The organism is Campylobacter sp. DY7 (genome assembly GCF_057802535.1).
In genome coordinates, this window is record NZ_JBYJAU010000003.1 from 1 (window position 1) to 204,396 (window position 204,396).

The window sequence follows — 204,396 nt, forward strand, 5'->3', positions numbered from 1 at the left end:
AAAATAAGCCCTTTTTATAAAGGGCTTACCTACTAAAACAATAAAATCAAATTCCTATTTCAAATTCTTTGGTTTTTCAATGTAATTTCTAAATAAATTCAAATGGAATTTGAATTCGGAATTTCAAGTGTTTTTATTTAGTTTTTATAATCTAAATTTAAATATTTTTTAAATTATCTTAGAAGAAAGCAGAAGGTCTTAAATTGCCAATTCAAACCTTACCCCAGCTTTTTTCCTAAAAACCCCATACCAATAACGCAACTGAAAACAAAATTTGTCTAAAATCCATAACCCTTTTTTGCTTACGCTTATAAAAAGCTCAAATGATTTCTTAACAGCAATTTTCCTTTATTTTATATAATTTTACTCTGCAAAATTACACTGAAATTCCTATTTCAAATTCTTTGTTTTTTATCAAATAAATTTGTAAAAAATAATTATTTAAAAGCTTTGTAAAGATTAAAATAAAGATAAATTTCCTATTTCAAATTCTAAGAATTTGAAATAGGAATTAAGATTTATAAACCTTTTTGGATTTCGTCTGAGAATAAATATCCTAAATGGCTTGTGTTATTTAAAGTTATAATTTTTGTAAAATCCTTTGAAAGTTCTAAGACATTTATACAAGTATTATCTTGAGTTATATTCCAAAACGAACTAAGCTCTAAGCCTAAAACATAAGAGATTAAGACCTTATTAACAGCATCATGAGCAAATACTGCAATAGTTTTTCCATCATATTTTGCTAAATACTCGTCTATTGCAAGTTTTACTCTAGCTAAAATATCATCTAAGCTCTCTCCATTAGGCATTTTTACTAAATGCGGAGCACTCTTCCAAAGTCTTAATAAATCCTCATCAATTTCGCTTGATAATTTGCCTTCCCAAGTGCCGTGATTAATTTCTAGTAATCTTTCATCTTTTATCACTTCTAAATCATGATATTTTGCACTTTTACAAGCTGTCTCATAAGCTCTTTTTAGTGGGCTTGCAATAAAATAATCAATCTTTAAAGGCTTTAAAGCAAGAGCAAGTTTGCTAGCTTGCTCTTCTCCTAAAGGGCTTAAATCAGTATCAATTTGCCCTTGGTATCTGCCTTCTTTATTCCAGTTTGTTTGTCCGTGTCTAAGTAATATTAGCTTAATCATCGCAAATCTCACTGCAATCAATTATCTTAACCCCATGAACTCCTGCTAATTCACAAAGCTTTTTATAATCATTCTTTAAAGGCTTTTTATTAACACTAATTGCCATGATATTTTCACCACTCGTATGGGTTTTACTAACTTGCATGCTAAGAATATTTATACCAGCAGCACCTAAAATAGTTCCGATTTGTCCTATCATACCAGGCACGTTATCGTGTGGAACTAAAAGCAGCACCCCAGTAGGCTCAAATTTAATATCATAATCATCAATTCCACTAACATAAGCACTCTTATCGCTCATTAAAGCACCTTTTATTTCATGCTCTCCTAATTCGCTTACAATTTTTACTTTTATTTGATTATTTACTTCATCGCTTTTTTGCTCTATTAGGCTAATTCCCCTACTTTGAGCTAAAACAGGTGCATTAACCATATTTACTTTTTCTTGCAAAATAGAATTAAGTAGTCCCGTAAGCATTACTTGACTTAAAGCCCTAGTATCTAGCTCTTTAAACATATTTGAATATTCAATATAAACTTGTTTTATAGCTGAATTACTAACTTCACAAGCGATAAATCCTAAAGCTTTTACTAGATTAAAATAAGGCTTAATTTTATTTAGCATTTCAGGGCTAACTGGCACAGCGTTTAATGCACTTGCAACTAATTCACCATTTAAAGCATCTTTAATAGCAATTGCTACATCAACGGCTACGCCTTCTTGAGCTTCAATTGTAGATGCTCCTAAATGTGGAGTTAGAACAACATTTTTTAGCGTTGTAATTTCGTGGTTTCCTAGTGGCTCATTAGGAAATACATCAAGTGCAGCTCCAGCAACTCTGCCATCCTTTAAAGCCTTTGTTAAATCATCAATATTAATACATTCACCCCTTGCAGCATTAATAATTCTTACGCCTTTTTTCATTTTTGCTATGCTTTTTTCATTTATCATTTCTTTTGTTTCATCGGTTAATGGCAAGTGTAAGGTAATAAAATCAGCATTAGCAAAAACCTCATCTAATTCGCATTTTTTAACTTGAATTTGCTCTGCTCTTTCATGGCTTAAATATGGATCATATCCAATAACTTTCATTCCAAAAGCTTGAGCTCTAGCGGCAACTCCTGCTCCAATTCTTCCTAATCCTAAAACGCCTAAGGTTTTATCCTTTAGTTCAATTCCTACGAAGCTTTTTCTATCCCATAAGCCATTTTTAATACTTGCATGAGCGTTTGGAATCATCCTTGCAAGACTTAGCATTAATGCCATTGTATGCTCTGTCGCTGCATTTGTATTGCCATTTGGTGCATTTACTACTATTACGCCTTTTTTAGTAGCTGCTTTAATGTCAATATTATCAACCCCAACACCAGCTCTTCCGATTACTTTTAATCTATTTGCGTGTTCAAGCACTTTTTCTGTAATTTTAGTAGCACTTCTAAGAATTATCGCATCAGTATCAACAACTGCTTTTAATAATTCTTCTTCACTAATTTTAGGGATTGCAATTACTTTGCAATCTTTTTCTAAAATCTTTGTAGCTAATTCGCTAACCCCATCTAAAACCAAAATCTTATTCATATACTCTCCTTTAAAATAAAATTTCTATTCTAGCAATAATTTTAAAGCTTTGATTAATTAAATAAGATTATTTATGTATTTTTTAAATTCCTATTTCAAATTCTTCAAACTAAACTTTAAAATCCACTATATTTCCACCAAGTTTAATAATCTCATCATTTATTAAATCTATTGTTTTGTTAAGCGTATCTTCTAAAGCTTTGCTTGAGCCTATTAGCTTTCTTGCTTCATTAAAGCTATTAATTACTCCGATTCTTCCTTGATATAATTTATCTAAATCATTATCTGAATTAGATATTACGTATTCAGCTATTTTCTTGCTTGTAGCCTCAACATCAAAATTAGGCTTAGCTGGATTAATAACCTCATCTTTATTTATTATTTCATAATATTTATTCATATTAAGATTTAGATTTGAAATAATTGCTTGATTTTGAACGCTTGATTTTTCTTCATTAAAACCTAAGCTTGAAAACACATAAGCATTCATCAAATCATCGCTATTTATATGAGAAATATTATTTCCAACTACATCTATTCCTGCTTTTTTAAAGCTATTGCTTATAAAGTCTTTTGCATCGTTAATCGTGTTAATGTTATTTATTTTCATTGTATTCTCCTTGCAATAAAAAAATCGGAAAATACTCATTAACCTTTATAATTCTATATTAAAACTTTTTGGCTCATCAAGATAATAAATCTTTGCATTATGTGCGGTGCAAATCTGTTTGCAAAGCGCTAAACCTAAGCCATTGCCTTTAAGTTTTGTAGTATTAAATGCTTCAAATAAATTAGCTTGATTTGTGATTTTTTCACCACTATCAAAAACGCTAATTTTATAAATATCATCGTATTTTTTGCCTATGATTTTTATACTTCCGCTTTCTTCACAAGCATCAACAGCGTTATAAATAAGATTGCTTAAAACTAAAGTTAATAATGATTTATCAGCATTTATAACAAAAGGCTCAAAATTACACTCGCTAAGGATTATTTCATCATTTTTATTGTAATTATTAAAGACATTTAAGCATTCCTCATTTAATTCTTCTAAATTAAACTCATATTTATTTAGCTTAAAGCCACGAGTAAAGAGCAAGGTACTTTCAATTATTCGCTCAACTCTTTTAATCGCATCTTGCATTTGCAAAACTATATGCTTATTTTTAAGCTCAACCTTGCTAAATAATACACCTGCTAGAAGTGAAACTGAGCCTATGGGATTTCTAATTTCATGAGCAAGATTTGCTGCAACTTGCCCCATAGAAACAAGCCTTTCATCTCGCTTTTCTTTAGTGATATTTGTAGCCATTATTAGGAGTTTATCGGCGTAATTGATTGATTTTATTTGATAAAAATTATTTAAAAATTCTAATTCATAATGCTCTTTGCTAAGGTCAATTTGCTTAAATAATTCATCATTTGCAAGCTTATTTTTTACTATTAGATTTTTATTTTCATCTAAGACCCAAATAGCACTTGGTAAGACTTCTATAATCTCATTTATCATAAGCATTAAACTATCATAAGAAGTTTTAAGTGCTTTATATTCGTTTTCTACTACATAAGTTTGCTCAATTAATGCCTTTAGCCCATCAGCAAAGCTCTGCTTATCCGATAAATCTAAACTATCTAAAATATTTTTATTCATAAAAGTCCTTTAATTTTTTAATTATCTTAGCAGTTTTTATAAAAACAAAAGGAATTTGAAATAGGAATTTGGTATTATATTTTCATATAATTTAAATAAAATTTATAAAATATTTAAAAATTATTTAAAAAATGAGAAAAATGGCAACAATTATGGAAAAAGATGTTTTATTAGAATATGCAAGTTTTGGGTATTTGATTAAAAATAGAGATACAAAAGAAGCTCAAGATGATTTAAATAAAATGCGCGAAATAAAGGAATGGCTATATTCTACTGATAAAGAAGATATAGATTTTGAAAATACTAAGAACAAATAAAAAAATAAGGCAAAAATATGAAAAACAATAAAGGAGAAATAATCAAAAATTATCAAGAGTCAAATTCGCTAAAAGAAAGCTTAGAAATTTTAAAAAGATATAAAAATGATGTGAGCAAAGAAGACTATGAAGATATAAAAGGCATTATAGGTAACCACGCAATAGAAAATTCATACGCTGATGAATTAGATATTATCGCATTAGTTAAACAATCTGTTTATTGTTTAAGTGCTGATGAAATTATAGCTGAATATAAAGAAAAAGGTTATGTTGATTATGAAAGAAAATAAAATATAAATTATATTTATTTTTTTTGATTTTAGCCATTAAGGCTAAAATCTAATTACTCGCCTAGCAAATCTTTCATAAGTCTTGCAGCAAAGCCTGTTGCTTTATGATTGCGGTATTCTTTTATGATTTCGCCGTTTTCATCAAGCACAAAACAAGAGCGAATAAGTCCTTCGTATTCTTTGCCATAATTTTTCTTAATTCCCCAAGCACCAAAAAGCTTAGCTACTTCTTTATTCTCATCGCTTAATAAAATCTGATTTAGATTATAATCATTCTTAAATTTCGCTAATTTTTCGCACTTATCAGGGCTAATTCCAATTAACACATAGCCACTATCAAGCAATTTATCATAATTCTCGCTTAACTCACAATTTTGCTTAGTGCAACCTGGAGTAAAAGCCTTTGGATAGAAAAATACTATCACCTTTTTACCACGAAAATCACTTAAATTAATCGCAACTTCATCTTGATTTAATAACGAAAATTCCATTATTTCTCCTTAAAAACTTCTTTAATTATTTTTGCTAAGCATTCTAATTGACTAGGTAAAACGCTTCTTAAATCAATTATCACGCTATCTTTATCATAATTAGCCACCACGCCTTTATCTAAAAGCTCTTTTATTTTGCTTTTATTAGCCTTAATTTTTAAAGCATAGCCATTTAATAATTTATCAGGCATTGAGCCACCCCCTACAAGGCTTTTGCTCTCTATTATTTCGCCAAAACCAATTAGCTCTTGCAAGGTTTTTGCCTTAGCTAAAACATCTTGCTTTTTATCATTTATTAATGCTAAGCTAGGTAGTCTTTTATAATCTTTTTCTAAATAGTTTTGCACTGCACGAGTTAGCATTAAAAGGCTAGTTTTATTTAATCTAAACATTCTTAGGAGCTGATTTTTGCGAAGTCTTTCAATTAAATATTTTTTACCTAAAATTATCCCTGCTTGAGTGCTAGCAAATAATTTATCTCCACTAAAAGAGATTAAACTAATACCATTTGCTATTAGGCTTTTTAGACTCGGCTCATCTTTTAAGCTATCATTTATACAATCTGTATAACCACTTCCTAAGTCATAATAAAATATTTTTTCATTTTTAATGGCTAAATTATTTAAGGTAATTGCATCAACTTCTTCGCTAAAACCACCTATATAGAAGTTTGACTTATGAGTTTTAAGTATCATTGCAGCGTTTTCTAATTCGTTTTCATAATCTCTTAAATTAGTTTTATTTGTTGTACCAACTTCAATAAGCCTTGCACCGCTTTCACGCATTACTTCACTTACTCTAAATCCACCGCCGATTTCTACTAATTCGGCTCTACTTGTAATTATTCCTTCATTTTTACCTAAGGTATTTAATACTAAAAATACAGCAGCAGCGTTATTATTAACCACCAAAGCATCTTCGCAACCAAATAAGATTTTTAAAAGATTTATTAGATATTCATCTCTTTTTCCACGAGAATTAGTTCCTAAATCAAATTCCAAATTAATATTATTAGTATGAAAATCCTTAAGCCACATAAAATCTTCTTCACTAATTAAAGCACGACCTAAATTAGTATGTAGCACTACTCCTGTTGCATTTATTAAAACTTTTGGAGCTTTTAATAAAGCTTGATTAATTCTTTTGTCAAGTTCGTTGAGTATCATTTCATAAGTTTGTTCTTTATTAGCAATTCTTAGTTCTGCTATTAGCTCTTTTGCTAAAGCACTTACTAGATAACTTGGTTTATCATTAAAGGCATTAATTAATTTAGATATTTGGGGTAACATAGATATTCCTTAAATATTTTTTAAAATACTAGCAAGGAAAGGTAAAGATGAAAGAGTTTGCATATTTAAAAAAAGCTGATTTTATAAATGACTTAGGCTCACAAATAAAGCTTGTAAAAACTCCAACAAGTGAGAAATTTCTAGTAGCAAACGATAAGGCAATAAATGCTTTAATATATGCACCAGAGATTGATTTTTATATAAATAATACAAAAGATTTTAATTTAGAAAAATTAAATAAATTATATGAAGCAAGAGCTATTAATTATGATTATTCAAATGAGATTAATTTATATGCAAAGATAGATAAAAGAATTTGCATTTTATTTGATGATGAAGAGCTTAAAAATAAGCTTACTGATAATGGATTTAAGGCAATTTGCGTTAAGGAATTTGAATTCGTATATGGCGGCATTGGCTCACTTGTAATAGTTACTAAAGCTGGTGAAATAGATTGTGATTTGGCTATTTCAAACGATGATTTAGAAAATCACGCAGTAATTAAAAATGATGAATTTTTATTTGAAAAATTAAACTCATTAACAGGAAATATAAGCTTTGTTAGAAAAATTGAGTTTAACTCAAGCTTATGCCAACTTGATGGGCGTAGGAGCGAGCATTGTGGCTGGTGCGTAGATGCGTGCCCTAGTGTTGCACTTGCAAGTGATGATAATAAAATAATCTTAAGTGAAATAGATTGTATAAATTGTGCTAAATGTGTTAGCGTATGTCCAACAAATGCGCTTGAGTTTTGTGAGTTTAATAAAGACTGCATAAAAGAAATTAGCAAAATCTATAAAAACGAACAAATAATAATCACTGATGATTATCAAAATAATATTGATTTAAAACACTTTTTACCTTTTAATATTCCTTTAAATTTGCTTGATGAATTAATATTAATGCATTTAATAAATACAACCTGTAAAAGCATTGTAATTATTGGAAAAATTAGCGAATTTCTAGCAGAAAAAATCAAACTTGTAAATGATATTATCTTTGCAATTACTGGTAAAATTGCTATTTATACAAATATTAGCCTTGATGAAGTTTCTAGTGAATTAGTAAGCGAATTTCACTCAAGTGAAAGTAATTTTAGATTAAATAAAAGAGAGCTTTTTGGCTTAAAAATTTCATCAATGTTGCAAGGTGCAAATAAAGGCGAAATAAATGCAAAAAATTATGCAAAAATTAGCATAAATGAGAGCAAATGCACCTTATGTGCTTCGTGTGCAGGTGCGTGTAATACTAACGCGATTTTAGCTGATAGTAAGACTAATTCTATTATTTTTAATGCTTCACTATGTACAAGCTGTGGGTATTGTGTAAGCTCATGCGCTGAAAAAGATACTATCTTTATGCAAAATGATATTTTAGAGCTAAATCCAGCTAGTTTTACTCATCAAACTTTAGCTCGTGATGAATTGTTTGCCTGTATTGAATGTGGAAAAGAATTCGCAACTAAAAAATCAATTGATAAAATCGTAGGTATTTTAGGAGCTACCTTTAGTGCTGATATAACGAAAAAATATTCATTATATTGCTGTGCTGATTGTAAGGCTAAAATAATGATGTTAAAACAAGCTCAAGTTTTTGAAGATAGCGATAATTTCTTCGCTCCATTAAAAGAAAAATTAAATAATTTTTTAAAGGTGTAATATGAACGCAGAATTAAATATAACTAGGTCTTATTTTTATGAATTTTGTGCTAGAGCATTAAGCTTTATGAATGAAAGTGATTTTAATATTTTAAGAGAACAAGCTAAGTTTTTTTATGATAATTTAGATGATTTACAAGATGATTTTAAAGCTATTTTAGATAGCGATTATGCTACTTATAAAGATGAGCAAAATGCTGTTTTTTATGATTTTTCTTATGTAAATGTGCCAACTGATGCGAGTTTTTATGATGAAGGTCGTGATAATGGCAAAATGAGAATAATTACAACAGGTATTTTAAAAAGAGCTAACTTAGTAAAAAATGAAAACATGAGCGATAATGAAGATAGCATGAACTTTTTATTTTTCTTAGGTAGTGTTTTATGCAAAAGTAATGATGAATTATGTAATGAATTATTTTCGAGAGTTATAAATGAAGTTGTAGATGAATTTTGCGAGAAATTAGCACAGCATAAAGGATCAAAACTTTATATAAACATATCTAATATAATTTCATATTTAGTGCAAATTGAAAGAGCTTTTTATGGCATAAATGCACCTATTAAAAAGCAATCAGTTGCCGATATTGCTTTACAAAGAATTCCTTACGAGCCAAGACTTCCAACTGAGTTTTCTAAAATAAACATGAGTGAATTAACAAGCTTTAAAGAAAATATTGAATAACCTGTTTCAAATCAAGAATTTGAAACAGGAATTAAAGATTTTAATCAATCTTTAAAATACTTAAGAATGCTTCTTGTGGCAAGCTAACTTTACCGATAGCTTTCATACGCTTTTTACCTTCTTTTTGCTTTTCAAGAAGCTTTCTTTTTCTAGTAATATCACCGCCGTAACACTTAGCAGTAACATTTTTACCCATTGATTTTACATTCTCACGAGCTATTATTTTATTTCCGATACTTGCTTGAATTGCTACTTCAAATAATTGTCTTGGAACTATTTCTTTCATAGCGGCTACTAAATCTCTTCCTTTGCTTAAAGCCTTTTGATTTGGCACTATGATACTAAGCGCATCAACGGCTTCACCGGCTACTCTTATATCAAGCTTTACTAAATCCCCTACTCTATAATCGCAAAATTCATAATCAAAACTCGCATAGCCTTTAGTTAAAGATTTTAGCCTATCGTAAAAATCCATAATAATTTCATTCATAGGTATGTCGTATTCAAGTAAAACTCTACTTTCTGTTATATAATCCATTTTTGTTTGAATTCCGCGACGATTATTTAAAAGTGTTATTAAATTACCTAAGAATTCACTAGGAGTTATTATTGTTGCTTTTACATAAGGCTCTTTAATGTGATCAATCTTATTTACCGGCGGTAAATCGCTTGGATTTTGAATATTTAATATAGTTCCATCTGTTAAATTTACTTCATAAGTAACGCTTGGAGCTGTTGCTATTAAGTCTAAATTAAACTCACGCTCTAAACGCTCTTTTATAACTTCCATATGTAAAAGTCCTAAAAACCCTACCCTAAAGCCAAATCCTAAAGCTAAAGAAGTCTCAGGCTCATAAGAAATTGAACTATCATTTAATTTTAACTTATCTAAAGCATCTCTTAAATCTTCAAATTTATCAGTATCAATAGGATAAATTCCTGCAAAAACAAAAGCCTTTGCCTTAGCAAAACCAGCAATTGGCTCGTCTGCCTTATCCTTTGCTAAAGTTATCGTATCTCCTACGCTTATTGCTGCAATATCTTTAAGACCTAAAACAACAATTCCTACTTCACCTGCTTTAATGCTATCTGTTTGCATAGGATTTAGCGGATGTGGATAGCGTAAATCTAATACACTATGTTTTACTCCTTCGTGCATTAAATATATTTCATCGTTTTTCTTAATCTCTCCATCTCTTACTCTAACTAAAGCTAAAGCTCCTAAATAACTATCAAACCAACTATCATAAATTAAAGCTTTTAATTTATTAGCCTTACTAATAGGTGCTGGAATTCTTTCGCAAATTGCTTGTAATAATTCATTAATTCCTATTCCTGATTTTGCACTAACTTCTATTGCATTAGAGCAATCAATTCCTATGATATGCTCAATTTCATCTTTTACCCTTTGCGGGTTTGCTGCAGGAAGGTCAATTTTATTAATTACAGGAATTATTTCTAAATCATGTTCAAGTGCCATATAAACATTAGCAATTGTTTGAGCTTGTACACCTTGAGAAGCATCAACTACAAGCAAAGCACCTTCGCAACTAGCAAGACTACGGCTAACCTCATAAGAAAAATCCACGTGACCTGGAGTGTCAATTAGATTTAAAATATAATTTTCATTGTTATAAACATAATTTAATCTCACTGATTGAGCTTTTATTGTTATTCCACGCTCTTTTTCTATATCCATAGTATCCATTACTTGCTTACTCATTTTGCGTTGTTCTATCGCATTACAAGTTGTAATCAAGCAATCTGCTAAAGTGCTTTTACCATGGTCAATATGAGCTATTATTGAAAAGTTTCTTATATTACGCATTTTTAAATCTCTTTACCTTAATTAAATATCAAGTGAAAAAATAATTAGTCTTGGTTAATGATTAACAATAATTTCAAATGGTAAAATTAGCTTCGCAAATCAAATTAAGGAGAAAATATGTCAGTAGCAGTAGTTTTCGGAAGTGCTATGGGAAATACAGAAGGTGCAGCAGAAAAAATCGCTGAAGCTTTAGGAGCAGAATTATTAAACATTGCTGATGTTGATGCTGATAAACTAAATAGTTTTGATAAATTAGTATGCGGAACTTCGACTTGGGGAAGCGGTGATTTACAAGATGATTGGGAAAGCTTTGATTTTAGTGGATTAAACTTAGCTGGTAAAACTGTAGCTGTATTTGGTATGGGCGATAGCTCAAGCTACTCAGATACATTCTGCGGTGGTATGGGTAAATTAGCTGCAGCTTTAAAAGAAGCTGGTGCAAATCTAGTTGGTTCAGTTTCAACTGATGGTTATGACTTTGAAGATTCAGAAGCAGTAGTTGATGGCAAATTTGTAGGTCTTGCATTAGATAATGACAATCAAGAAGATTTAACTGATGAAAGAATTGCAAATTGGGTAGCACAAATTAAGGCTAATTTCTAATTATAAAATAGCAAGTTTATCTTGCTATTTTAAGGTTTTTGATGAAAAAAGTTTTAATTTTTCTTTTAGTTTTTATTTCAAACAATCTATTAGCTGATTTAATAAAAGTAGCAATCAAAAATCCTCCTACAAACATAAACCCTATATACAATCCAAACAATGATGTCGTGAAATTATTATATTCTGGACTATTTTATAAAAACAATAATCAAGAATTAGTCCCTGTATTAATAACTTCTTATAAAGTTAGTAATGATAAATTAAAATATGAATTTAAACTTCAAAAAGGCTTATATTTTATAAAAAATAATGTAAATTATGGAGAATTCAGTGCTGAAGATGTAAAAACAACCTATGATACCATCAAAAATAAATTATACAATTCTTCTTACGAACAATTTTATAATAATATTTTAGATATTAATATCATAGATAAATACACAATAGAATTTATTTTAAAAAGTCCAGATAGTGATTTTTTAAATAATCTTACTTTAGGCATAATGTCTAAAAATGCCTTGATTAAATATGGTTTAAGTTGGTTTAATACCGATGCAATAGGTCTTGGTACTTATCACTTAAAACAATATAGTAACGAACAAATAGTATTGATAAAAAATCAAAATGCTATATTAAAACCAAATAATGATGGAGTAGTTCTTAAAATATATCAAAATGATGTGCAAATTAAAAACGCTTTAAATAATAACATAGTTGATGTAGGTCTTATTAATTATAAAAACCTTAAAAATATTGATGAAGATATAGAATATAAAGTACTAAATTCTACACACTCAATAGCATTAAATCTAAATAATAAAATTATTTATAATAGAAAATTACGCTATGCAATATCTCTAGCAATATGCTCAAAACAAATTTCAAATCAGTTTCCAAATCTTATAATTAGCAAATATGCAAATAATTGCAATAAAGAAGAAGCAAGAAAACTTTTAAACGAATTAGGATATTTCAAAGAAAGAAAAAGCATTGATTTAAATATTAATAAAGAAAACAATGTTAATTATTTTAAAAAGCTTGATATTCCTTTAAAATTAGAAATTTTTGTAGATAACAAAGAATATTTTAACATAGCAGAAAATATTGCAACTCAGCTAAAAGATTTTGGTATTTTAACCACTATTTTACCAAGTAGTAATGATGAATACGAAGCAAGCAAAATAATAGACATAGAATATAATCACAATATAAACTTTATTAAAATATTAAATTCTAACAAAAAAGATAAAACTCACGCAAAAACTACTATAAATGAATTTCAAGAGAACTATTATAAAGAATTTCAAGAGCAAATTAAGTTTAATCAACCTTATATATTTTTAGTTGATTATAACTATTATTTAGCCTACTCAAAAAATGTTTTTGGTATTGATGATATGCTTGTAGGATTTAATGGAAGTGGGTTATTATCTCAAGTTATAAATTGGTATAAATATGAATAATCTTATTTTAGCAATAAAAGACTTTTTTACATTTAGATTTTTAGCATTTTCTTTTGTGCCTTTAATAGTAAGCTCATTAATATTTATCATAATATTTAAGTTTTTTATAAATTACATAACTAACATAGATTTTAACGAAGAGGCTTTTAGTTTTTTTCTTGGAATATATATTCTACACGCTTTGCAAATATTAATATTTATATTAGGAAATGTATTTGGTGCTTATTTATCAGTTAATTTATCCATAATTTTTGCCCTAATAATTATTTCATTTTTAACACCATTAATAGTAAAAGCAATTAATTTAAAGCATTACAATTACAACAAACTAGATGAAGTTAGCTTTAGCTATACTTGTTGGATGATATTTAAATTATTTATGAAATTTGGCTTTTTATTATTTTGTGTTTTAATTTCTTATCTTATCCCAATAATTAACATATTTTCTAGCATATTTTTATTCTTTTTAATGTTTTATTTATTTTTTAATTTATTAATGATTGATGTTGCTAGCTGTGTATTAAATAAAAATGATTTTTTAAAATTTAACCCATTAAAATTTCATTATATTATATGGGTTTTCTTGTTTTATTTGATTTGTAATATACCTTGGATAGGATTTTTCTTACCTGTATTTATTGTGATTTTTTTAACCCATTTAATATATCAAAAAGAATTGCTTGTAAAAAGCATGTTAATTGATTATAAATAAGCCTTATATTCTATTTTTTAGTAAAATATATCATATTTTTTTAAGGAGAATAAATGATTTTAAATGAAGATATGATTTGTAATGTATGTGCCTTAAGAGCGAGTGAAGATGAAAACGCTGTTTTTATTAGAGCACATAAAAATCTAAAACCTATTGATATTTGCACAAGTTGTATTCCTAGTGTAATTCACGGCTCAGGAATAGTTGTAAAAAGCGATGATGAACTAATCAAAGATCTAGATTAATCTTAATTCCTAATTCAAATTCTTGAATTAGGAAATGTTTTTTCTTACAAATTCTATAAAATAATATGATTTTTATAATGAATGGTGGAGTTGTGGAGATTTGAACTCCAGTCCAAAACTAGCTCAAAACCAGCGTCTACATGCTTAGTAGGCTGCTTAGGTTCATTTTTACTAAGTGCAGCTTACAACTTTAGTAAAAACTAAGGCTTTTACTTCATTTAAAGCTTAGCCAAGGCTTTAAACTAGCTTGAATGATGACCCGCTAAATGCTATTACAAGCTTTAAGCATTGCAGGGCTCAACTGAACTTACGCAGCGTAAGCGTAAGCAGGAGCTAATTCTTTTTTGTTTGCGTTTAATTTTAATTTAGCGTTTAACGTAGCAACACGGCATGCAGCTAATCCCTTACTAATCCTGTCGAAACCTAATCAACCCCATTAGTAAAAGCGAAGATTATAACAAAATTATATTATTTTTCAAGGTCTTATATCGCTTAAAGAACCTAAGGCTTCTGTTATTATGTCTAGTTTTTTTCTTAAATCTATTTCTTCTTCGCTTAAAACAATATGATTAATATCTAAATTAACCACATTTTCTTCTTCTATTTCTTTAGCTATTACAAATTTATCAAGCTCAATTTCACCCAAATTACGAGCTATATTAAAATCTTGAGCTTTATTAAAGTCTTCGGCTTTAATTTCTAACGAAGTTTTTTTTTATCTAATTCTGCATTTATTATTTTTGAATTCTTAGTCTTAAAATAAGCATTACATTTAGCTAAAACATCTTTAATATTTGCTCTTAAAATGCCTTTTTCTTTCTCATTGCATGGTGGCATTACATGTAATTCTAGATTATTATTTTCTATTTTAATCTTTACTAAAGATTCGAAAAGTATATTTTGAAGTTCAGGGTCATAGTCTTCTAAAACCTCATCTGGTATTTCATAAACATTCTCTTCTTCTTCAAAAGCAAAATCTGAATCCAAATAATCATCACTTTGATATTCAGGATATTTGATTTCTTCTTCATACTCTTGTTTTACTTTCTGTAAAGGCTCGACCTTTATTTCATTAGCTTTTGGCAAATCACTTATTAAAACTAATTTTGCATCATTAAATATGCTTGCAAATATATTTTTTACAACCGAGCCATAATATTGTTTGAAATATTGCTTATCTTCTTCATTATTTGGATTAATTTTTATGCAAAATTCATTACCATCAAAACTAACAAAAGATGCGTAATTTTTAAAAATTTCTCCTAATCTATAATCTCTTTTAGCAATCATTGTGATGAAATTTAAATAATCTTGCTCATTTTTATTAACAATAGGCTCATTAATTTCTTTGTCAATACTCTTAAGCCCAACTGCTTCTTTTAATAAAAACGCAAGAATATATAAAATAAACTCATCATCATCGCTTATCTTTGTCATATTCTTAGCTTTTGCAATTATGTGAAAAAATCTATCATATAAAACTAAAGAAAAATTAGGATTATTATTTGCAAAACAATCCTTTAAATACGAGCTAATCTCATCAATAACAATACTAGCTTCATAAGATTTAGCTAATTCTAAAAACTTAAATATCCCACTATCATTAGCATTTAAAATATCTACAAAAAACTGCTTAATAAGACTAGGTTCAATCAAGCCTAACATTAATGCAATACTATCTTTACTTAGTCTTTTTTGAGTATAAATAATACCTTGTTCTAGTAAAGTTAGACTATCTCTCATAGAGCCACCGCCACTTCTTGCAATCAGCATTAAAGCTTCTTTTTCATAAGGTATTTGTTCGTTTGCTAAAATAAATTCCATTCTACTTACAATATCTTGAATAGGAATTTTTTTAAATCTAAAGTGTAAAACCCTACTTAAAATAGTAGGTGGTAATTTATGAACATCTGTTGTTGCTAAAATAAACTTAACATGTGCAGGTGGTTCTTCAAGTGTTTTTAAGAGTGCATTAAAAGCTTCACGAGTTAGCATATGCACCTCATCAATTATAAAAATCTTAAATCTTGAATGGAGCGGTGCGTATTTTGTATTTTCTATTAAATCCTGAATACTATCAATCCCACGATTACTAGCAGCGTCTAATTCATAAATATCAATCCCATCATTACTTAAACAGCTAGCACACTTACCACAAGGAGTTGAACTAATTCCACGCTCACAGTTTAGTGCTTTTGCTAAAATCCTAGCTGAGCTTGTCTTTCCACTGCCCCTAAGTCCAGAAAAAAGATAAGCATTTGCTATTATTTTATTGTCAAGTGCATATTTTAAACTCTTACTAACAGCACTTTGACCTATCAAATCATCGTAATTTTTTGGGCGATATTTAAGCGATAGACTTTGCATATTATTCGTTTAATCCTGATAATAATTCTTCATTATTTTGAGTTTTTAGCATTTTTGCATATAAGAACTTAAGTGCTTCAACATCTTCCATAGAATTCATTGCTGATCTAATTGCCCAAATCTTAGGTAAATTAATTGGACCTTGTAATAATTCTTCTTTTCTTGTTCCACTCTTAGTTATATTAATTGCTGGATAAATTCTTCTATCTGAAATATTTCTATCAAGAACAATTTCACTATTTCCTGTCCCTTTAAACTCTTCAAAAATTACATCATCCATTCTTGAACCTGTATCAATTAAAGCTGTTGCAACTATCGTTAAGCTTCCACCATGCTCTATATTTCTAGCGGCTCCAAAAAATCTCTTTGGTTTATGTAGAGCATTCGCATCAACACCACCACTTAAAACCTTGCCACTACTTGGAGTTGCAGTATTATATGCCCTTGCAAGTCTTGTGATACTATCAAGTAAAATAATTACATCTTTTCCCATTTCTACTAAACGCTTAGCTTTTTCAATTACAAGCTCTGCTACACGCACATGATTTAGTGCTGGTTGATCAAATGTAGAACTAAAAACTTCGCCTTTAACACATCTTTGCATATCGGTAACTTCTTCAGGACGCTCATCAATCAAAAGAACTATTAATTGACTTTCTGGATGATTTTTTGCAATTGCAGTTGCAAGCTCTTTCATAAGCTCAGTTTTACCTGTTCTAGGAGGTGCAACTATTAGCCCACGCTGTCCTTTTCCAATAGGAGTGAATAAATCAAGCACCCTACCAGTTAGCTTTAATGGGTCATACTCAAGTTGTAGTTTTTCAGTAGGAAATATAGGAGTAAGGTTATCAAATAAAGCTCTTTTTTTAGCTTCAGCTAAAGGAAGATAATTAATAGCTTCAATCTTAAGTAAAGCATAATACTTTTCTTGCTCTCTTGGTTCTCTTACTTGACCTGTAACAATATCTCCAACCCTTAAAGCAAACTTTTTAATCTGAGAATTACTTACATAAGCATCGTTTGCACTATCACTTAAATTTGCATCCATTGCTCTTAAGAAGCCATAACCTTCTTGATTAATTTCTAAAATACCTGTAAAAAGAATAAAGCCACCTTTTTTAGTCTGAGCTTTTAATATCTCAAACATAAGCTCTTGTCTTCTAAACTCCATAGGGTTTTCTACACCAGCTTCGTTTGCGATTTCTATTAATTTTTCAAGAGTTAGTAGTTTTAATTCTTCTATTTTATATCCATCTACTGGAATATGCTTTTTTTGATTTTTTTTATCTTGCTTTTGTTCTGTTTGTATATCTTTATCCATTGATTTCCTTATTTGTAAAAAACGAAGTATTAAAAATTATTTTATAAATTAAAAATAAAATTGTCAATAAAATTAAAGGAAATTATCTTGAAGTGTTTTCATTGTAGGTTAGATTTTGATGAAAAAAGTATGATTTTTCAAGGCGAAAAGGTGTTTTGTTGTAATGGCTGTAAAAATGTTTATAATCTAATAAATGAAAACAATTTAGAAGAATTTTATAAAAATGCCACTAATTTATCTAAAGTAGATGAGAAAATTTCTTATGATGAACACTCGTTTTTTATACAAAAAGAAGAAAATTATGAAAAAATTTTAATTTTAATTGATAATTTGCATTGCATTGCTTGTGTTTGGCTCATTGAAAAAATGCTTTTAAAAAACGAAGGTGTTTTAGAAATTGATATAAACTATCACACCAAAAGAGCTAGTATAGAATATAATCCCCTAATTACTAATGCAAAAGATATTTTAAATACCATAATATCTCTTGGCTACACTCCCCTAGCCTTTAATCCAAACACTACGACAAAAGCTAAAAAAACCCATATTGAGTTTTATTCAAGGCTAATAGTAGCAATTGCTTGTGTTATGAATATTATGTGGCTTAGCATAGCAAGATATGCTGGGTATTTTTCTAGTATGGAGCAAAGCATTCAAGATATTATTAATTTTGCGGAGTTTGTATTATGCACTCCTGTTCTTTTTTATAGTGCTTCATCAATGTTTAAAAGCGCTTATTTAGCCCTTAAAAACAAAATCTTAAATATGGATTGCTTAGTAACTGCAGGTGCTAGTCTTGTTTATATTTATAGCATTATTGCGATGTTTAAAAGGCTTCCTTATGTTTATTTTGATAGCGTTGCTATGATTATTTGCTTTGTTTTTATAGGAAGATTTTTAGAACAACTCGCAAGAAAACAAGCTTTAGAAAATATTGATTTTTTAAGCGATTTATTAAACGCTAGTGTAAATGTGATTAAAGGTGAAAATATAGAAAAAATCAGCGTTACAAATATTAAAAAAGATGATGTTTTAAGAGTGTTTTTAGGAGATAAAATCTTAATTGATGGATATGCTTTAAATGATGCTAAATTAAACCTTAGCGCAATTACAGGCGAAAGCGAATTAGTAAATATTAAAAAAGGTGATTTTATCAAAAGTGCAAGTGTAGTTGAATGTGCTAGTTTTGATTATATTGCAAGCTGCACTTTTAATGATAGTTATATTAATAAATTAGCAAATTTATTAAATAAAACAAAAAAATCAAACCTTGAAAGACTAACAGATAAAATCGGAGTTTATTTTTGTTATGCGATTTTTAGCATTGCATTTTTGTGCTTTTTATACAATATTTCTAATATAAATGAAGCTATTATTAGAAGTGTAAGTTTATTAATAATCGCATGTCCATGTGCTTTAGCACTTAGTGCTCCTGTTGGAAATATTTTATGTATTCACGAAGCTTTAAAGCTTAAAGTATTATTTAAAAACGCAAGTTTTATTGAAAACCTTAGCAAAATCAATATGGCTGTATTTGATAAAACAGGGGTATTATCAAAATCAAAACTTGAATTATTAAGCAGTATTAATCTAAATGATAATGATAAAAGCATATTAAAAGCGATTTTAAATAAAAATAATCACATAATCGCAAGCTCACTAAACGAGTATTTAAAAGATATAAAACCAAGCGAAAAGGATTTTAATCTAATTCAGCTAAATGGCTTAGGAGTTTTGGCGGAATTTGAAAACGGAATTAGATATATTTTTGGCTCTGCAAAACTACTAAAACAATACAATATAAATGCGATTTCAAAGAATGAAACCGAAGTGTTTTTCGCTAAAAATGATGAAATTTTAGAGCATTTTGTATTTTCTAATGTAATTAGCGATGATGCACTAAACCTAATTAATTATTTAAAATCATCTAATATAAAAGTAGTAATGCTCTCAGGAGATAAGCAAAAACCTTGCGAAAAAATAGCAAACGAGCTAGGAATTAGCGAATATTATTATGAATGTTTGCCTGAAGATAAGTTAAAAACGATTGAAAATTTTAGCAAAAATAACAAAGTTTTAATGGTAGGCGATGGCATAAATGACGCATTAGCATTAAAACTTGCACTAGTTGGAATTAGCTTTAAAAACGCTAGTAATTTAGCTCTAAATTCAAGCGATATAATTATGCTTGATAATAAATTAATAGGGATTAAAAACTCTCACTTATTAGCTACAAAAACATATAAATTAATTAAGACAAATCTAGCTTTAAGCTTTTTGTACAATATCATAAGCATTCCATTAGCTTTCAATGGACTTATAAACCCACTAATCGCAAGTATATTTATGTCGCTTAGTTCAATCTGCGTGATAATCAACTCTACAAGAATTAAAAGCTACGCCAAAAAAATCAAGAATTTGAAATAGGAATTTCAAATTCTTTTAAATTAAAAGCTCTTTTTATTTAAAATACCCATCAAGTAGTTCGCAGATGCTATGGATTGTAAAAATATGGATTTCTTGAATTCTTGGAGTATCTAAGCTTGAAGCTTTTAGGGCAAAGTATGGACTTGCTTCAAGCTTTTGGCTTGCCATTAAAATACATTCGCAATCCATTTGCTTAGCTATTTCAAGCGCATTTATTACATTTTTACTAGTCCCACTTGTGCTTATTCCAAACACCACATCGCCAGGCTTTGCAATAGCTTCAACTTGTCTTGAAAACACATACTCATATCCATAATCATTACCTATTGCAGTAAGCGCTGAAGTATCTGTGCTAAGTGCAATCGCGCTAAGCCCCATTCTCTCGGTTTTATACCTACCGCTTAGCTCAGCTGCGAAGTGTTGAGCATCTGCTGCACTTCCACCGTTGCCAAAAATTAATAATTTTTTACCATTTTCTAAAGCTGTTTTAATTATCTCATAAGCTTTTATGATATCGTTTAAATATTTTTCATCAACTTTATTAAAAGCATTTTTATGCTCGTTTAATTCATACATTAATTTATTAATCATTACTATTCCTTATTTTTTCTATTATATTTGTGCTTGAAAATCCTGTTTTAAATTCTAGCAATTTTACTTCTTTTGCAAACTCGCTACCCACTACAATCTTACCTTCATAATCAGCGCCTTTTACTAAAATATCAGGTTTTAAAGCCTTAATTAGTTCAATCGGAGTATCATCGCTAAACTCGCACACAAAATCAACAAATTCTAAAGCATTAAGCATTGCTTTTCTTGTCTTTATATCGTTTATTGGTCGCTCTTTACCTTTTAGCCTTTTTACACTCTCATCACTATTTAGCCCAACTACTAGCAAATCTCCTAGCTCTTTTGCACTTCTTAAATAGCTTAAATGTCCGTAATGCAAAATATCAAAGCAACCATTTGTAAATACTACTTTTTTTCCTTTGCTAAGCTCAATTATTTCTTCTATATTTTTGCATTTATGAAACTCATTGTTAAAATTAATTATTTCATTTAGCCCTACGCTAACAGCTCCGATTTTACCTACAACTATTGCTGCAGCTTTGTTTGCTAAATCAATGCTTTTACTTATATGAAAATCATTTGCTAAGAAAAATGATAATGAAGAAATCACACTATCACCTGCACCTGTAACATCAAAAACTTCTTTTGCAAGTGCAAAATGGCGGTTTAATTTATCATTATAAATCGCTGCTATTCCATTGCAACCTAGGGTTACTAAAGGAATTTTAAGCTTTAATTCGCTTTGTAATTTTTCTAAAGCTTTTGTTAATTCTTCATCGCTTTTTTCATCAAATTTGCCTAAAAACTCACAAGCTTCTTTATGATTTGGCGTGATAATATCAACACCACTAAACTTATAAAAATCATTCTTCGGGTCTGCTAGAGTTAAGATATTTTTGCTTTTTGCATATTCAATTAGTTTTTGTGATAGATATGGCGTAATAACTCCTTTTGCATAGTCGCTAAAAACTATTACATCATAGTGCTTATTTAAAACTAAATTTATTAATTTATTTGCTAAATCTTGACTAATTTCTTCTGTTGTTTCTACATCAATTCTTACTATTTGTTGATTTGAGCCAAAAATACGAGTTTTAGTAGTTGTTTTTCTGTTTGTATCTTCTAAGATTAAGCAGGTTATGCCTTTGTTGTTTAGCTCATCTTTTATATATTTTGAGCTTTCATCATTGCCTAAAACACTCAAAACACTAACACTAGCACCAAGTTTTGCTAAATTTGCAGCCACATTTGCCATTCCACCTAGCACCTTTTTTTCTTCCTTTGGAACGATGACAGGCACAGGAGCTTCTGGGCTAATTCTCGTGCAATTTGCAAAAATATAAATATCTTGTATCAAATCCCCTACAACAAGGGCTTTTATATTTTTCATAAAAAATCCTTTTTAATATCTAATAAATCGCTAATTTTTTTAGCGTTTTCGTAATTTTCATTATCGCTAAATAAATAACGATTTTTAATATTTGCATTAAAAGCTGCTTGCATATCGCTTGGCTTATCTCCTATGAAAATAGAGTTTGCTAAATCTATATTAAACTCCTTGCAAGCTTTTATAATCATTCCTGCTTTTGGTTTTCTGCATTCGCAATTATCATTTGGTGTATGCAAACAAGCGTAAATTTTAGCAATATTAATTTGATGATTAGAAAATTCTTTAATTATTGCATTATTAAAAATATTCATTTGCTCTTCGCTAAAATATCCACGCCCTACTCCACTTTGATTTGTGATAATAAATATTAAATATCCTTTATCATAAAAAAACTTAACAATTTCAAAAATATTTGGCATAAATTCTAATTTTTCTAGCTCATAAACATAAGAAAAATCACGATTAATCACGCCATCTCTATCTAAAAATAAAGCTTTTTTAGGATTTTTTAATTCTTTTTTGCGATTTTCTAAAATTATTGCATCTTGCAAAGCTTCTTCGCTGTCGTTTAATTCTAAAAAGCCTTTATTCTCGCTAAATTGCCTATTTTTAAATCCCCAAATAAAAGCAGCGATTACAATAAAAACTAAAAAAATTGAAACGCCTATCATTAACATTAAAATATTTTCCATTACTAATCCTTTAAAATCTTAGTTTAAAGGATAAAAATAAACAAAAGAATTTGAATTCGGAATTAGACCTTGCATTTATTTTTAAAAGCAAAATAAATAAGTATTAGTTGCAAAAATGCAAGGCTTAATATCACATATATTGAGTTTTTAAATCCTATTAAATAATTATCATTAAATACTTTTGAAATTACTAAAACTCCTAATACTCCAAAGCATTGTTGAAAAGTATTTATATAAGTATTTGCATTTGTTTTATCGCTACTTAAATTGATTGAATAAGCAATAATTACACTCATAGACATTCCTTGAGCGAAAGCATAAACTAAATACGATATTGAAAAATTTAATAAATTTTCTTCTAAATATAAAAATAAAATATTTGAAAAAATAATTAATATTACTCCAGTAAATGCAAGTTTAAAACTACCGATAACATTGCTTAAGAATCCACTAATAGGAGCTAATAAAGCAGCACTAATTGAGCCTAAAAACATAACTTTACTAGCATTAAAACTATCATAATCTAATACCGAAATCAAATAATTAGGAAGTATTAAAGAATAAGATAAAGCAAAAAACTGCATTAAAAATACCATTAAACTAGAACAAAAAAATCTATAATTAAAAGCAACTTTTAAAATATTACTCTTAAGCTTTATTAATAAATATAATAAAAGCAAAAATACTATAAAAAATCCGATATTATCAACGCTACAAACTAAACTTACAATTAATCCTAAAATCAAAAAATATTCTTTATAATCAAAACTAGCCTTGCTAGATAAATCATCAATATTAAAAATCCCTAAAATCAATGCAAACACTAAAAAAGGTATTAAGAATATGAAAATATCTCTAAATTCAAAATATTTCATAATAAACCCACCATAAATTGGTCCAAAACCAGGTGCAGTAGCCACTAAAAATACACAAAATCCTATTAAAAATCCAAAATACTTTTTACTAGCCTTAATAATTACTATATTAAACATTAAAGGCAAGGCAATTCCTGCTGCAATTCCTTGTAAAAATCTAGCAAGAACTAAAATATAAAAATTATTAAAACTAGCACACACTAAAAGACTTAATAAAAATAAAAAATTTGTAAATATAAATAATTTTTTTGTATTAAATCTTTGTAATAAGAATGAACTTGTAGGCATAATTAAAGTAAGAGCTAATAAAAACATAGAAGTAAGTAGTGATGCTGTTTTTATATCAATTTCATAAGTTTTTGTTAAATATTCAAAAGTTACATTTAAAGAAGTTTCTATTAATACACTTAAAAACGAAATTAAGCCTAAAGAAATTAGGCTTAAAATTAATCTCTTACTCATCAAATTTTATAACATATCTAAATGAACTAGAATTATTTAATAAATCATCATAAGCTTTATTAATCTCGTCTGCACTTATGATTTTTACTTCAGGATAAATCTTGTGCTTTAGCGAAAATTCAAGCATTTCTTTAGTTTCATTAATCCCACCTATTAATGAACCATAAATTTTCTTATGACTTACTCTAATTAAGGCATTTAGGCTAATTGATACTTTTTCATCAATCGGAGGCAAACCTACAATTGCCATTTCTCCGCCGTATTTTAAAGCTCTTGCGTATGCTAATACATCATATTTACTTGGAATTGTGCTAATTATTACATCAAATCTTTTATCAACATTATTAATATCATTATAATAATTACTTGCTCCAAGCTCTAAAGCGATTTGTTTTTTAGTATCGTTTCTTGCGATTACGCTTACATTTGCACCCATTGCCTTAGCGTATTTAAATGCCATTACACCAAGCCCACCAAATCCTGCAATTGCTACATCCATGCCTTTGCTAACTTTTGAAAACTTAAGTGGAGAATAAGTAGTAATTCCTGCACAAAATAGCGGTGCGATTAGCTCAAGCGGTGCATTTTCTGGAATATTTATCGCAAAATCTTTATGAACTTTTATATAATTTGAATATCCACCTTTTGTAATTTCATTATTATTAAAATAATCAACACTATTATAAGTCCATACAGCACCTTTCGAGCAAAACTGCTCGTTTGAATTAAGACAAGCTTCACACTCGCCACAAGAATTAATCAAGCAGCCTATGCCAGCCTTATTTCCTATTTCAAATTCCTTAACATTTTTGCCAACTTGAACAACTTCTCCTACAATTTCATGACCTGGAACGATAGGATATTTTGTAACGCCCCATTCATTTCTTGCTGCGTGAATATCACTATGACAAATCCCACAATAAAGAGTTTTTAATAATATTTCATCATCTTTTAACGCAGCTCTTTTAAAAGTAATTGGCTTAAAATTAGCTGCTTCATCATAAGCAGCCCAACCTTTTGTTAAAATCTCGCTCATAATTAATCCTTATTTACATTCTAAAGTAATTGTTGCTTTTAATCTTTCTAGTGTATCGTTTTCAACAGGAACACTATAAGCAATATCAGCATTCATTAGTCTCTTAGGATATGCGTGAATATCATAAGTTATATTTGAGATTACACAAGTTTTCTTTGAAATATTTGAATAATGCTTTGCTAATTCATCAGCTTTTTTATATATTTCATCATGTAATTCATCTTGAATTTTATCTAAAGCACTATCACTTACTATTGATTTTATTGCAGGGATATTTAGTGCAATATAGTCATTATTAGCTAGAATTTCATTTATGTTTTTTAATAAATTTTGATAGCTACTAAGCTCATCTTTGTTAAATCTACACTCAAAACCAGAATTAAATCTATATCCACTAGGCACACTCAGACCATCTTTATAAGCAATATTTTGCTCTAACATATAGCTACCGCCTACGCAAATATTACTATTTCTTACTAATTCTAAAACCTTATTAAATGTATTTGTAATACTTGCTTTTTCACTATCGCTTAAGTCTTCTTTAGTGCTTAAAAATTTGCTAGCACTAAATCTAGGATATGATATGTATGAATCATAATTTGCTTTTTTTGATACTTCTATATTTCTTACAATTTGGCTTTTATCATTTGTAATAAGTAAATTATAAGCCTTAGAAATCATTAAACCTAAAATAAAAAACACTAATAAGCCAAAGCCTAAACCAAAACCTTTTAAAAAATTCTTCATTTTATCTCCTTAAAAAATAAACTCCATAAGCAAAAATTGCTCCAAATACTGCTCCAAAAATATGTGCTTGCCAAGCTACATTACTAAACATTAAAGCACTAATTAAGCTTGTAATTGCAATCGCTACAAAAAAGCCATTTTGTCTTAAAACAATTGCTGCATAGCCCATTAAAGCACTAATAGCTCCACTAGCACCTAATAAAACAAAATTATAATATCCCATATTTATCATTAAATAATAATACGCTAAAGATGAAAAAATAGCACCCAAAACATACACTAACACTAAATGAGTTTTATTGCAAAATCTAAGAAGATGAGATAGCATAAAAAGCATAACCATATTCATAAAAATATGATTAAAATCACTATGCAAAAATGAATAAGTAAAAAATGTATAAAAATCACTTCCATGATAAAGTGCAAAATTACTTACTAAAACACGCTTGCCGATTAAAAACCCTAAAAAATAAATAAAAATATTTAAAAAAATAATCGCATAGAAAATCATCTTAACCCTTTAATATCGTTAAAGTAATATAATAAATTATCATTTTATTAAAAAGGGTTAAAAATGCAAAAAAAAGTATATTTTTATGCAACCTGTCTAGCAAGTGCTGCTATGCAGAACACGATTTTAAACTCTATTAAGCTTTTAAGAAGTGCCGGAGTTGAAGTGATTTTTAAAAAAGATCAAACCTGTTGTGGGCAACCTAGTTATAACACAGGATATTTTAAAGATACTAAAAAAGTAGCTTTATATAATGCTGAATTATTTAATGAAGATTTACCTATCGTAATTCCTAGTGGAAGCTGTGGCGGTATGATGAGCCATGATTATGTTGAGCTTTTTAAAGATGATGCAAATTATGAAAAAATCAAAAAATTTAGTTCAAAAGTAATAGAGCTTAGTCAATATTTAGAGCAAATCGGATTTAAGATTGAAGATAAGGGCGAACCTATTAAGGTTACTTGGCATACAAACTGCCACGCTTTAAGAGTTCAAAAAAGCATTGATGCTAATAAAAACTTATTAAGAAGTCTTAAAAATGTTGAATTAGTAGAACTTAAATACGAAGAAGAATGCTGTGGTTTTGGTGGAACATTTAGTGTAAAAGAACCTGAAATCTCAAACGCAATGGCTCAAGCAAAAGTAAATGATATTGTTGCAAGTGGAGCAAAAGTTATAATCTCTGCTGATGGCGGATGCTTGCTAAACATTCGTGGAACAATTGCAAAAATGGGTCTTGATATAAAAACTTATCATTTATATGACTTTTTAGCTGCTAGAATGCAAGGAGAAAAGATATGAAAAATCATAGCGAATTAATCAAAACTAAATTAGCTGATAAGCAAATGAGAGAAAACGTTAGCTCTGCAATGCACGCTTTACAAGATAGAAGAAAAGCTTTAATTAATGCAAAATTTCAAGATTGGCAAGGGCTAAGAACAAAGGCACAAAAAGCAAAAAATAATGCTTTATATACTTTAAAAGATAGAGTATTAGAATTTGAAAAAAACGCTACAAAAAATGGTATGAAAGTTCATTTTGCAAATACCAAAGAAGATGCTTGCGAGATAATTTATGAGCTAATGATGGAAAAGAAAATTAGCAAGGTATTAAAAGGCAAATCAATGGCAAGCGAAGAAATCGGCTTAAACCATTATTTAGAACATAAAGGCTTAAATGCGATTGAAACTGATTTAGGAGAGCTAATTTTACAATTAGGTAATGAAACTCCTGTTCATATCGTTGTTCCTGCAATTCATAAAAACCGCTATGAAATCGGAGAATTATTTAGCGAAAAATTAGGCGTTGCAAAAGAAAGCGAACCTGAGAAATTAAACGCAATTGCTAGAACTCATCTAAGAAATGAATTTGAAGGCTTAGAAATGGGTATTAGTGGGGTGAATTTTGCAGTTTCTAGTGAAGGTGCTATTTGGCTGATTGAAAACGAAGGCAATGGTAGAATGTGCACTACAGCTCCAACTATTCATGTAGCAATTTGTGGAATTGAAAAAATCGTAGAAAGCTTTACTGACGCAGCTACAACCGATACATTATTAACCCCTTCAGCAACAGGACAATTCATACCTGCATATAATAATATAATCACAGGTCCTAGAAAAGCTGATGAGCTAGATGGTCCTAAAGAAGTGCATGTAATATTGTTTAATAACCATAGAACAAATATTTTAAGCAACGAAGATTATTATGAAGCGTTACGCTGTATTAGATGTGGTGCTTGTATGAACTTTTGTCCTGTGTATGATAAAATCGGTGGTCATAGCTATGATGCTGTTTATCCTGGACCAATCGGAGAAGTTATATCGCCACAATTATTCGGAATGAATGAGCATGGGGATATTTTAAGTTTATGTTCTTTATGTGGTCGTTGCTCTGAAGTTTGCCCTGTAAAAATCCCACTTGATAGCATGATTAGAAAACTGCGCCGTGATAAGATAGGTGAAGCTGGAGACAATGCTCCACTAGGTGCAAATGAATTAGAGCATAGCGCAATGGAAAGCTACGGATTTGCTAAGTTTGCTGATATTGCTACAAGTCCAAAAATGTGGAGAGTTGCTATTGGTAATGCAAGTAAGTTTAACTGGCTATTACAAAGCGTAGGAACAAGTCTGCCTGTGCTTAAAAATTGGGCAACATATAAAGACTTACCTGAACTTAAAGGAAATATATATAAAGAATTAGAGAACTTAGAAGGAGTTTCTTATGAATAAAAGAATTGAAGAAATCAGCAATCGCTCAAGAAATCAAATATTAAACGCAATTGAATGTGGAATAAAACACGAGTTAAACGAAAAAAGTGTAGATCCAAGCGTTCATATAAAACAAAGCGATAATCCTTTAGAAGAAACAAAAACCAAAATGAGCGAAAATAAATTTGAAGTTCATGAAGTTGATGGCTTAGACAATGTTTATGATGAAATAAATAAAATCACAAGCTCTTATGGATATACATCATTAATTTATCCAAAAAGCTTAAGTGCTAATGTAGAAAAAATTAATGCAAGCAAAAAAGTTTGTTTTGATAAAAGTGTTGAAGAGCTAAGAAGTGAAGTTTTTCATAGTGATTTTTCAGTAATTGATGTAGAGTTTGCTATTAGCTCACATGGGGTTGCTTGTGTAAAATCAAGTGCTAGCCAACCTAGAATGCTAAGCCTTGCACCAATGCTTTGCATTATGCTACTTGATAAGACGAAAATTGAACCTTCACTTGCAAGTGGTCTTGCTAGAATAAAGGCAGAAAATGATGTATTACCTACTAATATTTTATATATAGCAGGTCCTAGTAGAACATCTGATATTGAGCTTGTAACCGTATTTGGCGTTCATGGTAGCCAAAAGGTTCATATAATCTTTTATTAAAACTTTAATCCCTAAGATATTTAGGGATTAAATATTTTAAATCAAATTCCTATTTCAAATTCTTTGATAATTTAAATAAAAACTATTGATAATCATTATAAACTCGGAATAAACCACCCAAACCACCCAAACCACCCAAACCACCCAAACCACCCAAACCACCCAAACCACCCAAACCACCCAAACCACTCCAACCACTCCAACCACTCCAACCACTCCAACCACCCAAACCACCCAAACCACCCAAACCACCCAAACCACAAAAACCACAAAAACCACAAAAACCACAAAAACCACTCAAAAACCATGCAAGAGTTAGAAAAAGAAGAAATATAAAAAGTATTTAAAGTTTATGTTTAAGTATTTAAAAAATAAAGGAATTTGAAATAGGGATTTGTTTTAATATTGATTTTTAACACTTATAAGATTATTCTTAAGAAGTTTAAAAGTTAGCTTTTTTAATTTGAATTTGTGTAAAACAGATTAATTCTTTTTCTTTTATGAAATCTAAATATTGTTTTAAATTCCTATTTCAAATTCTTTTCAATTTTATAAATATTTTCAAAAATTTAAATGAATTTTCTTGGTAAAATCAAAGCAAATAACTGAATTTAAAAACAAAGACTATTAAAATATAAAGCATTTTAAAAAGCAAATTCCTAATTCAAATTCTTAGTAATTTTAAAAGAATTTGAATTAGGAATTAAAGATTAATTCCTAACTTTTAAAGCATCACTTTGCTTATTTAAATCTCTTATAAAATCGCTCATTTTTACATCTTTTCCTAAAATCTTAAGATAGATATAATAATTTGCTAAAACCTTTTTACCATACAATCTGCTTTCTAAATAAGGCACTAATTCCATTGATAAAAATGGCTCATATTTTTTATATTTAGAATCATTACTAAACATATATTCTTTTTTTAGCATTCTTTGAGTAAAGCCTAAACCACCATTATAAGCATAAGCTATAAAAACTGGATGATTTACTCCCTTTTTTAAAGTGTTTAAATGTGCGTTTGCAAACTTATATGCAATTTCTGGCTTAAACATATTTGTAACATCAAAATTATTATCATTAAAATCAACCTTAGCCGTATGAGTTGCTACAAAAGGCATAAATTGCATCATACCTAAAGCATAAGAAGTGCTAACAGAAGCTGGTAAAAATCTACTCTCTTGCTTAGCAATTGCAAGTATTAAAGCCTTTTGCTCTACACTATAATTACTTAGCTCTTCAGGGAATGGAATAGGATAAATGTTATCTTTAAAATTACTTAATTTATCGCTAATTACTAAATATTGACCTTGAGTATTTTTAGCATCAAATTGCTCTTTCATTTGCTCTAATTTTTCTTTATTTGCATTTTTTAACTCAATCATAAATCTTGCTTGAACTAAAGCATCATCTATTGGATAATCAATAGTTTTTGTTGGATTTGGGGTTATGATTTTAGGAAGTGGTGTGTTTGTAAGCTCTTTTGCTAAAATGCTATAAATGTTTAAATCTTCACTATTTGCTAAAGTATCTAAATGTCTTGTTTTATTACTTGCTAAATATGCAAAAAATAAGGCATTATCTCTTGGTCTTTTATATTTATAAGTTTTACTTGCTCTTAAAAAATATTTCTCTGCTAAAGCGTTTTTGTTAAACATTAAAGCATTTAAACCTAAAGCAAATGCTAAATCTTCTTTAGCGTCTTCTTTATCTAACAAGCTTAATCTTTCTCTTATTTTTGGATATTTATCATCTACTAAAGCTGAGTTTAAAAACTTATAAGCATTAGGATGCTCCATCATACTAGCTCTTGTCTTTGGACCTGGAGAAAAATCATCTAATTTATACCCATCATAATAAAGCTTCATCAAGGTCTTGCCATCACCTGTTTTAATGCTTTGTGCTATTGGATTTTTATTTGCTAGAATGCTTAATTGTGAGCTTAGTTCTTTATTGCTATCTTTAAAAGTATTTGCTAATTTTTTTAGATTTTCAACACTTAATTTTTTAGCAAAATTCACTTCTTTTAGTCTAAAAACCTGACATTTTTCGCTTGCGTTCATAATAGAATTAATAGAATAATTATAACAAGAATCAGGGCTTAAAGGCTTTGGAGCTTCTTTAATAGCTACTTTGTCATATTCTTTTTTAATAACGCCTAAAAAACGAAATATATGGCTTTTAAATTCCTTTAAATCTTCTTTTTTGATTTCTTTATCTTTTAATAAATTGTATAAAAAGAAGTCCTTAGCAAGTGAATTTGGCTCTTGTTTTAATTCTTCATAGGTATATGCAAACAAGGCATTGATAATAACTAAAATAGCTAATAATTTTTTCATTTTTTACCTTTATAAAATTGATTTAATAATTAATTTTGCAACTTCATGTATTCCAAGTTGCAATAAATTTATTCCTATAATCACAGCAATAGGAGCTAAACTAATCATTCCAATATTTAAAAATCTTTGTGGAATTATCATATAAACTATATCAAAAGCTGGTTTGCTAAGTTTTGCAAGTAATAAATATATCTTAAAAACCCAAGGGTTAGAAAATGCTTGCATAACAAAAGAAAACAAACAATAAAAAATAACAATATAAGAATATATATTTAACGCTATCATTAAAATATCTCTTATTATAAGCACTAACTCAGCTAAGCTCATTTTTAACCTTTAAAAACTCACTCATACAAGGTGCAATTATTTCATAAATAGCAGCTAATTCAGGTCCGTGATTTGCTCCGCTTAATAATAATCTTAAGCTCATGAAAAGTTGCTTGCCTTTTAGATTGCAAGAATGATTTTGCTTAAATTCATCATATTTAAGTGCTAAATTAGGATTTTTTAATTCATTTTCTAATAATTTTGCACTTTCAATAAATTCTTCATTATTTGCAAAAACTACGCTAAAAGGTAAGAAAAACCCGCTAAGTTTTGCTCTAATCTCATTAAGTGTGCTAGCTTCTTCTAAATAAAGCTTAGCTAATTTTGCAAGAGCTTTAGGGTTGTTAAACTTAGCTAAAAACTCATCTTTAAATAAAAGCCTTACTAATATTTCATCATCAAGTAATTTTATATGCTCACGATTTATAAATCTTAATTTTGCCATGCTAAATCTAGCAGGAGATTTAGAAATATTGCTTATTTCAAACCAAGAAATAGCTTCTTGCATAGTAAAGATTTCATTAGGAGTTTTATTTCCTAAAGATAAAAGATAATTAGCAATAGCATCAGGCAAAAACCCTTGCTCAAGCAGCCAAGCTACACTTGAATGATCTTGTCTTTTGCTCATCTTTTGTCCTGTAACTTCGTCTAAGATTATAGGCAAATGTGCATATTGCATACTTTCATTAAAGCCAAGAGAGGCTTTAATATGCTCTTGTTTTGGAGTATTGCTTACATGATCTTCTCCACGGATAATAAAACTAACACCTTCGCACATATCATCCATTGAACATGCAAAATTATATGTAGGTGTCCCATCAGCTCTTAAGATTACAAAGCTATCAACATCGTTTGGCTCAAACGATAATTCGCCTTTTATTTCGTCTTTAAATGTGATTGTAGCTTTTGGCTTTTTAAGTCTTATTACGAAAGGTTTTTCTAATTCCTGTTTCAAATTCTCGCAAGTTCCATCATATCTATAAGCTCTTTTTTCATTCTTAGCTAATTCTTTTTTAGCTTCAAGCTCAGCTTCAGTGCAATAGCATTTAAATGCCGAGCCATTTTCAAGTAATTTAGCAGCTAATTTTTGATGAGTTGCAAGGTGAGTGCTTTGCACATAATATTCATCCCAATTAATTCCAAAAAGAGTTAAAATCTCTTTAATATTTTCTTCTAAGCCTTTAATATTTCTTGCTGTATCAGTATCTTCTATTCTTAAAATAAACTTTTTATTATATTTTTTAGCGCATACATAATTAATAATTGCAGTTCTAAGATTTCCAATATGCATATTGCCAGTAGGCGATGGAGCAAATCTAAACATTTGTAATTCCTTGATATGATTTTTCATAATTCTATTTTAAGAAAGTAAAAAGAGTGCCAATGAAAGCAGTATTAAAGCAAATTTCTTTTTTTAAAAATTTTAACGAAAATGAGCTTGATGAATTAGCAAAAATTTGCATTCATAAAAGCTATGAAAAAGGTGAAATGCTATTTTTTGAAGGAGAAAGTAGTAAGTATTTACATCTATTAATTAAAGGAAATATTAAGGTTTATAAAACCAATCAAAAAGGAGCTGAAATTTTTATGCATAAATTAACTCCTATTTCTTTTGTTGCTGAGCTTGCAAACTTTGAAAATATTCCTTTTCCTGCAAGTGCGAGTTTTTTAAATAGTGGAGAAATTATTAAAATAGATTTTGATGAATTAAAGAATAAATTTTTAACTAAAAGCGATTTCGTATTAGCGCTTTTGAGTGGTTTATCAAAAAAGCTAATATATTTATCAGAATTCGTTCATAATGAAATGATTTTGAGTGCTGAAGCAAAACTAGCTAAATTAATTTGCGAACAAAATGAATTGTTTAAGACAATAAAACACATTCAATTAGCTTCTTTTATAAACCTTGCGCCTGAAACTTTTTCAAGACTTTTAGCTAAATTTAAAAATGATGGAATTATTAGCTTTAATGATGATAAAAGCTTGATAATTCACGATGAAAAATATTTAAAATCACTTTACGAGATTTAAGATGAGTTTAAGCCATTTATTATTTGCCATAGCATTTTGCGTTGCTGTATTTATCGCTAATGCTTATATTTATAGGCGTTTGTTTGCCTTGATTTTTCCTAAATATAAAAGATTTTTTTTAGGTCTTTGTGTAGTTTTATTTATTAGTAATGTTGTGTTTTTGTTCTCTATGAGAGCAAACTTTTTACCTGATATTCTTTATATGGTTTTATCAGCACTTTTAGGTTTTTCGTTCTTTTTCTTTTTGATAGCAATTTTTTATGATATTTTAAAGCTAATCAGTGCAAAGACTATTAAAGGCAATTTTAATGAGCAAAGAAGAAAAACTCTAAAACTAATTTGCGATATAGGTATTTTATTTATAGCATTTGGCTGTTTTTTACAAGGAATTTATAAAGCTATTAGAATTCCACCCATTAAATATGTAGATATTAATGCAGGACTTGGAGTAAAAATCGCAATGATAAGTGATGTACATTTAGGTAAAAATCTTCATGAAGACTTTTTAAAAGAACTTATCGCAAAAATTAATGCTCAAGATGTAGATTTTATAGTAATTGTGGGAGATTTGATTGATACCGATATTAATGAAATTACTTATCTTGATTTATTAAATACTTTTAATAAGCCTTGTTATTATGTAACAGGCAATCACGAATACTATCATGACGCAACTAAAATACTAGAAAAATTAAGGCAAACAAATATAAAAGTCTTAGAAAATGAAAGCATTGATTTAGGCAAAATCGTGCTAAGCGGTGTAAATGACTTAAGGGGAGCAAAATACGGAATGCCTATGAACTTAGCTCCTATTTTTAAAAGTTATAAAGAAGAAAAATATAATATCTTATTAGCTCATCAACCTGTTGTAGCTAAGAAATTTGATTTAAGCAAATTTGATTTGGTTTTAAGCGGTCATACTCATGCAGGGCAGATTTTTCCATTTAGTATTTTAGTATTAATGCAGCAAGGATTTTTGCATGGGCTTTATGAAATAGGTAAAAAGACAAAGCTATATGTTAGCAGTGGTGCTGGATTTTGGGGTCCATCTATACGCTTTTTAGCACCTAGTGAAATCGCTATTATTAAACTTTAAGGAATGTTATGAGAAAAATTATTTCAAGAATTTTTGGCAAAATTGTAAGCATTAAATATCCAAAATTTATGCAAAATTACATAAACAAAACCTACATAAATCATTTTAATATACCTATGGATGAATTTAAGTATTATAAAGAATACGATAGCTTAATAGCTTTATTTACAAGAAGATTAGAAAAAACAAGAGAGCTTGAAGATGGCTTTATAAGTCCTTGTGATGGCACGATTTTAAGTTTTGCAAAAAGCTCAAATCTAAAGGCATTTAGCATAAAAGGCAAAGAGTATGATATAGCTGAATTATTAGGATTTACTCCTAAAAATGAGCTTGATTTTTTAAATATATACCTTAGCCCAAGAGATTATCATAATTATCATAGCCCTTGCGATATGCAGGTTTTAAATCTTAAATATTTTTGCGCTGAGCTTTTTAGCGTAAATTTAAAAGCACTTGCAAAACATGATAATTTATACTCAAGAAATGAGCGTGTGGTTTTAACTTGTAAAAAAAATGATGGAAGTATTTTTTATATGGTTTTCGTTGGAGCTGTAAATGTTGGCAAAATGGAATTTGATTTTGATACAAGCGTGCAAACAAATATGAAAAATGCAAGTGATTATGAGAAAAACTACGATAATGTAAGCTTAAAAAAAGGCGAAATGCTAGGAAGATTTTTAATGGGTTCTACTATTTTGATTTTAGGAGAAAATTTAAAACTTACTTGCAATGAAGGTGCTATTAGGTTTGGAGAAAAAATTGCAAACAATTAAGAAAACCAATGCAGCAAGATTTTTGGATACATTAAAAATAGAATATGAATTATTAAGCTATGAAGTAGGAGATGATTTATCAGCAATTTGCGTTGCTAATAAGACCAGTCAAGATATTAAATATATTTATAAAACTATAGTTTGCGAAGGTAAAAACTCTTTATATGTAGGCTGTATTCAAGGAGATTTAGAACTTGATTTAAAAGCCTTTGCAAAAGCAGTTAATGAAAAATCATTAAGTCTTTTAAAGTTTGATAAACTAAAGGATAAAACAGGATATATTAGAGGAGGTTGCTCTCCTTTTGGTATGAAAAAAGATTTTGTAAGATTTATTGATGAAAGAGCTTTAGAGCTTGATTATTTTGTAATTAGTGCAGGACTTCGTGGGCTTCAGCTTAAAATAGATTCAAAATACATAAAAGACTTATTTCAAATAGCTAAACTCTCAAGCGATAAAGAATAAGCCTAATTCCTATTTCAAATTCTTTAAGAATTTCAAATAGGAATTACAAAATTTATTCTATTACTAAATAATCAATTATATTTTTATTTTCTTCTAAGAATTTTATAACTCCATAATCTCTTTCTTTGCAACTCGTTATAAAATCTTTATATATAGTTTTGTTATTTAATTTATTTTTGTTGTTTTTAATGTATATTTCGCAATCGCCTATAAATTTTCTTAATAATTCTTGCTTTGGTGGATATTTATAACATTTACATTGTATCAAATGCACTTCATTATTTTTATAAGCTATTAAATCAACCCCTTTGTCTTTTTTACCTTTAATATATCCATTAGGATATACACTATATCCTAAGTTCTCAAAATAACATTTTATTTTATACTCGTATTCTTGACCTTTTTTAATATTTTCTTCTTTATTTTTAAGATAGTTTTTATAATTTTCTTTTTGCTGATTTAATTTTGCTTTTAATTCTATGTTTTCTTCTTCTAGTTTTTGTAATTTTTGTTTATATAATGCTACTTCATAATTTGTATTGTAATATTCGCCTTTATTTATTAAATCAAATTTTATTTCTTCTTTTATGTTTTTGTATCTTTCTTTATATTCTTTTGATATTTCTTCTCTTAATCTCTTTTCTATTTTCATAGTTAATTCTTCTTCAACTTCTTTTTTTAGTCTTTCTCTAAAACTCTTTTTTATTAATATTTGCCCCATTTTTGGTTTTAGCTTTAAAATACTATGTTCTTCTAATCCGTATTTTGTCATAGCTATATAAAAACCGACAATTGATAATGTTAAAATAAATATCAGCACAACCAATACTCCTTAATTTATCTAATAATCTCATTATAAAAAGTTTTATAAAATATAATAATAATATAATAATTTTATAATATTAATTTTGATTTGTGTTATTAATGAAGTATTATTTTGTCTTATTTATACAAATTTGCGAGATTTTAAAAATTCGCCCCTTAAAAGCCTATCACATAGGCATTTTACCCCTATTAAGTTTCACTTAAGAAAAGCAATAAACCAACATAAAAAAACAACATTTTCTAAGTAAAATAAAACTAAACTATTTTAAGAATTTTTTAAGTTCAAAGATGTTAGAATTCTTAACATTTAAAAAAAGAAGTCTGATAAAGATTTATATATTAAATAAGTATTCTAATAATGCTAAAATGGTTGCGAAAGAGGGATTTGAACCCCCGTCCTTCGGGTTATGAGTTCTTAAATCTTTTTTTTTATTCTAATGTGGTTAATGCTACCCAACCACAAATAATAGAAAAAATAAGTTTTTAAGCTCTCATTAAGTAGCATTAACTTATAATAAGTTTAAGTTTAATTATGAAAAATCTATCTAGTATAATTTACTAGATAGTATTATTAAAATTAATATGATTAATAATATCCTATCCATAAAATTCCTTACGCTCTATTATCAGTGGTAAGAAACTTAAAAACATTTTATTATATATTTAATAAGCTTAATTTTTATTTATTTAATTATTAAATAATTGATTAAATTTTTATTTTCTTCTAAGAATTTTATAACTCCATAATCTTTTTCTTTGCAACTAGTTATAAAATCTTTATATATAGTTTTATTATTTAATTTGTTCTGATTGTTTTTTATATATATTTCACAATCTCCTACAAACATTCTTAATAAATCTTGCTTTGGTGGATTTTTATAGCATTTACATTGTATCAAATGCACTTCGTTATTTTTATAGGCTATTAAATCAATTCCTTTATCTTTTTTGCCATTTATATAGCCGTTTGGATACACATTGTATCCAAGACTATCAAAATAACATTTTATTTTATACTCGTATTCTTGACCTTTTTTTATATAGTAGTCGTTAATATTGTTCTCTTTTGATTTCTTTATACTTTGATAAAATTTTTCATTAAACTTTTTTTCATTTTCTGAAATTTTATTTTCTTCTTTATCAGCTTTTTTATGTTTTTCGTTTATTGCTTTTATTGCTAATTTATTTTCATTGTATCTTTTATAAGATGGTGAATTCATAAATGAAAAATTATTTTTTTTAATCTTATTGTTTGTATCTTGTTTATAGTATATATAAATCATATATATTGTAAATGCTATTAATAAAAATAATGATAATTTCATTCTCCAAGTTCTTTATTGATTATTTTTAACTTTATTTCAAGTAATATTTTTTCTTGTTCTTTTTCACTTAATTTTTTTAAATTGTCTATTAATTCATTTATCAAATTACTTTCTATATTACTTTTTTTTTCTTTATATGCCATAACTATTGCATATAGATTTGGTTTTGATTTTTTCCAATTATAAAGCGTAGGGTGTGTAATATTTAAAAAACTTGCTAATTCTCTATCAGTCATCTTTTTTACCTTAATAAAAATTATACAAATTTAATTGATAAAAATTAAATCATAGTTATGAAAATTTTTATATTAATATTATATTTTTACCATATATTGAAAATATTTTTTAATTTTTAAAATATTTTTGGTAAAAAATATAATAATTATATTGACAAGATTTTAAAACTATGGTAATATTTGGTTAAATTATTTTACCAAAGTAATTTAATTTTAGTGCAAGTTTAAAATCCTTTCTTACTTGCACTTAAAAATAATCAAAAAGAAAGGTAATAAAAAAAGAAAGGATAAGAAAAATGGAAGTTTGTAACTTTAATTTTTTAAAGAGTTTAGAATTTTATTTAAAGCTTGATAAATTCTGTGAATCTAATTCTCTTTATTATTATATTTTTAATAATTTTTATTTTAGTTGCGAAACTAAAACCGAATATTTTAGAATTTTTTATGAAGATGAAGAATATATTACTCATTATGATTTTAGTTTATATTCTAAGCATTCTTATACTAAAAAATCAGAAGAATGTAGTCTCAAACATTTTTTAAAAATTGTTATTCCAAGAGAAGACTATGATGAAAATTTATTTAAAAAAGTTTCTAATTCTAATTTTGTAGATAGCTTTGTGTTTGAAACAAAAGAAAATGGTTATTGTCTTACATTAGAACTGAATGTATTTTTAAAATATGAAAATCTTATTGAATTGTTTAATGATTATTTTATTCTTATTAATAAAGAAAAATTTTTGAAATTTGAAAATTAAAAAAAAAGGAGATTATTATGGAAATTATAAAAGAAGAATTTAAAGTAAATTATGAAGTTTTTAACTCTTGTTTAGTTCGTTCTAGTGGTTCGGGTGTAATTCAACAAACCGGCTTAAAATATAACGCAAGTGTGCGTTTATCTTGTAGAAATGTTTATGAAGTTTTTAATGAAAAAACTAATTTTACTGATACTAAAGAAACTAGTCTTACATTTAAAATCCCTTGCTTGTCTGATAGCGATGCGGGAATGCTAGCAATGTCTTTTAAAAATTATTTTAAAACAAATAAATCTTTAGTTTTGAATGGTTCTTTGCCTACATATCAAAACAATGAATACTCTGTAAATATAGATATGTCTTATGATGAATTAATGAAGATTTTAAATTCTAAAAAATAAAAGCTGTGTAGTCTTGATTGACTACACAAACTAACTTAAGCACTCTTTTTACGAGTGTTTAATTTAGTTTGCAAGCTAAAAAAAAGATTTAATTTTATTAATTTATGGAGAATTTATTATGAAAAAAGTTAAGAATTTTTTATCAAAAAACAAGATTTTAGGTGCTACTACTTTAACTGCTTTAATGGCTAGTTCAGCTCAAGCTGCTGTAACTTTTGATGAAACTGCTGGTTTCGGTGGTTCTATTGATTTAGCATTTTTCTATGGTGGTGCTGCACTTATTCTAACCGCTTATGGTTCTATGTTTGCAATTAAAAGAGTTATTAGTATGTTTAAATAATACTTTTTGCATTTTCTGAAACACTGAACGCCCCGTTTTTTCGTGTCTTTTTTTTTATCCATAAAAAAAAAGCACGAAAAAACAATTAATAGGGCGTTCAGTCGCCCGTGTGGGTGGCAACCCACCTTATTTTATATTAATAACTATTACTTAAATCTTAGAGCTAAATAAGTCTAAAAAATAATCTAAAAGCTTTAAGTAATAGTTATTTCAAATAACTTTAAGAACCAAAAAAAACAAGAAAGGATAAAAATTAGAATGATTTATAATTTTGATTTAAGCTTTTTAATAGTTTGTTTTAATTCAATCCTTGCAATTTGCATAATTGCTAAATTTTCTACTTTTATTTTTTCTTATGTAAAAGGATTATTCAAATGATAGAAATAGATATACAAACTCTTAATTTATCATTAAAAGAATTTAATTTCTTGATGTCGCTTACTGCTATTTTGTTAGGTTTTTGCCTATTTCAAATAATTATATTTTTATTCACAAGGGGCTAATATGAGTATCTATAACATTACTAATATTCCAAGCTTTGATTTATTCTTTAGTATTTTTTTAGAAGTGATTATTTATGCCCTACCCTTGTTGATTTGTTTTACACTTTTTAAAGCTAAAGGATAAACTATGAAAACACTAGATTATTTTATAATTATAATTCTAAGCAATCTTATAACTTTGTTTATTTCTTATTATTTATTTTTATTAAATAGTGTGGATTTAAAAAACAATATCAACGATTACAATTATTATGATGATTTAAGCTTGAAAGATAAATCTTTAGTAGATGATTTAGTTATTGAATATCAATCACTAAAAGAGCAAATAAAATGAAAAAGTTTTTATATTCTTTATTTTTTATTTTGCTTATTGAAAATTCGCTTTTTTCTTATGAATTCGGAGATTGTGAATTTTTTTTAACAACTACAAATAATAACACTTGCAGTTACCCAACCCCACTGATTAAGCCTAAATATCATTTTAGTACAAATTATGTTATTACAGTCATTTCTGATAATAAATATATAAAAGAAGGTACTGAAAATCGTTGGAATGGCAATTGGCCTTGGGATTTTCATGGTTGTAAAAAAACTAAAAAACAATCTATTGAAAAGTTAAATAATTATTATTATTTTGTTCTTTTTGAACATTATGTTTATCAATATGATATATGTAGCTCGCGTGGTCATTCTTTGTCTTATTCAAAATATACCTACACAAAAGCAGATGATGTTTATATACATAATGATGACGAGTTTGGCTTTCACATATCTTCTAAAAATGAAGAAGTTGAAAAAACAATAAATGATTTAGATGCTAATTCTCGTAAAGCTTACGCTTGTGCTGTTAGCGGTATGGGTAATTACACTGGCGTTACTTTAGATTACTTAGGCGGTGCTTTAGCTAGTTTAAAAAACAAAAACGGCATAAGTTTTAAAAATCTTCTTTTAGGTGCTAAAGGTTTAAGTTCTATTATAAGCTCTACACCTTTAAACGATAAAAAAGCTGTTGCTTGTGCTATTCGTTGTTCCGGTGGTGATTTAAAAATTAATGAAAGTGTAAATTCTTCTTCTATGTGTTCTGAAAAATCTATAAGCGATTATGATAGTTCTATTAATTCTGCTCCTATGGTTGAAGTATCAGAATTAAGCGAATTAGAGAAAAAAGCAATACAAACTACTTATAATAATTGCGTTATTAATTATGATACTTGTATGCTAGAAGCAAGTAAGAATGATGAAAGCTATTATAATCAATTAAGCGATAAAGATAAGGCTTTAATTGATAGTCTTTTAGGTGAATATGAAAATTCACAAATACTAATAAGAGATGATGAAAACAATGTTATCGGAGCTATTAATAATGGTTCTTTAGTTGCCGGAACTTTAGATGAAAACGGCTTATTTATTGAAGATAAAAAAGATATTGTTGTTACATTGCCTAATGTGAAAGATGAAGAATTAGTTTTACCTAATGAGAATGATGGCGTTGCAGTTTCTCCTGATATTTCAATTCCTAACAATAAAGAAGAAAACGATAAAATTCAATTACCTAATGAAAGCACAAAGCCAAATGAAGATGTTGGATTAGTAGAAGTTGTAAAACCTAATGAAATCACAAAACCAAATGAGAATGTAAATGTTGGAGAAGTTGTAAAACCTAACGAAATCACAAAACCAAATGAGAATGTAAATGTTGGAGAAGTTGTAAAACCTAATGAACTTACAAAGCCAAACGAAGCAGTAAAACCTGATGAAGTTGTAATCACTAAACCAAGCACAGAAGTAAGTATAAATAAAGAAAATTCAAAAGTTAATGTTGATGTAAATGTAAAAGTTGATGATATTACTATTAAACTTGATGATGCTGTTGAATTTAAAGATGATGATACTTTTGATACTAATATTTTTGACAAGATTAATTCTTTAGATTTCTTATTAAATAGTGCTAGTGATTATAAAAATGCTTTTTCTTCTTTTTCTAATTCTATAAATTCACTTAAAGAATTATCGGAAGAAATTAAAAATCTTGAAGTGCGAACTATAAAAACTGCAGTTGTTGATAAATGTCCTTATTCTAAAAGAATTGGTAATTCTAATGGTTTTTATGTTGATATGGATTTAGACTTATGTTCTTCTTTATCTCCTATGCGTCCATATTTATATTCTATATCTTCTATATTTTTTTTAGTTATATTTTTTGTTACTTCAATTAAACTTGTTCTTGGTCTTATTAAGGGGTATTAATGTCGGCTTTTTTTAATTTTGTTGCTAATTTTTTCCGTAAATGTTTTTATTACTTTGAAAAATATATGGATATTAATTTTTTTGATGTTGCTTCAAAACGATTAAGTAATTTTATTAATTATTTTTTTCTTACTATTTATATAGTTTTTAGTAGTTATTTTATATATAGTCTTATTAAAGTTATTTCTTTTTTGATTTATATTTATAATTATATTTTTGACTCTTTAAATCAAGAGCTTTCTACTACTTCTGATGGTTCATTTCCTATTTATCAAGTTTTTTTATCTACTATGATTTTAGAGTCTTTAAAGAAAGTTTTAGATATATTTTTGCCTTATTTTATTATTATTCTTTATTGCCATATTATTATGTTTATTCTTAAAAAATTAAGAGAATTTAAAGAATATGTTAATAATCCTTATCTTATATTTAACAATACATCTCCACAATACACTGATGATTTAAAAGGCTTTGCTCGCTTTTTAAAAGATAGTTTTTTTGGTAAAAAAATATGAGTATCTCATTTATTACTGGCATACCTGGTAGCGGAAAAACTTATTACGCAGTTCATCATTTATATAAATCTTTCATTGAGCCTATGAAAAATGAAAATAAAAAAGAAGATAGAAAAGGCTTATTTTCTTTTTTGTTTGGAGCTAAAGAAGAAACTAGAACTTATGATTATTGCTATACAAATATAAATGAGTTTAATTTCTCAATATGCGATAAAATAAAGCCATACGAACACGATATAATCTATGAAAAATTAAAAATCTTATATTCTCTTCATTTAAATAATGCAGATGATAAAACTTTAATTGAAAAAGCAAAAGAATTAAAAATATTTAATTCTTTATTTATCATAGATGAATGCCACAATTTTTACGATAAGGAATATGAAGTTCTTGTTTGGTTCTTTACTTATCATAGACATTTGTTTATTGACATTTATATGATTACTCAAGATTTAGCATTAGTTGAAACTAAATACAAAACAATAGCTGAATTCTTTTTCCAAGCCTTACCAAATGCTAAGAAAATAAATACAAGAAAATTCAAATATAGACAATTTTTATCTTATAAAATGTATCAAAAAGATATCGTTGGTAATTTCACATTACCCGCAATTAATGAAGTTTTTGCTTTATACATTAGTGGAGCTAAAAATAACTCAAAAAGTGTGGTTAATAAGTTTATACGATTGTTTTTATTCATTTCTTTTGTTGGTTATTTGCTTTTCAAAGGCTTTACTTTTTTACTAGGTAGTAATAATAAACCAAAAGAACCAACTAATCCACAAACTACTAAAAATATAAATACTCAAGTCTTAAAAAAACCTAATACTATAAATCAAAAAAATGAAACTCAAAAAGAAACTAAGCTTATTAATAAAAACAATTATGAAAACATATATTCTTATAGCATTGTTTGTTTTAAGCGTGAAGTATGTGTGGTTAATGATGATTATAAAATACTTTACGATAGCTTAAGCTTTATTCTTCAAAACTCTGAATACCTATATATAAATAATATCTCTTTAAGTTCTGAATTCTCAAGAATTAATTTAATTTATGAATTTGATGTTTTTAAAAATCTAAAAATTAAAAAAGAAAGGATAAACGATGAAAAAACTAATCACAATTTTGGTTTTATTAATTAGTTTAAATGCTGAAAGCATTAAGCTTAATCTAGTTGATTTTATAGACCTATTTAAAGTAAAATCTAACATTACATTTATTTTAAATGATAAATTAAAAGATGAGAACATTTACATAATTTATCAAAAAAAGCTAGATGATTTAAATATAAATGATTTTGAAAAAATCTTAAAATCTAAATCATTAAAGCTTTTAAAATTCAAGAATTATTATTATATTGATTATATAAATGAAAAATACGACAACTTTATAAAATTACGATCAGTCAGGCTTAAAAACAATTCTTATAAGTATGTTAAAAAAATAATAGATTTATATAATTCTAATCAGCCAAGCACAAATAAAGATAATATAAAAAATGAAGTAAAAATCGTTGATTATATAGAAACGACAAATACTATTATATTTTTATGCAAAGATGAAGATTACTTTTTTTTAAAGAATGAGATTTCAAAAAATGATGAAGTCTTAAAAACTGCTACATTAAAAATCACTATTAGCGAAACAAATTATTCTGATTTGATTTCAAAAGGCATAAAATATAAATCTTTAACTAAAATAATTGATAGCGTAAATTTAAAAACTTACTTGAATTTATTTAGCGCTAGTAATGAAAGCTCATTTATAAGTTCAAATAAAAGCTTTTATTCTTTTATTGATTTTCTTAGCGAAAAGAATATAACAAAAATTAAAGCGAGTCCATTTTTAACTATTAAAAACAATGTAAATACTACTTTTTCAATCGTTGAAAACATACCCTACTTAACAAAGTCCGAAACCATAGAAAGCTCTAACAAAACTGAAAGCAATACTTTCACTTATAAGGACGTCGGTTTAAAAATAGATATAAAGCCATTGATTTTAAATAATAAAATAGATTTTGATTTAAATATAAGTATAGAAGACATTATCGACAACAATAGTTTAACACCAAAAACTACAAAGAAAACTCTCAGTGGTTCATATACTTTACATAAAAATCAAATTCTTGTTTTAAGTGGTATTAATAAAAACACTGAATACGATACAAGAGTTGGCATTCCTTTATTAAAAGATATTCCGGTTCTAAAATACTTATTCTCTGCAAAAACCAAAAACAATTTAAAAACAACTTTATTGATTACTATTGAATATTTAAGCGATGAAGAAAATGCCGAAAAATTAGAATAAAAGACAGAAGAGAGTGGGCGTGGCGTGAGCCACGCACACGCTCTTCCTTGTCTAATTAATAAATAATTTCATCATTAAGCTTTGTTTAAGCTATACATAAAAAAGAAAGGATAAAAAAATGATTTTGATTAGGAATGAGTTAGAGTTTTTGAACGACTATGGCATAAGCTCTAATGATTTGTATAAATGTCAGCAGAGTTTTGAAAAAACTTTAAATTACTTAAAGTTTCATAGAATAAGAAACGGCTTAAATAAATCTAAGTCTTTACTTGAAATTACATTCTCAAGTAATTTTTGCCAAAATTATCATAATGAATTATTAAACAGAATTGAAGTTTTAAACGCTTTTAATATTGAAAAACACTATACCCCTATTTTTATTACAGCCACGCTTGATAGTCAATATAGGGATTTCTTATTTGCTGATTATTCAAATCTTAAAGCTAGTGATTTAATTAGCATTCCAAAGCATATTAAAGAAAAAATAAATCAAAAATTGGCTTTGACAATTGTTGATTTAAAGGATATTTTAAATCAAAAGCTTAAGATATTTAATAATTTTTATAATCGCAAATATAAAGCGTATAAAATCAAATATTGTAAAGTTTTTGAGCCACATAAAAAATTAGGAGTTCCCCATTTGCATATGGTTTTATTTATACCAAACAGCGCTGAAATCATAGAAGATTTTAAAAATGCTTATATGCGTTTATTTCCCGCTCCACAAAATTTAAGAACAGATAAATTAACTCTAAAACAAAAACAGAATGGCGAGTTAAACGGCTTTCAAACTAGCATAAATAACTCAATAGCTTACATAATGAAATATTTGCAAAAAACTTTTTTAAATCTAAAGCATAATGATATAAATAATATAAAAATTGATAAGCTTACTGCTTGGTATATCAAGCATAAAATAAGGAGATTTACAATGAGTAGATTCCTAGTTCCGCTCTGGCTATATAGAAAACTTAACTTTATACCTAGTTTGCGTGATTATTTTCATTTAAATAATGAATTAGAAAAGCATAATAATATACTTGAGAAAGATTATAAAAACAATAAATTCTTTATACATATTGAAACCACAAACCAAACAATAATCTATGAAAACAAACATTTAATTTATGAAAGCAATAACAGAATAATCAATGAATATAAATCCGATTTTGAATTTTTTAAGGTTGCATAAATGAAGTTAAATGATTTATTTTTATTATATTTTAATACTTATAAAAACACATTAAGCGAAAGCACTTATAAAAAAGACTTGAGCCTATATAATAAGCACATAAAAAGTAGTTTTTTAGGTGAAATCAATGTAAAAGATTTAACTTTTCTTGATTTACAAAACTATATTAATTCTTTACTTGATAACGATTATAAAGTAAAGACTTGTAAAAATGTGATTTTAAAAATAAAGCGTGTTTTAGATTTTGCTTTAGATTTAGAAATAATAAATAAAAATGTAGCAATAAAGGTAAAATTACCTAAATTCGATAATAAAGTTATTTTTAATAAAGATTATGAAACTATGATAAAAATTATTAATGCTTTTATGAACTCTAATAATACTCATTCTTTGTTTTTCTTTTTTTTATTGCACGGCAGAAGATATAGTGAAGTTATAAAAATCAGATGGCGTGATATAGATTTTAATAATAAAACATATATTATAAGAGCTTGTAATAATAAGATTAAAAAGAATATGAGCTATTATTTAAGTAATGATTTATATTTAAGATTAAAAGAACACTTGCTAAAAACTGATTTTTATAGGTTAGATGATTATGTTTTTACAAATCCACACACAAAAACTCATTATAAAGATTTAAGAAAAGCATTTTTAAAAATCTTAAAAAATAATAATTTAGAGCATATTAGAATTCACGACTTAAGACATTTAATAGCTAGTTTTTCAATAAATTATTTAAATGCTGATATAAATTTGGTTTCAAATATGCTAGGACATACAAACATTAATACGACTACAAGATATATAACAATAAACCAAAAACTTACTAAAAATATTTTAGAAAACATTTTTAAAAGGGCTAAAAATGAAGAGCAGAATTAAGCTAATTTTTGAGAACAATACCTATTATTTTGATAATTATAAAAGCATATTAAAAATATTATTAAAATTAGAATACACCTTTAAAACATACTTTGAAGATAATAGATTTTATTTAGATGTTTATAAAAATGATAATTTAATTTATTCTACTTCTATTAAATCGCTAGGATATTATAATGAATATGATTATTTAATAAGTTCTTTTTTATCATATAATTGCAATAATATTTTTATATTAAATGATTTTTATTTATTTGATGATTACACAGGCGAAATCATAGAAAACAATGAAAATGAGAAAGAATATAATATTCAAATAAAAATACTAAAAAATAACTATTTTTTCATATTTAAAGACCAAATTATTTTCTTAAGAATTAATGATAAATTTAATTTTTTGACTAAAAAAGGCAATTTTTTTAAAGCTGAATTTTTTCGTTATTTAGAACATAATAATGAAAAATTTTTCTTTTTTCGTTACACTGGCATAAGGAATAAAACTCGTATTCTTAAACTTAGTGAATATGAGCTTAATAGTCTTTATCATTCAATATATAATTTAGATAATGATTTTATTGTTGATTATTCTGTTTATTTGATATATAAATTCAATTTAAGCTATAATTTAATGAAAAATCCTAAAAGAATTCTATCATTAAACGATATTAAAGCACTTGGTTGCGAAAGAGGGATTTGAACCCCCGTCCTTCGGGTTATGAGCCCGACGAGCTAACCACTGCTCTATTTCGCGATAAGTAAAAGTGGATGGGGTAAAGGGATTCGAACCCCTGAATGACAGGACCAAAACCTGTTGCCTTACCGCTTGGCGATACCCCAACAATTTAAAAGCAAGATTATATATAAAAAAAAATATTTTGTCAAGAGAATTTTTTAAAAAAAATTATTTTTTACTTTTTTATGCTTTTCTAAACATCTATATATAATTTTTACATAAACTAAATAAAAATAATTATTAAAAGGAAAAATATGTCTTTTGTAAGTATAAAAGAAGGAATAGAAGAATTAAAAAAAGGCAATATGTTAATAATGCTAGATGCCGAAGATAGAGAAAACGAAGGAGATATAATATTTCCTGCAGAGTTTAGCACGCCTGATAAGGTTAATTTTACTTTAACTCATGCAAGAGGTGTTGTGTGTGTTGCACTTGATAGAAAAATTGCTGAGCATTTTGAACTACCACTAATGGTTCCAAAAAACACTTCAAATCACGAAACAGCATTTACTATAACGGTAGATATTAAAACAGCAAGCACAGGTGTTAGCTCAATTGAAAGAGATGCAACTATAAAGCTATTTGCTGATAAAAATGCAAAAGCTAGTGATTTTGTAAGACCTGGTCATATAAACCCACTAATAGCAAAAGATGGTGGAGTTTTAGTAAGAACTGGTCATACAGAAGGAACAGTTGATATGTGCAAATTAGCTGGACTTACTCCTGCTTGTGTGATTTGCGAAATTATGAATCCAGATGGCACAATGGCAAGGCGTGATGATTTAGTAGAGTTTGGAAAAAAACATAATATTAAATTAGTTACAATTGAAGATTTAATAAAATATAGACTTCAAAATGAGAGCCTAATAACAAAAATTAGCGAAGAAAATACAAAACTATTAGATAAAGATGTAAAAAAGATTACATACAAAGACTTTTTAGGTGATATTCATACGATTTTTTCTTTTGCAGGTAAAAATGAAAAAAGCTTAATTAAATTCTATAAAAGCTCAAATGATGTAAATATCCTAAACTCAACAAAATTAGAAGAAACTTTAAAATCAATTGATGAACTAAGCAAAAATGGCGGAATGCTAGTATTTATGGAAGGCACTAAGAGTGATGAGAAAAATTACGGAATAGGAGCACAAATTCTAAAAGATTTAGGAGTTGATAATTTTGAATTATTAGGTAATTCAAGTCAATTTGCAGCTTTAAGTGGATTTGGTCTAAATATAAAAAATATATAAAAATCTAAATTCCTATTTCAAATTCTAAGAATTTGAAATAGGAAAAACAAAATTATTTATTTAATCCTAAAACCTTGCAATATTCACAATAAACACAACTTACAGAACGCTTTGCACATACTAAAGGTATGTTTCTTTTCTTAGCTTGGCTTTTGATTTTCTTCATTGTATTATGGTTTAAAAAACTAGTAAGCATTACAACACAGCCAGTATCTTGCGGAATGCTTTGACGATTAACTCTATTTTCATTTCTAGCATCCCAATGCGTAATGCTCTTTGCTCCTAAATCATGTAAAACTGCCTTAATAGGTGTAATCTCATCAGCACCAATGACCAAAACTGACATAAACTCTCCTTAAATTAATTTTGAGTATTATACTCAAAATAACCTTTAAAGAAACTGATAATTATTATAAAATTATTTAATACAAATAATCGTATATTTATTTTAATTTTCGTATATAATATAAGTATAAATGTAATAATATAATTTAATTAGTATTAAAAATACAAAAATAAGATATTTTTATACTATAAATTTTATATTTTATATATAAAATATATAAAACATAATTTATATAGTATATTTAACTTGCATTTTTGTATAAAGGCTTTAAGCTTTCGTATGCAATATTTATTTCTTCAAATTTTTCTTTTAATACTTTTTTTACTTCATCGCTTTTTTCTGCATGAAAATCTGGGTGATATGCTTTACTAAGTTTTAAATATTTACTTCTTACTTCCGTAAAACTAGCTCCTACTTCAACCCCTAAAGTCTTAAAATGCTCTTCAAGTAACATACATATATTTAAAAATCTATTATCTTTTTTAAGCTCATTTTTGATTTCTTTTTTAAATTGTAAATATGCAAGCTCACTTAAAGAAAAACTTATGCAGTAATTTAAATGCTCACAACAAGCACATAATTTATCTAATAAACTTAAAGTATTTTCGTCTTTATATGTGATAATAAATTTGTTTTTAATAATATTTATTTCATGTTCTTTAAAATAATTGCTAAGGTATAAAATCAAGTTTTTTTCAAGATTTGAAAAGTTTAAAATAATGTCCTTTTTCATGAAGTCTAATTTACAATTTAACACTATTTTTAAAGTATTTACACTCACTAAATTAAGCTTAAATTTCTTATAATATGCTGTGTTTATATTTTGTAAATTTTCATTATTATATTTTCTATTTAATATAGATAATAATTTTAAAAAATATCTTCTTTGCGGTATTTCACTCTCTACATAAAAAGAAATTAATTTGCTTTTCTTACCTATATTTTGTGAAAAATTTTTATTTATTATTTCTTTCATTTCTTTAAAAAAAGAAAAATCTTGAGTATTAATACTAATTGATTCTAGATTTTGTATAACTTGCATTTATCACCTTTTCTTAAAGTTTTTTGTTAATAAGCAATTTTTATTCCAAAATCTAAATTCCTAATTCAAATTCTTAAGTGTTATGAATTAAAAAAATGTATGATTTTATAAAAATCAAGAATGATTTATTCTTGATTTTCAAAGTTTTCTAAAGCTTTTTCGCTTAATAATTTTTTATTTTTTATCCCTAAACTTCTTAGATTTTCTAAACGATTTGCCACACTACCCTTGCCGTATAAGTGTGTATCAATTTTCGCAAAGCTTGATTCTGATTGTTTTTTAAGCTTTTCATAATCTTCATAAAATGAAGCGAACTTATCATAAAATTTGCCAAATTCTGTGAAAATATTTAAAGCATTTTGATTCATTTCATAATTCTTCCAACCAAAATAAATCATCTTAAGCCCCATAAATAAAGTAGTAGGACTTACTATAAAAATCTTTTTAGTCTCTGCCTTTTTAAAAATCTCACTATCGCATTCAAGCGCTAAATCCAAAATATTTTGATATGGCACAAACAATAATACATATTCGTTCGCATATTCAACCACATTTTCATATTCTTTTTTAGCTAGTTCATTTATTCTTGCGTTTAAATTATTTGCGATTTCATTTTTATAAATATTTGCATCATCACTACTTGGCAAAGAGAACTTAGAATCAATTATCACGCATTTTTTCGGCTCAAAATACACAATAGCATCAGGTCTTTTAAACCTATTGTTCTCATCTTTAAAGCTTTCTTGCATATAAAAATGCTCATTTTCTATAAGCCCACTAGCAAGCAAGCATTGCTTAAGTATAATTTCTCCAAAATCCCCACGAGCTTTCTTATCCCCCTTTAAAAGATTTGCAAACTCATCAGCCTTTTTGCCTAAATTTTGGCTAGTTTCAAACATGGTTTTAATGTTGTTTTCTATGCTAGTGTTTTGTTTTAATAAAGTTTTTTCGTATTCGCTAATTTGCTCTTTTAATGGGCTAAAAATCTTAGTTAAAAGCTCATTTGAATTAGTAAGCAATAATTTAGTGTTTTCTTCATAAATTAATTTTGAGCTTTTTTCATTTTGCTCTTTTAGATTTTCTTCTAAGGTTTTTAGCATATTTTCGTATTTTGTCTCTAAGCTTTTTAAACTATTTTCATATAGTTTTATCTTTTCACTTAAAGCTTCATTTTTAGAAAATTCAGTGTGAAATTTATTAGTAATTTCATCTAAATTTACTTTTAAATCATTTTTAATTTCACACTCATTTTTTAATTTTTCTTTAGTATTTTTAAGCTCTTCATTTAGCCTTGAAAGTTCTAAATTTTGGCTTTCGTTTTGATTTGTTTTCGTATTTAATTCATTCTTACAAAGCCTTAATTCCTGATTTAAATTCTCGTTTGAAATAGATAAAAATTCCTTATCTTTTGCAAGAACTAAAAGCTCATTTTTAAACACATTAATCTTATTTGTATAATGAAAAATAATAAAGACTAAAATAAGCAAAAATACTAATAAAATAGCTGCTAAAACAAGTTCATCACTAAGCATTTAAAACGCCTAATAATCTTTCATAATCAGCCTTTGTATCAATACCAAAAGACTTTGTATTAATCTCGCACATTTTAATAATCTTGCCATTTTCAATAGCTCTTAATTGCTCTAATTTTTCAATTTGCTCTAGGTTTGATTTAAGGCTTATAAATTCTTTTAAAGATTTTGCTGTATATGCATAAATGCCTAAATGATGATTATAACTCACGCCTTTTTTGTCCCTATCAAAAGGAATTGCAGCTCTTGAAAAATATATAGCATTTTGCTTAGTATCAAGCACTACTTTTACGGTGTTTTCATCGCTAGGATTATCTTTAATAGTATAGCAACTAGCCATAAAAAACTCATCTTTAAACTTAAGGCAAAATTCTTTAAATTTGATTAAATTTTCCTTTTCAAAAAGTGGCTCATCTGCTTGAAGATTTATAATAATCTCATCATCGTTAAGCTCTAAAATATCCACACACTCAGCAAGCCTTTCTGTTCCACTTTCGTGATTTTGGCTAGTTAAAACTGCTTTTATATTATATTCTTTTGCAAGCTCACAAACTTGCTCGCTATCCGTTGCAATCACAACTTCATCAACCTTACTTGCATTAAGTGCTGTATAAATACACATAGGAATGCCATTAATTGGCACTAAGATTTTCTCGCTAAAACGAGATGATTTAAGTCTTGCAGGAATTATTATCATAATTTTATCCATTCTATTATTGTATTTTTGATTTCATCAACTTTTATATCTTTTGCATAATAAGCATTAGAATTAAGTGCATTTAATAGGTTTTCATTTAGCTTGTAATTATACTTTTTAGCATAGTCTTTTATGCTTGTTAGCTCATCTTTAAAAATCCCTAAAGCCTTGTTAATACTAGGAGTAAATTTGCTCCATTCAGCAGTTGAGCATATTACATTAAAACTATCATCAAGAGCATTAATAGCCGTTGCTGTATGTGGGTCTAATAAATAATCTTTATAAGCTTTAATATTTTCTAAAGTCTCTTTATCGCTACATTTATAAGCTATAAAATGCTCTTTTAATTTTGCTAATTCATCATTTGTAATTTTAAAGAATTTATTTTTTTCTAAACTTTCATAAAGTTCTTTTGTCCTGCTAGCACCAAAGAAATAATACATTAAGCGTTCAAGATTTGATGATTTTAGAATATCCATAGCAGGAGAATGAGTGCATTTAAACGCCCTATTTCTTAAATCATATTCGCCAGTAGTAAAAAAATCATAAAGAATAGTATTTTCATTGCTTACGATTTTTATTTTATCAATATTTGCACCCATTTGTTTAGCGTAAAAACAAGCAAGAGCATTACCGAAATTTCCACTTGGAATTATCACATTAACAGCCTTATCGTATTGAAGACTTAAATAATAATGATATAGTAATTGATACATTATTCTTCCAAAATTAAGCGAATTTGCAGCACTTAGGTTATAGCCACTTTTTGAAATTGCTTCTTTAAAATCTTTATCGTTTAATAGTTCTTTTAATTTACTTTGCGCATCATCAAAATTACCATCAATTGCTAAAACCAAAGAATTACCATAATCAACATTAGCCATTTGCTTTTCTTGAACTTTACTGGTTTTTCCTTTTGGGAAGATACAAACTACTTTTGAGTTTTTGTTTTTAGAAAAGGCACTAAGAGTTGCAGGGCCTGTATCGCCACTTGTAGCACATATAATTAATTGCTTTTTATCATCCATAAGCCTTGCAAGTGGAGCTAAAGCAAGGTCTTTAAATGCTCTTGTTTTGCCATGAAATAATTCGCATATATGAGTTTTACTATCAAGTTTTTTAATCACAAAAGGCTCTTTTGTATCAAATTCTAAATACTCATCTAAACTCTTTAAAAACTCATCTAAATTATCGCTAAAATTAACAAAAACTTTCTTTGCAAAATCTTTATAAGATAATTTTTTTAATTCATTAATATCAAGCTTTTTAAGCTCACTAGGGCAAAATAAACCGCCATCACTTGATAGTGGAGAATTAAGCGCATTTTTAAAATCACTCTTAATATCTTCATTTCTGCTTGAATAAAATATCATCATTTCTCCTTTAAAAATTTTAAATATTCTTTACTTGCTTTAAATTTATAATACACAAACTCAAAACATTTGTAATTATGGTGTTTTTTGATTACTTTATAAACTTTTTTAACATTATTTGACTTAATTTCTAAGCAATATTCATCATCATTTTGTATTTTGCCTTGCCATTTATAAATACTTTCAAGTTTTATTATATGAACACATTTGCTTAAATCTTTTTTCACTAATTTTTGTGCTATTTTTTTAAGTATTGCTTCATTATTACTAGTTGTCTTTATTAGATACATCAAACTCCTTTAAATAATCATTTATAGCATTTTTTAACTCATCATAAATTATTAATTCTTCATCAATTATTACAAGACTTAAGCCGAAATCTTTCATTTTTACATAGTCTTTTTTACTAAGCAAAATATGTTTTGCATTGTGTTTTTTTAAAAGATTTATTATTTCATCTTTATTAAAATCAGCATGGTCATTATAAAAATAATGAGCTTTTACAAGGTCTTTATAAACTAATAATCTAAAAGGCTTAGCAATTGCAGAAATTAATATCATATCTTCTTTAATTTCTTTTATATAAGATTTTCTTACAAAATGAATATCTTCAAAGGCATTAAAATTTGCTAATTTTTCATAAGATTTAGGAAGCCTATAAGCACCACTTGGCAAGCAAAAATTATATTTATATTTGATTTTAGAATTGAGCAAAATATCAAATTTATTTATATTTTGCTTACTAAAAGCATCATCTAAAATAACGCATTTTGCACCTAATTCTAGTGCTTTTTGAATGCCTTTTACTCTATCTTCGCTAACAATAACATTTGCTTTAGTAAATATCGCATGTTCCATTGCTTCATCACCAGAACTTGCTAAATCGCATAGAATTTGATTTCGGAATTTCACCAAAACTACGCCTTTACTTTTACGCTTATATCCACGAAGAATAATAAAAATATTATCTTGATATTTTGAGTATAAAATATCACTTAAAGCCTTACAAAAAGGAGTTTTTCCATTGCCACCTACGCTAATATTTCCTATACTAATTATAGGAATATTAAAATTATATTTTTTTTGTTTTTTAAAAGAAATTATTGAAATTAAAGCATAAAGCAAAGAAAATGGCAAAAGCAAGAAGATAATCAACTTTTGCCATATTGAAGGTTTAAAAAAATACCTATCTAAAAAACTCATTAAATCCAGCTTGAATCAAGAGTTTTTATAGCATCACAAACTCTTTTTACATCTTCATCGCTAAGATTTATATGAATAGGAATTGATAAAATTTGAGCATAATTTGCTAAAGCATTTGGAAAATCATTGATTTTTAAATTATATTTTTGCTTATAATATGTTAGAAAATTAAGTGGAATAAAATGAATTCCTGTGTTAATTCCCATTTCTTTTAATTTTCTTGCGAAATTATCTCTATTTTTATCAACTTTTATAATATATCTTAAGAATGTATGCTCTTTATCAATTGCAGGTAATTTAATATGTTTTAAATTTTTTAATTCTTCATCGTAAATTTTAGCAATCTCTCTTCTTCTTTTTAAATAATATTTATAATTTTTTACTTTTGATAAAGCTAAAGATGCACAAACTTTTGTTATCTCGTATTCATGACCTATGTCAGTTACATCGTAAAAATAACCTAAGTTTCCATCATTTCCCCAAGCATTAGATGAAATTCCGTTTGAGTTTAGCAATTTAGCTCTTTCATAAACTTTATCATCATTAATTACTAAAAATCCACCTGCAAAAACAGGGTCTTTTCTCATAGCATTAAAACCAAAAGATGAGATTAAATCCTTACTTCCAACCAATTCGCCTTTATATTCCATACCTAATGCAAATCCGCAATCATTAATAACTGCTACATTAAATTTATTACAAAGCTCTCTTATTTCATCAAGTTTTGCAGCAAGTCCAGCAGTATGATTTACGAAAACTGCTCTTAATTTTTTATGATTATGTTTTATTAAAGCTTGTTCTAAACTTGCAATATCAATATTAAAACTATCAAGCTCAACATCGACAAATATAGGCTCAGCATCAAAATATCTAATGCTTTGAGCTATTGTTGGGAATGAATTTACAGAGCAAATCACTTTATCTCCACGCTTTAAATCAATTGCACTTAAAGCTAAATGATGTGCTGCTGTGTGATTATTCGTTAATACAATATGAGAGCCTTTATAAATCTCTTTTAAATTATCTTCTAGCATCTGAATAGTATTTATATCATCATCAAGTGACTTAATTAAAAACTCTTTATCATCTTCTGTTATAACATTCAAAAAACAAGAAATTTCTTTCATATCTATGACCTTCTAAATATTTTTATATTTTCTCTTTTAAACTTATTTTTATTTATTCTATCTAATAGTTTTATATAATTATTATCAATTATATTATTTTCATAATTTTTTAAAAACTCATCTATTTGAGCGTAAGTATAACCTATATCGCTTTCATCATCTTGACCTTCAAAAAGATCAGCACTTGGTTTTTTGCTAATTATATTATTAGGAATATTTAAAAATCTTGCGAACTCAAACAACTCGCTTTTATAAAAATCTCCTAAAATATTAAAAGCACAGGCTAAATCACCCCAAATAGTGCCATATCCTAGCATTAATTCACTTTTATTGCTAGTGCCTGCAACTAATAAATTATATTTAGCTGAATAATCATACAATAAACTCATTCTAATTCTAGCTGCAAAATTACCTATTAAAACCTTATCTTTAGAATTACTAGCCTTAATAAACTCATCTAAAATGCCTTGAATATTTATAATTTCATATCTTAAAGCATAAGTTTTAGCTAAATTAATAGCATCTTCAAGATTGTTTTTATTTGAAATATTTGTTGGCATTATAAGACAATGCGGTTTTTTATCACATTCACTTAAAATTCTTAACACAATAGCACTATCAAGGCCTCCGCTAAGACCTAAAACCGCTCCATTAAAATTAGCCGTTACTTCATTAGCAAAAGCTATCATTTTATTTTTAATATCTTGCATTATATATCCGTTTTTAAAGAGATTTTATATAAGAAGTATTAATCAATTCTATTATAACTAGGCTTTAAGAAGCCATCTTCAATTAATTGCGATATTGCAAGTGCAGCAACAGGCAAAGCAGTTTGAGCAGCATAATAACCTTCTTTATCTTTATCAGGACTCATAACCAAAACACCTATTGTATATCTATTATTCTCATCATTTGCAAATCCAAAGAAGTTTGCGTTATATTCTCTTTCGTATTTTCCACTTGAGCTAATTCTTGCTGTTCCTGTTTTGCCACCTACACTAATTCCTAAAGGCCAGTATTTTGCTAATGATTTTTGATTTGCAGTTTTAATTAAAATCCTATTCATTTGTTTAGCAATTTCTAATGGTAAAACTTCTCTTTCTTCTTTTTTATAAAGTTCTTTTAATTCTTCATCTTCTTTATAATACTTCGCAATCTTAGGGCTAATCCAAATTCCACGATTATTAAATACATTATAAGCTGCTAAAAGTTGTATAAAAGTAGTTCTAAAACCATATCCATAAGCCATAGTATTTTTTTCTACTTCATAAGTTTTTTTTGCATCTTTGATAAAACCTGCTTTTTCATAAGGCAAATCAATTCCTGTTAAACTTCCTAAATTAAATTCCAAATAGCCATTAATTAATTCTTTTACACTTTCTTTATTAGATATTTGAACCATTCCGATATTTGATGAATGCACGATAATATCTTCAGCAATCATACTATCCATAGGATGAGTATCAGTGATATAGTATTTATCAAGTTTCATTCTTCCACCATAAGTTTTTACCCACTCAAATGGCGTTAAACGATTTAGTTTCAATAAATTTGCAAAAGCAATAGGTTTAATAACCGAGCCAGGCTCGTATTCAAATTCCACTGCATCAGTATTTAAAAAAGACAAATCACTTTTTCTATTATACGGATCATATCTTTTGCTAGTTGCAAGTGCTATTACACTAGCATCTTTACTATCTAAAATACCTATAATTACTTGCTTTGCTCCGAAATTTTTTCTAGCAACACTTGCTATATTTTCTATACCTTTTTGAAGTTTTAAATTAATATTAAGATGAATATTGCTACCACTTACTTTTTCACTTATAAAGCTTTCAGAATTTATTATGATATTTCCACCTATATCTTTATTTCCTATAATTTTATAATCACTCTTTGGACTTAAATATTGTTCATAATATTTTTCTAAGCCTTTTTTTGGAATATTTGCATAAATTCCATCTTCTAAACTTAATTGCGAATATCCTAAAACAGGAGTTAAAATATCGCCTTTTGAAAATACCCTTTCTTCTTTGTGTTCAATAATCTCAAGTCTTCTTGTGCTTACTTTGCCATTTGCGTTTTTAAATGATTTGAAAAATCCTGATACATATAATTTTTTAGATAATTCTTGAAGATAACTTGCTGCTTTTGAATCTATATCTTTTGATAAAACGAAATTATATACCTTTTTTTGCTTTAAAGCTTTAAGTAATCTTGCTTTTATATCTTTAATCTCTTTATCATCAATAAAAGCATATATTTGAAACAATTTTAAAAAATAATCTAATTTATCTAAATTTATACTTCTTATATCTATTTCAGCTCTATAAATACGCCTACTTGTAACTAAAGTATATCCGTCAGCACTTACTATATCTCCGTTTAAAGCACCAACTCTTTCACCGCGTTCAATATTTCCGACATTTCTTTCATCGGTTTTTGTCCTAGTAAAAGTAAAAATAACAAGTAACGCAACCAATAATAATAAAATTAAAATTACAAATGTTCTTTTACTAGGCTCATAACTTGTTTGCATTATTTATATTTGAGTTCTACTTATCTCTTTATATGCGTTTATTGCTTTGTTTCTTACTTCTAACATAAATTTCATACTTGTTTCTGCTTTATTAATAGCAATTGCTGCTTGGTGTAAATCTTTTACATTGCCAGTAGCAACATCTGCCATAGCTTTATCTGCTACGATTTGTTCTTGATTTAATTCTTCTAGTTCTTGTTTTAAAACATCTTCAAATGAAAAACCATTATTTTTAATAGAATTTGATTTAGGATTTTCAAAACCTTGAACTAAGCCTTGATTGATTTTAATATTATTCATATTTCATTCCTATCTTAATAAATCAATAGCGCTTTGAGCTATTGTTTTTGCACTTGTAAATGCTGCTACGTTTGCTTGGTAAGCTCTTGTTGCTTCTATTAAGTTACTCATCTCAACCACTGGATTTATATTTGGATATGCTACATAACCTTTAGCATTTGCATCTGGATGATTTGGCTCGTATTTTAAAATAAAATCTTTATCATCTCTTACTACTTTATCTACAACTACACCCATTACTGCAGGTTTTGCTTCAGGAAAATTAACAGGGTCATTTAAAGGATTTTCATATTCAAAAAAGCTATTTTTAGAATTTATCTCATCATTTAAAACATCATCAAAATTGATTGCTTTAAATACTACATCTTGCCTTCTGTAAGGACCGCCTTCATTGGTTCTTGTAGTATTTGCATTAGCTATATTTGAGCTAATTAAGTTCATTCTAAATCTTTGAGCGCTTAATCCATAACCACTAATATCAAAATCACTTAAAAATGCCATAACCTATCCTTAACTTAATTTAGAACTACTTTCTATTATAGTTCTTACAACTTCGCTTTGTTTTTTTAGAACCGAATCAAGTGCACTAATCATAATAGCGTTTTTGCTTAACTCACTTGTTTCAACATCTAAATCAACAGAGTTTGCATCATTTCTTTGCAAATGACCATCTCTAGCAAAAATAGTTCCACTTTTATCATTTGAAAATTCTAAAGGCTGTAAATGTCTTTCATTTGTAATTGCTAATTTATTACTCATACCTATTCCAAAATGCATAGGATTTGTTGCTGCTGTTGCAGGTGCTTGTGTAGTTTTGTAAAGCGTATTTGCATTTTCATTTAAAATTGTTTCAAAATCTACATCTCTTGCTTTATAAAAAGGAGTATCAATATTTGCTATATTTGAACTAATTAATTTATTTCTTAAATCCCTACCAGCTAATGCACTCACAATTAATGGTTTAGATTTATAAAATTCCATTTTAACTCCTTAGTAAGTATTATTCAAGCACTAGAGCAAATAATATTCCAAAAGTATTAATAATCATATACTTGTAATATTTACCTAATTTTCACTAAACTAAACGTTTATTTTCAAACTTTATGAAAGGATAATTATGGCTAGTAGAAGAAGCTTTATGGGCTTTACCCTAGGCGCTGCTGCGGCTGTTGGTGGTGTTTTTACACTAGTGGGTATGAAAAAAACTTGGGATCCACTTCCTAGTGTAAAAGCAGCAGGTTTTACAACCGTTGATTTATCGCCTTTAGCTGACGGAGAATTAAGAACAGTTGAATGGAGAAAAAAACCAATTTTCATTCTAAAAAAATCAAAAGATATGGAAGAAAGCAATACTGATGTGGTTGCAGGAGATTCTAGATATACCGTTGTTATAGGACTTTGTACTCACCTTGGCTGTATTCCCGCTTACCATGAAAAAGATAAAAACTTTGTTTGTGCTTGTCATGGTGGCGTATTTGATATAAATGGTAAAAATATGGCTGGACCACCTCCAACTCCACTTGAAATTCCACCTTTTGCAATAGATGGAACAAAATTAGTTTTAGGTGAAATCGGTAAAGAGTATGAAGAAATTATGAAAAATGTAGGAAAGGCTTAATCATGGCACATTTTGAAAAATCAAATGGAATTGTTGATTGGCTAGATCAAAGACTTGCGATTAAAAAATTTATGCAAGTTATGATGACACAATACTGGATTCCAAAAAAAATTAATTTTCTTTGGGCAATGGGAGTAATCTTACTTACTATGTTTGCCATTTTATTCGTAACAGGTTTATTACTTGTAATGTATTATAAGCCTGATGTTGCACTAGCTTTTGATAGTGTTAATAAAACAATTATGCAAGAAGTTGAATATGGTTGGCTTTGGCGCCATATGCACGGGGTTGCTGCTTCTGTTGTATTTTTAATTATGTATATTCACTTATTTACAGGAATTTATTATGGCTCTTATAAAAAAGGTCGTGAGATAATTTGGATAAGTGGTATGGTATTATTCGTATTATTTTCTGCTGAAGCATTTAGTGGTTACATGTTACCTTGGGGACAAATGAGCTACTGGGCTGCAATGGTTATTACTAATCTTTTCGGTGGTATCCCATTTATTGGTGCTGAATTAGTTGAATGGATTAGAGGAGATTATGCAGTAGGAGATGCTACATTAAATAGATTTTTCATGTTACATGTTTGCTTACTTCCTATCGTTGTAATTGCTTTCATTGCAATTCACTTCTATGCTTTAAGATTTCCACATGTAAATAATGAAATTGCAGAAGAAATTGATTTTGATTTAGAAGCTGAAAAATATTTAGCAGGTAAGAAAAAAGAAGCAAAAGTTATATCATTTTGGCCTGACTTTTTATGCAAAGATATTTTCTATGTTTGCTTATTTATGATTTTTTATTTTTACTTAGTTTGCTATCACTATGATTTTGCTATGGATCCAATTAACTTTGAACCAGCAAACGCATTAAAAACTCCTCCACATATTTATCCTGAGTGGTATTTCTTATGGAGCTATGAGATTTTAAGAGGATTTTCTTATGAAATAGGACTTGCTTGCTTTGGTATTGCACAAGTTATTTTCTTTGTATTACCATTCCTAGACCGCTCAAATGTAGTTGCACCTGCACATAAGCGTGGAGCATTCTTTGTATGGTTTTGGTTATTAGTAATTGATATGATAGTTCTTACAATTTATGGTAAATTACCTCCTGTTGGAATTAACAATACAATAGCAACTGTTGCTTCTGTTACATTCTTAGCACTATTAATAGTGGTTTTACCGGTAATTACTCTTATGGAAAGAAAGGCTAAGTAATGAAAGAGTTAAAAATATTTGCAATATTAGTTATTTTTACAGGTATTGTTTATTGGGGTGTTGAGCCTTATGCACATTCACAAATGCACGAGCATACTAGCAATGTAAATTTTGACCTAAAAGCAGGAGATATTGCTCAAGCTCAAGTAGAACTTGAAAAAGCAAATGCAAGTGGCAAAAAAGAAGATATAGAATCAGCTACTAAACAATTAGAAGATACAAAAAAACTTTGGGCTAATGTAGATAAAATTGCAAGCTTAAAAGGTGATGTAGAAACTGGTAAAGCTGATTTTGAAGCAAATTGTGCAAGCTGTCATAGAGCAAGTTTTGCAGGATTTAATGATGCAGATGATGGTATCGGAGCTCAAGGAATAATCATTCCTGATTTAAGCACAGCAGGTGCTATTTATGATAATAAGTTCTTAATGGCTATTTCAATTAACCCTGCATTAGCAATGAAAAACCATAAAAAATACAATGAAGAAAATCCACATCCTATGATGACTGCATTCTTAGAAGATGATGGAAGTATTAATGATGAAAACGCACAAGCAGTAGCAAATCTAGTAGCTTATTTAAACAGCATAGGAAAAGCTGCTTTAGATGATAAAAAAGCAAAAATTGCAAGTGAAATTAATGCAAGCAAATTAAGCGATAGTGAAAAAGCTGCTAAAATTGAATTTGAAAATAGAAAAATCGTATTTGATGATGCTTGTGGAAGATGCCATGATGTAAAATATGATGGCTTTATTGCCAAAGTAAATGGTGGAGATTTAAAAGATTATATGGGTTCAACTCCTCCTGATTTATCAATAATTATTCGTGCAAAAGGTGAAGATTACTTACATAAGTTCATAAACGATACACAAAAACAACTTCCAGGAACTGCAATGCCTAGAGTTGGTGTAAATGAGCAAGCTCAAAATGATATAGTAACTTATCTCACAAATGTAGGCGATAGCAAAAAAGCTGAAAGAGAAGATTTAGGCTTAAAAATAATGGCTTATTTTGCGCTATTAGCTGTTTTAGCATATGCTTGGAAAAACGCTATCTGGAAAGAACTACACTAAAAATTAAGCTAGGATAAAACCTAGCTTAATCTTATAAATACTAAAAGCAATTAATTTGTAATTCCTATTTCAAATTCTTTAATTTTAAATACAAAAAAATACTAAGAATTTGAAATAGGAATTTAAATACACAAAAGTCTAATTTCCTTTGTTTAAAATAAAAACTTATTCATTATTGATAAAAAGCTTGATTAAAACTTTTTTGCATATTTTAAGTTAATGATGAGCTTTTTTACTATTTAGAAAATAAATCGGCGTTATTATTTAATCACCTTTATAGATAAATCATTTTTCATTTAATAGTTTTTTGAAAATCTTTTAATCTACTTCTAAATATAGTTTAAGTTATTTTTATTATCAATCCTTGCTTGTTTTACTTTATTAAACAAGCTTAATTATTAATTAAGAATGCTTTAAAAAACAACTTAGTGCTAAATTACTAATTATAAAAAATCCTAAGAATTTGAAACAGGAATTTAAATCTACAAAAGTCTAATTCCTAATTCAAATTCCTTTCAATTTTCAATATAAATTAATTTTGATTATTTATTAGATATTTATACACTACATCTTGTCTTTTTGAGATTTGATTTATAAAATATCTAATCCTTTCATCATTACTTAAAATCTTGTCTTCTACTTCATCGTAAAAATAATATGGCAAATCATTACTAATATTATCCATCATCTTAAATCTAGTGATTAATATCATGATATCTGATTGCTCTTTTAACTGCACTTTATTATGCTTTGAGTATATATAATCATTAAGCGATATGCACAAATTATTCATTTCTAAAACTGATTCAAGCAATCTAATATGCTCTACTTTATTATGTTTTGTTCTACTTTCATACAATATATTTTTCAAACTTTTAATGTTTAATAAAATTTGATTTTCGCAAGTTAAATAATCTTCTTTTTTGATAATTGAAGTTAAGAAATTCATTAGATTTAATATCGCAATTTTTAAAGTTGGCTTAATATCATCTTCACTTTTACTAGGCCAAAGTAAAGAGAAAAAATACACAATAACAAAAGCTATTAAAAAATCAAGTAATCTATAAGCAAGCAATCTTTCATAATCTAATCCCAAACTAGCAAACAAAATAGCAAGATTTAGCATTATAAAAATAGTCGCTATAAAATAAGGAAAATGCTTAAAATAAATACAAGCAAAATAAGATAAAAATAAAATTAAAAAAAGCAATTTTGAATGTATAAAAAATATTATCAATAATCCTAAAGCAAAGCCTATTAAGGCTGCATATATTGTTTCTTTATTATTTATCGTAGTTGAATTTATCGTTTCTTTAAATAGAGTAAAAACTCCCATCGCAATCCAAATCCCATGATCAATTTTAAAAAATATTGCCAAAAATAAAGAAAAAGAAGTAGCTAAAGCAACTTTTATTGAAAATTTAAAATATTTATTATCTAAATTAAACTTTTCTTTTATTGTATCAAAGGTGATTTTTTTATCTTTTGGCTTTAATACTAATTGCTTTGCACCGCCTTGCTTAAACAACTCTAATTTATAATACAAAACTTCAACCAAAGTGCATAATATAGGTAAGGTATTTAATTGCTTTAATCTATCTAAATAAAAAGATTTAAGATTTACCTTCTCATCTTTAAAAATCTTTTTTAATTCTTCTAAATTATAAATTATTTCATTTTGAATATTTTTTATATGTGTATTTGTAGAATTTTGTTTAAAAAATGTTCTAAGAGAAACTAATGCAAGCCCTATTTCTTCACATTTTAACAAATAAAACATAGCCATTTCTTGATGCCTTATAAGGCTTGAATCTTTAATATTTACCGATTTACTCTCAAATAATCTTTTAAACTCATTAATCCTAGTTACAAATAAATTTTGCCAGACTTCATATTTATCATTAGTGATATTTTCGCTTATATAAATCAAATCATTTAATAACATTATAAAGCTTCTTCTAGTAAATCCACCATAAGTATAAAATGCAAAAGTTCTAAAAATAGTAGCCACACAAGAGCCAACCAAAGTAGCATAAAAGACTTCTTTACTATCAAAATTATTTAAACTCGCAGTAATTAACATAGCCATTAATAATAAGGTTACATAAATACCTATTTTTAAGGCATCTTGCGATATTGCTCCAGAAAAAATAACTAAAAATATCCATATAAATGCAGGAATTGCTATAAAAAATCCAAGCTTTATTAGAAATGGTACTATTAAAGCAAACAAACAACCAAAAAAAGTAAAAGCAGCTAAATATAAAATCTTTTTAATTCCAACTGAATTAAAATTATTCATATAAAATATAAAAACACAAGATAAAACGCTAAAAATAATATAACGAGTATCTATAATAAAATGACTTAATAAAAGACAAATTCCTAAGCCAACACAAGCCTTTAGGGCATAAAGTAATGAAAAATTACTAGGGTCATACTTATGAAAATACGCTTTTAATTTTAAAAATTGTTGATTTAAATAATACCTACTTAGTTCCATGTTGCACTTCAAAATAATTAGTGATTTTATTTTTAAATTGTAATGCTTCTATTTTTCTTTTTAATTCTTTGTTTTCTTCGCTTAAAACTTCTCTTTTATCTTTTAATTGAGCATAAATCTTGCTTGATTCATACAATTGTAATCTAACCCAAACTAAACTAAGAGAAATTATCATAGCTATAAAAAACACTAAAACTATTCTTTTATTAAAACTCAAAATTGAATAATCTTGATGTTTATTTAATAATAATTCTTCTTTTTCTTCAGTGCTTGTTCTAATATTTTTCATTTTGATAAATAAAATGCTCTTAATTTAGCACAACTTGACCTAGAATTTAATTTAATTTCTTCTTTGCTAGGTTCTATTGGCTTTTTTGTAATTATTTTACCTAAAGAATGATTATTACCACATTCACACCTTATTGCAATTTCATCGCATATGCAATTACTAGCCCACTTTTTAAAAGTATCTTTTACAATTTTATCTTCTAATGAATGAAAAGTTATGATACAAACTAAACAATCTTTAAGATTTTTAACCTGCTCTAAAAAAATTTTAAGAACTCCAAGCTCATTATTTACTTCAATCCTTATTGCTTGAAATACTAAGGTTTTTAAACTTACATTTCTATTGTTTAATTTGGCATTTCCTATGATTTGACTTAGATTTTTACATGAGTTTATAGGTCTATTTTTGATTATATTTAAAGCTATATCGTTTGAAAGTTTTTCAGGCAATTCCGCATACTCTTGAAAAATCTTGCTTAATTTATCTTTAGAATAAGTATTAAGCACTTCTTTAGCATCTAAAGAGTTGTCCTTATTCATTCTCATATCTAATTCGCTAGATTCAAAAGAAAATCCCCTATCATCTTTATCAAGCTGCAAACTAGAAACTCCAATATCTGCTAAAACCCCTCTAATATTGCTAGTATCTTGAATAAAATTAAAAACATTCTCATAATTAGTTTTAAAAATTTGAATATCTTTATTAAATTTTTTAAGTTTTTCTTTAGAATAATTTATAGCTTCATCATCTTGATCACAAGCAAAAAGATTTAATTTATTATTATTTTCAAGAATAGCACTAGCATGACCAGCATATCCTAAAGTAGCATCAAGATAATAACCATTATCTAAATCTTTAAATAATTTAATTACTTCTTCTTTTAAAACGGGAATATGAATTTGCAAATGATAACCTTAAAATTTATTATTACATATATAATAAATAAAAGTTTTTAACAAGGAATAATAATGTTTATTGAAATTACAAAATATGCAAAAATTATGTATGAAAAAGATTTTTTATATGGGCTAAACGGCTCAATTTCTACAAGATTTGAAGATAATAGTTTTATAATAAATAAAAATTTAATATATTCTGAAGAAAATAATTTTTTTACCAAACTTTTATTAAACGAAAATTATAAATATAAAGACGCTTGTAAAATGGCTAAATTACATTCGCTAATTTATAATAATTTCGCTCAAGCTAAAGTTATTGCCATTGTATGCTCTAAAGAAATATTAAGCATTTGCAAACGATCAAAATTAACTTATAAAAATAAAGATTTCTTCGTTGAAAGTAACGATATCTTAAACAATAATAAAGCCTTACTTGAAAAACTAAATAAAAATAATTTAAATTTTTTATTAATTCGTAATTTAGGTTTAATCATTTTTGAAAGAGATTTTAATACCTTATTTGCAAGAATTTTTGACATTGATTTAGAAGCTAAAATTTCTTGTATAAATTAAACTTTTGTTAATGCTTATAAGATAGGATTTTTCATTTAAAACACTTGAAAATAGGATAAATAATGATTACTTGGATGCAGCGTCATAAAAAATATTTAGTTGTAACAATTTGGATTAGCGTTATCGCTTTCGTAGGTGCGGGAACTGTTGGTTGGGGTAGTGTTGATTTAAATAGTTCAAGAAATAAATATGTAGCAGTAGTAGGTAATTTAGGTATAACACATAAAGAATTTAACGATAAATATAATGAGCTTTATATTATTCAAAGTCAGCTATCAAACGAAGAATTAACAAACGAACAAGCTTTAGCTTTAGGACTTGACAAACAAGCTTTAATTGATTTAATGAGAGAAAAGTTATTATTAAATTATGCTCAAGACTTAGGATTTTATGCTAGTGATGATGAAGTTTTAAAAACAATTGCAAACGATAAAATGTTTCAAAAAAGTGAAACAGACACAAGCTTTGATAAAGAAAAATATCTTTCATATTTAAAAGCTTTAAGATTAAGTGAAAGTGAATTTGCAAAACAAATAAAAGAAAAATTAGAAATTTCTAAAATGTTAAAATTACTTAATATACCAGCAAATCAAAAAGAGATTGAAATACTAAACTCAAGTATAAATATGGAAGATGAAATTAATTTAAAAATTATTGATTTGTCTGCAAAAGCTAATAAAATAGAAATTAATCTTGATGAGTTAAAAAAATACTGGGAAGAACACAAAAGCGATTATAAAAGCGAATTAAATTATGAATACTCAGTTTATTCAATAGAGCCAAAACTTGACAATATACAAGAAGATGAATTAAAAGCATATTGGGAAAATAATAAATTTAATTACAAAGATGAAGATAATAAGATTAAAGAATTTAAAGATGCTTTAGAAGATGTAAAAATTGATTTTGCTTTAAGCTTATTAGAAAAAGATGCAAAATTAGACTATGTAAAGCTTAAAAAAGGTGAAATTAACTTCCAAACAACAAGCATTGAAAGTCCATATTCACAAATAGCTTTACTAAACAAAGAATTAAAAGAAAATGAACTTAGTAAGCCATTTATTATGGATAAAAAATACTATATAGTGAAATTAAACAAAATAAATGAACCAAAAGAGCTAGATTTTGAGGCAGCGAAAACTATGGCTGAAGAAGATTACAAAGACTATAAATTTAAAGAAATGTTAGAAAAAGTAGCACAAGAAGAAATTAAAAAAGATAAAATTAATGGTAAAAATATAGGCTTTATCTCTAAAGTTTCTAAAAATAATACCGATTTAACAGATATAGAATTTTTTACATTTGTTAGTGAGTTATTCTTAAAAGAAGATAAAAAATCTTATGTGATATTAAGCGATAAAGTAGTTGTATATGAAATTTTATCTCAAAAGCTTACAAATAATGTAGATAAAAAAGAAGAAGTTGCGTTTGCTAGTGAATTAAAAAATATTAATTTTAATTTAATGTTTGATGATTTATTAAAAGAACTACAAAAGCGTTATCAAATTAAAAATTATTATAAAGGTAGTGAATTTTGAATATTTTAGCCATTGATTTAGGTTCTAGCTTAATAAAAGTTGCTATTGTTAGTTTTGATGGAGAAGGTATTAAGGTAGTAAGTGTTGCAAGCACTCAAACCTATGGAATAAAATCAGGTAAAATTACTAGCATAAATGATGCTAGTAATGCCATTAAAAAAGCTGTAAGTAAAGTAAAAGAAAATTTAAGCATTAATATCGATAAAATAGCTGTATCAGTAAGTGGTGCTTATACAAATTCTGTTACAGGATATGCAGATATTAGACTTGATGCAAATGGTTCTGCTATTACTTTAAAAGATATCGAAAAAGCAATTAATGCAGCAAAAACATCAGCGGATATAAATATAGACCAAACTCCAATTCACATATTACCTTATAGATTTAGAGCAAATAATACTGATAATATTGAAGATCCATTAGGTATGATGGCATCTAGTTTTAGACTAGAAGCAAACATAATTACAATCAACAAAAATGATTACGAAAACATAAAACAAATTTTATCAAATGCTGATATTAAAAATTATGTTTTAGTATCTTCAATATACGCAAATGCAATTTACTGCCTAAATAATGATGAAAAAGAAAATGGCGTTGCAATAATTGATTGTGGTTCGCAAGTATGTGATATAGCGATTTATGCTTATAACTCAATTATATGGATGTATTATTTTCCGTTTGGTTCTTGGCATATTACAAGCGATATAGCTAAATACTTAACTGCTAGCAATGAAGTAGCAGATAAAATTAAACTACAATTTTCTTTATTTAAAGATGAAGAAAATACAACTCATGTAGAATATTACAAAACTGGCTCTCAAGCACTTGATAGAGTTTCGGTTGAATCTATTTCAAAATGTGTAAATATGAGATTAACTGAAATGCTTGAATGTATTTATGCAAGTATTGATGATAGTCCTTATGAGAAGTTTTTCTCAAGAGTAGTTTTAACAGGTGGCTGCTTTAAAATTGACAATATGTCAGAAAGAGCAAGTCCTAAATTTAATAACAAAGCAGTTAGAACATTAATAGAGAAAAATAAAGTATTTTATGGGGATAATGAAATTTTCACTATGCCTGAATACACTTGCCTTCTTGGTTTATGTATGTATGCAAGTGGATTTCATACCAAATATGAGCTTAACTCGGCTGGTGTTTTACTAACAAGACAAAAAAATAATAATTTTGAAAAAGTAATGGATTTTTCAACAAAAATTGACATAGAAACAAAAAATGAAGAAGTTTATTACAACAATATAGATACAAAGGAACAAAAATTGCTTGAACCTGAAACAAGTGAAAAAGATGAAGTTTTAGAATCACTAAAAATTGTTCCTAGTGATGAAAAAACTGAAGGATTTTTTGCTAGAATTTGGAAGAAAGTTTGTATTTTTATAGAAAGGATATTTTAAAAATGGATTTTGATTTTTCAAGTGATAATATAGATTTTAAGGTTATGGAGAACGAAATGGATTGTGGTGTAAAGATAAAGGTTATAGGAGTTGGTGGAGCTGGTGGCAATATGATTAATCATATTGTAGAAACTTGTGCTAGTTCATTAAAAGTTGATATTTCTAATGTAGATATTATGATTGCAAACACTGATATCCAAGATATAAATAGATCAAAAGCTAGTATAAAAATACAACTAGGACCTAAGAAAACAAATGGTCGTGGAGCAGGTGCAAACCCTGAAATCGGAAGAATTTCAGCTGAAGAAGTAGAAGATGAAATAAGAAAACAATTAGAAGGAACTGAATTATTATTTATAGCTGAAGGTTTAGGTGGTGGAACAGGAACAGGTGCTGGTCCAGTAATTGCTAAAATCGCTAAATCTTTAGGTATATTAGTAGTTTCTGTTGCAACATTTCCATTTAGTTATGAAAAAGCTAGAATTAAAGCAGCTGAAAAAGGTTTAGAAGAATTAAAGAAAGAAAGCGATTGTGTTATTTTAATACAAAACGATAAGCTTAAATTAGTAGTTCCTAAAAATCTAAATACAAGAGAAGCAAACAAATATGCTAATGATGTTTTAGTAAATGCTGTAACAGGTATTATCAAAATGTTATTAGTAGAAGGTGATACAAATATAGACTTTGCTGACGTAACTTCAGTAATGAGCCATAGAGGAACTGCTCTAATGGGTATGGGTAGAGCTGAAGGCGAAAACTCAATAAGAGAAGCTTATGAAAATGCTATTAATTCACCATTATTAGACAATTATATTGCAGATTTAAAAGATGCAAAAGCTATGATTGTATTCTTTAGCTATGGCGAAAATGTTCCATTCTTCCAATTAGTTGAAACTATGGAAGATATATCTAATTCAAGCAGTGAAGATGTAAATGTATTCTGCGGGCATGTATTAGATGAGGATTTACCTGCTGATGCAGTAGAAGTTACTATCATTGCAACAGGTTTTGACGAATCAAGAGCACAAAAAGCTCAAATAGAATTAGAAAACAAAAAACGCGAAGAAGAAATAACTTACAAATTAGCTCAACCAGAATTACAAAAAGTAAGTGGTGGAACTATAAAAGTTGATTATAAAACAAGAGATTTTAACGAACCTGCATTCGTTAGAAACGGACAAGATTAATTTTACAAGCCTTTTTGGCTTGTAAATATCAATACTTCATAAACATAAAGCTTCAATATTTACTATTAAAACAAAATATATTAATCAAATTCCTATTTCAAATTCTTTTCATTTTTATATATATTTAGTTTAATTTGTTTTAGATATTCAAAATAAAAATTAGATTTTAATCTCATTAAAGATGTTTAAATTCCTATTTCAAATTCTTTAGAATTTAAAAAGAATTTGAAATAGGAATTAGACTTTTTATTTTGCTAGACTTTTAAATTTTTATTTTAAATTCTTCTTATTTTTAATAATAAATTAGTTTTACATATCATAAACCTTTAAAATAGAAATTAAAAAATATCCTAAAAAATTAATTATTTTTTCAATTAAGTATAAAGTTAAACGAGATTTTTACGATATGGAATATATTTTGCTAAAGATTATAAAAATATTTTAAAGGTTATTTTATGAGTATATTTTCAACATTAAACACCGGTGTAAGTGGTCTAGGCGCTGCGCAGGTTCAAATATCTACAACAGGACACAATATTACAAATGCAAATAATCCATACTATACAAGACAAAGAGTAGTTCAATCAGCTGCTGATGCTCTGCATGTTAGAGCAGGAGATATTGGTCTTGGAACAAAAGTAGATAAGATAGTAAGAATTCATGATGAATATGTTTTCACAAAACTAAGAGATAACACAAATAATGTAGAAAATACAAAATATTTTAAAACCAAACTTGAAGAAGTAGCACAAAGATTTCCTGACTTAAAAGATGTTGGTATATTAAATGACTTGCAACAATACCAAAAAGCTTGGAACGATTATGCAAGCCACCCAGCAGATAGTGCAATGAAAATTAACTTAATTCAAGTTTCAAAAACCTTAGCTAAAGATATAAGCGCAACTAGAAATGACCTTTTTAAAATGCAAAATTCTGTTAATGATGATATAGTTTTAACCATTGAAGAAATAAATAGAATAGGAAAAGATATAGCAACAATCAATGGCCAAATAGCAGCAAGTGAGTCAGCAGGTGATTCTATGGCTAACGATTTAAGAGATAAAAGAGATGAATTAGAATTAAGACTTTCAAAACTTGTTAAATCTCAAGTTTTTAAAGATAATTTAGAGCAAAACTCATCATTTGATACAAATATTAAAGATGGTAGCATAGATTATCATTTAAATATTGAAGGTTTTTCAATAGTTGATGGCACTACATTTCATCCATTAAAGATTGATAGCGTTGCAGCAGGAAGTCCATTTCAAAGAATATATTATGAACTTCAAGACGGAACTACTGCTGATTTAACAACCAAATTAAGCGGTGGTCAATTAGGCGCTCAACTTGATTTAAGAGGTCGTGAGTTTAATACTCAAACAAATAGATTTGATGATGGAATTTTGCAAGATTATATAAATAACATGGATTCATTTGCAAAAACTCTAATAACAGAAACAAATAATATCTATTCAAGAGCAGCACAAAAACAAATAATTTCAAATGAAGTTTCGCACCTAAAGGGTGATGATGTTATTATGAATGCTGATAATAGATTAAAAACAGGAACTTTTGATTTAATAGTATATGATGATAACGGAAAAGAAGTAGCTAGAAAAACAATCACACTTGATACAAGTACTTCAATGACAGGCGGAGCTAGAAGCTCAAGTTTGCTTGAAAAGATTAATTCAAACACAGATGATAATAACGATAATAACACTTTAAACGATTTTGATGATTATTTTACAGCTGATTATTCTTATGATGAGACTAAAGATAGTGGAATTTTTAGTCTTATTCCTAAGCTTGATGGCTATAAGGTAGGAGTTGAAGATCATGGGACAAATTTTCCTGGTATTTTTGGCTTAGGTAAGTTTTTTGAAGGAACTGATGCTAGCAATATTGATGTAGATACTAGCTTAAGACATGATCCGACACTACTTAGAGCAAGTAGCTCAGGAGCTGATGGAAACAACGACGTAGCTAATGCAATCACTCAATTACAATATGATAAAATTAAATTTTATGATACAAAAGGAGAAAGCACAGAAGCAACTTTTGAAGGTTTTTATAGATATATAACAACAGATATTGCATCAAGAGCACAAAATAACAATACATTGCATAAAACAAATGAAGCAATTTTAAGCAATGTTACGGCTGAATTTCAATCAGTAAGCGGCGTTGATATGAACGAAGAATTAAGTAACCTTATGAAATATCAAGCAAGTTTTGGTGCTAGTGCTAAGATTATTACAACAGTTGATAAAATGCTTGATACTTTGCTAGGACTTAAACAATAAAAGCTACAATGAGTAGTTTTTAAAATAAAGGATATAAATGCAAAAAATTATGTTAATCGGTAAGCCAAATGTTGGCAAAAGTTCACTTTTTAATCGCTTAGCAAAAGAACGCCTAGCAATCACTTCAGATGTAAGTGGCACGACAAGAGATACAAATAGAAAAATAATAGATATAAATGGTAAAAAGGCGATTTTAGTTGATAGCGGTGGGCTTGATGATAAAGATGAATTATTTCAAAATGTAAAGAAAAACACCTTAAAAGAAGCAAAAGACGCTGATATAATTGTTTATATGGTAGATTGTAAATTAGGTGCTAATGATGATGATAGGGCTTATTTTTATGATTTATTAAAGTTAAAAAAACCAACAGCTTTAGTTATAAACAAAGTTGATAGCAAGCGTGATGAAGAAAGAAGTCATGAATTTACTCGCTTCGGTTTTAAAGATGTATTTAATATAAGCGTATCACATGCAACAGGTATTGAAGAATTAAGCGAATTTTTAAGCTCACATTTGCGTGAAAGTATAGTAGAAGATACTAGCGAACTTAGCTTAGAAGATTTCTTAGATGAAAACATAGCAGGTGAATATGATGAAGAAGGTATTAATGAAGTAAGCGAAATTGATGAAAATCATATAAAAATCTCTATTTTAGGGCGTGTAAATGTAGGTAAAAGCTCGCTTTTAAATGCGCTTGTAAATGATGAAAGATGTGTTGTAAGTAGCATTGCAGGAACTACAATTGATCCTGTAAATGAAAGCATAGAATATAATGGCAAAACGCTAGAATTCATTGATACTGCAGGAATTAGAAGAAGAAGCAAGATTTTAGGAATAGAAAAATACGCTCTAAATCGCACTGAAAAAATGCTTGAAAACTCACATATAGCACTGCTTGTGCTTGACGCTGCTGAAGGCTTTAACGAGCTTGACGAAAGAATTGCAGGACTTTTAGGCAAGAATTATTTAGGCGTAATAATAGTGCTAAATAAATGGGATTTATGTGGTAAAAGTGATAAAGAATTTGATGAAGTTTGTAAGCATTTAAGGCTTGATAGATTTAAATTCTTAGCTTATGCTCCGATTATTAGCGTTTCTGCACTTAGTAAAAAACGCATTAAAAACCTTTTAGATTTAATATTAAAAGTGCATTCAAACTATATTCAAAAAATCCAAACTTCAAAGCTAAATCAAATCATAGAAGAAGCTTGCTTGGCTCATCCGTTACCACACGATAAAGGTAAGCTTGTTAAGATTTATTATGCTACGCAATATAGCGTTGCTCCGCCAAAAATCGCACTTGTAATGAATAGACCAAAGGCGCTTCACTTTTCTTATAAACGCTATTTACAAAATATATTAAGAAAGCATTATGATTTAAGCGGAGTTCCACTAATTTTAGCAGCTCGCAAAAAAGGCGAGAAAGAAATAATAGAAGATTAAAAGAATTTGAATTCGGATTTTGATTTTTAATAATCAAAATCCAAACCCTTACAAGCAAAAATTAAAAGTCTAATTCCTATTTCAAATTCTTGTTTAATTTCTCAATACTTTTGCAAAGTGCATTTATTAAATAATCAATATCATTAAAATCATGCGTATAATGAAGACTTATTCTTAAAAATCCAGGTTTTGCATTAAAGTTTTGATTATCAACTAGATTCATCAAATCATGCGCATAAGGACCAGCACACGCACACCCTGCCCTAGTCTCAATCCCAAAATCATCGCTTAAAACCTTAGCTAAATCATAAGGACTTATTCCTAAAGAATTAAGAGAAAAAATCGGAAGCCTATCTTTTACATTCATAGCATAAATAGTGATTTTATATTTAAATTGAACTTTTTTAATAGTATTTAAAAAATATTCTTTTAATTCATTTTCTTTTTCTTTAATCGTTTTTATGCCTATATTATCACGAATTCTAAAAGCTAATTCACTTTTAATCACTTGTAAAATAGCAGGAGTTCCACCCTCTTCAAGGCTTTCAAAATCACTTAAAAACTCATAATTACTTCTACTAACATAGCCAACCGTTCCACCTGCTGCAAAAGTTGGAATACTTCCTATATAATCATTTTTAATAGCTAAAAATCCGCTTGTTCCTACTCCACCAAGCATTTTATGACCTGAGAAAAATAAAGCATCATAAGGTATTTCAATATTTTCATAAGGAATTGCAGCACTTGCATCAATTGCTAAAATAGCTTTATATTTTTTTGCAATTTCGCTAATTTTATTAAGATTTGCTCTAATGCCTGTTATGTTACTTACTGCATTAAAGCTAAAGATTAATTTTCTATGAGAGTTTTTTTTACAAATTCGCTCTAATTCGTATAAATCGCTATTAAAGTCTCTTGAATTAAGCCTAATACACTCGCACAAACCCTCTCTAAAACTAAGTTCATTTGAATGATGCTCCATTGCACTTACTATCGCTAATGGTAAAGTGCTTTTATCTATATTTTTAAAATATTTTTCTTTAACTAAAGGCGGCACATAAATACCAAGCAATTCTTGAAATTTTTTAATAGCAGCACTAGAGCCACTCCCACAAGCAATCAAGCTATAATCCTTGCTAAGCCCTAAACTTTGTTTTATATAGTTTTTTGCGTCTTTATAATATTTGCTTGTAAGCTTAGAATTCTTAGCGCTATCTGAGTGAGTGTTTGCGTAAGTTTTTAAAATATTTTGCATTTTAAGTTCAATTGATTTTAAAGCTAAAGCACTTGCAGTATAATCAAAATATTTGGTATTTTCATCTAAAATTATGTCGCTTTTTAGCTCTTCTATTTGCATTTTTGCCCTTTGTAAAAATTAATAAAGTAAAATTAGCACAAAAAAATTAAGGGGTAGTTATAGAATTTTTAGACTTTTGCAAAAGGTATCCGTATTTATATCCTAATGAAGCTTTAGAGTTTTATGCTGTTTTTGATGATAAGGAATTTAAACCTAGCTTAAATGATATTAATTATTATATAAAAGAGCTAATTAACTCATACGACCCTAATGAATTTAGCGTAAATGATAGTGAATGCAAAGCCTTAATCCACTATGCAAAAAATTCTCGCCTTGAGTTTTCTATAAACAAATACCAAAGTAGATTTAAAGCTAGAAAAAGCTTTCATTCTCTTATAAATCGTGGATTTTTAACAATAGAACTTAATAATAATTTATTATTTTTTAAAGGCTATTACGCACAAAATAAAGTAATCTTTAATTCAAACTATGCAAGATTTTATTTTTATTTTTTAAAATCACTTGAAAAAATTATTCTAAAAGATAAAGATTTAGCATTTTCTATAATTTCAAATAATTTTAATAATTACTTATCATATATTTACGAGCAAATCGCTAAACAATGGTGCGAAAAAAACTTTAATATAAAAGGCATTAAAAGCATTTGGGGTAAAGACTATGAATGTGATATTTTTTATAATAATTATGAATTAAGCTTATTAGGAGAAGTTAAATTTAAAGGCAAAAAAATGTGCCTTAGCTCATATTCAAGATTATTGCAAAAAGCAAAATATTTAGGATTTGAGCCTGATTATTTCGTGCTTTTTTCTCAAAGTGGCTTTAGCAATAAACTTCTTAGCCTAAATGATAAGAGATTAATATTAGCAAATCACGAAAGCTTTTTTAAGTCTTGAGCTAGTTTTAAACATTCATCAAGAGTTGGATAAGCTGGAATAACTGAATTTATTTTTAAATCACTTAAAGCTTTTTGAGTGCTTTTACCAATTGCTATTATATTTTTTGGAAAAAAATCATAAAAATAAGCAAAATCTCTAACCCCAGAAGGCGCTAAAAAAATCAAAATATCATCTTCTTTAATCTCTTCATTAAAAGGCATAAAATCATTACCTAAAGGCTCTTTTAATCTATGATTTAAATACGATACAACGCATCTTAAATCAATGTTATTTTTATACAAAAACTCATCTAAATCGCTAATAATTTGCAAAGCCTTAAAATAAACACATTTTTCACTTTTAAGCAAAGGTAAAATCTCGTATTTAAACTCACTTGCGTGTGCAGTGCTGCCTGTATAAAATACATTTAAACCAATTTCGTTTAAATAATTTGTAGTCGCACTGCCTATGCTAAAAATCTTTTTATTTTTTAAATTAATATTATTAATTTCACAAGCTTTTACAGCATTTTTGCTTGTAAATATAGCTACACTAAAATCATCATTTATACTAAATTCATTAAAAATAATTTCATTTACAAAAATACTTTTAATATTACTTTCATTTTTTAAGCCAACTACATAAATCATTCAAAGAATAAATCCTTTTCTAATTTACATAATAATAAAGCACAAGCATAAGAGCATTGCTCTTGCATATAAATTCTATCACCTTTTAGCTCTAATCTTTCATGTAAAATTAGCCCCGTATCACTAATAGCACTTATATAAACAACACCGCTTTTAGTTCCTAAATCATCATTTGCACCTAATACCCCAGTGCAAGATATAGCGTAATTTGCCTTTGTAAGTTTTAAAACCCCATTAGCCATTGCTAAAGAACAATTTTGAGAATATACAGCACCATTTTCTAAATAAAAATCATCTACATTAAGCCAAGCTTTTTTGCTCTTATTTGAATAAGTTACCACACTTCCTTCATACACTTCACTAGCACCATCAATCTTAGTAAAATTGCTTGCTATCATTCCACCGGTACAGCTTTCTGCAAGGCTAAATTTTTTATTATTTTCTTTTAACTTTGTGATTATATGTTTATAAATATTGTTTGTAAAAAGTATTTTTTTAGGAAATAACGATTTGATTGAATTTAAAAACCCTACTTCATCAGAATATTCATTAGTAGTAACTTTTACATACAATAAATTATCCAAAATTGAAAATATATTAAGATTTACCCCATAAGGTTTAACGCTAGTATTTAATAAAATTTCAGCACTTTCTAAGTCCAAATCACTTATTAAAAAATCATAATTTGCTTTTGCTGTATGTAAAATCTCAGGCAAATAAAAAGCACTAGCCTTTAAAACATTAATTGAAATACCATTTAAATCAATTAAAACTGAGTTTTTTTGATAAACCTTAGTATCAGCTACAATAAATTCATCATCAACTAAAAATAATTCACATTCTTTTAAGGTTGCAAGTATTTTATTAATCATTGAAAAAGAATGCTCATCTGCAATTATTGTGATTAATTCATATTTTTTTGCATCAATTTCTAAAAGCGTGTTTAGTTTAGAATCATCATCATTTAATTTTATTATTGAATTAGTTATTAAATTCTTTTCTTGTAGTTTTCTATCCACAAAATTGCAAAATGAATTATTAAAACTCAAATCTTTTGTAAAATATATTAATAAATGTTTCATTTCTTATCCTTTTATTTAAAAAAGTATAGCAAAATAAGTGCATTTTAACAATCAAAAATTATTACAAGGGCACATTATGGATTATAAAGATACATTATTATTACCTAATACCACTTTTGAGATGAGAGCAAATCTTTATGAAAATGAAAAGAAGAGTTTTGAAAAATTTTCATCATTTGCATATCAGCAATTAAGAGATAAAAAAGCTCCGAAGTTTGTTTTACACGACGGACCTCCTTATGCTAACGGACATTTACATATAGGTCATGCTTTAAATAAAATCTTAAAAGATACTATTAATAAAACTAGATATTTTTTAGCAAATAATTCTATTAGCTATACTCCGGGTTGGGATTGCCATGGTTTGCCTATTGAACAACAAGTTGAAATTAAATTAAAGGATAAAAATCCAACTATAAAAGAAATTCATGACGCATGCACCGATCATGCTAATGAATTTATCGCTATTCAAAAGAAAGAATTTCAAGATTTAGGAATTATAGGAGATTTTGAAAAGCCTTATCTTACAATGGATTTTAAGTTTGAAGCAAATATTTATAAAACACTTTTAGAAGTAGCAAAAAACGGACTTTTAATTCAAAGAAGTAAGCCTGTTTATTGGAGTTGGGCTGCTAAGAGTGCTTTAGCTGAAGCTGAAGTTGAGTATGAAGATAAAGAAGATTATTCAATTTTCGTAGCATTTGCACTAAATGATGATGCTAAAGAAAAATTAAAATCACTTGGAGCAAGTGAAAGCGTTTTAAATAATGCAAGAGCTGTTATTTGGACTACTACTCCTTGGACGCTACCAGCAAATAAAGCAATAGCTTTAAATAAAGATGAGCTTTATGTATTAGGCGAAAATGGTCTTATCGTAGCTAAGAAAAGATTAGATGATTTAGCTGATTTTGAAATTAAACCTGTATTAGAATTTAAAGGAGATTTCTTAGAAAATACTTTCGCATTAAATCCACTAAACAATAATAAATCACAATTCATTACAGGCGATCATGTTTTAATGGATGGTGGTAGTGGTCTTGTTCATACTGCACCAGGACACGGAGAAGATGATTATTATGCTTGTCTTAGATATGGAATAGAAGTTGAAATGCCTGTTGGCGATGATGGTTGTTATGATGAAAATATTAAAAGATTAGTTCCAAATAAACCTGAATTACTTGGAATGCATGTATTTAAAGCAAATGAAGTAATACTTGAATTATTAGGCGAAAACCTAATAAAAAGCTCAAAATTCATTCACTCATATCCATTTTGCTGGAGAACTCACAAGCCTATAATTTATAGAGCTACAAAGCAATTTTTCATAGCTATGGATAAAGAATTTTACAATGGTATGACTTTAAGAGAATTAGCTTTAAAATCTTTAGATGATGTTAATTTTTACCCAAAAGCAGGAAAAAATAGAATCGGAACAATGGTTGCAAATCGCCCTGATTGGTGTATTTCAAGACAACGCTCTTGGGGTGTGCCTTTGGCTTTCTTTAATGATAAGTCAGGGAATTTGATTATGGATTTTGAACTTTACAAACACCTTGCAAGTATATTTGAAAAAGAAGGCGTAAGAGTTTGGTGGCAAAAAGAAATAAAAGACTTATTACCTGCTAATTCAAAATATAAAGCAGATGAATTAGAAAAAGTTACCGATATTTTAGATGTTTGGTTTGATAGTGGTTCTACATTTAATGCTGTTTTAGCTAGTGGAAATTACGATATTAAAACAACTCAAGCTGATATGTATTTAGAAGGAAGCGACCAACATCGTGGATGGTTTCAAAGCTCATTATTACTAAGTGTAATTTTAAACAAACAAGCACCTTATAAAGCAGTTTTAACTCATGGATTTACCGTAGATGAAAAAGGTAGAAAAATGAGTAAGAGTTTAGGCAATGTTATAGCACCTGAACAAATTGCGAAAAATTATGGCTTAGAAATCTTTAGGCTTTACATTACATTATGCGATTATTCAACTGATGTTAAATTAGGAGAAAGCATACTAAAACAAACTAGCGAGCAGTATAGAAAAATAAGAAATACAATAAGATTTTTATTAGCAAATACAAGTGAATTAAAAGCTTATAATTATGATTTTAGCGAACTTGATAAGATGATTTTAAACAAAGCTTATAATGTATTTGAACTTTATAAAAAATCTTTCTTAGAATATGATTTTGCTAAGGGTATGAATGCACTTTGCACTTTCTTAAGTGCTGATTTAAGTGGCGTTTATCTTGATGTTTGCAAAGATAGCTTATATTGCGATGCAAAAGATGATAGTAAAAGAACTGCATCAATTACAGCAATGGCTTTAATACTTAAAAAATTATTAGTTTTATTAGCACCTGTTTTAACTCATACTACAAACGAAGCTTGCGAACACGCAAATAAGTTTATAGTGGGAAATATTAGAAGTATTTTTGATTTAGAAGACTTTGATTTAAAAGCTTTCATAAAAGAAAGTAAATATGATTATGAATACTTATTAAAAACTCGTGTTAAGTTTTATGAACAAATTGATGTTCTTAAAAAAGAAAAAGTTATAAAAAGCACATTAGAACTTAACTTATCAACCGATGATGAAACTATTTTAGACTTTAAAGATGCAGCTGATTTTTATTCTTTAAGCAAGATAGAAAGCTTAAATAATGATGAAACATTGGCAAGTTTTGAGCTAGATGGCAAAAAATACAAAATCACAAAATCAAGTATGCATAAATGCCCTAGATGTTGGAAATTTTTAAGCACTAGCGATGATAGTTTATGTCCTAGATGTGAAAAGGTTTTAAAATGAGCGAACCTGTTAGCTTTGAGCTAATAGCTAGCACAATTATAGTTCTTGCTATAATTTGTGCTATTGGAGTAATTTTAGTAAATAAAGGAAAGAAATGATAACTTTAGAACAAGCTTTAAAATTAAGCGATAATGAATTAATAGAATTAAAAAAAGAATTAAATAAATTAGCTTTAGAAAATAAGCATTTAGGAGCTTATGTAGAGCAATTAATAAACACTCCTTTAGATGATGTTGATTATTTAGGTGTGCCTGTTGCTATTAAAGACAATATTCAAGTAAAGGGCTGGAGTGTTACAAATGGCTCAAAAATTATGCAAGGGTATGTTGCACCTTATGATGCTAGTGTAATTACTAATATGAAAAACAAAGGCTTTGCACCATTTGGAAGATGTAATATGGATGAGTTTGCTATGGGAAATACTACTAAAAGTAGCTATTATGGCAAGACTTTAAATCCGCTTAATAATTCTTTAGTTCCTGGTGGAAGTAGTGGTGGTAGCGCTGCAGTGGTTGGAGCTAAAATCGCTCTTGCCGCACTTGGAAGCGATACAGGTGGAAGCGTTCGCCAACCTGCTGCTTTTTGTGGTTGTGTTGGATTTAAGCCTAGTTATGGAAGAGTTAGTAGATACGGACTTGCTAGTTATTCAAGTAGCTTAGATCAAGTTGGAGTGCTAACTCAAAATGTAAAAGATGCTAGTATTTTATACGATGCAATTGCAGGTCATTGCAAACACGATAGCACAAGCGCTAATGTAGATTTTGTTTCTACATTTGATAAATTAGACGCTAATAAAAAATATAAAATCGCAATTATTAAAAATTATATTGATTCATGCTCAGAAGATATCAAAGCAAAAACCTATGAAGCAATAGAAAAATTAAAAGCTCACGGACATAGCATAAGTGAAGTTAATTTAGCTGATAGCAAATACGATGTAGCGGCTTATTATATAATAGCTTGTGCAGAGGCTAGTGCAAACTTAAGCCGTTATGATGGTATAAGATATGGAAAAAGAGCTGATGATTTTAAAGACTTAAATGAACTTTATGTAAATACTAGAAGCGAAGGCTTTGGCTTTGAAGTTCGCAAAAGAATACTTCTTGGAACTTTCGTTTTATCAAGTGGCTACATAGATGCTTATTATAAAAAAGCTCAATTGGTAAGAGAAGTAATTACTAGAAAATATAACGAAATTTTAAGTGATAATGATTTAATCTTAATGCCAGTTAGCCCAACATTACCAAAAACTTTTGATGCAAAAAGCACTTCAGTTGAAAGCTATTTAGAAGATATTTTCACAATTTCGGTAAATCTTGCAAAACTAGCAGGAATTAGCGTTCCGGTAGCAAAAACTGATGATAATTTAAATGTAAGCGTGCAATTAGTAGCAAAAAGATTTGATGAATTAAATCTATTAAATGCTGCATTAAGTCTTGAAAACGCTGTTAAATAATTAATCTTATTTCCTAATTCAAATTCCTTAAAAATTATTAGAATTTGAATTAGGAATTTATTTATAAACTAAAATACTTAATTAATAATTTTTCTTAAGCTTAATATAATAAATACCCATCTTATTAACCATTCATTAATCTTAATATATGGTTTTTTCAATATAATTTACTTATTTTTTCATTTAATTTTAGGGGATAAAAATGAATAAAACGATTAAGCTATCATTAGTTGCTTTTATGCTTTTAAGTGCTAATGTTGTAAGTGCTCAAACACAATTAACTAATGATGCAATAATATTAGCTAATGCTCAAGATAATATTAGTGCTGGTAAAAATATAATAAACAATACATATCAAACACCAACCGATATTAACCATACAGGTGGAAATATTACACTAGGTAATGTAGGAGAATTACATAGTATAAATAATATCAATATAAATAGTAATTTTGCAAAAGCTCAATATTGGGTAAGAGGTGATGTGTATTTAAATAATGTAAGCTTTCAAAAACCAAGTGGTGGAAATACTGAGCATAGCTTAATTATTAAAAATAACTCTAATTTAACAATGTTTGGTGGAAGTTTAAACAACATTGCAATAAATTTAGAAACTTCTAGCGGATCAGAATATCAAGATAGTATTATTTTAGATAATGTAAAACTTGATAATGTCAAATATGGTTACAAAACAGACAAATCTGCTAACTTTACCATTTTAAATTCTAATGTTAATAACTCTGATTTTAAACATGAGACTATTTTTATGACTTCTACTTTTAACGGAAATACAACAGGTGGCAGTTTAATCATTCAAGAAAACTCAACAATATTAGGCAATATTCAAGCAAGTAATCTAAATATTTCTGATACTACTGCAACCGGTTCAAAAGATAAAAAAATCAATATTAGTTCAAATGGTTCTAATATGCAATTAAATAATGTAACTTTTAATGATATTAATTTATCATCTGGAGCTCACAGAATAGATTTAAATGGAGAAAATATATTCAATAGACTTTTAGTGCAAAATACAAGCGTAAAAGGCACAGGTCATCATATTACTTTAGGCAATAACACAAGCGCTACATTTAATGATAGTGAATTCATAAACACAGCAATTAATAACTACGCTTGGAAATACAATAATACAACTACTTTTAATAATTCAAAATTTACAAATACCTCAATAGGTTCAGCAAGTGCAGCATCTACTGCTAAAGTATATATTAATGATAGTGTAATTAATAATACCGATACTAAAGCTACTTTAGGTGGTGGTAATATACATATTAAAAACTCTAAAATCCATAGTGATATTACAGGTGGAAATATATTCTTTGATAATCTAAGCACAATACAAGGAACGCTTAGGGGTGGAACTATTCATATAGATAATCATAATTTTAGCAATACACAAAATTTAGTTATTAAATCTGGTGGTATTTACTCAAATGGAATTTTAGATTTAGATGGTATTAAAAATTTTGAAGATAGTGAAACAAACTTAGAATTTGGTGTTGATAATAATGCTACTTTAAATCTAACAAATATGAAGATAGCAAATACAGGAATTCATTCTTATAAATTTAACGATGAAGAGCTAGTTAATAATAGTCTAAATATCAGCAATTCAAATCTAAATGAAGTTGGAATAGGTAATAAAGCATTAGGTGGTTTAACTTATGTGGTAGATAATTTAAGCCTAACAGATACAAACATCAATAACACAACAAAGGCAATAAAAGCTAAGAATATAAAGATAACAGGTGGTAACATAACAGCAACAGAACTAAGAACAATAAATCAAATTTTAATATCACCTTTTTACTGGCATGTAAATAAACTAGATACAAATATTATTATTGATAATGCTACAATAAATGCGAATGTAGAAACAGGGACTTTAACGCTTAAAAATAATTCTATTTTGAATGGAGATATTCAAGGAACAAATAAAGTTATCATTGATAATGCAACTTTAAATGGAAACATTACTAGAAACGATAGAAGTTATTGCTATAAAGATGAAGGCTGTACCGGAGAGATTGAAGATGTTAGCATAACTAATTCTACAATTAAAGGTAATATTAACGAAGTAGGAAATATCACTTTAAGTAATAGTAATTTAGAATCTACTAGTGTAATCGTTAAAAACGATGTTAAGATAGATAATTCAGCTAATATTCAAGGTAGCTTTAAGGTAGGAAATAATTTAACACTTACTAATTCAGCTATTACAGGTGATATTGAAGAAGTAAAGAATTTAAATCTAAATGATTCAAGCATAACTACTAATAAAGTAGTATCAGCAAGCAATGATATAACTATCACTAACACTACCAAGCAAACTAGCTCGGCTAATTTTAGTGCAGGTAATAATTTTACTTCATCTAATACAGAATTTAGTGGAAACATAACTACAAACAATCTTTTAAGCGATAATAATAGTACCTTTAAAGGAGAAGTTGTAGCTGATAGTATTAATGCAGTTGGCTCAACCTTTGATAATACTCTAACCATCACAGGAAATAGCAAAAACAATATCTTAGATAATGCTAAATTAAATCACGGAATTAATGTAAATAACAAAGATGCAAGTTTAAGCATAGTAAATAATTCAACCATATTAGGAAGTATTGTTAATAATGGAATTATTAATGTAGAAGAAGGTAGTGAAGTATCTAAAGAAGTTACAGGAACGGGTGTTTTAAATACTAATTCAGCATTTTATGAAGATAAAGTAGAAATAGGAACTATCGTAGGCTCAAACAATACTTTTAAAGGCGATGTTACCATCACTAATGATGAAGCTAATTTTAGTGTAGATACAAATCACTTCCATGGAGATATTATTGTAAGCAACGGGACTTTAAACGCAAGCACAAACAATGATTTAAACAATATCATCTCAAATAATATCAATTTTAAAAACGAAGATGTTAATACTAAAGATGAAATAAATGCTAAAGTTGTTGAAGTAAAAGATACTCTTCTTATTGAAAACATAAATATAAATACAAGCCAAATTAGCGCAAAACAAGCACAAATAACTAATTCAAATGTAACATCAAAAATCTTTTTAAAAGGTAATGATGATAAGGCAACTAGCGTTTATGATAAAGCAGAAATCACAAGTGGAAACTACACTATAAATAATTCAGCTATTAAAGGTGGAATTAGAGTAGATAGTCTAAGCGTAAATAATTCAAACATAGTAGGACAATTAGCAGTAAATAAACTTAATGCTACTAATTCAACTTTTTATATCACTGGGGGGGGGTATAATACTTCTTTATACGAGCATTTTAGTGGAGCTATCATAGCAAAAGAAGGTGCAAGTGGTGGAAATAATACAATCAATATTTCAAACACAAATATAGGCAAACTAATTAATGGCTATGTTCCAGTAGCAATCATAAACAACAAAGCACCTAATGCTAGTAGAGCTGACATGCTTGCAGCAAGTCCTAAAATAGTAGAACAAGAATTTTTTAAAGTAACTTACACAACTCCTATTTCAACAATCTTTTTATCACCTAGCGTAGTTCATTATAATAAAATTGATGATGGAACAAGTATTAAAGAGATTTGGAGCGTTGGGCTTGCGGGCAAAGAACTTAGCGAAAGCGAAGTAATAGATATTATCAATGGCAAAGGAAACGCAAATTATTCTACTACCCAAGCAGTAGATAAAAATTATAAAGATTATATTATGAGCGAAGTATTTGATAATGCAACAAAAAAAGAACTAAATAGCATTATTTATAATCCTTATTTCGTAGCAAAGAACAATTTAGATATTTTAAATGATAGATATACTTATCTAAGAACTGATAATAAAAATCATGGTTTTTGGTTAGACAATAATTATTCATATAATCTTTATAATGATATTAAACTAAGAAATAAAGGTATAAGTGTAGGAATTGATAATTTTATTGACTTAGATAAATTAAGCGTAAGTTATGGAGCATTTACAAATGCTTCAAGACTTAGTTTAGATAATGCTAAAATAGATACTAAGCTAATCGGAGCTTATGCTAGTACTAATTTTTATAATGGAGTATTGATTGATTATTCTTTAGCTTATGCAAGTCTTAAACATAAATTTGATGCTAAAAAACTTGAGTTTAATAACACTTACTACACTAATTTATGGCAAGCAAGCATAAAAGCAGGACATAGATTAGGAACTACAAGCTATATAGAGCCAAGTTTAGAAATCAATGCTACTAGATTTCAAAAACATAATGTAAAAACAAAAAATGTGCAAATCACAGCAAATCAAGGAACATTAGTAAGCTTAAAAACAGGCATAAAAGCAGGAGTTGATTTAAACAAAAACTTTAGCTTAAAAACTGAATTAGCTTATTATAATGATTTAAATAAATCTCCTAAAGCTAATGTTGTTTCTATGCTTGAGAGTGATTTTAGTGGCATTAGAGATTATGGTTTAAATGCTAAATTAGGCTTATTAGTAAAACCTAGCAATAAACTTGATATTAATGCTGATATTGCCAAAAAGATTTCACTTACAAATGAATCAAACTATAAAGTAAATTTAGGCTTTAATTATAAGTTTTAGTAATTACTCTTTTTAGAGTAATTACTCTTAAGATTTTTAATCTATTAACTATAAAAAAATTAGACTTTTTATCTTGCTAAGGCTATTCAAAAATTCTAAGAAAAATTTAAAAGAATTTGAAATAGGAAATATAAAGTAATTTTGCAGAGCAAAATTACAATAAAGATGTGGAAAATTGCCGTTAAAAAATCCATCGAGTTGCGAAGCGATAGCGTAGCAGGTTATGGATTTTAGGCAATTTTTCCCTGCAGTGGCGTTGTCAGGATGGGGGATGGGGTTTTAGGGGAATGGGTAAGGAACGACTTCGCAATTTAAGTCCTTACCCCTTCCCCTAAGAAAAGAATTATAAAAACTACAAAAAAATCTTTTTTAACAAACGAAATTCCGAATTCAAATTCCTTTTGAATTTACTTAGAAATTACATTGAAAATTAAAGAAAAATGAAATTCCTATTTCAAATTCTTAAAACTCTAACCACTTTTAAGACTATTCCTAATTCTTAAAGTTAAAGCCTAAGAGTTAAGGATTTGTGAATAAATTTGCTTATTGTAAAATTTTTTAAGCTACAAAGATGAATATTTATTCTTAAGATTAAAGGAATATAAAATAAGATTTTTAAAACTTAATTTCCGAATTCAAATTCCTTTTAAATTCGCTTAGAAATTACATTAAATTTTCAAGAATTTGAAATAGGAATTATAAGAGCTATTTCCTATTTCAAAAATTATGAAATAGGAAAATAAAATTACTTGATTTCTACGCTTTCTATAATATCGCCTTGGCGGATACTATCTAGCACTTTTAAACTCTCATCATCATTAATTTGACCAAAAATAGTATGAACTCCATCTAAATGTGGTTGAGCTGAATGGCAAATGAAAAATTGAGAACCACCAGTATTAGGACCAGCGTGAGCCATTGATAAAGTTCCTCTTAAATGTTTATGCTCTTGATTTTTGCATTCACATTTGATATTCCAGCCTGGACCTCCAGTGCCTGTTCCATTTGGGCAACCACCTTGGATTACAAAATTAGGAATTACTCTATGAAACTTAAGTCCATTATAAAAACCACTTTTTACTAAATGAGTAAAGTTTAGCGTTGCTTGTGGGCTATCTTTAAATAATGTAAGTTTCATTTCGCCTTTATTTGTCTTAATTATAGCTTCATTAATATTTTCTAAATCTGCTAAATTTTCATATACTTTTAACATATTAATCCTTATTCTATATTTGTATAAACAGCTTGAACATCATCATCATCTTCAAGCTTATCAAGTAATTTTTCAAGCTCAGTAATTTGCTCTTCACTAAGGCTAATCGGATTATTTGGAATATACTCAAGCTTACCGCTAACAAGCTCTAATTTTAGCTCATCTATGCCTGTGCTAAGTTCTTTAAAGCTATCATAAGCTCCGATAATTCTTATATTTTCGCCTTCATCTTCTAATTCTTCTAAACCAAAATCAATAAGACTTAATTCTAATTCTTCTAAATCAAGTTCAGGTTTTTTGCATATAAAAACACTCTTTCTTGAAAATAAAAACTCCAAGCTTCCATTTACAAGTGGAGTTGCTCCGTTTTTATTAAAAATCGCTTTAATATTTGCAGCAGTTCTGTTTGTATTATCAGTAGCAACCTCAACTATTATTTGAACTCCATAATTTGCTTTTGCTTCATAATGAAGACTTTTAATATCATTGCCATCTTTTCCCGCTGCTCTTTTTATTGCCGCATCGATATTGTCTTTTGGCATATTTTGAGCTTTTGCAGTTGCAATTGCTGTGCGAAGTTTTGCATTCATTTCAGGGTCAATTCCGCCCTCTTTAGCAGCTACTTCAATAGCTTTAGCAAGTTTTGGAAATATCTTACTCATCTTATCCCAGCGAGCTTCTTTTGACGCTCGTCTGTATTCAAACGCTCTTCCCATTCTTTACCTCTTAATATTAAAATAAAGCCTTGATTTTACAAAAACAAGGATAACTAATGATTAGACCTGCTAGAATGAGTGATTATAAAGCTTGTGAGATTTTAGACCTTGCTATGTCCGAATTTAGCGAAAACTTTTTTAATGAGCGAAACTATCATAAAAAAATTGAAAAATTTTATGAATTCTTTGGCAAAGAAAACACTAGATTTTGCTTAGAAAATCTATTTGTCTATGAAAAAGATAATAAAATAATAGCAATTTGCTGTGCTTATGGCGATAACGAATACAATGATGATGCTTTAAAAGAGTTTTTAAAACAAAATAATTCAAATTATGAAATTATTAAAGAATGTGATACAAATGAATTTTATCTTGATAGCATTGCAGTTTTGCCTGAATATAGGGGTCGTGGGATACTTAAAGAATTTATAAATTACTTAGAAATTATTGCTAAAAACAAAAACTATAAAGTGATTTCTTTAATTACTAAAACTCCTAAAGTCTATGAAAAATATGGCTTTTATATAATTAAAGAATGCGAAGATTTTAAAACTTATTTTAAAATGTTAAAAGAAATTTGAATAAATAAGCTTACAAATCGTGCAAAAAACAATGAATATAAATGCCTTTCTAACCAAATTAACATTAATTTTTAAAAGGCATTTACCACCTAAATAAGCTCCTATTATTCCACCTATTCCCATGATAAGCCCTAATTTAATCAAGATTTCATAAAAACACAAAAAGAAAAGCAAAGAACAAACATTGCTAGTAGTATTTAATACTTTTGTATTAATTGAAGCTTGTTTTAGATTAAATCCAAGTAAGGTTGTAAATGCAAGTATCCAAAACGAACCAGTTCCAGGACCTATAAAACCATCATAAAATCCTAAAACTATCCCAAAAATAATTAAAAAGCTTGTAGTAGTTAAAACAGCCTTTTTATTAATTGCACCTAAATTTGGCTTAAAAATAGTGTATAAAAAAACTAAAATAAGTATAGCTAGAATTAAAGGCATTATTTTTTCATTTGAAATTAAAAGTAAAGTATAGCTACCTATGATAGAAAAAATTGCCGTTATTAAAATTCCAAGCTTTAATTCTTTAAACTTTATTTCTTTTCTTAGGCTAAAAACAGCCGAAAGTGCTGCCATACTAGCTTGAAGTTTACTAGTTGCTATCGCTAAGCTAGGCGGAACTCCTAAACCCAAAATAACAGGCAAAGTAACAAGCCCACCACCACCTACAATAGCATCAATAAAACCACCAACAAACGAAGCTAAAAAGCCTATAAAATATTCTAAAACACTAAATTCCAAGCTCAAATTCCTAATTCAAATTCCATTAATCTTCTTTAGCTTTTAGGCGTTTTTTTACTGATTTTACTTTATATTTTAAATTATCGTTTCTGCTTTTATGAATATCAAACTTTGCTACTAAATAAACCCTATTTTTATCAATTAATTTATTTGCTTTATTTAGTATTTTTAAAGCACTTTTTAAATCATCAGTCTCAACGCTAGTTCCCATAGCACCTAATTTGTGCTTTATATTTTTCTTGCGTAAATATTCAATTATAGGTGCAATTTCTTCGCTTTTACTATCATCGCTCATTGAAAAAATACAAAAATCCATTGTTACACTCATTTTATCTCCTTTATAAATTTAATTATTTCTTCATTTTTTGCTCTTGTGGTTCTAAAACTATTTACCACATCATCGCTTTTTTTACCTATTGCAATAGCGCAAATTATAAGCCCATCTACTCCATTTGCTCTAATAGCATCGCAATACTCTGTAACACTACCTAAAACGCAAGTATCATAGCCTAAAGAAGTCGCTGCATTTAAAAAATTAGCCAAAAATATCCCAGCATCAAGCAAAGAACCTTCATTTAAACCTTTATCAATGTGTAAAATTGCAAGATTTTTTGCATTAAAAAATTTATAATTTTTATGCCATTGCTCTAAGCGTTTTTGTTTATCATCACGCTTAATACCAAGTGCTTCATAAAGCCTAAGTCCGGTTTCAAATCTTCTGCTTTTATAAGGCTCAAACCAAGTATTAGGATATAATTTCACATCTTGACTTTTTAAACCATTATTAAGCGCAAAAAACAAATCATCACTAAGTTTTGCAAGTGCATTACCACTAAAAAAGCTTAATTTTGCAGGCTGCATATTCGTTGCACTTAGGCTTAATTTTGCTAATTCAACTATTTTTATAAGCTCATCTTCGCTTAATTCATAATCAATAAAATCTCTACAAGAAAATCTTTTTTCTAAACACTCTTTAAAAATCACAAGAACCTCCCTAAAACAAGCGTAACTGCAAAATATACTAAAATTAAAGCCGATAGTATATTTATAATTCTTAATACCTTAACGCTAAAAAAGTCAGTATATTTATAAACAAAAAACGAAAGAGAAAAAATCCAAATAAATATGCTAAAACTAAGTCCTATAAATAAATAAAAAGGATTTTGTTTAGTGCTTAGTAGGCTAGCTATACTTAGCCAAAATGTTATTACATAAGGATTTGCAAGATTTATAAAAAATCCTTTAATAAAATTAAGAAAAACATTAGTTTTTTCTAAATTGTTTTTTATATCTATATTTTTTACAGGTTTTAGCATTAAATAAGCTAGATAAATTAAAAATAAGCTTCCAAATACACTTAAAATATCTAAAAATAAATCGTTTTTAATAAATTCTAAAACACCAAAACTAAGAATAAAAAGATAAAGCAAATCAGCTACAAATGCACCTAAACCTAAAGAAAATGCGTTTTTGAAAGATTTTAAAGCATAACTTAAAATGAGAATATTAACAGGGCCAAAAGGAACGCAAACCCCAAGCCCTAATAATATTCCATCAAATAATTCATTCATCGCTAGCTAAACTAAGTCCTACTTTGCCGTCTTTAATTTCGCTTACGATTACTTCTAATGTATCGCCTTCATTAAAGCTCTTGCCTTTGATTTTGTTAGAATGTAAAAGTCCATCAACACCATCTTGTAACGTTACAAATACGCCAAAATTAGCTATTTTTTTAACAACTCCATTAAGCTTAGTTCCTATTTCAAATTCTATTTTAGCAGCTTGCTTTTTGCCCTTTGATTTTGGCTTTAAAACTTCGTTTAATATATATTCTTTAGCAGCTTTTACTTCTTGACCACTGATTTTTACTTCGTTTTTATCTCTATCTAAATCTATGCTAACGCCGTATTTTTCAATGATTTCTTTTATAGTTTTTCCGCCTTGACCGATGATTTCTGGAATATCGTTTGCACTTACGCTAAAAATCTCAAGTTTTGGCAATACATCTTCATTAATTACTATATTTTTATTAGCTTCTTCCATTAGATTTAGGATATGTAATCTTCCTTTTCTAGCAGCTTCAAGTGCTTCGGTTAAAATCTTTGTACTTACTCCACCAAGCTTAATATCCATTTGCATTGCTGTAATTCCATCAGCACTTCCAGCTACTTTAAAATCCATATCTCCATCATGATCTTCAAGTCCCATAATATCGGTTAATACTGCATATTCATCACCTTCAATAATAAGACCCATTGCAACTCCAGCTACAAGTTTTTTGCTAGGAACTGCTGCGGCTCTTAATGCAAGTGAGCCACCGCAAACACTTGCCATTGAGCTACTTCCGTTACTTTCTAAGATTTCTGAAACTAATCTAATTGTATGAGCGTAATCTTTGCTAACTGATGAGCTTAAGGCTCTTTTTGCTAAATTACCATGACCTAATTCTCTTCTTGAAGGTGCTTTTAAAGCACTTGCTTCGCCTACGCAAAATCCTGGGAAATTGTAATTAAACATAAACTTATCATAAGTAGTGCTTTTGTTAGTTAGCATTTCAATTGCTTGTGCGTCGTTATCACTACCTAAAGTACAAACCACTAAAGCTTGAGTTTGACCTCTTGTAAATAGACAAGAACCATGAGCATTTGGTAATATATTTGTTAAAATACTAATAGGACGAACCTCATCTAAAGCTCTTCCATCAGCTCTTCTTTTCTCAGTTAAAATCTGTTTTCTTACTATGTGTTTTTTAAGGCGATTTAATTCATAATCAAGCTCAGCCTCGCTCCACTCATTATTAATAAATGCCTCATCTTGAGCAACTTTTAAAGCTATTGCTTTAAGCTCGCTTGCACGCTCACTCTTTGCCATTTTATTAATAGCATTTTTTACTTCATCTAAGTAATTTTGCTCTAAATATTCATATACAGCTAAATTTTCACTATCTGCTTTATAGTTAAATACAAAAGTTTTTTTATACTCTTTAAATGTGTTATAAAAATCATTACTAATGCTTAAAATATTGCTTTTTGCAAATTCAAGTGCTTCTAATAATTCAGCTTCACTCATCTCATTCATTGAATTATTAGTTTCGTTTGCTTTCATCTCTATCATTAATAATTCATCTTTAAGCCCACTTACAAATAAATCAAGGCTTGAAAGCTCTAAAGAATTTGAATCAGGATTTAGAACAAAGCCATTTTCATCTTTTGCAACCCTTACACCAACTGCAGGATAAGATATTTCAATATCACTTAAAAATAAAGCCGCACTAGCTGCATAAAGTGCAAGTGGTTGAATATCTACATTTGCTTCAGCTGAAAGCAGCATTACTACAATATGAGTTGGGTGTAAATAACCTTTTGGAAAAAGTGGTCTTAGGGTTCTATCAATTATTCTTGAAGTTAGAGTTTCATAATCGCTTGGTTTTGTTTCCCTTTTTACAAAGCCACCTGGGATTTTGCCTGCTGCATAAGTTTTTTCAACATAGCTAACTGTTAAAGGTAAAAAATCTTCACTAACAACATCATCTTCTCTAGCAACGCTAGCAAGCATAACAGTTTTTCCACAGGTCATTAATACACTTGCGTTTGCTTGTTTTGCAACTAAATCTAAATCAAATACTAATTCTTTATCATTTATTTTAATTATTTTTTTCATTAATCTCCTTTTGATACGGCAAATAATAATTGCTCATCTCTAAAATTTCACACGCATATTCACTTGAAATATCAAGCGATTGCTTATAGTAATAATCCTTATCTATAAAATGCTCAATTTTTTCCAAATAATATACTTTATCAAATAAATCCACATAATATTCATAAGAACTAGACGCTATTAAAGCGCTTGCGTATTTTATACTTCTTACTCCAAGACCTAACAAGCTTTTATGACAAACATTAATAGTAAGTCCGCTGTTTGAGCCTTGATCTAGTAATAAAATATCCTTTCCTGCAAGATTGCTAAGCGGTAAGGATTTTCTAAATTTCGCAATTTTTGCCATAATCGCTTCATCATAAAGCAGAGTACTCATTGATAAAATATAATCTTGACTTATCGAAAATGCTTCAATTAATTCTTGAATATAAACTATATCTCTTGTTTCGCTAATTTTTGCTATTTGACATTCATTATTTGGAGCATATATGCCTTTGTTAAAAAGCATATCATAATATAAATTAAGTTCATTTGCAATAGTTTCTATAAAAGGAATATTCTTAATACTATTACCTATAATTATGTGGCCTTCTAATTCCTTGTGCTTTAATAATTTTTCACTAAATTTATTAGCTGCTTGCAAAGGATTATCAAAAATCATAACTTTCATCTCCTTTTAAAGAAAAATTATATTTAACCCCACCGATAGGATAAAGATTAAATTTCAAATACACTCCCCTATCTCTTACTGACTTTACTCCGTTTTGGGTTAATTTTGCGCTTGTGCTTTCTTTAAATTCTAAAGAGTAATTAATACAGCGTTTTTTATGAGTAAAACCTATGCTGTAATTTTCAAATTTTTTATTATTTAGATTAAACCAAGCTTGAGAATAAATGGTATTGTTTGTTATAAATTCATATTGAAATTTACTTGTTAAAAATCTATCATAAGGCCTATTATTAACTAAAATTTCATTAATTTTATTGTAATAAAAACCAGAACTTATCTTAAATGGATTACTTACATAAACACCTTCTAAGAAAAATCTATCAAAACTAGAATTTTTGAATGAATATTCTGTTGTATTATTTAAATAAAAATTATTATTAAAATAATACTTGATTTGATTATTTAGTATATTAAACTTAGCATCTTCTGTTCTTAAGCTTAAGCTATGTTTTAGTTTTTTGTTTTCATTTTCAAAAAGTATTTGAGATAATTCAATATTAAAAGTTAAATCATCGTAAGTATTAGGGATAAAAAACTCATTTTCTATTTCTTTAGAACCAGTTCTAAGACTAGCACCAAAACCAAAATTTATATTATGCAAATAATTATCATATTTTTTAAATAAATTTGTATAAATTGATGCTGTATGAGTTGAATTAAAATTATAATCGTTGTTTTTTTCGTAATTTTTATAAATGTTAATTCCTAATTCAAATTCTTCGCTCAAAACTAAGTTTATATAATCATCAAATAAGCCCTTATTAAATTCAATAGGAACATAAAAATGAAATCTATCTAATGTGCTTCCTTTTCTTCTATAAAAATTACTATAAGTAAAATCAGCCTTGTAATTAATATAATTATTAAAAAGCGAATCATAAAATCTATGATAATGAAGATTTGGTATTTCTTGTAAAGTATAGTCTTGATTAATACTTGAAGTATCTTGATAATACTTAATATAAGCTCCATAATAATCTTTATTGTTTGTATAAAAATAATTTAATTTTGAAGTAATAATCGCATCATCATGATTATCCTGAAAGCTTGATAAATTAAGGTAATCAATATCGCTTAATCTTAAAAAATCTAAATATAATCCTTCTTGATTATTTTCGTTTTCGTTAAAAATCTTATCTCTTTCATAATGAATATTAAAGCCAAAATGTTCATTAAATTTCAAATCTTCTTTTTGTGCATATGTGCTAAATTCTTTAAAATAACCAGCTCCAAAATTACCTTTTGAAAAAGGGCTATCTACAAAGCGAAAATTTGAATATATTCCATAACCCCTATTTGTTCTAATTTGTGGTCTAAGCTCTAAATCCATTCTATGATTTATAGCCCAAAAAAACGGCTGTTCGTAATTGATTGATTCTTTACTTCTAATAGAAAACTTTGGAACTAAAAAGCCAGTTTTTCTACTATCATCAGTATTTATTGCAAAATAAGGCATATAAAAAATAGGAACATTTTTAAATCTTAAAATCATTCCTTTTAAAACTAAATCTTTAGTTTTTACATCGTATCTACCTTCTTTAAAATCTATACTCCATTCTGGATTTTCTACATTACAAGAACTAATTCTTGCATTTTTTACAATGAATTGATTGTCTAAATATTCACTATTTTTACTCTTCATCCATACTTCTATAAAAGAATTGCTTATAAAAAAATCATCAAAATTAGCACAAGAATTGCTTAAATTTATCTTAGCGTAGCTTGATAGTGAAGTTTGGTTATTGTTTATTAAAAAAACATCTCCAAATAATTCTAATTCTTTAGTATCAGGATTATAAACACCACTATTTGCTCTAGCAAAATAGTTCTTTTTAAACATTATTAAATCATCATCTGAAAAAATAAAATTGTTTTTTTTAATTAATTCATTTGATTGGATTTCAACCAACTCAGCGTTTAAGATAAACGAAGTAAATATCAAAAAAGATATTTTTTTAATCAACTTTTATTACCACCGATTTACTTGCTAAATCTGCTAAATGTCTTCTAGTTTTATTAGTAAATACTAATAAAAACAATACTCCATTAAGAAAAATTTCGCAAATCATAAAAACTAAAGCCCTATTTAAAGATTCAAACAAATTAGGAGAATCTAAATGCTCATAATTTACAATTTTTGTTTTTGTAATAAGATTTCCTAAAGTCGCACCATACATATAAAAAAACAATGAAAGATAAAAAAACTTAATCACAATATACATCTTCATAATCTTTAATAAGAAAATATTAATTTGTTCTATATCTTGATTTTGCATAGCGAGTCTAATTTTTTCAATATCATTATCGTTAAAAAAGAATACTATTAAAAAATATATAAGAAGACTGCAAATAATAGTATCAATAAAATGTGCTAAAACTCTTGAATTTAAACTAGCTAATTTTTTATCTTCTTTTTCAAGCTTTTCTAAAATTTCTATATCCATTTAAAAACCCTAAGAAATATCCCCAAACAAGCGTTAAATTTCAAGGTCTTATGAACCTAAAAAATAGTGGAAGAAAAGCATTAAAGGCTGCAATTCACAATTTCTTGCATCACAGACACGGTTGCTTAAACTTAATCACATAAAAAAATCTGTTAGACCGAATATATTAAACCCGCGTTGTCTAGGGTGCTGTAATTTTACACAAAAATCTTAATAAACTTTTACTTTCCTAAGCAAAACTCTGAAAACATAGCATCAAATAATTCATCGCTGCCAGTTTTCTTTCCAAAGATTGCTAATTGATTTAAACTTTCATTTAAATAATAAGCACAAATCTCAAGCTCACTAAAATTATCAATAGCAAAATAAATATTCTCACTCGCCTTATAAAAAGCACTAATTAAGTCGGTATTTGTTAAGACTAATTCATTATCTAATTGAGAATTTAAATAATTTTTTAGATTAATTTCTAACTCTTCAATATCATTATTTAAAGCTGAGATTTTAATAGCGTTTAATGAATTTTTTTGTTCTAAATCGCTTTTATTTTGAACTATAAAATATTTTTTATCACTATTTTTAATGTATTCTAATAAAGCTAATTCATCATCATCACATTCTTTTGAGCCATCAACTAAAAATAAAACAATATCAGCCTTATTTATAGCTTCATAGCTTCTTTTAATACCTAGTTCTTCAATAAAATCATCACTTTTTCTAATACCTGCAGTATCTACAAGCTTAATAAAATGTCCGTGATAATTTAAATATTCTTCAATGCTATCTCTAGTAGTTCCAGCAATATCACTTACAATTGCTCTATTAAATGATAGTAATGCATTTAATAATGAGCTTTTACCTACATTTGGCTTACCTATGATTGCTAGATTAAAGCCTTCTATTAAACCACGCTTTTTTTCACTTCTTGCAGCGATATTTTCTAATTCTTTAGCATTTTTTAATAATTTAGCCTTAGCATTATCTAAAATATCTAATGGCAAATCATCATCAGCATAATCAATGGCAGTTTCAAGATAAGCTAATGTTTTTATAAGCTCATCTTGAGTATTAATAATAAGCTCTTTGAATGCTCCATCAATATTTTTTGAAATAATTTTTCTAGCGTTTTCACTTTTTGCTGCTATTAATTCATTTATTAAAAGAGCTTTTTCTAAACTCATTTTATTATTCATACAAGCTCTTTTACTAAACTCACCTGCTCTTGCAAACCTTGCACCTAATTTATTTAAAATCATCAATATATTTTGTGCATTTGTAAAACCGCCATGTATTTGAAACTCAACACAATCTTCTCCAGTAAAAGAAAATGGGGCTTTAAAATATATTACAATCCCTTCATCTACAAATTCATTTTCATAAAACAATTTAAAAAAATGTGCGTAACGAGGATTGTTTTTTAGTTTATCACTATTTTTATCGCTTAATAAACCTGAAGCTATTTGTAATGCTTGTTCTCCACTAAGCCTAATAATACTAATAGCACCATTTCCACTAGCACTAGCAAGTGCAACGATAGTGCTATTCATTGTTTTTTAAATTCTCCATAAATTGCTATATATCTTCCTTGTGAGCTATCTTTTATCACTATATTTTTATGAGAAAATTCTTTTAATAGTTCTTCATAAACAAGATTTAATAAGCTAGTCTCAAGTGGTCTTGTTTGTGCTTTTCCGATTTCATTTATTTTAGTTTTTACTTCAATTAAATGCTTTTCTAAATTCTCTCTTAATTTTGCTAAAACTCCACAAATCTCAACTCTTGCATGAAGTGTATATTTAATACTAATTAAATGATTGATTATTGTATCTAAAGCTTTATATTTATGAGCATCTTTTCCTATTATGCTTTCATAAGAATTAGTGATAAATTCAACATTTACGCTATTTTCATTAGCTGGAGTAACTTTGATTTCTTTTATATCAAAATAATCATTGCAAAATATATTTTCTAAATCATTTTTGATATTTTCTAAAACACTTGCTTCTATTTTTTTCTTTACTTTTACTTCAATAATCGCATCTTTTTTAAAAAATCCTAAAAAACCAGCCTTTGGCAACTGAATGATTTCATATTCTAATTCTCTAATAGAGCAATTAGTTTCTTTAATTGCTCTATCTATTGCACCTTCTAAAGTTTTATCAATTATTTGCATTCTTTCCTTCTTTTTGTGAAAAAATTCTATTTACAAACCATTGTTGAACTAACGAGAATGTATTATTTACACACCAATATAATGTAAGTCCTGCAGGAAAATTAATAAAGAATATTACAAATATTAATGGTAAAAATTTCATAATCTTAGCTTGTGTTGGATCTTGTATAGTCATAGGAGTTATAACTTGTTGTAAAAACATAGTTGCACCCATATAAATAGGTAAGATATAGTATGGATCATGAATAGCTAAGTCATTAATCCATAAAGCCCAAGGAGCAGCTTTTAATTCAATAGCGTTTAATAATACTCTATATATTGCAAAAAATATAGGAATTTGAATTAGGATAGGCAAACATCCTCCTAAAGGATTTGCTTTATGTTTTTTATAAAGCTCCATCATATGCATTTGCATTTTTTGTGGATTGCCTTTGTATTTTTCTTGAATTTCTTTAATTTTTGGCGCTAGAACTTTTAATTTTTGCATTGAAACCATACTTTTATAAGTCGGATATGTAAGACAAATTCTAACAACAATTGTAAGAATTACAATAGACCAACCCCAGTTACCTACATGTGAATGTATAAAACTTAAAAAAGCAAACATAGGCTTAGCAATAAATGTAAACCAACCATATTCAACTACATTTGTAAGTTTTTCGTTTACTGACTCAAGTATTTTATGCTCTTTTGGTCCTATATAAGCATTAAAAGTTTCGTTACCACTAGCTACAATATAACCTACTGATAAATCTTTATGATTTTTTAACACAACTTTAAATGGCTTTTCAAAATTATAAAATGTGCTTGTGTAATATCTATCTGAAAAAGCCGCTATAACAGCATCATTTTCTGTTCTTTCATCATTTACTTTTATATCGCCATCTTCATAGTCTGTTTTTGTATCATCATTTTTATAAATCATAGCCCCATGAACTGTTAAAGTATCTGCTAAAACATTTGGACGCTCACCTGGAGTTATTACATAATCTCTTAATTTATTATCACTAAAAGAAATATTTACTTGATAAAAACCATCTTCTTTAAATTTAATAGTTTTGCTAACTACAACACCATTAACATCTTTAGTTAATACAAGCTCTTCTTCTTCGCTTAATTTGCTTTTGTTTGCACTAAAAGGAATTTTGTTAAACTCTTTATTAAACTCACTATCATAAAAAGCAATCGCTAAAGGATACAAACTAGCATTCTTATCAATTAAATCAATCGCTTCATTTTTGTCGCTTAAAAATCTTTCATCTTTTAAAATAAAATTGCTAATCTCACCATTTTCATTGATTTTTGCATCAAAGTGCTTACCTATAATTTCAGCTATAATTTTTTCACTTTTCGCTACTTCCATACTTTGTAATGGCTTAGCATTAGATATAGGGTTAGCTACACTAATTTCTTCGCTTTGAACTGGTTTTTGTGTTTGGGTTGGTTTTGGGATTAAAAAATCATAACCTATGAAAAATAGCATAGATAACACTATCGCTATTATAAGCCTTTTTTGTTGTGTCATATTATCAAACATAATTGTCCTTTATTTGAATATTACTTTTACTATATAATAAAATTGTTTATCTTTTGGAACAAAAATAGTTTTAAGTTTTTGTATCTTATTTTGATTTGTAAAAATCATTATAGGTTTATTTTTAAGCTTTATAGTAGGATAATCAAACCCACCTACAAATAACTGATTACACCTTAATAATCTTAGAAATGTTAATAAAATAGCTTTAAAAAAATTATTATATTGAAGTTGAATAATTGCATATTGAGAGCAAGTAGGATAATATCTACAAGATTTAGGCTTTAAAGGACTTAAAAAGTATCTATAAAATTCAACTAACTTAACAGCTAAATATCTATGCATTTCATTCCCTTAAGCACCCTAACCTTTTAAGACTCCACTTAATATTCTTTTCTAATTCAAAATAACTTAAATCACTAAAACCTTTTTTTGCTACAAATATGTAATAACCGCTGTTTAAATTAGGATAATGTTGTAAAAATAGAGCTCTTAATAATCTTTTAGTTCTATTTCTTACAACTGCACATCCTACTTTTTTACTTGCGATTACTGCAAGTTTTTTAACCTCACTAGGCTCGTAATAAATCACGCAGTTTTTTGCAAACCACTTTGAGCCGTTTTTATAAAGTCTAGCAAAATCTTTAGAATCATTAATGCTAGAAAAGTCTTTTAGATTGCTAATCTTCTTCTACCTTTAGCGCGTCTTGCGTTGATTACTTTGCGACCATTTTTAGTCTTCATTCTTACACGAAATCCATGAGTTCTCTTACGAGGTGTATTGTGTGGTTGATAAGTTCTTTTTGGCATTTTTCTTCCTTAAATAAAAAAATTAAACGCATATTCTATCACAAATAACTTAATTAATTTTAAGTATTTTTATATAAAATTGATTTTATGGATAAAAAAACATATTTAAATTACTTAAAATTATTCGGATTTTCCTTTTATAACGATGATTTATATATTGATAAAAGTTTTAAGATAAATAATATTAATGATTGTAAATTATGTAATTTATATAAGTTAAAAGAAAATTTTTATAAAAACCAGACAAAAAAAGCAAAAATTTTTATCCTAAGTGATTACAACTTAGGCGAAGATTTTGCAAAAGAACTTGATTTAATACTAAAATCAAATCTAAATTTAAATATAAAAAACATTTATTTTTCAAGTATAGTAAAATGCTCAAACAACTATAAAAAGGATAATTTAGCTAAATGCTATCAGTATTCACTAAACGAAATTATAGAAAGTGAAGCTAGTATTATAATTTTATTAGGAGAAAATTTAAAAAATATACTACAATTAGAAAATTTCAATATTGGAGATATTATTTTTTATACACTTAATGGTAAAAAAATAAAAATTTTGATAAATTACAGCTTTTATTTTATTAAAAAGAATCCAAGTTATGAAATAGATTTTATAAATAACTTAAAAAAATTGAAGGAAGAAGTATGAGAAAACTACTCACTGCTCTATTAATTTGTATGAACTTAATAGCTGCAAAACAAGAATTAGTAAAAATAGACCCAGCTAAAGTTTTTTACATTAATTTTGAAAAAGAAAAATGCTCTGATGAATGCTTAAAAGACTTATTATATAAAGGTCTTTATATTAGTTATATTGCAAGATTTGATTCAAACGATGAAAAATTAAATAATATTTATGCAAAATTACTAAACGGAATAGAATATATTGATTTACCTAAAAAACATCAATTAAATATGATTAAAATCGCAATCGTAATGCCTGAAAAAGTAGTGAAATCTTATTCAAGTAATATAATTTCGCCTGCTCTAGCGTATTTAATCAAACAAAACGATAATGTTTATATGAAAGTTTATTTTACAGGCGATGAAAGTGATGCTAATTTATTACCTATTTTAAACGAATTAAAAGACTATTCATTAATTATCACAGGTTTTCAAAAAAATGGCATAAATACTTTAAGCAAAAACATAACAACTATCCCAGTATTTAACCCATTAGCAAAAAGCAATGATTTTAATATGATAGGCTCAAACTTTACTTTCGGAAGTATTGATTATAAAGAACAAGTTGCAAAATTAATCAATTTTTCAAATGGAAAAATAGCAGTATTTAAAGATGAAAGCCCACTTGCAAATAAAATAACTCAAGATATACAAGAGCAAAGCACTTTAGTTTCTCTTAAGACTTTAGAGAAGAAAAATCTTAATGTAAATTCGGTTTTAAACGAAGCTTGGAAACTAAATAATTCTAGTGTATTTTTCAACATTCCTTTGGTTAAAACTACTCTTTTAGCAACACAAATTAGAGCCTTAGGAGTTAGACCTAATAAATACTTTAGCACACAAATTAACTATCATCCAATGTTTTTAAACCTAAGTCAAGAAAACGAAAAAGCAATGTTTTATTTTGCTAACTCAATCGGAGAAATTGATGAAGAAATAGAATATATAAACGACTTATTAGGACAAAAAATAGCATATAACTGGATAGCGTATTCAACTAGTGTTGGGCTTGATTATTATTACCACGAGCTTTATACAAACAATAAAGAAAGATTATTTAAAGATAATTTTGTAGGAAGTGATTTGCACTTTAATGTAAGAATTATGAATGCAAAACAATCAAAATTCAGCGAACAAAAATAAAGCTAATTCCTATTTCAAATTCTAAAAAATTACAAGAATTTGAAATAGGATTTTAAACAATACTAAAACTCTTAATTTAAATCATTATTCAATTAAATAAACAAAATTACTTAACTTAAAAAAAGCTAATTCCTATTTCAAATTCTAAAAAATTTACAGGAATTTGAAATAGGATTTTAATCATCTGATAAAGCAACTGCAGGGATTAATTTACTAGCTTGTTTAGCAGGAAAATAACCAAAAAACAAACCTACCAAAGTGCTACTTAAAAAGCCTAACAAAATAGCCTCACTATCAATTATCATCTTAATCGGTGCATCAAGCAAATTAATACCATAAACAAGCATTAAAGCAATCATCACACCAATACTAGCAGCTACACTACAAAGCACAACCGATTCAATTAAAAATCCCGTGCTAATATACGATGGACTTGCACCAATTGCAAGCTTTACGCCTATTTCTTTAGTTCGTTCTTTTACAACCACTAGCATTATATTCATAACACCAATTCCACCAACAATCATTGCAATAAATGCTATTCCAAATATCATAAGTCCTAAAGTATTTGTTGTGCTTTCAATGCTTTTTTTGATTGCGTCTTGATTAAAGGTTAGGATTGAATTAGCACCTTTTTTAATCTCTAAAATTTGCTTTATACTACTATCTGCTAATTCGCTATTTACATCATCGTTTAATAACACCACTATTTGTCTTATATATTTTTTCCCATCAAATTTTGTGCTTATTGTATTGTTTGGCAAATATACTCTAACATCAAAGCCATCTCGCTCTTGCTTATCTTTTTTAAGCACTCCAATTACTCTTAAAGGCTGTCCTTTTAGATAAATTATCTTATCTAGTGGGCTTTCTAATTTAAATAAGGTTTTTGCTAGATTCTCACTAATTACACATACATTTTTTGCATCTTTTTCTTCTTGCTCGGTAAAAAATCTGCCTTCTTTCATATCTTTAGCACTAATTTGCAAGAAATTTGCAAAAACTCCAGTAGCTATAACATCAACTTCGGTTTTTTGATAAGTTACATAAGCACCACTTAAAGAGCTTTCAACTCCTACTTCTTTTACATAATCAAGTTTTTTAACAAGCTCTAAATCTTGATATGTTAAATCCTTTATCCTACCTGCGTTTCTATCGCCAAACCTTGAACCTTTATGAATAATAATAGTATTTGTTCCAAGAGATTTTATCTCTTCTAAAATATCAGCCTTTGCTCCATTTCCAAGCGATATTGTTGAAATTACTGAAGCGGTTGCAATGATTAGCCCTAGCATTGTTAGAAATGATCTTAATTTATTTGTGATAAGGTTGTTTAATGCAAGCTTTACATTTTGAGAAAAAAAGCTAAAACTAGCAATAATTTTATCCTTTAATTTAGCGTGATTTTCATTATTATCATTTAGCATAGCTTTATTAAAATCTTTGCATTTTTCATCACTTATAATCTCGCCGTCTTTCATCTTGATTATTCTGCTTGCGTATTTACATAAACTCTCATCATGAGTTACTAATATTATGCCAACTCCATTATCGTTTAATTCTTTTAGAATTTGCATAAGTTTTAATCCATTCGCACTATCAAGTGCTCCTGTTGGCTCATCGGCTAAAATAAAATTCGCATCATTTATTAAAGCTCTTGCAACACTTACACGCTGTTGCTGACCACCACTTAAATGAGCTGCTTTTTTGTGAATATGTTCGCTAAGTTCAAGCTTATCTAATAAAGCCTTAGCTTTATTAATTGCTGCTGCTTTATTTTTCTTAGCATATAATGCTCCCATTATTACATTTTCTAAGACACTTTGTAATGGCATAAGGTTATATCGCTGGAAAATAAAGCCTAAATTATCTCTTCTAAAGGCTGATTTTTCTTCGCTATTTAATGAATATAAATCAGTATTATTGAACGAATACTCGCCACTATTTGGCTCATCAATTAAGCCTATCATATTAAGCAAGGTGCTTTTGCCTGAACCACTTTTACCAAGCAATATTACAAATTCACCCTTTTGAATACTAATATTTATATCTTTTAAAACTTGCGTTTTACCATAAAATTTATTTAGATTTTTTATCTTTATCATTAGTAATCACCACTTCATCATCAGCACTTAAACCACTTGTGATTTCTATATTAAAATTATCACTCTTACCTAAGGTAATATAAGCTTGTTTATAACCTATTTCGCTGTTATCTTTAATATTTACATAATAGCCTTTATTGTCTTTATTGATATAATTTATAGGCAAGGTTAAAGCATTTTTTACTACATCTATTTCTATATTATTTTGAACATCTATTCCGATTTTTAATTCAGGATTGTTATTTACAAAATATCTAGCATAATAATAAACCGCTCCACTAGAGCTTACATTATCAATTACACTTACATCAGCACTATCAATACTATTTATAATAGCTTCTTTGGTGCTTGAGCCTTCACTTAATGGAGTATAAATTACTTTTTGCCCTACTTTTAATAGGTTTAAATCATTTTGAGATACTTGCATTCTTACTTCTATTTCATCAAGATTTGCAAGTTTTATTAATGTTGGAGAGCTTTGTCTTGAGTTGATAGTCTGCCCTAAACTTGCATATACGCTAATTACTGTTCCATCAATAGGAGCTTTTACTATTGTTTCATCAAGGCTTTCTTGCATTGTAGAAATATTTGCATTTGTTTGTGTTATTTGAGCTTTTATTGAGCTAAGTTTTGCTTTTGCGTTGTAATAGCTAGTCTTTGCACTTAGATAATTTTCCTTTGAGCTTGCACCTTTATTATATAAACTCTCTTGAGTTTTAAGCTTTGTATAAAGCTCGTTTAAATAAACTTCAGCAGCTACTAATTCATCTTTTAGGCTAGTTAATTTGCTCTTTTCTATTGCTAAGTCGTTTTTAGCCTTTTCATCATCTAAAATAGCAATAATATCACCTTTTTTAAGCTTATCTCCTAGCTTTACACGAAAATCTTTAATTTCACCATTTGCAAGAGTTGCTACATTTACTAGCGATGGCGCATAAGCTTTACCCACTGCTTCAACCTTAATAGAAAGATCCATAATTTTAGGCTTAATAACTCTAAAATTTTGATTAGCACCACTATCTAAATCAATCACAAAACTAAGTATAACAATAATAATTATTACCAAAATTATAAGTATTTTCTTCATCTTATCCCTTGTTTAATCAATTTTTGCTAAAATCATTTTTTAAAATATTTATCAAAAAAGGTTAATAAATGGCAGAAAACGAAGAAGTAGCAGCACCAAAGTCAAAAGGTTCTAGCTTAGTATTAATTTTAGTAACTGTTTTATTATTAGTAGTGCTAATTGTTGGTGGATTAGTAATATTTTTACTAATGGGAAGTGGCGATGAAGAAAAGGCTGAAGAAACAAAAACCGAACAAGTAGAGAAAAAACCTGCTAAGAAAAAAGGAGAAGTTACAGCTGATGTAGGAGTTATCTATCCACTTGATGTTTTTACGGTTAATTTAGTAAGCGATAGTGGGACTAAATATTTAAAGTGCAAAATTGAACTAGAGCAAAATATAGAAACTCTAACGCCTGAACTTGATAAAAAAATTCCTATTATTAAAGATAAAATAATTGAAACTTTAAGTTCAAAAAGTGTAGAAGAAATAAGCACAGGCAAAGGCAAAGAAAGATTAAAAGAAGAAATAATCAATAAAATCAATGAATTTTTAAATGATGGCTTTATTAAAAACATTTATTTTACTGATTTTGTGATTACTTGATGATTGGCTGCGATGTAGTAAATATTGCTAGGGTTGAGAAAATCCTAGCAAAATCTAACGAAAGATTTTTAAAAAAAATCCTTACTGAAAACGAAATAAAAACCCTAAATCATAATCCAAATTCCATAGCAGGATATTATGCAGCAAAAGAAGCAGCAAGCAAAGCTTTAGGCTGTGGAATTAGCGAAAACTGCACTTTTCATGATATAGAAATATTAAAAAATAAAGAAAATAGACCTAGCATTGTATTTAGTGAAAAAATTTTTAATAAATTTGGAGTAAAATCAGCTCATCTTAGTATAAGTCATGATGCAGGAATTGCAATGGCTGTTGTTATGCTGGAGAAATAGCTTGAAAAATTATATTGAATTATTAAAATATTCTAAGACATTTAAAATTCTTATTTTGGTGCAATTTATCACTTATTTTGGTGCGTGGTTTTCACAAATTGGTGTTTATACTATGCTTATTGAGTTTGATTTTTCTAAGTTTGATTGGCATATTTTTGGTTATGAGATAAATCACGAAAGTATGAAAAAATGGGCTATATCGTTTTCTGCTGTATTTGCGTTCTTGCCTACTATTTTAATGGCACCTATTAGTGGAATAATAATTGATGCTTTTAAATCAAAAAAACTCTTATTACTTTCAATTATCATTGAATTATTTTCTGTATTTTTCTTAATTTTTATTAAAGATGCTAGTTATATATTTATATTATTTTTACTAATTTTTATAAGACTTGCTGTTGCTAGTCTTTATTTTCAAACCGAAATGAGCTTATTGCCACATATTTTTGACAAAGATAGATTAAAACTAGCAAATGAATTATTTTCAGTAGTTTGGGCTATATCTTATACTACTGGAATGGCAGTAGCTGGTGTGTTTATTCACTATTTTGGCGTTTATAATGCTTTCTTGCTTGATTGTTTTTTATTTTTAATAGGAATAAGTTTATTAAGCTTTATAAAAATTGAAGTAAAAAATGAAAAGTTTTATTTCAAAAATATAACAAAAATGGCTAAAGAAGGGCTTTTTTATATTTTAAATAACAAAAAAATAATGCACTTAATCTTATTACATGCTTTTATAGGATTTACTGCTTATGATGCGCTTATTAATTTTTTAGCTGGATATGATTATTTAAATAAAGTTTATTTTTTTAAAGAGATTTTGAGTGCTGGGTTAATAATTGGTCTTAGTAATGCAATTAGAGCTTTATCACTTGTGATAGGACCTTTGGTCTTAAGTAAGATTGTAAATAATAAAAGATTGTTTTATTTTTTCATTTTACAAGGCTTAGGAATTATTACTTGGGCTTTGCTTCAATTTAACTTCTGGGTGTCTTTTATAGGTTTAATTTTTGCAGGATTTTTTACTAGCACGATTTGGTCATTTACATATACAGCTATTCAAAATAACTGCGATAAAGAATATTATGGTAGAGTAATTGCATATGTTGATATGATTTATATGAGTTTTTCATTATTTATAACATTATTAACAGGTTGGCTATTTGATAACAAAATAAGCACATTTTATATTACGATATTAATTGGTTCTTGTTTTATAATAGGTGCTATTTATTGGCAATATTTTATAAGGAAATTTAAATGCGAAAACTAATTTTAATAGGAGCTAGCACAGGCGGTCCTAGCCAAATAAAATACTTAATACAAGACTTAGAATTAGAAAACACAACAATAGTAATAGCTCAGCATATGCAAGCAAATTTTTTGCCTAGTTATGCAAATCAACTAAACAAAGAATGCGTATCAGAAGTAGCTCTTTTAGAACAAACTTGTTTTTTAGATGATAAAAAAATATATGTATGTCAGTATAACACTGAATTATTTTTTAATCTACGAGTAGGATTTAATGATGGTGTTTTTCCGTTTTGTCCTAATGTGGATTTATTATTTAATAGTGCTGTAAAACTTACTAAAGATTATGAAATATTAGCAATCTTACTTACAGGTATTGGAGATGATGGTGCTAAAGGGCTTTATGAACTATACAAAAAAGGCGCTAAATGTATAGGAGAAAGCGAGAAATCTTGTATAGTTTATGGTATGCCAAAAAGAGCTTATGAGCTTAATAATAGCCTTAAGCAACTAGACATAGAAGACATAAAAAAAGAAATAGTAACATTCATTAAAGGTAGGTAATCATGTTTAGTTTTTTATCAAATAAAAAAGAAATTGAAAATAACCAACAAAAGGCAATTGATTTTAAAGACGATAATTATGATTTTGATATGCTTTTATTAAAGATTAGGCAAGTTTGTGGAATAGATTTAGAAGTTAAAAAAACAACAATAAGACCGAAATTAATAAAATTTTGTATAAACAATGGCTTAGATAATTTTAAAGACCTAACTAACAAAATGGATTTAAATCTACCGATTAGACAAGAACTATTTGATTTAATCACCGTATGCGAAACTTATTTTTATAGAGAATTAAAACAACTTAATGAATTAATCTATATTCTAAGAGCAGAACCTAGCAAAAGAAGGATTTTGTGTGCTCCAAGCTCAAGTGGAGAAGAAGTATATTCAATACTAATGCTAGCAAATGAAGCAGGAATTAATAATATTTCAATATTAGGAATAGATATTAATGCAGAAATTATTCAAAAAGCAAGAGCAAGGACTTATTCAAAACGCTCTTTATATAATCTAAATGATAATTTGATTAAAAAATACTTCACGCAAGAAGGTGAAGAATATGTATTAAAAGGTCAATATTTTACTAATGCTAAATTTGAAGTTGTGAATGTATTTGATAAGAAATTTTTAGAATTAGGTAAATTTGATGTGATACTTTCAAGAAATATGATGATTTATTTTAACGAAGAATATAAATATCGTTTAGTTGATAATTTTGTTAAAAACCTAAACGAAGGCGGAATGTTCTTTGCAGGACATGCTGATTTGGTTCCAAATCATCACGAACTTAAAAAAATCTATGCAAATACCTGCACTTATTATGTAAAAAATTAGGATTAAATTCCTAATTCAAATTCTTTAAAAATTATTAAAATATTTAATGCTTTTAATACGCAAAATTATAAGGAGTAAAGATGAAGAGATTAAGTCCGAATTTGTTTGTAACGAGTGTAAATAAATCAATTTCATTTTATGAAAAGCTTGGATTTTGCGTAGAGCAAAAGATAGAAGATGAAAACAGCTTGGTGTGGGCTTCTATGAAAAGCTGTGGTGCTGAAATAATGTTACAAGATATAAATAGTGCTAAAGAAGAGTTTTCATTCCTTATTAACGGAGAGCTAAAGGCAACTTTGACCCTTTTTATGCAAACTGATGATTTGGAAAAAGACTATAAAGCTATGAAAGAAATAAACGCAAAAATCATAAAAGATATTTATGAGACATTTTACAGCACGAAAGAATTTGTGGTGCAAGATTTTGATGGTTATGTATGTGTAATCGCACAAAAGCTTGATAAATAGGAGATTATATGGCAAGTAGTAAAGAGTATTTGGAGTATGTTTTGGAGCTTTTTAATGAGCCGAATATAACTTATAAGTATATGTTTGGAGAATATACTTTGTATTTTAAAGATAAAATCATAGGTGGGATTTTTGATAATCAACTACTTTTAAAACCCACAAAATCAGTGCTAAACTACATAAAAGAGCCAACGCTAGTTTTACCCTACGATGGGGCAAAAACTAAAATGGTTTTATTTGATAAAGATGATAGTGAGCTTTTAAAAACAATAGTTTTAGCAATGTATGATGAACTACCAAATCCTAAGAAAAAGCCTAAAAAAGCTTAATACGAAAATAAATTCCACACTCCAAACAAACGAAATTTGTAGAATTTATTTCGTGTATTTTCAAAGAATTTGAAATAGGAATTTCGTTTGTTTAGCTTAGTTAAAAAATAAAATTAGCTTTATAAAAAGTGTAGCAAAAAACACAAAAACAACTCCAAATAAATTTGCAGAACATTTACCATTTAGGGCTTTGTTTTGATTGATGATATTTATAAATTTTTTAATCAAAAAATAATAATACAACTTACTAAACAACACTATGAAAAAACACAAGCTTGCTAAATAGCTAAAAATTATCACAAATATATGGTGATTTAGGCTTTTTGCAACTCCAGGCAACAAATTTATAAGGCTAAAAATCACAATAGCTGCAAAAAACGCTCCCCAAAGTCTTTTGTAAATAAACGCAAGACCGCCCAAAAAACCAGCCAACCAAAAAAACGGCAAATCCGACCAAGCCATATTAAATTCTTTTTTGTTTAAGCTTTTTTTAATTAGTGAAAAAATCGTTAAAACTTCTTTTGTATCGCACTTTTCTCCTAAAAACAAAACAATATGTTCTTTTAGTTTGTTGTCATTTTCTAATATTTGCCTAGTGCTTTTTGTAATTTTTATATTCATAAAATCTCCTAAAAAGGAGTTATTTTACCCCCCCCCCAATATTAAACTAAGCTTAAAGTTTAAAGAATTTAAAATCGGAATTTCGTTTGTTTATGCTTAATTTCAAATATACGAAATTTAAAGATATTAGCTTAAAAATACACGAAATAAATTCCATGCTAAACAAGTGACATTTAAGACAAAACCATTACTTGCTAAGCTTTAGTGATTTTTTGAGTTCATTTAAAAAAATTGTTGCGGGTTTTGATAATTTATCGTTTTTATAAATTAGCTTTAAATTTGAGCTAACCTTTGGCTTTAGTGGTATAAAACACATTTGCTCATCATTAATTAGATTATTTATGCACAAAGCATAGCCTAAACCTTGCTTTACAAACATAGCCGCATTAAAAAGCAAATCATAAGTCGCTACCACATTTAGCCTATCTTTGTTTTGTCTTAGAATGTCTGGCAATTCTTGCGTAAAACCTTGCCTTGAGATAATTAGCGGTATATTAAATAAATCCCAAGCCTCTATAAAATCACGCTTTGAAAGCTTTGAGCTCTTTTTTGCCAAAACCCCCCAATCATCGCTATGTTTTAAATCTACAAAACTAAAATCATCTACATTAAAATCTTGAATTATCACAGCAAAATCAATCAAAGAATTGTTTAATTTTTCTAAAACGCTTTCATAATTTCCACTAAAAAGATGAAATTTTATATTGTGTTTTTGTAGTTTTTTTGCTATTTTTGCTATCTTGCTAATGCCTATCGTTTCAGCACATCCTATATAAACATCGCCACCATTAAAGGCTTTTAGGCTCTCAAATTCTTTTTTGGTCTTATCAAACAAATCCAAAATATCACAAGCTCTTTTGTATAAAATCTCACCTTCTTTTGTAAGCACGATATTGTAATTTGTCCTTACAAAAAGCTTATATCCTAATTCAAATTCCAAATCCTTTAGCTGTCTTGAAAGCGTTGGTTGGGTTAGGTTTAGCTCATTTGCAGCTTTGCTAATGCTGTTTTTTCTAGCAGATTCAACGAAATATTTAAGCACTTTAATATCCATAAAAAACCCTTAGATATAAATTATTTTTATAACTAATTATACTTTATAAGTATTTGCTATTTCTAAAAATTAAAAGTAAAATCACAAAAGCATTTTAAAGGAGAAAAAATGATAAATAATTTTATATTTTTTTTTAATTTTATTAACTTATCATTAACCCCCCCCCCATACTAAAATACTATTTCAATCTATTTTTTTAAGGAGATATTATGAAAAAAGTATTTTTTCTAACAGTTTTCAGTTTTAGTGTTTTTGCAAGCAGTGATGCAATGATGAGTGGTTCGCAACCTATGATGTCAAATGAAAACATAGGCAGCACAATGGGTAAGAAATCTCAAATGATGAGTAATTCAAAACCTATGATGGATAAACCAATGATGTCAAATAAAACTAACACAATGAATGACAAAACTATGGAATCAAAACCAATGATGCAAGAAAATATGGATAATCAATCTATGTAACCAAGCTAATGCAAATAAATTCTTATGAGTTTATTTGCATAACTTATTAGTAGTATTCAAATCACAATAATATTTAATTTATTGTCAGAATAAGAATTAAGAGTATATTAATAATACAAAAAAGCTTATATCCTAATTCAAATTCCAAATCCTTTAGCTGTCTTGAAAGCGTTGGCTGGGTTAGGTTTAGCTCATTTGCAGCTTTGCTAATGCTGTTTTTTCTAGCAGATTCAACGAAATATTTAAGCACTTTAATATCCATAAAAAACCCTTAGATATAAATTATTTTTATAACTAATTATACTTTATAAGTATTTGCTATTTCTAAAAATTAAAAGTAAAATCACAAAAGCATTTTAAAGGAGAAAAAATGATAAACAATTTTATATTTCATAACCCTACCAAAATATATTTTGGCGATGAAGTAAAGGCAAATTTATCTTTAGAGCTTGCAAATTATGGTAAAAATGTGGTTTTAGTCTATGGCTGTGGCTCGGTAGTTAAAAACGGCATTTTTGATGAAGTAAATGAAGTTTTAAAAAAACTTGATAAAAACATAGCTTATATTGATAATGTTATGCCAAATCCAACTTTAAAAAAGCTTGAAGAGGGAGTAAAGATAGCTAGAGCTTTTAAGGCTGATTTTATACTTGCTTTGGGTGGTGGCTCGGTGTGTGATTATTCTAAGGCTTTGGCTGCTAGTATAAATTATGATGGGGATTTTTGGCAAGAGTATTTTATAAATCAATCTGAGCCAAAATGCGATGTAGTGCCACTTGGCTGTGTGCTTACTATGTGTGGGACTGGCTCTGAGATGAATGGTGGAAGCGTTATTACAAACGAGCAAACTCATCAAAAAATAGGCAAAGTTTTTCAAAATAGAAGAGTTTTTCCAAAGTTTTCAATCATCAATCCAAAATATACGCTAACCCTTAGTAAATACCAAATGGTAAATGGGATTTATGATGCGTTTAATCATATTTGCGAGCAGTATTTTTCTGATGATTTTGATAATGTGAGTGATTATGTGGCTGAAGGGCTTATGCGTTCAATCATCGTTGCTAGCAAAAAAGCTATCAAAAATCCAAATGATTATGAAGCAAGAAGCAATATAGCATGGGCTAGCACTTTAGCACTAAATACGCTAATTCATTGTGCTAAAAGCGGGGATTGGATGGTGCATATGATAGGTCAAGCAATAGGCGGCGTAACAAATGCAACGCACGGAGAAAGTCTAAGTGCCATAAGCCTTGCTTATTATGAATATATATTGCCTTATAATGTTTCAAAGTTTAAAAGATTTGCCGTAAATGTCTGGGGCATAAGCGATGATGAAGATGATTTAAAGGTCGCTTTAAATGGGCTAAAAGCTATGCGTGAGTGGATGTGTGAGCTAGGACTTAGTATAAACTTAAAGGGTATTTTAGATGAGAACTTAATAGACGAAGTGGTGAAAAATACCTTTATTTTAAATGGTGGATATAAGGAATTAGATGCAAATGAGATTGCTTTGGTGCTTAAAAATAGCTTGTAAAAGCGTGGTTTTGATAGGAATTTGGTTTATGTTTAGTGGTTTTGTTTATGTAAAGATAAATAATGTGGAGCTAAAAATCAAGCTTGAGCAAAACTCATCTGCAAGGGCTTTTTATGATTTAGTAAAAAGTGGCGATGAAAAAATAATCATGAGTGATTATGGTGGGTTTGAAAAGGTGGGAAAGCTTAGCCAAAAGCTTCCTATAAACGATAAGTTTTTTAAGGCTAAAGCACTTGATGTGATTTTATATAATGCTAATTATTTGGTGATTTATTATGATGATAATTCATGGAACTTTACTAAGCTTGGCAAAATTATAAATATAAGTGAAGATGAGCTTAAAAAGCTTTTAGGAAAAGGCGAAATAAACGCAAGGTTTTATGTAAAGGAGGATAAATGAAATACATTCAAGCAAACTCAAGTGAGCATAAACTAATGCATGAACAAGCACAAACCGCACTAAAAATCACAGCTAAAATCAACTCAAAATATCACGAACCAAAGGAGCTAAACAAACTTTTTTCTAAGCTTACTTGTAAAAATATAGATGAAAGCTTTGTGCTATTTCCACCTTTTTACACAGATTGTGGCAAAAATATCACAATAGGCAAAAATGTTTTCATAAATAGCGGGTGTAAATTTCAAGACCAAGGCGGGATATTTATAGGAAATAATGTCTTAATAGGTCATAATGTTGTGATTGCTACCATAAATCACGAGCAAGAGCCCAAAAATCGTGCAAATATGATACTAAAAAGCGTAGTGATAGAAGATGATGTATGGATAGGCTCAAACGCAACTATACTTCAAGGTGTAAAAGTAGGCAAAGGCTCTATAATAGCGGCTGGTTCGGTTGTAACAAAAGATGTAGAAGAGTTTAGCGTAGTAGCAGGAGTGCCTGCAAAATGTGTTAAAAAGATAAAAGAATTTGAATTAGGAAATTGATTTTAATAATTTTAAGTTTAGGGTCTATTGCTAGACCCTAAGTTAATTAAGAGTGATGATTAATTTTGTTAAATTCATCAATTTGCGTAAGCTCTTTAGAAGCTACATCGTATGCGCTTAGGCTAATGTTAATATAACCTTCTTGCACTTTACCAGCTTGGCTGATTGTTTCATTAAAGATATCTTTTTGTGTATCTAGGATATCATCAACTTTAACTTCATTTTCTGCATTTTTATTAGCTTCGTTTTTAATTTCAGGAATATTAAGACCTTCATCAGCACTTAAAATACCCTTATCAAATTCTATAAAGCTATTTTGTTTTACTACATTAAACGAATGGCTTACAGCTGGCTCTCCTACTGGCTTGCATTCAACACTTTCATAAATTTCATAGTGATATGAATTACCAGCTTCTCCACCAAGTGATATATCAAACTCGCCACTTTGTGAAACTTTAAATTGAGTATAAACTTTTTCTCCTGTAGTTTCATTGATTAGATAAACTAAAACATCCATTCCAGGAGTTGCACTTCCTTTTATAGCTGGAGCATGCTCCGTATCATAGCCATTTATTTTTTCTAATGGACTTAGATTATTGAATTGATAGTATATATTCTCATCAATTGTTATGCTATGAGCTTGTCCATCATTATGTGAAGGTATTTCAATATTAATAATACCGCCATTACTGCTTCCTTGGTTGTTTCCACTATCTACAATTATATCATCATTTGTAGTGTTATCTTGTGTATTGTCGTTTTCTAGATTTGGAACAATTGTAAATGTATACTCTTGTTTAGCACCTGTTGCATTACTTACTAAAGAAACTTTATAAGTTCCACTTTCCCATGCATTAGCTTCTAATACATTTGTAAAGCTATGTGTATATCTAAAGTTGCCATTTTCATCAGTTAAAACAATACCCAAATCTTTCCAACCAGCTGTTCCTATTGGTCCATCTATCTTTTCAATAGCAATTAAAATAGTATCATTAGCTGCACCACTATTTCCAATAAATGTTGGAGTTGTATCATAAGTATTGCCACCATTTGCTAATTCTTTTAGATTATTGAATGCTCCTGTTTCATCACCTTCATAAACTTTTACATTTAGTTTGTTTTCAACGCTTGGAACTTCTGGTTTTTCAATATTAATAATACCACCATTGCTACTTCCTTGATTATTATCGGTATTACCATTATTTGCATTGTCATTATTATCACTGCTTACTTGATTATCAACATAACCAAATACTACTTCGCCTTTTATACCAGAACCAAATACTACAAAGCTATAAGTATAATCGCCAAATTTATTGCACTCTAAATCTGCTGTGAATATAAACTTACCATCCATTGCAAATACTTCTCTTGTAGCTACTAGCTCTCCTTTTTCATTAGAGATATTAACTAATACTGATTGTAAGCCTTTGCCATTAAATTCTCCAACAAATGTAGGGGTTCTATCTGTTTCACTTTCTCCACTTTGTCTTTGTGTTTGACCATCTATTGTATAGCCGTTTTCACCTTCGTTACCTGTGTAGATTGTTACTTTCATAGCATCATTTGTAGTGTTATCTTGTGTATTGTCGTTTTCTAGATTTGGAACAATTGTAAATGTATACTCTTGTTTAGCACCTGTTGCATTACTTACTAAAGAAACTTTATAAGTTCCACTTTCCCATGCATTAGCTTCTAATACATTTGTAAAGCTATGTGTATATCTAAAGTTGCCATTTTCATCAGTTAAAACAATACCCAAATCTTTCCAACCAGCTGTTCCTATTGGTCCATCTATCTTTTCAATAGCAATTAAAATAGTATCATTAGCTGCACCACTATTTCCAATAAATGTTGGAGTTGTATCATAAGTATTGCCACCATTTGCTAATTCTTTTAGATTATTGAATGCTCCTGTTTCATCACCTTCATAAACTTTTACATTTAGTTTGTTTTCAACGCTTGGAACTTCTGGTTTTTCAATATTAATAATACCACCATTGCTACTTCCTTGATTATTATCGGTATTACCATTATTTGCATTGTCATTATTATCACTGCTTACTTGATTATCAACATAACCAAATACTACTTCGCCTTTTATACCAGAACCAAATACTACAAAGCTATAAGTATAATCGCCAAATTTATTGCACTCTAAATCTGCTGTGAATATAAACTTACCATCCATTGCAAATACTTCTCTTGTAGCTACTAGCTCTCCTTTTTCATTAGAGATATTAACTAATACTGATTGTAAGCCTTTGCCATTAAATTCTCCAACAAATGTAGGGGTTCTATCTGTTTCACTTTCTCCACTTTGTCTTTGTGTTTGACCATCTATTGTATAGCCGTTTTCACCTTCGTTACCTGTGTAGATTGTTACTTTCATTCCATTGCTTGGAATCTCAACAATGCCAGCTATTAGTTCTGAACTTGATTTATTTCCTACTTTATCTACTGCTTCAATTGTTATTTTATCCTTATTAGATACATTATCAAGACTTAAATTAAACTCTCCATTTGCATCTGAAGTTATTTCTTTGCCGTTAATAATAACAGTTGTATTTGGCTCTGTTTTACCACTTACAACATAACTTCCATCTTCTTGTGGTGTTCCTGTGATTTCTTCTAAAACAGGTGCTTTTGTATCAATGTTAAATTCTACAGTCATACTGCTACCATAATCTTTATTAAATGCAGAAATAACAAATTTACCCTCAATACCTTGCTCAGGAGTGAAAGGTAATTCAAATTTACCATTAACTACTTCTACGGTTCCTATACCTGCACCATCATAAGGGCTATCACTTATTGAAATAATAAGTTTTGTTCCATCTGGAATACCACTTACTTCACCCTTAACTATAATAGTATCTTTAATAGTATCATTTGCATTTACTAAGCTACCATCTTTGTAAGTAAGTTCTACATTTATCTCAGCTGGCTCTTCTGGTTTAGTTGCAACACTTTCAACTCTTACCGTATCAGTTTTGCCATCAAACTCAACTCTAATAGCACCTTGATCGTTTGTAGTTACATTTGTATCTAGTGTAAATGTGAAATTTCCATTCTCATCAACTTTAGCTATAACTTTAGTGCTATTTGAATCACTTCCTATAATATTGCTTGTAATATTAAACTCATAATCACCTGCTTTACCTGTGAAGTTTTCAAGCTTACCATTGATTACTAATTTATCGCTATCAACTTTAGCTAAGTCATCACTTACAGTTTCATCTCCGTTGATTTCTGTAATGATTAGACTGTCAAATGTAGGATTTACTGGCTCTTCCGGAGTTTCTGTATTTGGAATAGATGCTACTACATCAACACTATTACTTACATTACCTGCTTCATCTCTTGCAACTAAGTCAAACTTATCGCCATCTTTTACATTGTCAAGTTCGAATTTGAAATCACCATTAGCATCAGCTTTAACTTCTTCTTTACTTCCATCAGGTTTAGTAATTGTTACTACTGCATCTGGCTCTGTATTTCCTTCTATTACAAATTTACCATCTTCAGTTGGAGTTGCTGTTACACCACTAATTACAGGTGCTTCTGTATCTGCTGGCTCTTCTGGTTTAGTTGCAACACTTTCAACTCTTACTGTATCAGTTTTACCATCAAACTCAACTCTAATAGCACCTTGATCATTTGTAGTTACATTTGTATCTAGTGTAAATGTGAAGTTTCCATTCTCATCAACTTTAGCTATAACTTTAGTGCTATTTGAATCACTTCCTATGATATTGCTTGTAATATTAAACTCATAATCACCTGCTTTACCTGTGAAGTTTTCAAGCTTACCATTGATTACTAATTTATCGCTATCAACTTTAGCTAAGTCATCGCTTACAGTTTCATCTCCGTTGATTTCTGTAATGATTAGGTTATCAAACAATGGAGCTTCTGGTTTAACTTCAGGTTGAATTACATCTATTGTAGTTGTATTTTCATTAGTATTACCAACTTTATCAGTTACACTAATTTCTACTTTATTATCGCCGTTATTTGGAATAGTAATTTCAAAATTACCATCTTTATCTGCTACTACTTTATCTCCATTTGGAGCAGTAATTGTTGCTTCAGGCTCTGTTTTACCTGATATTACTATGTTATCATCTACAACTTCTGCTTTAGAATCTGTAATCTCAGGAGCTGTAATATCTACTATTGTATTAGTTTCTCCTTTAACAACATTACCATTTCCTAAATCATAACTAACTTCAACTTTAATTTCTCCATCTTTATTTGGAGCATAATTAATTGTAAATGAGCCATCTGGATTGATTGTAGCACTTACTTTATCGCCATTAATAGTAATAGTTACTTTATCTGTATTGATTTCAACTTTATTGCCATTAGCATCAATAGGATTTATTGTTCCACTAATTATTATTTCTTTATTATTGTTTATTGTGTTTTCAATATTTGAACCTTTGTTATCAAATATATCTACATTTATATTAGCATTTACTGCTTCAGGTTTAGTTTCTGGTTGATTATTATCACCATTACCTTCTTCAGGTTGATTGTTGCCGTTTCCTTCTTCAGGTTTTTCTTCCGGAGTGTTATTTTCATTACCTTCTTCAGGATTATTATTGCCATTGTCAGGGTTTGTTATATCTTCGCCATTGCCTTCTTCAGGTTTTTCTTCTGGTTTAGTTTCTGGTTGATTATTATCGCCATTACCTTCTTCAGGTTGATTGTTTCCGTTTCCTTCTTCTGGTTTTTCTTCTGGTTTTTCTTCCGGAGTGTTATTTCCATTACCTTCTTCAGGATTATTATTGCCATTGTCAGGATTTGTTATATCTTCACCATTGCCTTCTTCTGGTTTTTCTTCAGGTTTAGTTTCTGGTATAACAACGTTAGCTACTTCTTCAGCAACTTGCTCTAAATTTACACCATTTATTGTATTGTTTGTAGTAATAATTGTCCCATCAACTTCTCTTGATAAAACATCTGCATAAACTTCACTCTCGCTACCTGATTGTGCAAATACCACATCATTTAAAGTTCCTGTTGCAGTAGTCGCACCTGCATCACCTGCAGCAGTTGCATCAAGCTCAATTTCGCCATTATTATTTACTATATTATTGATTAAGCTATTGATTTTATCATCAATTGCAGCTTCATTTTCAAAGCTATCATTTGATAAAATACTCTTATCTAATTTAGCAACATTATCGCCTGCTATGTGTAAAACTCTGCCACTGCTAAGTTCTATATCAACACTAGCATTTTCTCCGATTGTTTTAATAGTATCGTTTAATAATACTATATCTCCTAAATTTAGTGACTTTTCACTAAGTTCATTAACAGCTTTAACATCGCCTGTTAATTTAATAATTTTTCCAGCTTCTGCCATATTTTCTCCTTGTTAATTGTAAAACGAAGAAAATTTAACGAAGTTGTATTAATTTTATTGTTTCCCTAAGGTGCAATTTTGAATAATTTTTTAAAAAAGGGCTTATTTGCCCTTTTTTTATTCACAAACTCTAGTATTTCCTAACTCACAAGCTTGTTTAAAATATTTTTTAGATTTTGAAGCGTTTTCTTTTATGTATGTTTTATCATTATCTTTTAAGCCTTCTTTATACATAAATCCAAGTCTAGCGCATGAATAAGAATCTTTTAAATCACAAGCTTTTTCGTAATTCTTAATTCCTAATTCAAATTCTTTGCTTTGTTCTTGAATAACTGCTAAGCTAGAGCAAGAATTACTATCGTCTAACTTACAAGCTAAATCATAATATTCTTTAGCTTTTTCTATATTGTTTAAATTTCTATAAACATTAGCAATTGAATTGCAAGCTTTATAATTATTATTTTTGCATTCTTTATCGCTTAATTCTGAAAAATTAGCTATTTTATTATTTACTGCTTGAGAAGTAATATACCAATTAGCAGCCATTTGACAAGCTAAATCATCTCCTAAACCACAAGCTCTTAAATACAAATCTATTCCTTGAATAGGGCTTATTTTATCAGCAATCTCAACACAAGAACTTGCTATTCCACCATTACAAGCTTTTAATAACTCATCTTGTTTAAATACTTTATATTCTGTTTTTTGTAAATAAGCATAAGAATCACAAGCACTATAAACATCATTTTTACAAGCATTTTCTAATAATTCATTTGCTTTTTTGATATTTTTTTCAACCCCTAAACCTAAATAATACATTTTTCCAAGCTCTCCACAAGCTTCTTTATTATTTAAGTCACAAGATTTTTTATAATATTTATAAGCATAAGAATAAGAAATCCCAGTTCCTAAGCCAAACTCATTCATTTTTCCTAATTTGTAGCAAGAATTAGCGTTGTCTTTATTACATTCTTTTTTTAATACAGGATAAGCTTTTGCATAATCTTTTGTATCATACAAATCAGCATAAGCTAAAACACATAAAAATAACAATAATTTCTTCATAAATCTCCTTTAAAAAGTTAATATTTGGAAATAATAAGAAAAAATCGTAAATGTTAAAAAGAATAAAAAAAGGGCTGCATTTAGGAGTATAGTTGAAAAATGATTAACGATTATTTTTAGCAACCCTTTTTAAAAACAAGGAATGCATAATTATATACAACAAATTATTAAAATAATATTAAAGTAAATAAAAATTTTATAAAATTTTATAATTTTTATATTTTCTATAAATTATTTTCTAAATTATCATTAAATAAATCATAATTATTTTTATAATCTTTTGTAGAAATATTAAAAAATCCTAACAAAGTGCTAAATAAATTATCTTGAGATAAATCAAAAGCTAACTTATTTTTATTTACATATTCATAATTCATCCACAAAATTGCTGGAATTTGAATTTGCTCTTTCGGTGCTAAATAATACGGCATTCCGTGTAAATAAAACCCATTTTCGCCTAAACTCTCTCCATGATCGCTTAAATAAAATAAAGCTTTTTTATCTGCATTATCTTTTTCTAAAAGCTTAATTAATTTAGAAATTAAATAATCAGTATAAAGCAAGGTATTATCATAAGTATTATATAAAGCTTCTTCATTACATTCTTGAAGTTTATTTGTATTACAAATAGGCTTAAATTTTTCAAATTCTTTTGGGTATCTTAAATAATAGCTTGGCCCATGAGAACCTTGCAAATGCACTATTATTAAAGTATTTTTATCTTTTTTATTTGCTAATAATTCACTAGCACTATCAACTAACCAACCATCATAATCTTTTGCTTTTATAATTGATTTTATTCCGTTGCAAACGCCTTTGCACCCGCCTGTATTATTATCAAGCCAATAAACATCTATGAAGCGTTTTAAAACACTTAAAACATTTTCGTAATTTTCAGTTTTAGAAAAATCTACTCTATTATGAATTGAAAACATACAAGGTAAAGACTGAGCCGTAGCGGTCCCGCAAGATGAAAAATTAGAAAAATAATGAACTCCCAAATCTTTAGTATAAAAATTAGTATCATTTTTAGCATATCCGCCTAAAGAATAATTCTTAGCCCTTGCAGTCTCACCAACTACTAAAATAAAAGTTTTACTTACATTATCATCATTCATTTTTGCATCAAGGCTTATTTTTTGTAGCTCTTTTTTAGGAGTAAAATACATTTTTGCTAATTTATAGCTTGAATAAAATTGATAAAAAGGAACATTGTAATACCTAATAATATCATTTGCTCTTAAAAAAGGTATAAGGGTTTTTGAACTAGCAAACAATATTCCTGATAAAGCAATGGTATTTATTAAAATCATAAGCAATTGAGATTTTTTACAATCTGCTTTAATTCTTAAAAACTTTAATAATATTAATGGTAAAACTACGCTTAAAAATATAAATACAAAAAAATGCCAAGATAAAAAATCATTAGCTTCTTTAATATCAGTAGCAAATAAGCTATGAATCATAATAGTATCAATTACTACACCATAAGTGCTTACAAAATACATAGCAAATCCCGTGCTAATTACCAATAAAACATAAAAGAAATATGCAAAAAATCTAAAAAAACATAAAATATTAATAGCTAAAAATATAAGCAAAAAGAAAATTGCATAAGAAATTAATAAAAATACATAATCATTTATCTTGCTTGATAAAAAATTAAGCATAGAAAAATAATTCATAAAAAATATATATAAACTTAAAATAAAATTAAATAATATGGGATTTAGTCTTAGCATTTACTACCTTTTTGTATAGTTTTTAGCATTATAAATAAGTAAATTTAAGGAATAGTTTTGAGATTAATTTCGTGGAATGTTAATGGTTTAAGAGCAATTTATGATAAAGATGGTTTTTCGTTTTTAGAAAAATACCCAACTGATTTTTTAGGTATTCAAGAAATAAAAGCAAGTCCTGATAAATTTCCAAAAGATTTAGATAAATTAGGTTTTAAAGATATTAAATCAAACTCAGCTAAAAGAGCTGGATATTCTGGTGTTATGAGTTTTTTAAACTTTGATTGTGAAACTAATCTAGCTCAGTTTTTCCCTGATGATGAAGGAAGAGTTTTAGAGCATAGGTTTAAAGATATTGTATTATTTAATATCTATTTTCCTAACGGACAAAGCGGTGATGAAAGACTTGAATACAAGATGAAATTTTATGATGATTTTTTAGAATATTTAAAAAAAATATTATTAGATGGCAAAAAAATCATAATCTGTGGAGATGTAAATACAGCACATCGCCCAATAGATTTAACTCATCCAAAAGTAAATGAAAAAACAAGTGGATTTTTACCAATTGAGCGTGAGTGGATTGATAGATTGCTTGATGCTGGATTTGTTGATACTTTTAGACATATAAATGGAGATATTCCTGAAAAGTATTCGTGGTGGAGTTACAGAGCAGCTGCTAGAAGTAGGAATGTTGGTTGGAGAATTGATTATTTTTTCATATCAAATAATTTAGTTCCTTATTTAAAAGATGCCTTTATTTTAAGCGATGTGATGGGATCTGATCATTGCCCTGTTGGAATTGATATTGAAATATAAAATTAATGAATTTTTAAAGAGCAATAATGTTTGCATAATATCAACAAATGAGCCTTATAGTGCTAGTGTTTTTTATGTTTATGATGAAAGCAACGAAGCTTTGCTTTTCATCTCATCGCCTAAATCAAGGCATATAAAATTAAACGAGATTAGCTCGGCTGCAATTTATTCAACTAATCCTATAAAAGGCGTTTCTATTCAAGGAGTTTTGTTAAAAGCAAATGAAACTCAAAAATCGCTTTATCTAAGTGCATATAAACAAGCAAGATTTGCATTAAAACATGAAATCTATGCTTTAAAATTAAAATATCTAAAATATACCGATAATACACTTATGCTACCTAAAAAAACGGAGCTTTATTATGAATGAGTTTTTGCTAGATATTGCTGCTACATTGTTTTTTAGCTTTTTGCTTATATTTTTTATTTTAAAAAGGATTAAAAAATGAACGCTTTAATAATCTGCGATAGTTTTAAAGGCTCTCTTAGCTCAAACGAAGCTAACGAAGCTATATCTAATGCTTGTAAAAAGCTAAACATTGCTTATAAATCTTATGTTATTTCTGATGGTGGAGAAGGCTTTTTAGAAAGTATTAATTCTAATTTAAATGCTGATAAAATTTATTTAAAGCTAAAAAACGCCTATGGCAAAAGAGATTATAATGGTTACTATCTTTTAAAGGATACAAGAGCATTTTTTGAAATGGCTGAGTTTGCAGGACTTGCACAACTTAGCGAAGATGAGAAAAATCCTTGCAAAACTAGCACGAAATCACTTGGCATTGCTATAAAAGATGCGATTAAAAAAGGCGCGAAGGAATTTATAATAGGAATTGGTGGCTCAGCAACCACTGATGCTGGAATAGGAATGCTAAGTGCTTTAGGATATAAGTTTTTAGATGAGTTTAATAATGAGCTTTTACCTATCGGAGAAAATCTAATAAAAATAAAAAACATAAATGATAAAAATGTCTTAAAAGAATTAAAAAATTGTAGCTTTAAAATAGCTTGTGATGTGGTAAATCCGCTTTATGGAAGCAATGGTGCAGCATTTGTCTATGCAAGACAAAAAGGCGCAAATGATGAAGAAATAAAATTACTAGATTTAGGCTTAAGAAATTTTGCCCTTATTTGTGAAAAATATTTTAAAAATGATTTTGCTTTTTTAGAAGGAATGGGTGCTGCTGGAGGGCTTGGCTTTGGCTTTAAAGCCTTTTTGAATGCGGAATTTGAAAGCGGATTTTCGTATATTAAAAATCTTTTAAATTTAGAAGAAAATGTCAAAAACTCAAGCCTTGTAATAACAGGCGAAGGAGCATTTGATGAGCAGAGCATGATGGGAAAGGTAATTGGCTCTATAAATAATTTATGCGAAATTTATAAAAAAGATTTAATAATTTTTTGTGGAATTAATAAGAGCGATTTTAAAAATTGTTTTTCCTTAACAAATGAATATCCAAATAAAACAAAAAATGAATTAATGGACAATGATATAGCATATAAATGCTTAAATGAGCTTTCGTTAAGAGTTTTGCAAACTTTTCTTGATAAAAAATAATTTTTATAACAAGGAGAGTAAATGTTGAAAAGAATTATAACTCATGAGCTTTTTGCTCCGTGTTTGCTAATTTTTATGGCAATATTAGCACTTGTGCTTAAAAACTCTAGCTTGAATGGATTTTACGAACTTATTACAAATTATAAAGCTGGGGTAATTTTTGGTGATTTAAATCTCATAAAACCACTTACTTTATGGGTAAATGATGGGCTTATGGCTATATTTTTCTTCTGGGTAGGACTTGAGGTTAAAAAAGAGATTTTAATAGGTGAATTAAGCAATTTTAAAGCAGCGAGCTTACCTTTAATAGCGGCTTTAGGCGGAGTGATTGTACCTGCTTTAATTTATAGCTTTATAAATATTAACGATAGCTTTGCACTGCAAGGATTTGCAATACCAACTGCAACGGATATTGCCTTTGCTTTAGGAGTGTTACTGCTTTTAGGAAATCGTATTCCAAAATCTTTAACCTTGTTTTTACTAAGCCTTGCGATATTTGATGATATTGCTGCAATTATCATAATCGCCTTATTTTATACGAATGATTTGAGTATTTTAAGCCTTAGCTTAGCAACTTGTGGTTTAGCGGTTTTATTAGTGCTAAATTACTTACATATTTGCATAAAAAGTCTTTATGTAATTGTTGGTATTTTTATTTGGGTTTGTGTTCTAAAAAGTGGCGTTCATGCAACACTAGCTGGAATGGCGTGTGCATTTTTTATCCCACTAAAAACTAAAGATAATAAAGAATTTTTAGAACATATTATGCACGATTTAACCCCTTATGTAAATTATCTTATCTTGCCATTATTTGCATTATTTAATGCGGGAGTTTTAGTAAGTGGATTGAGCTTAAATGATTTTAATGCTGTATTTTTTGGAGTATTTTTAGGACTTTTTGTAGGTAAGCAATTAGGAGTTTTTAGCTTTGTATTAATTGCTTCTAAATTTGGCTTTAAATTACCATCAAATAAATTGCAATTATATGGCGTTTGCATACTTACAGGCATTGGCTTTACTATGAGCTTTTTTATAAATACACTTGTATTTGAAAACACACCTGAATTATTTAATAGTGCAAAACTAGCCATATTAAGCGCTTCTTTTGTCTCAGCCGTGCTTGGCTATATCTGGCTAAGATTTATTAGCAAATAAACCTAATTCCTAATTCAAATTCTTGAATTAGGAACTTAATTTTATATTACTTATAATTTATTTTAATCATTGCTAAAGCAAATTTCTATTTCAAATTCCACGATTTTTTAAAGAATTTAAAATAGGAATTTGAAGTTTTATTTATCTTGTAATTTATGAATATATTCTTTTGCTTTTTGTAAAATTTCACTATCGCTTGTTTCATCAAAGTATTTAAAGCTAGCTCCGTGCTGATAATCTCCATCAATCAAATCACCACTTTTACGATTTGCCAAATCAATTTCAGCTATTTTAAATCCATCAAGAGTTTTGCTAAACTCTATTAGCCTATCACTAAAATCATTCTTGCTAAGCAAATAACAATAACTCTTAACCCCATTTCTTCCAACCCTTCCACGAAGCTGATGAAGAGTTGATAAACCATATCGCTCAGGTGCAACAATTACGATAATACTAAGGCGAGGCAAAGAAATTCCAACTTCAATAATCGTAGTGCTTAGCAATACATCGCCCTTTAAAGCAAATTCGCTTAATACATTATCCTTTTCTTTATCCTTGCCATGCGTATAATAAACATTTTTAAAATGCTTTTCATAGTAAGGTATAACGCTTTCAAGTGGCTTATAAGTGTTGGTTTTACCCTCTTCTATTAAAGGATATACGATTATTGCTTGATGGTTTTTTTCGTTTTCAATTCTTATATGATTAAATAACTCCTTGCTTTGCTCTATCGTAATTAGCTTTGTTTCAATTTCTTTTTTAAAAGGTAGCTCTTTTATGAATGAATAACTATAAATATCACTATTAATTAACGCCGTAGTTCGTGGAATCGGCGTAGCACTAAACTCTATATAATGTGGATTTATATCATTTGTAGTTGCAAGTTCTTTTAATCTCATTCTTTGTTTTGCGCCAAATCTTTGTTGCTCATCAATCATAACCAAACTTGCATCGCCAATATCAGCCCAAAGCAAAGCATGAGTTCCTATTACAAAATTTGCATCTTGTAATTCATCTTGCATAAATTTTGTTTTAGTCCCACTAAAGTGCAAGATTTTTACAAATCCTGGCATAAGTCTTTTGGCTTCTTCATAAAGTTGTTGGGCTAAAACACTCGTTGGAGCCATTAAAATAGCTTTATTTGGATAAGTCATTAAAGCTGCTGCAAAAATCACTAAGCTTTTTCCACAGCCAACATCTCCCATTATAATTCTAATTTTATGCTTTGCGTTTTCTAAATCACTTTTAATATCTAATATAGCTTTTAATTGATCGTTTGTAGGGCTAAATGGCAAGCTTTTTAGCCATTTATTTATATCATGAGTTTTAAGTTTTTTATATAAAGTATCATTTTTATAAGTTTCATTTAGTCTTCTAATATGATGAAAAATCTCAACGAATTTTAAGCATTCATTTAATTCATCGCTATTTAGCAAAAGCATTGCATCTGCTGAGTTTTCGCTCATTGTTAAAAGCAATTTTATATGCTCATCTAATAAATCATAAGCTTTTAGGCTCTCGTAATTTAAATATTTCTTTTTAATTTCGCTAATACTCTTATCACTTACGCCTTTTATCATATAATTTGCAGTGATTTCTCCACTATTTTTGATTATTTTTGGATTAACAAATTGCAAAAGCCCAGCAAAATCATTTAATCTTCCATAAATAAGTAGCTCTTTATTAATAGCAAATAAGGCATTATGAAAAGGTCTTGCATTAAATATGGTAACAGTGCATTCGCATTCCCAATTATATGAATACGCAATACATGTAAGCCTTTTGCCGGCTAATTGTTTTTTAGATTTTATAACTACTTTTGTGCAATTTAATTCATTTAAAATAGGTGCATCATTTAGCCTTAAATCATCAAATTTTTTAGGCATTAAAAGCGCTAAATCTATTAAATCCTTACAAGCTAATTTTTCTAAATCTTTATTCATTGCCACTAATTACATAAAAACTTAAATTATTTATTAAAGTTTGTGATTTTAATAATTCATTACATTCACATAATTTTAAATCTTTTATAATTTGAGTAATTTGTTTTAACTCGCCTTGCGCTAAATCATTAAAACACTCACTACAAGCTATTAAATGTCTATTTTGAGTGGTTGCGTATTTTAAAATCTCACTACCTACTAAAAATTCTTTAGCCTTTTTAAACTCATCTTCGCTAATTCCATCACTAATTAATCTAGCAAACTCAGCTTTTACTATCTTAATCGCTTCATCTTTGCTTTTGTTTTTAGTTTGTAAATAGCCTTGAATTAAAAAGTTTTTCTTAAATGCAGTAAAAAAGGCAAAAGCCGAATACGCTAAGCCCCTTTTAACCCTTATTTCTTCGGTAATTCTTGAGCCAAAGCCACCGCCTAAAACATAGCTAGTAAGCCCAATTATAGCTCTTTGCTTAAGCGAATTAATCTCAACACTTGAGATAAATCTAACAAATGCTTGAGAAATGTTTTTGCTCTCTTCTTTATAAAAGCTCTCATTTGTTTTTAAGCTTTCATAAGTTGAGTTACCTACATTTAAAAGCTCTTTAATTTCTTTTAATTCTGCTTCATCTAAATTTGCACTTATTACGATTTTGTTAGTTTGATTTTGAAAATTTTTTATGTATTCTTTAAAATCCTTTTCATTTAGATTTTCGTAATCTCCAAATTTATCATTTTTAAAATCTGCTTGAAAATAATTTTCGTATAATCTCATCTTTGCTAGATTATCGTATTCTTGAAGATGAATTAAAAAATAATTTTTTATCTTATATTTAATCAAATCATAATTTTTAAAATCATCATAATTTAACATAGTTTTAAAAGCTTTTAAGCAAGTTTTTAGCTCTTTTTTAAGGCATACTAAATCAAATGTAAAATCAAAAAAATTAGCACTAGCAGTAATTTCTATAGCCTTTTGCTCAAGTTTTATATAAAACTCATCATCTAAACTCTCGTTATAAAAAAACTCAGCAGCCATTGCGTTTGCATTGTTTTTAATTCTTCCGTAATTTGGATAGTTTATGCTTAAATAAACTAAATCATCATTAGTTTTTAAATGTATAAAATTATTCATTGTAATATTCCAAAATATTATATGCTGTGTCTCTTTTCGCTGGAATTTCATCTATATCACGGATTAATTCTATCATTTGCTCTTCATTCATTCTATATTTTGCACCTGCAGCTGCAACAACATTTTCTTCCATCATAGTTGAGCCTAAATCATTTGCTCCAAATTTTAATGCAAGTTGTCCTATCATTGAGCCTTGAGTAACCCAAGAGCTTTGAATATTTGCAAAATTATCAAGATAAATTCTTGATATTGCTAATAATCTTAAATAGCGATTTGAACTTGCATGCATTAGGTTTGGATTTTCAGCCTTTAATCTCGTATTTTTTCCTTGAAAGCTCCATAAAATAAAGGCTCTAAAACCACCAGTAATATCTTGAAGATTTCTTAAATAATCTAAATGTTCAATTATTTCTTCATCACTTTCAATATGTCCAAACATCATCGTAGCACTACTAAGTAAGCCTAATTCGTGAGCTTCTTTGTGAATTCTAAGCCAAGTAGCAGTATCGCACTTACTAGGTGCAACGATATCTCTTACTCTATCGCTTAAAATCTCAGCTCCAGCTCCAGGAATTGAAAACAACCCTGCATCGCTCATTCTAGATAAAACTTCTTTTGTGCTAATTTTGCTAATTTTTGCAATATATTCAATCTCAACTGCACTAAAACCATGAATTGTAATGCTAGGATAATTTGTGCTTATATATTTTAACAATTCTTCATACCAAGTAATATCAAGCTTTGGATGAACCCCACCTTGAAATAATATCTGAGTGCCACCTATTGCAAGTAATTCTTCAATTTTTGTGCCTATTTCTTCATAACTTAAAATATAACTATCACTATCCTTTGCATGACGATAAAAAGCACAAAATTTACAATCAACTAAACAAATATTTGTGTAATTAATATTCCTATCAACTACAAAGGTTGTAAGTTTATTTGGATGAAGTTTTCTTTTTACACCAAAAGCAATTTGTCCTAAAGTAGCTAAATCACAATTTTGCAATAAATTAAGCGCTTCGGCTTTGCTAATTCTAGGCACTACGCCCTTTGGAGCATAAGGATTTTCCCAATCCTTATGGATTTCATAAGCTGTTGTTTTATAGTTTGTATTTATTTTTTTACTTAGTAATGCTGCGTTCATATTATCCTTACTTTATATAATTTATTAATGAGCCAAGACGCTCAATTTTACATTCAATTTTATCCCCACTCTTTAAAAACTTAGGAGGATTAAAGCCCATTCCTACTCCACTAGGCGTTCCTGTGCTAATAATACTTCCTGCTTTTAGCTTTGTATAATTTGATAATTCTTTTAAAATATAAGGAATATCAAAAATTAAAAGATTTGTATTAGAACTTTGTCTTAATTCATCATTTACAAAGCATTCTATTTTTAAATTACTAGCTTCTTTTATACTTAAATCGGTATTTATAAAGCTACCAAATGGACAAGAATTAGCTAAGCTTTTTCCCATATACCATTGCTTGTGTTTGTTTTGAATTGCTCTTTCACTAACATCGTTTAAAATAGTATAACCTAGAATATAATCATCAAAATTAGAATTATCATCTAATTTATAAGCATCTTTTTTAAGTATAAATGCAAGTTCGCATTCATAATCTAATTTTTCGCCTTTTATATCAAGTATGTCAAATGGATTTGAAAACTCATTTACTCTTTTTGCAAAATACACTGCTTCTTCTCTTTTGCCATCAAACTCAACACCTTTAAAAGCGTAGCTTTCTTTTGCGTGTTCAAGATAATTAATTCCTAAGCAAATAATATCTTGATAAGGAGCTTTAATAGGTGCAAGTAATTTAACTTCACTTAACATAAAAGCATCTTCAATTAAGTCTAATTTATCAAAATAAGAAGTATAATTTTTAAAATATCCAACCTTACCATTATCTCCTAAATGCCCATGATAAACAACATTATCTTTAATAAATCTAATTAATTTCATTTTAACCCCTTTTTACTAGATTTTCTAAAATATATTGCTCTAATTTTGTTTTTGGAATGTTTTGTTCTTTTGCTTTTGTATAAATTTCTACTAAAACTAAATTATATTTATCATATTCAAAATGCGGCAAGTGAAGTTGCCAAGCTGCTTTTATTTGTTTTAGGCTTGCTATTTTTCTAGTATAAATTTTAAAAATATCAAAGCATATAAAAATAGCAGAAGTTACAAAAACAGCACTTAAAATACTAAAGTGAAAATCAATTTTTTCAAATAAAAAATGAGTTGCTAATGTAAGCGGAGCAAGAACAATAAAACAAAAAATAAAATATATAAAATAAGTATTAAAATAATTAAACTTAAAATGAAGCTTAGCAGGGTCAATTAGCATTCCTTCATTATAAAGCAAATTAGCTTCTACTAAATCTAAAAACTTAACGGGTTCATTTGAAAATTTAAAAAGCTTATTTATTAATAATTCTTTCATTTTAATCCTTAAAAATTTCATTATATTTTGCAGCTGAGAGTTCAAAAAATTCTTTAGCTTTTTCTTCGCCTAAAGATTTTTTAACACATTCTTCAAATTCTGGTAAAAGATTTAATAATTTATCTTTTAATTCATCACTAGCTAAAGTTTTAATATTATTTAAGACTGAAATTAAAGCTAAAGCTTTTTGCTTATCATTTTCAGGCATTAAATTTGCATATTTATTAAAGATTTCTTCTAAACTTTCGCAAAGCAAGGCACATTTTTCATTTTCGTTATTAATTAAACTAAGCACTTCTTCTTTTGTAAAATTAGGAGTTTTTACAACTTCCTTTCTTACAAAATCTCCATGTTTATCAAGCTCGGCTAAAACTTTTTTTAAAATTGCTGCAAAAATAGCAATTACTATAATAGTGCCTATTATATAAAGTCCATATTCATCCATTTTTCAACCCTTTTTTAAAAACATTATCATAAATGCTTAAAGCAACTGCAATAAAAATTATAATAAATGATATTAATTTATCTTGATTTATTGGCTCATTGTATAAAAAAATAGCAACTAAAAAAGAAATTATCGGGCAAATATATTGCATATATGAAAGCAAGGTTAGGCTTAATTTTTGCGTTGCATAATTAAATCCTAACATAGGCAGTAAAGTTACAAGCCCACTAAGAGCTAATAATAATCCTAAATAATCAATATCAAAATGAGCTAAAGTTCTTGGAATATAAAATAAATATATTAAAGCAAAAGGAGTTATTAATAAAGTTTCAAGAAAAAAGCCATAAATACTACTAACATATACTTTTTTACGAATTATGGTATAAAAATTAACAAGCAAAGCTAAAGTGATTGAGAGTATTGGCAAACTTCCTAAAGTAAATACTTCATGTAAACATGAATACAAAACCAAAGCAATGCTAATTATTCCTAATTTACTCATTTTTTCTTTTAAAAATACTCTAGCAAATAATATCCCAAACAAAGGGCTAATAAAATAACCCAAAGAAGTTTCCAAAATCAAATTCTTTTGAATCATATAAATATAAAGACCCCAATCTCCACTAATTAAAGCCCCACAAAGAAATAAATTAATAGCCATTTTTAAAGATTTTAATTCACTTAAAGCTTTTTTAAATTGCCCTATAATTATTAAAAATATAGCTAGAAAAATAACAGACCAAATAATTCTATGCGACATTACAACAAAGGCATCAAGAGTATCAAGTTGTTTATAAAAAATAGGAACTAATCCCCAAAAAGTAAAAACAATAAAAGCTACAAAAAATCCATAATTCATTAAAATTGTTCCTTAAAATGTAAAACTTATCTCATATAATCATAGTTTATCAAAATAAAAAAGGAGAAACAATGACTTGGTCGCTAGATTCATACAAAAATTATAAAGCACTTCAGCAACCTGTTTATGAAAATAAAGAAGAATTAGAAAATGTGGTAAATGAATTAAAATCATATCCACCTTTAATTTTTGCAATGGAAGCAAATGAGCTAAAAAACGAATTAGCAGCAGTTTGCAGGGGGGAAGCATTTTTACTTCAAGGTGGAGATTGTGCTGAGAGTTTTAGCGATTTTAGTGCAAATAATATTAGAGATTTGTTTAAACTTTTTTTACAAATGGCTTTGGTTTTACAATTTGGTGGGTCAAAAAAGGTAGTAAAAATCGCTCGTATGGCAGGACAATTTGCAAAGCCTAGAAGCTCTGATTTTGAGAATAAAGACGGAATAAGTTTGCCTAGCTATCGTGGAGATATTATAAACGATTGTGCATTTTGTGAAAGTGCAAGAAAACCAAAAGCAAAAAAAATGCTAAAAGCATATATGCAAAGTTCTGCAACACTTAACCTACTTCGTGCATTTAGCGTAGGTGGACTTGCTGATTTAGCTCAAGTTCATAAGTGGAATTTAGGCTTCGTAAGACGTGCTGATATTGATGATAAATACGCTGAACTTACACAAAGACTAACTCAAGCGCTTGATTTTTTTAAAGCTTGTGGAATTACTAGCTTAAATGATTCAAGATTACATGAAACAAAGATTTATACAAGCCATGAAGCATTGCTTTTACCTTATGAAGAAGCACTTACTAGAATTGATAGCTTAAGTGGTGCTTATTATGATTGTTCGGCTCATATGCTCTGGATTGGCGAAAGAACTCGTGGGCTTGATGACGCTCATGTTCATTTTTTAAGTGGAGTAAAAAATCCAATAGGCGTAAAAATAGGACCAAATGCAAGCGCTAGCGATATACTTACACTTGCTGATAAGCTAAATCCGCAAGATGAAGCAGGAAGACTTAATATAATTATTAGAATGGGTGCAAGTAAGATTAAAAATCTTGAAAATATCTTTAAAGAACTTAGTAAAGAGCAAAGAAATATAGTTTATAGCATAGACCCAATGCACGGAAATACTCAAAGTATAAATGGCTATAAGACTAGAAAATTTGATGATATTTTAGATGAAGTAAAGGCATTTTGGCATATTGCAAGAGCAAATAATATAAATCCAGGTGGCGTTCATTTTGAAATGACAGGACAAAATGTTACCGAATGCTTAGGTGGTAGTGTTGGAGTTAGCGAAAGTGATTTAGCAAGACGCTATGAAACTCAGTGCGATCCTAGATTAAATGCTGATCAAGCGCTTGAACTTGCATTTTTAATAGCTGAATTAATGAAGCAAAAATGAAAAACATTGTTCTAATAGGTTTTATGGGCTGTGGTAAAAGCACAACAGCAAGGAGATTAAGTAAAATTATTAAAAAAGAAGTAGTTGATACTGATTATGTAATAAAACAAAGAACAGGGCTTGAGATTAAAGAAATCTTTGCTAAATATGGCGAAGAATATTTTAGGAATTTAGAACAGGAATTAAGAGATGAATTAGCCACTAAAAGTGATTTAATCATCTCTTGCGGTGGGGGTTTTGCTAATTTACAAGATTTAAGAAAAATGGGTTTTGTAGTGTTTTTAGACCTTAGTTTTTATAAAATCGCAAATAGACTAAAAAACGATACAAAACGCCCATTATTTGATGAAAAGGCAAAGCTACTTTACGATAAAAGAATGCCGCTTTATAACAACGCTTGTGATATAAAAGTAAATATTTTAAATCTAAAAGCAAGAGAACTTGCTAAGATTTTAGAAATTTTTTTAGGCACAAATATCACAAACGATGTTAGAAAGGCTTTTATAAAGCCAAATGCAAATCGTAAAGCAAAGCCTATTAAAAAAGATAAATTTAAACTAAATCCTAAAATTAAAATGAATTACCAACTATAACTAAAAGCTAGTCTTAAATCAAAATAATTAGGAATTTGGCTAGATACTTTACATACGTCTTTATCGCACTTGCTTGATTTTAAGCCACTTGCAAGTGCTAAATCAAATACATTAAATAAATTAAATCCAGTGGTTAAAATTAAGCCTTCATCTTTTTTAAGATCATAAGCAAATCCGCCCCTTAAATTAAAACTATCATTAAAATTATATTTGATACCGCCACCTAAAAGTTGAGATTTTGGCTTTCTAATTGATAAAGTATTATTAGAAGTTAAATCACTATCAAAAGCAAAAGTATATTTATCATACATATAAGCAAAGCCTAATCTTATCTGATGATTTAATCTTATATATTCATTATTATGAAATTTTATCTTAGGTGTATTTATATTTTTAATCACTAAACCTGTGCTAAAATCTTCATAACTATATAAAAGACCAAAATCAAGCCCTATTGTATTTGTAGTCCTTGCGTTATTTAAATCTTTTCTTATATTTAAATCACTTGAGTTTATTCCATTAATATCAAGTTCTATGCCTTTATTTATAGAATAAGCTTTAATATTCATATATTTAAAACTAGCCCCAACGCTTAATTCTCCAAAAGGCAATGCAAAACTATTAGCATAAGCAATAGGCACTTCTGTTATCATTAAAGTTGTTGCCTTTAAAGGATTTTTCACCCCTTTTTGTAAGGCTGAATTATTTAAATATTCACTCTCACTAACGCTACTAGCATATAATTTATCGCCTATTTTAAATAGTTTTAAATAAACAAATTCATCTTTATCTTTTACTTTAATAATCAAACTACTCTTATTAGAATTAAGACCTGCATAAGTATTAATATGAATGCCATTAAACACGCCTAAAGATAAAGCACTATTAGAGCTTAAACTTTGATTATAAGTAATTGCACTCATAATATTTGCATTTATTTCATTATCATAAACAGCATTATAGATTAAATCTAAATCATTTGTTGTATTGTTATCTAAAAATGTTTTTAAATCTATATTTCCTATACTTAATAATAATTCATCTAAACTAGCATTACCATCTTTTGAAACTTTAATAACTTCTAAAACATTAGAAGTATCATAATCATTTATAATATTTTCTAATAAAGTTTTATCAACACCTAAATTATTTAATTCATCGCTAGTATTATTTGTAGAAATTAATAATTCTTGTCTTATTAAATCATTTAGACCTTTATCTTGCAATAATTTATCTTGAATGCTTATTATCGTATCATCAAAAGAATTTGAATTATGATTTTTCTCATCATTAAAAGCGTTTGCTAAAAGGTTTAAATCTTCGTTATTATTATTTAAATTTCTTGCTATAAAATCATCAATAACGCAATCAATATTGCCAAATTTATCATTGCTAGCTCTAGTAGTAGAGATTGTAAAAATATTCTTAATTTTACTAACGCTATTTTCTATATTTTTATTTGTATCTTTGCTTATGTTTGATAATTCTAACAAATTCTTTTGATAAAAATTAGCACCAAAAGTAAAATTTATACTATTTTTCGTATAAATAATACTAGATGGATTATAATATAAAGCATAATCATTGTTCTTTAATGCAACCCCTGCATAACCCATACTAATAGAATCATTACCAACGCCTATAAATTCCAAAGCCAAAGCATTAGCACAAATTAAACTAAATAAAGTGATTTTTTTCATAATAATCCTTGTTTTTTATATATTATACATAAAAAAACAAATCATATTTATAATTTTTTAGGGGCATTAAGCCCCTTATATTAGCCGTTAAACTTAGTGTTATAGTCAAGATAAACAACATGAGTTGCAAGGTATTCATAAAGTCCGTGCTTACCATCAGCACCACCTATGCCACTCTTTCTAAATCCTGCGTGAAATCCTTGCATAGCTTCAAAGTTTTCACGATTGATATAAGTTTCACCAAACTTAATCTCACGGCAAGCTCTCATCGCTGTGTTTAGATTTTCTGTATAAATACTACTTGTAAGGCCATATTCACAATCATTTGCCATATCAATCGCTTCATCTAAAGTATCAAAACTTGTTACTGGTAAAATCGGAGCAAAGATTTCTTTTTGCATAATATCGCTTTTGTGGTCTGCATTACTTAAAAGTGTTGCAGGATAGAAGTATCCACTTGTATCTGTAATCTTGCCACCAACTTCTAATTTTGCACCTTGCTCTAGTGCGCGTTTAAGCATTGCATCAGCATTTTTAACCCCTGCTTCATTAATAAGTGGTCCCATATCAAAATTACCTTTTGCAGTATTTCCAAATGTAATTTTGCTAAATTCTTCTGCCATTTTGTTAATAAACTCATCATATCTTGATTTATGTACATATACGCGTTCTGCACAATTGCAAACTTGTCCGTTATTGCAAATTCTACTTGCTTTAATTGCAGGAATTACTAAGTCCATATTTGCATCTTTGCAAACGATTGCAGGTGCTTTTCCACCAAGCTCAAGATTTACTTTTATAACATTTTTTGCAGCTGCTTGCATAACCCTAACTCCAGCTTCAACGCTACCTGTTACGCTTACCATTCCTATAAGTGGGTTTGAGCTTAGCTCATCGCCTACTTCACTACCTTTTCCACTAACAAGTGAGAAAACGCCTTTTGGAACTCCAGCCTCATGAGCAAGTTTTGCAAACTCAAATGCGTTATTTGGAGTTTCGCTACTTGGCTTAATTACTATTGTATTTCCTGTAACAAACGCAGGTGCAAGTTTTCTAACTATTAAGAAAAACGGGAAGTTCCAAGGTAAAATCCCTGTTGTAACACCAATTGCAGTTCTAAATAAAAATATATTTTCGTTCGCTCTATCGCTTTGAATGATTTCGCCTTCATAAGTTCTAGCAAATCCTGCCATATAGTCTAAATAATCAGCCGCAAAATCAATCTCAACCTCAGCTAAACCTCTAACCTTGCCTTGCTCTTCTTGTAAAATATCAGCTAGTTTTACTCTATCACGGCGAATTAATTGAGCTATTTTTTTAAGATATCCTGCACGCTCAATAGCTGGAAGTGCCTCCCACTCTTTACCTGCTCTTTTTGCTGCTTCAAGCGCTCTTTTAGCATCTTCTCTTGTGCCTAGTGGATATTCACTAACTTGCTCTTTTGTAGCAGGATTATATACAGCTGCCATTTCTCTTTTTTCGCGTACGAACTCACCATCAATATACATTTGATAACTTTTCATAATGTCTCCTTTAAAAAATCATTTTGAAATATCTTATCAAGGTTTATTAATAATTTTTGTATATTCAAAAAATTTTATAGATTTTTTACGAGAATGTGAAAAATTGTAACAAATGTAAAAGAATTTGAAATAGGAATTTCAAAATGAAATTCCTAAACTCTTAAGCTTTTTGATTGAAATCTTTGTATAATTTAATTAAATTTGTAGTTGAACTATCGTGTTCGTGACTTATATCACTTCTTAATTCTTCTAAAATTGTCTTAGCTAAAGTCTTGCCTAATTCAACGCCAAATTGATCAAAGCTATTTATCCCCCAAATCACACCTTGAACGAAGATTTTATGCTCATAAAGTGCAATTAAACTTCCTAAATTTCTAGGGCTAATTCTTTCTAATAAAATCGTATTGCTAGGGCGATTTCCCGAAAACTCTTTATGAGGAATAAGCTTTTCTATCTCGCTATCGCTTAGATTGCTTTGCTTTAATTCAGCTCTTACTTCTTCTTTAGTTTTACCTTTCATAAATGCTTCAGCTTGAGCGAATACATTGCTAATTAATATTTCATGATGTTCTGGCATATCATGTGGCTTTTCTAAACTTACAATTAAATCAATAGGACTTATGTGAGTTCCTTGATGAAGTAGTTGAAAGAATGCGTGCTGAGCGTTTATTCCTGTTTCGCCCCAAATAATAGGAGATGTTTCATAATTAATTAATTCTCCATTTTTACTAACTTGCTTTCCGTTACTTTCCATATCAAGTTGTTGAATAAATCTTGGAAAATGCTTTAAATACTCATCATAAGGAGCGATTATATGTGAGCCACCACCATAAAAATTAATATACCAAATACCTATTAAAGCCAAAATCACAGGCAAGTTTTTAGAATACTCAGCCGAGCTAAAGTGTGAATCCATTAAATATGCACCTTCTAGCATTTGCCAAAAATGTTCTTTTCCTAAATAAATCATAATAGGAAGACCAATTGCTGACCATAAACTATAACGCCCGCCTACCCAGTTCCAAAACTCAAACATATTATTACTATCTATGCCGAATTCTTCAACTGCCTTTTTATTAGTTGAAACTGCTACGAAATGCTTAGCTACAAAGCGTTTATTAACCGCATGATTTAAAAACCACTCTCTTGCTGTTAAAGCATTTGTTAAAGTTTCTTGAGTTACGAATGTTTTTGACGCTATTATAAAAAGCGTTGTTTCAGGATGAACGCTATCTAATACATTTTGTAATTTTGAGCCATCTACGTTTGAAACGAAATGCATTTTTAGTCTTGGATGTGCGTATTTTTTCAAAGCATCACAAGCCATTAATGGTCCTAAATCAGAACCACCAATTCCAATATTTACAATATCGGTTATTACTTGATTTGTATAGCCTAACCATTCACCTGTTCTTACTGCGTGCGAAAATTTTTCCATTTTATTTAGCACTGCATTTACATCATCCATTATGTTTTCATTATCTACATAAATAGGAGTGTTTATGCGATTTCTAAGAGCAATATGTAAAGCTGCTCTATTTTCTGTGGTGTTAATCTTTTTACCACTAAACATATCTTTGATGTTTTGCTCTAAATTAGCTTCTTTTGCTAAGTCAATTAAAGTATTTAAAATCTCATCATCTATTCTATTTTTAGAATAATCAACCTTAATTCCACCAACTTCTAAAAAGTATTTATTAGCCCTATTGCTATCTTTTGCAAATAGTTCTTTCATGTGAGTATCTTTTGAATTATTATATAAACTCCATAATTTCTCAAAACTTTTTAATTTACTTAACATTTTTATCCTTTAAATGATTTTCTAAAGCCACACTCGCTCCATTTATCCCAGGGTAATTTGATAAAACTACAAAAACAGGAATAGCTGCTAAATAGCTATCAAATCTACCTTTATTCTCAAATCTTGCTCTAAATGATGAATGCTTAAAATATTCTAAAATCTTTGGAATTATTCCACCACAAATATAAACACCACCCCTAGCACCTAAGGTTAATGCTAGATTTGATGCAATTGTTCCTAACATTGCACAAAATATATCAAGACTTAATCTACATAAAGCTGATTTTTCACTTAATGCAAGTTCGCTAATCTTACTTGCACTTAGAGTTTCGTTTATGCCTTCTTTATGTGCTAGAGCTTCATAAATTAATTCAAGTCCCATTCCGCTAAGTAGTCTTTCAGCTGAAACATGACCGAATTTATTTTTTGCATAATGCCAAATCATTGATTCTATCTCATCAAAAGGTGCAAAGCTAACATGCCCGCCTTCGCCTGAGAGTGCGATATAGCCATTTTTACTAGGTATTAATCCACTAACACCTAAACCCGTGCCTGGCCCTAAAACTGCTTTAGGAGAGTTCTCTTCTATAAAAGAGCCACCAACTTGCACTAATTCATCATCTTTTAACTTTGTAATAGCAAGTGCTTGAGCTGTAAAGTCGTTTAATACTAATAAAGTTTCAAGTTTAAGCGCTAATCTTGTAGTGCTAATTGAAAAAGCCCAATGATTATTTGTCATTTGAATATAATCACTAGTAACCGGATTTGCCATAGCAAATGCAGCGTGTTTAATTTCAAGATTTTTATCCTTTAAATATGCTTTTACAGCATCTACAATTGTCTCATAATCTTTGCATTGTAAAACTTCAATATTTTTTATAATTCCTAATTCAAATTCTATGGCAAATCTAGCGTTTGTTCCACCAATATCAGCTAATAATCTTGGATATTCATTTTGCGTAATAGACATCTAAATTTCCTTTTGAATTAATTACAAAACTTATAGGGTATTTTTTGTTTTGTTCTTTACAAGCATTTAAAAATACTTGATATTTTTCATCGCCACTTATGTTTAAAAATATTCTTTTTGCTTTTAAAATACTTTCTAAACTAAGGCTAATCCTATCATAATTTGAAGTTTTTACTATGTGATAAGCTGTATTTGTATCGCTTAATAATTCATCTAAATTAGCTGCTGTTGGAAATATTGAAGCAGTATGAGCGTCAGTTCCCATTCCTAAAATCAAAATATCAGGAGTTTTATAAATACTATTTGCATAGCTTTTTAAGGCATCAAAATCATTTATTAATTCATCTTTTATACAAGTAATAAAATTTGCCTTACTTGCATCATTTTGTAATAAATATTCTTTAACTAGATTTGTATTACTATCATTATGATTTGTAGGAACTATCCTTTCATCTACTAAAAATATATTTACCTTACTCCATTCTAATTTCTCACGGCTAAGCTTGGCAAATAAATCCTTTGGGCTCTTGCCACCTGATACATAAAAATTAACTTCGCCTTTATTGTTAATACACTCATTTAGCGAAAAAACTAATTCTTTATATAAAGCAACTTCGCTTATGTTTTTGTCATTAAAAGTAAATAATCTCATAATTTAAACTCACAATCTTTAAAATTTATACCATTTGTATATGCAAGATATTCTTGCATATTAAAGTCTTTATCATCAATTACGCTTTGAACCCATTTCCAAGCACTCTCAAGCTCTTCTTTTTCATTAAATGAACTTAAATCCTTATTGATTACATTTAGTATTAATCTCTCATAAGGTGGCATTTTTTCAATATCGCTAAATCCGATTTCAAATTCCTTGTAATTATCATTGATATTAAGCAATAATTTCATCTTAGGATTTGGTTGGATTTCTATATATAAATAGCCGTTATTTTTAAAATTAATCGTAAAATACACCCTATTTTCAGCCATTCTCTTACCAGTTCTAAGATAAATCGGCACACCTTTATAATTTTCTTGATTTGAGCTTGTTTTAATAGCCACGAAAGTTTCAGTTAAACTATCTTTTGCTACATTTAATTCATCTTTATAACTTAGGCTATCTTCGTTTTTAATATATTGAGCTTTTATAACATCACTTTTATTTATTTTTTCTAAAGAGTTAAAAAAGTCTAGCTTTGCCTTTCTAATATTTGTAGTTTTAACATCTATCATAAATAAAGCCAACATTTGTAGCATATGGTTTTGCAACATATCTCTTAAAGCACCACAGCTATCATAAAATTCTCCACGACTTTCAACCCCAAGTCTTTCTAATACGCTAAGCTCAATACTTTTTACATAATCTTTATTTAAAAAGGCATTAATATGTGGATTATTTTTTCTAAATTCTAATAATTCTTTAACCATATTTTTACCAAGATAATGATCAATTCTATAAATCTGCTCTTCTTTATAGTATTTTGCTACGCTTTCATTGATAGCTCTACATTCATCAAGGCTCATTCCTAAAGGCTTTTCAAGAACTATTCTAACATTTGCTTCGTTCATATTAAGCTCGCTTAGATTTTTACAACAAGTGATAAAAAACTCAGGCGAAATAGAAAAATATATAACATTATCAACGCCATTTCTTAGGCACATTTTAAGCTTTTTAAAATCATCAATACTATTAATATCAACGCTTTCATAAGTGATTTTTTCTAAAAAGCTGTTCCATTTTGTAACATCTTGTAAATGTATTTTTGATTTATCATTTAATTTTTGCTTAAATTCATCTAAGCTTAATTTACTTCTGCCTGTTGCAATGATTTTAAAATCTTCGTGAAGTAAGTCGTTTAAAAACGCATCATAAAGTGAAGGGAAAATCTTCCTTAAAGCTAAATCCCCAGTAGCTCCAAACAATAAAAAATCAAAATTAATCTTCATAAAGTTTCCTAAAAATTAAATTATTTTTGTAAATATACAAAAAAGGATTTAACATTAATAATGTTTATTTATCTATAATAAATCAAATATTTTAAATAGAAAAGAGTTTTTATGGCAAATGCAAAATTATTAGAAATTACCGAAAAAATAATAAAAAGAAGCGAAAAATCAAGAAAAGATTATTTAGACTTAATAGAAAATGCAAATTCTAAAATAAATCGCAGTAAATTAGGCTGTGCAAATCTAGCTCACGCTTATGCTGCAATTCCTGAGAGCGTAAGAGAGAAATTAAATAATGCAAATAGCACTCATTTAGCGATAATTTCAAGTTATAACGATGTTTTATCAGCTCATGAGCCTTATAAAGATTATCCTTTAAGCATAAAACAAGCTTGTATTAAAGAAGGCGTTAGCGTTCAAGTTGCAAGCTGCACTCCTTCAATGTGTGATGGTATCACTCAAGGTTATGATGGAATGCAACTTAGCTTATTTTCTCGTGATGTAATCGCAATGAGCACAGCAATTGGACTATCTCATAATATTTTTGATGGTGCATTTTACTTAGGGGTTTGTGATAAGATTGTTCCTGGACTTTTAATGGGAGCACTTAGATTTGGACAATTACCTGCTATGTTTATTCCAAGTGGTCCTATGCCAACAGGAATTAGCAATGCTGATAAAAGTATAGCTAGAGAAAAATACGCTCAAGGTTTAATTAGCAAAGAAGAATTATTAAATACTGAGATGAAAATGTATCATAGCTCAGGCACTTGCACATTTTATGGAACGGCTAATTCAAATCAAGTTATGATTGAATTACTTGGACTTCATATGCCAAACTCAGCCTTTATAAACCCTAATACAAAACTAAGAGCTGAGTTATTAACTTATAGCGCAAAGCATTTTGCAAAAGGTGTAAAAGATAAAAGCATTTTACCAATAGGAAAAATGGTAGATGAAAAAAGTATAGTAAATGCTATCGTTGGACTTATGGCAACGGGGGGTTCAACTAATCACACCTTACATTTAATAGCTATTGCAAAAGCTGCAGGAATTATAATTAACTGGGATGATTTTAATGATATTTCAAATATTACTCCACTTTTAGCTAAAGTTTATCCAAACGGCAAGGCTGATATAAATGACTTTTATGAAGCGGGTGGTTTATCATTTGTAATAAATGAATTATTAAATAATGGCTTATTACACGATGATGTAAATACAGTAGCTGGATTTGGCTTAAGTAATTACACAAAAGATCCTGTCTTAAAAAATGATGAAATTACTTATGAAAAATGTCTTGAAAAAAGCAGAAATGCTGAGATAATTACAACTTATGATAAGCCATTTAGCGCTACTGGTGGGCTAAAGGTTTTAAGTGGAAATATAGGTCGCTCGGTAATTAAAGTAAGTGCAGTAAGTGATGATAATTTATATATAAAAGAAAGAGCAATTGTATTTAATGACCAACTTGAATTAATGGCAGCTTACGAAAAAGGTGAATTAAATAAAAACTTCATAGCAGTTGTAAAATATCAAGGCCCTAAGGCAAATGGTATGCCAGAACTTCATAAACTAATACCACCTTTAGGAGTATTAATGTCTAAAGGATATAAGGTTGCATTAATTACTGATGGAAGAATGAGTGGAGCAAGTGGAAAAGTGCCTGCTGCAATTCATACAAGCCCTGAAGCATTGCTTAATGGAAATATTGCTAAGATTAAAGATGGGGATTTAATAGAATTTGATGCAATCAATGGCACTTTAAATGTATTAGAAGATGATTTTTTAACTAGAAATATAAATCATATTGATTTAAGTGCAAATGAATTAGGTAGTGGTAGAGAGCTTTTTAAAGCTTTAAGAAATAATTGTTTAAGCGCCGAAGAAGGCGGAGTAAGTTTTTAAGGAGAAGAAGATGAATGCAAGAGAAATTTTAAAAGTAAATCCAGTAATTCCTGTAATTGCTATTGATGATATAAATGATGCTTTGCCTTTAGCAAATGCTTTAGTTTCAGGCGGTGTAAGAGTGCTTGAAATAACTCTAAGAACTAATGCAGGACTTAAGGCAATTGAGCTAATTAGCAAAGAAATTCCTGAAGCAATTGTTGGAGCTGGAACGGTTATTAATGCTAAGCAATATAAAGATGTTGTAAATGCTGGTGCAAAGTTTGCAATAAGTCCAGGAATAAATGAAAAATTACTAAGAGAAATTGATTATAAAATACCTTTAATAGCAGGTATTGCAAGTCCTGGAGAGCTTATGCTTGGGCTTGAATATGGTCTTGATACATTTAAATTATTTCCTGCTAGTGTTGTTGGTGGTGTACCTATGTTAAAAGCTATTTATGGACCATTTAGCGATGTTAGATTTTGCCCTACTGGTGGAATTAGCGAAAGCAATGCTAAAGAATATTTATCACAGCCAAATGTGCTTTGTGTTGGGGGTTCTTGGCTTGCACCAAAAGAGCTTATAAAAGCTAAAAAATGGGATGAAATTAGCGAAATAGCAAGAAATTCATTAGAGCTTAGAGCGTGAGAATTTAGCTAATTGCTAAATTCTTGAATAAGTCTAATTCCTAATTCAAATTCCTTGCTGATTTCTTTACTAAATCTAAAATCGTGCAAGTATAAAAAAAGTGAATTGTCTTCATAAATTAGACTTATTTTTTTGTTTAATTCTTTTGCGATTTGACTTATCTTTTCAAGTTTTTTAGGTGTAAAATACTCATATATTTTAATTTTATCTTCACAATAAACTTGAAAATATTTATTAAAATCTGTGTTATCTAACTTACATAAGCCATAATTTTTATCTAATTTTTTAAAAATCTTGCTTGAATGTATAGTAAAAGGCTTTTTATTAACATTATCTTTTTTAAACAAAACGCCATTAAAAAGCTTTATTTTATTCTTTTCTTCTTTTTTGCTAATATTTAGTTTTGCAATACTTAAATCATCTTTAAAATAGATATAATCAACTCTTAAATCATCATAATTTATATGCTTTATTTTTATATTTTTGCTTAATTTATCAAAGCCATTTGAGATAAAAAACGGCTCAATAATATTTTTATGATTAATATAAGATATTAAAAACGATGTGATAATTATGGTTAATATTCCAACAAACAAAATAGCAACATTTTCATAATTTTTAAAAATATAAAAACCTGCATATAAAACAACTAAAATAACCCCAATTATTCTTAAAATATTTAAAATACTTATCATTTTTACTCGCTAAATTCTTGTATTATTTTTAATAAACTAACATATTCTTTTTTAATATTTGATGTAAAGAAAAAATTATGGATATAAATCTCAAAATAATCTTTACTATAAATTATGCTAAATTTTTTATTAATATTACTTGCAGCTTTTACAATATTTGCTAATTTTTTAGGGGTAAAAAACTTAAAGTCATTTATCAAATCATTTGAATACACGCTAAATTTCTTGTTAAATTCTATATTATCACTAGCAAATGATTTTTCAAAAAACACCCACTCATCTTGATATAAAGACATAAGCCTTTTGCTTGCAAATATTCTAAAATTATGCTTTATTTTTCTATTAACTCTTACATAAACACCAAAAAACAAAACATCAAGATAAGAAAAATTATAAAAAGGTTCTAAATCTTTAAACTCATAAAAGCAAAGTCCTAAAATATCAATATCATTATTTTGATAAGAATAAAAAATCTTAGCTTTTGAGGGCTTAATTAAGGAGTTTTTATATGAATCTTTATTATGAATTATTTTAAAATTTTTATAAAAAAATGGTATTACATAAGCATAAAAATTAAAACCTAAAACAAATAAAATTACCAAAAACCACGCTATAAATAAATATATTAAAATGCTAATTTCATTAAAATCATTTAAAAACTTATAAAATTCATAGCCTATTAAAGCTATGAAAAATAAGCTAATGATTTTAATCATTAAACAAATCTTTTACATTTGGATTAATTTTAGCTTGTTCGCTTGCTTCGTAAAATTCAGCCTTTTTAAAATTAAACATATTAGCAATTATTATCGTTGGAAAACTCTCGCAAGCACTATTATAAGCATTCACAGAAGAATTATAAGCTCTTCTAGCTGCACTAATTTGCTCTTCACATTCTCTTAAAGCATTTTGAAGATTTAAAAAATTCTCACTAGCTTTAAGCTCAGGATAATTTTCTACTTTTACATTAAGACTTTTTAAAGCTTGGCTTAATTCATTGTTTATGTTAAATTTTAAAGCTTTATCATTTATATTTAATGCGTTTTCTCTAAGTCTTGTAATATTTTCTAAGGTTTGGCTTTCATGTTTTAAATATTCTTTTAAAGACGCTACTAAATTAGGGATTAAATCATATCTTTGATTTAGCAAAACCTCAACACTTGAATAAATGCTTCTTACATCATTTCTTTTAGAAATTAATGAATTGTATGTGCTAATTCCTAAAACTAAAATCAAAACAACTAAAGCTAAAACTACATAAATCACTTCCATAAAAACTCCTTTTTTTAGCTAATTATACAAAGTTAAGCCCTAATAAAGAATTTAAAATAGGAATTTGAGTTTCCTATTTTAAATTCCTAAAACTCAATTCTAATCGCCTTTACCTTGCCGTTGAATTTATAATCATCTTTATTTAAAGAATTAACTCTATTAAGCTCTTCACAAGCTTGATCTAAGCCATTTTTACAAGCAATTTTATAATAATCTTTCATATCTTCTAAACTACCATCAAAATCAAAGTGTAAAAACTGCTCTACCATTTTAGCCTTTTGCATACAAATATCACTATCAATCTCACAAGCTTTTAAGTTATAAATTTTATATTTTCCATTGTATTTACTAGCATTTAAATCTGCATATTTTAAACACGCATTTGCGTTCTTTTCATCACAAAGTTTGGTTAAAATCTGCTCATTTTCACTGCCTTTTTCTAATGCTTTTTGGCAATTATTTGTCTTTAGGCATTCTTCTTCAGCTGCTTTTAGCTCACCTGCTTTAAGCTTTTTATATTCATACTCTACGCAAGATTCATAATCACCCGCATCGCAAGCTTTTTTAATATACTTTAAATTATCCCTAAAATTATTTGCCACAAAAATACAAGCCTTTATAAAATCAAGCTCACAGGCTTTTTCGAGATTTTTTTTCATAGTTTCTCTTGCTATATTTCTATAATTCATCACATATTCAAAGCAAACATTAGGATAATCATCACATAATTTATCTTTTAGTTTTTCAACTTTATTATCATCTTCATTTTTAGTAATCATTGTAAAATTATTTGCACAAGCTTTTTTGTAATTATAATCATTTGTATTTAAACAAAATTCTATCTTGCTAGGTGCTTTTGAAATCTCATCTAAACACGATATCAAATCACCACTTTTGCACTCATAATCGCTATTTGCATAGACAAAAATCAACAAGAAAACAATCGATAAAAGCTTTTTCATAACAATTCCTTTTCATAAATTGGCATTAAATAAGTTTTTGATAATTCCTTGCATAAATTCTCATCGTGTTTGCAAGTAAAATCAATTAGCTTTTTTACTTTTTCGTAATTATTGCTTTTATATTCAAGCATACAAGCGTCTTTGCAAAAATTTATATTATCATTAAAACACAGATTTTCATAAACTGGCGAATATTTAAGATAAAATTCCTTACTAATATCATTAGCCAACATATAATCCTTACAAGCTTTTAGATTATTTATAGAGCATTCTTCATCTTGTGGTTTATCATAATCTTTAGCTAGTTTGTCGTATTTTTTCATAGCTTTATAATCTTTTTTATCACTGCTAAGTTTTGCTAAATATTTACAAGCAAGGCTAATTTTGTTCATACAAGCATAATCTAAATATTTATATTTTTTAGCTTCATTTTTCTCTTTTAGGGCTAATTCTAAGCATAAGCTAGGATTTTTCTCGCACATCAAATCATCATCTAATCTATATTTATACTGCACGAAAACATAGCAAAAATCATCGTTTTTATGATATTCATTTTTGCATTTTTGCTCTAAAAAATTATAAAAATATTTTTTATCTTTATCGCTTTCGTTTTTCATAGCGTGCAAAATATCAAAACAGCCATATCTATCTAAGCAATCTAGCTCTAATGCTTTATAATAAAGGCTTTTATCTTTTAACTGAGAGTTTTCATAAAGCGTTTTTATATACTTGCAATACTTATGTTTTTTCTCCTTGCAAGCATTTAAATACAATTCATTTAGCCTATTAGCCTCATCTTCGCTAAGCGATAAATATATCTCATTTACTCCAGCACATACATCGCTAAATTTAGCCAAAAAATCATATTCTTTAAGGTATTTTGAATGCAATTTCTCACATAATTCATTAGCATTTAAGCTAAAAAACACTAAAAATATTAATAATTTTTTCATTTTTCAACCTTTTTAAATATACAAAAATTCTCTTCTAACAAACACGCCTTTTTATATAAATCATCTGCAAAAATCTTTAAATCATCTATATTTAAAGCCAGTGTAAAACAAGCCTTAGCATTATCATCTAAACAAAGATTATAAAGCTTTTCATATTTTTCATTAGTTTTTACAAAATATTTTAGATTTTTGTACTTTATGCTTTGCTTTTTAAGATAATCGCAGGTGTATTTTTTGCCGTCTTTACAATATCTTGTAAGTCTTTCGTAATCTATCGCTCCATCATCAAATGAAGCCACACAATCAAAATCATTGCCATATTCACACGATAATTTATTATAAAACCTACTTTTGTTTATATCTAAAATATAAATATCAGCAAGCTTATTACAAGCCTTTGCATAGGCTAATTCGCACGATTTTTCTAAATACATTTTACCATCAAAATACTTTAATCCTAGTTCATAACAAGCTTTTGCATCGTTATTTTTGCAAGCTATTTTAAGATTTTGTAATTCTTGATTTTTTGCCAAAATATCATCAGCTAAGAGAAATTTATTTAAAAGTATAAAAAATATAATATATCTCATAAAAATCCTTAGTGGAATTTGAAATAGGAATTTAAAAATTCCTATTGTATGTAATGTAAAGAGTTTTTAAGTTTTTTTAATCTTTCTAAGTCTTTGTGCTTTAATATAAGCAAAGCTTCAATTACTTGAACATATAAGGCTCTTAATTCTACTAATTCATCTTGATTTAGGGTATTTAGCCAGCCGCTTGAAATCTTTTCTTCAAGTTCGCTAGCTAAATTGCTAAATTCATCAAAATCATTATTTACTAATGCTAATTTAATTTTCGTAATCAATGTTTGCTCTCTAAGTATGAAATTACGCTTAATGCAGCATTTGCTCCATCAGCTGCAGCACACACAACTTGTCTTGGTGCATCAACCCTTAAATCACCAGCAGCAAAAAGCCCTTCAACACTTGTTCTCATTCTTAAATCAACCTTTACAGCATCTCCTACCATTTCGCATAAATATGAGCCATCAGTTTGCTTTAATACTTCATTTCTTACATCAAGTCCAACGAATGTAAATATTCCAGGAACTGCTAAATCTTTTTTACTTCCATCGTTAAATACGATTTTTACTCCTGTAACACCAGCATTATCGCCTACAACTTCTTCTACTTTAGCATTTAAAATGAACTCAATTTTTTCATTTTTCTTAGCTCTTTCAACGGTTGATGGAGCTGCACGAAAGCCTTCTCTTCTATGGATTAAATATACTTTAGAGCATAGATTTGCTAAATAAAGTGCTTCTTCAAGTGCTGTATCGCCACCACCTAAAACTGCTACTTCTTTTTTTCTATAAAACGCACCATCGCAAGTTGCACATGTACTTACTCCACGACCAAAAAATTCATTTTCACCTTTAAATCCTGCTTTTTTAGGTGCTGCACCTGTGCAAACTATAACAGCTTTTGCATCTTCGCTTGAATTATCGCTAAAAATAATTTTAAAATTTTCGCCATTTTTTTCAACTCTAGTTACTTCTTTTTGCTCAATTTTAAGACCAAATCTAGTGCTTTGCTCAGTCCAAGGCATCATAAAGCTAATTCCATCCATTACGGTAGCAACCCCTGGATAATTCTCCATTTCACTTGAGCTTGTAATTTGTCCGCCTGGTATAAATTTTTCATACATTACTACATTTTTAAGACCACCACGAGTAGCATAAAGCCCTGCACTAAGACCTGCTGGACCTCCACCTATAATTGCTAAATCTAACATAAAATTCTCCTAATTAATAATTTTTATTATTTAATATTATCTAGCTTAAGTTAATCAAGTTTTAAAAAATTATCATAATTTATTTCGTTAGCAAATAACCTAATTCTAAATTTATTATATTTTTTATTTATAGGACTTCTGCTTTCATCAAACTCAGCTATTTTTATACCTGCAATATCGCATAATAAGTGTATTAAATCATCACTCATAAATGCTAAATCTTTAGATAATATTAATTTATCTAAAAGTTCTTTATGATTTGTTTTAAAAGAATTTGAATAAAGAATTATAAAAGGAATATCAGCAATTATTTTATCACTTACTCCATGTCCTAATAATGATTTTGTCTTATCATCATATAAACTTTCTGCATGATCACTTAAATAAATTATCAAAGTATCATCATCTTTAAATCTTTCATAAATTGAGTAAATAATATAATCGGTATAAAGTATAGAATTATAATATTCGGCTATGCTTTTTTTATCTTTTATATTTTCTTTTATGTCACTTTCGCTAAATTTTGCAAATGTTTTAGGATAGCGTTTTTTATAATTTCCATGATTTCCTAAAAGATGAATGCTAATAAAATTATTATCGCTTAATTTTAAATCATTTAAAATAGGAAGTAAAACTTCATCATATTTTGAATAAGCTAAAGTTTCGCTTGAGCTTATATATTGATTAGAAAAATACGCAAAATCACTCATTATTCCAATACTTGCAGCGTTATTACCCCATTCGCTTACATAATCTTGATTTGAAATCCAAAAAGTTTTGTAATTTGCTAATTTAAAAAGATTTACAATATCTAAATTTTCATAAAATTTTCTTTCACTTAAATTATCTAAATTAGCAAAATTAAGCATCACACTCATAACTGGATTTGTAGATGAATAAGGAGCTATTACATCAGAGTAAATTATTTTATTTTCAATACCTAATAAATTAGGTGTTGTATTTAACAATTGTCCATAATCTTGATAAGCACTTCTTCTTGAGCTTTCGCCTATTATTAAAACTATATTTTTTATATTTTCTAAAGCTTTTGTTTTTGAATGCGAATTTGCTATTTGCATATAAGAATTTCTCATTTTTAATGACTCAACTAAGATTTCATTATTTGCAAAAACTTCTTTATGAAATTTAATAAAAGGAATATTAAAATACCTTTCAAAATCATATTTTAAAGCTCTTCTTAAATCGTTTCCAAAATTAATAAATAAAATCAATACAATAAAAAATAAATTAAATTTATTACCAACTTTTTTAATAATTTTAATTTTTAAAATAAAGAAAGAAAATACTAATACAAAAATTAAAGCAAAAATAGTTTTTGAATTAAAATACATTATTAAAAATTCTATGCTTTCACTTAAATTAGTGTTAAATAAACTTTCTAAAAAACTTGGATTGATAAAAGTGTGAAAATTGATTACTAAAAAAGTTTGAATAAGAATAATTAAAAGATTATAAATTATTAAAAGCTTTAAAATACCCCCCCCCAAGCTTATTTAAGGCAAATTTCTTACTTATTAAAAATACTATTAAAAAAGCTAATAAAGTTAAAAATATTGCACTAATACTGCTAGGTTTTGCATACTTAATACTTAAAATAAAATCTTGATTAATATTTATTTTAGAAAACAAAGCTAAGCAAAAAATATTGCTTAGCGTAAAATATAAAAATACTCCAAAGTGTCTTAAAACAAATTCCGTAAAATTATTTTTCATTATTTCCCTTTTTTTGCAAGATATTTAGCGTAGTATTTACTATACTAAATGCTAAAGCTGTATAAATATATGCTTTTTCTACATGAATATTTAGACCTTCTACAATTAAAACCCCACCAACTAAAACTAAAAAAGTTAAAGCAAGAGTTTTTAATTCTTGAAATTTCTCAACCAAATCGCCTATCCACTTACTAGCAAACATCATAAACATAACAGCAATAATAACAGCTAAAATCATAATGCTTAATTCATTAGCAATTCCAACCGCAGTAATCACGCTATCAAGTGAAAATACAATATCAATTAATGCAATTTCAAAAATAACTACGAAAAAATTTGCACTAGCTTTAAAATTATCGTGATTACTAGCTTCGTGTTTATGCATTGAAATTAATTCTTTGATTGATTTTATAATCAAAAACAATCCACCGCCGATTAATACAATATCTCTACCACTAAAATCTTGACCTAAGATACTAAATAAAGGCTTTGTAAGTTTAATAATCCAAAATATACTAAATAAAAGCGCAATACGAGTTAGCATAGCAAAAGCAAGCCCTAAAATACGCCCACGATTTTGCAAATGTTTTGGCAATTTGCTTACTAAAATTGTAAGAAATATAATATTATCTATACCTAAAACTATCTCAAGTAATACTAAAGTTACAAAAGATAATATACCCTCAGTTGTAAAAATCCATTCAAACATAATTGTCCTTTTTATTGATTAAAAAATGCTATCCTAACCGAAATTTTTTAAAGGAGATTAAATGAGATTAGAACACGATTTTTTAGGCGAATTAGAAATCGCTGATGACATTTATTATGGAGTGCAGACTTTAAGAGCTGTTCAAAACTTTGATATTTCAGGAAAGCGTTTAAAGGATTTTCCTAGACTTATCGTATCTTTTGCAAAAGTAAAAAAAGCAGCGGCACTAGCAAACCACGAATTAGGCTTAATTAATGAAGATGTAAAAAACGCTATTTGTTTTGCTTGTGATGAATTAATTGCAGGAAAATATCAAGACCAATTTATAGTTGATATGATTCAAGGTGGTGCAGGAACTTCGACAAATATGAATGCAAACGAAGTTATAGCAAATATAGCTTTAGAAAAATTAGGACATAAAAAAGGCGAATATAAATATTGCCATCCAAATGATCATGTGAATTTATCTCAAAGCACAAATGATGCTTATCCAACATCTTTAAGAGTTGCTTTATATGATTATTTAAGCGATTTAATGAAAGCTATGAGCTATTTAAAAGCAGCTTATGAAAGAAAAGCAATTGAGTTTAAAGATATTATTAAAATGGGAAGAACCCAACTTCAAGATGCTGTTCCTATGACTTTAGGAAGAGAATTTAAAACCTTTGCTGTAATGCTTGGTGAAGATATACAAAGAGTAAGCGAAGCAAGAAGCCTTATTTTAGAAATCAACTTAGGTGCAACAGCTATTGGAACAGGAATTAACTCTCACCCTGATTATCCACCAATCGTTGCAAAACACCTTCAATACATAACAGGTGCAAATTTCGTAATAGCAGATGATTTAATAGAAGCCACACAAGATACAGGAGCTTTCGTTCAAATTAGTGGAGTTTTAAAAAGAGTTGCTACAAAACTTAGTAAAGTTTGTAATGACTTAAGATTACTTTCAAGTGGTCCAAAATGCGGCTTAAATGAAATTAACTTACCAAAAATGCAACCAGGCTCATCAATTATGCCAGGTAAGGTAAATCCAGTTATTCCTGAAGTGGTAAATCAAGTTTGCTATTATGTAATAGGAGCTGATGTAAGCGTTACTTTAGCTTGCGAAGGCGGACAATTACAATTAAATGTATTTGAACCACTCGCTGCTTATAGTTTATTAAATAGTATTTGTATGCTTGAGCGTGCTATAAAAACTTTAGCTGATAAATGTATAGATGGTATCACAGCAAATAAACAAATATGCGAAGATTTTGTGATGAATAGCATAGGAATTGTAACTGCTCTTAATCCTTATATAGGTTATGAAAATAGCGCAAGTATTGCAAAAGAAGCATTACAAACTGGTGCAAGAGTTTATGATTTAGTTTTAGAGCGTAAATTAATGGATAAAGCTAAATTAGATAAAATTTTAAGCCCTGAGTTTATGTTAAAGCCTCATATGGGAGAGATAAAATAAAAAAAGAATTTGAAATAGGAAATTGAAAATCCTATTTCAAATTCCAAAAATAATAAACAATAATTTAAGCTAAACAATAAAAATTATTATTTATTATTTTTGTTTAAATTTAGCTAATTTTTTTTAGTTAAACTCTAATTTTAATAATCACAAGGAATAATCTATGTATAAAATGATATCAAGTATGAAACTAAGTGTGGTGTTGTTTTTGTTATTTGCCTGTGCTAGCGGTTTAGCAACTTTTATAGAGAGCAAATACGGAACTCCTACGGCGTGGGCTTTAATATATGCTAGTCCTTGGTTTGCAGCTATTCAGGTGCTACTTGGAATTAACTTATTTTTCGCACTTTTTAGATATAAAATGTATGAGAAATTACCACTTTTTATATTCCATATTAGCTTTTTATTCATGCTACTTGGCTCAGCACTTACTAGATATTATGGTTTTGAAGGATATATTCATATAAGAGAAAATGAAACTTCAAATATCGTAAGCTCAAGAGAAGCATTCTTTAGTATAGCAGCTACAAAAGATGGCAAATATTATTCTAATGATGAGTTTAAATATATTAGCGTTTTAGGAAACAATGATATAGATATTAATCTTGATTTAGATGGTAAAATAGCTAATTTAAAATTAGAAAAAGTTATTTTACACGCAAAGCCAAATTATAAAGAAGAGCTTGGCGGAATGCCTTTTGTTTTATTAAATGTTTCAGGCGAACAAGGTTCAAGCGCTTTAGCTTTAGAAGAAGGAAGGTTTGTAGTTTTAGGACAAACCGTAATTTCAAATAAGAAAAATATTTCTATGAATGCAAGGCTTTTAGAGTTTAATGAAAACAAAATTAAGGCTAATTTTGACTTAGATATATTTGATGTAAAAACCAAAAAAAGCATTAAATTATTAGCAGAAAATGAATTTAGTTTAGAAGATGGAATGGTTATTTCATTTGATAATTACAAAATAGGCTTTGATAAGTTTTATAAGCATGGAGTAAAATACTATGAAGATAGTAAAGAAAAAGAATATCCTAATGCTTATTTGGTAAAAGTAACCTATGATAATGAAAGCAAATACGCATATTTGTTTGAAGGCGAAGGACAAAAGATAACTTTAGCAAATCAAACTTTTAGTATTTCATATACTGCAAAATTATTAGAACTTCCTTTTAGCTTTACACTAAATAAGTTTGAATTAGAGCGTTATATGGCTTCAAATTCGCCAAAATCATACGCAAGTTATATTAGAATAAACGATGAAGATAATAGCAAGGATTATAAGATTTATATGAATAATGTATTAGACCATAAAGGTTATAGATTTTATCAAAGTTCTTATGATAAAGATGAGTTAGGAACGATTTTAAGTGTAAATCAAGACCCAGGCAAAATCCCAACCTATATAGGATATTTTTTATTAGGTTTAGGGCTATTCTTTAATTTAATTTCAAAAAATTCTCGTTTTATGATACTTACAAAAAGATTAGCAAAAATTAGCTCACTTGCAATATTATTTGCTATTTGTGTGCCTAATTTACGCTCAGATGAGCTTGATGAAGCTATCAATAATGCTAACAAAAACCTACAAGCAATTAGCTTAGAACAACATGTGCAAGATTTAAGTATTTTACCTATACAAAAAGACAATGGAAGAATTGCTCCATTTGGTTCATTAGCACTTGATTTGGTTAATAAAATTCATAAATCAAGCACATATTTAGGCAAAGATGCTACCGAAGTGCTAATTTGGATTATGAGTGATTTTAAAGACTTTTCAAAAGAAAAATTCATATATTTAAGCAATCAAGAAATAAGAGATTTTTTAAATCTTGGCAAAGGCAAATACGCTAGTTTTTATGATTTTTTCCCAAACAATGTTTATGCTTTAAAAGATGAAGTTGAAAAAGCTTTAAGAATGAATCCAAACAAGCGTGGAACTTACGAAAAAGAATTATTAAAAGTTGATGAGCGTTTAAATATTTTATATTACGCATCTCTTGGTGGCTATGTAAGAGCTAGTTTTGAAGATGGAAAAGCTTTAAATGTTCTTGAAAGTAGCAAGCCTGATTTAAAAGCTTATTTTTTATCTTTAATAAATGCTTATAAAGACAAGAATTACGCATTAAGTTCAAAAATCTTAAATGAAATAAAAGCAGATCAAGGAACTAATGTTGATAATGCTAAGTTTAAACTTGAAGTAATTTTTGATAAAGTAGGAGTATTTACAAAGTTAAGCCCTGTTTATTTAATAAGCGGTTTAATTTTATTAATCTTAGTATTTGTTAGAATGATTAGTGGAAAAACAAGCTTAAAATTAGCATTTAAAATAGTGTATTACTTAAATATTTTAGTATTTATTGTACATACTATCGCACTTGCTATTAGAGGGTATTTAAGCGGCCATGCACCTTGGTCAAATTCATATGAGAGTTTATTATATATTGCGTGGGCTTTAGGACTTAGTGGTATTGTGTTTTCTAAAAAAAGCCCTATTTCATTATCGCTTACATCAATTCTTGCAGCAATTGTTTTAATGGTAGCACACCTTAGCTCAATTGATCCTCAAATTGGAAACCTTGCACCAGTATTACAAAGCTATTGGCTAACAATTCATGTTAGCGTTATAACTGCTAGTTATGGATTCTTTGGGCTTTGTTCTTTACTTGGAATTTTTGTATTAATTTTATTTGCAATGCTAGGTAAAAACAAAAAATTAAATGAAAGAATAAAAGCAAACATAAAAGAAGCAACAATGATAAACGAAATGGCTATGATTTTAGGCTTATCATTACTTACTTTAGGAAACTTTTTAGGTGGAGTTTGGGCAAATGAATCGTGGGGAAGATATTGGGGCTGGGATAGCAAAGAAACTTGGGCTTTAGTATCTATTTTAGTATATGCAGCAGTGCTTCACATTAGATTAATTAAAGGAATAAATAATCAATTTTATTTTGCAGTTTGCTCTATGTTTGCGTATTTGAGTATAGTTATGACTTATTTTGGAGTAAATTATTTTTTAAGCGGAATGCACTCTTATGCTGCAGGAGAAGCTGCTAGCGTGCCTGTTTATGCTTATGTTTGTGTAGGTGTTATGATATTGCTTACTATAATTGCTAGTAAAAACAAGAAGGAATCAGAACTTTTATGAAAGAAAATATAATTGTAGGTGCTGGTGTAGTTGCTTTTTTATTCATTATTATTTTAGTTTTTTATTTCATCATAAAAAGCTCTAAGAATAAAGGCGTTCAAAGTGTTGAAAGTAAAACTTCAAACAAACCAACGAATGCTTTAGATGATTTAATAAAAGCTGCAAAAAGTGCTAATTCATCAGCTTCATTAAACAAAGTTGTTTTAGCTTTTATTCAAACTCAAAGTCTTGAAGCTAAAACAACAGGACCTTTAAGCGAAGATGCAAAGAAAAAGCTAGGTTTTATAAGTGCAGTATGTGCAAATAAATGTGCAGAAGCTAAAATCATAGCTTTTTTAAATCACGAACTAGGTAAAAGGTATCCAAGTTACAGAAGAGAAATTGATTTATACGAAAATTTAGGGCTTGCTAAAAGAAGGATGAAGTAAATTGAATAAACTTTATTTTAGGTATCTAGCGAGCCTTTATCTTAAAAATTGTTTAATTTTTATTATTGCTTTTGTAGGTTTTTATTTATTTATTGATTTATTAATAAATTATAAAAAACTACATATTAATACAAATATATTTTTGTTATATATTCTTTATACTATGCTTACGGCTTTTTATTATATCTTGCCGATTGCTTTAATATTGGCGTCAATTTTTACAAAAATTTCTTTAATTAAAAAAAATGAATTCATAGCTTTTTATTCTTTAGGACTTAGCAAAAACGCTAGTGCAATTCCAACATTATTTATATCTTTAATTATTACTTTTTTTGCAATTTCGCTAAATTACACAAACATAGCTTATGCAGAAAACTATAAAAGCAATATTTTAAAATACGGATATTTAAGCAAAGAGCAAATGGATTTGTTTTTTAAATATCAAGATGATTATATTTATATACAAAGCTATGACAAAGCTAAAATGCACGATATTAAAATAATGAAAACTCAAAATAATGAAATAAGCAAAATAATCACAGCAAAAACTGCTTCTTTTATCAATAATAACTGGGTTTTAGAAGATGCAAATATCACGGAATTTAAATTAGGAAATAGCTTTGATGATACTTATATAATAAATCAAAAACTTGATCAAGAAATTATCTTAAAAGACTTTAAGCCTGAGATTTTAGATAATTTAGGAACTGATGATAGCTCATTAAAAGATGCCTTTTTTTACCTTAATAATTTTGAAAGTAACAAAAACATAGCAAGAGCTAGTATTTATAAGCAAAGTATATTTTTATTATACGCTCCATTTTTTGCTCTTATTATTTTTTATAATATCCCTATTATGCCAAGATACAATGATTTAAACATAATTGCTTTAAGCTATATATGCTTATCTTTATTAGTTTATGGAGTTTTATTTTTATTATTAAGATTTGCAAGTAATGGTGCTATAAATCCAGAAATTGCTATTCTTTTACCAATAAGCATAATTATTGTATATTCATTAATGAAGTTTAATAAAAATAAGTGATTATTAAGGAGAAAAAATGGACTTTTTAAAACTTGCAAATGGTATTAATACGCCTTTTTATTTATATGATTTTAATGAGATAGAAAATAGATTTAATAGTATCAAAAAAGCCTTTAGTGGGGCAAAAAATAATATTTTTTATGCCGTAAAAGCAAACTCAAATTTATCATTACTTAAATTATTAGTAAATCTTGATAGTGGATTTGACTGCGTTAGCGCAAACGAAATAAGAAGAGCTTTAAAGGTTGGTGCAAAACCTTATAAGATTATCTTTAGCGGAGTAGGTAAGAAAAAAGAAGAATTAGAGTTTGCAATAGAGCAAAAAATTTTATATATAAATATAGAAAGTAATGCTGAATTAGAACTTTTAGAAAGTATTGCGAAAGAAAAAAATGTAATTGCTAATATAAGCATTCGTGTAAATCCAAACATTGATGCAAAAACTCATCCATATATCTCAACAGGACTTAAAGAAAATAAATTTGGCGTAAGCATTGAAGATGCAAAAGCAATGTTTTTAAAAGCACACAAGTCTGAGTTTTTAAACCCTATCGGAGTTCATTTTCACATAGGCTCAAACATTTTAGAGCTTGATAGTATTATTCAAGCAGCTATTTTGGTTGAAAAATTTATAAAAGAATTAAACACAGCAGGACTTAATATAAAATTCTTTGATATAGGTGGCGGTGTTGGAATTAAATACAAAAATGATGAAATAGAACCAAACTTAGATGAATTTGCAAATATTATTAAAAATATAGCAAGAGCACAGGATTTAACAATATGCTGTGAGCCAGGTCGCTATATCGTTGGTAATGCAGGATATTTAGTAAGCAAAGTTTTATATGAAAAAACAAACGAAGGCAAAAGATTTGTAATATGTGATGCTTCTATGTGTGAATTAATTCGCCCAAGTTTATATGAAGCTTATCATGAAATTTTAAGTTTTCCTAGTGAAAATAAGCTAAATGAAAGTTCTTTAGCTGATTTAGTTGGTGGAGTTTGTGAGAGTGGAGATTTTTTAGCAAAAGATGTAGTTTTACCACCACTTAAGCCAAATGATTTAATAGTTATTAAAAGTTCAGGAGCTTACGGATTTGTAATGAGCTCAAATTATAATTCAAGAACAAAAGTCGCTGAATATGCTTTATATAACAATGAATTAAAATTAATAAATAAAGCTCAGAGTTTTGATGAATTAATTGCTAATGAATTATGTTGTTTGTGAGTTTGTTATGAATTTAGAAGATATTAGAAAAAATATTAATAAAATTGATGATGAAATTATCAAATTATTAAACCAAAGAATGGAATTTGTAAAACAAGTTGGGATTTTAAAGCACCAAGAAGGAAGCCCTATTTATCGTCCTGTAAGAGAAAATGAAATTATAAATAGACTTAGTGAAAATTCTAATGGTTTATTAGGTAAAGACGCTATTAAAGCAATCTACCAAGAGATTTTTGCAATTTCAAGAAATCTTGAACTCCCTCAAAGAGTAGCCTTTTTAGGGCCAATCGGAACTTATACTCATCAAGCTGCAAGACTGTGGTTTGGAGCACTTAGTGAGTATATTGAGCTTGCAACTATTGAAGATGTATTTACAAGCCTTGAAAATAATGAAGTATCTTATGCTGTTGTTCCTATTGAAAACAATACAGAAGGTGGAGTTGGAGCTACTCTTGATGCTTTAGCAAAATACGATGATATTTTAATATTTGCCGAAAATTATTTAGATATTCATCACTCGTTTGCAAGCACGGTTGATGATATTAAAGATATTAAAGTTATTTTTTCACACCCACAAGGCTATAATCAATGTAAAAAATTCTTAGAAGCTCATAATATTTTAAGCGTTGAATTTGTCCCTGCAAAAAGCACAGCTGCTGCTGCAAAATTAGCTAAAGAAACTCCAAACTCTGCAGCAATTTGCTCAAAAATAGCAGCAAAATTAAGCGATTTACCTTTAATGTTTGAATGTATTGAAGATAATAAGGCTAATAAAACTAGATTTTTAGTTTTAAGCAAGCATTGTGCTGAAAAGGGAGCTAATTCAAAAACATCAATTCTAGCAAATACAGCCCATAAAGCTGGTGCTTTAGTTGATTTACTTAATGAATTTAAAAAAGCTAATATAAACCTTACAAAAATTGAATCAAGACCATTAAAGAAAAAGGAATTTGAATACGGATTTTACATAGATTTTGAAGGTCATTACGATGATGAAAATGTTAAAAAGATCTTAAAAGGTAAAGAAAATATCAAATGGCTTGGCTCATACTTAAAGAATGATAAATGATTAAGCAGTTTTTACAAGGTATAGGCAAGTTTTATTCAGGACTTGAGAAAAAGCAAAAAATTACTATTATTGCAGCTATTGTTGCAACCGTTGCTTTTATAGTATTTTTACTTGTATATAACTCAGGAAATAATAAAAGCTATGCAGGTTATGCAGTATTATTTGATGAATTAGATACTAAAAATTCAGCTGCAGTTGTATCAATATTAGAAAAAAATCAAGTAAATTACATTTTAAAAGATGAAAGCACTATTTTAGTCCCAAGTGCTGATGTTTACAAACAGCGTTTAGAAGTCGCTAGTGCAGGAATTTTAAAAGATAATAAAGTTGGCTTTGAAATCTTTGACAAACAAGAATTCGGGGCTACTGATGAAGAGCAAAAAATCAAGTTTAAAAGAGCTTTAGAAGGCGAATTAGCAAGAACAATTGAAAGCTTAAATCCTATTCATAAAGCAGTAGTTCATATAGCATTTGGAAAAGATTCTTTATTTGTAAAAGAAAAAGAGCCACCAACAGCATCGGTTGTTTTAAATATTAAAATGGGAATGAAATTAAGCCAAAAGCAAGTTTTAGGAATTAAAAATCTTGTTGCTTCATCGGTTGCAAGCTTAACTCTTGAAAATGTAAAAATAATAGATCAAAATGGCGTTAATTTAGGTGCTGATGATGTTTCATTAGATGTAGATGAATTAAGCGCACAAATTAATTATAAAAAAGATTACGAAAACGCATTAGAGCAAAAAATCATAAATGTATTAGCTCCTGTTCTTGGTGGCTGGGATAGAGTTGTGGCTAGAGTTAATGCTGATTTTAATTTTGATAAAGCAAATAGTCAAAGCGAAGTATTTGATCCAAACTCAGTAGCAAGAAGTGAACAAAGCTTAGAAGAAAAAAAAGAAGGTAAAAAAGGCAAAGAAGTAGGCGGAGTTCCTGGAGCAATCTCAAATATAGGTCCTGTTCAAGGCATAGAAGATGGTGAAAATAAGGAAACTTATAGCAAAAACCAAAGCACAATAAACTATGAAATATCTAAGAAAATTACAACCGTAAAAGGTCAATTTGCTAATTTAAATAGAATTAGTGCAGCCGTAGTTGTAGATGGAAAATACGAAATTGATGAAAATGGCGAGATAAAATATGTAGCAATTAGCGAAGATGAGCTTAAAAAATTAAATATTTTAGTAAAAAATGCAATAGGATTTAATGAAAGTAGAGGCGATAGTGTAAGTGTTGATAATATTAGATTTAACAATATTAAAGCACCTGTTCCACCATCAATTAAAATTACTAATTTCTTAGAAAGCTACATAATGCCATTCATTCCACCTGCAAAATATATTTTTGCAATGGTTTTAATGTTTGTATTTTATAAAAAGGTTATTTCTCCATTTGTTAAGAAAATGCTTGAAGATAAAGTATTTACGCCTGAAGAATTAGAAGAAATTAAGCGTGAAGAAAATTACGAAGATGAAGAAGATGCAATTGAGAAATACCAACAAGCTAAAAGAAGAGTGGAAGAACAACTTGGAATTGATGCTGGATTTAGCGAAGATGAATTACAATATGATATCTTGCTTGAAAAATTAAAAACAATTAGCACAGAAAAAAGTGATGAAGTTGCAATGCTATTTAAGAGCTTGCTTAAAAATGATGCTGAGTTTAATCAATCTCAAAAGGATATGTAATGGCAAACCTTACAAACGAACAAAAAGCTTTATATAATGATTTAAGTATCTTAGAAAAAATTGCTATATTTTTAATCCAAATGGGAGAAGAGCCTAGCACATTGATATTTTCTAACCTAGATACTGAAATGGTTATAGAAATTACTAAGCATATTGCAAACGCAAGAAGCGTTGATAGAGCTGTTGCAACTGCCGTATTAGAAGAATTTCATACCTTACTTAAAACAAATCAATATATTAAAAATGGAAGCTTAGAGTTTGCAAAAGAGATTTTATACAATACTTATGGTATTGAAGAAGCTGAAAAAATCTTATCAAAACTAGCTAAGACTTTAGATGGAAATCAAGCCTTTTCATATCTTAGTAATATTAAACCACAGCAATTAGCAGACTTTATCGTAAATGAATATCCACAAACAATAGCTTTAATTATTGCACATATGGAGCCAACTAGAGCTGCTGAGACTTTGGAATTTTTTGAAGATGATTTAAGAAGTGAAGTAATACATAGAATTGCAACTTTAGGTGATATTAGCCCAAGCATTATTAAAAGAGTTTCAACCGTGCTTGAGAGTAAATTGCAATCTCTTACTTCTTATAAAGTTGAAGTTGGTGGAACTAGAGCTGTTGCTGAAGTACTTAATCGCTTAGGTCAAAAGTCAAGCAAATCAACTATTGCTTACTTAGAGCAAACCGATGAAAAACTTGCAACTACTATTAAAGATATGATGTTTACTTTTGATGATATTACCAAGCTTGGAACTACTGCAATTCGTGAGATTTTAAAAGTTGCAGATAAGAAGGATTTAATGGTTGCTTTAAAGGGTAGCACAGAAGATTTAAAAGGAATGTTCTTATCTAATATGAGCCAAAGAGCTGCAGAAAGCTTTAATGAAGAAATGGGCTTTTTAGGAGCTGTTAGGGTAAAAGATGTTGAAGAAGCACAAAGAAAAATCGTTGAAGTTGTTCAAAAGCTTAATGAAAGTGGCGTGATACAACTAGGCGAAAGTGATGAGATGATAGAATAATGAAGACTATTATTACTAATAAAGCAAAAGAACATCATGTTCAAAACTATAAGTTTAAAATATTAAGCTCATTTGATAATGAAGAAACAAAGGAAGCACCAAGCGTTGAAATTGAGCAAATAAAAGAAGAGCCGACACCACCGCCCCCACCTCCTCCACCACCGCCTCCTCCGCCAAATCCAATAAATGAGGAAATGCTACAAAAAATGGAAGAGCTAAGCTCAAATGTGGTAAAACTTCAAATGAAACTTGAAAAGCAAGAAGAAGAATTTGAAAAAAGACTTTTAAACGAAATTGAAGTAGCCAAAAAAAATGCTTATGAAGAAGGCTTAAACGCAGGCAAATCTCAAAGCGAAGATAAAATAAACGAGCTTAGCATAAATGTTGCAGCTAGTGTTAAAAAACTTGAGAATAAATGTCAAGAATTAAGCGATTTTTGTGAAAAAACAAAAGCTGATTTAAATGAAGCTGCATATTTGATAGCAAAAGAAGTAATTAATAAAGAACTAGAATCAAGCTCAGCAAAAATTGCTCTTGCATACGCAAATACAATAATGCAAGGAATTGATAAGAGTATTAAAATAAAAATAAGTGTAAATCCTAAAGATTTTGATTATTTACACCAAGAATTATCATCAAATAGGATTGAAATAATTGCAGATGATGCTATTAATAAAGGCTGTTTGATTGTTAATTCAGATACTTTAAATACTCAAATTAATTTAAAAGAAAGATTAGCACAAGCAAGGAGTATGATATTAGATGAAGAATAAAATAGATAGTATCAAAACCCTTAATGAAGATGAATTAAAAGAATTATGTAGCGAAATTAGAGCTGAAATCATTAAGCAAGTTAGTATAAATGGCGGACATTTATCATCTAATTTAGGTGTTGTTGAGCTTAGCGTTGCTCTTCATCATTTATTTGATGTGAAAAAAAATCCACTAATTTTTGATGTATCTCATCAATGCTACGCTCATAAGATTTTAACAGGAAGAAAACTTGATAATCTTAGGCAATTTAACGGAATTAGTGGCTACACAGAGCCAAATGAAAGTGAATATGACTTTTTTATAGCAGGACATTCATCTACTTCAATTTCACTTGCAACTGGGGTTGCAAAGGCATTTAAACTTAATAAAAGCGATGCAATTCCTATTGCAATTATTGGCGATGGCGCTATGGGAAGTGGCTTAGCATACGAAGCTTTAAATGAATTAGGGGATAGAAAATATCCTAGCATAATAATTTTGAATGATAATAAAATGAGTATTAGTAAGCCAATAGGTGCAGTTTCGAGATTTTTATCACAAAGCCTATCAAGTCCTATTTATCAAAAATTTAAAAAAGGCGTTGAGGCTGTGCTTGAATACCTGCCTGAAGGTGCGAAATATACTGCTAAAAGATTTGAAGATGGCTTTAAATTAATAACTCCTGCAGGAATGTTCTTTGAAGAATTAGGGCTTGAATACATTGGACCAATTGACGGGCATAATATTGCTGATTTAATCACTGCTTTAAATCTTGCAAAAAGTCTTAAAAAGCCTGTATTATTGCATGTTCAAACAATCAAAGGCTATGGCTATGAGTATTCAGTAAATGATGAAGGCGATTGGCATGGGGTTGGTGCTTTTGATATTAAAACAGGAAAGAGTTTAAACAGCTCTAATAAAGCTAGTGCAACAGCAATTTTTAGTGATATTTTAGATGAGCTTGCAAGTAAAAATGAAAAAATCGTAGGGCTAAGTGCAGCTATGCCAAGTGGCACAGGAATGGATAAATTAATTGCTAAATATCCAGAAAGATTTTATGATGTAGGCATTGCTGAAGCTCACGCAGTTACTTCAATGGCAGCTATGAGTAAATGTGGTTTTGTGCCTGTTGTAGCGATTTATTCAACCTTTTTACAACGCGCATACGATAGCTTAATCCATGATAGCGCTATACTTAATCTTGATATGGTTTTTGCACTTGATCGTGCAGGAATTGTAGGAAATGATGGTAAAACTCATCAAGGAGTTTTTGATATTTCTTATCTTTCTTGCATACCAAACTTCAAAATCTGTGCTCCAACTAATACAAAAAGCTTTAAACTATTGCTTGAATACGCTACAAGTAAAGTTGGTCCCATAGCTATTCGTTATCCAAGGGGTGCATTTAGTCTAGATGAAAGCTATGAAGCAAGCTTGAAAGCTCATTATATTAAAAACACTAATTCAAATATTAGCTTTTTAGGTTTTGGAGAAGGCGTTGCAAAGGCTTTAGAAGTTAGCAAAGAAATTAATGCAAATGTTATTGATTTGGTATTTGCAAAGCCACTTGATGAAGAATTTTTATTAAATCTATCAAAAAGCTCAAATGAATGGCATATATTTAGCGATAGCGTAAAAATAGGCGGTCTTCAGTCTATAATTTCAAGCTTTATACTTAAGAATAATCTTGATATAAAATTAATATCTTATGAATATGAAGATGAGTTTATAACTCATGGAAATACAAAAGAAGTTTTACAAAGTCTTAAGCTTGATGCAAATAGTATTATTAATAAAATTAAAGGCGATAAATGATAGTAAGTGCAGGTTTAAATGAGACTTTTGAATGGGCTAGCCCTATTGGAATAGGAAGCAATTGTTCTATAAAACTTAGCGAAATAATACTTAAGCAAAATCCAAAAAGACTAATTTTCGTTGGCTCGATGGGGCTTTATGATAAAAGTAAAGAATTGTTTAGTATTTATGAATTTAATAAGGCCTGTAATATTGAGCTTAGTGCGTTAGATGATTTAGCATATACGCCACTTAAATTTGATGAAATTCCTAATCTAAATTCTTCTAATTTTATTTGCAAAAATTATGAATATGCAAAAAAAATGCACGAAAAATACGGCTTAATTGGTGAAAATATGGAATGCTTTAGTTTTTTTAGCACAGCAAAATATTTTAATATTAAAGCTAGTGCAATTTTAATCGCTACTAATTATTGCGATGAATTCGCACACGATGAGTATTTAAAAAATACAAAAAAAGCAAATGAATTATTAGAAAATTACTTAGAAGATAAAGGGCTTTTATGAAAGAATTACTAGATTTTTTACCAGAAGAATATGGGCTATCTCCAAAATATCTAAATAACGAATTAGCTAAATTTGTTTATCAAAAATATATAGATGATTTTAGCGATGCTACAAGCTTATCAAAAGCCCTAAGAGAGCAATTAAAAAGCGAATTTAACATAATGCCACTAAACTTAAAAATCGCTCAAACAAGCATTGATGGTAGTATAAAATTCTTATTTTCTTTACATGATAATCACACAATAGAAAGCGTTTTGCTTCCTATGAAAAAAGAGCGTGTAGAAAACGGAATTAAAAAAAGTGCAAAATATACGATTTGTATAAGCAGTCAAGTTGGGTGCAAAAGTGGCTGTTCGTTTTGCTTGACTGGTAAAAGTGGGCTTATTAGAAATCTTAGCACGGCTGAAATTGTAGCTCAGGTTTTATTTATTAAAAAATATGCAAAAATCCCTTATGAGCAAGGAATAAATATTGTTTTCATGGGAATGGGAGAGCCACTTGATAACTTAAAAGCAGTTAGTAAAGCAGTTAAGATTTTCTCACATAATGATACTTTAGCAATATCACCACGCCGTCAAACAATCTCTACAAGTGGTCTTGCAAAACAAATTGAAGAATTAGGCAAAATGAACTTAGGAGTATTACTTGCAATATCACTTCATGCTGTAAATGATACTTTAAGAGATGAATTAATGCCTATTAATAAGGCTTATAATATTGAAAGCGTTTTAAATGCTGTAAGAAATTTCCCTATTGATGCTAGAAAAAGAGTATTATTTGAATATTTATGCTTAGGCGGAATTAATGATGATTTAAGCCATGCAAAAGCTTTAGTGAAATTATTGCACGGAATTAAGGCTAAAATTAATCTAATATATTTTAACCCACACGAAGGAAGTATTTATAAACGCCCAAGTGAAGAAAAGGTAATTGCTTTTAGAGATTATTTACAAGCACACGGACAAAACGCTACCATTAGACAAAGCAAAGGACTTGATATTAGTGCAGCGTGCGGACAATTAAGAAATAACGAGGATGAAAATGCAAAAACCAGCCTTTAGAATAGCTCAAATTTTAGTAAGACTTTATAATGAAGAAGTTGTAAATAAACACGAATTAGCAGCAGAGTTTGGGGTAAATGCTAAGACAATTCAGCGTGATATTAACGAAAGACTATCAAGACTGCCGATAATTGCTAGAAGAAATGGAGATTATACCTTAGATAAATCATATATCAAAAGCAATCACGAAGAAATCAAAAAATTAATAAAAATATTTGATATTACTATGCTTCCTACTAGAATTAGCGATGAGTTTTTGGATACTTTATGCAAGCAAAAAGAACTTCCTATCAAAAGCATTAAGCATAATGAAATTGATGATATTAGCTTAATTTATGAAGAATTAACTAAGGCTATTTTAAATAATTTAAAAGTTAAAACCAACTACAACGCAAAAGAAAGAATATTAATGCCTTATAAATTAGTAAATCATCAAGATATTTGGTATTTACTAGCTTGTGAAGGAGCAGAGCTTAAAAGCTTTACTTTATATAAAATGAAAAGCCTATCAGTAAGCAACGAAGAATTCACACCAAATGAAAGCACAAAAGAACTGATTGAAAACAATTCAAGCAGTTTTATATCGAGCAATGTTACTGAAGTTATTTTAGAGCTTGATTATGTAGCAAAGGAATATTTTTTAAAAAGAGCAATATTAAAAAATCAAAGAATAATCTCAAGCCATTTAGACAAGATTATAATTCAAACCGAAACTTGCTATGAAGATGAATTAATAAGATTAGTATTTCAATGGATTCCGCATATTAAAATACTTGAGCCAAAAAGTCTCGCAAACGAATGTAAAGCAAGAATAAAAGAATATTTAAAACAAATATGACAAAACAAGATATTTTTAAAATTATTTGCGAAGAATTAAAATCTTTAGAACTTAGCAATTTAAATTATGAAAATATAAACATATTTAAAGAAAGTATTTTAAAAGATGGCAAAATTATTAGCGAAGAAGAATTAAGATATATTGATTATGCTAATTTGCTTTTAGCAATTAATTCTAAAAAATCTTTAATTCATGCAGTAAATATCATAAGTAAGCTTAAAAATTATGATATGAACGAGTATAAAATAGCTTTAGAAAAATGTCTTAAAACCATTGAAAATACACAGCATTTTAAAGAATTAGAAAAAAGCCTACTATTATTATCATTAGCTGAAGCCATAAACAATACTAAAAATTAAAAGAATTACGAAATAGGAATTAGACTTAATTTAAGGTGTTTAAAGTTTTATAATATTTTTAAGTTTTTAATTAAAAGAGCTCTAGTTGTGAGCTCTTTTGTAGTGGTTTAATACATTTCTTTCATTTTTATTTCTTTAAGGTTTTTTTCAGCAATTTTTATACCATTTTTAACATATCTTATTCTATTGTTTATTTTTTCTGCTAATCTCTTATACATATAATAAACTTCTTCGTTATCTTTATATTTTTCAACACGTTCATTTATTTCTTTTTGTAATGGTATCATATCATCAATAAGCTCATTAGAGAGTCTATAAATTAGGTCATAATCTCCGTCTGTTTTTAAATGATATAATGTTAAAATTTCTATTTTACTGTTACGGTTATCGTCATCTCTTGTAAATTTAGAACATTCTTCTTCTAATTGATTGTAGTTCATTTTTGAATAATCAATTACTTTTTTACTTACTTTGGTTGTAGTGTTTGTTTTTACACCATCAGTAGTTGCTGCTGTTGCAGTAAGTGTTGTAGCTGTTAAAAGCACCATTGTCAATGTTTTAAAGTTTAATAATTTTTTCATTTTTTCTCCTTTTTAAATTGATTTTTTAGATTTTTGTTTTTAAATAAATTAGTTTGATTTCATTGTGATTTTTTATCCATAGCAACTCCTTTGATTTAATAGAAGGCTATTGTAATACCCCTCCCCATTAATGAAAAGTTAATAAAGCTAAATAAATAATTTTAAGGTTAAAAATAATTTGGATTTGAAATTTTATTTTTTTACAAACTACTGCTTTAACTAAGCAAAAACTAAAAGTAATATGAGTTAATTTAAATGTAGATTTATATATTTTGTTTTTATATTTGATGAAAAAGTTTGAAATTGTTTTTTTAATTTCCTATTTCAAATTCTTTAAAAATTTTGTGGAATTTGAAATAGGAATTTAAATACTAAAATTTTTGCTTTGATTTGTTAATACAGCGATAAATGCTTGATTCTGAAAGGTTTAAAAGATTAGCGATTTCTGTAATTGAGCCTTTTATATTAAATATACCTTTTTCATAAATTTTATCTACTATTTCTTGTCTTTGTTTTGGCTTTAAATTAGTATTTTTTAATTCATTTACACTAAGTCCTGTAAGCTCTAATATAAGCTCGTTTAAATCAAGGCTTAATACTTCTTCATAAGCTGCTTCTTCAATAGGTGCATCATTGCCTAAAATCTGTGCTGCTATGTTTTCTATCCTAGTTTTATCATAGTTTATACATAGCATTCCACTTAATTTATTACCTTCTTTGATAAAAAAAGTGCTACCTTTTATATTTTTGCCACCTGCACTTGCTTTATAATTGCTTAAAAAATCTCTTTCTTCATAAATCTTTTTATTTACAAGTTCAAGTGCAAATCCTGTTATAGGAGAATTGATACTTCTTCCGCTTATATGGTTATTTGCAATTTCTGCGATACTCATACCATCATCATTTATATCATGCAAAACCACTTCATAATCTTTGCCCAAAGCATGAGCTAAAAAATGCACTAATTTTATATATTCACTTCTTGTTTGTTGATTCATAAAGCCCTCGGTAAATGTTTTGTAAATTATACTTATTAAAAGTAATAATAAGCCCTATTTCTAGGGCTTTTATAATAGCTCATCACCTGTTTTAATAAATTCAGCCATTTCAGCGTCTGGCACCATACTTCCACCTGTTGCCCATATTAAATGGATTGCGTTTTTGTGTTCTGTATGTAGCTCATTTGCGATTAATAAGCCTTTAACACCTGCTAAAGCTGAAGGCTCAAGCTTAATGTCTTCACTTCTTGCAAGTAAGCTTAAATATCTATACATATTCTCATCACTTACCGTAAAGCTTCCATCAATTACACGCTCTAAAACTTTTCCAACAAGCCCACTAGCACGACCAACAGCAAGTCCATCAGCAGCAGTAATATTATCAAGTCCGATATCTGCAACACTTATATCATTATGTTTTCCAGTAGCAAGTCCAAGTATCATGCAAGGGCTATGTGTAGGCTCTGCAAAAAAGCATTTTACATTCTCGCCAAACTCAGCCTTAAGACCATAAGCAACCCCACCAGGGCCACCACCAACACCGCAAGGAAGATAAACATAAAGTGGTCTATCTTTACTAATAGTAATGTCTAGTGCTTGTAATTGTCCTTTTAATCTTTTTGCAGCAACACTATAACCTAAGAATAAGTTATGTGAATTTTCATCATCTATAAAATAGCAATACGGATCACTCTCAGCACTCTTTCTTCCTTGCTCAACTGCAACGCCATAATCGCTCTCATAAGTAATTACATTGCAACCATGCTCTCTTAACATTTTTTTCTTCCATTCTTTAGCACAATCGCTCATATGAACTTCTACTTTAAAGCCTAGTTTTGCACTCATAATTCCTATTGAAAGACCAAGGTTACCTGTTGAGCCTACTGCGATTTTGTATTTGCTTAAAAACTCTTTATATTTTGGATCAGCTAGTTTTGAATAATCATCATTAATACTAAGCATATTATTTTCTATTAATAAATCTTCTGCATGTTTTAATACTTCATATATTCCACCACGAGCTTTGATTGAGCCTGAAATAGGTAAATGTGAATCAAGTTTTACATATACATCACCATTAATACTAGCACCACTTAATTTCTCAAGCTCTTTTTTATAATTATTTATGCAAGCTAATGGACTTTCTATAATTCCATTTGTTTTACTTGTAGCTGGGAAAATTATCTTAAGTAAAGGTGCAAAGCGATTAAGTCTTGCTCTTGCATCTTCAACTCTATCAAGCTTGATTGCACCTTTATTTAATTCGCCTAAAACATCATTACTAAGATTAGGATTAACCCAACTTGTTTCTTTCATTGCTTTTAGATTTTCAATTAACATTTTAACTCCTTATAAAATTATTGATAAAACATAGCTTAAAATTAAACCACTTACACTTGCTACTAAAGTCGCACTTGTAAAATATTTAAACATAGCTTTTACACTCATTCCTAAGCTTTCTTTTACTAGCCAAAATAAGCTGTCTGTTACAATAGTACAACCTATCGCACCACTTCCTATTGCAAGGCATAAAACTTCTTTGCTAACATTGCTATCCATTTGTAGAACAATTCCTGCTGCACTAATCATAGCAACCGTTGCACTTCCAACACTAGCATGTAAAATAATAGCAATTAACCATGCTAAAAATACAGGATTTAAGCTTAAACTTCCTAAAACTTGCTTTAATGCTTCGCCAATTCCTGATGCGATTAATATCTCATTAAACGCCCCGCCTGCACCGATGATTAATAAAATTGAAGCAATTTGAGTAAATGAATCTCCACTAAAATCCATTAGATTTTGCATAGAATAACCTTGTTTTAAACCTAAAGTATAGTAAGCTACAAATACGCTTATTAATAATGCAACGATAGGATTTCCGATGAATGCAAATACTGCACTATCCTTAAATACTAAAGTCTTAAGTAACATTAAAACCAAAGGTAAAAGAATAGTAAAATATGTAATTGCTGTGCTTGGCATAGATTTTGGAGTTATTACTTCTTCATTAAGCGCTACGCTCTCATCATCTTTTGAAAAATCAAAAAACTTTAAGAAAATTACGCCACCAATGAAAGCGCAAATCATACCAACAACAATACTCATCCAAATAACTTGACCTATATCAGCACCTAAAGTAGCAACAATGCTAGTAGCTGCTGGGTGTGGTGGAACCATACAATGAACTGCCATAAGTGAAGTTGCTAATGCTATACCTATTTTTATTCTACTAACACCTATTTCTTTAGCAACAACTAATACTAAAGGAACTAATAAAACAAATCCAACTTCAACAAACACAGGAATACCTGCAATAAATCCAACCAACATCATAACAACATCGGCTCTTTTTTTGCCAAGTAGATTTAGTAATGATAAAGCTATTTTTTGAGCTCCACCACTAACTTCTAGCATTTTTCCTAAAATACTTCCACAACCAATAATTACTGCTAAAAATCCTAGCGTGCCACCTACTCCATTTTCTATAATAGAGCCGATTTTTGTCAAATCCACACCTGTAACAAGTGCAACAAAAATACTTGCTAAGCTTAAAGATAAAAATGCGTGAATTTTAAGCTTTGCAATACAAAACACAACAAGAACAATAGAAGCTATTAATACCGAAATTAAAGCAAAATTGCTCATCTTTTCTCCTTTTTTAAAATATCATCTAATGATTATACCCCCCCCAACTTTAAAAATTTCTTAAAATAATAAAATTTTTGATTTTTTTTAATAAAATTTTTGAAAATTATCAAAATTACTAAGTTTTATTACTAAAAGTAACAAAATTTTATTAATTTTATAAAAAATAATAAAAATTTTTTATTATTTATATACAATAGTTTAAGTTTTCAATGAAAGGAGATTTTATGAGATTTAGGTGGCTTATAGCTTGTGTGTTTTTCCTAATAGGTTTAATTGCCTATATGGATAGAGCGAACATTTCCGTTGTTGCTAGCTTTATGATGGAAGAATTTAGTATTGATAAAACTCAGTTTGGCTTGCTAAACTCTGCATTTTTTATAGCCTATGCAGCAGCTCAAATTCCAAGTGGTATTTTAATTCAAAAATTTGGCAACAAATTTATGACAATTTTTGCATTGATTTTATGGTCTATTTTCACGATTTTAACACCACTTGCAGGAACTTTTATGTTGCTTTTAGTGGTTAGATTTTTATTTGGTTTAGGAGAAGCTCCTATATATCCAAGTAATGCAGCATTTAATAATAACTGGTTTGGTAGAAAAGAAAAAGCAAGAGCTGCTTCATTTTTACTAGCAGGTTCGTATTTTGGACCAGTAATCGCTCCATTTATCTCTGTATGGCTAGTGCAAAATTATGGTTGGCATAGTGTTTTTTATGTATTTGGTGTGATTGGGATTTTAATAGCTATTGTTTATTGGTTTATAAGCTCATCAAAGCCAGAAGATAATAAATTTATTAGTAAAGAAGAGCTTGCATACATACAAAGTGAAAGATTTGTAGATAATATTAAAAAAACTCCATGGAAAGTATTTTTAAAAAATAAAGAATTTTACGCTTTAGGAATTGCATACTTTTTTTGTGTTTATATGACAGGTATGTTTATGACTTGGCTTCCTACATTTTTACTTGAGGCTAAGGGTCTTGATTTAAAAGCTATGGGATTTTATGCTGGAGCTCCTTGGCTTGCTATTTGTATATTTGTTGCACTTGGCGGTGGTATCAGCGATAAGATTTTAAAAATCTCAAACAGCTTTAAAAAAGCTAGAACTTATTTAGCAGTTGCTGGATTTTTAATATTTGATATATGTTTATTTTTAGTTGTATATGTTGAAAACACAATGCTTAGTATTTTATTTTTAAGCCTTGGTTTTGGATTTTTAGGACTTCCTGTTGTTGTATCTTGGGCTGTTGCAGCCGATAAAGGTAGAAGTCAAGCAGCAGCTGTTAGTTCTTGGATGAATTTATGGGGAAATGTAGGTTCAGCGTTTTCACCTATTTTGGTTGGTTGGATGGCACAAAAATACGGATGGAATATAGCAATACTATTTAATATAATTCCTGTAACACTTGCTATGATAGCTTATTTATTTGTAAAACCCGACAATGCTTTAACACAAGAAAATTAACTTTAATAAAAGGAGAAAATATGTTTATTTTAAACAAAAGAGTTAGTAAGGTTTCAACTGAAATCATCAATCTTTATAAAGAGGTTTGCCCTTCAACTATAGGGCATATGCAAGATTTTGGTTTTATTAGAAGTTTAAAGCCACTTCATAGTGGAAAAAAACTAGTAGGCACTGCAGTAACCGTTAGAATACCACACCTTGATTCTACTGCTGTTCATAAGGTATTTGATATTGTAAATGAAGGTGATATTGTAGTAATTGATACAAACAAAGATTATGAAAGAGCACCTTTTGGAGAATTGGTTTGCTATATGGCAAGACATAAAAAAGTTGGTGGGGTAATCATCGATGGTTGCGTAACAGACTTAAATGCTATTAAAAATCTTGGTGTTAATGTATGGTTTAAAAATGTTAGTGCTTTAACAACTAGAATTAAAGGAATTGAAGGCTCAATCAATGTTCCTGTTGCTATTGATAATGTGGTTATTAACCCTGGAGATTTAATAGTAGCTGATGATGATGGAATACTAGTTTTAAATCCAGATAATGACAATGTTGAAGAGCTTGGCAAAAGAGCAATCAATGTTCAAATTGGAGAAATTGAAACAAAAGCAAAAATAGATAAAGGTATTCCACTAAGCGAGATTTTAGGTGCTGGAAAGTATTTTGAGGGTTTATAATGAATAAATTAAAAATCGCTTTAGCTCAAATAAAAACCGATAGAGATTATAAAATTAACCTTGAAAAAATAACTAATTTTATGCAAGAATCAAAGCGTTTGGGTGCTGAACTTGTGATGTTTCCAGAAACATCACAAGCCTTTATACCTAGCAACGAAGGAATAAATTTTAATACTATCGCTCAAGATATAAACGAAGAATTTGTAATAGAAATTATAAATAAAAGCAAAGAGCTAGATATTGCGGTTGTTTTTGGGTTTTATGAAAAAGATAATGATAAAACAAAAAACAGCGTAATTTTTGCTGATTGTGGAAAAATCATTTACAAATACTCAAAAACTCATCTTTATGATGCATTTAGTTATGATGAAAGCAAAGATATAAATGCTAGCAATGAAAAAATCAAAGCTTTTGATACAAGATGGGGCAAAATGGGGATAATGGTATGCTATGAACTTCGTTTTCCTGAAATCGCTAGAACTTTAGCACTTGATGGTGCAAGGCTTATACTTGTTCCTACTGCTTGGGTTGATGGTAAATATAAAGATGAGCATTTTATGTTATTTACCAAAACAAGGGCTTTAGAAAACACCGTTTATCTTTGTGCAAGTAATCAAACAGGTAACATCTACACAGGTCGCTCGGCTTTAATAAATCCACTTGGACTTGAAGAGATGAAACTTGGCGTTGATGAAGGTCTTCAAGTATTTGAGATTTGCTTTGATAAGATTGATGAAGTTAGAAAAGTTTTACCTTGCATATCTCAAAGAAAACCTAATTTATATAATCTATAAATAATAAATTTCGTATGTTAAACATACGAAATTTATAACAAGTCAATTAAAATTATTTCATTACTAGCAAGTGCCTTCAAATCATTTGTAAAACCACTTTTGCTAAATAAAATATATTTTTTAATAGGTAAATTGCTATCTATTTTTTTAGCCTTTGTTTTTAAATCTTCTAAAACATTAATTCCTACTGCTTTATTTTTATATTTGCATTCAGCAACTATTAAATAATCTTTTGCAACTCCAATAGCATCAATTTCAGTATCCTTATCCCACCATCTACCACATTTTAAAAGTTCTTTATATGTATTTAAAAGATAATTAATAGCTAAATCTTCATAAACTTTACTTACAAATTCAGCAAAATTTGTCTTAATTATATTAATTACATAATCTGTATTATCAAGTTCTAATTGAGATTTATGAGGCAAAACATAAGCAAAATAAAATCTTAAAAAATTATCTTTTATAAAATATAAGCTTTTTTTTGATTTTTCTGGATTTTTTTCAGTTATAGGATTAATTTTATAAATAATATCAAGCTCAATTAATTTATCTATAAAAGATGTTATATTGTTTGGGTTTTTGCCTAATTTACTAGCAATATTTCTAATTTTATGTTCTCCACTTGCAATAATTTTTAAAATTGAAAAATAAGTAATTGGTTCATTTATTTCGTTTTGCAATACAAAACTAGCCTCATTATATAAATAAGAATTTGGATTTAGAATATTTGCTTTTATGTTTTCATAAATATCCCCCTTATCATTTATAAGTTCAAGATATTTTGGAATACTATAAAAAACACTATATATTTCTATAAGTTCATTTTTAGTTTTATTTGGAAAAAAATCTTTAAGGTATTTAAATTCTATAGATTCAAGTTTAATAGCACTTGTTCTTCTGCCATATAAAGGAGAATTATATGACAATGTATATTCATACATCATAGATATAATTGAACCACATAAAATTAAGTGAATATTTTTGTTTTTAAAAATTTCATCACAAATATACTGAAATTGCGATGGTATAGAATTATCAATCTTTGCAAGATATTGAAATTCATCAATTACTATTACTATTTTTTCATTTATTTTGTTGGCTATGTATAAAAATAAAGTTTTAATATCATTTATTTGAATTTGTTTTAATAAATCATCATTATAAAAATTAGCTAATTCATTTTTCATTCTATTAATTGTAATATTAATATTTTCAAGACTTGATAAAAAATAAAAAGCTTTTTTATCCTTTATGTATTCTTTTATAAGCCTTGTTTTTCCAACCCTACGCCTACCATAAAGAATTGTAAAAGTAAAACCACTCCTATTAAATTCATCGTTTAAAGTTTTTAAATGTTTTTCTCTATTAACAAACATATTTAACCTTTATCGTTTTTAAATTATTATAATCTAAAAACGATAAATTTTAATTTATTCAAAACTTTTTATATTTTCTAAATTTAAGACTTGTTTTTTAATCTTTTCTGAAAGATGTTTATTGTTAATGTTTGCATTAAATTTTTCAAGCAACTCATCTAAACTTAATGCGTTATCTGGATTGCCTTTATTAATTTTTACTTCTTTAATAATAGTGCTTCCATTATTAAGGGTTGCTTTTAATTTTCCGCAAAAATACTTTGGAAATCCAACTGAAACATATTTTTCATACTTTATTTTTTTGGCAAAATTTACAATCTCGCTGCGTTTTAAATCATCATACGAACTAAGATTTATCTTGCCATCTATAAACATATAGCTTATTAGATATGCAAATGAAAATTTTGCTTCATAATCAGTTTTAGGATTATGCTTTTTTTCTATAGGATCACATATAAAAGTAATTGGCACAGCATCAACATAGCATAAAATCTCTTTTATATCATCAGGCTTTATTCCATCATTTCTAAGCTCTTTGGCACAATCAATAAGCCCATGAGCAAAATGACAACTTGGATATGGCTTAATTGATACTTCTTTAACCATATAATCTTTTCCTAAATTTTTATCAAGTCTTATTTTATCACATTCAGATTCTATACCAAATGCTCTAAAGATATTATCACGACCTTCAAAAATACTAACAGGACCAAAAAGACCAGCTTTAGCATAATCACAAGCTCTAATTCCATTTAAAACCGCACTAGCTATATGAAGTATCTTAGAATTACTCCCATTGCTTAAAAACTCATTTATTCCACCTGCAAAACTAGCGGCAAAACCTAAAGCATTAATTGTTTGCGAAACACTTAAATCATTTATAACACAAGCTGCTGCACTTGCTCCAAATACACCAGCAATAGCGCTTGTATGAAAACCATTTTTATGAAAAGTTCCATTACTAGCAACGCCAATTCTTCCAGCGACTTCCCAACCCATAATAAAAGCTTTTAATATTTTTTTACCATCATTTGTTTTAGAAAATCCATAACTAAGACAAAGCGGGGTTAAAATCGCACTTGCATGAAGTATAGCTTCTGTTAAAGTATCATCAAAATCAAGCACATGAGAACTCATAGCATTTATCATAGCTGCATCAAGTGGGGTAGCTTTAAAATCGCTACCCCAAATACTTACATTACCATTTTCACTTTTGAATGCTTTTATAACTTTTAAAATTGCATCGTTTTTGCTACCTGCAAGAGCAACCCCTATGGTATCAAGCATTAGTTCTTTTGCTCTAGTTTTAACATCAGCTGGTATATCTTCATAACTTGTATTTACTATAAAATCAGCTAACTTTTCACTATAAAGCATATTTAATCCTTTAATATCTCTGCGTTTTTAATTTTTTCTAAAAACTCATCAACTAATTTTGGTGCATATCCAACATAAGTTGTAGCATCTAATAAGGTATCTATCGCTTTTTCATCTAAAACTTCTCTTACTCTACTATCTGCTAATAAAACTTCTTTAAATGTTTTGTTGTTTTCAATTCCTTGCATTGCATTTTCATACACAATCTCATGGGCATGTTGTTTTCCAAAATGTTCACTTAATGCAAACATAACTCTTTCTGCTAAAACAAAACCTTTTAATGTATTAAGATTATTTAGCATTGAATCTTTTTTCACTTCTAATCCGCCTAAAGCTGTTTTCATATTATCAAGCACGCAAGAAAGCATTAAAAAGATTTCAGGGATTAGTTTCCATTCCATTTTCCAAACCTGACCATCTCTTTCATGCTCGTGTCTTTCAATATCACTTAAGATTGCAATATTTGCTTTTAATGTATTACTAACAGTTACAGCATTTTCGCTTATCGCAGGATTTCTTTTATGTGGCATTGTAGAGCTTCCTACTTGACCTTTACCAAATGGTTCAGCAACTTCATTTACTTCATTATGAGATAAGATTAAAATCTGATGAGCTATTTTATTAAATGTCGCATTTATGTTTGCTAACACATATCCAAGCTCAATTAACCTATCTCTTGCTGGTTGCCAAGAAATATAAGGAACTTTTAACCCTAAACTCTCAAGTGTTAATTTTTCTACTTCATTATGCTTATCGCTTAGACTTGCTTTTGTTCCAACAGCACCAACTATAAGTCCTACATAAAGTCTTTCTTCGCATTCAAGTATTCTTTCATAATGTCTATTAAGCTCATCAAGCCAAATAGCAACTTTATGACCAAAAGTAATAGGCAATGCTTGAAGTGCTAAAGTTCTTCCCATCATAGCTGTATTTTTATGCTCTAGTGCAAGATTTTTTAAAGATTTTGCTATAGTTTTTAAATCATCTTTTACAAGTTTCATAGCTTCTTTAAATTGTAATATAAATCCTGTATCCATAATATCTTGAGTAGTTACTCCAAAATGAACAAACTCTCCATATCCATTCTCGCACGCTTTTTCCAAACCCCTTACAGTTGGAACTAATGGATGCTTTGTCTTTTTATATTCATTAAATATAAAATCCATATCCATATATTTATAAAAAGATTTTTTAGCTATCTCTATAGCTGCAGCTTCTGGGATAATTCCAAGTTTTGCTTGAGCTTTAGCAAGTGCTGCTTCAACATCAAGCCATTTTTGAATTCTATTTTCTTCACAAAAAATATCACGCATAGCTTTTGTGCTCCAAGAATCACCTAACAATCTCATATCAAATACACTAATACCTGTCATAATTTCTCCTTTTATTTAATTTTATTAAATGCTTGCTCTAAATCAGCTATCAAATCACTAACATCTTCTAAACCTATATGAAATCTCACAAAAACCCTATTACTATCAACTTTAGTAGCTGTTCTTGGTGGCATTGTAACAGTCGCAAGACTTTCATAACCGCCCCAACTAGCGCCTATTGAAAAATACTCTAAATCATCTACAAATTTAATAGCTTGGTCTTTGCTAATTTCTGATTCAAATTCTATCGTTACCATACCATTTGTTCCTATGAAATCTCTTTTAAATATCTCATGGTTTGGATGAGTTGGTAATTTTGGATAAAAAATTGTTTTAATTTCTTTTCTTGTCTTTAAAAATTCAACAACTTTATCTGTATTCTCCTCATGGGTCTTTAATCTTATACCAAGAGTTCTCATACCTCTAAGAACTAAATAACAATCATCAGGGCTTGTAGTAAGTCCTAGTGCTTCTGGTAGCTCATTAAAATTTTTCCACTCTTTTTCATTTACAATAACACAACCCATAACAACATCAGAGTGTCCGCTTAAATACTTAGTAGCTGCAATCACACAAATATCAACCCCAAGCTTTATAGGATTTGATAAATAAGCACTTGAATATGTGCTATCAATCGCAACAGGAATATTATGTTTATGAGCTATTTCGCATAACTTTGGAACATCTATAATTTCATACATAATAGAACCAGGGCTTTCGCATAAAATAAGCTTTGTATTTGGCTTGATTTTACTTTCAACATCGCTAGCATCAGCTTTTAAAAACTCAATTTCTACACCAATTTTATTTAAAAACAAATCACAAATTGTTCTAACAGGTCCATAAATTCCATCAGTTATTAGAAAATGTGCTCCTGAACTAGCGTAATTTAATAAAACCATAGCTAGTGCTGCAAGACCTGTTGGGAAAAGTTGGGCTCTAAAACCTCCCTCAAGCTCGCAAAGTAATTTTTCTAGCTCAAAATTTGTTTCAGTTCCTCTTGCACCATAGCTTAAAACTCTTTGCGTTTTTCTAAGCTCACGATATTCTTGCCAAGTTTTATGGTCTTTAAAAAGTATAGTTGATGCTCTCATAACACTAGGATTTACTGCTTTTACAGGTAAATCTTTACCACGACCTAAATGAATTAACTTTGTTTTATTCTTCATGTTTATCTCCTTTTTTTAAATATAAATACAAGTGCAAATAATATTAACAATACCAGCAATTATCATAGGTATTGCAGTTCTTTTAACAACAGCAAAAGGACTAACTTTTGCAATTCCTGCAATTGCTAAAATAGCAGGAGCGATTGGGCTTACGCATCTTCCAAAACCTGTCATAATTTGAATAGGTGCTATCATCATGATAGTTTCAACATTAAATGATTTTGCTATATTTGGAATAAGTGGCGCAAAACTAAAGAATGCTGCGTTTCCTGAACCCATTAAAAACGCTGATACAGAAAGCAAAATTGACACAAAAATAATAATTGCTAATACGCCAAAACCTGCATCCTTTGCAAGATTTATTAAAGTATCAACAAATCCTATTGATAAAAGCCCAGCAGCAAAAACTTGACCGCACACTATAAGACTAACTGTTATTACAAATAAATGACCCATGCCCTTAAAAAATATCATAATTGAATTTAAGGTTTCTACAACACTTCTATATCTAATCATCTCAAAAATAATTGCTGCAAAAGTTGAAATCATCATTGCAACAGGGACATTCATTTTAATATTACTACCAACAACTTTTGAAAAACCTAGTATTAATACTAATGGAATAATTGGTAATATTGCATAAATTTTTGGAGGAAATTTAGTTTTATTTTCATTACCTTCACTTAATTCTTTTTCTATTTCTTCTTTATTAAAGATAAAATTATCCTTTTTATCAAAATACTTAGAAGTAAAATAAATCGCAATTGCAACAGCTATTATAATAGGTATTGTTGTAGGTAATTGGTGATGAACAAAATATGTAGCTGGATCAACCCCTGCTGTTTTTGCAGCTAAAATAACATTACCACTTCCAGGCCCATGGTCAATATATTGGCAAGTTCCAATAACTGTTAAAGCTGATAATTTTGAAACTCCAGTTCTAACTAAAATCGGATACATAGTAACCATGAGTAAAAGTCCAAGACCAGCATGAGATGGTATAAAAATTACTAAAAATTGCGTAACAAAATAAGAAACTATTAAAAGCATATACGGAGATTTAACCATACTAAGCGGCTTTTCAAAAACTTTAAATAAAGCATAGCTTGCTCCAACATGCTCCATATAAGCACTAAAACCAGCAATACACATAAGCGTAAGTCCAAGACCACTAAGAGTAGAAGATAAGTTTTTGTTAAATACTTCAAAAAGATTGAAGAGCCAAAAATTTAAGCTCCCTTTAGCATCTAAAACTTTGCTGCTAAAAATTGCTTCACTATTATGCATAGTTGCAATCAATAGTAAAAACAAACCACTAAGTAGCAAAGCCATATGGGCATTTATCTTTTTAGAAAGCATAAATACCAGCAAAGCGATTGCTACAAACGCAAAAAAAATGCTGAACATTTTCACTCCTTTAAATAAAATTATTATTTTAAAAGTAAATTTAATAAAATTTTCTTAAAATTAGATAAAATTAATAAAATTTTTGTAAAAAATAGTTTTTTTTTATTATTTTTTCTAAATTAATAATTTTTTGTTACTATTTTGCAAAATTTTTTTTAAAAAAAGGAGAAAAAATGAATTATCCAAAGGCGATAGGTCCTTATAGTGTATGTGGAGTATCAAACGATTTAGTGTTTGTAAGCGGTCAATTACCAATAGACCCAGCGACAGGAGATTTCGCAAAAGGCGATATTAAAGAACTTACAAGACAAAGTCTAAGAAACATTAAAGCTATCTTAAACGAGCAAGGTTTGGATATGAATAATGTTATTAAAACGACGGTTTTACTAGCTGATATAAATGACTTTGCAGCAGTTAATGAAGCTTATGCTGAGTTTTTTAAAGAGCCTTTCCCAGCTAGAAGTGCATTTGCCGTAGCAGCTTTACCAAAGGGTTCAAAAATAGAAATAGAAGCTATTGCGAAAAAATAATTTTCCGGTGAAATTCCGGATTTAAATTCCATAAAATATTTTAACTTTTAAAATCAAGTTTTTATTAATTATTTATAAGCTACAATCAAGTCTTTAATTTTAAGGAGTGTAATATGCTAAACAATTTATTAGTTTTTGATTACGAAGACGTGCAGTTAATCCCTGCAAAATGTATAATCAACTCAAGAAGCGAATGCGATACTAGCGTAAAGCTTGGAAATAGAACATTTAAACTACCAGTAGTTCCTGCAAATATGCAAACAATCATTGATGAAGAATTAGCGATTTCATTTGCTAGAAGTGATTATTTTTATATTATGCATAGATTTGAGCCTGAAAAAAGGTTAGATTTTGTAAGAAAAATGCAAGAAATGGGGCTTTTCGCATCAATTTCTGTTGGAATTACTCAAAAAGAATATGAATTTATAGATGAATTAAAAGCTAATGAGCTTTATCCTGAATACATTACTATTGATATTGCTCACGGACATAGCGATAATGTAATTAAAATGATTAAATACATTAAAGCAAACTTAAAAACAAGTTTCGTAATAGCAGGAAATGTTGGAACTCCTGAAGCTGTAAGAGATTTAGAAAACGCTGGAGCTGATGCAACTAAGGTTGGTATAGGACCTGGTAAAGTATGTATTACTAAACTTAAAACCGGTTTTGGAACAGGTGGTTGGCAATTAGCAGCTCTACGCTGGTGTGCTAAAAGTGCTAAAAAGCCAATAATTGCAGATGGTGGCATAAGAAATCACGGAGATATCGCAAAATCAATTCGCTTTGGAGCTACTTTTGTAATGATAGGCTCACTATTTAGCGGACACGAGCAAAGCCCTGGAAAAACTATTGAAATTGATGGCAAAAAGATGAAAGAATACTATGGCTCAGCAAGTGAGTTTCAAAAAGGTGAGCGTAAAAATGTAGAAGGTAAAAAAATGTATGTTCCATTTAGAGGAAATATCTTTGATACCTTAAACGAAATGAGAGAAGATTTACAAAGCTCAATTTCTTATGCAGGCGGTAAAGAGCTTCGTGATATTAGAAAAGTTGATTATGTAGTGGTTAAAAACTCAATCTTTAATGGAGATACTATCTAATTAATAAATTTTCCTAATTTAGCGATAAATTAGGAAAACTAATATCCTAATTCAAATTCCAAGCTAATAATTATATTTTTTACAATAAAGAGCAATAATCACATAAATGCAAGCTATAAAATATAAAAATAAAAAACTAAAAAAAGCTATTGTATTAACAATATTATAAAATAATCCAATCCTATCAAGGGTAATAAAACTAATATAATAAGTTAGAATTGAAATAACAAAAACAAATCTAAAAAATCTCTTATTTAGCTTAGAAAAATCATTAAAAATATAAAAAATCTCACAATACAAAAACGGAGTAAAAAGTACAAACATCAAAAACAAAAGCGAAGTTGTGATAGAAAGAATCAAAATATATTCTCTTGCAATAAAAGTTATTAAAATAAGCAAAATCGCAAAAAGATTGAAAAATATAAAAAATATAGGTTTGCTTTTAGCATTAAAATCAAAAATAAATGCGTTTGCAAATGAGCTTGAAGCTTTTATTTCACTTATGTTTTTATCCTTAAAACATGATAAAATTAGCATAAAAATTATATTTAAAACAAAAGTTGAAATAAAAAACAAAATAAAGCTACAAATATCAAAAATAATAAATCCAAAAATCACAAAAAACCTTAAATATTTATTAGCGATAACAGCGTTTAATCGTTGAATATTAGTTATTATTAAAAACAAATTAATCACAAAGGCTAAATATAAATACAAATAAGGATAAACATTGCTAGCAAGATTAAAAAATGGGTCATTATTAAATGTAAAAATAGTGTATTTAGCTAAAATAAAGCGAATAAAAACTCCAAAACATTTTAAAACGAAAAATGACAAAATACATAAAATTGTGATATTCATACTTGATAGAATATGGGTTGTAGAACTTATTTTTGATTTTAAATCCATATTAAGTGCAGTTATAACGCTATCTTTCATTTTAATTCCTAATTCAAATTCTTATTTAGTAATTTTAATTTTAAACTAAATATGATTTTTAAATACTTATCAAAATCAAGCCTAATTCCTATTTCAAATTCTTTGAAAAAATCGTGGAATTTGAAATAGGAATTTGATTTTTAAAAAAGCTTTAAATACCTAAGTATTTTTTGCGAATTTCATTATTTTCTGCTAGTTCTTCGCCCTTGCCTTCAAGAACGATTTTTCCATGCTCTAGCACATAAGCTCTATCGCTTATTTTTAAAGCTTGTTTAGCGTTTTGTTCTACTAATAAAATAGTAATTCCTTCGTTTTTTAAAACCTTAATTATCTCAAAAACTTCTCCAACTATCTTAGGCGCAAGTCCTAAGCTTGGCTCATCTAGCATAAGTAGTTTTGGCTCTCCCATTAAAGCTCTTGAGATTGCTAGCATTTGGGCTTCTCCACCGCTTAGATTTCTTGCTAGAGTGTTATTTTTTTGCTTTAGGCGTGGGAATAATCTATACATTTGCTCTTTTAAATGCTCGTAATTATCCGCATTATAAAATGCACCCATTTTAAGATTATCTTCTATGCTAAGATTTGCGAAGATTTTTCTTCCTTCAGGAACTAAACTTATGCCTTTTTGAACTAGAGTGTGGGTTTTATGTCGCTCTATTTCATAGCCTAAGAAATTGATTTCTCCACTTCTTTTTGGAATGTTTAAAATCGCATTTAAAGTGCTTGTTTTACCTGCTCCATTGCTTCCTACTATACTTACAATTTCGCCTGAATTAATATGAAAACTTATATCATCAACAGCTTTAATAAGTCCGTAATGAACGCTTAAATTTTTTACCCTTAGCATTAAAAATCTCCTAAATAAGCTTTTATAACTTCACTATCTTGCACAGCATCACTTGGCTTTCCTAGAAAAATACTCTTGCCATAATCAAGCACTAAAACTCTATCGCACAAACTATTTACAAACTTCATATCATGCTCAATTAATACTATACTAAGCTCTTGCTTTAGCTTACAAATTATCTCTGCAAGCTCAATGCTCTCAGCCCCATTCATTCCAGCAGCAGGCTCATCTAATAATAATAATTTTGGCTTTAGAGCTAGTGCTCTTGCAATCTCAAGCTTTCTTTGCTCTCCATAGCTTAATTCTGTTGATTTTGCATTTGCTAGATGAGAGATTTTAAGCTCATCTAAAATGTGATATGCTTCTTCTTTTGCTCTTTTTTCTTCTTTTTTGTATCTTGCAAAATGTAAAAAAGCTTCAAAAATATTATAATTTATACTTTGATTTAAGCCTATCAATACATTTTCTAAAACACTCATAGAAGAAAATAATCTAATATTTTGAAAAGTTCTAGCAACCCCTAATCTAGTAATTTGTAATTGATTTAATTTAGTAATGTCTTTACCATCAAAAATAATTTCTCCAGCACTTGGCTTATAAGCTCCTGAAATTATATTAAATAATGTGGTTTTTCCGGCTCCATTTGGTCCAATAAGTCCAAAAACTTCGCCTTTTTTTACGCTTAAATTAGCATTATTTATAGCTTTTACTCCACCGAAATTCTTATCTATATTTTTAAGCTCTAAAATCATTTTTTAAACCTTTTAAAAATAATATCGCTTAGCTCTTTATCGCCAAAAATACCACGCCTTGCAAATAGCATTACAAGAATTAATGCGATAGAAAATACAAGCATTCTAAGACCTGGTAAGCCTTGTGTTTGGTATCCAAATATATTCATAGGCTCATCTAAAAATCTTAGCCATTCACTTCCACCGATTACTAAAATAGCTCCGATAATTGCACCCGTTGTGCTACCTAAACCACCTAAAACAATTATTATTAATAATTGAAATGTGAATAAAAAGTCAAATTGCTCAGGTGTAACGCTAGTAATATAACAAGCTAAAAGCCCACCTGCAATTCCTTCTAAAAATGCACTCGTGCCAAAAGCTAAAGTCTTTATTCTAAAAGTATTAATACCCATAGCAAAAGCTGCGTCTTCATCATCTCTTACTGCTTTCATAGCTCTTCCGTATTTTGAATAAATTATATTTAAAATCAAAATAATGCTAATTATGGTAATGCTTCCAACAATATATAAGAAATTATCAGGTTTTGGGATTTCGTTTAAGCCTTGAACTCCGTTTGTAAATGCTGCAAAATTAAGTGCAATAAGCTTTATTATTATTCCAAATCCTAAAGTTACAATAGCTAAATAATCTCCCCTTACACGAAACACCGCAAAGCTAAGAATTAACGATAAAGCTAAAGCACTAAAACCACCTGCTAAAAGTGCTATTATAAAATTATCACTATGAAAAGCCAAAATAAATGGATGTGGGTCTAGTAAGCTAAATTGATCTTCTTTAGCTTCAACATCTAATAGTAATAAAGCACTAACATAAGCACCAACAGCAACGAAGCCATTCGGCTCTAGGCTAAATTGTCCTGTTACTCCGTTTATTAGATTGTAAGATGCTGCTAAGATTATAAAAATACAAATATTTATAAAGGTTCTTAAAGCATAATCGCTTAAAAAATATTCAGCTAGAAAAATACTAGCAATTGATAAAATGATTAAAGCAATAGAAAATACCTTTTGCATTAAAATCTACTCCTTTCATAATCTTGCCCCATAATTCCTGTTGGCTTAAACAATAAAACAAAAACTAAGAATATAAACGCAAAACCATCTTTAAAACCTGCTAAATCAGGAACAAAAGCTACTATTAAAACTTCACAAAATCCAATAATAAGCCCTCCAAGAACAGCTCCGCCAACGCTTCCAATACCGCCTAAAACAGCAGCACCAAAAGCCTTAAGACCTATTAAAACGCCCATATTTGGATCAATTTGTGGATATTTGCAAGCCCAAAAAATACCACCTATACAAGCTAGCATTGAACCTAGAGCAAAAACAAAGGCAATGATTTTATTTGCATCAATTCCCATTAAACCAACGGTTGAAATATCAAAAGCTAAAGCACGAATTGCTATACCATATTTGCTTTTATATAAAATCGTTAAAACACAAATTAAAATTATTATTGTTAAAATCGGAATTAAAATATCTAATAAACTAAGTCTAATCCCATATAAACTAATAGGATTTACTAAAATACTAGGTGCATTAAATGGCTGTGGTGTGCTTGTAAATAATACATTTATTAAGTTTTCTAAGAAAAACGAAACACCTATTGCTGTGATTAATAAAGAAATCCTAGGAGAGTTTCTAAGTGGCTTGTAAGCAATCTTATCTATGCTAATTCCTAAAGCAATGCAAAGCAATACCGCAAAGCCAAATGCAGGAACAAATGGAAAAGTAAAAAGATTAAGAGCGAACAAACAAGCGTAAGCTCCAACCATCATAATATCTCCATGAGCAAAATTTATAAGCCTTAAAACACCATAAACCATAGTATAACCAATAGCAATTAGCGCATACATTGAGCCTAATGAAAAGCCATTGAAAATCTGTTGAATAAGCAATGATGAACTCATTAAATAACCTTTTTTGAAAATAAAAAGAAATATTAATGAATAAAGCTTAATTTAATAATAATTTTTAAGATTAATTATGAAAATGTTTTTATTTGTAACAAAAGCATTATGAAATTAAAATCTAAATTCCTAATTCAAATTCTTTGAAAAAATCATGGAATTTGAAATAGGAATTTGATTTTTTGTTTTGTTGAATTAATTAAATTATGAAATAGGAATTTATTTTCCTATTTCATTGTTTTTAGCTTATTTATTAGCAAATTCAATACTAAATGATGAACCACTTAAATCGCTTGTATTTGAAATATTTACTATTTCTTTTACATATTGTTTTTTAGAGTGGCTAGGATTTAATGTAACTTCTAAATCTCCTTTATTTTTAGCAAAACTAGAACCATAATCTCCTATAAATCTTAGCTCATCTATAATGTCTTTTGTACTCTTTTTATAAGTTGGAGTTTCTGGAGTAAATTTAACTTTTATAGACTTTTTACCTAAATAAAATAGCTCTAAATCACTTGATTTTAAAGTAATTGTATTAGAGTTTTGAATCTTACTATCTTTATAAGTTACTCCTGTATAAATAAAAGAATAATCTTTATTAGGATTAAACTTAGTTTTGCCAACTTCTCCTACACTTGAACTTTTTAATAAAAAAAACTCTTCAACATCTGGCTTAGTAACCAAACTATTATCAAGAGTTTTATTATCTAAAGTCTTTTTATATCTTGAATAAGCTAATTCTAAATCTACTGAAATCTTATCAGGTTTTGCTCCGTATTTTTCAATAACGCCATTTATATTTGTAGTTCTTGTTTCATTGTATAGTTCTTCTAGTTTTTTATCAAATTCTTGATTTAACTTATCTTTACTTAAAATAACTTTAGTAACTTTAATATTCTTTTTAGCAACATTTACTAAATAACTACTATCAGTATAAACCTCATCAATATTTACTAAATATCTATTTTTAGCAGCATCATCTTCATTATCAAAATTTAAATCATATTCTAGCTCTAAATTATCATTAAATTTATGATATACATAAGGTAAGCTTGCAGGATTATTTATACCTTGATTATTTAAAACAAAAGGTATTTTTAAGCTATTTTGATCACCTATTTCACTTTTAAAGAATACTTTTGTATTTGTATAAGCATTATTTATTATTGCATCTTTTAATGCATAATCTCTTGTGCTAGAGAAATTTAATGCGATAGGATTTTCACTAGTAATTAAGCAACCTATTTTACCATCTGAACCTATTGCGTTATTTGCTGAGCCACTATTGCAAAAACCACCTAAACTATCATCTTTTGTAAATGCACCTTCATACATTTGTAATTTTGCTTCAGTTGATAAAGGAAAATTAACATATACATCATTAATAATATAAGAATTATCGCCTTTCTTATTTATAGCTTGTGGATTAGTGCTAGAAATAGCGCTACGATTTTTGTTATTTAAATCAAAAATATATTTATTAAGCTTACTATTTTCTACAATTAAATCTGTTTTAGTAATTGCGAAATTTTCATTTGTATTAATGTCTTTTTTAGAGCTATCTTTTAAACTCACATTAAACTCGGTTAATTTACCACCACTTAAAGCATTTTCTCCTGCTACAAAATTAGTCTTTGTTGAATACTCAATAAACGCTGGTCTTATACTAAATTTATTAGTGCAACCATTAGCTTTTCTCGGTAAATCTACAAGAGCTTTTGAGTCTTTATTGTTTGCATTTTTATTTATTTCTTCTTGTATTTGTCTTTTACTATAAATGTTATAGCAAACTTCATATTTACCAACTTCTAAATTATCAATCTTTAAAACTCCATTATAAAACGGATATGAATTAATATTATTAGTCGGTTTAAAAATAGGATTTGTTAATAAGTCTTTATTTTCATTACTAACATTAACAATATTTGTTCCTAATTCATAAAAAGATATACTTTTACCTTTTACTAAATTACCATTATTGTCTTTAACTTCAAAAGTAATAAAATTATCAAAATTATCTAACTTAAGCTTAGAATTATTATAAATACCTAAATACACTGGATTTGCTGCTATTCTTGTATTTGCTGAACTTGGATCATATCCTGTATTGCTATCATTCATTTTAGGTAGTTTTTTAGCATCGCTCTTATCCCAAATAGAACCCCAACCTAAAGCGCTATCATCAAATTTTATATCACTAATAATTGCATAAAATTTACCAGCTTTTTTAGCTTTAACAATAGTACTTGAATCTACTTCAAAAAATGGTCTATTATCATCATATTTTCCATTGTTTATAGTTACTTCTAATAAAATAGAATCTTTATTTTGATAACCGATTGTGTTTAATAAATTTTCATCAACCCTAAATGCCATATAATTAGTAGTATAAGTCCCTGTTTTTTCAGGTTCTTCGCCAACTATTTTGTAATGTCCGTCGGTTTTTTCTAATTTATAAATTTTATATTTGAAATTTTCAAATTTAAAACTCATATTTTCACAACCTTTTTTAGTTTCTATATCACACCCTTCTTTATTTGCATAACTTAATCTATTAGGATCTAATTTTTCACTATCATTCATAAATATTAGTTGAGCATTATTATTTACATCAAATGTAAGTGAACTTACTTTATCAAACTCATTTATATCTTTTAAATGCGAAGGTAGGTTTTCAACTTTATATTTTAATGATTGTAATTGTTCATCAATTAAGCTCATTTTTGAATCATTTGCATCAGGATAAAAAATTAAATTATATTTAGCTTCTAATCTACCATTTTTTGTATTACCATATTTATTCTCATCAACTCCTCTAAAGCTTGTAGGTCTTGTGTGTAATGAAAAAATACTAGTTTCACTTCCAGGTTTATCACTTTTATATATATTTTTTCTATCAATAGAATAATTAGCTATCGCATATTTTCCATCGTCTTTTAAATAGTTTTGTAAAAATCTATCTTGATCTCCCCACAAAAACTTATGAGCTGTAATTGCTGGAAACGCAGTAAATGTGTCATCACTATTCTTTCTATCATAATATTGAAGATTTGTAAAATAGCATTTGCCTATACCTTGGCTTGTAAATAAATCTTTATTAAAATAAGTTCCATTCTCTAAATTATTATTATTAAAAAATAAAAAATCAGATGATTTGCCTAAATCTCTTGTTCCATGTGTAGAAATATTCTTAACAGTCATTTCTTCTATTGCTTGTCTACAAGTCTCATTGCCGTTAATAACTCTACCAAGATTAAAATTTCTAGCTTTTCCTATACGCAATTGATCTATTTTTGGCTGCCCACCTGTTGCATTTGCATAAGAGCGATAATATAAAACTCTTTTATCATCAGTAATAATTCCCGCATATAAAGGTCCGCTACTAGCATAAACAACATCTACACCTTCTGAATCTATATAATCAACTGGTCTAATAGTGCAACCATAATTTTCTAAATCATAATAAAATCTAACATATCTTTCTATTGAATGAAGTTGATTCCAATCGCTTATCCCACAACCATCTGGCTTACCATTTACAAACCCTGTTCCTTTATAAGATTTAACAGCATTACACCCTGTATATCTACTAGCATCGCACCCATTAGGTCTTGAGCTAGTTAAATTTGTAAGCCAACCTTCATAAATTGAAGTTAATTTCCAATGTTGCCTTTCTATATCTGTTTTACTTATATAATCATGACGCATTTTTCCATTTAAAAGACCTACATAATTATTTACAAATCTTCCAAAATCTCCATTATGACCTGAAAAATTGTTTGTCAAATAAAAACTAAAGGGATTTTTTGAAGAAGCTAACGCTATAAGTCTTCCGGTAGTGCTAGCTTTTAAATTTTTATATGATTCTTGATATTCACCATCTTTATATTTATAAATACTTGTATTGTAGTTTAAATTAACACTATTTCTAAAATTATAAACATTACCATTATTAAAAATATCTTTTTCAAATTCATTTGCACTTGGGGTTTTGCTTGTTCCTAAATCACTATTAGAACTTTCCATACACCATACATTATCTCTAAACTTTAAAGAATCTATTTTATAATTTGCTTTATTATCTCCATATATTTGAGTTAATTCAGCACAATCAGCAAATCCAATAGCATCACTACCGCCTCTATTATGTAAGCAACCTAATAAAGCATTCCATCTTCCATAATAACTTGCATCTTCTTTAGCCTGTGCAAGATTGCCGAAAAATAATCCGTATGTTTTTTCACTAGTATCAACTACACTTGCATACAATATATTAATTGTAAGAATGGATAAAGTTATTCCTTTTTTCATTAGCTCTCCTTAAAAAAATCCCGTAATTTTACATTAATCTAATCAATTAATGTAAAATGATAAAAATATTTCATATTAAAGGAAGATTAATGTTAAAAGAATGTTTATGTCTAGGCGTAGTTGGTAATGTGCCAAACCATTTAAATCAAGCTAATGAAGCAAAAGATTTTTGTGAATTAAATACAAGTGATTTTGCACCAAAAGGAGTTTTTCCTTTTTATTCAAAGGATAGTAAAAAGGAATTTTTAAGAAGATTTTGTATTAGTGAAAATGAACTTATTTTAGATGGAGATTTTGTTCAAATAGAACCTGAATTATGTGTTATTTTTAAAGCTAGTTATCAAGATAATGAATTAAGCTCTTTAAAACCACAATATTTCGCAGCCTTTAATGATGCAAGCAAAAGAGTAAATGAAGAAAAAATTTCTTTAAAGAAAAACTTCTCAAATGCAAGCAAAGGTATAGGAAATTTAATTGCTTTAAATAATCTTGAAGAATTAAATGAATACAAAATACATTGCTATTTAAAAAGAAATAATGAATTAATAAAATACGCAAATGAAGATTATATAAAAAACTATTTTTATTACTCAGATACTCTAATCTCTTGGCTTATAGAAACTATTAACAATCAAACCGATATCGCAACACTTGAAAATATTAAACCATTAATTGCAAATAAACCTGAAAATATATTAATTTGCTTAGGTGCTTTATCTTATACTCCTTTTGGAGAAAAACATTATTTAAAATCAGGTGATGAAATTTATGTAAGCGTTACAAATAAAGATGATATATTTAATTCAGGCTCAACCCTAAAACAAATCGTAAAATAATTTCTTATGCTTTTTAGCATAAGATTTTATAAATAATATAAAAAAATTAACAAAAACCTAACTCACAACGCTAAATCATTGCTATTATCTGTATTTATGATAAAATAAAAGTTAAATGTAATTTTTTAGTAATTTAAATTACATAATTTTAATGAAATCAAAAATTAACTATTAAAAATAAAATTTAAAGGAGGATATGTTATGCTAAAGCATTCAATTTGTGCTGTTTTGTGTATAGGATATGTCTATGCAGAAGCACCACATACTTTCGCACAAAGTGCAGCAGTTAAAGCATTTTTCGCTTATCAAGAAAAATCAGGACAATGCAATAATGGTTATAAAGAAGAAGGAGATTTTTGCTTAAAGCCAATTTATCGTGCAGGTAGTGGTAAATATAATAGTTGCACCATGAGTGAAGTTACCTATGGCACTGCAAGACAAGAAAAGTTAAACAATCCATTTTGCAGCAATACATTCTATAAACCAATAAAAAATCAAAACGAAAAAACCACTGTAAATGGAAGTGAATTAGTTTTTGGAAATGTTATTAAAAATAATGAAGGTATTTCTATTTTAAATGATGAAAATATTTATTTTGAAATGCACTTACTAAAAGATAATACGCAATTAATTCCTAATGTAAGCAAGCCTAGCACTTGGTCAGCTAGAATGAATAAATTTGGTATTCACGGAAACATCATTAATTACGCTTATGATACTTTTAAGCCAGTTGCATACAATCATGATGGATTTAGCTATGCAGGAGATAGTGATAATCGTGGTTTAGGAAAACATTATTATGTATGGGGTTGGAGAGAAGCAAATAGATTAAGATTTAACCTAGTAGATAATTGGAAAAATTTCGTAAATATAAAAGCTTATGTAAAAAATGGAGAATTTAATTATTCAACAAGTCCAAAATTACATAAGGTAAATAATGAAAGTGATTTAAAAAATGACTTTAATTATGGTTTTACTTATTTAAATGAAGATATAGTAAAAAAATATAAAAACAAAAATAGAAACCTACTTGATACTGTAAAACACGCACCTGAGCTTATCACAAATACTAGAGAAGATTACAATATAGATAACTCAACTGCTACCTTTGCGATTAAAACCGTTAAGAATTGTAAGCAAGATATTTTATATGAAATTGATGTAAAAAGAATACAAATCAATGGAACTCAAACTTTCACAATCTATGATGTATATCAAGGAGAAGATGCTAGTATTTGTAAAAACGATCCTAAATGGTATGATTATTTTAAAAATAACAAAACCTGCACAGGCGATACAAACTGGGATAAAGTATCAGCACCAACAACCCCTGAGTCAAAAACAAAAGATTATACTCATAAACCAAGTCTTCCTTTTAAATTCTTTGCAATTCAAAAAGGAAATCCAAATGGAGTTGATTGTTTAGAAAATCAAAAAGCTGATATAACAAGTGCATTTATTTCTAAAGAAAATAGTTTTATCAATGATAAAATAACTTTTGAAGAACCAAAAAATGCTAATACAATTTATGCTTATATGAATGATGAAAATGTATATTTAAAGCTTGATTTTAATAAAATATCAGGCAATGCTTATAAGTCTAAAAAAGATCCTTTTGTAGCAAGTAATAATGCTTTAATTTCTTTAGATATAGGAAATAGAAATGATTTTTCATACTATATTCAATATAATTGCGATAATTTTAACGATAGCAATTGTAAGTATAAAAAAATGACTAAACAAACATCATTAAGCCAGATAAATAACGGCTATTTAACTTACAAAGATTTATGCACCGAGCTAAAGAACAAAGGGCTTTCAACTTGCGACCCAAACGAAACTAGTAGGCAAAATGAAGTGTTTTTTAAGTTTAATAACGCTCTTATTAATTTTGATAAAATAAACGCAGCTTCTAAAGATAAATCAAGAAGAGAATTTAAACTTAGATTTTATTCTTCACAAGGCAGCATAAACAACATAGGAACTGAATTAACTCATAGACCTATTATAGTAAGACCTGAGTATTTTGAAAGCTATCAAAAAGCTTGCGATGTATTCTCTACTAATAATTGCGATTTTAATATAAATGTAATAACTGATGAATTATTAGATAATTCTTCTTTGTATATAAGCGAGTATAAGTTTAAGGTTGATTATGGGCATGGATATAGTTTTGATTTGCCATTAGATGATAGAAAGGTAAGCTTTTCAAATCCATTGATATTGAAAAATGGCGATAATATCACAAGAGCTCAAGCGATAATTCCTTTTGATACAGGTAATATTGGCTATATTATTTTTAAAGATGAGCATATAAAACACTTAGTAGAAAGCAAAGGCTATAAAGCAAGTGATATTTGTAGAGATACTACCTACCTTAGCAAAAACGAAGCAAACAAAAGAGTAGCAGGTATGATAGCTTGCCAAACTCCTATGAAAGATGAAATCAAAGTTATTCCAACAGGAGTAAATACTAAAATAATATTAAAAGATAATATTGACAAAGACGGAAGACAATCAGCAGTAATTACAAGCAATAAAGCTAGCTCTGATTTTGCTTATAGTTTGTATCCTAAGTTAAACTCAAGTGCTAATAATCATCAAGTAGCAAAATATTATGATAATGATTTAAGTATTGAAATAAATCCTACTTTTGATGATGCAAGTATTGATATGAATGACTTTAATACTACGCTAAATACGCCTAGTTATAATAGAATAAGCAATGCAAACATTACAAAAAATACAAATAAAATTAATGTAAATATCAATAAAAACGAGCTAAATTCTGCATTTAAGATTGTTTTAGATAGATCTAAAAACTATTTAGATGCAAATTCTAATGCAACTACTAAGGATTTAATCAGTAAAGAAGCTATAAGAAATTATGAAAAATTAAATATCGTTGGAGTTAATAACAATAAGCTAACTTATTCAAGTATAAGTCAAGCTAGCAAAAATAGCAAAATTGCTGAGAGTGAAGAAAATATGTATGAAATACCTATTAAACTAACTTACACTAAATTAAATCCTATGTTTACTCTAAAAGAAATTGAAATAAAATCAAACAATAAGAGTGTAGCTAATCTAGGAACTTCTAGCCTAGGATATGATAACAAAGGAATTAACTTTGTATATGCAAATCCTATTTTTAAAGATATTAAGGTAGAAGGCTCAAGCAGTGCAATACTTACAAAAGAGCATGTAAGATTACATTATTTAAATAAAGGCAATAATTATGATGAGTTTAATTATGTAAATACTATGGATTTTTCAAGTAAAAATTGCCATATTAAACCATGCTATGTAGAAGGAAGTAGCAAAACAATTCCTGGCTTAGATGCTAATAATTTAATAAGCGATTATAATTTCTTAATTCAAAATCAAGCAGATGGAACTGTAAAAGTATCTTTAGACAAAAACATTCAGTATGTAAAAGATACTATTAGATGTATAGGCGGAGAATATAATTGCAATAGCACTTTTACTATTGAGTTTGTAAAATAAGGAGCTAAAAGCTCTTTATTTTGCTACAATATTTATTAATTACACAAGTTCAAGGACTTCCTATGAATAGCTATTTTAGTGATTTAAAGCAAGAGTTTTTAGGCTATAACAAAACAAAATTTTTTCAAGATTTAATGGCAGGCGCAACCGTTGCAGCAGTTGCCTTGCCACTCGCACTAGCTTTTGGGGTTAGTAGTGGAGCAAGTGCTGCATCAGGACTCATTACTGCTATTATTGCTGGATTTGTTATATCGTTATTTGGTGGTGCGTTTTATCAAATCTCAGGGCCAACAGGAGCAATGGCTGCGATTTTAATTAGCATATCAACTCAATATGGACTAAACGGAGTATTTATTGCTACTATGATTGCAGGAATGTTTTTAATAATCGCAGGTTTATTTCACTTTGGACGTGTGATTGCATTTATTCCTATGCCTGTTATTACGGGTTTTACTTCAGGAATTGCTGTTGTTATTGCCTTGGGTCAAATTGATAATTTTTTGGGCGTTAAATCAAGTGGCACAACAACATTAGAAAGAGTTATAAACTATTTTAATAGCGATTTTAGTCCTAATATAATTTCAATTTGCTTGTGTATTTTTGTGGTTTTATTTATGATATTTTATCCTAAAAAATATCAAAAATACGCCCCTGCATCATTAATTGCAATAATTTTAGCAACAATTATAAGCGTTATTTTTTCGCTTGATATAGAGCGTATAGGAAGTATTCCTACAAATATATTTTTAGAAAATAGATTTAGCTTTAGTGATTTTGATATTTTGCATATTAAAGGACTTATAACTCCTGCAATTAGTATTGCTTTGCTTGGTATGATTGAAAGCTTATTATGTGGTGCAAGTGGTGGTAGAATGGTTGGAATTAGGCTTAAATGCGATAGAGAATTAATAGCTCAAGGTTTAGGCAATTTAATAGTGCCTTTTTGCGGTGGCGTTCCTGCAACTGCTGCAATAGCTAGAACAAGTGTGGCTATTAAATCGGGTGCAGTTACAAGGCTTACAGGTATGTTTCATGCAATAATTCTACTAATTTCTATGCTAGTTTTAGCTCCTATTATGAGTAAAATTCCACTAAGTGCTTTAGCTGGTGTTTTGTTTATCACTGCTTTTAGAATGAATGAGTGGCATACTATTAGGTATTTTTTTAAAAAAAGATTTACAAGTGCTTTAATGCAATTTTTTGTAACTATGTTTGCTACGATTGTATTTGATTTAACAATAGCGATTTTAATAGGTGTGATTTTATCATTAATGCTTTTGGTAGTGCAGATTTCAAACCTTAGAATTAGATATGATTATTTTGATAGCGAGAAATTCACCGATTTAAACTCGCCATTTCCTAAGCGTATAAAACAAGCTGAAGTAATTTATATAATGGGTGCAATAATCTTTGCAAATACAGAAAAGATTTTAGAGCTTACAAGTAGATTAAACTATAAAACGGCTATTATTTTTTCAATGCGTGGAACATCTTATATGGATATTTCAGGAGCTAGCGCGTTCTTAGAAGTTATACAAACAATTCAAAAAAGAAAAATCCCAGTATTTATAGCAGGGGTTTCGCCTGATGTTAAAGAGATTATGAAAAGAAGTGGAATTGTTGATGCAGTAGGCGAAGAGAACTTCTACTGGAGCGTTGAGATGACTATTAAATAAAATTAGGACTTAGGTTCTAATTTTATTAAAGAATTTGAAATAGGAATTTAAAAGCTTGTTTTACTTTAGTACAAAACAAAAATCTAACTAAACTCACATTATTTTTTTTGTTAGTTTTAAAATTAGTATTACTAATGCTTTAATTACAATTCTAATTCCTATTTCAAATTCTTTTTGTTTTTTAGCTCTAACGATTATGTTTGGAATAACTTATTTAAAATTTTCAAAGAATTTGAAATAGGAATTAAAAACAATATTGAGAGCTTATAAAAGCCAAAAGTTCTAATTAGTTTTATATAATTTAAATTAAAAGCAATTTCCAAACTTCTTAAGGATAATCCAACAGGTATAAAAATAAATTTTAAAGCAAATTCCTATTTCAAATTCTTTTATTTTTAATACTTTTATATTTCTTATTTTCTAACTATTGTAAAGTTTGTTCCAAACCTATAATAATTATCAATAATTTTTGCTTAAACTTTTAAAGAATTTGAATTAGGAATTTGAAAATATTTTTAGATTCTGCACGAATTAAAAGTTTAATTTTAGTTTCATAATAATTTTTGTTTTACAAACAACCTAAGTAAAACCCAAACTAAAATTACATTTAGCTTTAAATACCTAAATTAAAAAACTAATTAAAACTTCACTCTCATTATTTTTAAAATTAATCATTTTGATTAGTTTTAAAATATTCTTACGAATGCTTAAATTACAATTCTAATTCCTATTTCAAATTCTTTTATTTTTAATACTTTTATATTTCTTCTTTTCTAAATCTTATAAAGTTTGTTCCAAGCCTATAATTATTATCAATATTTTTATTCAAAATTTCAAAGAATTTAAATTAAGAATTTAAAAACAATATTTAGAGCTTATAAAACAAAAATTTAAGCAAATACACTCGCATTATTGTTTAAAAATTAATCATTTTGATTAGTTTTAAATAGTCTTATTAGTGCTAAAAATAAAGTTAAAAGCTAATTCCTATTTCAAATTCTTTAAAAGTTTAAACAAAAACTATTGATAATCATTATAAGCTCGGAATAAACCACTCAAACCACTCAAACCACTCAAACCACTCAAACCACTCAAACCACTCAAACCACTCAAACCACTCAAACCACTCAAACC

190 protein-coding genes, 2 tRNA genes, 1 other RNA gene and 3 pseudogenes are annotated in these 204,396 nt (G+C 28.2%); 87 read left to right on the forward strand and 109 right to left on the reverse strand.

Annotated features, from left to right (window positions below; translation table 11 throughout):
- Positions 1-518: 518 nt before the first annotated feature.
- The 4 genes from AC1B00_RS02535 to AC1B00_RS02550 form a co-directional block, all read right to left on the reverse strand.
- Positions 519-1,148, reverse strand: a complete 630-nt coding sequence (locus AC1B00_RS02535; RefSeq protein WP_488847952.1) for a histidine phosphatase family protein — start codon at positions 1,146-1,148, stop codon at positions 519-521.
- Positions 1,141-2,727: a phosphoglycerate dehydrogenase gene (gene serA / locus AC1B00_RS02540; protein ID WP_488847953.1), complete on the reverse strand. Its 1,587-nt coding sequence runs from the start codon at positions 2,725-2,727 to the stop codon at positions 1,141-1,143. The genes AC1B00_RS02535 and serA overlap by 8 nt, the downstream gene beginning before the upstream one ends.
- A 109-nt stretch (positions 2,728-2,836) precedes the next feature.
- The gene (locus AC1B00_RS02545; protein WP_488847954.1) at positions 2,837-3,337 is read right to left on the reverse strand and encodes a hypothetical protein; all 501 of its coding nucleotides are present in this window, start codon (positions 3,335-3,337) and stop codon (positions 2,837-2,839) included.
- Between the two features lie 45 nt (positions 3,338-3,382).
- Positions 3,383-4,378, reverse strand: a complete 996-nt coding sequence (locus AC1B00_RS02550; protein ID WP_488847955.1) for a sensor histidine kinase — start codon at positions 4,376-4,378, stop codon at positions 3,383-3,385.
- A gap of 140 nt (positions 4,379-4,518) precedes the next feature.
- On the opposite strand from AC1B00_RS02550, the gene AC1B00_RS02555 reads away from it, so the two are divergent.
- The gene (locus AC1B00_RS02555) at positions 4,519-4,695 is read left to right on the forward strand and encodes a hypothetical protein (RefSeq protein WP_488847956.1); all 177 of its coding nucleotides are present in this window, start codon (positions 4,519-4,521) and stop codon (positions 4,693-4,695) included.
- A 17-nt stretch (positions 4,696-4,712) separates the two neighbouring features.
- The gene (locus tag AC1B00_RS02560; protein ID WP_488847958.1) at positions 4,713-4,985 is read left to right on the forward strand and encodes a hypothetical protein; all 273 of its coding nucleotides are present in this window, start codon (positions 4,713-4,715) and stop codon (positions 4,983-4,985) included.
- A 53-nt stretch (positions 4,986-5,038) separates the two neighbouring features.
- On the opposite strand, the gene bcp is transcribed toward AC1B00_RS02560, so the two are convergent.
- Together bcp and selA are read right to left on the reverse strand one after the other, a co-directional pair.
- Positions 5,039-5,476, reverse strand: a complete 438-nt coding sequence (gene bcp / locus AC1B00_RS02565) for a thioredoxin-dependent thiol peroxidase (protein WP_488847959.1) — start codon at positions 5,474-5,476, stop codon at positions 5,039-5,041.
- Positions 5,476-6,765: an L-seryl-tRNA(Sec) selenium transferase gene (gene selA, locus AC1B00_RS02570; protein WP_488847960.1), complete on the reverse strand. Its 1,290-nt coding sequence runs from the start codon at positions 6,763-6,765 to the stop codon at positions 5,476-5,478. The genes bcp and selA overlap by 1 nt, the downstream gene beginning before the upstream one ends.
- 47 nt (positions 6,766-6,812) lie before the next feature.
- Here selA and AC1B00_RS02575 point away from each other — a divergent pair, with 47 nt between their 5' ends.
- Positions 6,813-8,423, forward strand: a complete 1,611-nt coding sequence (locus AC1B00_RS02575; protein WP_488847962.1) for a 4Fe-4S binding protein — start codon at positions 6,813-6,815, stop codon at positions 8,421-8,423.
- A 1-nt stretch (position 8,424) separates the two neighbouring features.
- Positions 8,425-9,108: a hypothetical protein gene (locus AC1B00_RS02580; protein ID WP_239818339.1), complete on the forward strand. Its 684-nt coding sequence runs from the start codon at positions 8,425-8,427 to the stop codon at positions 9,106-9,108.
- A 40-nt stretch (positions 9,109-9,148) separates the two neighbouring features.
- Here the strand turns inward: AC1B00_RS02580 and lepA are convergent, their stop codons facing one another.
- Positions 9,149-10,936 (reverse strand): translation elongation factor 4, encoded by a 1,788-nt coding sequence (gene lepA / locus AC1B00_RS02585; RefSeq protein WP_488847964.1) that lies wholly within the window; start codon positions 10,934-10,936, stop codon positions 9,149-9,151.
- A gap of 117 nt (positions 10,937-11,053) precedes the next feature.
- Between lepA and fldA the strand changes: the two genes are divergently transcribed.
- From fldA to AC1B00_RS02605, 4 genes are read left to right on the forward strand one after another with little or no spacing between them, the layout of a single operon-like run.
- Complete coding sequence (fldA, locus tag AC1B00_RS02590; protein ID WP_239818333.1) at positions 11,054-11,539, forward strand: flavodoxin FldA; 486 nt, start codon at positions 11,054-11,056, stop codon at positions 11,537-11,539.
- Between the two features lie 41 nt (positions 11,540-11,580).
- Positions 11,581-13,002 (forward strand): ABC transporter substrate-binding protein, encoded by a 1,422-nt coding sequence (locus AC1B00_RS02595; RefSeq protein WP_488847965.1) that lies wholly within the window; start codon positions 11,581-11,583, stop codon positions 13,000-13,002.
- Complete coding sequence (locus tag AC1B00_RS02600) at positions 12,995-13,714, forward strand: EI24 domain-containing protein (RefSeq protein WP_488847966.1); 720 nt, start codon at positions 12,995-12,997, stop codon at positions 13,712-13,714. The genes AC1B00_RS02595 and AC1B00_RS02600 overlap by 8 nt, the downstream gene beginning before the upstream one ends.
- A 53-nt stretch (positions 13,715-13,767) precedes the next feature.
- Positions 13,768-13,959: a hypothetical protein gene (locus AC1B00_RS02605; RefSeq protein WP_239818330.1), complete on the forward strand. Its 192-nt coding sequence runs from the start codon at positions 13,768-13,770 to the stop codon at positions 13,957-13,959.
- Between the two features lie 82 nt (positions 13,960-14,041).
- Here the strand turns inward: AC1B00_RS02605 and ssrA are convergent.
- The 4 genes and pseudogenes from ssrA to rho form a co-directional block, all read right to left on the reverse strand.
- Positions 14,042-14,394: a transfer-messenger RNA gene (ssrA, locus tag AC1B00_RS02610) on the reverse strand.
- A gap of 40 nt (positions 14,395-14,434) precedes the next feature.
- The gene (locus AC1B00_RS02615; RefSeq protein WP_336611559.1) at positions 14,435-14,605 is read right to left on the reverse strand and encodes a hypothetical protein; all 171 of its coding nucleotides are present in this window, start codon (positions 14,603-14,605) and stop codon (positions 14,435-14,437) included.
- Between the two features lie 842 nt (positions 14,606-15,447).
- Positions 15,448-16,326: pseudogene (dnaX, locus tag AC1B00_RS02620) on the reverse strand (DNA polymerase III subunit gamma/tau); the annotation flags it as partial.
- A 1-nt stretch (position 16,327) separates the two neighbouring features.
- Positions 16,328-17,647 (reverse strand): transcription termination factor Rho, encoded by a 1,320-nt coding sequence (gene rho / locus AC1B00_RS02625; protein WP_214118675.1) that lies wholly within the window; start codon positions 17,645-17,647, stop codon positions 16,328-16,330.
- Positions 17,648-17,734: 87 nt separating this feature from the next.
- Between rho and AC1B00_RS02630 the strand changes: the two genes are divergently transcribed.
- The gene (locus tag AC1B00_RS02630) at positions 17,735-20,074 is read left to right on the forward strand and encodes a heavy metal translocating P-type ATPase (RefSeq protein ID WP_488847967.1); all 2,340 of its coding nucleotides are present in this window, start codon (positions 17,735-17,737) and stop codon (positions 20,072-20,074) included.
- Between the two features lie 33 nt (positions 20,075-20,107).
- On the opposite strand, the gene AC1B00_RS02635 is transcribed toward AC1B00_RS02630, so the two are convergent.
- The 7 genes from AC1B00_RS02635 to AC1B00_RS02665 all read right to left on the reverse strand — a co-directional run bounded on the left by AC1B00_RS02635 (position 20,108) and on the right by AC1B00_RS02665 (position 26,357).
- Positions 20,108-20,665: an SIS domain-containing protein gene (locus AC1B00_RS02635; protein WP_488847968.1), complete on the reverse strand. Its 558-nt coding sequence runs from the start codon at positions 20,663-20,665 to the stop codon at positions 20,108-20,110.
- Entirely contained in the window at positions 20,658-22,034 is a 1,377-nt protein-coding gene (rfaE2, locus tag AC1B00_RS02640; protein ID WP_488847969.1) for a D-glycero-beta-D-manno-heptose 1-phosphate adenylyltransferase, read from the reverse strand. The genes AC1B00_RS02635 and rfaE2 overlap by 8 nt, the downstream gene beginning before the upstream one ends.
- On the reverse strand, positions 22,031-22,726 hold the full coding sequence (gene ccoS, locus AC1B00_RS02645; RefSeq protein WP_336611554.1) for a cbb3-type cytochrome oxidase assembly protein CcoS: 696 nt from the start codon (positions 22,724-22,726) through the stop codon (positions 22,031-22,033). The genes rfaE2 and ccoS overlap by 4 nt, the downstream gene beginning before the upstream one ends.
- A 62-nt stretch (positions 22,727-22,788) precedes the next feature.
- The gene (locus AC1B00_RS02650; RefSeq protein ID WP_488847970.1) at positions 22,789-24,063 is read right to left on the reverse strand and encodes an MFS transporter; all 1,275 of its coding nucleotides are present in this window, start codon (positions 24,061-24,063) and stop codon (positions 22,789-22,791) included.
- Positions 24,056-25,099, reverse strand: coding sequence for an NAD(P)-dependent alcohol dehydrogenase (locus tag AC1B00_RS02655; RefSeq protein ID WP_488847971.1), 1,044 nt, complete (start codon positions 25,097-25,099; stop codon positions 24,056-24,058). The genes AC1B00_RS02650 and AC1B00_RS02655 overlap by 8 nt, the downstream gene beginning before the upstream one ends.
- A 9-nt stretch (positions 25,100-25,108) precedes the next feature.
- A complete protein-coding gene (locus AC1B00_RS02660) occupies positions 25,109-25,846 on the reverse strand; it encodes a hypothetical protein (protein ID WP_488847972.1) in 738 nt (245 codons plus the stop codon).
- A 1-nt stretch (position 25,847) separates the two neighbouring features.
- Positions 25,848-26,357, reverse strand: a complete 510-nt coding sequence (locus AC1B00_RS02665) for a rhomboid family intramembrane serine protease (protein WP_239818257.1) — start codon at positions 26,355-26,357, stop codon at positions 25,848-25,850.
- Between the two features lie 63 nt (positions 26,358-26,420).
- Here AC1B00_RS02665 and AC1B00_RS02670 point away from each other — a divergent pair, with 63 nt between their 5' ends.
- Genes AC1B00_RS02670 through AC1B00_RS02680 form a run of 3 tightly spaced genes read left to right on the forward strand, consistent with a single transcriptional unit; the run spans position 26,421 to position 29,234 of the window.
- Positions 26,421-27,158: a (Fe-S)-binding protein gene (locus tag AC1B00_RS02670; protein ID WP_239818256.1), complete on the forward strand. Its 738-nt coding sequence runs from the start codon at positions 26,421-26,423 to the stop codon at positions 27,156-27,158.
- Positions 27,155-28,585, forward strand: a complete 1,431-nt coding sequence (locus tag AC1B00_RS02675; RefSeq protein ID WP_488847973.1) for a LutB/LldF family L-lactate oxidation iron-sulfur protein — start codon at positions 27,155-27,157, stop codon at positions 28,583-28,585. Before AC1B00_RS02670 ends, AC1B00_RS02675 begins: the two co-directional genes overlap by 4 nt.
- Positions 28,578-29,234, forward strand: a complete 657-nt coding sequence (locus AC1B00_RS02680; RefSeq protein ID WP_239818254.1) for a LutC/YkgG family protein — start codon at positions 28,578-28,580, stop codon at positions 29,232-29,234. Before AC1B00_RS02675 ends, AC1B00_RS02680 begins: the two co-directional genes overlap by 8 nt.
- Before the next feature lie 82 nt (positions 29,235-29,316).
- Here the strand turns inward: AC1B00_RS02680 and AC1B00_RS02685 are convergent, their stop codons facing one another.
- From AC1B00_RS02685 to gltX, 4 genes are all read right to left on the reverse strand, one after another.
- Positions 29,317-29,535 (reverse strand): hypothetical protein, encoded by a 219-nt coding sequence (locus AC1B00_RS02685; RefSeq protein WP_488847974.1) that lies wholly within the window; start codon positions 29,533-29,535, stop codon positions 29,317-29,319.
- A 409-nt stretch (positions 29,536-29,944) separates the two neighbouring features.
- Complete coding sequence (locus tag AC1B00_RS02690; protein ID WP_488847975.1) at positions 29,945-31,573, reverse strand: lytic transglycosylase domain-containing protein; 1,629 nt, start codon at positions 31,571-31,573, stop codon at positions 29,945-29,947.
- Positions 31,574-31,582: 9 nt separating this feature from the next.
- A complete protein-coding gene (locus AC1B00_RS02695; protein ID WP_488847976.1) occupies positions 31,583-31,900 on the reverse strand; it encodes a YggT family protein in 318 nt (105 codons plus the stop codon).
- The gene (gltX, locus tag AC1B00_RS02700; RefSeq protein ID WP_488847977.1) at positions 31,887-33,224 is read right to left on the reverse strand and encodes a glutamate--tRNA ligase; all 1,338 of its coding nucleotides are present in this window, start codon (positions 33,222-33,224) and stop codon (positions 31,887-31,889) included. Before gltX ends, AC1B00_RS02695 begins: the two co-directional genes overlap by 14 nt.
- A gap of 59 nt (positions 33,225-33,283) precedes the next feature.
- Between gltX and AC1B00_RS02705 the strand changes: the two genes are divergently transcribed.
- Genes AC1B00_RS02705 through AC1B00_RS02720 form a run of 4 tightly spaced genes read left to right on the forward strand, consistent with a single transcriptional unit; the run spans position 33,284 to position 36,263 of the window.
- On the forward strand, positions 33,284-33,931 hold the full coding sequence (locus AC1B00_RS02705) for a Crp/Fnr family transcriptional regulator (protein WP_488847978.1): 648 nt from the start codon (positions 33,284-33,286) through the stop codon (positions 33,929-33,931).
- A gap of 1 nt (position 33,932) precedes the next feature.
- Complete coding sequence (locus AC1B00_RS02710) at positions 33,933-35,027, forward strand: metallophosphoesterase (RefSeq protein WP_488847979.1); 1,095 nt, start codon at positions 33,933-33,935, stop codon at positions 35,025-35,027.
- A gap of 8 nt (positions 35,028-35,035) precedes the next feature.
- Entirely contained in the window at positions 35,036-35,800 is a 765-nt protein-coding gene (locus AC1B00_RS02715; RefSeq protein WP_488847980.1) for a phosphatidylserine decarboxylase, read from the forward strand.
- Positions 35,787-36,263 (forward strand): aminoacyl-tRNA deacylase, encoded by a 477-nt coding sequence (locus AC1B00_RS02720; RefSeq protein ID WP_488847982.1) that lies wholly within the window; start codon positions 35,787-35,789, stop codon positions 36,261-36,263. Before AC1B00_RS02715 ends, AC1B00_RS02720 begins: the two co-directional genes overlap by 14 nt.
- Before the next feature lie 52 nt (positions 36,264-36,315).
- On the opposite strand, the gene AC1B00_RS02725 is transcribed toward AC1B00_RS02720, so the two are convergent.
- The 3 genes from AC1B00_RS02725 to AC1B00_RS02735 form a co-directional block, all read right to left on the reverse strand.
- The gene (locus tag AC1B00_RS02725) at positions 36,316-37,083 is read right to left on the reverse strand and encodes a restriction endonuclease (protein WP_488847983.1); all 768 of its coding nucleotides are present in this window, start codon (positions 37,081-37,083) and stop codon (positions 36,316-36,318) included.
- Positions 37,084-37,771: 688 nt separating this feature from the next.
- Positions 37,772-38,413: a restriction endonuclease gene (locus AC1B00_RS02730; protein WP_488847984.1), complete on the reverse strand. Its 642-nt coding sequence runs from the start codon at positions 38,411-38,413 to the stop codon at positions 37,772-37,774.
- Complete coding sequence (locus tag AC1B00_RS02735) at positions 38,410-38,649, reverse strand: hypothetical protein (protein ID WP_488847985.1); 240 nt, start codon at positions 38,647-38,649, stop codon at positions 38,410-38,412. The genes AC1B00_RS02730 and AC1B00_RS02735 overlap by 4 nt, the downstream gene beginning before the upstream one ends.
- A gap of 296 nt (positions 38,650-38,945) precedes the next feature.
- Here AC1B00_RS02735 and AC1B00_RS02740 point away from each other — a divergent pair, with 296 nt between their 5' ends.
- From AC1B00_RS02740 to AC1B00_RS02795, 12 genes are all read left to right on the forward strand, one after another.
- Entirely contained in the window at positions 38,946-39,407 is a 462-nt protein-coding gene (locus tag AC1B00_RS02740) for a hypothetical protein (protein WP_488847986.1), read from the forward strand.
- Positions 39,408-39,424: 17 nt separating this feature from the next.
- Complete coding sequence (locus tag AC1B00_RS02745; RefSeq protein WP_239818241.1) at positions 39,425-39,805, forward strand: hypothetical protein; 381 nt, start codon at positions 39,425-39,427, stop codon at positions 39,803-39,805.
- A 118-nt stretch (positions 39,806-39,923) separates the two neighbouring features.
- Positions 39,924-40,145, forward strand: coding sequence for a hypothetical protein (locus AC1B00_RS02750; protein ID WP_488847987.1), 222 nt, complete (start codon positions 39,924-39,926; stop codon positions 40,143-40,145).
- 374 nt (positions 40,146-40,519) lie between these two features.
- A complete protein-coding gene (locus AC1B00_RS02755; RefSeq protein WP_488847989.1) occupies positions 40,520-40,648 on the forward strand; it encodes a hypothetical protein in 129 nt (42 codons plus the stop codon).
- Between the two features lie 127 nt (positions 40,649-40,775).
- Positions 40,776-40,982, forward strand: a complete 207-nt coding sequence (locus AC1B00_RS02760) for a hypothetical protein (RefSeq protein WP_488847991.1) — start codon at positions 40,776-40,778, stop codon at positions 40,980-40,982.
- Entirely contained in the window at positions 40,979-42,895 is a 1,917-nt protein-coding gene (locus AC1B00_RS02765) for a hypothetical protein (protein ID WP_488847992.1), read from the forward strand. Before AC1B00_RS02760 ends, AC1B00_RS02765 begins: the two co-directional genes overlap by 4 nt.
- A complete protein-coding gene (locus AC1B00_RS02770; protein ID WP_488847993.1) occupies positions 42,895-43,410 on the forward strand; it encodes a hypothetical protein in 516 nt (171 codons plus the stop codon). The genes AC1B00_RS02765 and AC1B00_RS02770 overlap by 1 nt, the downstream gene beginning before the upstream one ends.
- On the forward strand, positions 43,407-44,555 hold the full coding sequence (locus tag AC1B00_RS02775) for a zonular occludens toxin domain-containing protein (protein ID WP_488847994.1): 1,149 nt from the start codon (positions 43,407-43,409) through the stop codon (positions 44,553-44,555). Before AC1B00_RS02770 ends, AC1B00_RS02775 begins: the two co-directional genes overlap by 4 nt.
- Entirely contained in the window at positions 44,518-45,723 is a 1,206-nt protein-coding gene (locus AC1B00_RS02780; RefSeq protein WP_488847995.1) for a type II secretion system protein GspD, read from the forward strand. Before AC1B00_RS02775 ends, AC1B00_RS02780 begins: the two co-directional genes overlap by 38 nt.
- A 118-nt stretch (positions 45,724-45,841) precedes the next feature.
- Positions 45,842-46,915 (forward strand): rolling circle replication-associated protein, encoded by a 1,074-nt coding sequence (locus AC1B00_RS02785; RefSeq protein ID WP_488847997.1) that lies wholly within the window; start codon positions 45,842-45,844, stop codon positions 46,913-46,915.
- Positions 46,916-47,800 (forward strand): tyrosine-type recombinase/integrase, encoded by an 885-nt coding sequence (locus tag AC1B00_RS02790; RefSeq protein WP_488847998.1) that lies wholly within the window; start codon positions 46,916-46,918, stop codon positions 47,798-47,800.
- Positions 47,784-48,497: a hypothetical protein gene (locus AC1B00_RS02795; RefSeq protein WP_488848000.1), complete on the forward strand. Its 714-nt coding sequence runs from the start codon at positions 47,784-47,786 to the stop codon at positions 48,495-48,497. Before AC1B00_RS02790 ends, AC1B00_RS02795 begins: the two co-directional genes overlap by 17 nt.
- On the opposite strand, the gene AC1B00_RS02800 is transcribed toward AC1B00_RS02795, so the two are convergent.
- Together AC1B00_RS02800 and AC1B00_RS02805 are read right to left on the reverse strand one after the other, a co-directional pair.
- Positions 48,476-48,551 (reverse strand) — tRNA-Met (locus tag AC1B00_RS02800). The two genes, AC1B00_RS02795 and AC1B00_RS02800, sit on opposite strands and share 22 nt — an antisense overlap.
- Before the next feature lie 11 nt (positions 48,552-48,562).
- Positions 48,563-48,637 (reverse strand) — tRNA-Gln (locus AC1B00_RS02805).
- Between the two features lie 150 nt (positions 48,638-48,787).
- Here AC1B00_RS02805 and AC1B00_RS02810 point away from each other — a divergent pair.
- Positions 48,788-49,783: a bifunctional 3,4-dihydroxy-2-butanone 4-phosphate synthase/GTP cyclohydrolase II gene (locus AC1B00_RS02810; protein ID WP_488848002.1), complete on the forward strand. Its 996-nt coding sequence runs from the start codon at positions 48,788-48,790 to the stop codon at positions 49,781-49,783.
- A gap of 52 nt (positions 49,784-49,835) precedes the next feature.
- On the opposite strand, the gene AC1B00_RS02815 is transcribed toward AC1B00_RS02810, so the two are convergent.
- The 13 genes from AC1B00_RS02815 to flgB all read right to left on the reverse strand — a co-directional run bounded on the left by AC1B00_RS02815 (position 49,836) and on the right by flgB (position 60,923).
- The gene (locus AC1B00_RS02815) at positions 49,836-50,129 is read right to left on the reverse strand and encodes a DUF2325 domain-containing protein (RefSeq protein WP_239818231.1); all 294 of its coding nucleotides are present in this window, start codon (positions 50,127-50,129) and stop codon (positions 49,836-49,838) included.
- A gap of 241 nt (positions 50,130-50,370) precedes the next feature.
- Complete coding sequence (locus AC1B00_RS02820; RefSeq protein ID WP_239818230.1) at positions 50,371-51,171, reverse strand: J domain-containing protein; 801 nt, start codon at positions 51,169-51,171, stop codon at positions 50,371-50,373.
- A gap of 125 nt (positions 51,172-51,296) precedes the next feature.
- Entirely contained in the window at positions 51,297-52,703 is a 1,407-nt protein-coding gene (locus AC1B00_RS02825) for a DNA recombination protein RmuC (protein ID WP_488848003.1), read from the reverse strand.
- Positions 52,696-53,400 carry a 3-deoxy-manno-octulosonate cytidylyltransferase gene (gene kdsB, locus AC1B00_RS02830; RefSeq protein WP_488848004.1) on the reverse strand — a complete coding sequence of 235 codons (705 nt, stop codon included), beginning with the start codon at positions 53,398-53,400 and terminating at the stop codon, positions 52,696-52,698. Before kdsB ends, AC1B00_RS02825 begins: the two co-directional genes overlap by 8 nt.
- The gene (thrC, locus tag AC1B00_RS02835) at positions 53,397-54,773 is read right to left on the reverse strand and encodes a threonine synthase (RefSeq protein WP_488848005.1); all 1,377 of its coding nucleotides are present in this window, start codon (positions 54,771-54,773) and stop codon (positions 53,397-53,399) included. Before thrC ends, kdsB begins: the two co-directional genes overlap by 4 nt.
- Positions 54,773-55,063, reverse strand: coding sequence for a divalent cation tolerance protein CutA (gene cutA / locus AC1B00_RS02840; protein ID WP_488848007.1), 291 nt, complete (start codon positions 55,061-55,063; stop codon positions 54,773-54,775). Before cutA ends, thrC begins: the two co-directional genes overlap by 1 nt.
- Positions 55,041-55,976 (reverse strand): tetraacyldisaccharide 4'-kinase, encoded by a 936-nt coding sequence (locus tag AC1B00_RS02845; protein ID WP_488848009.1) that lies wholly within the window; start codon positions 55,974-55,976, stop codon positions 55,041-55,043. The genes cutA and AC1B00_RS02845 overlap by 23 nt, the downstream gene beginning before the upstream one ends.
- Positions 55,976-57,103, reverse strand: coding sequence for a DegT/DnrJ/EryC1/StrS family aminotransferase (locus AC1B00_RS02850; RefSeq protein ID WP_336611785.1), 1,128 nt, complete (start codon positions 57,101-57,103; stop codon positions 55,976-55,978). The genes AC1B00_RS02845 and AC1B00_RS02850 overlap by 1 nt, the downstream gene beginning before the upstream one ends.
- A gap of 2 nt (positions 57,104-57,105) precedes the next feature.
- On the reverse strand, positions 57,106-57,813 hold the full coding sequence (gene nadE / locus AC1B00_RS02855; protein WP_488848010.1) for an NAD(+) synthase: 708 nt from the start codon (positions 57,811-57,813) through the stop codon (positions 57,106-57,108).
- A 38-nt stretch (positions 57,814-57,851) separates the two neighbouring features.
- The gene (locus AC1B00_RS02860; protein WP_239818222.1) at positions 57,852-59,642 is read right to left on the reverse strand and encodes a penicillin-binding transpeptidase domain-containing protein; all 1,791 of its coding nucleotides are present in this window, start codon (positions 59,640-59,642) and stop codon (positions 57,852-57,854) included.
- Between the two features lie 3 nt (positions 59,643-59,645).
- The gene (gene fliE, locus AC1B00_RS02865; protein ID WP_239818221.1) at positions 59,646-59,942 is read right to left on the reverse strand and encodes a flagellar hook-basal body complex protein FliE; all 297 of its coding nucleotides are present in this window, start codon (positions 59,940-59,942) and stop codon (positions 59,646-59,648) included.
- 9 nt (positions 59,943-59,951) lie between these two features.
- On the reverse strand, positions 59,952-60,443 hold the full coding sequence (flgC, locus tag AC1B00_RS02870) for a flagellar basal body rod protein FlgC (protein ID WP_239818220.1): 492 nt from the start codon (positions 60,441-60,443) through the stop codon (positions 59,952-59,954).
- A gap of 9 nt (positions 60,444-60,452) precedes the next feature.
- On the reverse strand, positions 60,453-60,923 hold the full coding sequence (gene flgB / locus AC1B00_RS02875) for a flagellar basal body rod protein FlgB (protein WP_239818219.1): 471 nt from the start codon (positions 60,921-60,923) through the stop codon (positions 60,453-60,455).
- Positions 60,924-61,059: 136 nt separating this feature from the next.
- Between flgB and AC1B00_RS02880 the strand changes: the two genes are divergently transcribed.
- From AC1B00_RS02880 to AC1B00_RS02890, 3 genes are read left to right on the forward strand one after another with little or no spacing between them, the layout of a single operon-like run.
- On the forward strand, positions 61,060-61,560 hold the full coding sequence (locus AC1B00_RS02880; protein WP_336611781.1) for a Rieske 2Fe-2S domain-containing protein: 501 nt from the start codon (positions 61,060-61,062) through the stop codon (positions 61,558-61,560).
- A 2-nt stretch (positions 61,561-61,562) separates the two neighbouring features.
- Positions 61,563-62,783 carry a cytochrome b gene (locus tag AC1B00_RS02885; protein ID WP_239818217.1) on the forward strand — a complete coding sequence of 407 codons (1,221 nt, stop codon included), beginning with the start codon at positions 61,563-61,565 and terminating at the stop codon, positions 62,781-62,783.
- Positions 62,783-63,853, forward strand: coding sequence for a c-type cytochrome (locus tag AC1B00_RS02890; RefSeq protein ID WP_488848013.1), 1,071 nt, complete (start codon positions 62,783-62,785; stop codon positions 63,851-63,853). Before AC1B00_RS02885 ends, AC1B00_RS02890 begins: the two co-directional genes overlap by 1 nt.
- 532 nt (positions 63,854-64,385) lie before the next feature.
- Here AC1B00_RS02890 and AC1B00_RS02895 read toward each other — a convergent pair.
- The 3 genes from AC1B00_RS02895 to rsmH are packed head-to-tail and all read right to left on the reverse strand — an operon-like array spanning position 64,386 to position 67,550.
- Positions 64,386-66,356 carry an FUSC family protein gene (locus tag AC1B00_RS02895; protein WP_239818215.1) on the reverse strand — a complete coding sequence of 657 codons (1,971 nt, stop codon included), beginning with the start codon at positions 66,354-66,356 and terminating at the stop codon, positions 64,386-64,388.
- Positions 66,343-66,645, reverse strand: a complete 303-nt coding sequence (locus tag AC1B00_RS02900) for a hypothetical protein (RefSeq protein WP_336611778.1) — start codon at positions 66,643-66,645, stop codon at positions 66,343-66,345. Before AC1B00_RS02900 ends, AC1B00_RS02895 begins: the two co-directional genes overlap by 14 nt.
- A complete protein-coding gene (rsmH, locus tag AC1B00_RS02905) occupies positions 66,642-67,550 on the reverse strand; it encodes a 16S rRNA (cytosine(1402)-N(4))-methyltransferase RsmH (RefSeq protein WP_488848015.1) in 909 nt (302 codons plus the stop codon). Before rsmH ends, AC1B00_RS02900 begins: the two co-directional genes overlap by 4 nt.
- A gap of 63 nt (positions 67,551-67,613) precedes the next feature.
- Between rsmH and AC1B00_RS02910 the strand changes: the two genes are divergently transcribed.
- From AC1B00_RS02910 to der, 6 genes are all read left to right on the forward strand, one after another.
- Entirely contained in the window at positions 67,614-68,117 is a 504-nt protein-coding gene (locus tag AC1B00_RS02910; protein WP_239818212.1) for a class II aldolase/adducin family protein, read from the forward strand.
- Between the two features lie 62 nt (positions 68,118-68,179).
- Positions 68,180-69,655, forward strand: a complete 1,476-nt coding sequence (locus AC1B00_RS02915) for a peptidylprolyl isomerase (protein ID WP_488848016.1) — start codon at positions 68,180-68,182, stop codon at positions 69,653-69,655.
- On the forward strand, positions 69,652-71,070 hold the full coding sequence (gene ftsA, locus AC1B00_RS02920) for a cell division protein FtsA (RefSeq protein WP_488848017.1): 1,419 nt from the start codon (positions 69,652-69,654) through the stop codon (positions 71,068-71,070). The genes AC1B00_RS02915 and ftsA overlap by 4 nt, the downstream gene beginning before the upstream one ends.
- 2 nt (positions 71,071-71,072) lie before the next feature.
- Positions 71,073-72,257 (forward strand): cell division protein FtsZ, encoded by a 1,185-nt coding sequence (gene ftsZ, locus AC1B00_RS02925; protein WP_488848019.1) that lies wholly within the window; start codon positions 71,073-71,075, stop codon positions 72,255-72,257.
- Between the two features lie 455 nt (positions 72,258-72,712).
- Positions 72,713-74,563 carry a flagellar hook-associated protein FlgK gene (gene flgK / locus AC1B00_RS02930; protein ID WP_239818208.1) on the forward strand — a complete coding sequence of 617 codons (1,851 nt, stop codon included), beginning with the start codon at positions 72,713-72,715 and terminating at the stop codon, positions 74,561-74,563.
- A 37-nt stretch (positions 74,564-74,600) separates the two neighbouring features.
- Complete coding sequence (gene der, locus AC1B00_RS02935; RefSeq protein ID WP_239818207.1) at positions 74,601-76,007, forward strand: ribosome biogenesis GTPase Der; 1,407 nt, start codon at positions 74,601-74,603, stop codon at positions 76,005-76,007.
- A 76-nt stretch (positions 76,008-76,083) separates the two neighbouring features.
- On the opposite strand, the gene AC1B00_RS02940 is transcribed toward der, so the two are convergent.
- Positions 76,084-77,364: an aminotransferase class V-fold PLP-dependent enzyme gene (locus AC1B00_RS02940; protein ID WP_488848021.1), complete on the reverse strand. Its 1,281-nt coding sequence runs from the start codon at positions 77,362-77,364 to the stop codon at positions 76,084-76,086.
- 413 nt (positions 77,365-77,777) lie between these two features.
- On the opposite strand from AC1B00_RS02940, the pseudogene AC1B00_RS02945 reads away from it, so the two are divergent.
- Together AC1B00_RS02945 and AC1B00_RS02950 are read left to right on the forward strand one after the other, a co-directional pair.
- Positions 77,778-78,035, forward strand: a pseudogene (locus tag AC1B00_RS02945) (DUF234 domain-containing protein); the annotation flags it as partial.
- Between the two features lie 18 nt (positions 78,036-78,053).
- Complete coding sequence (locus tag AC1B00_RS02950; protein WP_239818204.1) at positions 78,054-78,218, forward strand: hypothetical protein; 165 nt, start codon at positions 78,054-78,056, stop codon at positions 78,216-78,218.
- On the opposite strand, the gene AC1B00_RS02955 is transcribed toward AC1B00_RS02950, so the two are convergent.
- Both AC1B00_RS02955 and AC1B00_RS02960 read right to left on the reverse strand, forming a co-directional pair.
- Positions 78,194-78,850: a uroporphyrinogen-III synthase gene (locus AC1B00_RS02955; RefSeq protein WP_488848022.1), complete on the reverse strand. Its 657-nt coding sequence runs from the start codon at positions 78,848-78,850 to the stop codon at positions 78,194-78,196. The two genes, AC1B00_RS02950 and AC1B00_RS02955, sit on opposite strands and share 25 nt — an antisense overlap.
- Positions 78,847-79,932, reverse strand: coding sequence for a CinA family protein (locus AC1B00_RS02960; RefSeq protein WP_488848024.1), 1,086 nt, complete (start codon positions 79,930-79,932; stop codon positions 78,847-78,849). The genes AC1B00_RS02955 and AC1B00_RS02960 overlap by 4 nt, the downstream gene beginning before the upstream one ends.
- Before the next feature lie 76 nt (positions 79,933-80,008).
- On the opposite strand from AC1B00_RS02960, the gene ileS reads away from it, so the two are divergent.
- The 3 genes from ileS (at position 80,009) to AC1B00_RS02975 (ending at position 88,785) form a co-directional block, all read left to right on the forward strand.
- Entirely contained in the window at positions 80,009-82,741 is a 2,733-nt protein-coding gene (gene ileS, locus AC1B00_RS02965; RefSeq protein WP_488848025.1) for an isoleucine--tRNA ligase, read from the forward strand.
- Positions 82,742-82,835: 94 nt separating this feature from the next.
- Positions 82,836-84,197 (forward strand): Asp-tRNA(Asn)/Glu-tRNA(Gln) amidotransferase subunit GatA, encoded by a 1,362-nt coding sequence (gatA, locus tag AC1B00_RS02970; RefSeq protein ID WP_488848027.1) that lies wholly within the window; start codon positions 82,836-82,838, stop codon positions 84,195-84,197.
- A 202-nt stretch (positions 84,198-84,399) separates the two neighbouring features.
- Positions 84,400-88,785, forward strand: coding sequence for a hypothetical protein (locus AC1B00_RS02975; protein WP_488848028.1), 4,386 nt, complete (start codon positions 84,400-84,402; stop codon positions 88,783-88,785).
- 745 nt (positions 88,786-89,530) lie between these two features.
- On the opposite strand, the gene AC1B00_RS02980 is transcribed toward AC1B00_RS02975, so the two are convergent.
- Both AC1B00_RS02980 and AC1B00_RS02985 read right to left on the reverse strand, forming a co-directional pair.
- Positions 89,531-89,998, reverse strand: coding sequence for a peptidylprolyl isomerase (locus AC1B00_RS02980; RefSeq protein WP_336611766.1), 468 nt, complete (start codon positions 89,996-89,998; stop codon positions 89,531-89,533).
- A gap of 8 nt (positions 89,999-90,006) precedes the next feature.
- Entirely contained in the window at positions 90,007-90,714 is a 708-nt protein-coding gene (locus AC1B00_RS02985; RefSeq protein WP_239818197.1) for a YebC/PmpR family DNA-binding transcriptional regulator, read from the reverse strand.
- Positions 90,715-90,770: 56 nt separating this feature from the next.
- Between AC1B00_RS02985 and AC1B00_RS02990 the strand changes: the two genes are divergently transcribed.
- Positions 90,771-91,295: a GNAT family N-acetyltransferase gene (locus AC1B00_RS02990; RefSeq protein ID WP_488848030.1), complete on the forward strand. Its 525-nt coding sequence runs from the start codon at positions 90,771-90,773 to the stop codon at positions 91,293-91,295.
- Here the strand turns inward: AC1B00_RS02990 and AC1B00_RS02995 are convergent.
- The 14 genes from AC1B00_RS02995 to rpmH all read right to left on the reverse strand — a co-directional run bounded on the left by AC1B00_RS02995 (position 91,281) and on the right by rpmH (position 103,384).
- Complete coding sequence (locus AC1B00_RS02995) at positions 91,281-92,033, reverse strand: TSUP family transporter (protein WP_239818195.1); 753 nt, start codon at positions 92,031-92,033, stop codon at positions 91,281-91,283. The genes AC1B00_RS02990 and AC1B00_RS02995 overlap by 15 nt on opposite strands.
- 25 nt (positions 92,034-92,058) lie before the next feature.
- A complete protein-coding gene (locus AC1B00_RS03000; RefSeq protein WP_336611764.1) occupies positions 92,059-92,361 on the reverse strand; it encodes a thiamine-binding protein in 303 nt (100 codons plus the stop codon).
- Positions 92,358-93,017: a nitroreductase family protein gene (locus AC1B00_RS03005; RefSeq protein WP_488848031.1), complete on the reverse strand. Its 660-nt coding sequence runs from the start codon at positions 93,015-93,017 to the stop codon at positions 92,358-92,360. The genes AC1B00_RS03000 and AC1B00_RS03005 overlap by 4 nt, the downstream gene beginning before the upstream one ends.
- Positions 93,014-93,604, reverse strand: a complete 591-nt coding sequence (locus AC1B00_RS03010; protein WP_488848032.1) for a LysE family translocator — start codon at positions 93,602-93,604, stop codon at positions 93,014-93,016. Before AC1B00_RS03010 ends, AC1B00_RS03005 begins: the two co-directional genes overlap by 4 nt.
- Positions 93,597-95,693, reverse strand: a complete 2,097-nt coding sequence (locus tag AC1B00_RS03015; RefSeq protein ID WP_488848033.1) for a polyribonucleotide nucleotidyltransferase — start codon at positions 95,691-95,693, stop codon at positions 93,597-93,599. The genes AC1B00_RS03010 and AC1B00_RS03015 overlap by 8 nt, the downstream gene beginning before the upstream one ends.
- Positions 95,677-96,363 carry a sodium:proton antiporter gene (locus tag AC1B00_RS03020; RefSeq protein ID WP_336611760.1) on the reverse strand — a complete coding sequence of 229 codons (687 nt, stop codon included), beginning with the start codon at positions 96,361-96,363 and terminating at the stop codon, positions 95,677-95,679. Before AC1B00_RS03020 ends, AC1B00_RS03015 begins: the two co-directional genes overlap by 17 nt.
- Positions 96,344-98,386, reverse strand: coding sequence for an LPS-assembly protein LptD (locus AC1B00_RS03025; protein ID WP_488848034.1), 2,043 nt, complete (start codon positions 98,384-98,386; stop codon positions 96,344-96,346). Before AC1B00_RS03025 ends, AC1B00_RS03020 begins: the two co-directional genes overlap by 20 nt.
- Positions 98,379-98,867, reverse strand: coding sequence for an RDD family protein (locus AC1B00_RS03030; protein ID WP_239818188.1), 489 nt, complete (start codon positions 98,865-98,867; stop codon positions 98,379-98,381). The genes AC1B00_RS03025 and AC1B00_RS03030 overlap by 8 nt, the downstream gene beginning before the upstream one ends.
- A 221-nt stretch (positions 98,868-99,088) precedes the next feature.
- On the reverse strand, positions 99,089-100,414 hold the full coding sequence (mnmE, locus tag AC1B00_RS03035; RefSeq protein ID WP_488848035.1) for a tRNA uridine-5-carboxymethylaminomethyl(34) synthesis GTPase MnmE: 1,326 nt from the start codon (positions 100,412-100,414) through the stop codon (positions 99,089-99,091).
- Complete coding sequence (locus AC1B00_RS03040; RefSeq protein ID WP_488848036.1) at positions 100,411-101,040, reverse strand: Jag N-terminal domain-containing protein; 630 nt, start codon at positions 101,038-101,040, stop codon at positions 100,411-100,413. The genes mnmE and AC1B00_RS03040 overlap by 4 nt, the downstream gene beginning before the upstream one ends.
- On the reverse strand, positions 101,027-102,577 hold the full coding sequence (gene yidC, locus AC1B00_RS03045) for a membrane protein insertase YidC (protein WP_488848037.1): 1,551 nt from the start codon (positions 102,575-102,577) through the stop codon (positions 101,027-101,029). Before yidC ends, AC1B00_RS03040 begins: the two co-directional genes overlap by 14 nt.
- Before the next feature lie 9 nt (positions 102,578-102,586).
- Positions 102,587-102,919, reverse strand: coding sequence for a membrane protein insertion efficiency factor YidD (gene yidD, locus AC1B00_RS03050; protein ID WP_336611754.1), 333 nt, complete (start codon positions 102,917-102,919; stop codon positions 102,587-102,589).
- 1 nt (position 102,920) lies between these two features.
- Positions 102,921-103,259 carry a ribonuclease P protein component gene (gene rnpA, locus AC1B00_RS03055; RefSeq protein WP_488848139.1) on the reverse strand — a complete coding sequence of 113 codons (339 nt, stop codon included), beginning with the start codon at positions 103,257-103,259 and terminating at the stop codon, positions 102,921-102,923.
- On the reverse strand, positions 103,247-103,384 hold the full coding sequence (gene rpmH, locus AC1B00_RS03060; RefSeq protein WP_214116499.1) for a 50S ribosomal protein L34: 138 nt from the start codon (positions 103,382-103,384) through the stop codon (positions 103,247-103,249). Before rpmH ends, rnpA begins: the two co-directional genes overlap by 13 nt.
- Before the next feature lie 87 nt (positions 103,385-103,471).
- Here rpmH and AC1B00_RS03065 point away from each other — a divergent pair, with 87 nt between their 5' ends.
- Together AC1B00_RS03065 and AC1B00_RS03070 are read left to right on the forward strand one after the other, a co-directional pair.
- Positions 103,472-104,038: a hypothetical protein gene (locus tag AC1B00_RS03065; RefSeq protein ID WP_488848038.1), complete on the forward strand. Its 567-nt coding sequence runs from the start codon at positions 103,472-103,474 to the stop codon at positions 104,036-104,038.
- Entirely contained in the window at positions 104,035-105,216 is a 1,182-nt protein-coding gene (locus AC1B00_RS03070; RefSeq protein WP_488848039.1) for a hypothetical protein, read from the forward strand. The genes AC1B00_RS03065 and AC1B00_RS03070 overlap by 4 nt, the downstream gene beginning before the upstream one ends.
- Positions 105,217-105,392: 176 nt before the next feature.
- Here AC1B00_RS03070 and AC1B00_RS03075 read toward each other — a convergent pair whose 3' ends face one another.
- On the reverse strand, positions 105,393-107,321 hold the full coding sequence (locus AC1B00_RS03075; protein ID WP_488848040.1) for an ABC transporter permease: 1,929 nt from the start codon (positions 107,319-107,321) through the stop codon (positions 105,393-105,395).
- Positions 107,296-108,408, reverse strand: coding sequence for an efflux RND transporter periplasmic adaptor subunit (locus tag AC1B00_RS03080; protein ID WP_488848041.1), 1,113 nt, complete (start codon positions 108,406-108,408; stop codon positions 107,296-107,298). Before AC1B00_RS03080 ends, AC1B00_RS03075 begins: the two co-directional genes overlap by 26 nt.
- Before the next feature lie 68 nt (positions 108,409-108,476).
- Between AC1B00_RS03080 and fliL the strand changes: the two genes are divergently transcribed.
- The 7 genes from fliL (at position 108,477) to AC1B00_RS03115 (ending at position 112,792) form a co-directional block, all read left to right on the forward strand.
- Positions 108,477-108,992 carry a flagellar basal body-associated protein FliL gene (gene fliL, locus AC1B00_RS03085; RefSeq protein WP_239818179.1) on the forward strand — a complete coding sequence of 172 codons (516 nt, stop codon included), beginning with the start codon at positions 108,477-108,479 and terminating at the stop codon, positions 108,990-108,992.
- Positions 108,992-109,342 carry a holo-ACP synthase gene (gene acpS / locus AC1B00_RS03090; RefSeq protein WP_336611749.1) on the forward strand — a complete coding sequence of 117 codons (351 nt, stop codon included), beginning with the start codon at positions 108,992-108,994 and terminating at the stop codon, positions 109,340-109,342. The genes fliL and acpS overlap by 1 nt, the downstream gene beginning before the upstream one ends.
- A gap of 1 nt (position 109,343) precedes the next feature.
- Positions 109,344-110,618, forward strand: coding sequence for an MFS transporter (locus AC1B00_RS03095; protein WP_239818177.1), 1,275 nt, complete (start codon positions 109,344-109,346; stop codon positions 110,616-110,618).
- The gene (locus tag AC1B00_RS03100) at positions 110,606-111,160 is read left to right on the forward strand and encodes a CheB methylesterase domain-containing protein (protein ID WP_239818176.1); all 555 of its coding nucleotides are present in this window, start codon (positions 110,606-110,608) and stop codon (positions 111,158-111,160) included. The genes AC1B00_RS03095 and AC1B00_RS03100 overlap by 13 nt, the downstream gene beginning before the upstream one ends.
- 2 nt (positions 111,161-111,162) lie before the next feature.
- Positions 111,163-111,996, forward strand: a complete 834-nt coding sequence (locus tag AC1B00_RS03105; protein WP_239818175.1) for a CheR family methyltransferase — start codon at positions 111,163-111,165, stop codon at positions 111,994-111,996.
- Positions 111,997-112,076: 80 nt separating this feature from the next.
- Positions 112,077-112,463: a VOC family protein gene (locus AC1B00_RS03110; RefSeq protein WP_488848043.1), complete on the forward strand. Its 387-nt coding sequence runs from the start codon at positions 112,077-112,079 to the stop codon at positions 112,461-112,463.
- 8 nt (positions 112,464-112,471) lie between these two features.
- Entirely contained in the window at positions 112,472-112,792 is a 321-nt protein-coding gene (locus AC1B00_RS03115) for a TfoX/Sxy family protein (RefSeq protein WP_488848044.1), read from the forward strand.
- 96 nt (positions 112,793-112,888) lie between these two features.
- Here the strand turns inward: AC1B00_RS03115 and AC1B00_RS03120 are convergent, their stop codons facing one another.
- Together AC1B00_RS03120 and AC1B00_RS03125 are read right to left on the reverse strand one after the other, a co-directional pair.
- Entirely contained in the window at positions 112,889-113,413 is a 525-nt protein-coding gene (locus tag AC1B00_RS03120) for a hypothetical protein (RefSeq protein ID WP_488848045.1), read from the reverse strand.
- A gap of 187 nt (positions 113,414-113,600) precedes the next feature.
- On the reverse strand, positions 113,601-114,467 hold the full coding sequence (locus AC1B00_RS03125; RefSeq protein ID WP_488848046.1) for a LysR family transcriptional regulator: 867 nt from the start codon (positions 114,465-114,467) through the stop codon (positions 113,601-113,603).
- Positions 114,468-114,676: 209 nt separating this feature from the next.
- On the opposite strand from AC1B00_RS03125, the gene AC1B00_RS03130 reads away from it, so the two are divergent.
- The gene (locus tag AC1B00_RS03130) at positions 114,677-114,931 is read left to right on the forward strand and encodes a hypothetical protein (protein WP_488848048.1); all 255 of its coding nucleotides are present in this window, start codon (positions 114,677-114,679) and stop codon (positions 114,929-114,931) included.
- Between the two features lie 73 nt (positions 114,932-115,004).
- Here AC1B00_RS03130 and AC1B00_RS03135 read toward each other — a convergent pair whose 3' ends face one another.
- The gene (locus AC1B00_RS03135) at positions 115,005-115,193 is read right to left on the reverse strand and encodes a LysR family transcriptional regulator (RefSeq protein ID WP_239818169.1); all 189 of its coding nucleotides are present in this window, start codon (positions 115,191-115,193) and stop codon (positions 115,005-115,007) included.
- Between the two features lie 108 nt (positions 115,194-115,301).
- Between AC1B00_RS03135 and AC1B00_RS03140 the strand changes: the two genes are divergently transcribed.
- Genes AC1B00_RS03140 through AC1B00_RS03150 form a run of 3 tightly spaced genes read left to right on the forward strand, consistent with a single transcriptional unit; the run spans position 115,302 to position 117,410 of the window.
- Entirely contained in the window at positions 115,302-116,465 is a 1,164-nt protein-coding gene (locus AC1B00_RS03140; RefSeq protein WP_488848049.1) for an iron-containing alcohol dehydrogenase, read from the forward strand.
- Positions 116,431-116,865 (forward strand): cyclophilin-like fold protein, encoded by a 435-nt coding sequence (locus AC1B00_RS03145; protein WP_488848050.1) that lies wholly within the window; start codon positions 116,431-116,433, stop codon positions 116,863-116,865. The genes AC1B00_RS03140 and AC1B00_RS03145 overlap by 35 nt, the downstream gene beginning before the upstream one ends.
- The gene (locus tag AC1B00_RS03150) at positions 116,862-117,410 is read left to right on the forward strand and encodes a DapH/DapD/GlmU-related protein (RefSeq protein ID WP_488848051.1); all 549 of its coding nucleotides are present in this window, start codon (positions 116,862-116,864) and stop codon (positions 117,408-117,410) included. Before AC1B00_RS03145 ends, AC1B00_RS03150 begins: the two co-directional genes overlap by 4 nt.
- Before the next feature lie 46 nt (positions 117,411-117,456).
- Here AC1B00_RS03150 and AC1B00_RS03155 read toward each other — a convergent pair whose 3' ends face one another.
- From AC1B00_RS03155 to AC1B00_RS03165, 3 genes are all read right to left on the reverse strand, one after another.
- Positions 117,457-122,784, reverse strand: a complete 5,328-nt coding sequence (locus AC1B00_RS03155; RefSeq protein WP_488848052.1) for an Ig-like domain-containing protein — start codon at positions 122,782-122,784, stop codon at positions 117,457-117,459.
- Between the two features lie 117 nt (positions 122,785-122,901).
- Positions 122,902-123,849, reverse strand: a complete 948-nt coding sequence (locus tag AC1B00_RS03160) for a tetratricopeptide repeat protein (protein ID WP_488848053.1) — start codon at positions 123,847-123,849, stop codon at positions 122,902-122,904.
- A gap of 224 nt (positions 123,850-124,073) precedes the next feature.
- A complete protein-coding gene (locus AC1B00_RS03165; protein ID WP_488848054.1) occupies positions 124,074-125,591 on the reverse strand; it encodes a phosphoethanolamine transferase in 1,518 nt (505 codons plus the stop codon).
- A 57-nt stretch (positions 125,592-125,648) separates the two neighbouring features.
- Here AC1B00_RS03165 and AC1B00_RS03170 point away from each other — a divergent pair, with 57 nt between their 5' ends.
- The 4 genes from AC1B00_RS03170 to nhaA all read left to right on the forward strand — a co-directional run bounded on the left by AC1B00_RS03170 (position 125,649) and on the right by nhaA (position 129,120).
- The gene (locus tag AC1B00_RS03170) at positions 125,649-126,407 is read left to right on the forward strand and encodes an exodeoxyribonuclease III (RefSeq protein ID WP_488848056.1); all 759 of its coding nucleotides are present in this window, start codon (positions 125,649-125,651) and stop codon (positions 126,405-126,407) included.
- Positions 126,397-126,777, forward strand: coding sequence for a hypothetical protein (locus AC1B00_RS03175; RefSeq protein ID WP_488848057.1), 381 nt, complete (start codon positions 126,397-126,399; stop codon positions 126,775-126,777). Before AC1B00_RS03170 ends, AC1B00_RS03175 begins: the two co-directional genes overlap by 11 nt.
- A gap of 75 nt (positions 126,778-126,852) precedes the next feature.
- Entirely contained in the window at positions 126,853-127,965 is a 1,113-nt protein-coding gene (locus AC1B00_RS03180) for a glycerate kinase (protein ID WP_488848058.1), read from the forward strand.
- A 21-nt stretch (positions 127,966-127,986) separates the two neighbouring features.
- The gene (gene nhaA / locus AC1B00_RS03185) at positions 127,987-129,120 is read left to right on the forward strand and encodes a Na+/H+ antiporter NhaA (protein ID WP_488848059.1); all 1,134 of its coding nucleotides are present in this window, start codon (positions 127,987-127,989) and stop codon (positions 129,118-129,120) included.
- Between the two features lie 137 nt (positions 129,121-129,257).
- On the opposite strand, the gene recG is transcribed toward nhaA, so the two are convergent.
- The 7 genes from recG to rarD all read right to left on the reverse strand — a co-directional run bounded on the left by recG (position 129,258) and on the right by rarD (position 135,950).
- The gene (gene recG, locus AC1B00_RS03190; protein WP_488848060.1) at positions 129,258-131,063 is read right to left on the reverse strand and encodes an ATP-dependent DNA helicase RecG; all 1,806 of its coding nucleotides are present in this window, start codon (positions 131,061-131,063) and stop codon (positions 129,258-129,260) included.
- Positions 131,056-132,192: a M16 family metallopeptidase gene (locus AC1B00_RS03195; RefSeq protein ID WP_488848062.1), complete on the reverse strand. Its 1,137-nt coding sequence runs from the start codon at positions 132,190-132,192 to the stop codon at positions 131,056-131,058. Before AC1B00_RS03195 ends, recG begins: the two co-directional genes overlap by 8 nt.
- The gene (locus tag AC1B00_RS03200; protein ID WP_488848141.1) at positions 132,185-133,237 is read right to left on the reverse strand and encodes a dehypoxanthine futalosine cyclase; all 1,053 of its coding nucleotides are present in this window, start codon (positions 133,235-133,237) and stop codon (positions 132,185-132,187) included. Before AC1B00_RS03200 ends, AC1B00_RS03195 begins: the two co-directional genes overlap by 8 nt.
- Before the next feature lie 109 nt (positions 133,238-133,346).
- Positions 133,347-134,162 (reverse strand): fumarylacetoacetate hydrolase family protein, encoded by an 816-nt coding sequence (locus AC1B00_RS03205; protein WP_488848063.1) that lies wholly within the window; start codon positions 134,160-134,162, stop codon positions 133,347-133,349.
- A gap of 1 nt (position 134,163) precedes the next feature.
- The gene (locus AC1B00_RS03210) at positions 134,164-134,646 is read right to left on the reverse strand and encodes a hypothetical protein (RefSeq protein ID WP_239818155.1); all 483 of its coding nucleotides are present in this window, start codon (positions 134,644-134,646) and stop codon (positions 134,164-134,166) included.
- Between the two features lies 1 nt (position 134,647).
- On the reverse strand, positions 134,648-135,091 hold the full coding sequence (locus AC1B00_RS03215) for a hypothetical protein (RefSeq protein ID WP_488848064.1): 444 nt from the start codon (positions 135,089-135,091) through the stop codon (positions 134,648-134,650).
- A complete protein-coding gene (rarD, locus tag AC1B00_RS03220) occupies positions 135,084-135,950 on the reverse strand; it encodes an EamA family transporter RarD (RefSeq protein WP_488848065.1) in 867 nt (288 codons plus the stop codon). Before rarD ends, AC1B00_RS03215 begins: the two co-directional genes overlap by 8 nt.
- 71 nt (positions 135,951-136,021) lie before the next feature.
- Between rarD and AC1B00_RS03225 the strand changes: the two genes are divergently transcribed.
- Entirely contained in the window at positions 136,022-137,356 is a 1,335-nt protein-coding gene (locus tag AC1B00_RS03225; protein ID WP_488848066.1) for a class II 3-deoxy-7-phosphoheptulonate synthase, read from the forward strand.
- Positions 137,353-137,949, forward strand: coding sequence for a shikimate kinase (locus tag AC1B00_RS03230; protein ID WP_488848067.1), 597 nt, complete (start codon positions 137,353-137,355; stop codon positions 137,947-137,949). Before AC1B00_RS03225 ends, AC1B00_RS03230 begins: the two co-directional genes overlap by 4 nt.
- On the opposite strand, the gene traF is transcribed toward AC1B00_RS03230, so the two are convergent.
- The 6 genes from traF to AC1B00_RS03260 form a co-directional block, all read right to left on the reverse strand.
- Positions 137,937-139,649 carry a conjugal transfer protein TraF gene (gene traF / locus AC1B00_RS03235; protein ID WP_488848068.1) on the reverse strand — a complete coding sequence of 571 codons (1,713 nt, stop codon included), beginning with the start codon at positions 139,647-139,649 and terminating at the stop codon, positions 137,937-137,939. The two genes, AC1B00_RS03230 and traF, sit on opposite strands and share 13 nt — an antisense overlap.
- An 80-nt stretch (positions 139,650-139,729) precedes the next feature.
- Positions 139,730-141,172, reverse strand: a complete 1,443-nt coding sequence (aldA, locus tag AC1B00_RS03240; protein WP_488848069.1) for an aldehyde dehydrogenase — start codon at positions 141,170-141,172, stop codon at positions 139,730-139,732.
- Positions 141,173-141,332: 160 nt separating this feature from the next.
- The gene (pgi, locus tag AC1B00_RS03245; RefSeq protein WP_488848070.1) at positions 141,333-142,973 is read right to left on the reverse strand and encodes a glucose-6-phosphate isomerase; all 1,641 of its coding nucleotides are present in this window, start codon (positions 142,971-142,973) and stop codon (positions 141,333-141,335) included.
- Complete coding sequence (locus AC1B00_RS03250; protein WP_239818147.1) at positions 142,963-143,943, reverse strand: glucokinase; 981 nt, start codon at positions 143,941-143,943, stop codon at positions 142,963-142,965. The genes pgi and AC1B00_RS03250 overlap by 11 nt, the downstream gene beginning before the upstream one ends.
- Positions 143,924-144,595, reverse strand: a complete 672-nt coding sequence (gene pgl / locus AC1B00_RS03255) for a 6-phosphogluconolactonase (protein WP_239818146.1) — start codon at positions 144,593-144,595, stop codon at positions 143,924-143,926. The genes AC1B00_RS03250 and pgl overlap by 20 nt, the downstream gene beginning before the upstream one ends.
- Entirely contained in the window at positions 144,592-145,887 is a 1,296-nt protein-coding gene (locus tag AC1B00_RS03260; protein ID WP_488848072.1) for a glucose-6-phosphate dehydrogenase, read from the reverse strand. The genes pgl and AC1B00_RS03260 overlap by 4 nt, the downstream gene beginning before the upstream one ends.
- A 111-nt stretch (positions 145,888-145,998) precedes the next feature.
- On the opposite strand from AC1B00_RS03260, the gene edd reads away from it, so the two are divergent.
- Together edd and AC1B00_RS03270 are read left to right on the forward strand one after the other, a co-directional pair.
- Entirely contained in the window at positions 145,999-147,795 is a 1,797-nt protein-coding gene (gene edd / locus AC1B00_RS03265) for a phosphogluconate dehydratase (RefSeq protein ID WP_488848073.1), read from the forward strand.
- Positions 147,796-147,805: 10 nt separating this feature from the next.
- Positions 147,806-148,426, forward strand: coding sequence for a bifunctional 4-hydroxy-2-oxoglutarate aldolase/2-dehydro-3-deoxy-phosphogluconate aldolase (locus AC1B00_RS03270; RefSeq protein ID WP_488848074.1), 621 nt, complete (start codon positions 147,806-147,808; stop codon positions 148,424-148,426).
- Positions 148,427-148,434: 8 nt separating this feature from the next.
- Here the strand turns inward: AC1B00_RS03270 and AC1B00_RS03275 are convergent, their stop codons facing one another.
- The 11 genes from AC1B00_RS03275 to AC1B00_RS03325 form a co-directional block, all read right to left on the reverse strand.
- Positions 148,435-149,121, reverse strand: coding sequence for a DUF3137 domain-containing protein (locus AC1B00_RS03275; RefSeq protein WP_488848075.1), 687 nt, complete (start codon positions 149,119-149,121; stop codon positions 148,435-148,437).
- 2 nt (positions 149,122-149,123) lie between these two features.
- A complete protein-coding gene (locus AC1B00_RS03280; protein ID WP_488848077.1) occupies positions 149,124-149,837 on the reverse strand; it encodes a DUF3137 domain-containing protein in 714 nt (237 codons plus the stop codon).
- Positions 149,830-150,393: a LemA family protein gene (locus tag AC1B00_RS03285; protein WP_336611185.1), complete on the reverse strand. Its 564-nt coding sequence runs from the start codon at positions 150,391-150,393 to the stop codon at positions 149,830-149,832. Before AC1B00_RS03285 ends, AC1B00_RS03280 begins: the two co-directional genes overlap by 8 nt.
- A gap of 86 nt (positions 150,394-150,479) precedes the next feature.
- Positions 150,480-151,355 carry a hypothetical protein gene (locus AC1B00_RS03290; protein ID WP_488848078.1) on the reverse strand — a complete coding sequence of 292 codons (876 nt, stop codon included), beginning with the start codon at positions 151,353-151,355 and terminating at the stop codon, positions 150,480-150,482.
- Positions 151,352-152,308 carry a hypothetical protein gene (locus AC1B00_RS03295; protein ID WP_488848079.1) on the reverse strand — a complete coding sequence of 319 codons (957 nt, stop codon included), beginning with the start codon at positions 152,306-152,308 and terminating at the stop codon, positions 151,352-151,354. Before AC1B00_RS03295 ends, AC1B00_RS03290 begins: the two co-directional genes overlap by 4 nt.
- Positions 152,305-152,898: a hypothetical protein gene (locus tag AC1B00_RS03300; RefSeq protein ID WP_488848080.1), complete on the reverse strand. Its 594-nt coding sequence runs from the start codon at positions 152,896-152,898 to the stop codon at positions 152,305-152,307. Before AC1B00_RS03300 ends, AC1B00_RS03295 begins: the two co-directional genes overlap by 4 nt.
- A 41-nt stretch (positions 152,899-152,939) precedes the next feature.
- The gene (locus AC1B00_RS03305) at positions 152,940-153,173 is read right to left on the reverse strand and encodes a hypothetical protein (RefSeq protein ID WP_239818136.1); all 234 of its coding nucleotides are present in this window, start codon (positions 153,171-153,173) and stop codon (positions 152,940-152,942) included.
- Positions 153,170-154,102 carry a thioredoxin-disulfide reductase gene (trxB, locus tag AC1B00_RS03310; protein ID WP_488848081.1) on the reverse strand — a complete coding sequence of 311 codons (933 nt, stop codon included), beginning with the start codon at positions 154,100-154,102 and terminating at the stop codon, positions 153,170-153,172. The genes AC1B00_RS03305 and trxB overlap by 4 nt, the downstream gene beginning before the upstream one ends.
- Before the next feature lie 50 nt (positions 154,103-154,152).
- Positions 154,153-155,454 (reverse strand): phosphoethanolamine transferase, encoded by a 1,302-nt coding sequence (locus tag AC1B00_RS03315; RefSeq protein ID WP_488848082.1) that lies wholly within the window; start codon positions 155,452-155,454, stop codon positions 154,153-154,155.
- A 118-nt stretch (positions 155,455-155,572) separates the two neighbouring features.
- Positions 155,573-155,836, reverse strand: coding sequence for a hypothetical protein (locus AC1B00_RS03320; protein ID WP_488848083.1), 264 nt, complete (start codon positions 155,834-155,836; stop codon positions 155,573-155,575).
- Positions 155,826-156,545, reverse strand: coding sequence for a TerC family protein (locus tag AC1B00_RS03325; RefSeq protein WP_488848085.1), 720 nt, complete (start codon positions 156,543-156,545; stop codon positions 155,826-155,828). The genes AC1B00_RS03320 and AC1B00_RS03325 overlap by 11 nt, the downstream gene beginning before the upstream one ends.
- Positions 156,546-156,606: 61 nt before the next feature.
- On the opposite strand from AC1B00_RS03325, the gene aspA reads away from it, so the two are divergent.
- The 14 genes and pseudogenes from aspA to AC1B00_RS03395 all read left to right on the forward strand — a co-directional run bounded on the left by aspA (position 156,607) and on the right by AC1B00_RS03395 (position 172,970).
- Positions 156,607-158,007, forward strand: a complete 1,401-nt coding sequence (gene aspA / locus AC1B00_RS03330) for an aspartate ammonia-lyase (protein ID WP_488848087.1) — start codon at positions 156,607-156,609, stop codon at positions 158,005-158,007.
- 1,099 nt (positions 158,008-159,106) lie between these two features.
- A pseudogene (locus tag AC1B00_RS03335) lies at positions 159,107-161,155 on the forward strand (cytochrome c biogenesis protein); the annotation flags it as partial.
- A complete protein-coding gene (locus tag AC1B00_RS03340; protein ID WP_488848088.1) occupies positions 161,152-161,583 on the forward strand; it encodes a hypothetical protein in 432 nt (143 codons plus the stop codon). The pseudogene AC1B00_RS03335 and the gene AC1B00_RS03340, both read left to right, overlap by 4 nt.
- Position 161,584: 1 nt before the next feature.
- Positions 161,585-162,628 (forward strand): LptF/LptG family permease, encoded by a 1,044-nt coding sequence (locus tag AC1B00_RS03345; RefSeq protein WP_488848090.1) that lies wholly within the window; start codon positions 161,585-161,587, stop codon positions 162,626-162,628.
- A 16-nt stretch (positions 162,629-162,644) separates the two neighbouring features.
- The gene (gene lysA, locus AC1B00_RS03350) at positions 162,645-163,856 is read left to right on the forward strand and encodes a diaminopimelate decarboxylase (protein ID WP_488848092.1); all 1,212 of its coding nucleotides are present in this window, start codon (positions 162,645-162,647) and stop codon (positions 163,854-163,856) included.
- Positions 163,837-164,925: a prephenate dehydratase gene (gene pheA, locus AC1B00_RS03355; RefSeq protein ID WP_488848095.1), complete on the forward strand. Its 1,089-nt coding sequence runs from the start codon at positions 163,837-163,839 to the stop codon at positions 164,923-164,925. Before lysA ends, pheA begins: the two co-directional genes overlap by 20 nt.
- Entirely contained in the window at positions 164,922-166,610 is a 1,689-nt protein-coding gene (fliF, locus tag AC1B00_RS03360; protein WP_239818126.1) for a flagellar basal-body MS-ring/collar protein FliF, read from the forward strand. Before pheA ends, fliF begins: the two co-directional genes overlap by 4 nt.
- Complete coding sequence (fliG, locus tag AC1B00_RS03365) at positions 166,610-167,638, forward strand: flagellar motor switch protein FliG (RefSeq protein WP_239818125.1); 1,029 nt, start codon at positions 166,610-166,612, stop codon at positions 167,636-167,638. Before fliF ends, fliG begins: the two co-directional genes overlap by 1 nt.
- Complete coding sequence (locus AC1B00_RS03370; RefSeq protein WP_488848098.1) at positions 167,638-168,411, forward strand: FliH/SctL family protein; 774 nt, start codon at positions 167,638-167,640, stop codon at positions 168,409-168,411. Before fliG ends, AC1B00_RS03370 begins: the two co-directional genes overlap by 1 nt.
- A complete protein-coding gene (dxs, locus tag AC1B00_RS03375) occupies positions 168,401-170,206 on the forward strand; it encodes a 1-deoxy-D-xylulose-5-phosphate synthase (protein ID WP_488848100.1) in 1,806 nt (601 codons plus the stop codon). Before AC1B00_RS03370 ends, dxs begins: the two co-directional genes overlap by 11 nt.
- A complete protein-coding gene (locus tag AC1B00_RS03380; protein ID WP_488848102.1) occupies positions 170,203-170,712 on the forward strand; it encodes a purine-nucleoside phosphorylase in 510 nt (169 codons plus the stop codon). Before dxs ends, AC1B00_RS03380 begins: the two co-directional genes overlap by 4 nt.
- Positions 170,709-171,773: a dual-specificity RNA methyltransferase RlmN gene (gene rlmN / locus AC1B00_RS03385; protein ID WP_488848103.1), complete on the forward strand. Its 1,065-nt coding sequence runs from the start codon at positions 170,709-170,711 to the stop codon at positions 171,771-171,773. The genes AC1B00_RS03380 and rlmN overlap by 4 nt, the downstream gene beginning before the upstream one ends.
- Complete coding sequence (locus AC1B00_RS03390; protein ID WP_336611200.1) at positions 171,754-172,611, forward strand: helix-turn-helix transcriptional regulator; 858 nt, start codon at positions 171,754-171,756, stop codon at positions 172,609-172,611. Before rlmN ends, AC1B00_RS03390 begins: the two co-directional genes overlap by 20 nt.
- Positions 172,608-172,970, forward strand: a complete 363-nt coding sequence (locus AC1B00_RS03395; RefSeq protein ID WP_488848105.1) for a hypothetical protein — start codon at positions 172,608-172,610, stop codon at positions 172,968-172,970. Before AC1B00_RS03390 ends, AC1B00_RS03395 begins: the two co-directional genes overlap by 4 nt.
- Before the next feature lie 107 nt (positions 172,971-173,077).
- Here the strand turns inward: AC1B00_RS03395 and AC1B00_RS03400 are convergent, their stop codons facing one another.
- The 4 genes from AC1B00_RS03400 to AC1B00_RS03415 all read right to left on the reverse strand — a co-directional run bounded on the left by AC1B00_RS03400 (position 173,078) and on the right by AC1B00_RS03415 (position 177,198).
- Complete coding sequence (locus AC1B00_RS03400) at positions 173,078-173,551, reverse strand: hypothetical protein (protein ID WP_488848107.1); 474 nt, start codon at positions 173,549-173,551, stop codon at positions 173,078-173,080.
- A 371-nt stretch (positions 173,552-173,922) separates the two neighbouring features.
- Complete coding sequence (locus AC1B00_RS03405; protein WP_239818116.1) at positions 173,923-174,549, reverse strand: helix-turn-helix transcriptional regulator; 627 nt, start codon at positions 174,547-174,549, stop codon at positions 173,923-173,925.
- Between the two features lie 69 nt (positions 174,550-174,618).
- Positions 174,619-175,890 (reverse strand): D-serine ammonia-lyase, encoded by a 1,272-nt coding sequence (gene dsdA, locus AC1B00_RS03410; protein WP_488848109.1) that lies wholly within the window; start codon positions 175,888-175,890, stop codon positions 174,619-174,621.
- A 9-nt stretch (positions 175,891-175,899) separates the two neighbouring features.
- Positions 175,900-177,198 carry a GntT/GntP/DsdX family permease gene (locus tag AC1B00_RS03415; RefSeq protein WP_239818115.1) on the reverse strand — a complete coding sequence of 433 codons (1,299 nt, stop codon included), beginning with the start codon at positions 177,196-177,198 and terminating at the stop codon, positions 175,900-175,902.
- Between the two features lie 227 nt (positions 177,199-177,425).
- Here AC1B00_RS03415 and AC1B00_RS03420 point away from each other — a divergent pair, with 227 nt between their 5' ends.
- Genes AC1B00_RS03420 through AC1B00_RS03430 form a run of 3 tightly spaced genes read left to right on the forward strand, consistent with a single transcriptional unit; the run spans position 177,426 to position 180,141 of the window.
- Positions 177,426-178,667, forward strand: a complete 1,242-nt coding sequence (locus AC1B00_RS03420) for an MFS transporter (protein WP_488848111.1) — start codon at positions 177,426-177,428, stop codon at positions 178,665-178,667.
- Between the two features lie 20 nt (positions 178,668-178,687).
- Positions 178,688-179,347: an RraA family protein gene (locus tag AC1B00_RS03425; protein ID WP_488848113.1), complete on the forward strand. Its 660-nt coding sequence runs from the start codon at positions 178,688-178,690 to the stop codon at positions 179,345-179,347.
- Entirely contained in the window at positions 179,347-180,141 is a 795-nt protein-coding gene (locus tag AC1B00_RS03430) for a nitrilase-related carbon-nitrogen hydrolase (protein WP_488848115.1), read from the forward strand. The genes AC1B00_RS03425 and AC1B00_RS03430 overlap by 1 nt, the downstream gene beginning before the upstream one ends.
- Positions 180,142-180,173: 32 nt before the next feature.
- Here AC1B00_RS03430 and AC1B00_RS03435 read toward each other — a convergent pair whose 3' ends face one another.
- From AC1B00_RS03435 to dcuC, 5 genes are read right to left on the reverse strand one after another with little or no spacing between them, the layout of a single operon-like run.
- Positions 180,174-181,520 (reverse strand): ATP-binding protein, encoded by a 1,347-nt coding sequence (locus tag AC1B00_RS03435; protein ID WP_488848117.1) that lies wholly within the window; start codon positions 181,518-181,520, stop codon positions 180,174-180,176.
- A 54-nt stretch (positions 181,521-181,574) separates the two neighbouring features.
- Positions 181,575-182,897: an MmgE/PrpD family protein gene (locus tag AC1B00_RS03440; RefSeq protein ID WP_488848119.1), complete on the reverse strand. Its 1,323-nt coding sequence runs from the start codon at positions 182,895-182,897 to the stop codon at positions 181,575-181,577.
- A gap of 2 nt (positions 182,898-182,899) precedes the next feature.
- Positions 182,900-184,270, reverse strand: a complete 1,371-nt coding sequence (gene purB / locus AC1B00_RS03445) for an adenylosuccinate lyase (RefSeq protein WP_488848121.1) — start codon at positions 184,268-184,270, stop codon at positions 182,900-182,902.
- A gap of 11 nt (positions 184,271-184,281) precedes the next feature.
- Positions 184,282-185,439, reverse strand: coding sequence for a cystathionine beta-lyase (gene metC, locus AC1B00_RS03450; RefSeq protein ID WP_488848123.1), 1,158 nt, complete (start codon positions 185,437-185,439; stop codon positions 184,282-184,284).
- 15 nt (positions 185,440-185,454) lie between these two features.
- The gene (dcuC, locus tag AC1B00_RS03455; protein WP_488848124.1) at positions 185,455-186,846 is read right to left on the reverse strand and encodes a C4-dicarboxylate transporter DcuC; all 1,392 of its coding nucleotides are present in this window, start codon (positions 186,844-186,846) and stop codon (positions 185,455-185,457) included.
- 173 nt (positions 186,847-187,019) lie between these two features.
- Here dcuC and AC1B00_RS03460 point away from each other — a divergent pair, with 173 nt between their 5' ends.
- Both AC1B00_RS03460 and AC1B00_RS03465 read left to right on the forward strand, forming a co-directional pair.
- On the forward strand, positions 187,020-187,376 hold the full coding sequence (locus AC1B00_RS03460; RefSeq protein WP_336611206.1) for a RidA family protein: 357 nt from the start codon (positions 187,020-187,022) through the stop codon (positions 187,374-187,376).
- Positions 187,377-187,489: 113 nt separating this feature from the next.
- The gene (locus AC1B00_RS03465) at positions 187,490-188,479 is read left to right on the forward strand and encodes a GMP reductase (protein ID WP_239818105.1); all 990 of its coding nucleotides are present in this window, start codon (positions 187,490-187,492) and stop codon (positions 188,477-188,479) included.
- A gap of 63 nt (positions 188,480-188,542) precedes the next feature.
- Here AC1B00_RS03465 and AC1B00_RS03470 read toward each other — a convergent pair whose 3' ends face one another.
- From AC1B00_RS03470 to AC1B00_RS03495, 6 genes are all read right to left on the reverse strand, one after another.
- On the reverse strand, positions 188,543-189,418 hold the full coding sequence (locus AC1B00_RS03470) for a hypothetical protein (protein ID WP_488848127.1): 876 nt from the start codon (positions 189,416-189,418) through the stop codon (positions 188,543-188,545).
- Between the two features lie 151 nt (positions 189,419-189,569).
- Positions 189,570-190,265, reverse strand: coding sequence for an ABC transporter ATP-binding protein (locus AC1B00_RS03475; RefSeq protein ID WP_336611208.1), 696 nt, complete (start codon positions 190,263-190,265; stop codon positions 189,570-189,572).
- Complete coding sequence (locus AC1B00_RS03480; protein ID WP_488848129.1) at positions 190,265-191,017, reverse strand: ABC transporter ATP-binding protein; 753 nt, start codon at positions 191,015-191,017, stop codon at positions 190,265-190,267. Before AC1B00_RS03480 ends, AC1B00_RS03475 begins: the two co-directional genes overlap by 1 nt.
- Positions 191,014-192,033 carry a branched-chain amino acid ABC transporter permease gene (locus AC1B00_RS03485; protein ID WP_336611210.1) on the reverse strand — a complete coding sequence of 340 codons (1,020 nt, stop codon included), beginning with the start codon at positions 192,031-192,033 and terminating at the stop codon, positions 191,014-191,016. Before AC1B00_RS03485 ends, AC1B00_RS03480 begins: the two co-directional genes overlap by 4 nt.
- Positions 192,033-192,929 (reverse strand): branched-chain amino acid ABC transporter permease, encoded by an 897-nt coding sequence (locus AC1B00_RS03490; RefSeq protein WP_239818100.1) that lies wholly within the window; start codon positions 192,927-192,929, stop codon positions 192,033-192,035. The genes AC1B00_RS03485 and AC1B00_RS03490 overlap by 1 nt, the downstream gene beginning before the upstream one ends.
- A 246-nt stretch (positions 192,930-193,175) precedes the next feature.
- Positions 193,176-197,243 (reverse strand): hypothetical protein, encoded by a 4,068-nt coding sequence (locus tag AC1B00_RS03495; protein WP_488848133.1) that lies wholly within the window; start codon positions 197,241-197,243, stop codon positions 193,176-193,178.
- Positions 197,244-197,332: 89 nt separating this feature from the next.
- On the opposite strand from AC1B00_RS03495, the gene AC1B00_RS03500 reads away from it, so the two are divergent.
- The 3 genes from AC1B00_RS03500 (at position 197,333) to AC1B00_RS03510 (ending at position 203,262) form a co-directional block, all read left to right on the forward strand.
- Positions 197,333-198,079 carry a DUF5718 family protein gene (locus AC1B00_RS03500; protein WP_488848135.1) on the forward strand — a complete coding sequence of 249 codons (747 nt, stop codon included), beginning with the start codon at positions 197,333-197,335 and terminating at the stop codon, positions 198,077-198,079.
- 201 nt (positions 198,080-198,280) lie between these two features.
- Positions 198,281-201,586, forward strand: coding sequence for a hypothetical protein (locus tag AC1B00_RS03505; RefSeq protein ID WP_488848137.1), 3,306 nt, complete (start codon positions 198,281-198,283; stop codon positions 201,584-201,586).
- Between the two features lie 62 nt (positions 201,587-201,648).
- Positions 201,649-203,262, forward strand: coding sequence for a SulP family inorganic anion transporter (locus tag AC1B00_RS03510; protein WP_336611214.1), 1,614 nt, complete (start codon positions 201,649-201,651; stop codon positions 203,260-203,262).
- Positions 203,263-204,396 lie beyond the last annotated feature (1,134 nt).

Coding starts and splice junctions, on each gene's coding strand:
- AC1B00_RS02535 (WP_488847952.1), bottom strand. CDS start 1,148: ATGATTAAGCTAATATTACTTAGACACGGACAAACAAACTGGAATAAA.
- serA (WP_488847953.1), bottom strand. CDS start 2,727: ATGAATAAGATTTTGGTTTTAGATGGGGTTAGCGAATTAGCTACAAAG.
- AC1B00_RS02545 (WP_488847954.1), bottom strand. CDS start 3,337: ATGAAAATAAATAACATTAACACGATTAACGATGCAAAAGACTTTATA.
- AC1B00_RS02550 (WP_488847955.1), bottom strand. CDS start 4,378: ATGAATAAAAATATTTTAGATAGTTTAGATTTATCGGATAAGCAGAGC.
- AC1B00_RS02555 (WP_488847956.1), top strand. CDS start 4,519: ATGGCAACAATTATGGAAAAAGATGTTTTATTAGAATATGCAAGTTTT.
- AC1B00_RS02560 (WP_488847958.1), top strand. CDS start 4,713: ATGAAAAACAATAAAGGAGAAATAATCAAAAATTATCAAGAGTCAAAT.
- bcp (WP_488847959.1), bottom strand. CDS start 5,476: ATGGAATTTTCGTTATTAAATCAAGATGAAGTTGCGATTAATTTAAGT.
- selA (WP_488847960.1), bottom strand. CDS start 6,765: ATGTTACCCCAAATATCTAAATTAATTAATGCCTTTAATGATAAACCA.
- AC1B00_RS02575 (WP_488847962.1), top strand. CDS start 6,813: ATGAAAGAGTTTGCATATTTAAAAAAAGCTGATTTTATAAATGACTTA.
- AC1B00_RS02580 (WP_239818339.1), top strand. CDS start 8,425: ATGAACGCAGAATTAAATATAACTAGGTCTTATTTTTATGAATTTTGT.
- lepA (WP_488847964.1), bottom strand. CDS start 10,936: ATGCGTAATATAAGAAACTTTTCAATAATAGCTCATATTGACCATGGT.
- fldA (WP_239818333.1), top strand. CDS start 11,054: ATGTCAGTAGCAGTAGTTTTCGGAAGTGCTATGGGAAATACAGAAGGT.
- AC1B00_RS02595 (WP_488847965.1), top strand. CDS start 11,581: ATGAAAAAAGTTTTAATTTTTCTTTTAGTTTTTATTTCAAACAATCTA.
- AC1B00_RS02600 (WP_488847966.1), top strand. CDS start 12,995: ATGAATAATCTTATTTTAGCAATAAAAGACTTTTTTACATTTAGATTT.
- AC1B00_RS02605 (WP_239818330.1), top strand. CDS start 13,768: ATGATTTTAAATGAAGATATGATTTGTAATGTATGTGCCTTAAGAGCG.
- rho (WP_214118675.1), bottom strand. CDS start 17,647: ATGGATAAAGATATACAAACAGAACAAAAGCAAGATAAAAAAAATCAA.
- AC1B00_RS02635 (WP_488847968.1), bottom strand. CDS start 20,665: ATGATTAATAAATTAATGTATGAATTAAACGAGCATAAAAATGCTTTT.
- rfaE2 (WP_488847969.1), bottom strand. CDS start 22,034: ATGAAAAATATAAAAGCCCTTGTTGTAGGGGATTTGATACAAGATATT.
- ccoS (WP_336611554.1), bottom strand. CDS start 22,726: ATGGAAAATATTTTAATGTTAATGATAGGCGTTTCAATTTTTTTAGTT.
- AC1B00_RS02650 (WP_488847970.1), bottom strand. CDS start 24,063: ATGAGTAAGAGATTAATTTTAAGCCTAATTTCTTTAGGCTTAATTTCG.
- AC1B00_RS02655 (WP_488847971.1), bottom strand. CDS start 25,099: ATGAGCGAGATTTTAACAAAAGGTTGGGCTGCTTATGATGAAGCAGCT.
- AC1B00_RS02660 (WP_488847972.1), bottom strand. CDS start 25,846: ATGAAGAATTTTTTAAAAGGTTTTGGTTTAGGCTTTGGCTTATTAGTG.
- AC1B00_RS02665 (WP_239818257.1), bottom strand. CDS start 26,357: ATGATTTTCTATGCGATTATTTTTTTAAATATTTTTATTTATTTTTTA.
- AC1B00_RS02670 (WP_239818256.1), top strand. CDS start 26,421: ATGCAAAAAAAAGTATATTTTTATGCAACCTGTCTAGCAAGTGCTGCT.
- AC1B00_RS02675 (WP_488847973.1), top strand. CDS start 27,155: ATGAAAAATCATAGCGAATTAATCAAAACTAAATTAGCTGATAAGCAA.
- AC1B00_RS02680 (WP_239818254.1), top strand. CDS start 28,578: ATGAATAAAAGAATTGAAGAAATCAGCAATCGCTCAAGAAATCAAATA.
- AC1B00_RS02690 (WP_488847975.1), bottom strand. CDS start 31,573: ATGAAAAAATTATTAGCTATTTTAGTTATTATCAATGCCTTGTTTGCA.
- AC1B00_RS02695 (WP_488847976.1), bottom strand. CDS start 31,900: ATGAGCTTAGCTGAGTTAGTGCTTATAATAAGAGATATTTTAATGATA.
- gltX (WP_488847977.1), bottom strand. CDS start 33,224: ATGTTTAGATTTGCTCCATCGCCTACTGGCAATATGCATATTGGAAAT.
- AC1B00_RS02705 (WP_488847978.1), top strand. CDS start 33,284: ATGAAAGCAGTATTAAAGCAAATTTCTTTTTTTAAAAATTTTAACGAA.
- AC1B00_RS02710 (WP_488847979.1), top strand. CDS start 33,933: ATGAGTTTAAGCCATTTATTATTTGCCATAGCATTTTGCGTTGCTGTA.
- AC1B00_RS02715 (WP_488847980.1), top strand. CDS start 35,036: ATGAGAAAAATTATTTCAAGAATTTTTGGCAAAATTGTAAGCATTAAA.
- AC1B00_RS02730 (WP_488847984.1), bottom strand. CDS start 38,413: ATGAAATTATCATTATTTTTATTAATAGCATTTACAATATATATGATT.
- AC1B00_RS02735 (WP_488847985.1), bottom strand. CDS start 38,649: ATGACTGATAGAGAATTAGCAAGTTTTTTAAATATTACACACCCTACG.
- AC1B00_RS02740 (WP_488847986.1), top strand. CDS start 38,946: ATGGAAGTTTGTAACTTTAATTTTTTAAAGAGTTTAGAATTTTATTTA.
- AC1B00_RS02745 (WP_239818241.1), top strand. CDS start 39,425: ATGGAAATTATAAAAGAAGAATTTAAAGTAAATTATGAAGTTTTTAAC.
- AC1B00_RS02750 (WP_488847987.1), top strand. CDS start 39,924: ATGAAAAAAGTTAAGAATTTTTTATCAAAAAACAAGATTTTAGGTGCT.
- AC1B00_RS02755 (WP_488847989.1), top strand. CDS start 40,520: ATGATAGAAATAGATATACAAACTCTTAATTTATCATTAAAAGAATTT.
- AC1B00_RS02760 (WP_488847991.1), top strand. CDS start 40,776: ATGAAAACACTAGATTATTTTATAATTATAATTCTAAGCAATCTTATA.
- AC1B00_RS02765 (WP_488847992.1), top strand. CDS start 40,979: ATGAAAAAGTTTTTATATTCTTTATTTTTTATTTTGCTTATTGAAAAT.
- AC1B00_RS02770 (WP_488847993.1), top strand. CDS start 42,895: ATGTCGGCTTTTTTTAATTTTGTTGCTAATTTTTTCCGTAAATGTTTT.
- AC1B00_RS02775 (WP_488847994.1), top strand. CDS start 43,407: ATGAGTATCTCATTTATTACTGGCATACCTGGTAGCGGAAAAACTTAT.
- AC1B00_RS02780 (WP_488847995.1), top strand. CDS start 44,518: ATGAAAAAACTAATCACAATTTTGGTTTTATTAATTAGTTTAAATGCT.
- AC1B00_RS02785 (WP_488847997.1), top strand. CDS start 45,842: ATGATTTTGATTAGGAATGAGTTAGAGTTTTTGAACGACTATGGCATA.
- AC1B00_RS02790 (WP_488847998.1), top strand. CDS start 46,916: ATGAAGTTAAATGATTTATTTTTATTATATTTTAATACTTATAAAAAC.
- AC1B00_RS02795 (WP_488848000.1), top strand. CDS start 47,784: ATGAAGAGCAGAATTAAGCTAATTTTTGAGAACAATACCTATTATTTT.
- AC1B00_RS02810 (WP_488848002.1), top strand. CDS start 48,788: ATGTCTTTTGTAAGTATAAAAGAAGGAATAGAAGAATTAAAAAAAGGC.
- AC1B00_RS02815 (WP_239818231.1), bottom strand. CDS start 50,129: ATGTCAGTTTTGGTCATTGGTGCTGATGAGATTACACCTATTAAGGCA.
- AC1B00_RS02820 (WP_239818230.1), bottom strand. CDS start 51,171: ATGCAAGTTATACAAAATCTAGAATCAATTAGTATTAATACTCAAGAT.
- AC1B00_RS02825 (WP_488848003.1), bottom strand. CDS start 52,703: ATGCTTAGTGATGAACTTGTTTTAGCAGCTATTTTATTAGTATTTTTG.
- kdsB (WP_488848004.1), bottom strand. CDS start 53,400: ATGATAATAATTCCTGCAAGACTTAAATCATCTCGTTTTAGCGAGAAA.
- thrC (WP_488848005.1), bottom strand. CDS start 54,773: ATGATATTTTATTCAAGCAGAAATGAAGATATTAAGAGTGATTTTAAA.
- cutA (WP_488848007.1), bottom strand. CDS start 55,063: ATGTATCTAATAAAGACAACTAGTAATAATGAAGCAATACTTAAAAAA.
- AC1B00_RS02845 (WP_488848009.1), bottom strand. CDS start 55,976: ATGAGTTTTTTAGATAGGTATTTTTTTAAACCTTCAATATGGCAAAAG.
- AC1B00_RS02850 (WP_336611785.1), bottom strand. CDS start 57,103: ATGAAAGAAATTTCTTGTTTTTTGAATGTTATAACAGAAGATGATAAA.
- nadE (WP_488848010.1), bottom strand. CDS start 57,813: ATGCAAGATATTAAAAATAAAATGATAGCTTTTGCTAATGAAGTAACG.
- AC1B00_RS02860 (WP_239818222.1), bottom strand. CDS start 59,642: ATGCAAACAAGTTATGAGCCTAGTAAAAGAACATTTGTAATTTTAATT.
- fliE (WP_239818221.1), bottom strand. CDS start 59,942: ATGAATAATATTAAAATCAATCAAGGCTTAGTTCAAGGTTTTGAAAAT.
- flgC (WP_239818220.1), bottom strand. CDS start 60,443: ATGGCATTTTTAAGTGATTTTGATATTAGTGGTTATGGATTAAGCGCT.
- flgB (WP_239818219.1), bottom strand. CDS start 60,923: ATGGAATTTTATAAATCTAAACCATTAATTGTGAGTGCATTAGCTGGT.
- AC1B00_RS02880 (WP_336611781.1), top strand. CDS start 61,060: ATGGCTAGTAGAAGAAGCTTTATGGGCTTTACCCTAGGCGCTGCTGCG.
- AC1B00_RS02885 (WP_239818217.1), top strand. CDS start 61,563: ATGGCACATTTTGAAAAATCAAATGGAATTGTTGATTGGCTAGATCAA.
- AC1B00_RS02890 (WP_488848013.1), top strand. CDS start 62,783: ATGAAAGAGTTAAAAATATTTGCAATATTAGTTATTTTTACAGGTATT.
- AC1B00_RS02895 (WP_239818215.1), bottom strand. CDS start 66,356: ATGGAACTAAGTAGGTATTATTTAAATCAACAATTTTTAAAATTAAAA.
- AC1B00_RS02900 (WP_336611778.1), bottom strand. CDS start 66,645: ATGAAAAATATTAGAACAAGCACTGAAGAAAAAGAAGAATTATTATTA.
- AC1B00_RS02910 (WP_239818212.1), top strand. CDS start 67,614: ATGTTTATTGAAATTACAAAATATGCAAAAATTATGTATGAAAAAGAT.
- AC1B00_RS02915 (WP_488848016.1), top strand. CDS start 68,180: ATGATTACTTGGATGCAGCGTCATAAAAAATATTTAGTTGTAACAATT.
- ftsZ (WP_488848019.1), top strand. CDS start 71,073: ATGGATTTTGATTTTTCAAGTGATAATATAGATTTTAAGGTTATGGAG.
- flgK (WP_239818208.1), top strand. CDS start 72,713: ATGAGTATATTTTCAACATTAAACACCGGTGTAAGTGGTCTAGGCGCT.
- der (WP_239818207.1), top strand. CDS start 74,601: ATGCAAAAAATTATGTTAATCGGTAAGCCAAATGTTGGCAAAAGTTCA.
- AC1B00_RS02940 (WP_488848021.1), bottom strand. CDS start 77,364: ATGCAAATAGAAGAGCTAAAAAGCGACATAATTTTAGATGAAAATACC.
- AC1B00_RS02950 (WP_239818204.1), top strand. CDS start 78,054: ATGTGCCTTAGCTCATATTCAAGATTATTGCAAAAAGCAAAATATTTA.
- AC1B00_RS02955 (WP_488848022.1), bottom strand. CDS start 78,850: ATGATTTATGTAGTTGGCTTAAAAAATGAAAGTAATATTAAAAGTATT.
- AC1B00_RS02960 (WP_488848024.1), bottom strand. CDS start 79,932: ATGAAACATTTATTAATATATTTTACAAAAGATTTGAGTTTTAATAAT.
- ileS (WP_488848025.1), top strand. CDS start 80,009: ATGGATTATAAAGATACATTATTATTACCTAATACCACTTTTGAGATG.
- gatA (WP_488848027.1), top strand. CDS start 82,836: ATGATAACTTTAGAACAAGCTTTAAAATTAAGCGATAATGAATTAATA.
- AC1B00_RS02975 (WP_488848028.1), top strand. CDS start 84,400: ATGAATAAAACGATTAAGCTATCATTAGTTGCTTTTATGCTTTTAAGT.
- AC1B00_RS02980 (WP_336611766.1), bottom strand. CDS start 89,998: ATGTTAAAAGTATATGAAAATTTAGCAGATTTAGAAAATATTAATGAA.
- AC1B00_RS02985 (WP_239818197.1), bottom strand. CDS start 90,714: ATGGGAAGAGCGTTTGAATACAGACGAGCGTCAAAAGAAGCTCGCTGG.
- AC1B00_RS02990 (WP_488848030.1), top strand. CDS start 90,771: ATGATTAGACCTGCTAGAATGAGTGATTATAAAGCTTGTGAGATTTTA.
- AC1B00_RS03000 (WP_336611764.1), bottom strand. CDS start 92,361: ATGAGTGTAACAATGGATTTTTGTATTTTTTCAATGAGCGATGATAGT.
- AC1B00_RS03010 (WP_488848032.1), bottom strand. CDS start 93,604: ATGAATGAATTATTTGATGGAATATTATTAGGGCTTGGGGTTTGCGTT.
- AC1B00_RS03015 (WP_488848033.1), bottom strand. CDS start 95,693: ATGAAAAAAATAATTAAAATAAATGATAAAGAATTAGTATTTGATTTA.
- AC1B00_RS03020 (WP_336611760.1), bottom strand. CDS start 96,363: ATGAAAGTTATGATTTTTGATAATCCTTTGCAAGCAGCTAATAAATTT.
- AC1B00_RS03030 (WP_239818188.1), bottom strand. CDS start 98,867: ATGGATATAGAAATTTTAGAAAAGCTTGAAAAAGAAGATAAAAAATTA.
- mnmE (WP_488848035.1), bottom strand. CDS start 100,414: ATGAATAGCACTATCGTTGCACTTGCTAGTGCTAGTGGAAATGGTGCT.
- AC1B00_RS03040 (WP_488848036.1), bottom strand. CDS start 101,040: ATGCAAATAATTGATAAAACTTTAGAAGGTGCAATAGATAGAGCAATT.
- yidC (WP_488848037.1), bottom strand. CDS start 102,577: ATGTTTGATAATATGACACAACAAAAAAGGCTTATAATAGCGATAGTG.
- yidD (WP_336611754.1), bottom strand. CDS start 102,919: ATGCATAGATATTTAGCTGTTAAGTTAGTTGAATTTTATAGATACTTT.
- rpmH (WP_214116499.1), bottom strand. CDS start 103,384: ATGCCAAAAAGAACTTATCAACCACACAATACACCTCGTAAGAGAACT.
- AC1B00_RS03065 (WP_488848038.1), top strand. CDS start 103,472: ATGGATAAAAAAACATATTTAAATTACTTAAAATTATTCGGATTTTCC.
- AC1B00_RS03070 (WP_488848039.1), top strand. CDS start 104,035: ATGAGAAAACTACTCACTGCTCTATTAATTTGTATGAACTTAATAGCT.
- AC1B00_RS03075 (WP_488848040.1), bottom strand. CDS start 107,321: ATGATAAAGATAAAAAATCTAAATAAATTTTATGGTAAAACGCAAGTT.
- AC1B00_RS03080 (WP_488848041.1), bottom strand. CDS start 108,408: ATGAAGAAAATACTTATAATTTTGGTAATAATTATTATTGTTATACTT.
- fliL (WP_239818179.1), top strand. CDS start 108,477: ATGGCAGAAAACGAAGAAGTAGCAGCACCAAAGTCAAAAGGTTCTAGC.
- acpS (WP_336611749.1), top strand. CDS start 108,992: ATGATTGGCTGCGATGTAGTAAATATTGCTAGGGTTGAGAAAATCCTA.
- AC1B00_RS03100 (WP_239818176.1), top strand. CDS start 110,606: ATGCGAAAACTAATTTTAATAGGAGCTAGCACAGGCGGTCCTAGCCAA.
- AC1B00_RS03105 (WP_239818175.1), top strand. CDS start 111,163: ATGTTTAGTTTTTTATCAAATAAAAAAGAAATTGAAAATAACCAACAA.
- AC1B00_RS03110 (WP_488848043.1), top strand. CDS start 112,077: ATGAAGAGATTAAGTCCGAATTTGTTTGTAACGAGTGTAAATAAATCA.
- AC1B00_RS03115 (WP_488848044.1), top strand. CDS start 112,472: ATGGCAAGTAGTAAAGAGTATTTGGAGTATGTTTTGGAGCTTTTTAAT.
- AC1B00_RS03120 (WP_488848045.1), bottom strand. CDS start 113,413: ATGAATATAAAAATTACAAAAAGCACTAGGCAAATATTAGAAAATGAC.
- AC1B00_RS03125 (WP_488848046.1), bottom strand. CDS start 114,467: ATGGATATTAAAGTGCTTAAATATTTCGTTGAATCTGCTAGAAAAAAC.
- AC1B00_RS03130 (WP_488848048.1), top strand. CDS start 114,677: ATGAAAAAAGTATTTTTTCTAACAGTTTTCAGTTTTAGTGTTTTTGCA.
- AC1B00_RS03135 (WP_239818169.1), bottom strand. CDS start 115,193: ATGGATATTAAAGTGCTTAAATATTTCGTTGAATCTGCTAGAAAAAAC.
- AC1B00_RS03140 (WP_488848049.1), top strand. CDS start 115,302: ATGATAAACAATTTTATATTTCATAACCCTACCAAAATATATTTTGGC.
- AC1B00_RS03145 (WP_488848050.1), top strand. CDS start 116,431: ATGAGATTGCTTTGGTGCTTAAAAATAGCTTGTAAAAGCGTGGTTTTG.
- AC1B00_RS03150 (WP_488848051.1), top strand. CDS start 116,862: ATGAAATACATTCAAGCAAACTCAAGTGAGCATAAACTAATGCATGAA.
- AC1B00_RS03155 (WP_488848052.1), bottom strand. CDS start 122,784: ATGGCAGAAGCTGGAAAAATTATTAAATTAACAGGCGATGTTAAAGCT.
- AC1B00_RS03160 (WP_488848053.1), bottom strand. CDS start 123,849: ATGAAGAAATTATTGTTATTTTTATGTGTTTTAGCTTATGCTGATTTG.
- AC1B00_RS03165 (WP_488848054.1), bottom strand. CDS start 125,591: ATGCTAAGACTAAATCCCATATTATTTAATTTTATTTTAAGTTTATAT.
- AC1B00_RS03180 (WP_488848058.1), top strand. CDS start 126,853: ATGAACGCTTTAATAATCTGCGATAGTTTTAAAGGCTCTCTTAGCTCA.
- nhaA (WP_488848059.1), top strand. CDS start 127,987: ATGTTGAAAAGAATTATAACTCATGAGCTTTTTGCTCCGTGTTTGCTA.
- recG (WP_488848060.1), bottom strand. CDS start 131,063: ATGAATAAAGATTTAGAAAAATTAGCTTGTAAGGATTTAATAGATTTA.
- AC1B00_RS03195 (WP_488848062.1), bottom strand. CDS start 132,192: ATGAATAATTTTATACATTTAAAAACTAATGATGATTTAGTTTATTTA.
- AC1B00_RS03205 (WP_488848063.1), bottom strand. CDS start 134,162: ATGAAATTAATTAGATTTATTAAAGATAATGTTGTTTATCATGGGCAT.
- AC1B00_RS03210 (WP_239818155.1), bottom strand. CDS start 134,646: ATGAAAGAATTATTAATAAATAAGCTTTTTAAATTTTCAAATGAACCC.
- AC1B00_RS03215 (WP_488848064.1), bottom strand. CDS start 135,091: ATGGATGAATATGGACTTTATATAATAGGCACTATTATAGTAATTGCT.
- rarD (WP_488848065.1), bottom strand. CDS start 135,950: ATGAATTATGGATTTTTTGTAGCTTTTATTGTTTTTACTTTTTGGGGA.
- AC1B00_RS03225 (WP_488848066.1), top strand. CDS start 136,022: ATGACTTGGTCGCTAGATTCATACAAAAATTATAAAGCACTTCAGCAA.
- AC1B00_RS03230 (WP_488848067.1), top strand. CDS start 137,353: ATGAAAAACATTGTTCTAATAGGTTTTATGGGCTGTGGTAAAAGCACA.
- traF (WP_488848068.1), bottom strand. CDS start 139,649: ATGAAAAAAATCACTTTATTTAGTTTAATTTGTGCTAATGCTTTGGCT.
- aldA (WP_488848069.1), bottom strand. CDS start 141,172: ATGAAAAGTTATCAAATGTATATTGATGGTGAGTTCGTACGCGAAAAA.
- pgi (WP_488848070.1), bottom strand. CDS start 142,973: ATGTTAAGTAAATTAAAAAGTTTTGAGAAATTATGGAGTTTATATAAT.
- AC1B00_RS03250 (WP_239818147.1), bottom strand. CDS start 143,943: ATGTCTATTACGCAAAATGAATATCCAAGATTATTAGCTGATATTGGT.
- pgl (WP_239818146.1), bottom strand. CDS start 144,595: ATGAGATTATTTACTTTTAATGACAAAAACATAAGCGAAGTTGCTTTA.
- AC1B00_RS03260 (WP_488848072.1), bottom strand. CDS start 145,887: ATGAAGATTAATTTTGATTTTTTATTGTTTGGAGCTACTGGGGATTTA.
- edd (WP_488848073.1), top strand. CDS start 145,999: ATGGCAAATGCAAAATTATTAGAAATTACCGAAAAAATAATAAAAAGA.
- AC1B00_RS03270 (WP_488848074.1), top strand. CDS start 147,806: ATGAATGCAAGAGAAATTTTAAAAGTAAATCCAGTAATTCCTGTAATT.
- AC1B00_RS03275 (WP_488848075.1), bottom strand. CDS start 149,121: ATGATAAGTATTTTAAATATTTTAAGAATAATTGGGGTTATTTTAGTT.
- AC1B00_RS03280 (WP_488848077.1), bottom strand. CDS start 149,837: ATGATTAAAATCATTAGCTTATTTTTCATAGCTTTAATAGGCTATGAA.
- AC1B00_RS03285 (WP_336611185.1), bottom strand. CDS start 150,393: ATGGAAGTGATTTATGTAGTTTTAGCTTTAGTTGTTTTGATTTTAGTT.
- AC1B00_RS03290 (WP_488848078.1), bottom strand. CDS start 151,355: ATGAAAAAGCTTTTATCGATTGTTTTCTTGTTGATTTTTGTCTATGCA.
- AC1B00_RS03295 (WP_488848079.1), bottom strand. CDS start 152,308: ATGAAAAAATTATTAATATTTTTAGTGTTTTTTAGCTTAAATGCTAAT.
- AC1B00_RS03300 (WP_488848080.1), bottom strand. CDS start 152,898: ATGAGATATATTATATTTTTTATACTTTTAAATAAATTTCTCTTAGCT.
- trxB (WP_488848081.1), bottom strand. CDS start 154,102: ATGTTAGATTTAGCAATTATAGGTGGAGGTCCAGCAGGTCTTAGTGCA.
- AC1B00_RS03315 (WP_488848082.1), bottom strand. CDS start 155,454: ATGTATTTTAATTCAAAAACTATTTTTGCTTTAATTTTTGTATTAGTA.
- AC1B00_RS03320 (WP_488848083.1), bottom strand. CDS start 155,836: ATGAAAAATAATTTTACGGAATTTGTTTTAAGACACTTTGGAGTATTT.
- AC1B00_RS03325 (WP_488848085.1), bottom strand. CDS start 156,545: ATGTTTGAATGGATTTTTACAACTGAGGGTATATTATCTTTTGTAACT.
- aspA (WP_488848087.1), top strand. CDS start 156,607: ATGAGATTAGAACACGATTTTTTAGGCGAATTAGAAATCGCTGATGAC.
- AC1B00_RS03340 (WP_488848088.1), top strand. CDS start 161,152: ATGAAAGAAAATATAATTGTAGGTGCTGGTGTAGTTGCTTTTTTATTC.
- lysA (WP_488848092.1), top strand. CDS start 162,645: ATGGACTTTTTAAAACTTGCAAATGGTATTAATACGCCTTTTTATTTA.
- pheA (WP_488848095.1), top strand. CDS start 163,837: ATGAATTATGTTGTTTGTGAGTTTGTTATGAATTTAGAAGATATTAGA.
- fliF (WP_239818126.1), top strand. CDS start 164,922: ATGATTAAGCAGTTTTTACAAGGTATAGGCAAGTTTTATTCAGGACTT.
- fliG (WP_239818125.1), top strand. CDS start 166,610: ATGGCAAACCTTACAAACGAACAAAAAGCTTTATATAATGATTTAAGT.
- AC1B00_RS03370 (WP_488848098.1), top strand. CDS start 167,638: ATGAAGACTATTATTACTAATAAAGCAAAAGAACATCATGTTCAAAAC.
- dxs (WP_488848100.1), top strand. CDS start 168,401: ATGAAGAATAAAATAGATAGTATCAAAACCCTTAATGAAGATGAATTA.
- AC1B00_RS03380 (WP_488848102.1), top strand. CDS start 170,203: ATGATAGTAAGTGCAGGTTTAAATGAGACTTTTGAATGGGCTAGCCCT.
- rlmN (WP_488848103.1), top strand. CDS start 170,709: ATGAAAGAATTACTAGATTTTTTACCAGAAGAATATGGGCTATCTCCA.
- AC1B00_RS03390 (WP_336611200.1), top strand. CDS start 171,754: ATGCAAAAACCAGCCTTTAGAATAGCTCAAATTTTAGTAAGACTTTAT.
- AC1B00_RS03395 (WP_488848105.1), top strand. CDS start 172,608: ATGACAAAACAAGATATTTTTAAAATTATTTGCGAAGAATTAAAATCT.
- AC1B00_RS03400 (WP_488848107.1), bottom strand. CDS start 173,551: ATGAAAAAATTATTAAACTTTAAAACATTGACAATGGTGCTTTTAACA.
- AC1B00_RS03405 (WP_239818116.1), bottom strand. CDS start 174,549: ATGAATCAACAAACAAGAAGTGAATATATAAAATTAGTGCATTTTTTA.
- dsdA (WP_488848109.1), bottom strand. CDS start 175,890: ATGTTAATTGAAAATCTAAAAGCAATGAAAGAAACAAGTTGGGTTAAT.
- AC1B00_RS03415 (WP_239818115.1), bottom strand. CDS start 177,198: ATGAGCAATTTTGCTTTAATTTCGGTATTAATAGCTTCTATTGTTCTT.
- AC1B00_RS03420 (WP_488848111.1), top strand. CDS start 177,426: ATGAGATTTAGGTGGCTTATAGCTTGTGTGTTTTTCCTAATAGGTTTA.
- AC1B00_RS03425 (WP_488848113.1), top strand. CDS start 178,688: ATGTTTATTTTAAACAAAAGAGTTAGTAAGGTTTCAACTGAAATCATC.
- AC1B00_RS03430 (WP_488848115.1), top strand. CDS start 179,347: ATGAATAAATTAAAAATCGCTTTAGCTCAAATAAAAACCGATAGAGAT.
- AC1B00_RS03435 (WP_488848117.1), bottom strand. CDS start 181,520: ATGTTTGTTAATAGAGAAAAACATTTAAAAACTTTAAACGATGAATTT.
- AC1B00_RS03440 (WP_488848119.1), bottom strand. CDS start 182,897: ATGCTTTATAGTGAAAAGTTAGCTGATTTTATAGTAAATACAAGTTAT.
- purB (WP_488848121.1), bottom strand. CDS start 184,270: ATGACAGGTATTAGTGTATTTGATATGAGATTGTTAGGTGATTCTTGG.
- metC (WP_488848123.1), bottom strand. CDS start 185,439: ATGAAGAATAAAACAAAGTTAATTCATTTAGGTCGTGGTAAAGATTTA.
- dcuC (WP_488848124.1), bottom strand. CDS start 186,846: ATGTTCAGCATTTTTTTTGCGTTTGTAGCAATCGCTTTGCTGGTATTT.
- AC1B00_RS03460 (WP_336611206.1), top strand. CDS start 187,020: ATGAATTATCCAAAGGCGATAGGTCCTTATAGTGTATGTGGAGTATCA.
- AC1B00_RS03465 (WP_239818105.1), top strand. CDS start 187,490: ATGCTAAACAATTTATTAGTTTTTGATTACGAAGACGTGCAGTTAATC.
- AC1B00_RS03470 (WP_488848127.1), bottom strand. CDS start 189,418: ATGAAAGATAGCGTTATAACTGCACTTAATATGGATTTAAAATCAAAA.
- AC1B00_RS03475 (WP_336611208.1), bottom strand. CDS start 190,265: ATGCTAAGGGTAAAAAATTTAAGCGTTCATTACGGACTTATTAAAGCT.
- AC1B00_RS03480 (WP_488848129.1), bottom strand. CDS start 191,017: ATGATTTTAGAGCTTAAAAATATAGATAAGAATTTCGGTGGAGTAAAA.
- AC1B00_RS03485 (WP_336611210.1), bottom strand. CDS start 192,033: ATGCAAAAGGTATTTTCTATTGCTTTAATCATTTTATCAATTGCTAGT.
- AC1B00_RS03490 (WP_239818100.1), bottom strand. CDS start 192,929: ATGAGTTCATCATTGCTTATTCAACAGATTTTCAATGGCTTTTCATTA.
- AC1B00_RS03495 (WP_488848133.1), bottom strand. CDS start 197,243: ATGAAAAAAGGAATAACTTTATCCATTCTTACAATTAATATATTGTAT.
- AC1B00_RS03500 (WP_488848135.1), top strand. CDS start 197,333: ATGTTAAAAGAATGTTTATGTCTAGGCGTAGTTGGTAATGTGCCAAAC.
- AC1B00_RS03505 (WP_488848137.1), top strand. CDS start 198,281: ATGCTAAAGCATTCAATTTGTGCTGTTTTGTGTATAGGATATGTCTAT.
- AC1B00_RS03510 (WP_336611214.1), top strand. CDS start 201,649: ATGAATAGCTATTTTAGTGATTTAAAGCAAGAGTTTTTAGGCTATAAC.